Origin of the sequence: Janthinobacterium sp. PC23-8, assembly GCF_002250505.1 — a bacterium.
Lineage (GTDB): Bacteria > Pseudomonadota > Gammaproteobacteria > Burkholderiales > Burkholderiaceae_D > Janthinobacterium.
The window spans coordinates 175672-401828 of sequence record NZ_NJGY01000004.1; the positions used below are offsets into that span (position 1 = coordinate 175672).

220 protein-coding genes, 1 other RNA gene and 3 pseudogenes (1 of these 224 running past the window's edge) are annotated in these 226157 nt (G+C 62.5%); 91 read left to right on the forward strand and 133 right to left on the reverse strand.

The window, feature by feature from the left end; translation table 11 throughout:
• Positions 1-566: 566 nt before the first annotated feature.
• A complete protein-coding gene (locus CD932_RS24355; protein WP_094445485.1) occupies positions 567-977 on the forward strand; it encodes a VOC family protein in 411 nt (136 codons plus the stop codon).
• Between the two features lie 47 nt (positions 978-1024).
• Here the strand turns inward: CD932_RS24355 and CD932_RS24360 are convergent, their stop codons facing one another.
• The gene (locus CD932_RS24360; RefSeq protein WP_094445486.1) at positions 1025-1315 is read right to left on the reverse strand and encodes a hypothetical protein; all 291 of its coding nucleotides are present in this window, start codon (positions 1313-1315) and stop codon (positions 1025-1027) included.
• Positions 1316-1496: 181 nt separating this feature from the next.
• Between CD932_RS24360 and CD932_RS24365 the strand changes: the two genes are divergently transcribed.
• Positions 1497-4493 carry a sensor histidine kinase gene (locus tag CD932_RS24365; protein WP_094445487.1) on the forward strand — a complete coding sequence of 999 codons (2997 nt, stop codon included), beginning with the start codon at positions 1497-1499 and terminating at the stop codon, positions 4491-4493.
• A gap of 110 nt (positions 4494-4603) precedes the next feature.
• Entirely contained in the window at positions 4604-4966 is a 363-nt protein-coding gene (locus CD932_RS24370) for a lysozyme inhibitor LprI family protein (RefSeq protein WP_254926753.1), read from the forward strand.
• Positions 4967-4979: 13 nt separating this feature from the next.
• On the opposite strand, the gene CD932_RS24375 is transcribed toward CD932_RS24370, so the two are convergent.
• The 5 genes and pseudogenes from CD932_RS24375 to CD932_RS24395 form a co-directional block, all read right to left on the reverse strand.
• Complete coding sequence (locus CD932_RS24375; protein ID WP_094445489.1) at positions 4980-6518, reverse strand: CYTH and CHAD domain-containing protein; 1539 nt, start codon at positions 6516-6518, stop codon at positions 4980-4982.
• Between the two features lie 285 nt (positions 6519-6803).
• Positions 6804-7088 (reverse strand): annotated as a pseudogene (locus CD932_RS24380) (transposase); the annotation flags it as partial.
• Positions 7089-7124: 36 nt separating this feature from the next.
• Positions 7125-8150: an integrase core domain-containing protein gene (locus tag CD932_RS24385; protein WP_094442113.1), complete on the reverse strand. Its 1026-nt coding sequence runs from the start codon at positions 8148-8150 to the stop codon at positions 7125-7127.
• Complete coding sequence (locus CD932_RS24390) at positions 8147-8617, reverse strand: transposase (RefSeq protein WP_254926503.1); 471 nt, start codon at positions 8615-8617, stop codon at positions 8147-8149. Before CD932_RS24390 ends, CD932_RS24385 begins: the two co-directional genes overlap by 4 nt.
• 70 nt (positions 8618-8687) lie before the next feature.
• A pseudogene (locus tag CD932_RS24395) lies at positions 8688-9434 on the reverse strand (IS110 family transposase); the annotation flags it as partial.
• A 442-nt stretch (positions 9435-9876) separates the two neighbouring features.
• Here CD932_RS24395 and mgrA point away from each other — a divergent pair.
• The gene (gene mgrA / locus CD932_RS24400; protein ID WP_094445491.1) at positions 9877-10917 is read left to right on the forward strand and encodes an L-glyceraldehyde 3-phosphate reductase; all 1041 of its coding nucleotides are present in this window, start codon (positions 9877-9879) and stop codon (positions 10915-10917) included.
• A 41-nt stretch (positions 10918-10958) separates the two neighbouring features.
• Here mgrA and CD932_RS24405 read toward each other — a convergent pair whose 3' ends face one another.
• Entirely contained in the window at positions 10959-11282 is a 324-nt protein-coding gene (locus tag CD932_RS24405) for a hypothetical protein (RefSeq protein ID WP_094445492.1), read from the reverse strand.
• 54 nt (positions 11283-11336) lie between these two features.
• Positions 11337-11654: a hypothetical protein gene (locus CD932_RS24410; protein WP_094445493.1), complete on the reverse strand. Its 318-nt coding sequence runs from the start codon at positions 11652-11654 to the stop codon at positions 11337-11339.
• A gap of 255 nt (positions 11655-11909) precedes the next feature.
• Here CD932_RS24410 and CD932_RS24415 point away from each other — a divergent pair, with 255 nt between their 5' ends.
• The 6 genes from CD932_RS24415 (at position 11910) to CD932_RS24440 (ending at position 17625) form a co-directional block, all read left to right on the forward strand.
• Complete coding sequence (locus CD932_RS24415) at positions 11910-12224, forward strand: DUF4148 domain-containing protein (protein WP_176461128.1); 315 nt, start codon at positions 11910-11912, stop codon at positions 12222-12224.
• Positions 12225-12346: 122 nt separating this feature from the next.
• Positions 12347-13762 (forward strand): efflux transporter outer membrane subunit, encoded by a 1416-nt coding sequence (locus tag CD932_RS24420; protein WP_094445495.1) that lies wholly within the window; start codon positions 12347-12349, stop codon positions 13760-13762.
• A gap of 81 nt (positions 13763-13843) precedes the next feature.
• Positions 13844-14353 (forward strand): MarR family transcriptional regulator, encoded by a 510-nt coding sequence (locus CD932_RS24425; protein ID WP_094445496.1) that lies wholly within the window; start codon positions 13844-13846, stop codon positions 14351-14353.
• 21 nt (positions 14354-14374) lie between these two features.
• Positions 14375-16522 (forward strand): FUSC family protein, encoded by a 2148-nt coding sequence (locus CD932_RS24430; RefSeq protein WP_254926754.1) that lies wholly within the window; start codon positions 14375-14377, stop codon positions 16520-16522.
• Complete coding sequence (locus CD932_RS24435) at positions 16512-16712, forward strand: DUF1656 domain-containing protein (protein ID WP_094445497.1); 201 nt, start codon at positions 16512-16514, stop codon at positions 16710-16712. The genes CD932_RS24430 and CD932_RS24435 overlap by 11 nt, the downstream gene beginning before the upstream one ends.
• A gap of 37 nt (positions 16713-16749) precedes the next feature.
• Positions 16750-17625: an efflux RND transporter periplasmic adaptor subunit gene (locus CD932_RS24440; RefSeq protein WP_094445498.1), complete on the forward strand. Its 876-nt coding sequence runs from the start codon at positions 16750-16752 to the stop codon at positions 17623-17625.
• On the opposite strand, the gene CD932_RS24445 is transcribed toward CD932_RS24440, so the two are convergent.
• From CD932_RS24445 to CD932_RS24465, 5 genes are all read right to left on the reverse strand, one after another.
• Positions 17622-18368 carry an SDR family oxidoreductase gene (locus CD932_RS24445; RefSeq protein WP_094445499.1) on the reverse strand — a complete coding sequence of 249 codons (747 nt, stop codon included), beginning with the start codon at positions 18366-18368 and terminating at the stop codon, positions 17622-17624. The two genes, CD932_RS24440 and CD932_RS24445, sit on opposite strands and share 4 nt — an antisense overlap.
• A gap of 49 nt (positions 18369-18417) precedes the next feature.
• The gene (locus CD932_RS24450) at positions 18418-18624 is read right to left on the reverse strand and encodes a hypothetical protein (protein ID WP_094445500.1); all 207 of its coding nucleotides are present in this window, start codon (positions 18622-18624) and stop codon (positions 18418-18420) included.
• Between the two features lie 5 nt (positions 18625-18629).
• On the reverse strand, positions 18630-19319 hold the full coding sequence (locus CD932_RS24455; RefSeq protein ID WP_094445849.1) for a thiol:disulfide interchange protein DsbA/DsbL: 690 nt from the start codon (positions 19317-19319) through the stop codon (positions 18630-18632).
• Positions 19320-19487: 168 nt separating this feature from the next.
• Complete coding sequence (locus CD932_RS24460) at positions 19488-21053, reverse strand: TonB-dependent receptor (protein WP_094445501.1); 1566 nt, start codon at positions 21051-21053, stop codon at positions 19488-19490.
• On the reverse strand, positions 21046-21936 hold the full coding sequence (locus CD932_RS24465; protein WP_094445502.1) for a LysR family transcriptional regulator: 891 nt from the start codon (positions 21934-21936) through the stop codon (positions 21046-21048). Before CD932_RS24465 ends, CD932_RS24460 begins: the two co-directional genes overlap by 8 nt.
• 113 nt (positions 21937-22049) lie before the next feature.
• On the opposite strand from CD932_RS24465, the gene CD932_RS24470 reads away from it, so the two are divergent.
• On the forward strand, positions 22050-22871 hold the full coding sequence (locus CD932_RS24470; RefSeq protein WP_094445503.1) for a class III extradiol ring-cleavage dioxygenase: 822 nt from the start codon (positions 22050-22052) through the stop codon (positions 22869-22871).
• 2 nt (positions 22872-22873) lie between these two features.
• On the opposite strand, the gene ylqF is transcribed toward CD932_RS24470, so the two are convergent.
• On the reverse strand, positions 22874-23821 hold the full coding sequence (gene ylqF / locus CD932_RS24475; RefSeq protein WP_094445504.1) for a ribosome biogenesis GTPase YlqF: 948 nt from the start codon (positions 23819-23821) through the stop codon (positions 22874-22876).
• A gap of 194 nt (positions 23822-24015) precedes the next feature.
• On the opposite strand from ylqF, the gene CD932_RS24480 reads away from it, so the two are divergent.
• Positions 24016-24837 carry a hypothetical protein gene (locus CD932_RS24480; RefSeq protein WP_094445505.1) on the forward strand — a complete coding sequence of 274 codons (822 nt, stop codon included), beginning with the start codon at positions 24016-24018 and terminating at the stop codon, positions 24835-24837.
• Here the strand turns inward: CD932_RS24480 and CD932_RS24485 are convergent.
• Positions 24784-25710 carry a histone deacetylase family protein gene (locus CD932_RS24485; RefSeq protein WP_094445506.1) on the reverse strand — a complete coding sequence of 309 codons (927 nt, stop codon included), beginning with the start codon at positions 25708-25710 and terminating at the stop codon, positions 24784-24786. The two genes, CD932_RS24480 and CD932_RS24485, sit on opposite strands and share 54 nt — an antisense overlap.
• 369 nt (positions 25711-26079) lie before the next feature.
• Here CD932_RS24485 and mltB point away from each other — a divergent pair, with 369 nt between their 5' ends.
• Positions 26080-27258 carry a lytic murein transglycosylase B gene (gene mltB / locus CD932_RS24490; RefSeq protein ID WP_254926755.1) on the forward strand — a complete coding sequence of 393 codons (1179 nt, stop codon included), beginning with the start codon at positions 26080-26082 and terminating at the stop codon, positions 27256-27258.
• A gap of 413 nt (positions 27259-27671) precedes the next feature.
• Entirely contained in the window at positions 27672-28004 is a 333-nt protein-coding gene (locus CD932_RS24495) for a hypothetical protein (protein WP_034751784.1), read from the forward strand.
• An 89-nt stretch (positions 28005-28093) separates the two neighbouring features.
• On the opposite strand, the gene cysM is transcribed toward CD932_RS24495, so the two are convergent.
• The gene (gene cysM / locus CD932_RS24500; RefSeq protein WP_094445508.1) at positions 28094-28996 is read right to left on the reverse strand and encodes a cysteine synthase CysM; all 903 of its coding nucleotides are present in this window, start codon (positions 28994-28996) and stop codon (positions 28094-28096) included.
• Positions 28997-29259: 263 nt separating this feature from the next.
• Between cysM and CD932_RS24505 the strand changes: the two genes are divergently transcribed.
• Positions 29260-31023, forward strand: coding sequence for a cyclic nucleotide-binding domain-containing thioredoxin-disulfide reductase (locus CD932_RS24505; protein ID WP_094445509.1), 1764 nt, complete (start codon positions 29260-29262; stop codon positions 31021-31023).
• Here CD932_RS24505 and CD932_RS24510 read toward each other — a convergent pair whose 3' ends face one another.
• The 15 genes from CD932_RS24510 to gyrA all read right to left on the reverse strand — a co-directional run bounded on the left by CD932_RS24510 (position 31024) and on the right by gyrA (position 48391).
• Complete coding sequence (locus tag CD932_RS24510) at positions 31024-32403, reverse strand: M20/M25/M40 family metallo-hydrolase (protein ID WP_176461129.1); 1380 nt, start codon at positions 32401-32403, stop codon at positions 31024-31026.
• 112 nt (positions 32404-32515) lie between these two features.
• Positions 32516-32827 (reverse strand): helix-hairpin-helix domain-containing protein, encoded by a 312-nt coding sequence (locus tag CD932_RS24515; RefSeq protein WP_094445511.1) that lies wholly within the window; start codon positions 32825-32827, stop codon positions 32516-32518.
• Between the two features lie 158 nt (positions 32828-32985).
• Complete coding sequence (gene rfaE1, locus CD932_RS24520; RefSeq protein ID WP_094445512.1) at positions 32986-33939, reverse strand: D-glycero-beta-D-manno-heptose-7-phosphate kinase; 954 nt, start codon at positions 33937-33939, stop codon at positions 32986-32988.
• On the reverse strand, positions 33936-35303 hold the full coding sequence (locus tag CD932_RS24525) for a UDP-glucose/GDP-mannose dehydrogenase family protein (RefSeq protein WP_094445513.1): 1368 nt from the start codon (positions 35301-35303) through the stop codon (positions 33936-33938). Before CD932_RS24525 ends, rfaE1 begins: the two co-directional genes overlap by 4 nt.
• A 79-nt stretch (positions 35304-35382) precedes the next feature.
• On the reverse strand, positions 35383-36558 hold the full coding sequence (lapB, locus tag CD932_RS24530) for a lipopolysaccharide assembly protein LapB (RefSeq protein ID WP_094445514.1): 1176 nt from the start codon (positions 36556-36558) through the stop codon (positions 35383-35385).
• 55 nt (positions 36559-36613) lie between these two features.
• Complete coding sequence (locus CD932_RS24535; RefSeq protein ID WP_094445515.1) at positions 36614-36919, reverse strand: lipopolysaccharide assembly LapA domain-containing protein; 306 nt, start codon at positions 36917-36919, stop codon at positions 36614-36616.
• Between the two features lie 131 nt (positions 36920-37050).
• Entirely contained in the window at positions 37051-37356 is a 306-nt protein-coding gene (locus CD932_RS24540) for an integration host factor subunit beta (RefSeq protein ID WP_008446215.1), read from the reverse strand.
• 18 nt (positions 37357-37374) lie between these two features.
• Positions 37375-39087 carry a 30S ribosomal protein S1 gene (gene rpsA / locus CD932_RS24545; protein WP_071650172.1) on the reverse strand — a complete coding sequence of 571 codons (1713 nt, stop codon included), beginning with the start codon at positions 39085-39087 and terminating at the stop codon, positions 37375-37377.
• Positions 39088-39206: 119 nt separating this feature from the next.
• Positions 39207-39875 (reverse strand): (d)CMP kinase, encoded by a 669-nt coding sequence (cmk, locus tag CD932_RS24550; RefSeq protein WP_094445516.1) that lies wholly within the window; start codon positions 39873-39875, stop codon positions 39207-39209.
• A gap of 15 nt (positions 39876-39890) precedes the next feature.
• Positions 39891-41252: a 3-phosphoshikimate 1-carboxyvinyltransferase gene (aroA, locus tag CD932_RS24555; protein ID WP_094445517.1), complete on the reverse strand. Its 1362-nt coding sequence runs from the start codon at positions 41250-41252 to the stop codon at positions 39891-39893.
• 18 nt (positions 41253-41270) lie between these two features.
• Positions 41271-42164, reverse strand: coding sequence for a prephenate dehydrogenase/arogenate dehydrogenase family protein (locus tag CD932_RS24560; RefSeq protein WP_176461130.1), 894 nt, complete (start codon positions 42162-42164; stop codon positions 41271-41273).
• Entirely contained in the window at positions 42161-43276 is a 1116-nt protein-coding gene (hisC, locus tag CD932_RS24565; protein ID WP_094445519.1) for a histidinol-phosphate transaminase, read from the reverse strand. The genes CD932_RS24560 and hisC overlap by 4 nt, the downstream gene beginning before the upstream one ends.
• A gap of 43 nt (positions 43277-43319) precedes the next feature.
• Entirely contained in the window at positions 43320-44390 is a 1071-nt protein-coding gene (gene pheA / locus CD932_RS24570; protein WP_094445520.1) for a prephenate dehydratase, read from the reverse strand.
• 79 nt (positions 44391-44469) lie between these two features.
• Complete coding sequence (serC, locus tag CD932_RS24575; protein WP_254926756.1) at positions 44470-45576, reverse strand: 3-phosphoserine/phosphohydroxythreonine transaminase; 1107 nt, start codon at positions 45574-45576, stop codon at positions 44470-44472.
• A 127-nt stretch (positions 45577-45703) separates the two neighbouring features.
• Entirely contained in the window at positions 45704-48391 is a 2688-nt protein-coding gene (gene gyrA / locus CD932_RS24580) for a DNA gyrase subunit A (protein ID WP_094445521.1), read from the reverse strand.
• A gap of 587 nt (positions 48392-48978) precedes the next feature.
• Between gyrA and ompA the strand changes: the two genes are divergently transcribed.
• The 4 genes from ompA to ssrA all read left to right on the forward strand — a co-directional run bounded on the left by ompA (position 48979) and on the right by ssrA (position 51738).
• A complete protein-coding gene (gene ompA, locus CD932_RS24585) occupies positions 48979-49689 on the forward strand; it encodes an outer membrane protein OmpA (RefSeq protein ID WP_094445522.1) in 711 nt (236 codons plus the stop codon).
• 124 nt (positions 49690-49813) lie between these two features.
• A complete protein-coding gene (gene ubiG / locus CD932_RS24590; protein WP_094445523.1) occupies positions 49814-50509 on the forward strand; it encodes a bifunctional 2-polyprenyl-6-hydroxyphenol methylase/3-demethylubiquinol 3-O-methyltransferase UbiG in 696 nt (231 codons plus the stop codon).
• An 87-nt stretch (positions 50510-50596) separates the two neighbouring features.
• A complete protein-coding gene (locus CD932_RS24595) occupies positions 50597-51295 on the forward strand; it encodes an HAD family hydrolase (protein ID WP_094445524.1) in 699 nt (232 codons plus the stop codon).
• An 82-nt stretch (positions 51296-51377) separates the two neighbouring features.
• Positions 51378-51738: a transfer-messenger RNA gene (gene ssrA, locus CD932_RS24600) on the forward strand.
• 491 nt (positions 51739-52229) lie between these two features.
• Here ssrA and CD932_RS24605 read toward each other — a convergent pair.
• From CD932_RS24605 to CD932_RS24620, 4 genes are all read right to left on the reverse strand, one after another.
• Entirely contained in the window at positions 52230-53336 is a 1107-nt protein-coding gene (locus CD932_RS24605) for a Tat pathway signal protein (protein WP_094445525.1), read from the reverse strand.
• A gap of 274 nt (positions 53337-53610) precedes the next feature.
• Positions 53611-54645, reverse strand: coding sequence for a nucleotidyl transferase AbiEii/AbiGii toxin family protein (locus tag CD932_RS24610; protein ID WP_094445526.1), 1035 nt, complete (start codon positions 54643-54645; stop codon positions 53611-53613).
• 3 nt (positions 54646-54648) lie between these two features.
• On the reverse strand, positions 54649-55344 hold the full coding sequence (locus tag CD932_RS24615) for a DUF6088 family protein (protein ID WP_217907364.1): 696 nt from the start codon (positions 55342-55344) through the stop codon (positions 54649-54651).
• A 594-nt stretch (positions 55345-55938) separates the two neighbouring features.
• Positions 55939-56430, reverse strand: coding sequence for a hypothetical protein (locus CD932_RS24620; RefSeq protein ID WP_094445528.1), 492 nt, complete (start codon positions 56428-56430; stop codon positions 55939-55941).
• Positions 56431-56697: 267 nt separating this feature from the next.
• On the opposite strand from CD932_RS24620, the gene CD932_RS24625 reads away from it, so the two are divergent.
• Positions 56698-57075, forward strand: coding sequence for a hypothetical protein (locus CD932_RS24625; RefSeq protein ID WP_094445529.1), 378 nt, complete (start codon positions 56698-56700; stop codon positions 57073-57075).
• A 162-nt stretch (positions 57076-57237) separates the two neighbouring features.
• On the opposite strand, the gene CD932_RS24630 is transcribed toward CD932_RS24625, so the two are convergent.
• The 3 genes from CD932_RS24630 to CD932_RS24640 all read right to left on the reverse strand — a co-directional run bounded on the left by CD932_RS24630 (position 57238) and on the right by CD932_RS24640 (position 61030).
• Positions 57238-59553, reverse strand: coding sequence for a TonB-dependent receptor (locus CD932_RS24630; protein ID WP_094445530.1), 2316 nt, complete (start codon positions 59551-59553; stop codon positions 57238-57240).
• Between the two features lie 211 nt (positions 59554-59764).
• Positions 59765-60175, reverse strand: coding sequence for a DUF2946 domain-containing protein (locus tag CD932_RS24635; protein ID WP_254926757.1), 411 nt, complete (start codon positions 60173-60175; stop codon positions 59765-59767).
• Between the two features lie 300 nt (positions 60176-60475).
• Positions 60476-61030, reverse strand: coding sequence for a hypothetical protein (locus tag CD932_RS24640; protein ID WP_141213365.1), 555 nt, complete (start codon positions 61028-61030; stop codon positions 60476-60478).
• Between the two features lie 301 nt (positions 61031-61331).
• On the opposite strand from CD932_RS24640, the gene CD932_RS24645 reads away from it, so the two are divergent.
• The 5 genes from CD932_RS24645 to CD932_RS24665 are packed head-to-tail and all read left to right on the forward strand — an operon-like array spanning position 61332 to position 67089.
• Positions 61332-63755, forward strand: a complete 2424-nt coding sequence (locus CD932_RS24645; RefSeq protein ID WP_217907365.1) for a TonB-dependent siderophore receptor — start codon at positions 61332-61334, stop codon at positions 63753-63755.
• 31 nt (positions 63756-63786) lie between these two features.
• Positions 63787-64704, forward strand: a complete 918-nt coding sequence (locus CD932_RS24650; RefSeq protein WP_094445532.1) for a homocysteine S-methyltransferase family protein — start codon at positions 63787-63789, stop codon at positions 64702-64704.
• Entirely contained in the window at positions 64701-65531 is an 831-nt protein-coding gene (locus CD932_RS24655; protein WP_094445533.1) for a transporter substrate-binding domain-containing protein, read from the forward strand. Before CD932_RS24650 ends, CD932_RS24655 begins: the two co-directional genes overlap by 4 nt.
• A 15-nt stretch (positions 65532-65546) precedes the next feature.
• Entirely contained in the window at positions 65547-66338 is a 792-nt protein-coding gene (locus CD932_RS24660; RefSeq protein ID WP_094445534.1) for an amino acid ABC transporter permease, read from the forward strand.
• Between the two features lie 7 nt (positions 66339-66345).
• Positions 66346-67089, forward strand: coding sequence for an amino acid ABC transporter ATP-binding protein (locus CD932_RS24665; protein WP_094445535.1), 744 nt, complete (start codon positions 66346-66348; stop codon positions 67087-67089).
• A 349-nt stretch (positions 67090-67438) separates the two neighbouring features.
• Here CD932_RS24665 and CD932_RS24670 read toward each other — a convergent pair whose 3' ends face one another.
• The 7 genes from CD932_RS24670 to CD932_RS24700 all read right to left on the reverse strand — a co-directional run bounded on the left by CD932_RS24670 (position 67439) and on the right by CD932_RS24700 (position 72188).
• On the reverse strand, positions 67439-67879 hold the full coding sequence (locus CD932_RS24670) for an HD domain-containing protein (RefSeq protein WP_094445536.1): 441 nt from the start codon (positions 67877-67879) through the stop codon (positions 67439-67441).
• Positions 67880-67881: 2 nt separating this feature from the next.
• The gene (locus CD932_RS29065; protein ID WP_176461131.1) at positions 67882-68049 is read right to left on the reverse strand and encodes a hypothetical protein; all 168 of its coding nucleotides are present in this window, start codon (positions 68047-68049) and stop codon (positions 67882-67884) included.
• 99 nt (positions 68050-68148) lie between these two features.
• A complete protein-coding gene (locus CD932_RS24680; protein ID WP_094445538.1) occupies positions 68149-68403 on the reverse strand; it encodes a hypothetical protein in 255 nt (84 codons plus the stop codon).
• 83 nt (positions 68404-68486) lie between these two features.
• Entirely contained in the window at positions 68487-69932 is a 1446-nt protein-coding gene (locus tag CD932_RS24685) for an ATPase domain-containing protein (protein WP_094445539.1), read from the reverse strand.
• Entirely contained in the window at positions 69929-70348 is a 420-nt protein-coding gene (locus CD932_RS24690) for a hypothetical protein (protein WP_141213366.1), read from the reverse strand. Before CD932_RS24690 ends, CD932_RS24685 begins: the two co-directional genes overlap by 4 nt.
• A 61-nt stretch (positions 70349-70409) precedes the next feature.
• On the reverse strand, positions 70410-71786 hold the full coding sequence (locus CD932_RS24695; RefSeq protein ID WP_094445541.1) for a hybrid sensor histidine kinase/response regulator: 1377 nt from the start codon (positions 71784-71786) through the stop codon (positions 70410-70412).
• Between the two features lie 165 nt (positions 71787-71951).
• Positions 71952-72188, reverse strand: a complete 237-nt coding sequence (locus CD932_RS24700) for a hypothetical protein (RefSeq protein ID WP_094445542.1) — start codon at positions 72186-72188, stop codon at positions 71952-71954.
• A 180-nt stretch (positions 72189-72368) separates the two neighbouring features.
• Here CD932_RS24700 and CD932_RS24705 point away from each other — a divergent pair, with 180 nt between their 5' ends.
• Positions 72369-73346 carry an SMP-30/gluconolactonase/LRE family protein gene (locus CD932_RS24705; protein WP_094445543.1) on the forward strand — a complete coding sequence of 326 codons (978 nt, stop codon included), beginning with the start codon at positions 72369-72371 and terminating at the stop codon, positions 73344-73346.
• Here CD932_RS24705 and CD932_RS24710 read toward each other — a convergent pair.
• The gene (locus CD932_RS24710; protein ID WP_094445853.1) at positions 73333-74409 is read right to left on the reverse strand and encodes an SDR family oxidoreductase; all 1077 of its coding nucleotides are present in this window, start codon (positions 74407-74409) and stop codon (positions 73333-73335) included. The genes CD932_RS24705 and CD932_RS24710 overlap by 14 nt on opposite strands.
• Positions 74410-74501: 92 nt before the next feature.
• On the opposite strand from CD932_RS24710, the gene CD932_RS24715 reads away from it, so the two are divergent.
• On the forward strand, positions 74502-75404 hold the full coding sequence (locus CD932_RS24715; RefSeq protein WP_094445544.1) for a LysR family transcriptional regulator: 903 nt from the start codon (positions 74502-74504) through the stop codon (positions 75402-75404).
• 11 nt (positions 75405-75415) lie between these two features.
• Here the strand turns inward: CD932_RS24715 and CD932_RS24720 are convergent, their stop codons facing one another.
• From CD932_RS24720 to CD932_RS24780, 13 genes are all read right to left on the reverse strand, one after another.
• The gene (locus tag CD932_RS24720; protein ID WP_094445545.1) at positions 75416-76369 is read right to left on the reverse strand and encodes an ABC transporter substrate-binding protein; all 954 of its coding nucleotides are present in this window, start codon (positions 76367-76369) and stop codon (positions 75416-75418) included.
• 67 nt (positions 76370-76436) lie between these two features.
• Complete coding sequence (locus CD932_RS24725; RefSeq protein ID WP_094445546.1) at positions 76437-77411, reverse strand: ABC transporter permease; 975 nt, start codon at positions 77409-77411, stop codon at positions 76437-76439.
• A gap of 20 nt (positions 77412-77431) precedes the next feature.
• Positions 77432-78943, reverse strand: a complete 1512-nt coding sequence (locus CD932_RS24730) for a sugar ABC transporter ATP-binding protein (RefSeq protein ID WP_094445547.1) — start codon at positions 78941-78943, stop codon at positions 77432-77434.
• Between the two features lie 80 nt (positions 78944-79023).
• Entirely contained in the window at positions 79024-79890 is an 867-nt protein-coding gene (locus tag CD932_RS24735) for a fumarylacetoacetate hydrolase family protein (RefSeq protein WP_094445548.1), read from the reverse strand.
• A 21-nt stretch (positions 79891-79911) separates the two neighbouring features.
• The gene (locus tag CD932_RS24740; RefSeq protein ID WP_094445549.1) at positions 79912-80667 is read right to left on the reverse strand and encodes an SDR family oxidoreductase; all 756 of its coding nucleotides are present in this window, start codon (positions 80665-80667) and stop codon (positions 79912-79914) included.
• Between the two features lie 25 nt (positions 80668-80692).
• Positions 80693-81022 (reverse strand): L-rhamnose mutarotase, encoded by a 330-nt coding sequence (locus tag CD932_RS24745; protein ID WP_094445550.1) that lies wholly within the window; start codon positions 81020-81022, stop codon positions 80693-80695.
• 8 nt (positions 81023-81030) lie between these two features.
• Complete coding sequence (locus CD932_RS24750) at positions 81031-81861, reverse strand: amidohydrolase (protein ID WP_217907367.1); 831 nt, start codon at positions 81859-81861, stop codon at positions 81031-81033.
• Positions 81858-82874 carry an aldo/keto reductase gene (locus CD932_RS24755; protein ID WP_094445551.1) on the reverse strand — a complete coding sequence of 339 codons (1017 nt, stop codon included), beginning with the start codon at positions 82872-82874 and terminating at the stop codon, positions 81858-81860. The genes CD932_RS24750 and CD932_RS24755 overlap by 4 nt, the downstream gene beginning before the upstream one ends.
• A 27-nt stretch (positions 82875-82901) precedes the next feature.
• Positions 82902-84167: a UxaA family hydrolase gene (locus CD932_RS24760; RefSeq protein WP_094445552.1), complete on the reverse strand. Its 1266-nt coding sequence runs from the start codon at positions 84165-84167 to the stop codon at positions 82902-82904.
• Complete coding sequence (locus CD932_RS24765) at positions 84164-84511, reverse strand: UxaA family hydrolase (protein WP_094445553.1); 348 nt, start codon at positions 84509-84511, stop codon at positions 84164-84166. Before CD932_RS24765 ends, CD932_RS24760 begins: the two co-directional genes overlap by 4 nt.
• Positions 84512-84539: 28 nt before the next feature.
• Entirely contained in the window at positions 84540-85451 is a 912-nt protein-coding gene (locus CD932_RS24770; protein ID WP_094445554.1) for a GntR family transcriptional regulator, read from the reverse strand.
• A 93-nt stretch (positions 85452-85544) separates the two neighbouring features.
• Positions 85545-86711, reverse strand: coding sequence for a D-mannonate oxidoreductase (locus CD932_RS24775; protein ID WP_094445555.1), 1167 nt, complete (start codon positions 86709-86711; stop codon positions 85545-85547).
• Position 86712: 1 nt separating this feature from the next.
• Positions 86713-87723 (reverse strand): zinc-binding alcohol dehydrogenase family protein, encoded by a 1011-nt coding sequence (locus CD932_RS24780; protein WP_094445855.1) that lies wholly within the window; start codon positions 87721-87723, stop codon positions 86713-86715.
• 342 nt (positions 87724-88065) lie between these two features.
• On the opposite strand from CD932_RS24780, the gene CD932_RS24785 reads away from it, so the two are divergent.
• Positions 88066-89103, forward strand: a complete 1038-nt coding sequence (locus CD932_RS24785; RefSeq protein WP_094445856.1) for a MerR family transcriptional regulator — start codon at positions 88066-88068, stop codon at positions 89101-89103.
• A 198-nt stretch (positions 89104-89301) separates the two neighbouring features.
• On the opposite strand, the gene CD932_RS24790 is transcribed toward CD932_RS24785, so the two are convergent.
• Together CD932_RS24790 and CD932_RS24795 are read right to left on the reverse strand one after the other, a co-directional pair.
• The gene (locus tag CD932_RS24790; protein WP_094445556.1) at positions 89302-90519 is read right to left on the reverse strand and encodes a D-amino acid dehydrogenase; all 1218 of its coding nucleotides are present in this window, start codon (positions 90517-90519) and stop codon (positions 89302-89304) included.
• Positions 90516-90965, reverse strand: a complete 450-nt coding sequence (locus CD932_RS24795) for a helix-turn-helix domain-containing protein (protein WP_094445557.1) — start codon at positions 90963-90965, stop codon at positions 90516-90518. The genes CD932_RS24790 and CD932_RS24795 overlap by 4 nt, the downstream gene beginning before the upstream one ends.
• 91 nt (positions 90966-91056) lie before the next feature.
• On the opposite strand from CD932_RS24795, the gene CD932_RS24800 reads away from it, so the two are divergent.
• Positions 91057-92244, forward strand: a complete 1188-nt coding sequence (locus tag CD932_RS24800; RefSeq protein ID WP_094445558.1) for an MFS transporter — start codon at positions 91057-91059, stop codon at positions 92242-92244.
• 9 nt (positions 92245-92253) lie between these two features.
• On the opposite strand, the gene CD932_RS24805 is transcribed toward CD932_RS24800, so the two are convergent.
• From CD932_RS24805 to CD932_RS24820, 4 genes are all read right to left on the reverse strand, one after another.
• On the reverse strand, positions 92254-92949 hold the full coding sequence (locus CD932_RS24805; RefSeq protein WP_094445559.1) for a Crp/Fnr family transcriptional regulator: 696 nt from the start codon (positions 92947-92949) through the stop codon (positions 92254-92256).
• 134 nt (positions 92950-93083) lie between these two features.
• On the reverse strand, positions 93084-93743 hold the full coding sequence (locus tag CD932_RS24810) for a response regulator (RefSeq protein ID WP_254926758.1): 660 nt from the start codon (positions 93741-93743) through the stop codon (positions 93084-93086).
• Between the two features lie 24 nt (positions 93744-93767).
• Positions 93768-95000: an ATP-binding protein gene (locus CD932_RS24815; protein WP_094445560.1), complete on the reverse strand. Its 1233-nt coding sequence runs from the start codon at positions 94998-95000 to the stop codon at positions 93768-93770.
• A gap of 57 nt (positions 95001-95057) precedes the next feature.
• Positions 95058-95639 (reverse strand): DJ-1/PfpI family protein, encoded by a 582-nt coding sequence (locus CD932_RS24820; RefSeq protein ID WP_094445858.1) that lies wholly within the window; start codon positions 95637-95639, stop codon positions 95058-95060.
• A gap of 220 nt (positions 95640-95859) precedes the next feature.
• Here CD932_RS24820 and CD932_RS24825 point away from each other — a divergent pair, with 220 nt between their 5' ends.
• Entirely contained in the window at positions 95860-96159 is a 300-nt protein-coding gene (locus tag CD932_RS24825) for an antibiotic biosynthesis monooxygenase (protein ID WP_094445561.1), read from the forward strand.
• A gap of 54 nt (positions 96160-96213) precedes the next feature.
• Here the strand turns inward: CD932_RS24825 and CD932_RS24830 are convergent, their stop codons facing one another.
• From CD932_RS24830 to CD932_RS24855, 6 genes are read right to left on the reverse strand one after another with little or no spacing between them, the layout of a single operon-like run.
• Positions 96214-97101, reverse strand: coding sequence for an alpha/beta fold hydrolase (locus tag CD932_RS24830; RefSeq protein WP_094445562.1), 888 nt, complete (start codon positions 97099-97101; stop codon positions 96214-96216).
• 40 nt (positions 97102-97141) lie between these two features.
• On the reverse strand, positions 97142-97933 hold the full coding sequence (locus CD932_RS24835) for a substrate-binding domain-containing protein (RefSeq protein WP_094445563.1): 792 nt from the start codon (positions 97931-97933) through the stop codon (positions 97142-97144).
• Between the two features lie 58 nt (positions 97934-97991).
• The gene (locus CD932_RS24840) at positions 97992-98816 is read right to left on the reverse strand and encodes an amidohydrolase (RefSeq protein WP_094445564.1); all 825 of its coding nucleotides are present in this window, start codon (positions 98814-98816) and stop codon (positions 97992-97994) included.
• A gap of 1 nt (position 98817) precedes the next feature.
• Complete coding sequence (locus CD932_RS24845) at positions 98818-99639, reverse strand: SDR family NAD(P)-dependent oxidoreductase (RefSeq protein ID WP_094445565.1); 822 nt, start codon at positions 99637-99639, stop codon at positions 98818-98820.
• 24 nt (positions 99640-99663) lie between these two features.
• A complete protein-coding gene (locus CD932_RS24850) occupies positions 99664-100224 on the reverse strand; it encodes a carboxymuconolactone decarboxylase family protein (RefSeq protein ID WP_094445566.1) in 561 nt (186 codons plus the stop codon).
• A gap of 29 nt (positions 100225-100253) precedes the next feature.
• Positions 100254-101576 carry a cation:dicarboxylate symporter family transporter gene (locus CD932_RS24855; RefSeq protein WP_094445567.1) on the reverse strand — a complete coding sequence of 441 codons (1323 nt, stop codon included), beginning with the start codon at positions 101574-101576 and terminating at the stop codon, positions 100254-100256.
• A 231-nt stretch (positions 101577-101807) separates the two neighbouring features.
• On the opposite strand from CD932_RS24855, the gene CD932_RS24860 reads away from it, so the two are divergent.
• Positions 101808-102743 carry a LysR family transcriptional regulator gene (locus tag CD932_RS24860; RefSeq protein ID WP_094445568.1) on the forward strand — a complete coding sequence of 312 codons (936 nt, stop codon included), beginning with the start codon at positions 101808-101810 and terminating at the stop codon, positions 102741-102743.
• Positions 102744-102745: 2 nt separating this feature from the next.
• Here the strand turns inward: CD932_RS24860 and pncB are convergent, their stop codons facing one another.
• Complete coding sequence (gene pncB, locus CD932_RS24865; protein ID WP_094445569.1) at positions 102746-103951, reverse strand: nicotinate phosphoribosyltransferase; 1206 nt, start codon at positions 103949-103951, stop codon at positions 102746-102748.
• A gap of 79 nt (positions 103952-104030) precedes the next feature.
• Positions 104031-104894 (reverse strand): cysteine hydrolase, encoded by an 864-nt coding sequence (locus tag CD932_RS24870; RefSeq protein ID WP_094445570.1) that lies wholly within the window; start codon positions 104892-104894, stop codon positions 104031-104033.
• Positions 104895-104968: 74 nt separating this feature from the next.
• Between CD932_RS24870 and CD932_RS24875 the strand changes: the two genes are divergently transcribed.
• Positions 104969-105205 carry a TIGR02450 family Trp-rich protein gene (locus CD932_RS24875; RefSeq protein ID WP_094445571.1) on the forward strand — a complete coding sequence of 79 codons (237 nt, stop codon included), beginning with the start codon at positions 104969-104971 and terminating at the stop codon, positions 105203-105205.
• Here CD932_RS24875 and CD932_RS24880 read toward each other — a convergent pair whose 3' ends face one another.
• A complete protein-coding gene (locus CD932_RS24880) occupies positions 105206-105460 on the reverse strand; it encodes a hypothetical protein (protein WP_094445572.1) in 255 nt (84 codons plus the stop codon).
• Positions 105461-105699: 239 nt separating this feature from the next.
• Positions 105700-106305, reverse strand: a complete 606-nt coding sequence (locus CD932_RS24885; protein ID WP_094445573.1) for an FMN-dependent NADH-azoreductase — start codon at positions 106303-106305, stop codon at positions 105700-105702.
• 126 nt (positions 106306-106431) lie between these two features.
• On the opposite strand from CD932_RS24885, the gene CD932_RS24890 reads away from it, so the two are divergent.
• Together CD932_RS24890 and CD932_RS24895 are read left to right on the forward strand one after the other, a co-directional pair.
• Positions 106432-107349, forward strand: coding sequence for a LysR family transcriptional regulator (locus CD932_RS24890; protein ID WP_094445574.1), 918 nt, complete (start codon positions 106432-106434; stop codon positions 107347-107349).
• Positions 107350-107407: 58 nt separating this feature from the next.
• Complete coding sequence (locus tag CD932_RS24895) at positions 107408-107635, forward strand: hypothetical protein (RefSeq protein ID WP_094445575.1); 228 nt, start codon at positions 107408-107410, stop codon at positions 107633-107635.
• Here the strand turns inward: CD932_RS24895 and CD932_RS24900 are convergent, their stop codons facing one another.
• The 3 genes from CD932_RS24900 to CD932_RS24910 form a co-directional block, all read right to left on the reverse strand.
• The gene (locus tag CD932_RS24900) at positions 107636-107959 is read right to left on the reverse strand and encodes a MerR family transcriptional regulator (RefSeq protein WP_094445859.1); all 324 of its coding nucleotides are present in this window, start codon (positions 107957-107959) and stop codon (positions 107636-107638) included. It lies immediately after the preceding gene.
• Positions 107960-107973: 14 nt separating this feature from the next.
• Positions 107974-108903: a DnaJ C-terminal domain-containing protein gene (locus CD932_RS24905; RefSeq protein WP_094445576.1), complete on the reverse strand. Its 930-nt coding sequence runs from the start codon at positions 108901-108903 to the stop codon at positions 107974-107976.
• A 128-nt stretch (positions 108904-109031) separates the two neighbouring features.
• Complete coding sequence (locus tag CD932_RS24910; RefSeq protein ID WP_094445577.1) at positions 109032-109991, reverse strand: beta/gamma crystallin-related protein; 960 nt, start codon at positions 109989-109991, stop codon at positions 109032-109034.
• 194 nt (positions 109992-110185) lie between these two features.
• On the opposite strand from CD932_RS24910, the gene CD932_RS24915 reads away from it, so the two are divergent.
• The gene (locus CD932_RS24915) at positions 110186-111580 is read left to right on the forward strand and encodes an MATE family efflux transporter (protein ID WP_094445578.1); all 1395 of its coding nucleotides are present in this window, start codon (positions 110186-110188) and stop codon (positions 111578-111580) included.
• Positions 111581-111726: 146 nt separating this feature from the next.
• A complete protein-coding gene (locus CD932_RS24920; RefSeq protein ID WP_094445860.1) occupies positions 111727-113943 on the forward strand; it encodes an alpha/beta fold hydrolase in 2217 nt (738 codons plus the stop codon).
• Between the two features lie 69 nt (positions 113944-114012).
• Here the strand turns inward: CD932_RS24920 and CD932_RS24925 are convergent, their stop codons facing one another.
• Both CD932_RS24925 and CD932_RS24930 read right to left on the reverse strand, forming a co-directional pair.
• A complete protein-coding gene (locus tag CD932_RS24925; protein ID WP_065308056.1) occupies positions 114013-114198 on the reverse strand; it encodes a CsbD family protein in 186 nt (61 codons plus the stop codon).
• A 164-nt stretch (positions 114199-114362) separates the two neighbouring features.
• On the reverse strand, positions 114363-114995 hold the full coding sequence (locus CD932_RS24930; RefSeq protein WP_094445579.1) for a bifunctional 2-polyprenyl-6-hydroxyphenol methylase/3-demethylubiquinol 3-O-methyltransferase UbiG: 633 nt from the start codon (positions 114993-114995) through the stop codon (positions 114363-114365).
• 78 nt (positions 114996-115073) lie between these two features.
• On the opposite strand from CD932_RS24930, the gene CD932_RS24935 reads away from it, so the two are divergent.
• Entirely contained in the window at positions 115074-115475 is a 402-nt protein-coding gene (locus CD932_RS24935; RefSeq protein WP_254926759.1) for a flagellar protein FliT, read from the forward strand.
• 65 nt (positions 115476-115540) lie between these two features.
• On the opposite strand, the gene CD932_RS24940 is transcribed toward CD932_RS24935, so the two are convergent.
• Positions 115541-116644 carry a FimV family protein gene (locus CD932_RS24940; protein WP_094445580.1) on the reverse strand — a complete coding sequence of 368 codons (1104 nt, stop codon included), beginning with the start codon at positions 116642-116644 and terminating at the stop codon, positions 115541-115543.
• A 147-nt stretch (positions 116645-116791) separates the two neighbouring features.
• Between CD932_RS24940 and fumC the strand changes: the two genes are divergently transcribed.
• The 3 genes from fumC to CD932_RS24955 all read left to right on the forward strand — a co-directional run bounded on the left by fumC (position 116792) and on the right by CD932_RS24955 (position 118896).
• Complete coding sequence (gene fumC / locus CD932_RS24945; RefSeq protein ID WP_094445581.1) at positions 116792-118186, forward strand: class II fumarate hydratase; 1395 nt, start codon at positions 116792-116794, stop codon at positions 118184-118186.
• A 101-nt stretch (positions 118187-118287) separates the two neighbouring features.
• Positions 118288-118509 (forward strand): RNA-binding S4 domain-containing protein, encoded by a 222-nt coding sequence (locus CD932_RS24950; protein ID WP_094445582.1) that lies wholly within the window; start codon positions 118288-118290, stop codon positions 118507-118509.
• Between the two features lie 102 nt (positions 118510-118611).
• Complete coding sequence (locus tag CD932_RS24955; RefSeq protein WP_094445583.1) at positions 118612-118896, forward strand: hypothetical protein; 285 nt, start codon at positions 118612-118614, stop codon at positions 118894-118896.
• Here the strand turns inward: CD932_RS24955 and CD932_RS24960 are convergent.
• The 9 genes from CD932_RS24960 to CD932_RS25000 all read right to left on the reverse strand — a co-directional run bounded on the left by CD932_RS24960 (position 118890) and on the right by CD932_RS25000 (position 126746).
• Entirely contained in the window at positions 118890-120542 is a 1653-nt protein-coding gene (locus tag CD932_RS24960; protein ID WP_094445584.1) for a DUF692 family multinuclear iron-containing protein, read from the reverse strand. The genes CD932_RS24955 and CD932_RS24960 overlap by 7 nt on opposite strands.
• A gap of 11 nt (positions 120543-120553) precedes the next feature.
• Positions 120554-120859, reverse strand: coding sequence for a DUF2282 domain-containing protein (locus tag CD932_RS24965; RefSeq protein ID WP_094445585.1), 306 nt, complete (start codon positions 120857-120859; stop codon positions 120554-120556).
• A 132-nt stretch (positions 120860-120991) separates the two neighbouring features.
• The gene (locus tag CD932_RS24970; protein WP_094445586.1) at positions 120992-121192 is read right to left on the reverse strand and encodes a YjfB family protein; all 201 of its coding nucleotides are present in this window, start codon (positions 121190-121192) and stop codon (positions 120992-120994) included.
• Positions 121193-121250: 58 nt separating this feature from the next.
• Entirely contained in the window at positions 121251-121799 is a 549-nt protein-coding gene (mobB, locus tag CD932_RS24975; RefSeq protein ID WP_094445587.1) for a molybdopterin-guanine dinucleotide biosynthesis protein B, read from the reverse strand.
• 112 nt (positions 121800-121911) lie between these two features.
• The gene (locus tag CD932_RS24980) at positions 121912-123282 is read right to left on the reverse strand and encodes an alkaline phosphatase family protein (RefSeq protein ID WP_094445588.1); all 1371 of its coding nucleotides are present in this window, start codon (positions 123280-123282) and stop codon (positions 121912-121914) included.
• Between the two features lie 109 nt (positions 123283-123391).
• Positions 123392-124057 (reverse strand): general secretion pathway protein GspB, encoded by a 666-nt coding sequence (locus CD932_RS24985; RefSeq protein ID WP_094445589.1) that lies wholly within the window; start codon positions 124055-124057, stop codon positions 123392-123394.
• On the reverse strand, positions 124058-125698 hold the full coding sequence (locus tag CD932_RS24990; protein WP_094445590.1) for an ExeA family protein: 1641 nt from the start codon (positions 125696-125698) through the stop codon (positions 124058-124060). It abuts the gene before it with no gap.
• A 56-nt stretch (positions 125699-125754) separates the two neighbouring features.
• Entirely contained in the window at positions 125755-126258 is a 504-nt protein-coding gene (locus CD932_RS24995; protein ID WP_094445591.1) for a hypothetical protein, read from the reverse strand.
• Positions 126259-126467: 209 nt separating this feature from the next.
• Complete coding sequence (locus tag CD932_RS25000; RefSeq protein WP_094445592.1) at positions 126468-126746, reverse strand: hypothetical protein; 279 nt, start codon at positions 126744-126746, stop codon at positions 126468-126470.
• 230 nt (positions 126747-126976) lie between these two features.
• Here CD932_RS25000 and CD932_RS25005 point away from each other — a divergent pair, with 230 nt between their 5' ends.
• The 4 genes and pseudogenes from CD932_RS25005 (at position 126977) to CD932_RS25025 (ending at position 131052) form a co-directional block, all read left to right on the forward strand.
• Positions 126977-127870: a BadF/BadG/BcrA/BcrD ATPase family protein gene (locus CD932_RS25005; RefSeq protein WP_094445593.1), complete on the forward strand. Its 894-nt coding sequence runs from the start codon at positions 126977-126979 to the stop codon at positions 127868-127870.
• The gene (gene nagA / locus CD932_RS25010; RefSeq protein WP_094445594.1) at positions 127867-128982 is read left to right on the forward strand and encodes an N-acetylglucosamine-6-phosphate deacetylase; all 1116 of its coding nucleotides are present in this window, start codon (positions 127867-127869) and stop codon (positions 128980-128982) included. The genes CD932_RS25005 and nagA overlap by 4 nt, the downstream gene beginning before the upstream one ends.
• Positions 128972-129406, forward strand: a pseudogene (locus tag CD932_RS25015) (SIS domain-containing protein); the annotation flags it as partial. The gene nagA and the pseudogene CD932_RS25015, both read left to right, overlap by 11 nt.
• A 329-nt stretch (positions 129407-129735) precedes the next feature.
• Positions 129736-131052: a hypothetical protein gene (locus CD932_RS25025; protein ID WP_094445596.1), complete on the forward strand. Its 1317-nt coding sequence runs from the start codon at positions 129736-129738 to the stop codon at positions 131050-131052.
• 400 nt (positions 131053-131452) lie between these two features.
• Here the strand turns inward: CD932_RS25025 and CD932_RS25030 are convergent, their stop codons facing one another.
• On the reverse strand, positions 131453-132451 hold the full coding sequence (locus CD932_RS25030) for a hypothetical protein (protein ID WP_141213367.1): 999 nt from the start codon (positions 132449-132451) through the stop codon (positions 131453-131455).
• Positions 132452-132805: 354 nt separating this feature from the next.
• On the opposite strand from CD932_RS25030, the gene CD932_RS28480 reads away from it, so the two are divergent.
• Positions 132806-133027, forward strand: coding sequence for a hypothetical protein (locus CD932_RS28480; protein ID WP_141213368.1), 222 nt, complete (start codon positions 132806-132808; stop codon positions 133025-133027).
• Positions 133028-133128: 101 nt separating this feature from the next.
• On the opposite strand, the gene CD932_RS25035 is transcribed toward CD932_RS28480, so the two are convergent.
• The 7 genes from CD932_RS25035 to rpsP form a co-directional block, all read right to left on the reverse strand.
• Positions 133129-133464 (reverse strand): DUF3579 domain-containing protein, encoded by a 336-nt coding sequence (locus CD932_RS25035; protein WP_094445598.1) that lies wholly within the window; start codon positions 133462-133464, stop codon positions 133129-133131.
• Between the two features lie 215 nt (positions 133465-133679).
• On the reverse strand, positions 133680-134639 hold the full coding sequence (locus CD932_RS25040; protein WP_094445599.1) for a CobD/CbiB family protein: 960 nt from the start codon (positions 134637-134639) through the stop codon (positions 133680-133682).
• A gap of 118 nt (positions 134640-134757) precedes the next feature.
• Complete coding sequence (locus CD932_RS25045; protein WP_094445600.1) at positions 134758-135417, reverse strand: CoA pyrophosphatase; 660 nt, start codon at positions 135415-135417, stop codon at positions 134758-134760.
• A 75-nt stretch (positions 135418-135492) separates the two neighbouring features.
• Positions 135493-135876 carry a 50S ribosomal protein L19 gene (rplS, locus tag CD932_RS25050; protein WP_035825414.1) on the reverse strand — a complete coding sequence of 128 codons (384 nt, stop codon included), beginning with the start codon at positions 135874-135876 and terminating at the stop codon, positions 135493-135495.
• A 133-nt stretch (positions 135877-136009) separates the two neighbouring features.
• On the reverse strand, positions 136010-136756 hold the full coding sequence (trmD, locus tag CD932_RS25055) for a tRNA (guanosine(37)-N1)-methyltransferase TrmD (RefSeq protein WP_094445601.1): 747 nt from the start codon (positions 136754-136756) through the stop codon (positions 136010-136012).
• 47 nt (positions 136757-136803) lie between these two features.
• The gene (gene rimM, locus CD932_RS25060; RefSeq protein ID WP_176461132.1) at positions 136804-137337 is read right to left on the reverse strand and encodes a ribosome maturation factor RimM; all 534 of its coding nucleotides are present in this window, start codon (positions 137335-137337) and stop codon (positions 136804-136806) included.
• 38 nt (positions 137338-137375) lie between these two features.
• Complete coding sequence (rpsP, locus tag CD932_RS25065) at positions 137376-137627, reverse strand: 30S ribosomal protein S16 (RefSeq protein WP_010395524.1); 252 nt, start codon at positions 137625-137627, stop codon at positions 137376-137378.
• Positions 137628-137880: 253 nt separating this feature from the next.
• On the opposite strand from rpsP, the gene CD932_RS25070 reads away from it, so the two are divergent.
• Both CD932_RS25070 and CD932_RS25075 read left to right on the forward strand, forming a co-directional pair.
• Entirely contained in the window at positions 137881-138315 is a 435-nt protein-coding gene (locus CD932_RS25070; RefSeq protein ID WP_094445603.1) for an NINE protein, read from the forward strand.
• A gap of 99 nt (positions 138316-138414) precedes the next feature.
• Positions 138415-139044, forward strand: a complete 630-nt coding sequence (locus CD932_RS25075; protein ID WP_094445604.1) for a glycine zipper 2TM domain-containing protein — start codon at positions 138415-138417, stop codon at positions 139042-139044.
• Positions 139045-139121: 77 nt separating this feature from the next.
• Here CD932_RS25075 and CD932_RS25080 read toward each other — a convergent pair whose 3' ends face one another.
• The 6 genes from CD932_RS25080 to CD932_RS25105 all read right to left on the reverse strand — a co-directional run bounded on the left by CD932_RS25080 (position 139122) and on the right by CD932_RS25105 (position 146614).
• The gene (locus CD932_RS25080; protein WP_094445605.1) at positions 139122-140912 is read right to left on the reverse strand and encodes an acyl-CoA dehydrogenase; all 1791 of its coding nucleotides are present in this window, start codon (positions 140910-140912) and stop codon (positions 139122-139124) included.
• A 101-nt stretch (positions 140913-141013) separates the two neighbouring features.
• Positions 141014-141946, reverse strand: coding sequence for an electron transfer flavoprotein subunit alpha/FixB family protein (locus CD932_RS25085; protein WP_094445606.1), 933 nt, complete (start codon positions 141944-141946; stop codon positions 141014-141016).
• A gap of 40 nt (positions 141947-141986) precedes the next feature.
• Complete coding sequence (locus CD932_RS25090) at positions 141987-142736, reverse strand: electron transfer flavoprotein subunit beta/FixA family protein (protein WP_094445607.1); 750 nt, start codon at positions 142734-142736, stop codon at positions 141987-141989.
• Positions 142737-142977: 241 nt separating this feature from the next.
• Positions 142978-143235 carry a sulfurtransferase TusA family protein gene (locus tag CD932_RS25095; protein ID WP_225317265.1) on the reverse strand — a complete coding sequence of 86 codons (258 nt, stop codon included), beginning with the start codon at positions 143233-143235 and terminating at the stop codon, positions 142978-142980.
• A 204-nt stretch (positions 143236-143439) separates the two neighbouring features.
• The gene (alaS, locus tag CD932_RS25100; protein WP_094445608.1) at positions 143440-146052 is read right to left on the reverse strand and encodes an alanine--tRNA ligase; all 2613 of its coding nucleotides are present in this window, start codon (positions 146050-146052) and stop codon (positions 143440-143442) included.
• A gap of 124 nt (positions 146053-146176) precedes the next feature.
• Positions 146177-146614, reverse strand: a complete 438-nt coding sequence (locus tag CD932_RS25105) for a Fur family transcriptional regulator (protein ID WP_094445609.1) — start codon at positions 146612-146614, stop codon at positions 146177-146179.
• A 194-nt stretch (positions 146615-146808) separates the two neighbouring features.
• Between CD932_RS25105 and CD932_RS25110 the strand changes: the two genes are divergently transcribed.
• Positions 146809-148818 (forward strand): TonB-dependent receptor, encoded by a 2010-nt coding sequence (locus tag CD932_RS25110; protein ID WP_094445862.1) that lies wholly within the window; start codon positions 146809-146811, stop codon positions 148816-148818.
• Here the strand turns inward: CD932_RS25110 and ugpQ are convergent.
• Positions 148815-149555 (reverse strand): glycerophosphodiester phosphodiesterase, encoded by a 741-nt coding sequence (ugpQ, locus tag CD932_RS25115; RefSeq protein WP_094445610.1) that lies wholly within the window; start codon positions 149553-149555, stop codon positions 148815-148817. The genes CD932_RS25110 and ugpQ overlap by 4 nt on opposite strands.
• A 176-nt stretch (positions 149556-149731) precedes the next feature.
• On the opposite strand from ugpQ, the gene CD932_RS25120 reads away from it, so the two are divergent.
• Both CD932_RS25120 and CD932_RS25125 read left to right on the forward strand, forming a co-directional pair.
• On the forward strand, positions 149732-150835 hold the full coding sequence (locus CD932_RS25120) for a sensor histidine kinase (protein ID WP_176461133.1): 1104 nt from the start codon (positions 149732-149734) through the stop codon (positions 150833-150835).
• Positions 150832-151668, forward strand: coding sequence for a LytTR family DNA-binding domain-containing protein (locus CD932_RS25125; RefSeq protein WP_094445612.1), 837 nt, complete (start codon positions 150832-150834; stop codon positions 151666-151668). The genes CD932_RS25120 and CD932_RS25125 overlap by 4 nt, the downstream gene beginning before the upstream one ends.
• Here CD932_RS25125 and CD932_RS25130 read toward each other — a convergent pair whose 3' ends face one another.
• Positions 151669-151995 (reverse strand): hypothetical protein, encoded by a 327-nt coding sequence (locus CD932_RS25130; RefSeq protein ID WP_094445613.1) that lies wholly within the window; start codon positions 151993-151995, stop codon positions 151669-151671. It lies immediately after the preceding gene.
• 127 nt (positions 151996-152122) lie between these two features.
• Here CD932_RS25130 and CD932_RS25135 point away from each other — a divergent pair, with 127 nt between their 5' ends.
• A complete protein-coding gene (locus CD932_RS25135) occupies positions 152123-152818 on the forward strand; it encodes a hypothetical protein (RefSeq protein WP_141213370.1) in 696 nt (231 codons plus the stop codon).
• 5 nt (positions 152819-152823) lie between these two features.
• On the opposite strand, the gene CD932_RS25140 is transcribed toward CD932_RS25135, so the two are convergent.
• Complete coding sequence (locus tag CD932_RS25140; RefSeq protein WP_094445615.1) at positions 152824-154101, reverse strand: MFS transporter; 1278 nt, start codon at positions 154099-154101, stop codon at positions 152824-152826.
• Between the two features lie 107 nt (positions 154102-154208).
• Between CD932_RS25140 and CD932_RS25145 the strand changes: the two genes are divergently transcribed.
• Positions 154209-155111, forward strand: a complete 903-nt coding sequence (locus CD932_RS25145; RefSeq protein ID WP_094445616.1) for a LysR substrate-binding domain-containing protein — start codon at positions 154209-154211, stop codon at positions 155109-155111.
• On the opposite strand, the gene CD932_RS25150 is transcribed toward CD932_RS25145, so the two are convergent.
• On the reverse strand, positions 155108-156004 hold the full coding sequence (locus tag CD932_RS25150; protein WP_094445617.1) for a LysR family transcriptional regulator: 897 nt from the start codon (positions 156002-156004) through the stop codon (positions 155108-155110). The genes CD932_RS25145 and CD932_RS25150 overlap by 4 nt on opposite strands.
• Positions 156005-156127: 123 nt before the next feature.
• On the opposite strand from CD932_RS25150, the gene CD932_RS25155 reads away from it, so the two are divergent.
• From CD932_RS25155 to CD932_RS25165, 3 genes are read left to right on the forward strand one after another with little or no spacing between them, the layout of a single operon-like run.
• Positions 156128-157426: a CitMHS family transporter gene (locus CD932_RS25155; RefSeq protein ID WP_094445618.1), complete on the forward strand. Its 1299-nt coding sequence runs from the start codon at positions 156128-156130 to the stop codon at positions 157424-157426.
• Between the two features lie 32 nt (positions 157427-157458).
• On the forward strand, positions 157459-158796 hold the full coding sequence (locus tag CD932_RS25160; RefSeq protein ID WP_094445619.1) for an acyclic terpene utilization AtuA family protein: 1338 nt from the start codon (positions 157459-157461) through the stop codon (positions 158794-158796).
• 9 nt (positions 158797-158805) lie between these two features.
• Positions 158806-159120 carry a hypothetical protein gene (locus CD932_RS25165; protein WP_094445864.1) on the forward strand — a complete coding sequence of 105 codons (315 nt, stop codon included), beginning with the start codon at positions 158806-158808 and terminating at the stop codon, positions 159118-159120.
• Here CD932_RS25165 and CD932_RS25170 read toward each other — a convergent pair.
• The 8 genes from CD932_RS25170 to CD932_RS25205 form a co-directional block, all read right to left on the reverse strand.
• Positions 159101-160519: an ABC transporter ATP-binding protein gene (locus CD932_RS25170; protein WP_094445863.1), complete on the reverse strand. Its 1419-nt coding sequence runs from the start codon at positions 160517-160519 to the stop codon at positions 159101-159103. The two genes, CD932_RS25165 and CD932_RS25170, sit on opposite strands and share 20 nt — an antisense overlap.
• Positions 160512-161279, reverse strand: a complete 768-nt coding sequence (locus CD932_RS25175; RefSeq protein WP_094445620.1) for an ABC transporter permease — start codon at positions 161277-161279, stop codon at positions 160512-160514. Before CD932_RS25175 ends, CD932_RS25170 begins: the two co-directional genes overlap by 8 nt.
• On the reverse strand, positions 161276-162208 hold the full coding sequence (locus tag CD932_RS25180) for an ABC transporter permease (protein ID WP_094445621.1): 933 nt from the start codon (positions 162206-162208) through the stop codon (positions 161276-161278). The genes CD932_RS25175 and CD932_RS25180 overlap by 4 nt, the downstream gene beginning before the upstream one ends.
• Positions 162205-163803 carry an ABC transporter substrate-binding protein gene (locus CD932_RS25185; protein WP_094445622.1) on the reverse strand — a complete coding sequence of 533 codons (1599 nt, stop codon included), beginning with the start codon at positions 163801-163803 and terminating at the stop codon, positions 162205-162207. Before CD932_RS25185 ends, CD932_RS25180 begins: the two co-directional genes overlap by 4 nt.
• Positions 163804-163816: 13 nt before the next feature.
• Entirely contained in the window at positions 163817-164689 is an 873-nt protein-coding gene (locus CD932_RS25190) for a hypothetical protein (protein ID WP_094445623.1), read from the reverse strand.
• A gap of 38 nt (positions 164690-164727) precedes the next feature.
• Positions 164728-165525 (reverse strand): hypothetical protein, encoded by a 798-nt coding sequence (locus CD932_RS25195; protein ID WP_094445624.1) that lies wholly within the window; start codon positions 165523-165525, stop codon positions 164728-164730.
• Complete coding sequence (locus CD932_RS25200; RefSeq protein ID WP_094445625.1) at positions 165515-166027, reverse strand: hypothetical protein; 513 nt, start codon at positions 166025-166027, stop codon at positions 165515-165517. The genes CD932_RS25195 and CD932_RS25200 overlap by 11 nt, the downstream gene beginning before the upstream one ends.
• A gap of 88 nt (positions 166028-166115) precedes the next feature.
• Positions 166116-166409, reverse strand: coding sequence for a DnaJ domain-containing protein (locus CD932_RS25205; RefSeq protein WP_094445626.1), 294 nt, complete (start codon positions 166407-166409; stop codon positions 166116-166118).
• A gap of 161 nt (positions 166410-166570) precedes the next feature.
• Between CD932_RS25205 and CD932_RS25210 the strand changes: the two genes are divergently transcribed.
• The 3 genes from CD932_RS25210 to CD932_RS25220 all read left to right on the forward strand — a co-directional run bounded on the left by CD932_RS25210 (position 166571) and on the right by CD932_RS25220 (position 171263).
• Positions 166571-168349, forward strand: a complete 1779-nt coding sequence (locus CD932_RS25210; RefSeq protein WP_094445627.1) for a glutamine--tRNA ligase/YqeY domain fusion protein — start codon at positions 166571-166573, stop codon at positions 168347-168349.
• A 214-nt stretch (positions 168350-168563) separates the two neighbouring features.
• The gene (locus tag CD932_RS25215; RefSeq protein WP_094445865.1) at positions 168564-170402 is read left to right on the forward strand and encodes a CHASE domain-containing protein; all 1839 of its coding nucleotides are present in this window, start codon (positions 168564-168566) and stop codon (positions 170400-170402) included.
• Positions 170403-170576: 174 nt separating this feature from the next.
• The gene (locus tag CD932_RS25220; RefSeq protein ID WP_094445628.1) at positions 170577-171263 is read left to right on the forward strand and encodes a hypothetical protein; all 687 of its coding nucleotides are present in this window, start codon (positions 170577-170579) and stop codon (positions 171261-171263) included.
• 95 nt (positions 171264-171358) lie between these two features.
• On the opposite strand, the gene CD932_RS25225 is transcribed toward CD932_RS25220, so the two are convergent.
• The 4 genes from CD932_RS25225 to CD932_RS25240 form a co-directional block, all read right to left on the reverse strand.
• The gene (locus tag CD932_RS25225; RefSeq protein ID WP_029496207.1) at positions 171359-171598 is read right to left on the reverse strand and encodes a hypothetical protein; all 240 of its coding nucleotides are present in this window, start codon (positions 171596-171598) and stop codon (positions 171359-171361) included.
• Positions 171599-171837: 239 nt separating this feature from the next.
• Entirely contained in the window at positions 171838-172095 is a 258-nt protein-coding gene (locus tag CD932_RS25230; RefSeq protein WP_141213371.1) for a hypothetical protein, read from the reverse strand.
• Positions 172096-172241: 146 nt separating this feature from the next.
• Positions 172242-172502: a hypothetical protein gene (locus CD932_RS25235; protein WP_176461134.1), complete on the reverse strand. Its 261-nt coding sequence runs from the start codon at positions 172500-172502 to the stop codon at positions 172242-172244.
• Between the two features lie 83 nt (positions 172503-172585).
• Positions 172586-173497, reverse strand: coding sequence for a sugar nucleotide-binding protein (locus CD932_RS25240; RefSeq protein WP_094445630.1), 912 nt, complete (start codon positions 173495-173497; stop codon positions 172586-172588).
• A 21-nt stretch (positions 173498-173518) separates the two neighbouring features.
• On the opposite strand from CD932_RS25240, the gene CD932_RS25245 reads away from it, so the two are divergent.
• The 5 genes from CD932_RS25245 to CD932_RS25265 all read left to right on the forward strand — a co-directional run bounded on the left by CD932_RS25245 (position 173519) and on the right by CD932_RS25265 (position 178302).
• A complete protein-coding gene (locus CD932_RS25245; protein WP_094445631.1) occupies positions 173519-174544 on the forward strand; it encodes a CDP-6-deoxy-delta-3,4-glucoseen reductase in 1026 nt (341 codons plus the stop codon).
• 67 nt (positions 174545-174611) lie between these two features.
• Positions 174612-175883 carry an MFS transporter gene (locus CD932_RS25250; protein ID WP_094445632.1) on the forward strand — a complete coding sequence of 424 codons (1272 nt, stop codon included), beginning with the start codon at positions 174612-174614 and terminating at the stop codon, positions 175881-175883.
• A 40-nt stretch (positions 175884-175923) separates the two neighbouring features.
• Complete coding sequence (locus CD932_RS25255) at positions 175924-176589, forward strand: DUF1345 domain-containing protein (protein ID WP_094445633.1); 666 nt, start codon at positions 175924-175926, stop codon at positions 176587-176589.
• Between the two features lie 178 nt (positions 176590-176767).
• Positions 176768-177145, forward strand: coding sequence for an HPF/RaiA family ribosome-associated protein (locus tag CD932_RS25260; protein WP_094445634.1), 378 nt, complete (start codon positions 176768-176770; stop codon positions 177143-177145).
• 191 nt (positions 177146-177336) lie between these two features.
• Complete coding sequence (locus tag CD932_RS25265) at positions 177337-178302, forward strand: GGDEF domain-containing protein (RefSeq protein WP_094445867.1); 966 nt, start codon at positions 177337-177339, stop codon at positions 178300-178302.
• 9 nt (positions 178303-178311) lie between these two features.
• Here CD932_RS25265 and CD932_RS25270 read toward each other — a convergent pair whose 3' ends face one another.
• Entirely contained in the window at positions 178312-178926 is a 615-nt protein-coding gene (locus tag CD932_RS25270; RefSeq protein ID WP_254926760.1) for a DUF5610 domain-containing protein, read from the reverse strand.
• Positions 178927-179084: 158 nt separating this feature from the next.
• Between CD932_RS25270 and sbcB the strand changes: the two genes are divergently transcribed.
• On the forward strand, positions 179085-180533 hold the full coding sequence (gene sbcB, locus CD932_RS25275) for an exodeoxyribonuclease I (protein WP_094445635.1): 1449 nt from the start codon (positions 179085-179087) through the stop codon (positions 180531-180533).
• A gap of 42 nt (positions 180534-180575) precedes the next feature.
• Here sbcB and pyrF read toward each other — a convergent pair whose 3' ends face one another.
• The 3 genes from pyrF to CD932_RS25290 all read right to left on the reverse strand — a co-directional run bounded on the left by pyrF (position 180576) and on the right by CD932_RS25290 (position 184977).
• Positions 180576-181400 (reverse strand): orotidine-5'-phosphate decarboxylase, encoded by an 825-nt coding sequence (gene pyrF, locus CD932_RS25280; RefSeq protein ID WP_094445636.1) that lies wholly within the window; start codon positions 181398-181400, stop codon positions 180576-180578.
• A 100-nt stretch (positions 181401-181500) separates the two neighbouring features.
• On the reverse strand, positions 181501-183114 hold the full coding sequence (locus CD932_RS25285) for a pectinesterase family protein (protein WP_254926761.1): 1614 nt from the start codon (positions 183112-183114) through the stop codon (positions 181501-181503).
• A gap of 72 nt (positions 183115-183186) precedes the next feature.
• The gene (locus CD932_RS25290; RefSeq protein ID WP_094445637.1) at positions 183187-184977 is read right to left on the reverse strand and encodes a glycoside hydrolase family 28 protein; all 1791 of its coding nucleotides are present in this window, start codon (positions 184975-184977) and stop codon (positions 183187-183189) included.
• 246 nt (positions 184978-185223) lie between these two features.
• On the opposite strand from CD932_RS25290, the gene CD932_RS25295 reads away from it, so the two are divergent.
• The 6 genes from CD932_RS25295 (at position 185224) to CD932_RS25320 (ending at position 189456) form a co-directional block, all read left to right on the forward strand.
• Entirely contained in the window at positions 185224-185781 is a 558-nt protein-coding gene (locus CD932_RS25295) for a LemA family protein (protein WP_094445870.1), read from the forward strand.
• 2 nt (positions 185782-185783) lie between these two features.
• Positions 185784-186605 (forward strand): YgcG family protein, encoded by an 822-nt coding sequence (locus CD932_RS25300; protein WP_094445638.1) that lies wholly within the window; start codon positions 185784-185786, stop codon positions 186603-186605.
• On the forward strand, positions 186605-187126 hold the full coding sequence (locus CD932_RS25305; protein WP_094445639.1) for a TPM domain-containing protein: 522 nt from the start codon (positions 186605-186607) through the stop codon (positions 187124-187126). Before CD932_RS25300 ends, CD932_RS25305 begins: the two co-directional genes overlap by 1 nt.
• A 10-nt stretch (positions 187127-187136) precedes the next feature.
• Positions 187137-187901 carry an SDR family NAD(P)-dependent oxidoreductase gene (locus CD932_RS25310; protein WP_094445640.1) on the forward strand — a complete coding sequence of 255 codons (765 nt, stop codon included), beginning with the start codon at positions 187137-187139 and terminating at the stop codon, positions 187899-187901.
• A gap of 473 nt (positions 187902-188374) precedes the next feature.
• Positions 188375-188788: a VanZ family protein gene (locus tag CD932_RS25315; protein WP_254926762.1), complete on the forward strand. Its 414-nt coding sequence runs from the start codon at positions 188375-188377 to the stop codon at positions 188786-188788.
• A gap of 206 nt (positions 188789-188994) precedes the next feature.
• Positions 188995-189456 carry a hypothetical protein gene (locus tag CD932_RS25320; protein ID WP_141213372.1) on the forward strand — a complete coding sequence of 154 codons (462 nt, stop codon included), beginning with the start codon at positions 188995-188997 and terminating at the stop codon, positions 189454-189456.
• Positions 189457-189575: 119 nt separating this feature from the next.
• On the opposite strand, the gene CD932_RS25325 is transcribed toward CD932_RS25320, so the two are convergent.
• Complete coding sequence (locus tag CD932_RS25325; protein WP_094445642.1) at positions 189576-190682, reverse strand: M24 family metallopeptidase; 1107 nt, start codon at positions 190680-190682, stop codon at positions 189576-189578.
• Positions 190683-190883: 201 nt separating this feature from the next.
• On the opposite strand from CD932_RS25325, the gene CD932_RS25330 reads away from it, so the two are divergent.
• Together CD932_RS25330 and CD932_RS25335 are read left to right on the forward strand one after the other, a co-directional pair.
• Positions 190884-191882, forward strand: coding sequence for an LLM class flavin-dependent oxidoreductase (locus tag CD932_RS25330; protein WP_094445643.1), 999 nt, complete (start codon positions 190884-190886; stop codon positions 191880-191882).
• Between the two features lie 145 nt (positions 191883-192027).
• On the forward strand, positions 192028-193242 hold the full coding sequence (locus tag CD932_RS25335; RefSeq protein ID WP_094445872.1) for an MFS transporter: 1215 nt from the start codon (positions 192028-192030) through the stop codon (positions 193240-193242).
• A gap of 119 nt (positions 193243-193361) precedes the next feature.
• Here the strand turns inward: CD932_RS25335 and CD932_RS25340 are convergent, their stop codons facing one another.
• The 5 genes from CD932_RS25340 to CD932_RS25360 form a co-directional block, all read right to left on the reverse strand.
• Complete coding sequence (locus CD932_RS25340; RefSeq protein ID WP_094445644.1) at positions 193362-194198, reverse strand: HDOD domain-containing protein; 837 nt, start codon at positions 194196-194198, stop codon at positions 193362-193364.
• 70 nt (positions 194199-194268) lie between these two features.
• Positions 194269-195357 (reverse strand): BMP family ABC transporter substrate-binding protein, encoded by a 1089-nt coding sequence (locus tag CD932_RS25345; RefSeq protein ID WP_176461148.1) that lies wholly within the window; start codon positions 195355-195357, stop codon positions 194269-194271.
• 30 nt (positions 195358-195387) lie between these two features.
• Positions 195388-196317 carry an ABC transporter permease gene (locus CD932_RS25350; RefSeq protein ID WP_094445645.1) on the reverse strand — a complete coding sequence of 310 codons (930 nt, stop codon included), beginning with the start codon at positions 196315-196317 and terminating at the stop codon, positions 195388-195390.
• Positions 196317-197381 carry an ABC transporter permease gene (locus CD932_RS25355; RefSeq protein WP_094445874.1) on the reverse strand — a complete coding sequence of 355 codons (1065 nt, stop codon included), beginning with the start codon at positions 197379-197381 and terminating at the stop codon, positions 196317-196319. The genes CD932_RS25350 and CD932_RS25355 overlap by 1 nt, the downstream gene beginning before the upstream one ends.
• 4 nt (positions 197382-197385) lie before the next feature.
• Entirely contained in the window at positions 197386-198906 is a 1521-nt protein-coding gene (locus CD932_RS25360) for an ABC transporter ATP-binding protein (protein WP_094445646.1), read from the reverse strand.
• A 475-nt stretch (positions 198907-199381) separates the two neighbouring features.
• Between CD932_RS25360 and CD932_RS25365 the strand changes: the two genes are divergently transcribed.
• The 17 genes from CD932_RS25365 (at position 199382) to gluQRS (ending at position 218920) form a co-directional block, all read left to right on the forward strand.
• Positions 199382-200194: an outer envelope protein gene (locus tag CD932_RS25365; protein ID WP_094445875.1), complete on the forward strand. Its 813-nt coding sequence runs from the start codon at positions 199382-199384 to the stop codon at positions 200192-200194.
• Positions 200195-200272: 78 nt separating this feature from the next.
• Complete coding sequence (tssF, locus tag CD932_RS25370; RefSeq protein ID WP_094445647.1) at positions 200273-202096, forward strand: type VI secretion system baseplate subunit TssF; 1824 nt, start codon at positions 200273-200275, stop codon at positions 202094-202096.
• Positions 202060-203109 (forward strand): type VI secretion system baseplate subunit TssG, encoded by a 1050-nt coding sequence (gene tssG, locus CD932_RS25375; RefSeq protein WP_094445648.1) that lies wholly within the window; start codon positions 202060-202062, stop codon positions 203107-203109. The genes tssF and tssG overlap by 37 nt, the downstream gene beginning before the upstream one ends.
• An 84-nt stretch (positions 203110-203193) precedes the next feature.
• The gene (locus CD932_RS25380; RefSeq protein ID WP_094445649.1) at positions 203194-205347 is read left to right on the forward strand and encodes a type VI secretion system Vgr family protein; all 2154 of its coding nucleotides are present in this window, start codon (positions 203194-203196) and stop codon (positions 205345-205347) included.
• Between the two features lie 2 nt (positions 205348-205349).
• On the forward strand, positions 205350-206633 hold the full coding sequence (locus CD932_RS25385) for a DUF2169 domain-containing protein (protein ID WP_094445650.1): 1284 nt from the start codon (positions 205350-205352) through the stop codon (positions 206631-206633).
• Positions 206623-211398 carry an RHS repeat-associated core domain-containing protein gene (locus CD932_RS25390; RefSeq protein WP_176461135.1) on the forward strand — a complete coding sequence of 1592 codons (4776 nt, stop codon included), beginning with the start codon at positions 206623-206625 and terminating at the stop codon, positions 211396-211398. Before CD932_RS25385 ends, CD932_RS25390 begins: the two co-directional genes overlap by 11 nt.
• 1 nt (position 211399) lies before the next feature.
• Positions 211400-211708, forward strand: coding sequence for a hypothetical protein (locus CD932_RS28485; protein ID WP_141213373.1), 309 nt, complete (start codon positions 211400-211402; stop codon positions 211706-211708).
• 347 nt (positions 211709-212055) lie between these two features.
• Positions 212056-212277: a hypothetical protein gene (locus CD932_RS29070; protein ID WP_176461136.1), complete on the forward strand. Its 222-nt coding sequence runs from the start codon at positions 212056-212058 to the stop codon at positions 212275-212277.
• 264 nt (positions 212278-212541) lie between these two features.
• Positions 212542-213000 carry a hypothetical protein gene (locus CD932_RS28495; RefSeq protein WP_141213375.1) on the forward strand — a complete coding sequence of 153 codons (459 nt, stop codon included), beginning with the start codon at positions 212542-212544 and terminating at the stop codon, positions 212998-213000.
• A gap of 231 nt (positions 213001-213231) precedes the next feature.
• The gene (locus tag CD932_RS28500; protein WP_141213376.1) at positions 213232-213672 is read left to right on the forward strand and encodes a hypothetical protein; all 441 of its coding nucleotides are present in this window, start codon (positions 213232-213234) and stop codon (positions 213670-213672) included.
• A gap of 228 nt (positions 213673-213900) precedes the next feature.
• Entirely contained in the window at positions 213901-214776 is an 876-nt protein-coding gene (locus CD932_RS28505) for a hypothetical protein (RefSeq protein ID WP_141213377.1), read from the forward strand.
• Positions 214777-214806: 30 nt separating this feature from the next.
• Positions 214807-214944: a hypothetical protein gene (locus CD932_RS29075; RefSeq protein ID WP_176461137.1), complete on the forward strand. Its 138-nt coding sequence runs from the start codon at positions 214807-214809 to the stop codon at positions 214942-214944.
• A gap of 140 nt (positions 214945-215084) precedes the next feature.
• A complete protein-coding gene (locus CD932_RS28510) occupies positions 215085-215555 on the forward strand; it encodes a VOC family protein (RefSeq protein ID WP_141213378.1) in 471 nt (156 codons plus the stop codon).
• Positions 215552-215746, forward strand: coding sequence for a hypothetical protein (locus CD932_RS28515; protein WP_141213379.1), 195 nt, complete (start codon positions 215552-215554; stop codon positions 215744-215746). The genes CD932_RS28510 and CD932_RS28515 overlap by 4 nt, the downstream gene beginning before the upstream one ends.
• A 196-nt stretch (positions 215747-215942) precedes the next feature.
• On the forward strand, positions 215943-217193 hold the full coding sequence (locus tag CD932_RS25395) for an IS66 family transposase (RefSeq protein WP_254926775.1): 1251 nt from the start codon (positions 215943-215945) through the stop codon (positions 217191-217193).
• Positions 217194-217586: 393 nt separating this feature from the next.
• Entirely contained in the window at positions 217587-217898 is a 312-nt protein-coding gene (locus CD932_RS28520; protein ID WP_141213380.1) for a hypothetical protein, read from the forward strand.
• A 110-nt stretch (positions 217899-218008) separates the two neighbouring features.
• Positions 218009-218920, forward strand: coding sequence for a tRNA glutamyl-Q(34) synthetase GluQRS (gene gluQRS / locus CD932_RS25400; RefSeq protein ID WP_094445652.1), 912 nt, complete (start codon positions 218009-218011; stop codon positions 218918-218920).
• Between the two features lie 73 nt (positions 218921-218993).
• On the opposite strand, the gene CD932_RS25405 is transcribed toward gluQRS, so the two are convergent.
• Positions 218994-221219 carry a TonB-dependent receptor gene (locus CD932_RS25405; protein ID WP_094445653.1) on the reverse strand — a complete coding sequence of 742 codons (2226 nt, stop codon included), beginning with the start codon at positions 221217-221219 and terminating at the stop codon, positions 218994-218996.
• 505 nt (positions 221220-221724) lie between these two features.
• Here CD932_RS25405 and CD932_RS25410 point away from each other — a divergent pair.
• A complete protein-coding gene (locus CD932_RS25410; RefSeq protein ID WP_094445654.1) occupies positions 221725-224736 on the forward strand; it encodes a PAS domain-containing protein in 3012 nt (1003 codons plus the stop codon).
• A complete protein-coding gene (gene bla / locus CD932_RS25415; RefSeq protein ID WP_094445655.1) occupies positions 224729-225631 on the forward strand; it encodes a class A beta-lactamase in 903 nt (300 codons plus the stop codon). The genes CD932_RS25410 and bla overlap by 8 nt, the downstream gene beginning before the upstream one ends.
• Here bla and CD932_RS25420 read toward each other — a convergent pair whose 3' ends face one another.
• Together CD932_RS25420 and CD932_RS25425 are read right to left on the reverse strand one after the other, a co-directional pair.
• A complete protein-coding gene (locus CD932_RS25420; protein ID WP_176461138.1) occupies positions 225632-226069 on the reverse strand; it encodes a DUF695 domain-containing protein in 438 nt (145 codons plus the stop codon).
• A 34-nt stretch (positions 226070-226103) separates the two neighbouring features.
• Positions 226104-226157 carry the end of a hypothetical protein gene (locus tag CD932_RS25425; protein ID WP_094445657.1) on the reverse strand. 618 nt of this gene lie beyond the right edge of the window, so the window shows 54 of its 672 coding nt (coding positions 619-672); its start codon lies beyond the right edge, outside the window; it ends in the stop codon at positions 226104-226106.

Consider the following 226157-nt stretch of genomic DNA (forward strand, 5'->3'; position numbering starts at 1 on the left):
GCCGGTCAGCGTCCAGGCATATGTCAGCGTGTCGCCGTTGGCATCGGAACTGGCGCTGCCGTCCAGCGTCACAATTGTGCTGGTGACGGTGTTCTGAGCCGCTCCGGCGTTCGAAATCGGTGCTGCGTTTGTCTGTGCAGCACCTTGACCACTATTGTCTCCTCCCCCGCCACCTCCGCCACATGCGGTAATTCCGACAACTATAGATGTTATTACTGCCCAATCCCTTAAATTCATTTGTTACCCCTAGTTTTTTAATAATATTATCTTTATTGCACGTAATTCTACTGCGCAACAGTTTCATTTCCTATCTATTCTCGGCCATATCATTCGCGCTTATTTTGATGCACTGGTTTAACAATTCGACTGATCACTATCAGCGGGCTAAAGGCCCGCTTTTTCCGCCCCTGTAGTCCCTTGTCGGGTCGTTGGGACGTGCATTCTGAACTGCTGAGGTTATAGAGCCGGGAGCAATGTCCGCTTTTGGGCAGAAAGGAGACAAGTATCCATTGAAACTGCCAGTTTGATAAGATAGCATTTTTATATAGTTCACAGCAAGGTTTCCAATGCTCACTGCTTTCAACCACCTGACCCTCTCTGTCAGCAACCTGTCGCGCAGTTTCGATTTTTACTCGAATTTAGTTGGGTTGAAACCAGAGGCCATCTGGAATACTGGAGCTTACCTGTCTCTAGCCGAGCTTTGGGTATGCCTGTCACTGTCCGGGGGAGCGATCTCGGAGCGGACCACGACATATACCCACTATGCGTTTTCGATCCGCCCTGAAGACCTCGACCAATTCAAAAAAAGGCTTCTAGAGCACGGGGTGCATGCGTGGCAGCAAAATAGCAGCGAAGGAGATTCCTTCTATTTCCTCGACCCTGACGGCCACCAGTTGGAGGCACACGTCGGCACGCTCACGTCACGGCTGGTTGCATGTAAACGAAAACCCTACGACGGAATGAAATTTTTCAGCTGACCGCCTCTTGCGACAACATCCCCTCCGCACCCAATCCCGCCGCCCCCCTACGAAGCCTTGCGCGTCATCCGTTCAATCACCTTCACCATCCCCATAAATAACGCCGCATACACGGCCGCGCCGACGCCCCAGACCATCAGCGCCGTCAGGAAATCCCTGACCACCCAAGTAATAATGAACAGCACCGGGCTGCTGAAGACGGTCAGGTAGGCGCTGGTGAACAGGATAAAGCCGTTCGCGCCCAGGAAGCCGCTGCGCGCGCCGTTGATTTCGATCAGGCTTGCCAGCAACAGAAGGCCGACGACAACGCCAGCCCAGATGGTCCAGAACAGCTGCATGGTTGATTCCTTGTAGGGTAGACCGGGAACGCAGAGCGAGTGCCTTGTCATCCATGCATGATATTGCGTTATGGTAATGCAAACAAGCCCCTTCAGATTTGCCCGCTGCGCCAGGCTGCCCTCTTGTTACTCGACTATAATCATAGTCCAGCTCAACCGCTTCCACTCCTGCATCCACTCCATGCTTTTTCGCTTGCTGCGCCGCCTGCTCGCCGTATCCCTGGCGGCGCTCCATCTGTCCTGCGCGGCAGGCGCTCCCTCGCCCGCACCGGCGCCGGCGCCGCTATTGTCCGACTACAGCCATAGCGCCTGGGGCGCGGTGCAGGGGGCGCCGGTCGATGTGTTGAAGTTCGCGCAGGGCAACGATGGCTGGCTGTGGATTGCCACCGCCACCGGTTTGTACCGCTATGACGGCGTGCATTTCGAGCGTACCGACAGCGTGTATGGCCACCGCCTGCCCTCGTCGAATGTGCTGGGGCTGGCGATCGCACCGGACGGCGCCATCTGGATCGGCTACCGGCTGGGCGGGGTGACGGTGTTTCGCCCCGATGGCGCGCGCAACTATGGCGCGGCCGAAGGACTGCCAACGGGCGCCGTGCTGCATATCGAACGCGCGCCCGATGGCGCCATCTGGGTCGGCACGCGCGACGGCGCGGCGCGGCTGGCGCCGGGCGCGGAGCGCTTCGAGATGCAAGGCGACAACGTCGGGCTGCCGACGCGGCGCGTGTACCAGGTGCTGTTCGGCCGCGACGGCACGCAGTGGATGGGCACCATGTACGGCGTGTTCTTCCGGCGGCCCGGCCAGGCGCGTTTTTCACACGCCTGGCCGCGCACCATGCTCGTCAGCATGGCCGAAGCGCCCGACGGCGCCATCTGGGCGGTCGACAACGACAACCATTACTATCGCGTGCGCACCAGCGAGCCGCCGGGCAAGAGGCCGTTGCAGCCCGACGCCATCGGCAACGGCATGCGCTTTGACCGCGACGGCACCATGTGGCTGTTCAGCGCGGACGGCATCGAGCGCAAGTTCGTGCCCGGCGGGCCCAGCCTGCCGGCGCAGCGGCTGACGCGGCAGAACGGCATCAGCGGCCCGCTGCCGCAATCGAGCTTCCAGGACCGCGAAGGCAATCTGTGGTTCGGCACCTCTGCCGGGCTGGACCGCTTGCGCCCGAACCGCTTGAAGACCTTGCCGGTGGCCGAACCGTTCGACCATCCGGGCATGCTGCCGGGACCGGACGGCGACGTGTGGATCGGCGACTATGCGGGCGACGTCCGCAGCTTTACGGCCGACGGCGTGAAAAAGGTCGAATTGAAGGGGCATCTGGCGGCCAGCCACTGGGCGCCAGATGGCACTTTATGGCTAGGCAATGAACTGGGCCTGCATCAGCGCGCCGTCAATGGCGTGTTTACGCCGGTGGCGCTGCCCCCTGGCGTGGCCGGCCTCGATCCGCAGGCGCTGCAGCAGGACCGCGCGGGCAACTTGTGGGCCGCGTTTTCGGGCGGCGGGCTGTTCCGCCGCACCAGGGGGACCTGGGTCAGGGACGGCGGCTTGTCGGGCCTGCCCACGGTGCTGACCACGGCCATGGCGATCGATGGGCGAGGCACGGTCTGGCTGGGCCACGCCGACAACAGCATCAGCATGGTCGGCCAGGACCAGCACGACGGCGCCGTCAGGCGCCTGGGCGCGCGCGACGGCCTGCAGGTGGGCGCCGTGCTGCAGCTGTATCGCGATGGCGACACCATGTGGGCCGGCGGCGAGCGCGGTGTCGCGCTGTACCGCGCCGGCCGTTTTCATACGCTGCGCGGGAACCAGGATGAAACCTTTCGCGGCGTGTCGGGCATGCTGCGCCTGCCGGACGGCGAGCTGTGGCTGCATGGCGCCGACGCCATCTATCACATCACCGCCAGCAGCCTGGCAGCCTGGCTGGCCGACACCGCCAGGCCGGTGGAGTTCGAGCGTTTCGACGCACTCGACGGCCTGCAGGGCCATGCCACGCAACTGCGCCCGATCCCTTCGCTGATACGTGCGCCCGACGGCAAGCTGTGGTTTGCCACCGCCGCCACCATCGCCATGCTCGACCCGGCCCATATCGCCCGCAATACCATGCCGCCGCCCGTGCAGATCCACACCTTGCTGGCCGATGGCAAGCCCTGGCCGACGCGGCCCGGCCAGCCTTTGCGCCTGCCGCAGGGCAGCAAGAACCTGCAGATCGGTTTTACGGCGCTGAGCCTGTCCATGCCCGAGCGCGTGCGCTTGCGCTATCGGCTCGGCAGCGTGGACGCCGGCTGGCAGGAAGCGGTGGGGCGGCGCGAAGCGTACTACACCAATCTGGCGCCAGGCAGCTATCGCTTCGAGGTGCTGGCCGCCAATGAGGACGGCGTCTGGAACACGCAAGGCGCGCAGCTCGAGATCGTGATCGCGCCCACCTTCATGCAGACGCCGTGGTTCAAGCTGCTGCTGGCGCTGGGCGGCGCGCTGCTGCTGTATGGCGGCTACGTGCTGCGCATCGGCCACCTCAAGCGCAGCATGCACGCGCGGCTGCAGGAGCGCTTGCAGGAACGCCTGGCCGAGCGCTCGCGCATCGCCCGCTCGCTGCACGACACCCTGCTGCAAAGCGTGCAGGGGCTGATCCTGTCATTTCACGCGCACGCGCACATGCTGCCGCAGGGCACGCGTGAACGCGCGCGTCTCGATGGCACCCTGAACCTGGCCGACCAGTTGCTGATCGAAGGGCGCGACCAGATCATGGACTTGCGCGCCGTCGCCCCGCCCGACGAACTGCGCCTGGCGCTACAGCAATTCGGCAAGGGACTGGCCGAACACCGCGCCCACGCCTTTGAGGTGCGCGTGAGCGGCGTATGCCGCCGCCTGCAGCCGTGCGTGCACGACGAAGTCTATGCGATCGCGCGCGAAGCGCTGTTCAACGCCTCGCGCTATGCCGAAGCGGCGCATATCGTGCTCGAACTCGACTACGCCGAAAAAGCCTTTGTCCTGCGCGTGCGCGACGACGGCTGCGGCCTCGACGATGCGGTGGCGCAAACAGGACGGCCCGGCCACTGGGGCCTGGTCGGCATGCGCGAGCGCGCCGCCAGCATCGGGGCGACCTTGACCATCACCAGCCGCGCTGACGCGGGCACGCAGATCGAGGTGAGCGTGCCGGGCCATCTGGCATATTGAAAGGCCCCAGGCGTACACGGCAAGAACGGAGATTATTGTAGGATACGCAAGTGGCAGCTTCCCTCATCGCCATCGTCCCACTTTTTTGAAAGACCACCATGAAAAAATGCATGCTTGCCCTGCTGCTGTGCGCTTCCGGCTCCGCCTTCGCCAATTCCGCCTGCGATACGCCGCGCAACGATTTCGACGGCCTGTATTGCCTGAACAAGGTGTACCAGGAAGCGGACAAGGAACTGAACGACAACTACAAGAAACTGGCCGCCAAGCTCGACGCCAACGGCAAACAGAGCCTCAAATCCGGCCAGTTGTCGTGGATCAACGAGCGCAACCAGAGCTGCTCGAAAAAAGACAGCTCGGGCTTCTATGTGAACCTCGATTGCGCCACCAACACCACCATCAAGCGCGCGCAATTCCTGCAGGACCGCTACCGCGAGTGTTCCAGCTCGGGCTGCCAGAACAGCAAGCTGCAATAAGCTCGCCAACCACTCAGCCTGGCAGGCGCGCCGCCTTGAAGCGCCGCCAGGCACGCTGCATGCCGTGCGCGTCGCCCAGCCGCTCGTGCGCGCGCGCCGCCAGGTAGCCGCGCACAAACGACGATGGTTCCTGCAGCGCCGGCTGCCCGTGGGCCAGCTTGTGCAGCAAGCCGTCGGCCACCTGCAAGTCATTCAAACCGCCCAGCACGTCCTGCAAGCCCAACAGCGGTTTCACATACGCGCGCACCTTGCCGGCACTGAACAGCGAGGCAAAGAACTCGGCCGCATAGCGCGCTTTCTTGGCAGCGATGCGTATCGCATGGCGCTCGTCCGGCGTTCCCTTTGACAACAGCTTGCCGCGCTGGCGCAGGCGGCGCTGGCGCCGGCGCAACGCCTGTTTTGCAAAGCGCGGCAAGGGCTGCTCCAGTGCGCGGCGCTGGCGTGGCGTGATGCCCTCGCGCCAGCCACACGCGAGCAGCCAGCGCTGCAAGGTCAGCATCAGCTGCGTGTAGCGGGTGTCGGCCAGCGCTTCGGCCGCCTGCGCGTGCGCCGTGCGCGCTTCCTCTTGCGCCGCCTCGGCGAGTGGCGCCAGCAGGTCGGCAGCGACCTCGCCCTCGCATGGCGCCAGCGTGTCATGGCTCAGCACATCCCAGTCGCGCGCGGCGCCCAGCGTGCCCGCCAGCCAGTCGAGATCGGCCCGCAGCTCATCGGGCAAGGCCAGCAGCGGCTTGAACAGCGACAAGGCCGAGCGCAGCCGGCGCAAACCGACGCGCATCTGGTGCAGGCTTTCCATGTCCTCGCCGCCAGCCACGCCATCCTGGTTGGCGCTGATCTGCTCCAGGCAATTGGCGGCGATAGCCTGGAAGCCCTGCTGGACCGACAGCTTGCCGTTCAATGACAAAGGCCGCGCCTTGACGGCTTCGATGGCCAGGCCGGCGGCCAGGCGATAGCCGCGTTCGGCCTTGCTCGCCTGACCGATGTGCAGCGGCACGTCGCGCAGCAGCGCCAGCGCGATCTCGAACAAGGCGGCCGGCTGGCCGGCCTTGAGTTCGAGTTCGATCTCGCTGACAGGAACACTTTGTCCGCCGCTCTCGATCACGCCCTGGTCCAGCACGCATTCGACCAGGTCGCCCTGCGGCGTGGCCAGTTGCCAGGCCGTGCGTTCGATGCGCGTGCTGAACACCGTATGCAGCTGGTTGCGGATCGCCTTGCGGCGCAGCAGCGCGCGCACCGGCTGCCTGGCGCCGATCATGGCGTCGAGCCCATCGAGCTCGGGCTGCGGACCGGCCACCGCGCTTTCCCACTCATGGCGGCTGTGCAGGCCGCCGCGCACGCTGCCGCCCGCCTTCAGGGTCTGCACCCAGGCGCCGTCGACATGGCGCACGCGCAGGCCGGCCTGGTGGCGGCACAGCTGCAGGTCCACCGTATCGACATACAGGTCGTGCATGGTCAGTTGCAGCGGCGCTCCGCTCGCCTGCCGCGCCAGCAAGGGGTGCTCGCGCAAGCGCGCGGCGTGCCGCGCATCGAGCAGGAGTTTGAGTTCGACTTCCATGGCGTACTATATGGACGTCTCCCGTTTGCCAAGGTGTTTTTTGTGTGTTCCAGACAGGATAGGCTGCAGTTCTATATCCGGCCTTGCGGCAACGGTCTCTCCCCTGCCGGCCCCGATGAAATCCGCTGACCTACACCTCATTCTCCTGGCGGGCTTTGTGCCCGACTCGCCATTCAGGTTTAGTAAGTCCCGGTCTGACCTGTTTGTCATCACACGTTAATACCTTGCGCAACCTTTTGACATTCCATCCTTATGTTGATTGATATTTACGTTCGTTCCGGGCTGTTACGCTGGTCGGAGACTGACGTGTTCTTTGTCGTACTTCTGATCGTGCGCCAGCAGCGCCCAGATCGTCCTTGCTATTTTGTTCGCCAACGCCACCACGACCACGTTCGGCGGGCGGCGCTTGCCGATGTCCTGCAACCATTTGCCTGGCTCCTTGGTATGCATCAGCACTGACCTGGCACCATGAGTAAGCAGCGTGCGCAGGTAAGTGTCGCCGCGCTTGCTGATCCCGAGCAGCCGGACCTTGCCGCCTGTTCCGGTCTGCGCCGGCACCAGACCACGGAAGGTGTCAAACTATTTGAGACAGTTTTTGTAAATAGTTTAGAGGGCAATTTTAGCTGTGGTCTCGTCTCCTGACGTGTTCTTTGGCATATTGATTCCGGCCTCGGTGGGTAGCGCCGGCGGCTGCGGACGGCGCTGTTTGAAGCGGTTGGGATGACGCGCGAAGGCACCTTCTAAGACCATGTCGCGCTGTGCATGAATGGCCAAAGCTGTTCCTGTATGCATGGCCGCCGGTGTCATGTAGCCGATGCCGGAATGCCGATGTTCGTCGTTGTACCAAGCAAAGAACACCTGGCAGAAGGCGCGCGCATCGGCCAGCGAACCGAAGCGTTCGGGAAACTCGGGGCGGTATTTCATCGTCTTGAACTGCGCCTCCGAGAACGGGTTGTCGTCCGACGTGTAGGGACGGCTGTGGCTCTTGAGCACACCCATATCGACGAGCAGGTCGGCCACCAGTTTGGAACGCATCGCCGCACCGCGATCAGCGTGCAGGGTCAGCGTTCCCGGCACGATGCCTTCGCGGTCGCAGGTGGTGCCGATAAGGCTTTCGGCCAGCGCGTCCAACTCGCAGTCGGCGATCATCCAGCCGACCACGTAGCGACTGAAGATGTCGAGAATGACGTACAAATGGAAGTGCGCTGACTTGGCCGGGCCTTTCAGTTTGGTGATGTCCCACGACCACACCTGACGCGGTGCGGTGGCCAGCAATTCGGGCCGGGCATAGGCGGGATGGCGCAGCTCGTCGCGGCGTGCGCGCGTGCCACTGCTGGCGCGCAACAAGCGGTAAAAGGTCGACGGCGAGGCCAAGTAGAGACCGGCGTCGAGCAGCATGGCATAGGCCGTGCGCGGGGCGACGTCGACGTACTCAGGTGAATGCAACAATGCCAGGATGGCCGCGCGCTCAGCCTCGTCCAAGGCCAGCGGCGAGCGGCGCGGCCGTCGCACCGTGTGCTGCGGCACACGTGCCTGGCGGGCGCGGTAGAGGCTGGCGCGTGGCACACCCAAACCGGCGCAAGCGGCGCGCGCGCCCAGCGGCACCACGAGTGCGATGGCTGCCTGCATCACGGCACTTCCACTGCCGTGGGCAAGCCCAGCAAATCGCAAAGTTTTTTTTGGACATCGATGATTTGTTCGGCTCTGCCCAGTTGCTTGCGCAGCTTGTCATTCTCCTGCTGCAGGCGCGCCAGCTGGCGGTCGGCGGCCTTGGCGGGGTCAGGTTTCGGACCGCGCTTCGGGCTCTGCAACGCTGCGTCGCTGGCGGCCACGGCGGCGCGCCAAGTGCTCAAATGCGAGCTGTACAGGCCTTCGCGTCGTAAAAGCTCGCCGATGGCGCCAGGCACCGTGCAAGCGTCGGCTTCGCGCACGATACGCTGCATGTAGGCCTGGGTGAATTTGCGACGGCGCGCCACCGCGACGACCTCCGCGTCGGCTTTTTTGGAGGGCGCCTCTACGCTCGCCCTGCGGGCTCCCTGCGAGGCGCCCTCCAAAGATACGGCGTTATCGATATCCTGCTGCTGATGACTGATTTTCATTCTATGACCTGGGTGTGCAACTTCTTTAATTAGACTGCTGAAGTTGTCTCACGACAGTTTGACACAGGGGGCCAAGCCAAGCGGCGAACTCGCGCCCGGACTTGAACGCGTTCGCGTTGCCCATGGCTGCCACCGCCGCCGTCGCCGTCAGCAAGCCGACACCTGGAATCTCGGCGATCGCCTTACTGGCCCGGTCTTGCCGCATCCATGCCAGCAGCCGCTGCTCAATCTGCAGGATCTGTTGGTCCAGCCGGGCCAACATGTCCCACTGTTCGCGCAGGGTATCGATTAACAGGGCAGGCAAACGCTCAGCCAGTCGCGCCAGCGCGTCCTTCATGCCACGGTTCAGCGCGGTCCTGCCAATCGGCATCACTTCGCCGTACTCGCCAAGCAAACCGCGCAAGCCGTTGCTCTGCATCGTGCGAAACTTCACCAACTGCTGCCGCATCCGGTGCAGGGACAGCACCGCCTGCTGCATCTCGCTCTTCACCGCCACAGCCCGCACGCCCGGCTGTTGTAGCGCAAGCCAGATCGCGCGCGCATCGGCGGCATCGTTCTTGTTGCCATTGACAAAAGCCTTGACCGCCTTGCCCGCCATCATCCTCACTTCGTGTCCCAATGCCTGCAAGGCGCGCGCCCAGTGATGCGACCCTCCGCACGCTTCCATCCCGATCAGGCACGCAGGCTTGTTGACGAAATACTCCAGGAACTTAGCCCGTTTGATCTGCTTGTTCAGAACCTCTCCGGTTTCTCGGTTGACCGAATACACCTGGAACACGTTCTTGGCAGTGTCGACGCCATAAGCGGTAAAATTCATGGTGGGTTCTCCTTCCCTCAAGTGGTTTATTTGCACTTCCACTCTGGCACATTTGATGCCGTTGGCAAGCGAGAACCCACTCCTTGCCACGCGTCATCTGCCATCTATCTCGCCGCCAGTCACAGGCCGCCAATTCTCCCCACGTAAAACAAGCCAACCACCTCGTGATCCGTCGGCAGGGGCGATTTGAGCCGAGCGAAGGCGAGGTAGCCCGAAGGGCGTACCCCTGCGCATGCCCGGCGCTCCTCCAGAGCGTCCGGACGTTGCCCGCCGATTCGCGTAATTCGCTTTCAGTTCGATTCATCGCTGCGGCTCGTGTAGGAGGGAGACGTCCATTTCATTCTCCGTGATCAGGAAAAGAATCATTGTACGGCTGGGGAGCGGCTACGCACGCTTGCCGGATTTGCGCGAGAATAAGCGCTTCACCACCAGAGGAGACACCATGACCTATCACGCCGCCGAGAATCGTTATGAACAGATGCAATATCGCACTTGCGGGCGCAGCGGACTGAAACTGCCGCTGCTGTCGCTGGGCCTGTGGCACAACTTCGGCGACAGCACCAGCCTCGACGTCCAGCGCGACATGCTGCGCACCGCCTTCGACCTGGGCATTACCCATTTCGACCTGGCCAACAATTACGGGCCGCCGTATGGCAGCGCGGAAAGCAATTTCGGCAAACTGCTGCGCGACGACTTTTTACCGTACCGCGATGAACTGATCATTTCCACCAAGGCCGGCTGGGACATGTGGCCCGGCCCTTACGGCCAGGGCGGCGGTTCGCGCAAGTACGTGCTCGCCAGCCTCGACCAGAGCCTGCGCCGCATGGGCCTGGACTATGTCGACATCTTTTATTCGCACCGTTTCGACGCCGACACGCCTTTGGAAGAAACCATGGGCGCGCTGGCCACCGCCGTGCAGCAAGGCAAGGCGCTGTACGTGGGCCTGTCGTCGTATTCGCCGCAAAAGACGGCCGAAGCGGCGGCCTTGCTGCGCGGCTGGAAAGTGCCGTGTCTGATCCACCAGCCGTCGTACAACATGCTCAACCGCTGGATCGAGGACGACGGCCTGCTCGACACCCTGCACGACGAAGGCATGGGCTGCATCACCTTCACGGCGCTGGCGCAAGGCCTGCTGAGTGACAAATACCTGGACGGCGTGCCGCAGGATGCGCGCATCAACCGCCCCGGCGGCGGTTCGATGACCAGGGAGCACCTGAGCGAGGAGAACCTGGCCAGGGTGCGCGGCCTGAACCAGATCGCGGCAGTGCGCGGCCAGAGCCTGGCGCAGATGGCGCTGGCCTGGGTGCTGCGCGATGCGCGCGTCACCTCGACCCTGATCGGCGCGAGCAGCAGCGCGCAGATCCGCGAAAACGTGGCGGCGCTGGGGCAACTGGGCTTTACGCAAGCAGAGCTGGGCGCCATCGACCAGCTGGCGCGCGAAGGCCATATCAATCTGTGGGAAGGGCCATCGAAAGCCAAATAAGGCCAAACAAGCAAAACGGGCGTCTGATCGGCGCCCATTTTTTACGATCCCATATGCACCAGCGCATGCCCTACATGCTGCCACCAGTGCGCGCGCGACCTGACCTGTTGCAGGCAGGCGGTATCGAGCTCAGTGGGAAACACGCGGTCCTGGCATACCCGGGTCTGCAGGGCATGGCGCTGATTTTCCGCCGCCGCCAGCGCCAGCACCAGCCAGAAGGCCAGCGCCGCCAACACGATGAGCAGGCTCCAGGCCAGGTGGTTGGTGGTGCTTTTTTCGCCGACAAACTCGCGCGGCCGCGTCTCGCGGTACATCGACATCAAGGTTTTCTGTTTCTCTTGCCTGTCTGGTTTGTCTTGCGTCATCGCTGCTGCTTCCTGGTGAACTGGTGCCGGCTTGCCCCAGCCACCATTTTACGCTCAGTCAGGGCGATCGAGGTCTTCCTCTCCTTCGACATCGTCCACGGTGCGATCTGGCACCATGCGTTCGACATGATCGACATCGATATCGGCGCCATCAAGCTGCGCGTTTTGAGGTTCCACGCCGGCGCGCTCGCCCGTGCCGGCGGCATCGCTGTCGCTGTCCAGGCTTTCCTGGTCCTGGCCGGGGATGCCCTGCACATCGCTGCCGCTGTCGGAATTGTCGCTGGGGCCCAGGGCGCCCTTGCCATGGCCCGTGCCAAGCACGCGGTCCGGCAAGCCGGGCAGGTTGTCTGGATCGAGGCTGCTTGCGCTCATGCTGTTCTCCCGTTAACAAAATATTACTGTACTCCACCCTCGCCAGAAATGTCGCACGGCTGCGGCACCTGTTCTTTGAAAAAATTACTTCACAAATGTACTATTCATTGCTATAGTTCATTCAAGTAAGCACGCTTCTGATCCAGAAACATGTTTCATCGGCAGCAAGGCGCCACCCGCGCCCTGCTGCCGAGTCGACCGGTACGTGGCGATCCGGCCCATCCACCCAGCCATGCCCCAACAGGAGAGTTCATCATGCAAGTCAAATCCATCACAGCAGCCTTGCTCGTTGCCGCCGCCTCGTCGGCTTTTGCCCAGAGCACAGCGCCAGCGGCCAACACGGCGCAACTGACGCGCGCCGATGTCACGGCCGAATATATCCGTGCCCGCAACGCCGGCGAAATTGCCGCCAGCGCCGAAACCTATCCGACCACCCCTGCCACCAGCGCCAGCACCGTGACGCGCGAACAGGTCCTGAACGAGTTCTACGCCGCCCGCAAGGCTGGCCAGATCCCGCAGACGGAAGCCGACTTCGATTTCTCGCAAACGACCCACCATGTCGTCAAATAAAAACCCGTCAGCCGGTTTTTAGCACTACCGCGTTGCGGCGCAGCCTGCCCAGGCCACTCCTGGCGAGCTCACCGCAGCGAGCCTTGCCTCATTTACCGACTATTTTCCCTGGAGTGCCGCGCATGTCCCTGCCCCGCCGTCTGCTGGCCGCCTGCCTGGCCCTTGCCCTCGCCGCTTGCGCCGACATGGGCCATATCGCCCCGCAAGCCACATTGGCGGATGCGCACGCGCTCGACGGCGGCAACATCGATGACGCGGCCAGCGCCGCCATCGATTGGCCGCGCGCCCGCTGGTGGCAGGCGCTGCAGGACCCGCAGCTGAACCGCCTGATGGAGCAGGCGCTGGCCGACAGCTCCACCCTGCGCGGCGCCCAGGCGCGCGTGCGCCAGGCCGACGCACTGGCCGGCGCGGCCGAAGACAAGAGCCGCCCGCAGTTCGACGCCAGCGTGTCGGTCAACCGCGAACTGTATTCGCAGCATGGCGCTACGCCAGCGCCGCTGGCCGGCAACTATGCGTGGCGCAACCAGGCCACCGTCACCGCCTCGTATGACCTCGACCTGTGGGGCCGCAACCGCGCCGCGCTGGCCGCCGCCTTGGGTGATGTGCAGCTGGCCTCGGCCGAATCGCAGATGGCGCGCCTGGCTTTGGCAACGGCGCTGGTGCGCACCTACATCGCGCTGTCGTACCAATACACGGTGCAGGACGTGATCCGGAACAGCCTGGCGCAGCGCGCGCGCATCCTCGACATTACCCGGCGCCGCCGCCAGGCCGGCATCGGCACCGACATCGACGTGGCGCAGGTGGAAACCACCTTGCCCGCCGGCCGGCGCCAGCTGGAACAAACCAACGAAGCGCTGGCCCTGCTGCGCAACCAGCTGGCGGCCCTGTCGGGCAAGGGGCCGTCGGCAGGCGCCGCCATCAGCCGCCCGGTGCTGCGCCTGGACCGCCCGCTGGCCATGCCGCAAGCGCTGCCGGCCGACCTGATCGGCCGCCGCCCCGATATCGCCGCCCAGCGCTGGCGCGTGCAAGCGGCGGCCAGCCGCATCGACGCGGCCAGGGCCGAGTTTTATCCGAACGTCAACCTGGTGGCGTTTGCCGGTTTCCAGGCGTTCGGCTTCAGCCATTTTCTCGATGCCAATTCGCAAGTGCGCGGCGCCTCGCCGGCCTTGAGCCTGCCGATCTTTGCCGGCGCCCGCCTGCGCGCCCAGCTGGGCAGCCAGACGGCCGTGTACGACGGCGCCGTCGAGCAGTACAACGCCACCGTCATCAACGCCATGATGGATGTTGCCAATGCCGTGACAAAAGCGCAGTCGCTGCAGAAACAGCATGCGCTGACGCAGCAGGCGCTGGCCACGGCGCAGCGGGCGCGCGACCTGGCCGAGCAGGCCTACCAGGCCGGCATGAGCGACGCCATCAACATGCTCAACATGCAAGTGGCGCTGCTGGCGGAACAGCGGGAACAGGCACAGAATGGGGCCAGCGAACTCGATCTGTATGTCTCCCTGATGAACGCACTGGGAGGCGCAATCGAGGACTGACGGATGCAGGCCAAAATATTAGCGTTGGCACAACATGACAAGCTACAATCAGCGCTTTATTCATACGCAAAGGAACACGACATGACAGCATTTGACGCCACCTCGAAGCGGCTGCAGCATATCCGCACGCGCATGCCGGCGTTCCCGCTGGAACTGATGCGCTTGCTGCGCATGACGTACCACATCCAGAAAGGCATGAAAGACCTGACCAATGCGGCGTTGAAAAAATACGACCTGGTCGACGCCAGCTATATGGTGCTGGCCGTGCTGTATGGCACCGAAGACGAAACCTCGAGCGCTGCCGTGCTGGGCATGGCCTGCCATGAAAAGCCGGCCAACCTGACGCGCGTGTGCAACGACCTCGAAACGCGCGGCCTGATCCACCGCGGCACGCGCCCCGGCGACCGCCGCTCGGTGATGATTTCGCTGACCGACCAGGGCCGCGCCCTGATCGAAGCGGCGCTGCCCGACGTGTGCGCCGACACCTCGTCGCTGTATGAAGGCCTTACCGCCGAAGAGCTGCAGGTGCTCGACAAACTGTATGCACGCCAGTTGCGCAACCTGAATAACCTCAACCACCCGGACTGCTGATTTCCAGCCCCCCCTTTATCGATGACGCCAGCCACAGCAACCTCACACACAGGCCCCCTGCCACGGGCCGCACGCTGGCTGGCGCAAGCGCTGCGCGACTGGCGCGCGACCGAAGGCGAACGCTGGATCTACGTCGCCAAGACCCTCACGGCCGCCTTCTGCGCGCTGTGGCTGGCCTACCGCCTGGGCCTCGATTCGCCCAGCACGGCCATGACCACCACCATTATCCTGGCCTTGCCCAGCAGCGGCATGGTGCTGGAAAAAAGCTTTTACCGCCTGTGCGGCACCCTGCTCGGCTGCGCCGCCGCGCTGTGTCTGATCGGCTTTTTCCCGCAGCAGCCGGTGCTGCTGTTTGCCGGCCTGGCGCTGTGGGTGGGCCTGTGCACCAGCGGCGCCGCCCTGTACCGCAACGCCCAATCGTATGTGTATGTGCTGTCCGGCTATACGGCCTGCATGATCGTGCTGCCGGCCATCGAGCAGCCGACGCAGGTGTTCGCGCTGGCCGTCACCCGCGTGGCCGAAGTGAGCCTGGGCATTATCTGTTCGGCGGTGGTGTCAAGCGTGCTGCTGCCGCGCCACCAGGGCACGCAAGTGATGCGCGCGGTCGAAGCGCGCTACGCCAAATTGCTCGGCTTTTGCCAGGATGTGCTGCGGCAAAAGCTGTCCGCCGCCGAGGTGGAAGTGACGCACCTGCGCTTTGCCGCCGATGTCGCCGCGCTGGAGCTGGGCCGCTCGGCCGCGCTGTTCGAAGTGAGCGACGCGGTCAGCCATGTGCGCGCGCAAAACCGCAAGCTGCATGCCTTCAACACCACCTTCATGACGGCGCTGACCACCTTCTATACCTTTCACCGCCTGTTCGAACGCCTGCAGCGCGAGGGCCACACGCAGGTGGTCGAGGCCTGCGCACCGCTGTTCGACATCATCGCCGAGGCGCTGCGCTCGCGCCCGTCGCAAGACTCGCTCGATACCATGCAGCTGCACCTGCAGGCGGCGCTGGCGCAGGCGCGCGCGCGGATCGACGCGACCGACGTCCAACATGCGCAGCGCATCGATTTCGATACCGTCTGCGAACTGCTGGAACGCTTCGCGCGCGACATCAGCCGCTTTCACGAGGTCTATTTCAGCCTGGCGCACGACACGCCTTTGGTGGTGAGCACGCCGCAAGCGTATGCGCCGAAAACCCCGCCGGCGCTGGTGCTGGCCAGCGGCGCGCGCGCCGCCATCAGCCTGGCCCTGCTGGCGCTGGGCGCCTGGTTTCTGGCCTGGCCGTATGCCGGCACCGCCATGCTGATGGCCGGTATATTCTGCGCGCTGGCCTCGTCGGTGCCGCGGCCGATCGCGATGATACGCCAGGTGCTGACGGGCTCCCTGATGGCCATGCCGCTGGCCCTGGTGTGCGTGTATGGCGTGCTGGTGCACGGCGACGGCTTCCCCATGCTGGTGCTGAGCTTTGCGCCCTTCCTGGCCGTGGGCCTGTACCTGATGAGCAATCCGGCCAGGATGGGCATCGGCCTGGGCGTGGCGACCTTCATGACGCAGATGGCGCCGGCCAATCTGATGCACGTCGACGGCGCCGCCTTTCTCAATACGGGCCTGGCGCTGATCGTCGGCCTGGCGCTGGCCGGCGTGGTGTTTGCCGTGATCCTGCCCGAGCACACCATGGGCCACCGCGACCACGTGGGCCCGGCCCTGTGGCGCGAAGCGCTGCGCGCCTGCACGTCGCGGTTGTCAACAGGCAGCCATAACAAGCACCGCTTCGACAACCGCATGCGCGACCTGCTCAGCCAACTCAATGCGGCGGCCGGCCCGGCGCCGGGGGAGCAAGCGCGCGCCGTCGTGCGCCAGGCCTTGACCTTGCTCGAAATCGGCCACTCGGTGATCGAAGTGCGCGAACTGGTCGCCACCTCGACCGCGCCGGGCGCCGCCACCTGCGCGCTGGCCAACTGTGTCGACAGCATCGCCGCCTGGCTGCGCACCCGTGGCCCAGCCGAGCTGCAGGCGGCCATCGATGCGGCCCTGCAGGCCGGCGCCTGCGTGCGTGCGGCGCAGATCGATGCCGGTGCGGAGCGCTACGTGCGCTTGCAAACGGCGCTGGCCGATCTGCACTCCCTGTACACCTCCTTGCTGGACCATATGGCGCCTGCCGCCGGAGACCATCATGCCGCGTGAATTCGCCCTGTTCGGGGTATTGCTGCCCACCCTGCTGCCCCTGTTCATCCTCAGCATCGCGCTGCAAACCGTGTTTGACCGCGTGTTCGGCTGGCTCGGCGTATACCGGCTGGTATGGCATCCGTCGCTGGCGCGGCTGTGCATCTTCATCGCCATCTTCGGCGCGCTGTCATTGAGTCTCTACAAATAAAAAAACCGTTCAACCTGACCAAGGAAGGGCTACCGCGATGGTAACCAGACTGACCCGCTACGCAATCACCTTGCTGCTGCTCGCCGCCGCGCTCTGGATCGGCAAGACCGTCTGGGACCGCTACATGACATCGCCCTGGACGCGCGACGGGCGCATCAAGGCCGACGTGATCAATATCAGCGCCGACGTGGCCGGCACCGTCACCGAGGTGCTGGTGCGCGACAACCAATTGGTGCACAAGGGCGACGTGCTGTTCCTCGTCGACAAGGAGCGCTACGCCAGCGCGCTGGCCCAGGCCGACGCGGTGCTGGCCGCGCAAAGGACGGAGCAGGGCCGCCGCGGCAAGGAAGCGCAACGCCGCGCCAGCCTGGACGCGAGCATCATCTCGACCGAGAGCCGCGAGAGCGCCGCCTACGCCGCCAGTGCCGCCAACTCGCAGGTGCAGGGCGCGCTGGCCGCGCGCACGCTGGCGCAGCTCAATGTGCAGCGCACCACCGTGCGCGCACCCGTCGACGGCTACGTCACCAACCTGAACGTGCACGCCGGCGACTTTGCCGCCGTCGGCGCCGCCAAGCTGGCCGTGATCGACAGCGCTTCATATTACGTGGTGGGGTATTTTGAAGAGACCAAGCTGGCCATGCTGGCGCAGGACGACCAGGCGGAAATGACTCTGATGAGCGGCGGCACCCTGCACGGCCATATCGAAAGCATCGCGCGCGGCATCACCGACCGCGACGCCGCCACCGGCCGCGAACTGCTGGCCGACGTGAACCCGACCTTCAACTGGGTGCGCCTGGCCCAGCGCGTGCCGGTGCGCATCCATATCGACCAGCAGCCCAAGGGCCTGGTGCTGGTGGCCGGCACCACCTGCACCGTGGTGATCACGCCGCACCCAAAGGCGAGCAAGGTTTAACGCCCGCCCGACACGTCCAGCAGCACCCCGGTCACATAGCTGGCGGCAGGGCTGAGCAGGTAAAGAATGGCGTCGGCCACTTCATCGGGCTGGCCGCCGCGCTGCATCGGCACGCCGCTTGCCAGTCGGTCGACCCGGCCCGCTTCGCCGCCCGAGGCGTGGATCTCGGTGTAGATCAGGCCGGGCCGCACGCCGTTGACGCGGATGCCCTCCTGCGCCACCTCTTTGGCCAGGCCGATGGTCAACGTGTCGATCGCGCCTTTCGAGGCCGCATAGTCGATATATTCGGCGCTGCCGCCCAGGCGCGCGGCCGCCGACGATACATTGACGATGCGCCCGCCCTGCCCGCCGGTAGCGGTCGACATGCGCCGCACGGCCTGCTGGCTGCACAGGAAATAACTGATCACATTGGTGCGCATCACGCGCTCCATGCGCTGCACCGACATGTCGACCAGCCGGCATTTCTGCTCGAGCACGCCGACGTTGTTGACCAGCGCCGTGATGGCGCCCAGGCGCGCATCGACTTCAAGAAACAGTTTTTCCACCTCGGCTTGCTCGCCGACATCGGCCTGCACGGCGATCGCTTCAAAGCCTTCGTCCTGGATGCGCGCGCACAGCAGTTCGGCCGCTTCCTTGTCGCGCACGTAATTGATGCAGACGGCGTAACCCTGGCGCGCCGCCAACAAGGCGGTTGCCGCACCGATGCCGCGGCTGCTGCCGGTAATCAGGATGACTTCTTTCATTATTACTCCCATGCATTAAAAAGCCCGCTCGAAGCGGGCTGTTGAGTGATTATGAACGCACATGCGTCATCGCATGCGCCAGATGCTGCCACCAGTGCGCGCGCGTGCTGGCCGCCGCCAGGCACTGCGTGTCGGTTTCGGCGCAGGCCTTGCTGGCCAGCGCGTTGCGCTGGTTTTCCACGTTGACGACGGCCAGCGCCAGCCAGGCGACGAGCGCCAGGGCGGCTGCGCACAAGATCCAGGGCAGCTGTTTCATGGCGATTACTTCTTCGCCGGCGCAGGCACGGCAGCGCGCTCTTTCAGCACACGTGCTACCAGCTCATCCATCACGCGCAGCGTCGCTTGCTGGGTCTGCGGCTCGGACTGGCCCGGGCGCGACAACTGCGCCGGCGAGGTGACGAAACGGCCGTCGATGACGATGGTCGGCGCGCTGTCGATCTTGCTGGCGCTGATCACCTGCTCATTGCGTTTGAGCTTGGTCTGGACGCCGAAGGAGTTGAACATTTCCAGGTATTTCGCCTTGTCGATGCCGTTCTTGACCAGCAGGTCGAGGATGGCGCCATCGGTCATCAGGCGGTTGCGCTCGACGTGGATGGCGCGGAAAATCTTGTCATGGTATTGCTCCAGCACACCCATGGTTTCCAGCGTGACGTAGGCGTGCGCCTGCGGATCTTTCGGGCCGGAGAAGGCCAGGTGAACGCGGCGGAAGGCGATCTTGTCGCCCTGTTTCCGGACCCAGTCGTGCATCAGCGGATCGAGCGCGTAGCAATGCGGGCACGAGTACATGAAGTATTCGACCACTTCCACTTTCTTGCCGGTATCGGCGCGCTGCGGCGTGGCCAACGTGGTAAAGCCCGTATCGGCGGCCATCGCGCCGCCGGTTGCGGCAAGCAGGAAGGTGGCGGCAAGCACCGGGCGCAGCAGGGAACGCAGGAAGCGCGGGAAACGCATAATCATATCCTTCATCATAATGGTCGAAAACAGTGGCAGGTTACCATTTTTTGCGCGCCTGCACGGGGCATCGGCTTCAAAAAGGCCGCCATGGTCAAACCAGCGATGCCGCTTAAGTCCCGATTAAGTCACGATTCAGTTCCGCTTGAGCACTGGCGCGTGCCAGCCTCAGAACTGGTAACGGGCCGACAGGCGCAGCTGGCGCGTATCGTTCTGGTAAATGCCCGAACGGCAGGCGCGCGCAGCGCCGTAATGGCGGCGGTTGGTCAGGTTGCCCGCCGCCAGTTCCAGCTGCCAGGCGCCCGCCTTGTAGCCATAATGGCCATCAACGGTAGCAAAGGCCGGCACTTGCGCCAGGCAGCTATTGTCGAAGTCATTGCCATAGCGCAGGGCGCGCAGCCACCGCACGCCCAGGTCGGCCGAGATGCGGCCCGGCGGCGTCCAGTACAGGCGCGCCGACGCCAGCGTCCTGGGCACCAGCGCGATATCGGCGCCGTCATACGGATAGTCATCATAGCGGGCATGCACCTGCTGCAGCTGGCCCTCAAGCCGCCAGGCCGGCGAGAAGGTCATGCTGGCGTCGATGGCCACGCCGTCGCGCCGGGCCGGCTCGAAATTGCCGGCGTAGCCTTGCTGGTTCAGTTCCACCAGGCTCTGGTCGAACACGATCCTGGTGACCAGGCGTTCGCTGAACAGGCGCAGCGACACGCTGCGCTGCTTGCTGCTCCAGTTCAGCGCCACTTCGCGCTGGTAGCGCAACTGGCCCGCCAGCGGCCGGTAGCCGGCGCTGGTATAGCCATCGTCATCGATGCGGTAATGGCGCGCGGTCTTGGCGTACACGCTGATATCGGGACGCAGCAAAAAGCTGCCCTGCAGGTCCCAGGCGCGCTGCTGCTCCCAGTCGCCGCCGCCGGCGGGCAGGTCAGACGGATCGAGATGAAACTGTTCCTGGCGCAGGCTCACCAGCAGGCGCGGTGCATGCACGCCGCCAAAATCGAGTTCTTCGCGCAGCAGCAGCGCGCGCGCATGCTGGCGCCGCGTCAGGTCGCTGGTGCCAACTTCGGTCGAGCGCGATACATGGCGCTGCCATTGCATCAGGTCGACACCGATTTCGGTATCGGTGCCCACCGTGCCCAGCTTGCCCTGGTGACGCAGGCGCGGCGCCAGTTGCAACTGTCGGCTGCGGTACGACGACACATCGCTGCCGAGGTCGCCGGCATACGTGGCGGCAGCCCGCTTTTCGCGCAAGGTCGCCTCCACGCCCACCTCGACGTTGCCGAGCTGGCGCTGCACGAAGGCGCTGGCGCGGTCCACATCGTAGCGATAGCGGTCGTCGGGCCAGGTTGCCAGCACCAGGGCAAACGTGTTGAACGGCGCGCGGTAGCGGGTTTGCTGCTGGAGCGTGTCCAAGGTCCAGCCGTAGCGGCCCTGGCGCGAAGTCCATTCGGCGCCAAGGCTGGCGGCGCGCTCGACAAACACACTGCCGTCGCGGTAATTGCCGCTGCGCACAATATCGAGCGCGGCGTCGAGCGCCAGGCCGTCCTGCTTGCGCGCCACGCTGGCATGCGCGTTGCGCTGGCCAGACTGGCCCACCTCGGCGGACCATACGCCCGAGGTAGCGGCGGCGTGCGGCACTTCCGACTCGAGCTGCTGCGCCAGCGCCGGCATGGCCAGCGCCCACAGCAATGAAGACAGCCCCATCAGGCGCGGTGCGGACACGGTGGCGCTAATCACCGAGCCCGCCTTCTTCGGCCAGGAAATCGATAAAGGTGCGCACTTTCGACGACAGGTAGCGGCGGCTGGTGTAGACGGCATGGACCTGGCCGCCGATCAGGGTGGTGTCGCCGAACAGGCGCACCAGGCGGCCGCAAGCCAGGTCGGCGTCGGCCTGCCACGACGGCAACAACGCAATGCCCATGGCGTCGAGCGCGGCCGCATGCAGCAGGCTTTCATTATTCGATTGCAGCACCGGCTGGAATTTGACAGTGATGCCGCCCTGCAGCCCGTCGAAGGACAGTTCATTGCCTGAGGTCATCAGCGAATAGCTGATCATGGCGTGCGCGGCCAGTTCCTGCGGCAGGCGCGGCGTGCCAAAGCGGGCCAGGTAGGCCGGCGCGGCCACCAGGTAAAACCGCACCTTGCCGACCGGGCGCGCGATCAGCGTCGGCGAAGGCGCCTGGCTCACGCGCAGGGCCAGGTCGAAACCCTCTTCCACCAGATTGACCACCCGGCCACTCAGGTCGATATCGAAAGTGACTTCCGGAAAGCGCTCGCGGTAGGCGGCCAGGGTGCGCGTAAAAATCGGGTTGGCGAACCAGACCGGCGCGCTCAGGCGCAACATGCCGCGCGGCACCACCGTGGTGCGGCCGACGGTCGCCTCGACTTCATCGAGATTGTCGAGCATGTCGCGGCATTGCTCGAAATACACCTTGCCGATTTCCGTCAGGCTCAGGTGGCGGCTGCTGCGGTTGAGCAAGCGCGCGTCGAGGTGGCGCTCGAGGTGCATCACATGCTTGCTGACCATGGCCGGCGACAGGCCCAGGCGCTCGCTGGCGCGCACGAAGCTGTCCAGTTCCACCACGGCGCGAAACACGCGCATGCTGCGCAAGGTATCCATGCCGCCCCATCATCAACAAAACGGCAATGATATATCAATATTTGCCGTCTTGATCAACTTCGGGCGCATGACTATAGTAGGTGCATTCTCAGCCATCCATCAACGGAGCCGCCATGTCCAGCCACACTTTCCCCACCTATTTCCTGTCGCACGGCGGCGGCCCGTGGCCGTTCATGAAAGACCAGTTCGGCGGGCGCTACGACGTGCTCGAAGCGTCGTTGCAGGATATTCCGCGCCAGATCGGCGCGCGTCCGAACGCCGTGCTGGTGGTCACGGCGCACTGGGAAGGGCCGCAATTTCTCGTCTCGGCCAGCCCCAGGCCCGGCATGATCTACGATTATTCGGGCTTTCCGGCGCATACCTATCAGATCAAGTATCCGGCGCCAGGCGCGCCCGAGCTGGCCGCGCAGGTCAAAACCCTGCTCGACGCGGCCGGCCACCCTGCGCGCCTCGACCATGAGCGCGGCTTTGACCACGGCACCTTCAGCGCCCTGTTCCCGATCTACCCGCAGGCCGACATGCCATTGGTGCAGCTGTCGCTGAAACACGGCTACGATGCGCTCACGCATGTCGAGGTGGGCCGCGCACTGGCCAGCCTGCGCCAGCAGGGCGTGCTGATACTGGGCAGTGGCTTGTCTTACCATAACCTGCGCCAGTTCGGCCAGCCGGGCGCTGTTGCCTCACACCAGTTCGACGCCTGGCTGCGACAGGCCATGGCCTTGCCGCCGGCCGATCGCCTGGCGCAGCTGCTGGCCTGGGAGCGCGCTCCCGCCGCGCGCCAGGCCCATCCGCGCGAAGACCATCTGCTGCCCTTGATGGTAGCGCTGGGCGCGGCCGAGCACGAGGCGGCGCAGGTGGTGTATCACGAGGAGGATTTTTTCGGCGCGCTGGCGGTGAGCAGTTTCAGGTTTGGCACCGTCGCCGAAAAAAACTGAAATCAGGTCCCGCGCTTGCCCCGCGACGCGTTCTTCGCCTTCTCGGCCGCAATCTCGGCGGCCCTGGCGGCTTTTTCCGCCATCTCGGCCGCATGCTGGGCCAGCAGCGCCGCGCGCGTGTCAGGCGTTTCCAGCGAGATACGGCCCAGGATGCCGCTGCGGTAGTCGAGCAGCAGGGTGTGCGAGGCTTTTTCGAAATCGTAGTCGCCGCCCTTGATGCGGAAACCGCGCCTGGCGGCGATGCCTTCGACCACGCCGATGGCGTCAACTTCATCGACCTTGGTGCCGTAGCGGGCGGCCAACAGGCCAGGATAGCGCTTCAGCAGTTCCTCGGCCAGGAACACCGCCACTTCTTCCTCGATCAGCGCGTTCGAGCCGATCGCGTGGCTGGCGGCCAGCATCAGGCCGTCGCTGGGGATGGCGATTTTCGGCCACAGCATGCCGGGCGTGTCGACCAGGATGGTGTTCTTGTCGAGGTACAGCTTTTGCTGCATTTTCGTCACGGCCGGTTCGTCGCCCACCTTGGCCACGCGCTTTTTCAGCAGCGCATTCATCAAGGTCGACTTGCCCACGTTGGGGATGCCCATGATCATGATGCGCAGCGGTTTGGTCGGCACGCCACGGTGCGGCGCCAGCGATTTGGCCAGATCAGGAATGCGCGCCACGTCGCCCGGTTTCTTGGTCGTCATCGCATACGCGGTCACGCCTTCCTGGGCATTGAAGTACGCCACCCAGGCGCTGGTGGCGTCCGGGTCGGCCAGGTCGGTCTTGTTGAGGATCTTCAGGCAGGGGCGCTGGCGAAACAGGCGCAGCTCGTCCACCATGGGATTGCAGCTCGCTGCCGGCAGGCGCGCGTCGACCACTTCAATCACCAGATCGGTGTTTTCCATGGTCTCGGCCGCTTTCTTGCGGGCCGCGTTCATGTGTCCTGGGTACCATTGTATCGCCATGCTCTTGCCTTCAAAATCGTTCAGTCAATCCGCTATTTTACGTGGTTGGCGGCAACACGTCCCGCTTTCCGGCGCCCTCACCGGCCATTCGGCGCCAAACGAGACAATTGGTGATAATCCCATGCTGAGCACGATGCTACCATCCGCGTTGCCGTATCTGCGCCCGACGTCCACGACCCTGACCGCCCCGATCCATGCCATTTTCCCGCCTGCCCTTGCTTGCCCTGCTCGCCGCCTGCCTGATACCTGCCCACGCACAGGACGCCAGTGAACCCCAGGACCACCGCGCCGGACAGGTGGTCAACGTGCATGGCACGCGCGACCCCGACCTGCTGCCGTACCGCACCATGCTCAAGGGCCTCGATGCGTATGCCGACCATCGAGGCCTGGCGCCCGCCGCGCCGCTGCGCTTCAAGCTGATGGCGGCCACGCCGGCCGTCTCGATGGCGGGCGTGGCCTTGCGCCTGGAAGCGGACAATCTGTCGGTCGTCATTCCCCTGGCCGACGACGACACGTTTGCGCTGGCGCGTGACAAGACGGCCTTCGACGCGAACGCCGACCTGGTCAGCAACAGGAAACGCAGCACCGTGCGCTGGCGCCCGCATATCGTCACGCCGGGCTTGCCGGCCAATGTGCGCCGGCTGGGCGACCTGCGGCTCGAATGCGAAGTGCGCTGGGCGGTGGAACAGGACGCCCTGCCGTTCATGCGCCGCAATCTGTTCAAGCTCGCCGGCGGGCCCTGCCATTCGGCCATGATCAGCGTGCTCTACCCGACCGCCCGTCCCCTGGCCGGCATACTGCTGCAATCGGGCGAACGCAGCGAGCGCCTGCCCCTGAGCGAAGACCGCAGGCGCTATACGCCGCCCTTGCACGATAGCAGCTGGAATGACGACACCCTGCTGACGTTCAGCTATGCCCGGGAAGAACAGGCCGCCGCGCCGGCGCGCAACATCCTGTCGCCATCAAAGCTCGGCGAGCGCCTTGATATGGGCGGCAACACTGCGCCCCAGGGATGACAGGTTATAGCCGCCTTCGAGGCAGCTGACGATGCGCCCCTGGCCATATTGCCGGGCCACTTCCATCATCTGCTGCGTCAGCCAGCTGTAGTCCGCTTCGACCAGGCCCATGCCGCCCACGTCGTCTTCGCGGTGGGCGTCGAAACCGGCGGAAATGAACAGCATCTGCGGACGCTGGCGGTGCAGGGCCGGCAGCCAGTGGTCGAGCACCAACTGGCGCACCACGTCGCCCTTCGAGCGGGCCGGCACCGGCACGTTGACGCGCGTGTCGGTATAGGACTCGACATCGCTGTACGGATAAAACGGATGCTGGAAAAAACTGACCATCAAGATGCGCGGATCGTGCGCCACCGATTCGGCCGTGCCATTGCCGTGGTGGACGTCGAAGTCGATGATGGCGACGCGCTCGAGGCCGCGCACGTCGAGCGCATGCTTGGCGGCGATGGCGACATTGTTGAACAGGCAAAAACCCATCGGCTCGCTGGGCCGCGCATGGTGGCCGGGCGGACGGATCGAACAGAAGGCGTTGGCGATCTCGCCGTCGATCACGGCGTCGGTGGCGGCAATGGCGGCGCCGGCCGCCGCCAGCGCCGCCTGGTAGCTGTAGGCGTTGAGCAAGGTATCGCCGTCGAGCGGATAGTACTCGCCCGGCGCCGGCAGGTTGTCGCGCACCAGGCTGATGGCCGCAGCGCTATGGTTGCGCTCGATATCGGACAGTTGCGCGCGCTCGCCCGTGCGGTGCTCGACCAGGTCGCTGATATGGGCCAGGATCAGCTGGTCGCTGATCGCCTGCAGGCGGGCCGGCGCTTCGGGATGCCAGTCGCCCATTTCATGGCGCTGGCAATCGGGATGGGTATAAATAGCTGTGCTCATCTTGTACTGGTTCGCTTTGTCTCTGTCTACGCAGGTAAAATCACCGGCTGGCCTGCGCCGCCATGGTCTCGCTCTCTAATCTACCACGGACACGCCCGCTGCGGGCGCGGTGGCAGGCGCAGGACTTGATCGGCGCGAGCGATTGCACAGGAAATCGCTGTGCGGACACAGCCGTGCGCCACCTGAGGGGCCGCACGGTTATGCTGCACGGCTGGCGGCCAGGCCGGCGCCGCCGCGCGCGCACGAGGCGATGGCGCACTTTCTGGCTATCTATGCCGCGATGAAGTATGGTAACGCCAGCCCATACGAACACACCCGTGCGCGGCGCGCACTGCGCCGCCTGTTAACACTATGCCGATGAGACGCTTCTTGCCTACCACTACCTCGACCACCTCCGCCCTCCTGTTGTCCCTGCTGCTGGCCGGCACCGCCCATGCCGCCGAAAACAGCCAGATTTCCGCCGCCGACCGCGCCAGGGCGATCCAGGCCATCAAACAGGGCGCCAAACAAGACGCAAATCAACCCTCCGTCAAAAAGGCGGCCGCCAAATTCGACTTTGAAGGCGAATTCGTCAACTATGCCAGCTGGTCCGATGTGCGCGCCTTTCTCGATGACATGGCCGCCAGACACGGCTTCGACCGCGCCGAACTCGACGTGCTGATCGGCAAGGTACGCTATGTGGAAACGACGGTGCAATTGATGAAACCCGCGCCGCCGGGCAAGCCGAAGAACTGGCACGCGTACAGCGCGCGCTTTATCGAACCGGTGCGTATCAACGCAGGCGTGAAATTCTGGCGCGAAAACGCCGATGCGCTGGCGCGCGCGGAACGCCAGTATGGCGTGCCGGCCAATATCATCGTCGGCATTATCGGCGTGGAAACCGTGTATGGCCGCAATACGGGGCGCTTCCGCGTGCTCGATGCGCTCACCACGCTGGCGTTTTCGTATCCGGAAAGTCCGACCCGCGCGGCGCGCATGGCCTATTTCAAGGGTGAGCTGGAAAACGCGCTGCTGTTCGCACGCAAGGACGGCATCGATCCGCTGACCTTGCTGGGTTCTTACGCGGGCGCCATCGGTCTGCCTCAATTCATGCCTGGCAGCATCATGAAATACGCGGTGGACTTCGATGGCGATAGTCACATCGACCTGCGCAACTCGACTGCCGACGCGATTGGCAGCGTGGCCCACTTCCTGGTCGAGCATGGCTGGAAACGCGACGATCCGGCCACCAGCGTGTATCCGGTGACGGTGTCGCCCAACCGCGCCTGGGAAAAATTCCTCGGCCAGGGCCTGTCGGCAAAGTTCACCCTGGAAGAACTGCAGCAGGCTGGCGTGACCAGCGTGGCGGCCCCACCACAGAATATGTTGTACGGCTTGATCGACCTGCAGAATGGCTCTGAAGCAACAGAGTACAGCTTGGCAAGCAATAACTTCTTTGCTATAACTCAGTACAACAGAAGTTACTTCTATGCTATGTCAGTGATCGATCTGGGCAAGGCTGTCAGTGAAGCGCGCGCACGCCAGGCGGAAGTCGGTGTAAAGTTATAATGTTACTTGTAAGAAAGCGTAAGCGCGATTGTCGGTGCTCCTAAACACGTTTATGGTGCACTCGTCAGCATCGCGCTCGCCAAGCTCGCCAGCGATCCGGCAATGCCAGCATTGAACATGTTTTTCACTTAATTTTTTTCAAAATACAATTTTTGGGCTACCATGTAAATGGTAAAGAATACATAGGTGTTGCAGCAAGACAACGTCAATCAGGTGTGTCACACGATAGTCACACTTTCCCACCTGAAACTAAATCCTGCTGTACAATTGTGTATATATTATGAAAAACTGTATCCCGGATCGTAACATGTGTGAATTCGTTCCTTTTAGTAAAGAATGAACATGAACGCAGCAAAAGCGAGCTCCGAGTGTTTTTACTTTGCAGTGCAACTACAGAAGGAACAAACAACATCATGACAAATCAAGTCGGCATTGATATGAACAGCGATTCGGACTCCGACGATCTGTTGCAATATAATCCAAACAGATTGCTCGACACCCTGATCGAAAACCTGCGCCTGAAAAACGACGCAGCCCTGTCGCGCGCGCTCGAAGTGGCGCCGCCCGTCATCAGCAAAATCCGCCACCACCGCCTGCCGGTCGGCGCCTCGCTGCTGATCCGCATGCACGAGGTAAGCGACCTGAGCATCCGTGACCTGCGTTACCTGATGGGTGACCGTCGCAACAAATTCCGCATCAGCGACAAGCAATTCAAGCCAAAAGAAGGCGAAACGCCGCAAGGCTGATCCTGCCAGTTGCGCAGGTTTTCCCTCCCCGCCCGGGGAGGGGGTCTGTTTTGTATTTCCAGGCCGTTCTGGCCGACCTCAATCGCCCCTTACGCCGGGAACACGCCGGTTGACAAATATCTGTCGCCACGGTCGCACACGATAAACACGATGGTCGCATTTTCCACGGTTTGCGAAATGCGCAGCGCGATTTCGCAGGCGCCGGCCGCTGAAATACCGCAGAACAAGCCTTCCTCCGCCGCCAGGCTGCGCGCCATGCGTTCGGCCACGCCCTGGCTCACGTATTCGAGCTGGTCGACGCGCGTCTTGTCATAGATTTTCGGCAAATACGCTTCCGGCCATTTGCGGATGCCCGGAATTTGCGAGCCCTCTTCCGGTTGCGCGCCGATGATACGGATCGCCGGATTCTGTTCTTTCAAATACTTCGACACGCCCATGATGGTGCCAGTGGTGCCCATCGCGCTGACAAAGTGCGTGACCCGTCCTTGCGTGTCGCGCCAGATTTCCGGCCCCGTGCTTTCATAGTGGGCGCGCGCATTATCTTCATTGCCGAACTGGTCGAGAATGATGCCGCGGCCGTCTTTCTGCATCTGCTCGGCCAGGTCGCGCGCATATTCCATGCCGCCCGTCTTGGGGGTGAGCAAGATGTCGGCGCCATACGCGGCCATGCTCTGGCGGCGCTCGACGCTCAGGTTGTCCGGCATCAGCAGCAGCATCTTGTAGCCGCGCAGCGCGGCGGCCATGGCCAGCGCGATGCCGGTGTTGCCGCTGGTCGCTTCGATCAGGGTGTCGCCCGGCTTGATCTGGCCGCGCTCTTCGGCCCGCTTGAGCATGGACATGGCGGCGCGGTCCTTGACGGAGCCGGCCGGGTTGTTGCCTTCCAGCTTGCCCAGGATAATGTTGTTGCGCGCCAGCGCATCGGCTCCCGGCAAACGCGTCAGCTGTACCAGCGGAGTATTGCCTATCGTATCTTCAAGTGTCTTGTAAGCCATCGTGTCGCTTCGCGTAAATTCAACAAAGACCCATTCTAATATGAGATGCCAGCCTCTGTGTCGCTGTTCCTGGCCGCCCGGCCATGCCGTCACCGGACGGCCAGTCGCCCCACAAGCCGCATGGATGCTCGCTTTCGCGGCTTTTCACACGCCAGTGCGGCAAGCTTTTGGCACGCGGCGCGCCCTTGCGCTAGACTGGCGCCATCAGTTATTTTTCTTATTTGCTTATTCACTTGCCCGCCAATTGCCACCACGGACCCGCCATGACCAGCAGCGCACCTGAATTCATCCCTGAATCCACGCCCGATGATGCAGTCCAGGCCCACGCCTTCGACCCGCCTGGCCGCAGCCACCAGATTTCACCGGTCTTCAATGACGCCGAGCTCGAACGCCTGCGGCGCTATGGCCAGCTCAGGCACTTTGCCGACGGCGCCGTCCTGTTTGAGGCGGGCAACAGCAGCTTTGGCATGCTGGTCATCCTGGCAGGGCGGGTCGCCATCACGCGCCATGAGGTGATGGGACAAGATACGCTGCTGCGCGAAGTGGGCAGGGGCCACTTCATCGCCGAGGTGGCGCAATTGTCGGGCCGCCCCACCCTCGTCAACGGCAGCGCCGTCGGCGCTGTCGAGCTGCTCGACATCAGTTCGGAATCCTTGCGTGCGCTGATCGTGGCCGAAGCGGAGATGGGCGAGCGCATCGTGCGCGCACTGATCCTGCGCCGCGTCGGCCTGATCGAATCGAACTCGGGCGGACCGGTGCTGGTGGGGCCGCGCGGCAATGCCAATATGTTCCAGTTGCAAAGTTTCTTGAGCAGCAACGGCCATCCGCACACGGTGCTCGATCCGGACAACGACACGGCAGCCGCCGCCCTGCGCACGCGCTACCAGCCGGCGGCGCACGAATGGCCGCTGGTGGTCTGCCCCGACGGCAAGGTCATGAAAAATCCGGGCAACGCCGACCTTGGCCGCTGCCTGGGCATGCTGCCCGACCTGTCCGGCGACAAGATTTTCGATGTGCTGGTGGTGGGCGCGGGGCCGGCCGGCCTGGCCACGGCCGTGTATGCGGCCTCGGAAGGCCTGTCGGTGCTGGCGCTGGAACAGCGCGCCTACGGCGGCCAGGCCGGCGCCAGCGCGCGCATCGAAAACTACCTGGGTTTTCCGACGGGGATCTCGGGCCGCGCGCTGGCCGGACGCGCCTATGTACAGGCGCAAAAATTCGGCGTCGAAGTGGCCACGCCGGCCAATGCCGCCAAGCTCGAATGCGACAGCTGGCCGCTGCGCCTGACCTTGACCGATGGCGTCACCGTGTGCGCCCGCACCGTGGTGCTGTCGTGCGGCGCGCGCTACCGCCGCCCGTCGCTGGCCAACCTGAAAACCTATGAGGGACGCGGCATTTATTACTGGGCTTCGCCGATCGAAGCCAAGCTGTGCCGCCAGGAGGAAATTATTCTGGTCGGCGGCGGCAATTCGGCCGGCCAGGCGGCCGTGTTCCTGTCAGGCCATGCGGCCAGGGTGCACATGGTGATCCGCGGCGCCGGCCTGGCCGCCAGCATGTCGAGCTACCTGATCGAACGCATCGCCGCCACGCCGAATATCACCTTGCACACGCACACGGAAATCATCGCGCTCGAAGGCGATGACGATGGCTTGAGCGAAGTGCGCTGGCGCAATAATCAAACGGGCGAGGAAGCCGATTGCGCCGTGCGCCGCGTGTTCCTGTTTGTCGGCGCCGATCCGAACACGGACTGGCTGCAGGACTGCGCGGTGGCGGTTGACGCCCAGGGCTTTATCCGCACCGGCTTTGACGTCACGCGCGCCGAGTGCAGCAAGCTCGGCGACAAGCCGATCTCGCCGGCCGAGCTGCCGGAGCGCGCCGCGCTGGAAACGAGCGTGCCCGGCGTATTTGCGATTGGCGACGTGCGCGCCGGCTCGACCAAGCGGGTGGCGGCGGCCGTCGGCGAAGGCGCGGCCGTGGTGTCCCAGATCCACAGCTTTCTGGCCAGGCTGCCGGCAGACGCCGCCAGCTGATCAGCGCAGCGGCGTGGGATAGGTGGCCACGCTGACATTGCCGTCGCGGTCGATCGCCTGCACGCCAAAGAACACATTGTCTTTCGACAGAGGCAGCGTTGCTTGCGTCACATTGCCCACATCCTGCGCGCCCTGCCACTGGTCAGCCGTGGTGGCGCGCCAGACCACGCGGTAGCCGGCCAGGTCCGGTTCCGTGTTCGGCCGCCACTGCAGCGTGGTGGCGTTTTCCAGCTTGTCTGTGCGCACCTGCACCTGCGACGGTGCGGCCGGCGCCAGTGCCAGCGACGCCAGCGCGGCGGCGTTGATGCGCGTCACCTTCGCCACATACTCATAGTCGACAAATTGCGGCAGGTCACCATATTGCACGCCGTTTTCCACCCGCACATCCTGGTGCTGGTGCGCAAAATCTTCGTTCGGCTCGGTAAAGCGCAGCGCCGCATAGCCTTGCGCCAGGAAGGGCATATGGTCGCCGCCGCGCAGGTAGCGGTCGGCGCGCTGGATCACGTTGACGCGAAAGCCAGGTACATAGCGCTCGCCCACCTGTTTCACATGGCGCGCCAGCTGGCGCGAAATGGAATCGTTTTCGCCTCCCGTCGCCACCAGGCCGCGCACGCCGTCGCTCATCTCTTTCACCGCCGGGATGCCCTCGGCAAACAGGCGCACCTGGCCGCCATCGACCGTGCCGTCGTCGGCGCGCGAGCTGCCGATAATATCGTTGTTGAGCATGCCGGCGATATCGAGCTGTTTCGATTTTGCCTGCTGCGCCCAGTGGCCCGAGCCGAGCAGCCCCTGCTCTTCGGCCGCCACCGCCATGAACACCAGCGTCGCGTCGAACTGCCGGCGCGCCATCACGCAGGCCATTTCGATCACCGCCGCCGTGCCGGACGCATCGTCGTTGGCGCCGGGCGCGTTGCCGCTGGCGTCCATCACGTCGGTGGCGCGCGAGTCATAGTGGCCGCTGACCACATAGATGCGCTGCGCCGACTGCGGCTCGCTGCCGGGCAGGGTCGCCACCACGTTGACGATTTCGGTCGGGCGCGAGATACGTTTCGACACTGGCGTCACATGGCTGTCGAAAGCCACCTGCAAGCGTCCGCCCGCCTGCGCGCCGCAGCGCTCCAGTTCGGCCTTGATCCAGCGCCGCGCCGCGCCGATGCCCTGCGTGTCGGACACGGTATCGGACATGGTATGGCGCGTCTGGAAACTCACCAGCTTGCGCACGTGCGCTTCGATGCGCTGCGGCGAAATGTCGGCCACCAGCTCGGTGATGGCCGGCTGCATCCGGTCCGGTGCCGGCGCTGCCGCTGGCGCCGCCAATACGGCTGCGGCCGCCCCGCCAGACAGCAGCGCTGCCGTCACGCCCGTCAACATCCTGCTCATTGCCTGTCTCCCTAAAATGATTATGGCAGGCATTTTCGCACTATTCGCGACGGGCGTGGCTGACGGCGTCAGGCAACTCGGCGCCCCCCCCTCGGCGTCCCAACTCGTCGGGCTACTTTTTCTCCGCGACCTTGGTGGCCGGCTTGGCTGCGCCCGACTTGCCCTGGCCGTTGACCTGCAGTCCCGCCTCGGACAGCTTCACGGCGCTTTTCGGACCGATGCCCTTGACCCGGCTTTCAAAGTCGGCCCAGTCCTTGTAGGGTCCCTTGGCGCGCTCGTCGATGATAGCTTTCGAGGTGGCCGGGCCGATGCCTTTGACGCTGTCGAGCGCCGCCTGGTCGGCCTTGTTGACGTCCACCTGGGCCATGGCCAGGCCCATCGTCGCGGCAAGGGTTGCCACGGCCAATACAATTTTTTTCAACATGGGAAAGTCTCCGTGATGTGGTTGGATAACACGCAAACGGCAGACAAACAGCGCCTGGCCGTCATCACAGTGTAGCGAACGCGGCATGGCCCGGCGGAGGGCCCGGAGGGGAAGACCTGCGCCAGATCAAGCGAACTGGCGCAGGCGATACGGAAGATTTATTGCGGGAACAGTTCGGCGCGCGTGACGGTGGCCGTGCCCAACTTGCCCACCACGATGCCGCCGGCGCGGTTGGCCGTGCGCACGGCGTCGCCCAGGCTCATGCCGGCGCCCAGCATGGCGGCCATGGTGGCGATCACCGTGTCGCCCGCACCGGACACATCGAACACTTCGCGCGCGTCGGTCGGCATATGCAGCACCTCATCGGCCGTGTACAAGCTCATGCCTTCTTCCGAGCGCGTCAGCAGCAGGGCGTCCAGGCCCAGCTGGGCGCGCATCTGCTGGGCGCGCTGCGTCAACTGTTCTTCGGTGCTCCAGTTGCCGATAATGCGGCGCAGTTCCGACTTGTTGGGAGTGAGCACTGACGCGCCCGTGTAGCGCGAAAAATCGTCGCCTTTCGGGTCAACCATCACGATCTTGCCGGCCGCGCGGGCCGCCTTGATCATCTCGGCCACGTTGACCAGGCTGCCCTTGGCGTAGTCGGACAAAATCACCACGTCGCAGTCGGGCAGCAGGGTATTGAACTGCTTGAGCTTGTCGCGCAGCACCGTGTCGCTGGGCGCATCCTCGAAGTCGATGCGCAGCATCTGCTGCTGGCGGCCGATCACGCGCAGCTTGATGATGGTGGAAATGGCCGCATCGCGCTGCAAATGGCTGCGGATGCCGTCCTCGCCCAGCAGGCGTTCGACGTGGTTGCCGGCCTCGTCGTCGCCGACCACGCCCAGCAGACTCGTCTTGGCACCGAGCGCGGCCGCATTGCGCGCCACGTTGGCCGCGCCGCCCAGGCGCTCCTCGCGCTTTTCAATGCGCACGATGGGCACCGGCGCTTCCGGCGAAATACGGCTGACGTCGCCAAACCAGTAACGGTCCAGCATCACGTCGCCCACCACCAGCAGGCGCACCCTGGCCAGGCTGTCGGGCGCGCTCAAGCTTGCCAACGCAGGCGCGCTCATGGCGCCGCCTGCAGCGAGCGGCCGATGCCGTAGTATTCGATGCCGGAGGCCAGCATGATGTCCGGCTCATACAGATTGCGGCCGTCAAAAATCACCGGCTGCTTCAGGCGTTTCTTGATCAGTTCAAAGTCGGGGCTGCGGAAAGCCTTCCACTCCGTGACGATCACCAGGGCATCGGCGTCGACCAGCGCATCGGTCGGGCTGTCGGCGTAGCGGATATTGGCCAGTTGCCCTGGTGTCAAGTCCAGTTGCAGCACGCGCTGCGCTTCCGCCATCGCCACCGGGTCGTACACGGCCACGGTAGCGCCGCGCGACAGCAAGTCGGCCAGCAGCACGCGCGCCGATGCTTCGCGCATGTCGTCCGTGTTCGGCTTGAAAGCCAGGCCCCAGATGGCGAAGTGGCGGCCAGCGAGCTCGTTGCCGAAGCGTGTCACGACCTTGTTGCCCAGGATATGTTTCTGGCGGTCGTTGACCGCTTCGACGGCGCGCAAGATCAGCAATTCCTGGTCGTAGTGGCGGGCCGTGCGCTCGAGCGCCTGCACGTCTTTCGGGAAGCACGAGCCGCCATAGCCGCAGCCGGCATACAAAAAGCTGTAGCCGATGCGCGGGTCGGAGCCGACGCCACGGCGCACCGCTTCGATATCGACGCCGACCTTGTCGGCCAGGTTGGCCAGTTCGTTCATGAACGAGATGCGCGTGGCCAGCATGGCGTTGGCCGCGTACTTGGTGAACTCGGCCGAGCGCACGTCCATCCAGTAGGTGCGTTCGCGGTTGCGGTTGAATGGTGCATAGAGGCTGCGCAGCAAATCGCGCGCGCGCTCGCCTTCTTGTGTGGCGTCGACGCCGATAACGATGCGGTCGGGCCGCATGAAGTCTTCGACGGCCGCGCCTTCTTTCAGGAACTCCGGGTTCGAGGCCACCGAGAAGGTGGCGCTGGTGGCGCGCAGGTCCAGTTCGGCCTGGATGGCGGCGCGCACTTTTTCAGCCGTGCCGACCGGCACCGTCGACTTGTCGACGATGACCTTGTATTCCTGCATGTGGCGGCCGATGCCGCGCGCGGCGGCCAGCACGTATTGCAGGTCGGCCGAGCCGTCTTCGTCGGGCGGCGTGCCGACGGCGATGAACTGCAACACGCCATGGTGGGCGGCCGCTTCCACGTCGGTGGAAAAGGTCAGGCGGCCGGCGGCGCGGTTGCGCGCAACGACTTCTTCGAGGCCAGGCTCATGGATGGGAATGCCGCCGCTGTTGAGCAGGTCGACTTTTTTGGTATCGAGATCCAGGCAAAAGACGTCATTGCCCAGCTCGGCCAGGCAGGCGCCCGTGACCAGGCCAACATAGCCGGTGCCGATAATGGTGATTTTCATGGTTGTACCGTATGGATAAAAAGCAGGTCTTACATAGAAGTACACGCCACATTGCTCAGGGCAAGGCGACGTGTACGTATCAGTTCATGACGTTCAATTCTTCGGTGCGGCGCGGTGGATAAGTCTCCCACTTGTTGCAGCCCGGGCAATGCCAGTAAAACTGGCGCGCCTTGAAACCGCAATGGCTGCACTGGTAGCGCGCCAGTTTCTGCGTGTAGCCGTGCACGAGGTTTTTCACCATCGACAGTTCCGACCAGATTGCCGCCGGCGCGTCCATCATGCGCGCCTCGAGCAGCTTGTCGAGGCCCAGCAAGGTCGGCGTGCGGCGCAGTTCGGCGCTCACCAACTGCTTGGCGGCGTCAACGCCATCGAGCTCCAGCACGGCCTTGAACACCACTTCGATCAGGTCGATCGACGAGGCTTCTTCCAGGTAGGAACGCAGCAGGTTGATGCCCTCCTGCGCGCGTCCCACCCTGGTGTAGCCATCCATCAGGCGCTGTGCCACCAGGGCCACGTGCGGCACGCTTTGCTGCTCGACGCGGCGCCACGTAATGATCGCTTCTTCCACGTCGCCGCGCGCCAGCTGCACGTCGCCCGTCAGGATGGTGGCGCGCACGCTCTTGCGGTCGGTCTGCAGCGCTTTTTCCAGCAGCGGCATGGCTTCGTCGGGTTTCAGATGCACGAGCGCATCATGCGCCAGCTCGCAATAAAATTGCGCGATTTCCTTCTGGCGCGCGCCGGCACCCGACTCCTGCAAGCCCAGCGCCGCTTCGATGGCGCGTGGCCATTCTTTTTCACGCTGGAAAATTTCCAGCAGCGCGCGGCGGGCCTGCACCGCGTATTGGGTTTCGACCAGGCCATTGAAGGTTTCTTCGGCGCGGTCCAGCAGGCCGGCCTTCAGGTAATCCATGCCCAGTTCGTAGGCCGCATGCACCTGCTGCTCCTGCGGCAGGTCCGGGCGCGCCAGCAGGTTCTGGTGCACGCGAATGGCGCGTTCGGTTTCGCCGCGGCGGCGGAACAGATTGCCGAGCGCGAAGTGCATGTCGGCCGATTCGGGGTCGAGCTTGACGATTTCGATAAAGGCGTCAATCGCCTTGTCGTGCTGTTCGGTGAGCAGGAAATTCAAGCCCTTGAAATAATTGCGCGGCAGGCTGCGCGACTCCGACACCAGCTGATTGATGTCGACGCGCGCTGCGATCCAGCCCAGTGCGAAAAACAGGGGGATGCCCAGGAGCCACCAGAATTCAAATTCCATGCGATCGTTTTTATTCGTATAAGAGGAGAGAGGAAGGCCGCGGCATCAAATGCTCTTACGGCTGGGTGCTGACGCCATCCGGTTGCGGCTGTACGGTCGCCGACACGCCCACGGCATGCAGGGCGGCGATGGTGGTCTTTTGGCGGTTCGCTTCACGGCGGTGGCGAAACACGGTCGGCGTCAGGGCCAGTACACCCAGGCTGGCGCCGGCCACAAAAAAGCCCAGCAGCATCAAAACCAGGGGACCACGGATTTCATAATTGAGGAAAACATGCAGGTCGACCACCTGCGCATTCTTCAGCGCAAAGCCGAAGAACAGGATGAAAAGAACACAGCCAACGATGGTGGAGACGATTTTCATCGATAGGTCCAGAGCAAGAAAACAGGAATACAAAGGTTATTCATGCCACATGGCACGAACTTGGAACAGTTTAACAAAAAAAAGCGGCATCCAAGGACGCCGCTCTTTATTTTCCGCCTTCCAGCAGACGATTAATCCTCGATGATCGGCTGGCCGACCATCGCGTCCACGCGCTCGCGCAACTGTTTGCCCGGTTTGAAGTGCGGCACCCGTTTTTCGGGCACCATCACCTTGTCGCCGGATTTCGGGTTGCGGCCGATGCGCGGTGGGCGGCTGTTCAGGGCAAAACTGCCAAAACCGCGGATCTCGATGCGCTGACCGGTCGCCAGGGCGTTGGTCATCGCATCGAGAATGGTCTTGACGGCATACTCCGCATCTTTCGCCACCAGCTGAGAATAACGCTCAGCGAGGCGGTTGATCAGCTCGGACTTTGTCATCTGCCAGTATCCGCAGTCTTAGTTCTTGTTATCGAACTTGGCTTTCAACAAGGCGCCCAGGCTGGTGGTGCCCGAAGCTGCGTTGTTGTCGGTCGCGGCCATTTTCTGCATTGCTTCCTGGGTTTCAACGTTGTCTTTCGCTTTGATCGACAGTTGGATACCACGGGCTTTGCGGTCGATGTTCAGCACCATGGCTTCAACGGTGTCGCCGACTTTCAGGTGCGTACCAGCATCTTCAACGCGGTCGCGCGAGATTTCGGAAGCGCGCAGGTAGCCTTCGACTTCTTCGGACAGTTGGATCACGGCGCCTTTAGGCTCAACCGATTTGACGGTACCGGTAACCAGCGAGCCTTTGTCGTTCATGGCTGCGAAGTTGTTGAATGGGTCACCTTCCAGTTGCTTGACGCCCAGGGAAACGCGCTCGCGCTCAACGTCGATGGCCAGAACGATGGCTTCCAGTTCGTCACCTTTCTTGAAGCGACGCACGGCTTCTTCGCCGGTTTCGGTCCAGGACAGGTCGGACAGGTGCACCAGGCCGTCGATGTTGCCGGCCAGGCCGATGAACACGCCGAAGTCGGTGATCGATTTGATCGCGCCGCGGACTTTGTCACCTTTCTTATGGGTAACACCGAAGTCGTCCCATGGATTGGCTTTGCACTGTTTCATGCCCAGCGAAATACGACGACGTTCTTCGTCGATTTCCAGAACCATCACTTCTACTTCGTCGCCCAGTTGGACAACTTTGTTAGGAGCAACGTTTTTGTTCGTCCAGTCCATTTCGGAAACGTGTACCAGACCTTCGATACCCTGTTCCACTTCCACGAAGGCGCCGTAGTCGGTCAGGTTCGTTACTTTACCGAACAGACGGGTGCTTTGTGGGTAACGACGGGACAGACCGGTCCAAGGATCGTCGCCCAGTTGTTTCACGCCCAGCGAAACACGGTTTTTCTCTTGATCGTATTTCAGGACTTTGGCGGTGATTTCCTGGCCAACCGTCAGTACTTCCGACGGGTGACGTACACGGCGCCATGCCAGGTCGGTGATGTGCAGCAGGCCATCGATACCGCCCAGATCCACGAACGCGCCGTAGTCGGTGATATTTTTGACGACGCCGGTCACGACCGTGCCTTCTTTCAGCGTTTCCATCAGTTTCTGACGCTCTTCGCCCATCGAAGCTTCGATGACGGCGCGGCGGGACAGAACCACGTTGTTACGCTTGCGGTCCAGTTTGATGACCTTGAATTCGAGGGTCTTGCCTTCGAATGGGGTGGTATCTTTCACTGGACGGGTGTCAACCAGCGAACCGGGCAGGAATGCGCGGATGCCGTTGGTCAGGACGGTCAGGCCGCCTTTGACTTTGCCATTGACGGTACCGACGACGATCTCGCCCGATTCCATCGCTTTTTCCAGAGCCAGCCACGAAGCCAGACGCTTGGCTTTATCGCGCGACAGGATGGTATCGCCGAAACCATTTTCCAGCGATTCGATCGCCACGGAAACGAAGTCACCAACTTTGACTTCCAGTTCGCCGTGGTCGTTCTTGAATTCTTCGACAGGGATGAATGCTTCGGATTTGAGGCCGGCGTTAACGATCACGAAATTGTGGTCGAGGCGCACGACTTCAGCGGAAATAACTTCGCCGGAGCGCATATCTTGACGCGACAACGATTCCTCGAAGAGCGCAGCAAAACTTTCCATACCGGTAGATTCGTTAGTTGTAACAGTAGACATAGGGTTCACACAGGTTATCCAGCAGAGATCGCACCATGCGACTTAAACTGGGTTAGGTTTTTGACACACCCGGACAGGCCAGGAGCCGTCAACGGGCACCACATAGCTTGAAAATCACGCTATTTTGATACGGACGCATACCATTTCAGGACGGTTTCAACAGCTTCGTCAGCCGTCATCGCCGAAGTATCGAGGACATGCGCCCCTTCCGCAGGAGCCAAAGGCGCAATCGCACGGTGAGTATCACGTTCGTCCCGCGCCTGCAAATCCATCAGAAGGTCTTCCATACTAGCAGAAAAACCCTTGTCTATCAATTGCTTGTAGCGCCGTTGCGCGCGCGCAGGGGCGCTGGCCGTCAAAAACACTTTTAATTGGGCATGCGGAAAGATCACCGTGCCCATGTCGCGCCCGTCGGCCACCAGGCCCGGCGTCTTGCGAAAGCCCAGCTGCAAACTGACCAGCGCATGGCGCACGGTGGGCAGCACGGCGATCTTCGAGGCCGTATTGCCGACCTCTTCCGCGCGGATCTGCTCGGTGACGTTTTCGTTGGCCAGCAGGATCTCGCCATTGGCAAAATGGCAAGGCAGATGCTCGGCCAGCTTGGCCAGCGCATGCTCGTCGCGCAGGTCGGTGCCACGGCGCAGCGCCGTCAGCGCCGTCAACCGGTACAGCGCGCCCGAATCGAGATAATGAAAGCCGAGCTTGTCGGCCACGCGGTGCGCCACCGTGCCCTTGCCGGAAGCGGTGGGGCCGTCGATGGCGATGACTGGGATGTGGGGTGTGGACATGGCAGGCTTTATCAATTAAATCAGGGTGTCCCTGGCAATCCCCGCAAACGCGGCGAAATACTCGGGGAAGGTCTTGGCCACGCATTTCGGGTCATTGATGCGTATTTCGTTGCCACGGCGGGCGGCGCCGTCCAGCGAGGCGAGCGAAAAGCACATCGCCATGCGGTGGTCGTCATAGGTGTCGATGGTGGCGGCGGCGATTTCGGCCGGCGGCGTCACGCGCAGGTAGTCCGCGCCCTCCTCCACCTGCGCGCCGAGTTTACGCAATTGCGTCGCCATCGCCGACAGGCGGTCGGTCTCTTTTACGCGCCAGCTGGCGATATTGCGCAAGGTCGAGGTGCCGTCCGCATACAGGGCGGCCACCGCGATCGTCATGGCCGCGTCGGGAATATGGTTGAAGTCCATGTCGACTGCTTTCAAGGGGCCGTTCGAACGCGCCTCGATCCAGTTCTCGCCCATGGTAATGGTCGCACCCATCTGCTGCAAGGCTTCGACGAAACGCACGTCGCCCTGGATGCTGTCGCGGCCCACGCCTTCGACCCGCACCGGGCCGCCGCCTATCGCGCCGGCCGCCAGGAAGTACGACGCCGACGACGCATCGCCTTCGACGTGGATGGTGCCCGGACTCTGGTACTGCTGGCCGGGCTGCACGGTAAACGACTGCCAGCCGTCATGCTCGACCGTCACGCCGAAGCGCTGCATCAGGTTCAGGGTGATCTCGATATATGGCTTGGAGATCAGCTCGCCCGTGACATCGATGGTCACCGCATGGTCGCGCGCCATCAGCGGCGCCACCATCAAGAGGGCCGTCAGGAACTGGCTCGACACATTGCCGCGCACGGCGATGCGCTGGGCGTGAATATGGCCGCGGCGAATGCGCAGCGGCGGAAAGCCGTGCTCGCCCGTATATTCGATCTGCGTGCCGACGGCATTCAAGGCGTCGACCAGGTCGCCGATCGGCCGCTCGTGCATGCGCGACACGCCATGCAGGGTGTAGTCGCCGCCGATCACGGCCAGCGCCGCCGTCAGCGGACGGATGGCCGTACCGGCGTTGCCCATGAACAGGTCCGCTTCGTGATTCGGCAGCACGCCGCCGCAGCCTTCCACATGATGCACCTGGTGCAGCGTTGCTGCATCCGCGTTCAGGTCGATTTCATCCTGGGTCCATTTGACGCCCAGGGAAGTGAGGGCCGTGAGCATGACGAAGGTGTCGTCCGAGGCCAGCAGGTCGACAATTTTCGTCGTGCCCCTGGCCAGTGCAGCGAGCAGCAGCACGCGGTTGGAGATGCTTTTCGAGCCGGGCAAGCGCACCGTGCCTTCGGCATGCAGCACGGGTTTCAGATCGATATGGTGGGGGTAGTGTTTGCTCTGGGTCATGCTCAATCCTTCGGTATTTTATGATTTGGGCGCAGGCGGTTCTGCGGTCTCGATCGCCTCGATCCATTGCTGGCGCGCCTGCTGGGCGTTGGCGTAGACGGCTTCGATCGCGCGGCCGTCATGGGCCGCCAGGTGCGCGCGCAAAGTGCTCAGCTGCGCCAGGTAGGCGTCCAGCTCGGCCAGCAGCGCCGGCTGGTTGGCCAGGCTGATATCGCGCCACATTTCGGGCGACGAGCCGGCGATGCGCGTAAAGTCGCGAAAACCGCTGGCCGCGTACTGGAACAGCAAGCCCGCATGCGGCTTGTTGGCGATATCGTCGACCAGCGCAAAGGCCAGCAGATGCGGCAGATGGCTGACGGCGGCAAATACCCTGTCGTGCTCTTCGGGACTCAAGGCATGCAATACGGCGCCGCAGGCGCGCCAGGCGCCGGCCACCGTCTCCACGTCGGCTGCCGTGTTTTCCGCCAGGGGCGTGAGCACCACCTTCTTGCCCTGGTACAGGTCGACAATGGCGGCGTCGGGTCCATTGGTTTCGCGGCCCGCGATCGGGTGGCCGGGCACGAACTGCGCCACCTTGTCCTTCAGCGCCACGCGCGCCGCCGCCACCACATCGCTCTTGGTGCTGCCGGCGTCGGTGACGACGGTAGCAGCTTGCAAATGCGGCGCAAGCAACGCCAGGATGGCGCCGGTCTGCGCCACGGGCGCGGCCAGCAGCACCAGGTCGGCGCCGTTCAGGGCTTGCGCCATGTCGCCGCCGATCTGGTCGATGATGCCCAATTCGAGCGCGCGCACCAGCGATGCCTGCGAGCGGCCCATGCCGACCACGGTATTCACCGCACCCGCATGCTTCAGGGCCCGCGCGAACGAGCCGCCGATCAGGCCGACGCCGAAGATAACAACCTTGTTCATCATTCGACTGAAGCCAGCGCTTTTGTCAGCGCGGCGATAAAGATGGCATTTTCCTGCGGCAGGCCGATGGAAATGCGCAGCCATTGCGGCAAACCATAGCTGCCGACCGGGCGCACGATCACGCCCTGTTTCAGCAGCGCCAGGTTGACGCGCGCGCCCGCTTCATCGTCGTCACCGACCTTGACCAGCACGAAGTTGCCATGCGACGGCACGTATTCCAGGCCCAGCTTTGCAAACGCTTCGGTAAACTGCTGGTAGCCGGCGGCGTTGTTGCGCGCGCTTTTTTCCAGAAATTGCTTGTCGCTCAGGGCGGCAATCGCGGCCGCCTGCGCCATCGAATTGACATTGAACGGCTGGCGGATGCGGTTCATCAGGTCCGTCAATGCCGGCTGGGCGATGGCAAAGCCGATGCGCAGGCCGGCCAGGCCGTAGGCCTTGGACAAGGTGCGCGAGACCACCAGGTTCGGGTACTGGCGCACCCAGGCGGTCGACTCGTACTGCTCTTCGGCGGACAAAAATTCGTTGTAGGCTTCGTCCAGCACCACCACCACGTGCTGCGGCACTTTGCGCAAAAACGCTTCGATCTGCGCGGCGGTGAGGAAGGTGCCGGTCGGGTTGTTCGGGTTGGCGATAAACAGCAATCGCGTGTCGTCGCCAATGGCGGCGGCCATCGCGTCGAGATCATGGCCGTAGTCCTGCGCCGGCACCACGATATGGCGCGCGCCCAGGCCTTGCGTGGCCAGTGCGTAGACGGCAAACGAATACTGCGAATAGACCACGGCCTGGCCGTGCTGCACGAAGGCGTGGGCGGCGATTTCGAGGATATCGTTGCTGCCGTTGCCCAGCGTGATCCAGTCGGCCGGCACGTCGTAGCGCTGCGACAGCACGGCTTTCAAATCGAAACCGTTGGCGTCCGGGTAGCGGCCCAGGTCATCGATGGCGGCGATCATCGCCTGCTTGGCCGAGTCCGGCATGCCGAAAGGGTTTTCATTCGACGCCAGCTTGACGATGGAGGCCTCGTCCAGGCCGAATTCGCGCGCGACTTCCGCGATCGGTTTGCCGCTCTGGTAAGGAGCGATGGCGCGGACGTATTCAGGACCGATATTTTTAGACATGGTGTGCTTTACAGAGATAGGTAATAAAGGAAAGGCGGCGGCTTTACAGGCTGACGGGATACGACCCCAGCACCTTGAAGAACGCCGCATTGCCCTGCAGTTCGGCGAGCGCCTGCGCCACGGCGGGGTTGTGCGCGTGGCCTTCCACATCGACATAGAAATAATACTCCCAGCTGCCCATGCGGGCCGGGCGCGACTCGAAGCGCGTCATCGACACGCCATGTTTGGCCAATGGCGCGAGCAGCTGGTAGACGGCGCCGGCCTTGTTCGGCACGGCCAGCACCAGCGAGGTTTGATCCTTGCCCGACGGCGCCGTCTGCAAGGTGCCCACCACGGCAAAGCGGGTGCGGTTGTGCGGATCGTCCTGGATATGGCCCTTGACCACGCCCAGCTTGTACTGGGCGCCGGCCAGTTCGCTGGCAATCGCGGCTACCGTGCCGTCTTCGCCGGCCAGGCGCGCCGCTTCCGCGTTCGAGGCCACGGCATGGCGCGCAATGTGCGGATAGTGCTGGTTCAGCCATACCTGGCACTGCGCCAGCGCCTGCGAGTGGGCGCAGATCGACGTCACGCCGTCCATATTGCCGCTTTTCGTCATCAGGCTGTGGTGCACGGCGATCGCCACTTCGCCGGAAATGATCAGGCTTGTTTGCAGCATCATGTCCAGCGTGCGGTTGACGGCGCCTTCCGAGGAATTCTCGATCGGCACCACGCCAAAGTCCGCCGTGCCCGCTTCGGCCGAGCGGAACACTTCATCGATGGACGCGCACGGCAGGCCTTCGACGGCGCTGCCGAACTGCTGGTACACGGCCTGTTCGCTGAAGGTACCGGCCGGGCCCAGGTAGGCCACGGTGACGCGTTTTTCCAGCGAGCGGCAGGACGACATGATTTCGCGGAAGATGGTCTGCACTTCGCGGTTGCCCATCGGGCCTGGGTTGCGCTCGGCCACGCCGCGCAGCACCTGCGCTTCGCGCTCGGGGCGGAACACGGGCGCCTGGGTTTCGGCTTTCACGTGGCCCACTTCCTGGGCGATCAGCGCGCGGCGGTTCAGCAGGTCGAGGATTTGCGCGTCGATTGCATCGATCTGTTCGCGCAAGGGTTTCAATTTATCGGTCATGGTCTTGTTTCGTCAGCGGTACTTCAATCATGGCCGCGCGGCCTGCGCCGGCGGCGCGCCGGCGCTCGTCGAGGCAACGTCAGCGTCCGGCAAACTCGTTCAAGTAATTCACTAGCGCTTGCACGCCTTCGATCGGCATCGCGTTATAGATCGATGCGCGCATGCCGCCGACGGACTTGTGGCCCTTCAGTTGCAGCAGGCCGCGCTGTTTGGCGCCGGCCAGGAAGGCTTCGTTCAGGCTTTCGTCGCGCAGATAGAACGGGATCGTCATGCGCGAACGGTATGGTGGGGCGACACGGTTCTGGTAGAAGTCGTCCGCGTCCAGCGCCGCGTATAGCAGCGCCGCTTTCTCAATATTACGCTGTTCCATGGCCGCCACGCCACCCTGGCGTTTGAGCCACTGGAAAACCAGGCCGGCGATATAGATGCCATAGGTGGGCGGCGTGTTGTACATGGACTCGTGCTCGGCCACGTTGGCCCAGTCGAAGGCCGACGGGCAAATCGGCAGCGCATGGCCCAGGAGGTCTTCGCGCACGATCACCACCGTCAGGCCGGCCGGGCCGATATTTTTTTGCGCGCCGCCGAAGATCACGCCGTATTGCGACACGTCGACCACGCGCGACAAAATGTGCGAGGACATGTCGGCCACGATGGTGGTGCCCTTCGGTACCTGCGGCGCCTGCTGGAACTCCACGCCGTCGATGGTCTCGTTGGTGCAGACATGCAGATAGGCCGCGCCTGGCGTCAGCTGCCACTCGCTGACCGGCGGCACGCCGGCAAAACCGCTGGCCTGCGACGAGGCGGCCACATTCACGCTGGCGTATTTCGCCGCCTCCTTGATCGACTTGCCCGACCACGAGCCGGTATGCACGAAGTCGATGGTGGCCGGCTGCGCGGCCGCCAGGCCCACCAGGTTCATCGGGATAATCGCGTTCTCGCCCAGGCCGCCGCCCTGCAGGAACAGGATCTTGTAATTGCTTGGCACGGCCAGCAGTTCGCGCAGGTCGGCCACGGCCTCTTTGTAGATGGAAATGAATTCGGGGCCGCGGTGGCTCATTTCCATTACCGACATGCCGCTGCCATGCCAGTCCAGCATGTCAAAGGCGGCTTGCGCCAGCACTTCCTTGGGCAGCACGGCCGGGCCGGCGGAAAAATTATAAATCGGGTTGACGACTGGATCGGTCACGATGCATTCCTAATCAGTGATTGCGGCGGCGTGGCCGCCGCAGGACTTGTTCATGGCATTCGGTATTGTGCAGCGGTAAAAAGCGCGCGCCATAGCAATTGGGGCTCCCGAAAGAGCCCCAATCATCTTACTCCGGCTGCGCCGGGTCCGTCTCGTCGCTCGCCGGGTCGGCCGGATCGACGCTCGCCACTGGCGCAGCAGCGGCCTCGGTCGTCAGCTCGACTTCGTCGATATCGGTTTCGACCACGCGTTGCAGGCCGGACAGCTTGGTGCCGTCTTCCACCGCGATCAGGGTCACGCCTTGCGTGGCGCGGCCCATTTCGCGGATCTCCGACACGCGGGTGCGGATCAGCACGCCGCCGGTGGTGATCAGCATGATTTCGTCCGTCGTGTTGACCAGGGTGGCGGCCACCACTTTACCGTTGCGCTCGCTGGTCTGGATGGCGATCATGCCTTTCGTGCCACGGCCATGGCGCGTGTACTCGAGGATAGGCGTACGCTTGCCGTAACCGTTTTCGGTGGCCGTCAGCACCGACTGCTGCTCGTTCTCGGCCACCAGCAGCGCGATCACGTGCTGGCCTTCTTCCAGGTTCATGCCGCGCACGCCGCGCGCCGTGCGGCCCATCGGACGCACATCGTTTTCGTCAAAGCGCACCGCCTTGCCGGAGTCCGAGAACAGCATCACGTCGTGCTTGCCGTCGGTCAGCGCCGCGCCGATCAGGAAGTCGCCGTCGTCCAGGTCGACCGCGATGATGCCGGCCTTGCGTGGATTGCTGAAGTCCTTCAGCGGCGTTTTCTTGACCGTGCCCAGGCTGGTCGACATGAACACATAGTGGTCTTCCGGGAACGTGCGGTTCTCGCCCGACAGCGGCAGGATCACGGTGATCTTTTCGTTGTCCTGCAGCGGGAACATGTTGACGATAGGTTTGCCGCGCGAATTGCGCGAGCCTTGCGGCACTTCCCACACCTTCAGCCAGTACATGCGGCCACGGTCCGAGAAGCACAAAATGTAGTCGTGCGTGTTGGCGATAAACAGCTGGTCGATCCAGTCTTCCTCTTTGGTCGCCATCGCCTGCTTGCCGCGTCCGCCGCGCTTCTGCGCGCGGTACTCGGAAATCGGCTGCGCCTTCATGTAGCCGGTGTGCGACAAGGTCACCACCATGTCTTGCGGGGTGATCAGGTCTTCGGTTTCCAGGTCGGTCGCATTGAGCTCGATCTGCGAGCGGCGCACGTCCTTCTTGCCGGCGCCGTATTCGTTCATCGCCAGCGTCATTTCGTCGGTGATGATGACGGTCACGCGCTCCGGTTTGGCCAGGATGTCGAGCAGGTCGGCGATATGCTCCATCACTTCCTTGTACTCGTTGACGATCTTGTCCTGCTCCAGACCGGTCAGGCGCTGCAGGCGCATCTGCAAAATCTCTTGCGCCTGGTCGTCCGACAGCTTGTACAAACCATCGGCCTGCATGCCGTAGTGCTTCGGCAGGTTTTCCGGACGATACGCGTCCACGCCACCCGGGGTATTGCCGTCGCCGGTACGCGCCAGCATCTCGCGCACCACCGACGAATCCCATGGGCGCGCCATCAGCTCGACCTTGGCGATCGGCGGCGTTGGCGCGGCCTTGATGATGGCGATGAAGTCATCGATATTGGCCAGCGCGACGGCCAGGCCTTCCAATACGTGGCCGCGTTCGCGCGCCTTGCGCAGTTCGAACACGGTGCGGCGCGTGACCACTTCGCGGCGGTGCGACAGGAAGCACTGCAGCATCTGCTTCAGGTTCAGCAGCTTGGGCTGTCCATCGACCAGGGCCACCATGTTCATGCCGAAGGTGTCCTGCAACTGGGTCTGCTTGTACAGATTGTTGAGCACCACTTCGGGCACTTCGCCGCGTTTCAATTCGATCACCACGCGCATGCCCGATTTGTCGGACTCGTCGCGGATATCGGAAATGCCGTCGAGCTTTTTGTCGCGCACGTTTTCGGCGATGCGTTCCAACAAGGATTTTTTATTGACCTGGAATGGCAGTTCGTCGACGATGATGGCGATACGCCCGCCATCCTTGCCGTATTCCTCGAAGTGGGTCTTGGCGCGCATCACTACGCGGCCACGGCCGGTGCGGTAGCCGTCGCGCACGCCCGAGACGCCATAGATGATGCCGGCCGTCGGGAAGTCCGGCGCCGGGATCAGTTCGATCAGCTCGTCGATGGTGCAGTCGGGATTGCGCAGCACATGCAGCGCGCCGTTGATCACTTCGGTGATGTTGTGCGGCGGGATATTCGTCGCCATGCCGACCGCGATACCGGACGAGCCGTTGATCAGCAGGTTGGGGATACGCGTCGGCAGCACCGACGGCTCCTTTTCCTTGCCATCGTAGTTGGGTACGAAGTCGACGGTGTCCTTGTCGATATCGGCCAGCAGTTCGCCGGCAATCTTGTCGAGGCGGCACTCGGTGTAACGCATCGCTGCGGCGGCGTCGCCGTCGACGGAGCCGAAGTTGCCCTGGCCATCGACGAGCATGTAGCGCAGCGAAAAATCTTGCGCCATGCGCACCAAGGTGTCGTAGATCGACGCATCGCCGTGGGGATGGTACTTACCCATGGTTTCGCCGACCACGCGGGCGCACTTGACGTAAGGGCGATTCCACACGTTGTTCATTTCATGCATCGCGAACAGGACGCGGCGGTGCACTGGCTTCAAGCCGTCACGCGCGTCAGGCAAGGCGCGACCGACGATCACGCTCATGGCGTAATCGAGGTAGCTCTTGCGCATCTCTTCTTCGAGGGAAATAGGAATTGTTTCTTTTGCGAATTGATCCATTGGCGGTTCGACTGATCTCAGGCTGTGGTTAACTTATCTGCTACGCAATGTAATGACGCAATACTGCATATCCTAGGCGGCTGTCGTCGTGGAGTGGCTGGCAAAAGGGGCAGGACGGTTGCAGGAGTGCAGCGCCGCCATGGGCTTTTTGTCAGGCACGCCCAACAGTCAAGCGCACGATTTTAGCATGCGCGCCCTGCCGCAAGTGCAAAATGCCCGGCGTGCCGAAACACAAGACGCGCCGGTGGCGCACCGACGCTGTGCATAACTGCTTGGCAATAGTGCATAATGGCAATATCAGTTCAAGCCCCCTGCCCGAAAAGCAGGCACCAAATGTAACCAGATGTCACGGGCGCGTCATAATTGGGCATTTTCGTTGCGTAGTTACAACGTGCAGTCTAAAATCGCGGAAGCTTTGATTTGCCCACGGTCGTGCGCTACGGATGCGTGTGGCAAAATGAAGCAGAAGTTAATTGCTAGTTTCGCAATCTGATCGAGCGTTATGGTCTACATGATAAAATCCGGGCACGTAAGACCAGTAGCGCCGTGTTGTTCTGCGGATATCACCCCCCCGAAAGGAAAAAAGAATGAATAAATTTGTAACGCTGTTTTTCGCTGCATCCGCAGTGATTGCTGGCTCGGCTTCGGCTCAAACCCCAACCTCGCCACCATTCGCTCCAGTGACCACCGACATCAAGGCACCAACGCCGAAGAGCGCGTATGTGCAAGATGCCCGCGGCGTAATCGTGCGTGACCCATTCGGCCTGTGCTGGCGTACTGGCTACTGGACACCTGCTGACGCGGTGCCAGGTTGCGACGTGCCACTGTGCGTAGAACCAGAAACCCTGCAAAACGGCAAATGCGTGGCGCCTCCTGCACCAGTTGCACCAGCACCTGCTCCAGCACCAGCACCAGTCGTTGTGCCAGTACCAGTAGCACCTACCTCGGAAAAAGTCAGCTTCGCCGCTGATGCCTTCTTCGACTTCGACAAAGCCACCCTGAAACCAGAAGGCAAGTCGAAACTGGATCAGTTGACCACCCAACTGGGCGGCATCAACCTGGAAGTCATCATCGCTGTGGGTCATACCGACTCCGTCGGCACCGATGCCTACAACCAGAAACTGTCGGTACGTCGTGCTGATGCTGTCAAAGCCTACCTGGTCTCCAAAGGCGTTGAAAGCAACCGCGTGTACACCGAAGGCAAAGGCGAGAAACAGCCAGTTGCTGACAACAAAACCGCCGAAGGCCGTGCGAAAAACCGTCGCGTGGAAATCGAAGTTGTTGGTACCCGCAAGTAATTGCGCCAACGGCTGCGCCTGATCTGTCCCTCGGATCAAGCGCAAGCGATAAAAACCCCGCTACGGCGGGGTTTTTTTTCGTCCGTGGCTGCCGGTTTTTGAAAATGCCGCTATCATTCCATCCATGAACGCCGACCCTCTAGAAATCCAAAAATTCAGTGAGCTGGCCCACCGCTGGTGGGACCCCACTTCCGAGTTTCGTCCGCTGCACGAAATTAACCCCCTGCGCCTGGAATGGATCAACGCGAAAGTGCCGCTGGCTGGCAAGCGCGTGATCGACATCGGCTGCGGCGGCGGCATTCTGGCCGAATCGATGGCCCGCAAAGGCGCCGACGTGACGGGCATCGACCTGTCCGAAAAAGCCCTGAAGGTAGCCGACCTGCACAGCCTGGAGTCCGGCGTGAACGTGCGCTACAAGCTGATCGCCGCCGAAGCCATGGCCGCCGAAGAAGCGGGCCAGTACGACGTGGTGACCTGCATGGAAATGCTCGAGCACGTGCCCGACCCGGCCGCCATCGTGCAGGCCTGCGCCGCGCTGGTCAAACCGGGCGGTCACGTCTTCATGTCGACCCTGAACCGCAACCCGAAAGCCTATCTGTTCGCCGTCCTGGGCGCCGAATACGTGCTGCGTTTGCTGCCAAAAGGCACGCACGACTACGACAAATTCATCACCCCGGCCGAACTGTCGCAATTTGCGCGCAGCGCCGGCCTCGATCTCCACGGCATGCGCGGCATGGGCTACAACCCCCTGACCAAGATTTATTCGCTGAACAACGACACCAGCGTGAACTATCTGGTGGCCTGCACCCGGCCCCTGTAACTCAAAAGCAACACCCCAGGCGGCCGCGGCCGCCATTTTTCATCTTTTACTCATTTTTTACTCACCTTTACCGCCCCTGCGCCCGCCATGACCACCGACCACCTGCCAGCCCCGCGCGCCATCCTGTTCGACCTCGACGGCACCCTGGCCGACACCGCCCCCGACCTGGCGGCCGCCATCAACCTGATGCGCATCCGCGCCGGCCTCGCGCCCACGCCCTACGAGGTACTGCGCCCGACCGCCTCGTCCGGCGCACGCGGCATGATAGGCGCGTCCTACGGTATAGGCCCCGGCGAAAGCGGCTACGAGCCCCTGAAAAACGGCTTCCTCGACAACTACGAAGCCGCCCTCGCCGTGGAAAGCCGTCTGTTCGACGGCATCCCTGCCATGCTGGACGGCTTGACGACCCTCGGCCTGCCATGGGGCGTGGTCACCAACAAGGCCGCCCGCTTCACCGAACCGCTGGTGGGCCAGATTGGCCTGGCCGCCGCCGGCTGCGTGATCTCGGGCGACACCATGCCGCACCCGAAACCCCACCCCGCCCCCCTGCTGGAAGCGGCCCGCCGGCTGAACCTGGCCCCCGAGCAATGCTGGTACGTCGGCGACGACCTGCGCGACATCCAGGCCGGCCGCGCCGCCGGCATGCGCACCATCGCCTGCGCCTGGGGCTACTGCGGCCCGGTCGAGCCGCTGTCATGGAATGCCGATCATTTGCTGGAGACGCCGGCGGCGTTGCTGGAGCTGGTGAGTGCGGTGGTGGTGGCAGAGCGAGCCCCGGCGGCTTGAGCCGGCATCTTCTTGCGTTGCGTTCAATACAGTGAATGCACGATGCATGATCCCGAAGTTTGCGCTACAATGAAGGTTCTGTGGGGACGACCTGGTTTCGACGTGGGTTGCAAAGCAGCGCAGGGCATACCGAGGGCGGGCTACCTCGTAAATACAACCTGAAAAAACTTAACTGCAAACGATAACTCGTACGCACTGGCAGCTTAATCGCTGTTAGCTCTAGAACACCTCGTCCCTGGGGTGGGCCGTCAAAAGCTCTAGAGTCATTTACAGGGACTCGTCTGATGCTGGGTTACTTAGCATTCGACTAAATAATAGGTAACTCGCTTGTACACAGCGTGCACGTCCGCGTTGTACCGGTTAAATTAAATGGCAGTGCTAAGTATGTAGAACTGTCTGTAGAGTGCTTGCGGACGCGGGTTCGATTCCCGCCGTCTCCACCACTGGATAAAAAACAAAGGCCCCCGAGCGCAAGCGACGGGGCTTTTGTTTTTTATCCAAAGACGAAACAGCCGGAACCGAATCCGCGTCCGGCACGGACGCGGGGCGTAGCGGGGAATTCGCCCCGCATGCGGGGCGCCCGCGCAGCGACGTTGCGCTGCAGCGCAACGGCTCCCCGATTCTTCTGACCAGGGAAGCGCCATCGGCGCTTCTGCCCTTGTCTCCACCACTGGATACAAAACAAAGGCCCCCGAGCGCAAGCGACGGGGCTTTTGTTTTTTATCCAAAGACGAAACAGCCGGAACCGAATCCGCGTCCGGCACGGACGCGGGGCGTAGCGGGGAATTCGCCCCGCATGCGGGGCGCCCGCGCAGCGACGTTGCGCTGCAGCGCAACGGCTCCCCGATTCTTCTGACCAGGTTTTAGGTGTGCAGGCTAAGCCCCCAAACCAATACCGCTCAGGCCGTGTTTGAATGGCGGACCTGACCCCGGCTCACGCGAGTACCGCCTGTACCGGTCGTCGCAGTGACGACGGTAGTTTGGGGCCTCGGCCGAACCTGACGACAAGATCGGGCCTGCGCTTTCCGATACCCAGAAAATCGGCAAACTGCGGCCGCAGCGTCGATACCTCCACGGGTTGATTAAGCATCGCATTGCGAATACCCAACGCAGCCGACTGTAGCGCGAAACGTTCGTAGCAACGTCCCACTTCAACCCACTGGGCCGGAACTGGGGTGTCCGAGACGAATATCGCGATGCCGGCCGAACTTCGCACGTATTTCGCGTACTTGTCGTTTTCGTTCTTCGGACTAAAGAACAAGCTGAAAAGCAGGCTGCCCAGCCATGTTGGCGCAGACGGGTTACCGGACGATGCGGCATATAGCCCATCTCCGGCTCGAACCGCCTCGTCGCCACTGAAGCGTATCCATTTCTTCAATTCATCGACGAAGGCGGGATCGTTCATCTGGACTGTGTTGCCTTGAACGACATACTCAAGGACCGTCTCCATGGCTTTGCGTTCGGTCAGGACAATCACCTGAACGCCATTGCCGGTACCGGCCTGCTCCAGCAGCTCAAGTTCATGCCGGTCGAGGGCTTGCCCGTCATACTCGCCGCGTGTGCTCTGGCGCTCGGGGATCGCCTGAAACAGCGATGATGCGATGGGTTTTGTCGGCTCAAAAGCCACACGCAGTGCATTGCCCGCTGCGGCGTCGAAGCCAGAGTGTCCCATCAGCCCATTGGCCAAAGCTGCCTGATACAGGTTCTCGGCGGCGCACCCGAGGGAGACGAAAAGGTGGTGATCATCCGGGTCGACCGCGGGGCACCGGCGCGACAGGTCCGGCAGTATCGAAATGGCGCCATCTTCAAGGTGGAATTTCCAGCATTGAGTGTTATGGCTTGACGGTGCCAAAGTCGCGTAGCGCACAAGTTCATGTTGAAGAGCGGTCTTGTCGCCGACGGCAACCTTGCCGTGACGCCATGTGCGATCCGTCACAGTTTCGTAACTGTCTGCACTGGATCCCGACGAGCAGGATGGCAAGCCTGCCATTGCGCCGGCGGCGGCCAGCGCGGTACCAACGAATTTTCTTCGAGAAGTCATGGCCCAACTTCCTTGTCAGAAAGCCCAGTTGTGCTTAAAAGGCCTTGGGGTCCGTGTAACAGATGATATTGATGACGCGAGGAAAGCTGTTCTTTGTCCATGGCTGTCAGTCACTTGGAATTATTGCTGTCATTATAACGCTCCAATATGCCGATCACCCTTAAATTGTTTCCTGGGCCGGGCGACGGTTACCCGAGAAATGGGGCCACGAACGGCCGCTTTCCGGCGATGGCCCGAAGGTCCGCTGGTGGCCGAACACGGCCGTTAGACACCATTACTCTTTGTTCTGCGATCTACGTATCGCATCTTCGAATTGACCGATAAATTCGAGCACCGCATCAAAATCCGGCGGCGCGTCCGTAAACATTTCCGCCTGCATCGCCACGTAATCCTGCCGCCAGCTTTGTTCTTGATTTGGCAATGGTAACAGACGTAAAGTTTCCGGCGCCATTGCCTGGTAGTCGATACAGCTCTGTGCAAAAAAGACACTTCGATGCGCCAATACATTTTTGAACAGATCGCTGTCCTCGACGGCCTTGGCCGCAATACCGCTCTGTATCAAGCGGTACAGGTCGTAGTAATGCCTCGCCATCCTCGCGCGTCTTTGCTTGTCCGCTGGCCTGTACGTTTCCTCATGCAACAGCATGGCCTTTTCCCAGAAAGTCCTCTCTGGGGCCAAAGCATGGACGATCGTTTCTGGCCGGGTGAACAGCTGGGGGAAAACCTCGGCGATGACAGGATGCACTAAGCGCTCATGCGCGGGCCAGGGATCAGATCGCGCGCCGAACTCAATCTTGACGATCGGACGTACATAACGCGCCTGCTCTGCGCCGAAGTGAGTCGGGTACAGGAAGAGCAGCGTCTGGCCGTCAGGATCATCGCCGTCCAAGGTAAGTTGCCAACCATCTGCGCCGAGTTGAGCAATAAAGCAATCGCTCAACCCAGGCAGCAATGTGTTCCTCACGAACGTCCCGCATGCGTCACGTAGCGCCTTGAGCCGTTTCGCTTGCTGCTTTGCGCTTGGTGCCCGCTCAGGGCTATTGTCGCCGCCAAAACCGAGGGCATCGCGCCCAATGGTTAAATCGACATCCTCGGAGAATCTGTCGATCAGCCCCCATGCCTTTGACAGCGATGTTCCGCCCTTGAAGGTCAAATGGCCCTTGAGCTCGGGCAGCGCAAATAACTGTTCCAAAGTCCAGCATACCCAGAAGTCCTTTTCCGCGCTGGAGGCCACCCAGCCGTTGCGGGCTGCAGTCTGCTCGATGGCCAGCTTCTGGTCTTCCCTGGATAATTTCAAAAACTCTTGCATGGCTCAACCCTTGTCTTGCGCTATCCGCCGCATGACATCTGCAATCCATACCGGGGCCAGTGACGCATCGGCCAGCAGCACGGCCTTGTCTTCGGCGGTCAACTTGGCTCTGAGCGTGGCGACAACCTGGTCATCGATATGCGCCTGCTTGAAATGTCGCAATGCCTGGATCACCAGACCGCTGATGCGTCCGGCGGTCGCCATATTGCGAGGCGTAGTGTGCTTCAACAGAATGCTCTGATTGCCGATATGGACTGTACGCGATACGCCATCGGTCAGGAAGGCCAGCTTCATCGGCACTTGCTCCGTGAGCCCGAGTAGATTGGCGGCGTAAGCCCCTGATGGTTGCAGGCGCAAGCTCCCTTTGCCTGCAATCGCCTTGGCGATATCGTCGGCGGACGGTAATAGCGGTCCCAGAATCGCGTGCGTGCGCGGGACATCGTACAGTCCTCGGGCGACTCTTCGAAGTGCCCCAGTGGACGTTAAACGCGATAGCACCTTATCGACGGCCGCACGGCTACCCAAGTGGAGAAAATCCACGGGGCTAAAAACTTTCCTCGGCTCGCTCGCAGCCAGTTTGGCGCGGATAGCCGCGTCCACGCTGCCGTGGGACGGTGGCGTTTGCTGAGTAGGTTGGCTTTTGCCGGAGGAGGGGGAAGTGGTGCGCATGTCAGAAAATATAGCACGTTTTTCTGACAATACAATCGTGAAATGTGGATTTATAAGGCTTTAGCAAACGCAGCGAGGATGGCCCCGCCGGGCAAGCCGGTTTGAGCGAAGCGAAAACATGGTTTGCTCCTCACCGGCGAGCTGACTGTCGCCCCCACCGTAGCCTGTATGCGTCGGCCTGCGCCGCTGGGCAACCCTGCACCGCCACGCCAATCAGCGGCTATTGCGTGAGCTGGACTATGCATAGCCAGCGCTCTACGGCATACGCGCTGCACTGGGGGCGTTTTCAGGGTAACTGGGCTGGCCAATGACGCCGCTTTTCACGCTTTCCGCTATGGCGCCACTTGGCGATTCAATTGACGCCGTCCACTGGATAAAAAAGTAAAGGCCCCCGAGCGCAAGCGACGGGGCCCTTACTTTTTTATCCAACGCGAAACAGCCGAGAACCGAATCCGCGTCCGGCACGGACGCAGGGCGTAGCGGGGAATTCGCCCCGCATGCGGGGCGCCCGCGCAGCGACGTTGCGCTGCAGCGCAACGGCTTCCCGATTCTGAGTAAGCGCAACGTCAGTCCAATCATTGACTTTTTCGCCTGCCATTAGCCTGTCGGCACACAAGCGCCAGATTATAAATCGATGATTTTCCGCAGCAGTGCCGGCGACACGCGCCATTGCTCGCCATCGCACAACAGGGAGCAGGTTTTGGTGTTGATGCGTACGATGTTGCCGACGCGTTCGCGCAGGTGCTTGTCGGTGAAGGCGACGGTATCGCCGAGTTTGAATATGGGCAAGTCCGGTGCTCGCGGCCGCAGCGGTGGCGCCGCCGGCTCGCCACGCTGCGCTGGGTCGGCCACGATGGCCACATAGGGCAGCTTCCATTGAGTACGCGTGATATCGTCCTGTACTATTGCCTGCGTCGGCAGCAACTGCAGCACGCGGCCCGGCGCGAGCGTACCGCGGCGGTGATCGAAGTACATCACGTGTGCGCCCAGATGCACATGGCGGCGCACGTCAAGAATGCGTTTCGGGTCGGTCATCATCTGGTTGATGGCCAGGCTGAGTTCGTACAAGTCAAGGCTGGGCGCGTTGCGTAGCGCGTCGAGAAGGCGCTTATCCATGGCGTCAGTGTAGCGCAAATGCCACCGTCTTATCCAACTGGCAGGCTCAGCTTGGAGCCGTCTCCGGGCTTTTCAGACCTGCCCCGCCTTTTTTTGACCACCGCCTTTTTGACACACCGCAACTGCCTGACAGGATGCCCAACAGATACTGATCATGTTTATCAGGAAGATAAACCAGCAACGCCTCGATCACACAGCTGTTCGACAGTCCACGCCATGCCCCTTGAACTCCAACCAAAAGATCATTATTGAAATCCGGGAGCATTAATGAACCTCCGTTTGCTTATCTTTGCAGCCTTCTTGCTCCACATCGTCTCCGTCATGGCGGCCGATACATCCCCACCAGGCACGTCCAAGCCCTTGCGCGGCGATTATCAAATCTATGGCGGAACCTTGTCGGAAATGCTGCCGCCCACGCCCAGCGACAAGAAGGTAGCGTTCATGGTGACGGGGCCAGCGGCGAAAGACCTGTTCCTGCAGATCGGGCCGGATGTAGCCAAGGAAAATGCCTGCAGCGAGGCAAACGACTACCGGGAGCGTCGCCGCGGGGATTTATCGTGCGTGCACATGAAAGGCGAAGGCTACAGCTGCTATTTCGGCCTCGACCTCAAGACGGGAAAAGGCATGCATGGCGCCATCTGTTAGCAACAAGCCACTCTGCCTTCTCAAACAGCGCCTCACCCGCATCGCGGAAAAAGGTGCCAAAAGCCTCAAGAACCTGCATCAGAAATCCACCTTCGCCGACAACCGCAACCGACGTCCATCCACGCGAGTAGGGGTCCGCCATTCTTCAATTCTCCGCTCCAGTTACAGGTCGAACTTCAGCTCGGCGATGAACGTACGCTGTGGGTAGGGATGGAAGTTCCAGTACTTGTAATTGTTCAGGTTGTCGATGCCCAGCGCAGCGCTCCACTGCTTGTTGAAGCGATAGGTGGCGCGCACATCCGTCGTAAAATACTTGCTGGCGCCCTGGTAGGCGAAGCCGTTCGGATCGGAATTGTCCAGCGTCGAGAACTGCGGGCCGCTGTAGCGCGCCGCCAGCGTCACGGCCAGCTGGTCGTTGACGTGGTACGACGCAACGCCGGTTGCACGCCATTCAGGGATGCGCGGCTGCCATTTTCCCACGCTGGCCGGGAACTTCTCGTTGCCGGTGATCTTCGAGTCGGTCCAGGTGGCACTGGAACCGAGATCCAGGCCGCGCAGCAGTACGTCGCTGGCCTCATAGGCGGCCTCCAGGCCCTTGGTATGGATTTCGTCGATGTTCTGGATGTTGGTCACGTTCGGTGTCACCAGCACATTGGTCTGTGAATACAGGCCATCCCTGGTGCGCTCGCCGAACGCTGTCAGACGCAGCAAGCCCTTGTTCAGCTTGCGTTCGGCCGTCAGCTCGCCCGTCCAGGATTTTTCCGGTTTCAGGTTCGGGTCGTTGTTGGTGGTCACGCCTTGGGCGTTGACACCGCCCTGGTACAGTTCGGACACGGTCGGCATGCGCACCGCGCGGCCCAGCGATGCCTTCAGCACCCAATCGTCAGATGCCTGGAAGGCCAGCGCAGCCTTGGGCGAGAAATAGTTTTCATGGCGCGAGCCCAGTGGGGCCGCGATCAAGACACTCCTGGTCGGATCGAAGTTCTTCGAGATGACCCCGTCGCGCGCGCCCCAGTGTTCGAATCGCATCCCCAGTACCGTCTTCCATCGAGGCGCGAATTTCCAGCTGTCCTGCGCATACAGGCTGTTGATCTCCGTCTTGCCGCTGAAAGCCGAATTGGGATTGCCGGCCGTGCCGTCGATCCAGTTGCCGGTGGCACTCTCGATGCTCGACAGCCTGTAGGCCTCGCGCTGGTAGCCGAATTCCGCGATATGAGCGCCGTTCATGCCGTCCGGGCGCCAGACGCCCTTGGCGGCGAAGGTATTCCAGCCCGTGCCGCCCTGGTTGACGACGCGGCCGGCACCGGCGGTCGCGGCGCCAGGCAGCGGCACGGTCGGTGCTCGCAGTTCGTCTTTATGATAATCGTACAGGCTCGCTGCCACTTCCCAGTCGAATACTCCTTTGGTGTTGCTCTTCACCGACAAACCATGCATGTAGTGTTCCAGCGCCTCGTTGGACAGATTGAAGTCAGTCGCCGCCAGGGTGTAGCTGCGTCCGCCAAGGTTGATCGCGCCGCTGTAGAGGGGCTGGCCGGCCGCGCTGGTCAAGTAGGTGGCCGGGCGGTTGACCGAGTCGTTCTTCCACCAGCCCAGCGTATAGCTGGCGCGGATCGTCGGCGTGAAGTCGTAAGCGATCTTCGCCTTAAGGTGGTCCTGGATGGTGTCGTATTGCGTGCCGGCACCCAGGATCAGCCAGTTTTTGTTGGTACGGTCAAGACCCGGCACCGATCCTGTCACCGGCACGCCGGCGCTGCTGGCGGCGGTGGCCAGCGGTTTGGTCACGAAAGTCAAAGGCTGGCCGTCGCTGTCGTTGCGGCTGACGTCCACGAACCAGGACCATTGCCCCACGTGGTCGCCAATCGAGAAACTCCCTTGCTTGCCGGCATAGTGGTCATTGGTGTTATACAGCTCGAAATGCTGGCGCGACAGCGTCAACTTGGCATGCGCTTCAAACTGAGAGGGCATGCGCGTGACATAGTCGACCACGGCGCCAACCGAGTTGCCGCCGTAAGCAGCCGAGAACGGACCGTAGAGGACATCGACGCGTTCGATCTCCTCCGGGCTCACCATGCCCCAGCGCGGCGCGAAGGTAGCGCCGTTGCCCAGGTAATTGGACAGCAAGATGCCGTCAGCGTACACCGCCGAACGGGCGCTATTGCCGGTGCCGGAGGCGCGAGTCGACAGCACGGCGTGGTTGTAGTCGCCAATGTAACGCTTGCGCACCAGCAGGCTTGGCAGGTATTTCAGCGCATCTTCGGCGTCGGTGGCGTTGATGGTGCGCTCGATGTCTTCGCGGGTGATGCCTTCGATGGTGGTCGGAATTTGAGTCGGCAGCGAAGTCGGACGGTTGCCTTGCACGATCACCGTGCCCAACGATTTGACAGCACTGTCGGCCGAGCCACTATCGTGCGCAATGGCGTTGTGGGCGAACGCGGCCGCCAAAGCGGTGATGAGCGGGGTGTAACGAAGGTTCTTCATGTAAATCCTTAAACTTGATACGGATGGTCGCAGGCCTGCGAGGGGCGCAACGGCGCGACGCAATAAAGTGGCAATCTCGGGGATGGGCGACAGCGCCCTGGGTCAAGCCCGTGGCGGCGCGCGCCATCTGGCGGCCAGCACAGGCCTCCGCCGTAGCGGAAGCGACCCGGCAATCGCACCCGCATTGCCTGCGAGCGCATTGCCTGGACGATCAGGAAATAGTGGGAGGGCCGCGCGGCTGCGCGGCGGACCAAACGAATAGCGGCGCCGGCGCCTGGTAATAGAGAGAGGGGAACAGATCGTGTCCGCCCACCGCCGCAAAGGTGATGGGTACAGGCGGCAACAAGGCGAAGCTGCCGCCGTGCGTTGCGCAATATGGGCAGTGTTCCATATTGTGCTTCACATCCTTTAGCGGCTTGTGCGAAGTATCGGCGGCGAAAGCAGGCAACTGCTTGACTCCACCTGCGCTGCATATTGCCGGCAAGGCCGAGTCGCTGCGGCTCATCGATAAAGCATGCGATATCGACGGTGCGAGCGTACTGAACAGGATGGCCAACGCGGCAATCCATGTGGTCAGTGTTCGTCGATCCAGGGCATTTGGCATGCCGCCATTATAATTCATGAACGTTTCAGGTAGAAAAGTTCAAGTGCGCACACATAGATACGCCCAGGTCGCAACGCAGCGCCCTGACACTTTCATTGGCGCAATATCAGGCCCGCTTTTGCGACAGGGACGAAGCGATGGCGCGGGCCTGTCTTTCGACCGCCTTTGGCATGTCTGACATCGCCGCCGCTTGCCACGTACCGAGCAGGACAGTCAGTCGAGCCATATCCACATTTGATAAGTCTCAGCTTGCCGCATACATGGCCAACCAGGGCCGAGGTCGTGTACAAATGGCGGACCTGACCCCGGCCACCCCATTTATGGCAATTTGCTGTTAACACATTGATCGTTGATTTGAGGAAGTTCTTCGTCCAGTGCCCATTGCACTACGTCCCTTAACAGACCCGGCGCGGCGGAAATCGGTTTTCCGTCGAGCAGTCCATAAATGCTGTCTGCTCCGGTATATACGCGGTCCAGCAGCATGGTTTCATGGGTGCCACCCTTCCTCGTAAGGTACAGTGCATACCTTGGTTCCACCATGGCGTCGTTAGTTGCCTCGCCATGCAGAGAAAATTTATCAAGAATATCGCGCAACTTTTTGTTCTTTTCCTTGTTTTCAGTGACGTGTGTGCAACCCGCTTGAAGCAAGGTCGTCTCAGTCAGCCGCACTCTGAACAACATTGAATCGGAAACATAGACAAGCTTGCTGCGGACGATTTCATCGTTAGCACTACCGGTATCCTTCAAGGCAGGCGCTGCGCCAGAAACCCCGGCAGCAGCCATTCCCACCGCAAAGACGGTGGCGCCAAAAATTCCATGAAATACCATGCGTGGCGCAGTTGGGCTAGCGGAATTACCTATTTTTGTCGACATATCACCTCCATAAACAAGTTTGAACCAATCAAAAAAATTTCATTCAACGGTACCCGCCACTCTGACCAGGTTTTGGTCGCAATCTGAGCACTAAAACCACTAATGCTCAGGCCATACCTGAACCCTCGTCGAGCGGCGGCAGGAAGGGAGCGCACATCGTTTGCCATAGATCGGTGCAGGGGAAACGTTCGCGCCGCCGTGGTCGAAGCGAACATCGCCACGTTGGGCTGATCCTGACAGGCACGATGGGTTGCGACAGCGCAATCGACACAATCGCTTGCACAATATATGAATATGCCAAATGAATCGTTGGTTTTGGCCGCTGTTGTCAATAGTATCCGTGCCTTACGCCAACTCCATCGTGCCCAAAAAAATGAAAAAAACACAACTCACACTTTCGTACCTGGTCGGGGGAATGTTGATATCGTTGGCTGCCGCAGCAGCTGAAGAGCCATCGGAGTCGCTTGACAAAGTGATCGTGACCGGCACGCGCAGCGCGGGCAAGACAGCACGCCAAAGCCTGACACCGGTTGACGTCATCTTCGATAGCGACCTCAGGGCGACCGGACAAACCAATCTGCTTGATGCCCTCAAGAGTATCTTGCCTTCCATCAATACACCTGCCGTCGGCTACGATGTGGGCGCACTGGCCCGCACATTTCAACTGCGTGGTCTGAGTCCGTCCTACACATTAATTCTGATCAACGGCAAACGGCGCCATCGCTCGGCCAGTCTGTATGCCGACTCCGATCCGGCACAGGGTTCGAACGCGGTGGATCTCGATTTCATTCCGTTAGCGGCGATAGACCACGTTGAAGTGTTACGCGATGGTGCGGCGGCGCAGTACGGTACCGATGCAATCGCCGGTGTCATCAATGTCATTCTTAAAAAGAATGCGCAAGGCGGGACGGCCTCGCTTTCCGGCGGACGCTACATCAACGGTGGCGGTGCCACGAAACAGGTCGATCTGGAGTCTGGCTACAAACTGGGGGATGACGGTTTTCTGGATCTGAGCGCGAGCTATCGTACGCACGACTTTTCCAATCGCAGCGGTGACAGCGGCGGTACGGAAACGGCCAAGGTGCAGGGCGACCCCAAGCTCGCCATGGCCACGCTGGGCTTGAATGGCGAGAAAAAAATCAGTGCCGGTGTTACCTCGTATTTCTCGGGGTTTTATGGCCATCGCAATGCCAGGGCTTACGAAAATCCCAGACAGCCGGGCGCGCTCAGCGCCGCGGTAGACACTCTTTATCCGAACGGGTTTTCGCCGATAGAACGCATTAGCGAAGACGATTTCAGTGCGACTGCCGGGTTCAAGGGAACCACCGTGGCAGGCCTGGAATGGAGTCTGTCGAGCACCTACGGCCACAACAAAGCGAAGCTGTTTAACGAAAAAACCATCAATGCAGACCTGCTCAACGATACCGCGAACAAGCAGCGTGATTTTTACGTCGGCTCATTTACGTCGTCGGAGTCAACTACCAACCTCGATTTCAAACGCACTATTTCCCTGTTCGGCCTCGCCTCGCCTTCGACGCTGGCGTATGGATTGGAACACCGGCATGAAGCTTTCCGCATTGGTGCCGGGGAAGCAAACTCTTACTATCAAGGCGGTTCTGCGGCCTTTCCGGGCTTTCGTCCATCCGATCAGGCGTCAGCCCAACGCAACGTCGAGGCGGCTTATCTCGACTTCGGTGGAAAGCTCAACGGGCAATGGGAAATCGGCGCGGCGGTGCGTGGCGAGCGCTATAACGATGTCGGTAATACACTGTCGGGGAAATTGTCGAGCCGCTACGATGTCAGCGACAAGTTCGCCATTCGCGGCGCCATCAGCAATGGCTTCCACGCGCCTACGCTGGCGCAACAATCTTACTCAGCGACAACAGTAACGACTGGCTTTGCTCAGATTCAGCTCCCCGTCAATTCGGCCGGTGCGCGCTTGCTGGGCGCTCCCGAGCTCAAACCGGAAACTTCACGTAACCTCAGCGCCGGCTTTGTCTTCGAACCGGTGCGCAACACGCATCTGACGGTGGATGCCTACCGCATCGATATCAACGGCCGCGTCATCGAGTCAGCCTCGCTGGCCGGCGCCATTGCAGCGTCGGCGATCACCGCCAACGGGGCCGTGATTCCGGCGGGGGTTCCTGCAGGCAACGTCAGCGCTGCGTTTTTCACCAACGGCGTCGATACCCGCACGCAAGGGATCGATGTCGTACTCGACTTCCGCACACGCGTCGACGAGTCAAGTTCGATCAAATGGGTCTTGAGCGAAGGATATAATCAGACCACAATTCGTAAAATTCATGCCGCGCCTGCAGCACTCGCCGCTGTCGGCTTGACTCTGGTCGATGCGGTCATCGCCTCCAACCTGACCACGGCGGCGCCACGAAACAAGGTATCGCTGGCGGGAACCTACGCGCGCGGCAACTGGGATGTGACGCTGCGCGAAACCTACTACAGCAACACCAGCCAGGTGCAAGGTTATGCGCCGGGGCCGTACTATACGATCGAATCCGCCCCCGCCTTTATTACCGATCTCAGCGTGGGCTATACGTTTGCCAGGCAAATCAAACTCAATATCGGCGCGAATAATTTATTCAACAAGTATCCAAGCAAGATCGCGCCATCGGTCTATCAGAACCTGAACTATGATCAGTATTCGCACGTTTCGCCTTTCGGCATCAATGGTGGATATTTCTATGCCAATGCGAGTATTACGTTCTGATATAGTGGCGTGAAATTTTCAGGAAAACAATATGAATTCATTAATTATTCTTGACGGCGGCACCGGGCGCGAGCTGGCCAGAATTGGCGCGCCCTTTCGTCAACCGGAATGGTCAGCCTTGTCGCTGATCGAAGCGCCGCATTTCGTCTCTCAGGTCCACCAATCGTATGTGGACGCCGGGGCCGATGCGATTACGACGAATAGCTATGCGCTGGTGCCGTTTCATCTGGGCGAGGCGCGGTTTGACGCGCAAGGCGAGTCGCTGGCAGCACTCGCCGGCCAGTTGGCCTACGATGTCAGTCGTCAGTCGGCGCGTGCCGTCGCCGTCGCCGGCTCGCTGCCACCGACTTGTGGCTCGTACCGGCCCGACCAGTTCAGCAAGGCCGAGGGCCGCCGTATTCTCGGTCCGCTGGTCAAGGCACTGCGTCCGTTTGTCGATCACTGGCAGGCGGAAACCCTGAGCGCGCTGGAAGAAGCCGAGTTGGTGCGTGAAATGGTGGGCGACGACGGCAAGCCATTATGGCTCTCGTTCACCTTGCAGGACGACGAGCTTGCGGCAGATGGCGCCCGCCTGCGCTCCGGCGAGTCGGTCGAAGATGCCGCTCGCCTGGCCATCGAACTGGGCGCGGCGGCGCTGCTGTTCAACTGCAGCCAGCCGGAGGTCATGGCGGCGGCGATTGAAGCGGCGGCGCAGGTAGTGCGCTCGAAAGGCGCAGCGCTGCGAATCGGCGTCTATGCCAATGCATTTCCGCCGCAGCCCAAGGACGCAGAAGCCAATTCCGGCCTCGATGACATTCGCGCCGATCTGACGCCACCACATTACCTGGACTGGGTGAAAACCTGGCATGCAAAAGGGGCGTCGATCATCGGTGGTTGCTGCGGTATCGGACCGGAACATATTGCCGCGATAGCACAGGCGCGACATACACTGGAAGGCAAGGCCGCATGAGCCGGCGCTGCCTGCTGGCCTCGATTTTCACATTGCTTGTTTCCGCCCTGGCAACCGATGCCGCCGCCGGCGAAACGCTGCAACGGGTGTTGACGCGGAAAACGCTGGTTGCCGTCGTCGACCCGAGTTATCCGCCTTTTTCTTTCCTCAATGACAAAAACCTGATCGATGGCTTCGATATCGACATCGCGCGCGCAGTGGCAAAAAAACTCGGCGTCAGCTTGCGCACAGAGACGCCCTCCTGGGAGATCATCGCCGCAGGTCATTGGCGCGGGCGCTGGGACGTGTGCATCTGTTCGATGACCCCGGATCAGCAAAAAGTGCGGGTACTCGATTTTGTCGCACCCTACTATGCCTCGCCTGCGGTGATTGTGACGACGGCGGTCAATAATCAAATCAACTCGCCGGGCGATCTGACCGGCAAAAAAATCGGCGTGCAACAAGGCTCCTCGTACGAACGCTATCTCCAGCACGATCTCGATCTGGGCGTGGCCGGGGGCAACAAACTGGCCTACCTGTTCAAACAAGTGCGCATTGCGCCTTACGCCAGCGAAGATATGGCTTTTCAGGATCTGGCGCTGGGCGCCGGAAAAAGAATCGATGCCATCGTTTCCAACCAGATTACGGCGAAATATCGTATGGCCAGGCTTCCCGGAAAATTTCGGATCGTTGGCCAGCCGCTGTATCAGGAACCGAACTGGGTCGCCATCGATAAAGGCGATGCGGAATGGCGACTCAAGATTGCCTCCATACTCGCCGGTTTGAAAGAGGATGGGACATTGGCGGGAATTTCGCAAAAATGGTTTGGCGTGGACGTGACTCGTTGATCAATCAGGAAACGTATGCGATTGTTTAGTAATGTAAAAAGAAAAAAGCAGTTTTTGTTTAACCTGAACGTGCTGTTTGTATGGGCTGGCCTGTTGGGCCTGTTCTGTTTTTTCATCAGCCATTTCGATCTTGATTTTTCGATTGTGCGCGCCAGGCTAAGTACCCTGTTGGGCGCGGAGTTCACCCCCGATGGCGATCTGCAGGGCGTGCCTCTGACGCTGCTGGTCAGTGTCGGCGCCATGGCGGTCGCTGTGCTGCTGGGATTGCTGGCAGCGTTAGGCAAATTGTCGTCGAATCCGATTGCGTATGGATTGGCAACGTTCTATAACTCTTTTTTTCGAGGTATTCCCTTGCTGGCCCAGGTGTTGTTGATCTACCTTGGTCTACCGCAACTCGGGCCGGTTCCCGCAGCCATCCCGGCAGGGATCGCCGCCCTCGCTCTGTGCTATGGCGCGTATCTGAGTGAAATATTCCGTTCGGCGCTGCTGGCCATCGACAGCGGCCAGAAGGAGGCCGCACAGGCCTTGGGCATGGGGCGCTTCGTGATATTCTGGAACGTCACTCTGCCGCAAGCCGCACGCATTGCACTGGCCCCCACCTGGGCCATGTTTATATCCCTTTTGAAAGACTCTTCGCTGATTTCGATCATGGGACTCTGGGAAGTGATGTTCCTTGCGCAAAGCTATGGCCGTTCTTCCTACCGATATATCGAGTTTCTGCTGACGGCCGCCGTGATTTATTGGGTGCTGTCGATTCTTCTTGAATTCATACAGTCCCTGCTCGAACGCAAATACAGTCGAGGATAAGCCACTTATGCCATTAATTGAAGTCAAGCAATTACAAAAGCACTATGACGATCTGATCGTTCTGAACAACCTCAGCCTGGCCATTGAGGAGCGTCGCGTCATTGCCCTGATTGGACAAAGCGGTTCAGGGAAAAGCACGCTGCTGCGCACCTTGAACGGACTGCAATCGTTTGACAGCGGCACCATCACAGTCGATGGCATAGACCTGCATGCTGGGGAACATCGGCGCGAGACGCTGTTAAAGCTGCGCTTGCGCGTAGGCATGGTGTTTCAGCGCTTTAACCTTTTTCCCCATCTGACTGCAACGCAGAATGTCTCGCTGGCCTTGCGCAAGGTGAAGGGATTTTCGCAACATCTGGCCGATACTCATGCCAAGGCGGCCCTGGCGCGCGTGCAGATGGATGGCAAGGGCGCGTCCTATCCCTCACAGTTGTCCGGTGGGCAGCAGCAGCGGGTCGCGATTGCACGGGCGATTGCGATGGAGCCCAAGGTATTGCTGTGCGATGAAATCACTTCCGCGCTCGATCCTGAACTGACCAGCGAGGTACTCGACGTGCTGCGCAGCCTGGCCGCAGATGGCATGACGCTGATTATGGCGACCCATGAGATGGGCTTTGCCCGCGAGATCAGCGATCTGGTTGTCTATTTGCGAAGTGGAATAGTTCATGAGTCAGGCCCACCTGAGCAAATTTTTTCCAATCCGGGAACGCCCGAACTGGCCCGCTTCATCCGCGCGATGCCCCTGAACTGAACCAGGTCGCACTTTTAGTTTGAATCTGCGCGGATAGTTCAGCCGCCCACCGCGACTGCCCCGTTTTAGCACTGCGTCCATTTTGGCTCCCATCAAAAATCGTGAGAACCACTTTGAACTACAGACAGCCTCGCTTGCCTTGGCTCAGCCGTATGCCGTGATGGCGACCGTGTCGTATAGCCCTTCAGCGCAGGCAACTGACAACAGCGCAGGTCAGCGACAAGCCGCTCAAAGCCAGCTACGCCATCTATTCCGGCCTATTGCACGAGAAACAGGTAGCAACCCGCCGGGACCGCAAACTCGCCATCGAAGTCACCGGCCCCGCCGCCAGTTGCCAATCAACGGCAGCTCAATTCGCGTTCAAATAGACCATCGCCCTGCGATACTTCGCCACCCGCTCCAGATCCTTCTGCGACGGCTCCGCGATCCTCGACAAATCGCTATTTTCCATCAAGTCCGCCAGCTTGACCTTTTTAGCCACGGGATCTTGCGCCGCGCGCGCCACGAAATCGTCGTACGATTCCCCCGCGATCCGGGTCACCGCGCGCAAGCCGGCAATCACCTCGGCAGAAAACCCTTCCCGCTCCAGATCCTCAAACGTCACCTCGCTGTCCTCCACCACGTCATGCAGCACGGCAACAATCTGCTGCGCGCCCGGCGCCACGCGCAGCATCACGCGCAAGGGGTGCAATATATAGGGCGCGCCGCCCTTGTCGACCTGGCCCGCATGCGTCCTGGCGGCAATCTCGATCGCGCGCTCCAAGTTTCCCTGCCCAGAAAGTTCTTTCATCTTCACTCCTTTACAAGCACATCCTGCGAGATGGCGGCCGGCCCGCTGGCCAAGGTACCTACGCCATCGAGCACACCCACGCACAACAGGCGGGCCACGGACACCAGCGTCAGCACGCCGCTGAGTTCAAGCAGACGGATACGGTGATCCGCGTGTTGATGATTATGCATGGGCAACAGATACCGGGCACGGCCCCTGCGCATCCAGATATGCCAAGGCTGACGGTCACGCTAACGTGCCCGCCAGCCCGGACGCAGTGCGAAGAGGAATCAGGAAAGATTCTGCCGCCGCGCCAGCGACACATATTCGCCGGGCAGGCCGGCCGTTTCGAGCGCATCGGCAAACGCCAGCAGGAACTTGGCCGGGCCATGCTCCGATACCAGCAAGGAGGCGCCCTTGTGCCGCAACAATTTGAGCACTTCCTGCTGATGTGCCTGGTATTCGGGCGAGTGACCGTAAAAGGTCTGGTACATTTCCAGCGTTTCCATGGCCTTGGCGGCCAGGATGAATTCGGGTTTGTCCATGATCTCTCCTTGTGGTGATATCGAAAGTACTGCGTAGCCATCATACGCCTGAACTCGGCCACCCAGCAACACGGCGCAGGCCGTCAAGGGCGGTAAGGCTGGCCCGACAGGATGCCTTCGTACGTGCTCAGGGCCGCGCCCACATGCAGTCCTTCCTCATCGATCTCGTAGAAACGGATATCCTTGCTGTGGCCGCTGCCACGCACCTTGACCACCGACACCACGCGCCTGAACTGGCCGCCCAGCTCGACGTAGCGCTGCATGACGATGGCGTCGGCCAGGAAGGCGTTGCCGTAGGAACTGAAGCGCAGTTGCGTGTACTGGTCTTCCAGTTCGGCCGTCATCAGCACCGACACGCCCATGTCCGTCAGCGCCGCCACCAGCCGGTACAGCGACTCGCGGAAATCCTCACGGAACATGGACGCCAGCGCCATCTCGAAGCCGGACAGCGAATCGATCACCACGCGCTTGGCTTTCATGCGCGTGATCATGGCCACCAGGTCGTGCAGGATTTCGTCGAGCGACAGGTCGAGCGTGCGCGTATTGATCACGCCGACCTGGCCAGACTTGATCAGCCCGTTCAACTGGTGGCTGAGCAGTTGGTTCGGGCTTTTTTCAAACGCGGCGATCACGCCCGGCTCGCCGCGATTGACGCCTTCCGTCAGGAACTGCGTGGCCAGCACGGTCTTGCCGGAGCCGGACGGCCCCACCAGCAGCAGCGAATAGCCGGCCGGCAGGCCGCCGCCCATCATGGTGTCGAGCTCGGGCACGCCCAGCGACAATCGTTCGTTGCCGGAAATGGTGACCTCTTCCAGGGCGCTCGCTTTCAACACCGCGCGCGAAAAAATTTCCACGCCGCTGTCATTGATGCGGAAGGTATGCACGCCCAGGCTTTGCGACTGGCCGCGCATCTTGACCACCTGGATCTTGCGCACCATGGCGTCGCGGTGCACCAGTTGCGACAGCCACAGGATGCCGTCGGCCACCGTGAACACGGCGCTGGACTCGGCCTCGGGCGCCAGGTATTCGCCGATCAGGAAAGTGGTGGCCAGCCAGCTGGTCATCTGCGTACCGAGTTGCTGCACGAAATGCTGCAGTCCGGCCGCGCCCACATCCATGGTTTTTGCCGATTGCACCACCGAACGGAAGGAGTCGACAAACACCAGGCTCGGCGAAAAGGCTTCCACTTCTTCGGCGATGCGCGCCAGCACGCGGTCGAAATCGCCTTCGAGCAGATCAGCCGACAGGTTGACGAACTTGATCGACTGGTTGATTTTCTCGACATCGAAAAATGGAAACTGCTGCTGGTAGCGCAGCATCTTCAGCGGCGGCTCGCCCAGCACGGTAAAGAACAGCGCCTTGCGTTCGGGGCTGGCCAGCGAAAACATGATCTGGTGCGCCAGCGTGGTCTTGCCGCTGCCCGGCGTGCCAGCCACCAGGTTGAAGGAAAATTCCGGGATGCCTCCGCCCAGCAGTTCGTCCAGGCCGGGCACACCAGAGGCCAGGCGTTGGATGGTCACTTTGTTCATGCGTTCGGCTCCGTTCCAGCTTGATTTACTAACTCATCGCCCCAGGCTTGCCGGAGGATGCTATTCGTTAAAAGTTCGCCGATCAGCAAGATCAGCGTAGTGATAAAGTGCGTCAGCATCGCTGTGCTGGCCGCGCAGGCCTGCGGCGCCGGCTGGCCCAGCAGGTCGCTGCGCAGCATGGTCATGGCCGCTTCCAGGGTTTGCGGCGCATGCCGGGTCAGCCATGAAAAATGCTTCTGGCTCTGGAGCAGGCTGCGCGCATACATCGACTCCACGCCGCGCTCGCCGATAATCTGATTCAGGGCCGTGGCCAGTTGCTGCCACAAGCCAATACTGACCTCTGCCACCGCACCCGGGTCGCGCAACAGGGCATGCTCAATCATGCGCCGGCGCCGTTCATGGACTGTGGCCATCATCGATTCTTTCTATACAGTATTGGTGCTGGGACCAGGTTGAACAAAAACACTTCCGCACACCTCAGCGCGGCTTCTGTGCCGCGATGATTTTCGATAAGGCATCGATATTGATGGGCTTGACCAGATAGTGATCGAAGCCCGCCTGGCCCGCCAGGTTGACCTCGTCCGACTGGCTGTAGCCGGAAGCGGCGACAAAACACGGCAACGCTCCCTGCAAGGCGGCGCGTGCCGAACTGATGACCTGATAGCCATCCATGCCGGGCAAGCCGATATCGCAGATCACCACGTCATACGGCGTGTCGAGCACGGCGCGCAAGCCGCTGGGGCCATCGAGGCGCATATCGACCAGATGGCCAAGATGTTCCAGCAGCATCGTCAGCAACTCGGCCGCATCGGCGTTGTCTTCGATCAGCAGGATGCGGCGCGGCAAAGATGGATCCGGCTGTGCCTGCGCGGCGCCGGCGCCTGGCATGGGCAAGGGCGAGATCGGCAGCTTCAGGATAAACTCGCTGCCCAGCCCCACGCCCGCACTGAGCGCATCGATCGTGCCGCCGTGCAGCTGCGTCAGCGTGCGCACCAGCGACAAGCCGATACCCAGGCCGCCCTGGGCACGGTCCAGCGAGCGATAGCCCTGGGTGAACAGATCGAAAATGAATGGCAGAATATCGGGCGCAATGCCGGTGCCATCGTCGCTGACGGAGATTTCCACCACGGCACCATTGCGCCTGGCAACGATAGCGATATGGCCGAATTCCTGCGTGAATTTGCTGGCGTTGTTGAGCAGGTTGGCAAACACCTGCGTCAGGCGCACCAGGTCGGCCTCGATCACCAGCGGCTCTTTCGGCAGGTTCAGGCTGAGCACCTGCTGGCGCTTGTCGATGCTCGCCTGGCCCACTTCGACGGCGCTGGAAAGGATGTCGCTGAGCAGCACGGGCAGCAGCTGCAGCGTGATCTTGCCGCTGCTGACGCGCGACGCGTCGAGCAGGTCGTCGATCAGGCGCGCCATATGGCCGACCTGCCTGCCGATCACGCCATGCACATGGGCCAGCGCCGGATCGAGCGCAACTTTCTTGCCCAGCAGGTCATTGGCCATCGCCAGCGGTTGCAAAGGGTTGCGCAGCTCGTGCGCCAGCATGGCCAGGAACTCGGTCTGGCGTAAAGCAGCGGCCTCGGCGCTGGCCTGCATGTCCTGCGCGCCGAACGTGGCCAGCACCAGGTTCTGGTTGGCTTCGCGCAACTGCGCAATCAACAGCGCGAAGGCTTCGCTCTTGTCTTTTTCCTGCACCTGCATTTTCGCCATCACCAGCAGCTGGTTGATGGTTTCGCGCAGCAACTGGACTTCGCGCTCGTGCGCGCCGTGCAGACTCGCTTCAACGAAAGACGTTTCGGTGGGCGCATGCCCCGGATCTGGATCGGGAGGGGGAGCGGTGCGGTGCATGATGACGGATACGCGGCTTGGGTGAACAAGCCTCAAAGACTACTCTTCGCCCACCGGCGCTCACTCAGGCATCGCCGTGCACGTCAGCTCAATTGCTGCAAACAGTGATTTATAACTAACGAGCACAAGATACTCCATTTTACCGCCCGCACGGGAGCAATTCCATCATTTATGCCCCGAAGTGGGCACGGCGATCACATAATTGGCTAGCTGCCAGCCCATGGCCAGGGCCGATTGCTCCGCTTCCTGCCGGGTGCTGCAATTTTCCAGATTGGCTTCGCAGACGTCGTCATGGCCAGATTTGCTCAATACCAGCTGGCCCTGCCAGCAGCCCTCGGGCAACTCGCGGGCATAGGCGGAAATGACAAAACCGTTATGGATGGTGGGGTTTTCGTAGCGCATGATAGCTCCTGGTTGGAATGCGCACGCCCGATACGAAAACCGCGCGACGACAAGCCATCGCCCATGGTACGCCGATTATGGCAGCAACTGCATTCAATTGAACGGCATCGTCTGCCTATGCGCCACGGCAAGGCAATATTGTCGGGTAAGATGTGGCACTTTCGCTCCACAGGATCACCGATGCCCCGTCCATTCAGCACCCTGCCCTGCTTGGGCAACGTAGCCTGCGCCATCGCCCTGCTACTGCCACTGGCCAGCCTCTGCGCCAGCCCGCCAGCGCCGGAAACCCTGTTCGTGGCCAGCGCGCTGACGGCGCCGCACTCGTTTACCAAAGGCATCGAAGGCCCGGCGGTCGACGCGGATGGCAATATCTACGCCGTCAATTTCGCGCGCCAGCAAACCATCGGCAAGGTCACGCCAGGTGGCCAGGGCGAGGTGTTCGTCACCCTGCCCGGCACCAGCATCGCCAACGGCATCCGCTTCGGCAGCCGCGGGCAAATGTATCTGGCCGACTATATCGAGCACACGATTTACGTGGTGGACCCGCTCACGCGCGCCATCAGCATCCACGCGCGCGACGCGCGCATGACGCAGCCCAACGATATCGCCATCACGCAGGACGACGTGCTGTATGCGAGCGATCCGAGCTGGAAGGAAAACACGGGCCGCGTGTGGCGCATCGCGCGCGATGGCACGGTGACGCTGGCGCTGGACACCATGGGCACGGCCAATGGCATCGAGGTCAGCCCCGATGGCAAGACCCTGTATGTGAATGAAAGCGTGCAGCGCAATATCTGGGCCTACGATATCGGCGCCGACGGCGCCTTGACGGGCAAGCGCCTGTTCCAGCGCTTTGACGACTTTGGCATGGACGGCATGCGCGTCGACGTGGATGGGAATTTGTACGTGACGCGCTACAGCAAGGGCACGGTGGTCAAGCTGTCACCGCAGGGCAAGCTGCTGCGCGAGATTGCCGTGCCGGGCGCCAAGCCCAGCAACATCAGCTTCGGCGGCCCGGACGGGCGCACGGCGTATGTGACGGAAGTGGTGCAAGGCAGGTTGCTGCAGTTTCGCGTCGACCGCCCGGGGCTGGAGTGGCAAAGGGGGCAGGAGCGCAAGGCGCATCCGCTGGCCGTCAAACCGCTCAGCGCGGAATGATGCGCTCCTGCTTCAGGCGCTCAAACAGCCTGAAGAACGCCTCCGGCGTATCCTGGTAATCGAGAAAACCCGCCTTGCGGCTCTTGCCCATGTCGGTCATCACCTCCATCGGCCGGCCAAGATCGGCGTCCGTATGCCACCATGAAGCGAGGCGGCCGACATCGGCCTCCACCAGATTGTGCTGCGCGGCGATGGCGCGCCACAGGTCGGCAGCGCCGTCCATGCGCCCGGCCAGTGGCGACATCGTTGCCGGCAGGTCCGCCGCCTCGATCCCAAAATAGGCGGCCAGACGCGGCCACAGCCACTTCCAGCGGAACACGTCGCCGTTGACGATATTGAAGTCTTCATTCGCTGCGGCCGGGCTGTCGGCGGCCCACGCCAGCTGGCGCGCGATCTGGCCGGCGTCGGTCATGTCGGAAATGCCGTGCCACTGCGCGGAAGAACCGGGGAACACGAACGGCTCGCCGCTGGCCTTGCACAGGCCCGCATACACGGCCAGGGTCAGGCCCATGTTCATGGCGTTGCCCAGCGCATAGCCGATAATCGTGTGCGGCCGGTGCACGCTCCACGTAAAACCATATCGCGCGGCCGCCTCGAACAAACGGTCTTCCTGCTCGTAATAAAAATTCTCGACATCCTGGCGGCCCTGCTCTTCGCGAAACGGCGTCACCGGCACACTGCCCTTGCCGTAGGCGTCGAACGGTCCCAGGTAGTGCTTCAGGCCCGTCACCAGCGCCGCGTGGCGCAGGTGGCGCTGGTGGCCATTCTGTCCCAGCGCGGCCAGCACATTGGCGACCATGGCGCCGTTGACGCGGATATTTTCCTTTTCAGTGTCCTGGCGCGCCCATGCCGCGAAGAACACATGGCTGGCGTCGATGTTGGCCAGGCCGCTGGCGACGGCCTGTGCATCGGTGGCGTCCAGCCGCAGGGAAACGCAGCCGTCTGGTACCGGCGTGCGCCCGCGCGAGACGCCCGTCACCTGCCAGCCTTGTGCCAGCAAGTGGCTGGCCAGGTTGCTGCCAATAACGCCGCTGGCGCCGATAATCAATGCGTGCTTGTTCATGCGTGCTCCGGAATAAAAATCCATCATATAACGGACATAAATTCTTATCCGCGATAGTATTTCATCTTATTCATGAAAAAATCTCCGCAATCATGTCCGATCACCTGAAAGGCATCGTCCCCTTCCTGGCCACCGCCGACGCCGGCAGTTTCACCAAAGCGGCCGAGCGCCTGCACCTCACCAGTTCGGCCGTAAGCAAGAGCGTGGCGCGCCTGGAAGCGCGGCTCGGTGCGACGCTGTTCGAGCGCAGCACGCGCAAGCTGAAACTGAGCAGCGCCGGCCAGGCCTACTACGCCACCTGCAAGCGCGTGCTGCAGGAACTGTCTGACGCGGAAAACGTGCTGGCCGAGCAGGAAGGCGAACTGGCGGGCACGGTGCGCATCGGCGTGCCGGCGTCGTACGGGCGCATGCGCGTGATGCCGGCGCTGATCGCGCTGTGCGAAAAATATCCGCGGCTGCAGCCGTCGATCGGCTTCAGCGACCGCTTTGTCGACCTGTTCGAAGAGCGCATCGATATCGCCGTGCGCATCGGCGCGCCAGGCCACTGGCCGGCCGCGCTGGGACAGATGCAGCTGGGGACGGAACGCCTGATCTTTTGCGCCTCGCCCGCCTACCTGGCGCGGCATGGCACGCCGAACGATATCGAGACACTGGAGCGGCACGACTGCATCGCCTATGGCCGTGGCGACGGCACGGCCTCGCCGTGGCTGTTTGCACATGGTGAAGGCGTGGAACGGCGCGCGGTCAGAGCACGCCTGACGGTGGGCGACGCCGAAGCGCAGACGGCCGCCGTGCTGGCCGGCCTGGGCATCGCGCAGCAGGCGACGTGGCTGGTGCAAGAGCACCTGGCGGCCGGCGCCATCGTCGAAGTGCTGCCCGGCTTTGCCACGCCAGGCTTGCCGCTCTACCTGGCGTGGCCGCTGGCGCGCCAGCTGACCATCAAGACCGGCACGCTGCTGCATGAACTGAAGCAGCGCCTCAGCATCGACAATTAATTCATCGCCGATCAATACAGGACGTTTTTCGCTTCCGGCAGGTCCACATTGGCCTTGGTGACGATCACCACGCCGGTGTTGACGAAGGGCTCGACCTTCTTGCCTTCGATCAGGCTGACGATGGTTTTCACGCCCAGCGCGCCCATCGAGTAGGAGCCTTGCACGGCGGTCGCGTACAGGGTGCCGTCCTTGACGAAGTTTTTCAGGTCTTCGTTGCCGTCAAAGCCGACGGCGATCACCTTGCCGGCCTTGCCCGCCTGGGCGATGGCGCGGCCCATGCCGACAGCCGTCGGCTCGTTGGCGCCAAAAATGCCTTTCAGGTCAGGATTGGACGCCAGCACGTCGGTGGTCTGGTTCAGGGCGGTGGCCATCTGCGACTGCGAATAATAGGTGCCGACGATCTGCAGTTGCGAGTTCTTTTCGATATAGCGCTTGAAGCCGCCCACGCGGCCCGTTTCGGAACCGGCGCCGGCCACATACGACATCACGGCGATCTTGCCGGTCTTGCCGACCTGCGAAATGAGCGCCTTGGCGCTGGCCTCGCCGGCCGCTTCATTGTCGGTCGACAGGAACGATTGATAGTAACGCTTGCCGCTGTCGGACACCATGGAGTCGATCAGCACCACGGGGATCTTCGCTTCCCACGCTTTTTTCAAAGCCGGCACCAGCGCGTCCGGGTCCGAGGCGGCCAGCACGATGCCGGCCACTTTGCGCGTGACGGCGTTTTCCACCATGCTGACCTGGTCGGCAATCGCCGACTCCGAGGCCGGGCCCTGGAAGGTCAGGTTGTAACCCTTGGCGTCGGCCGCGCTGGCGGTGGCGCCCTTTTTCACGTTCTGCCAGTAGTTCGAGTTCGTCGTCTTGACGATCACGGCGATCTCTTTTGGCGCGGCGAATGCGGCGCTGGCGCTCAGTGCGAATGCTGCGGTCGTCAAGCCGAGCAAGATGGTATTGAAGGTTTTCATTGTCGTCCTCGTTTAATTATAGATTTATGGGTTTTGACTACCGGTTCAACGTTGTTACGGTACTGCTTCAGGCGCGGTTGCGCTTCTGATCGATCCAGACGGTCAGCAGAATGACCAGTCCGATAATGATTTGCTGGATAAAACTCGATACGCCATTCATGTTCAAACCGTTGCGCAGGATGCCGATCACGAACGAACCGATGACGGTGCCGGAAATGGTGCCGATGCCGCCGATCAGCGAAGCGCCGCCGATCACGGCGCTGGCGATCGCGTCCAGTTCATACATCACGCCTTCGTTCGGCTGCGCCGTCACCAGGCGCGACATCAGCACGCAGCCCGTCAGGCCCGACAGGGCGCCGGACAGGGTGTACACCATCAGGGTCACGCGGCCAACCTTGACGCCCGACAGGCGCGCCGCTTCGGCGTTCGAACCGACCGCGTAGATATGGCGGCCAAAGGTGGTGCGGCTGAGCATGATGGACACCGCCACGGCGATCACCACCATCAGCACCACCGGATACGGAATACCGGGGAACACCACTTCCGGGAAGGTGCCGCCCGTGTCGCGCTCGATGCGCCACAGCACGCCGTTACCGAGTTCGCCGAACGACTCGCCCAGGCCCGAGATCGCCCGCGCGCCGGTCACCTGCAGCGCCAGGCCGCGGGCGATCAGCATCATGCCCAGGGTGGCGATGAAGGGCGGCAGTTTCAGTTGCGTGATGCAGAAACCGTTGACGGCGCCGCACATGGCGCCCACTACGATGCCGCCCAACATGGCGACCGGCACCGGTATGCCGCTCTTGACCAGCAGGGCGGCGGCCACGCCGGCCAGCGCCAGCACGGAGCCGGAACTCAGGTCGATGCCGCCGGTGATGATGACGCAGGTGGCGGCAATGCCGAGATACGCAATCGAGGTCACCTGCAGCGCCACGCTCATGCCATTGCTGACCGAGAAAAAGGCATCGCTGGTCAGCGAAAACACCAGCAGCAGCAAGGACAGGCTACCCAGCGCGGCAAACTTTTGGATCAGTTCTTTATTCATTTTTTTATGGCTTTCTGATGTTAATGCATTGCTGCCTGGCGGCCCGATGCGAGATGCATGATTTCTTCCTGCGACGACTCGCGCGTGTTGACGATGCCGCTGATGCGCCCTTCGTGGAACACGGCCACCCGGTCCGTCATGCCCATGATCTCGGGCAGCTCGGAGGTGATCAGCACCACGCCGATACCTTCCGAGGCCAGCTTGTCGAGCAGCTGGTAGATGGCGAACTTGGCGCCCACGTCGATGCCGCGCGTGGGCTCGTCAAAGAAGATGATTTTCGATTCGCGGTACAGCCACTTGCTGATGACGATCTTCTGCTGGTTGCCGCCCGACAGATTGCGCGCGATCTGCTTCGAGGTCGGCGTCTTGATGCCGAGCGCGGCGATGTATTGCTGCGCCACCGCCTCTTCTTTCGCAAAGTCGATGAAGCCGAAGCGGTTCGCCAGCGCCGACACATTGGTCAGCGTCAGGTTGGCCGCCACCGACATGCGGATCGCCAGGCCGTGGCTCTTGCGGTCTTCCGACAGATAGGCGATGCCATGGTCGATGGCGTCGATGGGCGAGTCGATGACGACCTCGGTGTCACCCAGGTGGATGGCGCCGCCGGTGAGCGGATCGGCGCCGAAAATGGCGCGCGCCACTTCCGTGCGGCCGGCCCCCATCAGCCCGGAAAAACCGAGGATTTCGCCGCGTTTCAAATCAAAGCTGAGCGGTCCGAATACGTCCTTGCGGTGCAAATCGGTCACGCGCAGCAGCACGTCGGCGGTCGGTTTCGAGACGCGCTCGGGGAATTTTTCATCAAGCGTGCGGCCGACCATTTTCGCCACGATGGCGTCGAGCGAGATCGAATGAAAATCGTCGGTGCTGACGAATTTGCCGTCGCGCAGCACCGTCACCCGGTCGATAATATGCTGCATCTCTTCCAGGCGGTGCGAGATATACACCACGCTCACGCCATTGCGCTTGAGTTCATTGATGATCTCGAACAGCTGGCCCGTTTCGCTTTCCGTCAGCGACGACGTGGGCTCGTCCATGATCAGCACTTCCGTGTTGAGCGACAGGGCCTTGGCGATTTCCACCATCTGCTGCTGGGCGCAGGACAGGTTTTTCACCAGCTGGCGCGGATCGATGCGCAGCTTGAGCCGGTCCAGCAGCGCCTGCGCATCAAGGCGCATCTTCTTGCGGTCGATGAAAAAGCCGCGTACCGGTTCACGCGCGAGAAAAATATTTTCCGCCACGCTCAGGTGGGGAATCAGATTGAGTTCCTGGTGGATGATGGCGATGCCGGCCGCCTCCGCGTCGACGCTGCTGCCAAAGCTGCACACCTTGCCCTTGTAGACCAGTTCCCCCTCGTCGGCCTGGTACACGCCGCTCATCACTTTCATGAGGGTGGACTTGCCGGCCCCGTTCTCGCCGCACAGCGCATGGGCTTCGCCGCGGCGCAGGCTGAAACTGACGTCGTCCAACGCCAGCACGCCGGGAAAGCGTTTGCTGACGCGATTGAGCGCCAGTATCTCTTCGGATTGATTCATGGTGTGTCTCCTCCACTGTACTGCCATAAGCCGGCGCGCCGATGTCTGTGCATCGATCAACACCGGTCAGGTACTGCTTTTTAACCGTCGATCAGTTCCGGATTCCACGCATGCACGGTCTGGTGTTGTTCACCGAGGCCTTCGATCCCCAGGCGCATGGTGTCGCCCGGTTTCAGATACACGGCCGACGGTTTCTGGCCCATGCCCACGCCAGGCGGCGTGCCGGTACTGATGATGTCGCCCGGGTACAAGGTCATGAAACGGCTGATGTAGCTGACCAGATTGGCCACGCCGAACACCATGGTCCTGGTATTGCCGTCCTGGACGCGCTTGCCGTTCACTTCCAGCCACAGGCCCAGGTTTTGCGGGTCCGCCACCTCGTCGGCGGAGACCAGCCACGGGCCGATCGGCCCAAAGGTATCGCAGCCCTTGCCCTTGTCCCACTGGCCGCCGCGCTCGAGTTGATATTCGCGTTCGGACAGATCGTTGACCACGCAGTAGCCGGCCACGTGCGACAGCGCGTCCGCTTCCGACACATAGCGCGCGGTGGTGCCAATTACCACGCCCAGCTCCACTTCCCAGTCGCTCTTTTTTGAATCCTGCGGCATCACCACCGCGTCATCGGCGCCGATAATGGCGCTGGTCGCCTTCATGAACAGCACCGGCTCCGGCGGCACCGCCATGCCCGATTCGGCTGCATGGTCGGCGTAGTTCAGGCCCACGCACAGAAATTTGCCCACGCCCTGCCAGGGCGGCGCGATGCGGCCGGGGTTGGCCACGACAGGCAAGCTGTCGATATCGACGGCGGCCAGGGTCGCCAGGCCATCGCGGCTCAAGGTGGCGCAAGTAATGTCGGGCAGCGCGCCGGACAGGTCGCGCACGGCGCCATTCGCATCGATCAAGGCAGGTTTTTCGGCGCCCTTGGGGCCATAACGCATCAGTTTCATTGCTGTCTCTCGTTGTTGTAGTTAATTGGACCAGCCGCCGTCGATGACGTGCGTCATGCCGGTGGTAAAAGCGGCTTCGTCGGAAGCCAGGTAGACGGCCAGCGCGGCGATTTCATCGGCCTTGCCGACCCGGCCCATCGGCTGGCGCGCGACAAAGGCCGCTTGCACTTCATCGATGCTCACGCCCGTCGCTACGGCCTGGGCGGCGATGCGTTCATTGAGCGACGGCGACTCGATGGTGCCGGGGCAGATCGCATTGCAGCGGATGCCGCGCGTGACAAAGTCGGCCGCCACCGATTTCGTCATGCCCACCACGGCCGCCTTCGAGGTGCCGTAGATAAAGCGGTTCGGCGCGCCCTTCACGCTCGACGCCACGGAAGACATATTGACGATGGAGCCGGCGCCCTTGACCAGCATGCCGGGCAACACGGCGCGCATCAGCCGGTACATGGAGCGCGCATTGATGTCGAAGGAACGGTCCCAGGCCGCGTCGTCGCAGTCGAGGATGGTGCCGCCGTCGACGAAGCCGGCGCAGTTGAACAGGATATCGACAGCGCCGATCTCTTTCACCAGCGCAGTGATGGCCGCGCCATCGGTGACGTCGAGCAGGCGCACGGTGCAGCCGGTCGCCTCTTTCAAGGCATCGAGCTGGGCCTGGTTGATATCGGTGGCGATCACTCTCGCGCCTTCGCGCACGAAAGCTTCGGCGGTGGCGCGGCCGATGCCCTGGCCGGCGGCGGTCAGCAGTGCGGTTTTGCCTTGTAGTCTGGCGGTCATTTTTTTGTCTCCTGTTTTTTTGGGCTTATGCCATATGAAATACGTGTTCCATCATCGCCCAGTGCTCGCCTTCGGCGCGCGAGGCCAGCGGCTGCTGGCACGGTGCGCAGAAGGTCCACCAGCGCTGCGTTTCGGGGTCTTCGGCAATCGCCGCCATATCGGCTGCAAAATCGGCGCCGTGGTATTCCCAGTAACCGAACAGCAGGTTTTCCGGCTCGCGCAGGAAGATCGAATAGTTCCTGACGTGCGCTTGCGCCAGCCGCTCCAGCACCTGCGGCCAGACGGCCGCGTGCAGGGTTTTATATTCGGCGATGCGGTCCGGCGCGATGCCGATGACCATGCCCATTGTTTGCATGACGGTTCCTAAGCGAGGCGGTAAAAACGGTGGGCGTTAAGGCCGAAGATATCGTTCCTGTCCTGCTGACCCAAGTGCGCCAGCAGCGCCTCGCTGGCGGCCAGCCAGGCGCCGTAGCCGCCGGCGAGATCCACCACCGGCCAATCGCTGCCCCAGATCACGCGCTGAGCGCCAAACACGTCCAGCACATGCGCCACATACGGCTGCAAATCTTCCACCGCCCAGCGAGGTTTGGCTTCCGTTACCAGGCCGGACAGCTTGCAATGCACATTCGGCAGCGCGGCCAGCTGCGCCATGTCCTCGCGCCAGTGGCCAAATTGAGCATCGGCAATCGGCGGCTTGGCCGCATGGTCGATGACGATGGGGAGCCCTGGAAAAGCACGCGCGCATTGCAGCAGCGCCGGCAGATGGCGCGGCAGCACCAGCGCGTCAAGGCGCAGGCCATGTTCCACCATGGCCGTCAAGGCCGGCGCCAGCGCAGGGTTGGCGATCCACTGCTCGTCGCTTATATCCTGCAGCATGGGCCGCAGGCCTTTCAGCTTCTTGTTCGCTGCCAGGCGGGCAATCGCCGCCGGTGCGTCCACCGCCAGCAAATCGGTCCAGCCCACCACGGCGCGGATAAAGCTGTTCTGTTCGGCCAGCGCCAGCAGCAACTGCGTATCGTCTTCGGACGGCAGCGACTGCACCAGCACCGTGCCTTGTACGCCATGCGCCCCCAGCAGCGGCGCCAGGTCGGCAGGGGCAAAATCGTGGTAAATGGCACCCAGGGAAGGCGGCGGCCAGCCACCGCCGCGCAGGGCCAGTTGCCAGAAGTGCTGATGGGCGTCGATGCGCATCATGCGGCTCCCTGGGGCACCGGCGCGCGCGCATCGATCAGGCCTGCAGCTTGCAATGCCGTCCACAAGGCGTCCGGTATCAATGTAGCGAACCAGTCGAGGTTTTGCCGCAGCTGCGCCAGGTCCTGGCCGCCGGGAATGCACGAGGCGACAGCCGGATGGGCCAGCGGAAACTGCAAGGCAGCGGCCGGCAGCGGCACATGGAATTGGCGGCAGATGGCGTCGAGCTGCGCCACTTTTTGCAAGATGGCGTCAGGCGCATCGGCATAATTGAACTTGCCGTTGCCGGCCAATACGCCCGAATTGAACGGGCCGCCGATCACGATGGCGTTGCCGCGCTCGGCGCACAGGTCCAGCAGCGGCGACAGCGCAGCCTGTTCCAGCAAGGTGTAGCGGCCCGCCAGCAAGGTGCAGTCGAGGTCGAATTCGGCCATGGCACGCAGCACGATCTCGCATTCGTTGACGCCCAGGCCCACGGCGCTGACCTGGCCCGATGCGCGCAGTTCGTCGAGGGCGCGAAAGCCGCCGCCGTCTATCAGCTGGCGCCAGTATTGTTCGTCATTTTCGCCATGCGTGACGCTGCCGATATCGTGCACGAACAGGATATCGATGCGCGCCAATCCAAGGCGCTGCAGGCTGTCGTCGTGCGAGCGCAGCACGCCGTCGTAGGTGTAGTCATACTGCGGGCGAAACGGCAGCGGCGCGGCAAAGCCGTCGTCGCCGGGGCGCACGGAAGCGTCGGGCCGCATCAGCCGGCCGACCTTGGTGCTGATCACGAACTCATTGCGTGGCCGCTCGCGCAGGGCCGCGCCCAGGCGGTGTTCGGAGCGGGTGTAGCCATAATAGGGGGCCGTGTCGAAAAAGCGCACGCCGGCCTCCCAGGCGCCATCGAGGGTGGCGCGCGCCTGCGCGTCGCTGACACTCTGGTACAGGCCGCCGAGCGGGGCGCAGCCCATGCCGATGCAGGGCAGCGACAGGCCGCCGCGCGGCAGGATTTTTCTCTGTTCAACTTTCATACAGAAATCTCCATGGCTTTTTCTTGTTCAGGCAGCGCGCAATGGGAAACAGCCTGGCCCCACCGCGTCGAATTGTTTATAGGTCAGCACGAACTCCTGGTGGCCCAGGTCTTCCGAGCGGCTCAAGGCGCCGTTGGCCACGTTCAGCACGGCGCTAACGATTTCGGCGCCCACCTCTTCCAGGCTCGCTTCGCCGGTCAGGATCTTGCCGGCATTGATATCCATGTCGTCGGACAGGCGTTCAAAGGTTTGCGGATTGGCGCAGACCTTGATCACCGGCGAAATCGCCGAGCCGACCACCGAACCGCGGCCGGTGGTAAACAAGGTGATATGGGCGCCGCAGGAAATCAGTTCGACGATTTCCGCGTTGTCCGACACGTTCGGAAAGCCGAAGCGCGGCTCGCCGTCGGGCACCACGTCGAGCAGATACAGGCCGCCGCCGGCCGGCTGGTCGCCCGGCTTCAGGATGCCGACAATTGGCGACGATCCGCTCTTGGCGTAGGCGCCCAGCGACTTTTCTTCCTGCGTGGTGAGGCCGCCATCGGCGTTGCCCGGCGAGAAGCTGCCGTGGCCCATGATGGTGTAGTAGCGCGCGGCCTTGGCCACCGTTTCGACGATGGCGTTGCCCAGGTCCGGGCTGACGGCACGGCGCTGCATATGGTATTCGCAGCCCACCAGTTCGCCAGTCTCTTCAAAGATGCACGGGCTGCCGGCGGCGATCAGGGTGTCGAAGGCCACGCCCACGGCCGGGTTGGCGCTGATGCCGCTGGTGCTGTCGGAGCCGCCGCAGATGGTGGCTACCACCAGTTCATCGATGCCCATCGGCACGCGGGTCTGCTGCGCCAGGTGCTCAAGCGCCCAGCTGATCCACTCGACGCCGCTGCTCACGCTGGGGCGAGTGCCGCTGTTTTCCTGGATGGTAATCGTGTGCACGGGGCGGTCGCTGTCGGCTACCGCGCTCGACAGGCCATATTTGTTGAAGCCTTCGCAGCCGAGCGACACCAGCAGCACGGCGCCCACGTTCGGGTGCGTCAGCAGGCGGCGCATCACCTGGTCCGCGTATTCGTTGGGGAAGCAGCCCGTAAAGCCGATCAGGTGCACCGGCTGGCCGGGAAAGGCGTTGACCATCAGGCGCGCCACGTGGTGCGCGCATTCGACCATATAGGCCACCACCACGATATTGCGGATGCCCTTGCGGCCGTCGGCGCGCAGGTAGCCAGAGAGGGCCGGAACCGGGACCGGGACCGGGGCCGGGGCCGGGGCCGGGGCCGGCGTTGTCGTTGGAGCGTTCATTGTTTGGCGTCCTTGTCCAGGAAATGGTGGCCGTCCTGGCCCAGGGTAAACGTGGGGATGTAGTCGCTGGCCAGGTTGTGCGTATGGATATGCTCGCCGATGGCGACGGGGGCCGTGATGCTGCCGATCAGGGCGCCATAGCGCAGCACCTTGTCGCCGACGGCCAGCGCGCGGCGCGCCACCTTGTGGCCGATCAGGATAGCTTGCGTCAGGGTGACGGGCACGCCGTCGATGGTGACGATGTCGCCGATGGCCAGCGCGGTCCTGGCGATCATGCAGTTGTCTTCAGGCGACATCAGCAGCAGGCTGGAAACGGGATTGGAGAGGGGAGTGGCGTGGCTCATTGCGCACCCTCCCCGCCAACGCTGCGACTTACGACTGCATCAGTTTTTCGCGCAGGCCGATCGACGCCAGCATGGTGCTGCGCGAGGAATTCAAGTGCGACTTCATGCAGTCCAGGGCTTTCGGTATGTCGTGCTCGGCCAGCGCCCGCAAAATCGCCAGGTGCTCCTGCACTGCGTACTTGTTGCGGCCCTTTTCCTCGCCCTTGTCCCACTGGTAGTGATAGTGAAACACGAACGAGACGATATCGTAAAAGCCCTGCGCGAAGCGGTTGTTGAGCAAGCCGATCAAGAAGGTGTGGAACTCGCGGTCCAGCGCCGGAAACGCATTGTGGCGCGTGTCGATCTTGGCCGCCAGCTTCTCGTGCTGTTTGATCAGCCGCGCCAGTTCCGCATACGCCGGATCGCCGTGCGCCAGATGCGCGAAGTGCTCCACGGCCGCCATCTCGAACATGCGCCGCATGTCCGCCAGCTCGGTGGCGAACGAACGGTCGAACGCGCACAGGCGCCAGCCGCCGCGCGGTTTCTTTTCGATCAGGCCGAAGCGTGAAAAGCCGATCAGAAATTCGCGCACGCTGACGGTACTGGCGCCCGCCTCGCGCGCCAGTTCGGCTTCCGAAAACTCGGCGCCGGGCGGCATGTCGCGCTGGTAGACGCGCTCCATCAGCACCTGCTGGATGCGCTCCGCGCCCGACTGCAGCTCGGCGATATCGAAGTAGTCGCCCGGTATCGGTTTCCTCAGCAAGCGCCGCTCGGCCGGGCTGCTGATCAGCCGCCGCGTCGACAAGTAGGCAATCGCGCTGCGGATCGCCGTGCGGCTGCCCTGGCAGATGGTGGTCAGGAACTGCTCCGTCGGCAGCATTTCGCCCACTGCGACATTCTCGGCGAGAAATTGCAACAGCAGATTGGTGCTGCGCTTGAAGACGGTGGCCGGTTTTGACATGGATGGGGGTGTTCGCTATGTCGGCGACAAGGAAAGTGGGAAAGTGGGCCATTTTAGTCGATATCGTGTCAAGCCGGCATGCGGACCGGGTGCTCATTTTTGTACTCCTGGTTGAACTGCTTGCGCGATCATGGCGCGCAGGCGCGGCTGGGCCAGGCCTGGGCAAAGCTGCTGGGCCAGCGCCACTACGGGCGCCATGCGGCGGCCGATTTTTTCGCCATGGTTCTGCGCGATGTCGCCCAGGCGGTGCGCCAGAAACGGATTGTTGAAGCGCTCCTTTACCTGCGCCAGGTACGATGTGGCGGCCGCGCCTTCGCGCGCGCCCATGGCGGCAAACACGGGCAGCACTTCGTCCTGCCACAGCGATTCGAGCGCGTCTGGCATGGCGCCATCGCGCATCGCTTCCTTCACCGTCATGGCGGCGGGGCTGCCTTTTTCCAGCCACAGCTGCGCCAGATACGTGTGTCCCAGGTTCAGCAAAAACAGCTTGCGCTGCTCGTATTCGCGCAGGCTGGCGGTGACCACCAGTTGCGCATGGCTGCACGGCAGCACCATGCCCGCTTGCGCTTCGATGGCCCATAGCGCATACGGTTCGGCCACTGCGCCGATCGGTTCGATGGGCTCCGAGACGATGCGGTCGACCAGTGAATTGATCCACACACAGCCCGTTTCCAGGTAAGCGATAAACCCGGCATCGAGCCGCCATTGCCGCGCCAGATTGACGATCAGCTCGCGCAGCACCGTGCCGTTGTCGACCACCAGTTCGCACGGGTAAATCGTGACCGCCTCCGCGCCCGCCAGAAAGCGGTCACGCAGCAGCACCATCAACTTGGCGGGAAAACTCTGTGGCGCCACGTCGCCATCGACGAGGCCGGGATGATCGGCTTCAAACAGCTGATAGCCGCTGTCGCCGGTATTCGAGATGATCACGCGCGCGGCCACGGCCGCCGCGCGTACCTGCTGCCAGTCGCTGCCCGTTTGCCACGCTTGCGTGACGGCGTGCACGCGGCGCTCGTCGTCGACCTGCGCGCCATCGTGCCAGCCGCGGATGCGCACCGGATAGCCGCCGGCCTGGCGAAACGCCGCCACCCGCGCCGCGCCCTGGGCGCTGTTCGTCGTTTGCACGATGGTGATCTTGCCCAGCGCCTGGCCGGTTTGCGCCGCTTCGCTGACAAACAGGTCGGCATGCGCCTGCAGGAAGCGGCTGGTGCCGAACTGCAATATAGGATTATGCAGCGGATTGTGATTGGTATCGTTCATCTCAGACCTCGACGATGGCCTTGATGACGCCAGTCGATGGCTGCATCCAGTGCTCCAGCACGTTGGTAAATTCGTCCAGCGTGGTGCGGTGCGTGTTGAGCAGCGCAGTCGGCACTTTGCCCGCCTTCATGGCCGCCACCACTTCCTCGAAATCGTCGACGGTGGCGTTGCGGCTGCCCAGCAAGGTCGTTTCGCGCTTGTGGAACTCGGGGTCCGAAAACGACAGGCGGTCGCGCACGATGGACACCAGTACGTAGCTGCCGCCGTGGGCGACGAAATCGAGGCCGCGCTCCATGGCGGCGATATTGCCGGTGGCGTCGAACACCACGTCGAAGAACTCGCCATCGGTGGCGTCGGCCAACTGTTCCTTGTCGCCCTCGCCCAGCTGCACCGTGCGGCTAATTCCCAGCGCGTCGCGGCAGAACTGCAGGCGGTCGGCGCGGCCATCGAGCACCGTCACCTCGGCGCCTTTCAGGGACGAAAACAGCATCACCGCCATGCCGATCGGGCCGGCGCCCACCACCAGCACGCGCCTGGCTGCATCGACCGCGCCGCGCTTGACGGCGTGCGCGCCGATGGCGAGAAATTCGATCATGGCCGCGTCGTCGAGCGAGATGCCTTCGGTCTTGAAGACAAAGCGTTCGGGTAGCGCCAGGTATTCGGTCATGCCGCCGTCGCGGTGCACGCCCAGCACCTCGATGCGGGTGCAGCAGTTGGTCTTGCCCTGGCGGCAGGCCACGCAAGTGCCGCAGGACAGGTAGGGCATCACGTAGACCTGGTCGCCGACAGCCAGGCGCGAGCCGGCTGGCGCGCTTTCGATATGGCCGGACAATTCGTGGCCCATCACGCGCGGGTAACTGAGGAAAGGCTGGGTGCCGCGGAAGATATGCATGTCGGTGCCGCAGATGCCGATGCGGCGTATGCGGACCAGCACTTCGTCGCCGGCGGGGACAGGCACGGGCCGCTGCTCCATGCGCAAGCTGCCCGGCGTATCGCAAACGATACTTTTCATCATGGTCGTCTCTCTCGCCACCCGGTCGTTGCCGGTTGGCATATTATATTTAACGTACAAACCAACTGTGAAAAAAATCCGTCTGCGCGGATTGTCTTTCCAGTCCTGCCGATGGCGCTTCTTGCTGCGCCGCACAACGATTGTTCCGTGTTTCCATGTGGCCCGAACGCGCTTCTTTTACCGCAGCCGTCGTTCGGTTTTATAAATATACCGTACAAAAAAATGCGGGTCAACGGATTCTTTTGCCGAGTTTTTTTCGTCCTCTGCTACATTCCTGCTTGACCCTGACGCAGCGTCAGGCGCCATCGTGGTTGGTATGCACCGAAGACAAGGAGAACGATGATGCTGTTGAAAATAGGCGAGCTGGCCAGGCTGACGGGCTTGACCGTGCGTACCCTGCACCACTACGACAACATCGGCCTGCTCTCGCCTTCGGCGCGCACGCAGGCCGGCTACCGCCTGTACCAGCGCGGCGACATGGACCGGCTGCACCGGATCATGGCGCTGCGCAGGTTCGGGCTGTCGCTGGCCGAGATCGCAACTTCACTGGCCAGCTCCGACTTGCCCTTGTGCGCCATCGTGGCAAAACAGATCGCCATGCTGGACCAGCAACTGGCACAGGCGACCAGCCTGCGCGCACGCCTGCTGGACTTGCAAACGCAACTGGAACAGGGGCAGGAACCGGAACTGGCCGACTGGCTGACCACAATGGAGCAGATGACCATGATCGACAACTATTTTACGCAGGACGAAGTGCGGCAGTTACCGATGCTGTCCGATACGGCGGTGGAACAGGAATGGCAAACACTGGTGGCGCGCGTGCGCGCGCTGATGGACGCGGGTGTCGCCGCCACCGCGCCGCAAGCGCAGGCGCTGGGCACCGAATGGATGGTCAAGCTGGTGCGCGACACCGACGCCCACCCTGGGCTGTTTGTGCGCTTGAACAGCATGCACGAAAAGGAGCCGGGCATGCAGGCAAAAACCGGCATCGACGAAGACCTGATGCGCTTCGTGACGGGCGCCTTTGGCGCCTCGCGCATCGCGCTGTACCGCCCCTTCCTGGACGACGCCGAATACGCGCATTTGCAGGCCAACTACGGCAAGCGCGCGAAAGAATGGCCGGCCCTGATCGCAGCCGTGCGCGCGGCGCTTGACAGCCACACGCCGCCAGACGATCCGGCGGTGCTGGCACTGGCGCGGCAGTGGCGCGAGCTGTTCCAGTCGTATACGGGCACGGACCCGGCCACGCAGCTGAAATTTCGCCAGGCGCACCAGCAGGAACCGCGCCTGCTGCAGGGCAGCTTTGTGACACCGGCGATGATCGCGTATCTGGCGCCGGCGATGGCCATCGTGGCGCAGGAAAGCCGGGGCGCCCTGTAGCATCGGCGCTTGCTCAACGCCTGAGGAAAATCGATGCACCGCCTTGCTTTCTGTTTGCTGCCCCTGTCCGCCATGCCGCCTGCCAGGACTGGTCGGCGCGCAGGGTGATTCAAGTTCTATCGCAGGGCGGTCGGCTATGGCAGCAACGATGACGGCGCGCTCGACGACAAGAGCGAGCTGCACGGGAGCGCGCCGCACTCAGCGACGTTTTGCCGAAAACCTGGTCACGGCGTCACTGACCATTTCGGCAGTGGCGGCGGCCAGGGTCCAGCCCAGATGGCCATGGCCGGTGTTATAAAACACGCCGGCGGCCTGGCCCGGCCCCACTTTCGGCAGCATGGCCGGCAGCATCGGGCGCAGGCCGGCCCAGGGCACCACGCGCCGCGTATTGACCTGCGGGAAATGCTGTTCGACCCAGCGCAGCAAAGGCGCCACGCGGTCGGCGCGGATATCGCGGTTCTCGCCATTGAATTCGGCCGTGCCGGCCACGCGCAGGCGATCTTCACCCAGGCGGCTGCTGACCAGTTTGGTGGCGTCGTCCAACAGGCTGACGGTGGGCGCCGCCGCGCGGCTGGCGGCGTCGTCCAGGTGCACGGTGATCGAATAGCCTTTGACGGGATACACATTCACATGGTCGCCCAGCATGGCCGCCATGGCGCGGCTGGCCGTGCCGGCGCAGATCACCGCAACGTCGAATACGCTGCTGGCGGCCTGCGTCGTGACGCGCACGCCGCCGCTTTCACGCTGTAACGAGGTGATCGACTGGCCATACCGGCAGGCCACGCCACGGCGCAGGCAAGCCTCGGCCAGGCCGGTGGCAAACTTGTGGATGTCGCCGGTGGAATCGCTGTCGGTGTAGTAGCCGCCGTAAAATTCGCCGGCCAGGGTTGGCTCGATGGCGCGCATTTCTTCAAACGTGACGGCGCGGCGCGCGAGACCCGCTCTGGCCAGCAGCTGCGACACGCCGGCAGCCCGTTCAAAGCCGGCGCGTTCGCGGTAGACATGCAGGATGCCGGCGCGGCGGTGGTCAAAATCGATGGCTTCGTCGGCCGCCCATGCAAACAGGTGCTCGCGCGCGGCAATCGCCATGCGCGCGGTGGCGATCGTGTTGCGCTCGTAGTGCGGCATGGCGGCCAGAAACTCGGCAAACCACGACAGCTTGTGCCAGCTTGGGCGCGGGTGCAGCAGCAGCGGCGCATCGCACCTGGCCATCCATTTCAGGGCGTTCATGATCGTGTAGCGGTGGTTCCACACTTCCGCGTGCGAGGCCGACAATTGCCCGCCATTGGCAAACGAGGTTTCCATGGCCGCATAGCGCTGCCGCTCGATCAGGGTCACGTCCGCGCCGCGTCTGGCCAGCGCATAGGCGGTGGTCACGCCCGTGATGCCGCCGCCGATCACCGCCACCCGCGTCATGGCGCTACCTTGCGTACTTGCGTGTCGCCCGCCTGCAGCACGCGGCCATCATCGGCCTGCACCCGCAGCGCGCGCAGCGGCGCGTCCGAGCCGCGTTCAAGCAAGGTGGAATGGGCTTCGCCCGGATCGAACAGCTGCGCCTCGCCCCACTGGCGCAAACCAACTACCACCGGAAACAGTGCCAGCCCCTTGGGCGCAAGCACATATTCCTGGTAGGCCGTGCCGTCGGACGCTGGCGCAACCGTGAAGATGCCCTCTTCCACCAGGCCCTGCAGGCGGTCGGCCAGGATATTGCGCGCCACCCCCAGGCTCTTTTGAAATTCGCCGAAGCGGCGCATGCCGCCGAAGGCGTCGCGCACGATCAGCAGCGCCCAGCGCTCGCCAACCACGTCGAGCGCGCGCGCCACGGGGCAGGAATCGGACCGCAAACTCTTGCGCTTGGCCATCAGGGATCTCCGGAAATGAGTGGTTGCATTTTAAAACTTGTCGGCCTAAACTCCAACTGGTTTTAATTTAAAACCACTTTACAGGATACCTATGCGCGATACCGGCTCTCCCATTTCCACTGTTTCCAGGCCGCTGGTCTGGCTGTTCGCCTGCGCCGCCGGCTTGTCGGTAGCCAATGTGTATTACGCCCAGCCCCTGCTCGACACGCTGGCGCAGCAATTCGGCATGTCCCGGTCGGACAGCGGCATGGTGATCACGGCCACCCAGGCCGGCTGCGCGCTGGCGCTGCTGCTGGTGGTGCCGCTGGGCGACATGCTGAACCGGCGCACTCTGACTTTGCTGCAACTGCTGCTGCTGGCCGTGAGCCTGGCGGCGCTGGCCTGCGCCGCCTCGACTGCCGCCCTGCTGGCCGGCATGCTGCTGGTGGGGCTGCTGGGCACGGCCATGACGCAGGGGCTGATCGCCTATGCGGCCAGCGTGGCGCCGGCCCATGAGCGGGGCCGCGTGGTCGGTACCGCCCAGGGCGGCGTGGTGATCGGCCTGCTGCTGGCGCGCACCTTGTCGGGCCTGGTGACCGACCTGGCCGGCTGGCGCGCCGTCTATCTGTTGTCGGCCGTCTTGTCGCTGGCCTTGCTGTTGCTGCTGTGGCGCATGCTGCCGCCACCCGTGCCGCTGCAGCGAAAACTGTCTTACGGCGCCCTGCTCGCGTCGATGCTTGAGCTGCTCAAAAGCAACCGCGTGCTGCAGGTGCGCGGCGTGCTGGCGCTGCTACTGTTTGCCGCCTTCAGCATTTTCTGGAGCGCGCTGGTATTCCCTTTGAGCGCGCAAGGCTACAGCCACGCGGCCGTCGGCGCTTTCGGGCTGGTGGGCGTGGCGGGGGCGCTGGGCGCGGCGCGCGCAGGGGCAATGGCAGACCGTGGCCGCGCGCAATGGAGCACCGGCGCGGCACTGTTGCTGTTGCTGGCGTCGTGGCTGCCTCTGGCGTTTGCCGGCAGCGCGTTATGGCCTTTGATCGTCGGCATTGTCGCGCTGGACCTGGCCGGCCAGGCGATTCACGTGACCAACCAAAGCCTGATCTTCAGGCACGACAGCGACGCGCACAGCCGTCTGGTGGCGTGCTACATGCTGTTTTATGCGGTCGGCAGTGGCCTGGGGGCAATCGCCGCCACCAGCGTGTATGCGCTGGCAGGGTGGCATGGGGTATGCGCACTGGGCGCGGCGGTCAGCTTGCTCGCCTGGTTGTTCTGGCGCCTGACCTTGCCGGCTGAAAAAGCTTAAAAAAAAGACCTAATTCAGCAGCGCCGTGGTGGCGCCGTGACGATAGGTTTTCAGGGCGTCGGACTCGATCTGGATCAGCGAGCCACTGACCTTGATCAGGCGCAGGTCGGTCAGCTGGTGCAGCACGCGCGACAGGGTAGCGGGCGCCAGGTTAAGGAACGACGCCAGCAGGCTTTTCTTCAGGTCCAGCTTGACTTCGTTCGAGCGCTGCTGGTCCGACGCCTGCAGCAGGTATTCGACCACGCGCTGGGTGGCGTTCTGCACCGAGCAGCGTTCCACGTTGCGGATAAAGCCCATCAGGTGGTGCGACAGGCTGTTCATCATCTGGCGCGCGATGCGCGGCGACTGGTCCAGCAGGCGCAGCAGCGCGTGTGGCGGGATGCGCAGCAACAGGCAGTGTTCAAGCGCTTCGGCGCAGAAAGGATAGGGTTCGTCGAGGAAGATCATGGCTTCGCCAAAGCTTTGGCCAGGGCGGATCAGTTCCAGTACCTTGTCGGTGCCTTCCATCGAAAACACGCTCAGCTTGACGAGGCCAAACACCACCACGTAAGCGCCTTCGGGCACTTCGCCCTTGCGGAACAGGACCTTGCCTTTTTCCAGTTCGACGCGCACCACATCCTGGCGCAATTGCTCGAGCTGCGAAGGGGAAATATGACGAAACAGAGCTTGGCTCGACAACAAGCCGTCGACGTTGACCTTATGCATGACACTCTCTTCATTGGATTAGCGATTAACTAAGTGTAATGGGAGGCCAAGGTCAAGACCATACGTCAAAGGGAGTAGGGGTAACTAGCCAAAAGCGGCATGCAGATCAATTTTTACGCCTTTGGTTCACGCAGCTACTTGCCCAGGTTGCGCTCGACCGCATATACGGCGATCTGCACCCGGCTGCTGAGCTTGAGCTTTTTCAGGATGTTCTGCACATGGATCTTGACCGTGCTTTCGGCCACGTCGAGCTGGCGCGCGATTTCCTTGTTGCTCATCCCTTGCGCCAGGCAGGCCATCGCCTCGCGTTCGCGCGGCGTGAGCTTGTCGTAATCGGCTTCGGGCGAGCTTGGCCCGCTGCGAAACTGCGACACCAGCTTGGCCGTCATGGCGTCGGCGATCACGGACTCGCCGGCGGCGGCGCGCAGAATCGCCTGGCCCAGCTGCTCGGCCTCGATATTTTTCAGCAGGTAGCCGCGCGCACCGGCACGCAGGGCCGCGCCCAGGTCGGCCGCGTTCTCGGACACCGTCAGCATCAGCACCACCATCGCGGGCCATTCCAGCAAAATCTGCCGCAGCGCGTCGACGCCCGACAGGCCCGGCATGTTCAGGTCCATCAGCACCACGTCGGGCTGCAACTGGCCCGCCAGCGCAATGCCGTCAAGGCCATTGGCCGCCTCGCCCACCACCTGGAATTGTGGATTGCGCTGCAACAGCAGCTTGACGCCGCTGCGCAGCAAGGTGTGGTCGTCGACCAGCAGGATGGTGATGGGTGCGTTGATTGTATCGTTCACTGTGATGAGTTACCTGATTATCTGTTAGGCCGTCTGGCGCCGTGCTTCCGGCAAGGCCAGCGAGATCGTCGTGCCGCCGCCTGGCGTGCTGTCGATGGCAAAGCGCGCACCGAGCCGCTCGGCCCTTTCCTGCATGATGCGCAGGCCGATCTGCACTTCCGTTTTCCTGTCGCGCAAATTGGCCGCAAAGCCTTCTCCATCGTCGCGCACGCGCAGCGAAAAATCGCGGCCATTGTCGACACTGACCTGCACGCTGGCGGCCTGCGCATGCTTGCGGATATTCGACAGCGCTTCCTGCACGATGAACAGCACTTGCAGCTGCTGCTCGGGCGCCAGCGGCGCGCCGTTGCCCGTCATCTGCAAGGCGCTGGCGATGCCCGTCTGCAGTTCGAATTTGCCCAGCACCTCGGCCAGCTTGCTTTCCAGGTCGCTGCCATGCCAGCGCGTGCGGAAATTGACCAGCAATTCGCGCACATCCTGGTAGCTTTGCTCGACGCCCATGCGCATCAGCGGCAGCACTTCGGCCGCTTCACCGAGCTCGCCGCGTCGCACGGAGTCGTCGAGCATCTGCACCTGCAGGCTGATGAAATTGAGGCTTTGCGCGATGCTGTCGTGCAGGCCTTCGGCCAGCAGGCTGCGTTCGCGCGCGACGGCAAATTCCTTTTCACGCGCGATCAGGCGCTGGTTGTCGATGGCGATGCCGAGGCTGTGGCCCAGGGTCGCCAGCCAGTCGTGCTGCTGTTGTCCCAGCACCGTGGTTTTCACAAAATGCAGGGAAAAACTGCCGATCGGCTGCGCCCGCACCACGATGGGAAACACGGCAATCGCGCTGAAGCCTTCTTCCTGGCAGCGGAAGCGCTCGATGGCCTCGACCTTGCGAAAGTCGCGGATCTGGATCACGCCCTGCGCCACGGCCGCGCCGCACAGGCAGTCGTGATTGCGCATGCAGTGCTCTTCTTCGAGCATGGCGTCCGAAATGCCTTCATGGACCACGATATGCACGGTGTCGTTATGCGGATCGAGGATGCGCACGGTGCCGCCCACCGCTTCCGAGAAATCCATCACATGGCGCAGAAAGCTGCGGCACAGCGCATCGATGGCGTGCTGCCCGGCCAGCAAGGTGGAAATGGCTTGCAGGGTCGCCAGTTGCCGCTCCTGCGCGGCGCTCAGGGCGGCCGGCGCCTGGGCCAGGCGGCGCTGGCGCCAGCGCGAGGCGGGCAGTTGTCGGCGGGGGGAAGGGCTACGCGGCACATGCATGACAGAATCGATTCATCCAAAAAGTCCCGGCGCGGCGGCACGCCGGGAGCAACAACATTACAGGCGGATCTCGGTACCGAGCAGCGTGACGAATTGCGCCAGCCAGGCCGGATGCGCGGGCCAGGCCGGCGCCGTGACGAACTGGCCGTCGGTGACCGCATCGGTCACCGCAATGTCGGCATACTCGCCGCCGGCCAGCTTGACCTCCGGCGCACAGGCAGGGTAGGCGGAAATGCGCTTGCCGCGTATCACATCGGCGGCGGCCAGCAATTGCGCGCCGTGGCAAACGGCGGCCACCGGCTTGCCGCTTTGCGCAAAATGGCGCACGCAAGCGATCACCTTGTCGTTCAGGCGCAGGTATTCGGGCGCGCGGCCACCGGCGATCATCAAGGCATCGTAGTCGTCTGGCGACACCTCGTCGAAGCTGGCGTTGAGCACAAACAGATGGCCCGGCTTTTCGGTGTAAGTCTGGTCGCCCTCGAAATCGTGGATGGCCGTCTTGATCGTGTCGCCGCTTTTCTTGCCAGGGCAGACGGCGTGCACGGTGTGGCCCAGCATCAGCAAGGCCTGGAAAGGCACCATCGTTTCATAATCTTCCGCAAAATCGCCGGTCAAAAACAGAATTTTTTTCGCTGCCATTTGGTTCTCCCATGAAGTAATCGTCAAAAAACCATGCACCACCAAGGTGCGCCTGCCCACGTTACCCGTATCTTACTGCGATCGGGGCCGCTTGCCTGTCTTTTCCAACATTATCAAACAATGACGTTGCACTGCACAACAGCCAGCCGCCGCCAGGCCTGCGCAGAGAGCGGCAAGTTATGGCAACATTGTGCTCCCTCAATCTTTCAGTGGAAATACCATGATTTTTGAAATTGCCCATATTCAGGTCAAGAGCGATACGCACGCCGCCTTCGAAGCGGCCGTCACCCGCGCCGTGCCGCTGTTCAAAGGCGCGCAAGGCTGCATCTCGATGCGCCTGGAGCGCTCGATCGAGAATACGGATGGCTATCGGCTGGTGGTGGGCTGGAATACGCTGGAAGACCACACCGTGCATTTTCGCGGCAGCGAAGCATTCCAGTCCTGGCGCGCGCTGGTGGGAGAGTTTTTTGCCGCGCCACCACAGGTCGAACACATGACGACCGTGGTGACGGGTTTCTAGAAAAGGTGGGGACTGCGGGGGAGGATGCGGCCACTTGTGCCGCCCTCCCCTTTTTTAACGCATGCCGTACAGGCGGCGCGCAAACGTGGCGATGGCGTCGCCCATGGCCACCGGCTGTTCCGGCGCCATGGCGTGGCCGGCATTCGGGATCACCACCACCGTGACCCGGTCGCCCAGCATGTTTTTCAGGACCTGGGAGAAGCGGCGCGGCGCCACCGCGTCATGTTCGCCTTGCAGGTCGAGGATGGGCGCGGTGCCGGCGGCAAAGTAATCGTCCACCAGCGTGGTGTTGCGGGCGTGGCCTTCCGCATGGTGGGTTTCCTCATGCCAGCCATTGAGCCAGACCCTGGGATCGTTGCCCGGCGCAAAAAACGCGATGCGCAGGTATTCCAGGCGCTGCGCTTCGGACAGCGAGGGATCGCCGGCGCCATCGATCGCCTTGCGCATCTCCGGCCCGATCGGCTTCTCGGTCGAACCCGGCGGCACCTTGCCGGCCGAGGCAGCGGCCAGCACCACGCCTTTTACCAGCTCGGGCCGGTCGGCGGCCAGCTGGCGGGCCGGGAAATTGCCCCAGGCGTGGCCGACCACGACCGCCGGTCCCTGGTGCGCCTGCTCCACCACCGCCGCCACGTCGGCCGCGAAATCATGCACGCTCAGGTTTTCCATCGGTCCGCGGCTCTTGCCGACGCCGCGTGGTTCGGGGCGCAACACGCGAAAGCCGTCTTCGGCCAGGCGCGCGGCAACGCCGTCATAATCACGGCCGGAGCGGCCCAGCGAAGGCAGGATGACGATCAGCGGGCCTTTGCCCTGGGAGGTCACTTCGATCTGGACATTGCCGCGTTGTACCATCGTGTGTTCGAGCGGCGCGCTCTCGGCGGCAAAGGCGGGAGCCATGGTAACGGCGGCAAGGGCAAGGATCATTTGACGGACAGTGGTTTTCATAATCAGGTCTCGGATATTATAGGTTTAGAAAAATACAAGGTCAGGACTTCGGGGGCGCGACCGGATCAAGGCCGCTTTCAAGCAACATGGTTTGCGCTGCGGGCGAGACCAGGAACGCCATCAGTTCCCTGGCCGGCGCGGAATCAAACGCCTCGCGCGCCAGGGCGGCCGAGATCAGGCTGATTTTTTGCAATGACGCCGGCAGCGGGCCGACATAGTCGACGCCGGGCACCACGCGCAGTTCGCTGATCTGCTGCAGGCCGATCGCCACTTCGCCGCGCGCGATGACTTCACCGACCAGTTCCTTGCCGTGCACCAGATGCGTTTTGCCCGCCACCTGCTCGGCAATCCCCATCTGTTTGAGCAAGGTGCCGGAAATATAGGCGCCGCTGGCGCCTTCCGAATAGCCGATCGACGGCGCGGCCAGCAGCGCCGCCTTGAGCGCGGCCTCGCTGCTGATGTCGGGCCGCGGCGCGCCTTTGCGCACGCCGACGCCGACGCCCGACTGGGCCAGATTGGCCCGGCTGCCGGCGATAAAGCGGCCATCGAGCAGATGCTTGTCCAGTGCCGCGCCGACCATGATCAGCACATCGACCGGCTCCTTGCTTTTCAGGCGCGACGGGATGGCGTCGGGCGAACTGCCGTACGACGGCCCCCAGGCGATCAGCAGCTTGTGGCCGCTGGCCTGTTCAAAGGCGGGCGTGAGCCGCTCAAACGCGCCTTTGAGCGCGCCGGTGGCGATGACATGAATGTCGGCGGCTTGGGCGGTGCTGCCCAACAACAGGCCGACGCCGATCGTTATCGCTTTCAATGCTGCAATTTTGCTACGCATGATGCTCCTTCACTTGTCAATGGCGGGCCTGCCGCCGCATGGCAGCAGGCCGCCGGGGTCAGGCGTACAGGCGTTTTGGGTTATCACTCAGCACTGCCTGCGCCGTTGCCTGATCGCCACAGGCGTCCAGGATAAAATCGAGCAGGGCGGCGTCCTCTGGTGCGGCGCCCGCGATATTCGGATGAGGCCAGTCGCTGCCCCAGATGCAGCGCTGCGGCGCCCAGCCGATCAACTGGCGCAGCAGCGGCAAGGCGCCGCCCCAGGCATCAGAGGCGCCGCCCATCATGCGGTCGACGCCCGACAGTTTGATCCAGCCATTGGGCTGCGCCAGATGCCGTTCCAGCAGCGCGAGGCTGGCGCTGTCGGCGGCCATGGCCGGGCTCAGGCGCGCCATGTGATCGATCACCAGCGGCAGCGCCAGGCCGTCGAAGGCGTCGAGCACCGGCGCCAGTTCGCGCGGCTGGCCGTGCAGCAGGATGTGCCAGCCCATGGGCGCGATGCGCTCGGCCAGCTCGCGCAAACGCCGCGGATCGCGCTCGCCGGGCAGATGGCCGAGAAAGTTGAACCGCACGCCGCGCACGCCGCCGGCGTGCAGCCGCGCCAGTTCAGCCTCTGAAATCCCGACGTCGGCCAGCGCCACGCCGCGATAGTGCCCGCCGCTGCCCGCCAGCGCCGCCAGCAAGGCGCCGTGATCGGCGCCGTAGCAGGCCGCCTGTACCAGCACGCCATGCGTCACGCCGAGCGCTGCGTGGCTGCCGCGCAAGGCCGCGAACGGCGCGGCGGCGGGGTGATACGCGGCATCGGGCGCCAGCGGAAATTGATCCCAGGGGCCGTAAATATGCGTGTGGCAGTCCCACGTCTCAAGGGGCAAGGTGGGACGCATGTCAGTCGCACCGCGCGGTCATGCCGCCATCGACGATGATTTCGGTGCCGGTAATGAACTGCGCTTCGTCCGAGGCGAGGAACAGGGCCGCATTGGCGGTATCGCGGCCGTCGCCCATGAAGCCGAGCGGGATGCGCGCGAGGCGGCTGTCGAGCAATTTGTTGACGTCGCCGCCGACGCGCTGGCCCGCCAGGCGCGCTTCCACCATCGGCGTGTGCAATTGGCCGGGCACGACGGTATTGACGCGGATGCCCCTGGACGCATATTCCACCGCCACCACGCGCGACAACTGGATCACGCCGGCCTTGCTCGCCGCATACGCCACCTGCGCCGAACCGGTCCAGCGGATGCCCGAGGTGGACGCCGTGTTGACGATCGCGCCGCCGCCTTGCGCCTCCATCAGCGGCAGTACGTGTTTGCACGTCAGGTACACGCTTTTCAGGTTGATCGCGATCTGCGTATCCCATTTGTCCTCGTCGAGCGCCACCGGGCCGCCCGGCGACGAGCCGCCGACGTTGTTGACCAGGATATCGACGCGGCCATAGGTCTGCCGGCACTGCTCCACCATGCGCGCGACGGCGGCGCTGTCGGTCACGTCGCAGGCATGCGGGGTAACGTCGCCGCCGGCTTCTTCGATGCGGCGCAGCGTCTCGTCCATCGCGCCGAGATCCTTGTCGACGGCAAAAATGCGGGCGCCCGCCTGGGCGAACAGGACGGCGATCGCCCGGCCGTTGCCCCAGCCGGGTCCGACGCAGCCGGCGCCGATGACGATGGCGACTTTGTCCTGCAGGCGCCCGCCGGGCGTAGTGTTCGTGGTGCTCATGAAGTTTCCTTTATCGATTGTGCGTTATGCGGTGTGGGACGGCAGCTCGGGCGCTACGCCGGCCGGTGGCGGCACCTCGAAGACCTTGATGGTCATCGAGATCAGGGTGTAATAGCCGGCGATGCCGACCAGGTCGACCACGCCGTCCTGGCCCAGCAGGGCGACGGCTTCGGCATACAGCGCGTCGTCGATGCGGTGCTGCTGGTGCAACTGGCCGATGAAGGCGTACACCAGGGCCTCGTCGGCGGCGGCGAAGGGCGGCGCGGCGCCGTCGCGGATGGCGTCGATGATCGCCGGCGCCAGGCCGGCCTCGAGCGCAAACGGCTTGTGCGCCGCCCACTCGTACTCGGCCAGCCAGTATTTGCCCAACATCAGGATCGCCAGTTCGGACAGCCGTGGCGGCAGGCTGCTGTCGTAACGGCAGTAGCGGCCCAGCGCCTGGGCGCGGTCGGCCAGCTTCGGGCGCCGCAGCCAGACGGCCAGCGGGCCGCGCACACCCTTGCGGGGGCCGCTGGCGATGGCGTCGTAGACGACGCGCTGTTCGGCGTCCAGCAATTGTGGGTCGATGGGAGGGAGGCGGGACATGGATGGGTATCCTTTCGTGATGGATCAATTTATTTGGCAGGGATGGCCGGTTGCGCTACCTGGCCGTCGGCGGCCGGCGAGCGCGGGCCGTTGAGCAGGCTGCGCCCCGGCGCATGGCCGGTCAGTTGCTTGAACTGCGCGGCGTCGAAGGCCCCTTCCCAGCGCGCGATGGCGAACACCGCCATGGTGTTGCCCACCACGTTGGTCAGGGCGGTGGCGATCGCCATTACCCGGTCGATGCCAAACAGCAGGCCCAGGCCGCCCAAGGGCAGGCTGCGCACGGTTTGCAGGGTGGCCGCCAGCTTGATGAACGCGCCGCCGGCGACGGTCGTGCCGCCCTTCGAGGTCAGGCTCAGCAGCGCCAGCAAGGCGGCCTGCTGGCCCAGCGAATACGGGGTATCGGTGGCCTGGGCGATAAAGCCGACGGCGATCGCCATGTAGATCGAAGTGCCGTCCAGATTGAAGCTGTAGCCAGCCGGCATGACAAACCCGACCACGACTTCATCGCAACCGGCCGTCTTGAGCTTTTCGATCAGGCGGGGAAACACCACCTCGCTCGACGCCGTGCCGAACACCAGCAGGATTTCATCGCGGATCAGGCGCAGAATCACAAGGAACGGCAGGCCGATGCACATGCTGATGCTGCCCAGGATGGCGAACACGAAGAACAGCGAGGCGCCGTAATAGACGGCGATCAGCTTGAGCAGATACAGCAGGGTGACGCCGCCGTAGCTGCCGATCGCGGCGGCCATGGCGCCGAACGCGCCCAGCGGCGCCAGGCGCATGATGAAGGCGAGCATTTTGAACAGCACGGCCTGGGCCTCGTCGATGCCGCGCAGGATCACCGAGTCGGGTCCGACGGCGCGGTTCAGCGCCAGGCCGGACAGCACCGAAATGATCAGCACCTGGATAATGTCGCCCTTGGCAAAGGCGTCGACCAGCGTGTGCGGAATCAGGCTGAGCAGATAGCTGATGGCAGAAATGCCACCCGCCGCCGAGGTCGCCTTGAGCGCTTCGGGCGACTCGGCCAGGTTACTCGCATGCAAACCTGCGCCGGGCTGGAACAGGTTCACGGCCAGCAGCCCCACCACCATCGCCACGGTGCTGACGACTTCGAAGTACAACAGCGATTTGAAGCCCATGCGGCCCAGCTTGCCCATGTCCTGCACCTGGGCCAGGCCGTGCACCAGCGTGCAGAACACGATAGGCGCAAGCATCATTTTGAGCAGGGCGATAAAGCCCTGTCCCAGCGGTTTCATGGCCATGGCCTGGGTCGGGAACAACAGGCCCATGATGACCGCCAGGGCCAGCGCGAGCATGACTTGTATATGGAGTTTGCGCAAATGTTTCATATGGTCTCGTATGCCGGATAGAGATCCGGTCGTTATGTGATGGGTCGGGATACGGGCGCTATGCCGTCGTTGGCGCGCCGCCATCGGCGCCGGTGCCGCAGCCGGTCGGTGGCCGGGCCCGCTGTTGTCTCCCATAATTGATCTTATGGCGTTAATATAGCGGCCTTGAATTGGCCTGACTAATACCTTTGTATACGTGAAAGCTATACCTTTAAAGCATGGGACGATTGCATGGACATCCGGGAACTGCGCACTTTCATCCACGTGGCGCGTTCTGGCAGCGTCAGCCGCGCGGCGGCGGAACTGTTTGTGGCGCAACCGGCGCTGAGCCGGCAGATCGCCAAGCTGGAAGCGGAAATTGGCGTGCCCTTGCTGGTGCGCCACGGCCGCGGCGTGCGCCTGACCGCCGCCGGCGCGCGCCTGCTGGAACGGGCCGAGCTGATCACGCATATGGTCAGCGCGACCGGCGCGCAGGTGCGCGCCAGCGCCGACGAGCAGGGCGGCCATATTGCCATCGGTCTGCCGCCCGCCGTCGGGCTGCTGATCGGCGAACAGCTGGTGCGCGCCTTCCGGGACAGATGGCCGCGGGTCTCGCTGCATGTGCGCGAGGGACTGAGCACGTATCTGCAGGAATGGGTGCTCGACCGCCGCGTCGACCTGGCAGTGGTCTACAACCAGCCGCTGCTCGACAGCGTCGATGTCCAGCCGCTGTTCAGCGAACCGATGGTGCTGGTGGGACCGGCAAGGCCGGAGGGAGGACGCGACCGCGTCTGGCGCATCGCCGAACTCGGCGACGTGGCGCTGATCCTGCCGGCGCTGCCGCACAGCAATCGCCTGCTGCTGGAGAAAATCGCGCTGCAACACGGCGTGCGGCTGAGGGTGGACATGGAAGTGGACAGCGTGGCCTTGACCAAAAAACTGGTGGCGGCCGGCTTGGGGTATACCATTTCTACTGCCACCGCGATCCAGGCCGAGACCCGGGCAGGCACGCTGATCGCCCATCCGATCGAGCGGCCCGCCATCCGCTCGTCGGTGGCCATCACCACCCTGCGCGAACAGCGCGCCAACCGCCTGGTGAGCAGCATGGCACAGCTATTGACCGAAACGATGCACGAGTTGATCACGCACTCGGCATGGCGCACTGACGTGCTATGGCTGGGAAAGTAACATCATGCGCCAGCCGCTTGCGCGGCCGGATGGTGAAATACCTGCCGCAAGTAGGCGAGGAAGGTCTCGTCCTTGCACAACGTCTTGCCCGGTGAATCGGACAATTTCGCCACCGACTGGCCATTGCAGCGCACCAGTTTCATGACGATGTTGAGCGGCGTCAGGCCAAGATCGTTGGTGAGGTTGGTGCCGATGCCAAAGCCGGTCATGATGCGGTCGGCAAAGTGCTGGTACAGCTCGATGGCTGTTTCCAGGTCCAGGCCGTCGGAAAACACCAGCCGCTTGGTATTGGCGTCGATGCGCAGGGCCGCATAGTGGGCCAGCGCCTTTTCGCCCCATTCGACCGGGTCGCCCGAATCGTGGCGCAGGCCGTCGAACAGTTTGGCGAAATACAGGTCGAAATCGGCCAGGAAAGCGTCCATGCCGACCACGTCGGTCAGGGCGATGCCGAGGTCGCCACGATATTCCTGCACCCAGTCCTCCAGCGCGGCTTTCTGAAAATCGCGCAGGCGCACGCCGAAGGACTGGAACGACTGCATGTATTCATGCGCCATGGTGCCGATCGGCACGATGCCGAGCTGCCTGGCCAGGTAGACGTTCGAAGTGCCCTTGAAGTATTCCGGCACCTCGCGCGCCAGGCGCTGCACCACTTCGTCGTGCCAGGCGCCGGAAAAACGGCGGCGCACGCCAAAGTCGGAAAACTCGAACGGATGCTTGCGGCGCGGCACGTTGCCGAAAGCCTTCAGCGCGGCCACCTTGGCCGTCAGGCGCGCGCGGCCTTCGGCCAGCGCTGCGTCGAGATTGAAGCGGCGAAAATACAGCTCGTTGACGATATACAGCACGAAGATTTCAAAGCCCATCACATGCACTTGCGGCCCGGCCGCATGCACGATCAGGTCGTCGCCATCGGTGCTGACGTCGATGAATTTGCGCTGGAAGCGAAACACCGTGAGAAAGTCGACGAAGTCGCTTTTCATGAAGCGCAAGGTGCGCAGATAGGCCAGCTCGTCTTCGGCAAACGACATCGTGCACAGGTGGTCGAGCTGCTCTTCGACTTCCTGCTTCAGTTCGGCCAGCGGAAAGGCCGGCGTATTCCTGCAGACGAATTCGTATTCGGTATGGGTGTTGGGATGACCGTGCAGCAAGGCTTGCCACATCGTGAATTTGTACAGATCGGTTTCCAGCAAACTGCGTACTATCGGGGTCATGTATTGTTTCTCCACGTTACTGTAGCCAGAATAGTACGCCTTTGCCGTTATTTCGGTTGCGTTCGACAGATCTGTCCCCTCAGGCCGCCTGATTGGCCTGCCATTCGGGCAGGATGTCGTTCGAGGTGGCCAGCCGCGCGCCGCGCGCCAGCATGGCGGCCAGGAAGTCGCGCTGCTGGGTTTCGAAGCCGTGAACCGGGCTCATGCAGTCGGTCAGCAGCACCAGCCTGGCCAGCGCCGCCCTGCCCTGCCGCGCTTCCAGGTAGTCGGCGATATGCTCGGTGCTGGCCTTCACGCAGTGGCTGCCGGCTTCGCCGCAGATATAAATCTGCTCTGCCGAAACAAGCGTGTCGAGGAAGCTGGTATTGAGTCCGGTGGCCGGGTCTTGCGGGTCGGGCACTTCGGCCATCACGGCCGAGTAATGCTCGGTCCACGGATTGGCCCCCTTGGACAGCTTGGCCACCACCTGCCGTTGCTCCACTTCCCAGCCGTTGTAGGCGGCGCGCACGGCGCCGTGGATATTCTGGCCCCAGGAGCCGATCTCGCAATGCACGGGCCACACCATCAGCTGGTAGCGCCCGGCGCTTTCCAGCGCATCGAGGTAGGCTTGCGCGCGCGGCAAGGCACCGTCGGCAGCCGGTACATAGGCGCCGCTTCGTAGCTGCTGCGCGCTGATCTGCGTAAACGGCGGGACAGGGCCTTTGTTGCCCGTACGCCAGAAGGTCGGGTGGGCGATATCGTAGCGGTGGTGGGCGTCGAGCGTGACGCTGATGTGCGTGAGGCCGCCGCCGCCGTCGCGGATCAGGCCGGCTACGCGCAGCATATCCTGGTGCGCGCCGGTGACCGGCAGGCTGGGGGCAACGCCGTCCGGTATCAAGTCTGCAGGCAGGTCGCAAAAATCGTTTTGCGGGTCGATCACAAGCAGGTGCAGCTGGCGTTTCATGGCGATCCTCGTGCGTGGCGGGAATGTCCATGATAATAGGAACTTCGCCACCACGCCAACGCACGGACACCCCCATGAACCTTCCCGCACGCAACCGCTTGAGCGCCAACAAACTGCTCAACAGCAAATGGACGGCCGCCGCCCCCGTCAACAAGGAAAAACATTTTATGGTCACCAGGGTGATCGAACCGGCTACGCCAGGCGCACCGGTAACGCAGGTGGAACTGCAGGCCGTGCACTCGCAGCGCATCGAGACCTTGCCATGGCGGGCGTTGCAGGACGCCACCGTGTGGCGCCAGGGCTGGGTCTGATCAGACGCCGGTCGAGAACTTGCGCTGGCGCGATGCGACCAGCAATTGGGCCGCATCGGCCGCCTGCTCCTGCGCCTCGGCTTCGGAGACAAACAGCTGGTCGGCCCTGACCCGCTGCTTGCTCGTCACATTGTGGCGGTGCATGGGATTGGACGACTGCGTAAAGATGGCGACATACGCGCCCCAGCCGCCGCAGCCGCGCAGGCGTTCGGCGGTGTAATCAATTTCATAGCAACCAACATATTTGATCGGCACGAGGTTTGCTCCATAAAAGAAGATGGATTAATTCCGGTCGCGCGCGCGCAGGAAGTTTACGGAAAATCAAGGGTATATAAAATACATCAATTTTGCATTGCAGCAAAACTTTACCACGCCAGCAATGTGCATTTTCTTGATCTGGGAGCGTGAAATGGAAAACAGGTACAACTATAGGCGCTATGGAGGGAAATGGGCGCCGTGATCACGGCGCCGCAGGGTATGGCAAAAAACGGCGATCAGGCAGCCAGCGCCTCGATGGTGCTGCGGCCTTTGGCCAGGGTGGCGGCCAGGGCTTCTTCGCCCATCGCCACGCCTTCGGCTTGCACGAAGGTGACGTCGGTGATGCCGATAAAGCCCAGCACCGCGCGCAGATAGGTGCTCAGGTGGTCATAGGAGCCAGCGTCGCCTTCGCTGTACACGCCGCCGCTGGCCGTGAAGATATAGGCTTTCTTGCCGGTGGCCAGGCCAACCGGGCCGGTGGCCGTGTACTGGAAGGTGCGGCCGGCGCGGGCGATATGGTCGATCCATGCTTTCAAGGTCGACGGCACGGAAAAGTTGTACATCGGCGCAGCCAGCACCAGCACGTCGGCGGCCAGCAGTTCATCGACCAGGGTGTCGGAAATTTGGATGTCGCTGCTCGCTTGCGCGCTGCGCTGGTCGGCAGGCGTAAAGAACGCGCCCATCATCGCTTCGGTCAGGTGCGGCACCGGCTGGGCCGCCAGGTCGCGCGTGACGATGGTGTTGCCTTGCGCGGCCAGTTTGGCGACAAATTCGCCCGACAGCTGGCGCGACAGGGAACCGTTGTTGCGCACGCTGCTATTGATGTGAAGTACGTTTGCCATGATGAATTCCTTTAAACGATGTGGGGATGCGCTGCTGCGCTTGCACTTATCTTAATCCGCATCTACTATCGATGAAACCGTGTAAATTTTGATTGTTATTATCGATTTTATAGATATGGATTAGTCATGAGAGAGCCAGGCCAACCATCGCTCGACCAGTTGCGCGTGTTTGTCGCCGTGATCGACGCGGGCGGCTTCGCCCATGCGGCGCGCCAGCTGCACCGCACGCAGTCGGTGATCAGCTACACCATCGCCAACCTGGAAGAGCAGCTCAACGTGGTGCTGCTCGACCGCAGCAAGCGCAAACCGACCCTGACCGACGCCGGCAAGGCGCTGCTGGCCGACGCGCGCACGGTGGCGCTGAAGGTCGACGCCATGCGCGCGCGCGCCAAGGCGCTGGCCGGCGGGCTGGAAGCGGAAGTGTCGGTGGTGGTCGACGTGATGTTCCCCACCTGCGTGCTGGTGCGCATGCTCGAAGCGTTCCAGGCGCAATTTCCCACCGTCGCGCTGCGCCTGCGCATCGAAGGCATGGGCATGGTGACGCAACTGGTGCAGGACGGCAGCTGCCATCTGGGCGTGGGCGGCTGGATGTCGTCCGGCGCCGACGCCTTCGAGCGCCTCGCGGTCGGCTATGTGCGCCTGATCCCGGTGGCCGCGCCGGCGCATGCGCTGGCGCAGATGGCCGGCCCGATCCCGCCGGCGGTGGCGCGCGAACATGTGCAACTGGTGCTGAGCGACCATAGCAGCCTGACCGAGGGCCAGGATTTCGGCGTGCTGGGCCTGCGCAACTGGCGCCTGGGCGACCTCGGCTCCAAGCACGCCCTGCTGCGCGCCGGCCTGGGCTGGGGCAATATGCCCGAATCGATGGTGCGCGACGACCTGGCAAGCGGTCGCCTGGTGCATCTGCCCTTGTCGGTCGACCGCGGCGAGGATTATCCGATCTACCTGATCCAGCGCGCCGACACAGCGCCGGGGCAGGCCGGCAAATGGCTGACGGAGCGCTTTGCGGAGCAATTGCCGCTGTTGCTCGAACGCGGCTTTTAAGACGGGGCGCCCGGCGGTATCATGCTGGCTTACTTCAACAAGGCAACAAGGAATCAACATGGCCGGCATCGACGACTTCGTCAACAGACAACCACCGGGCGCGCGCTTTGTCATCACGGCGCCGATGCTGCGCATGACGCCGCAGCAGTTCGACAGCGTGGCGCAGGAATGGATGGAAGACGGCGGACCCGGCTTCGATATCGCCGGCATCCCGCACCGCGTGGTGATCGACGGGCAGTTCTATATCGCCCGCCTTACCGTGCAACGGCACCGCGAAGCGCAATAACTACGTCGCGCCCAGCACCTGCAGGCGCCGCCGCAGGCGCGCCACTTCCTCCGACAGGTCGACCACCAGCGCCGCCAGGTCGGCGTTGGCGTCGAACACGGCTTCGACTTCGCGCAGGCGGCGCGCGCGGGCCAGGTCGACGCTGGTAAAGCGCCAGCCGGTGAGCTGCACGGACGGCGGGCCGCCATGCAGCAGCACGCCCGTTTGCACGCGCTGCACCACCCAGTCGGGCTCCACGGCGCAGGCGCGCGCCAGTTCTTCCAGGCTCAGGGCCGCGTCTTCCAGCAGTACGCCGATCACCTTGTTTGTCGCGAGGTTTGCCATGCGGTTTGTCATGATTAAGCTCCCAGCTTCTGGCGCGGATTGAAGGCCATCTCGCGCGCCATGGTTTCATACAGTGCGCGCGCTTTTTCATCACGCGCGGGCGGCAGCACCACTTCCAGCAGCAGGTACAGGTCGCCAGGCGTGGCGGCGGGAATGCCGCGACCTTTCAGGCGCAGCTTGCGCCCCGTTTGCGAGTCCGGCGGCACCGTCACCGACACCGTGCCCGAGGGCGTTGGCACGTCGATGGACCCGCCGAGTGCCGCTTCCCATGGCGTGACGGGCACGGTTTCGAACACGTCGCGCCCTTCCACCCGGTAGCGGGCGTCGTGCTCGAAACGGATTTCCAGGTACAGGTCGCCGGCCGGCGCGCCGCCGCTGCCGGGGTTGCCCTGGCCTTTCATGCGCAGCTGCTGGCCGTCAAGCACGCCTTTCGGAATCGTCACTTCCAGGGTGCGCTCGCGCGTGACGACGCGCCCTTGCGCATCGGCTTCCGGCACGCGCAGGACGATGGTGCGCGTGGCGCCGTGATAGCTGTCGCGCAGCGCGATGGTCATGGCGGCGTGGCTGTCGTCGCCCTGCATCTGAACGTTGCTGTTGGCGCGGCGCCGCCCGCCCACGTGGGCGAACAGGTCGGCAAAGAAATCGTTGTCGTCGGCGCCGGACGATTCGAAGCCCGCGCCCCAGTCGGGTGGCGGACGAAAGGCCCCGCCGGCGGCGCCCTGGGCGCTATGCTGGCGGCCAAGATCGTCATAGGCGGCGCGCTTTTCCGCGTCGCCGAGCACGCCATAGGCTTCGTTCAGGGCCTTGGTGCGCTGGTCGGCATCGGCTTCCTTGCTGACGTCGGGATGGTATTTGCGCACCAGCTTGCGGTACGCCTTCTTGATGTCGGCCTCGCTGGCCGACTTGTCGACGCCGAGTTCCTTGTAGTAGTCCTTGTATTCCACCGTGCCTGCTCCCCATGGTTGAACCGCTTGCTGGAAAGAGTACACGAATTGCCCCGGCCATGCAGTACGTCTGCATGGCCGGAACAGCGGCAAGTCAAGGAAAGCTGACGCAGGCGGCCAATCTCGGCTCAGCGCACGCGGCGCAGCGACGAGATCTTGTTGTCGAGCGCATTCAGGCGCGCGTATTGGCCCGGCCCGATCACTTCGCAGCGGCCGCGGAAGTTCGAATCGCTGCACACTTCCCACTGCCCTTCGTTGACGACGATGGAGCCGGCGCGGTCATTGAAATTCTGGCGCACCAGGTCTTCCGTGTCGCGCTCGAGCGCCAACGGTTCACCGCCCATATCCGCATCGGGGAACAGCAGGATGGCGCCGCGCTGCTGGTATTGCTGCCGCGGATACTGCTGGTACTGGTTCTGTTCATACTGCTGCTGGCGCCGCGCTTCGCGCTCGTCGACCATGCGCGCCGACGATACGCGTCCGTCGAGGCCGCGCCCCAGGTCGTCGTGGCGGCCCGGCCCGAAGATGCGGCAGGTGCCCTGGTAGTTGGAATCGCTGCACAACTGCCAGTAGCCGCCGTCGATCACGATGCTGGTGGTGCGGTCGTTGAAGCCGATGCTGGCGAAGTCGCCGTTGTCGCGGTCCAGGCGCGCCGCGCCGCCATTCTGGCCGGCGCCGGAAAAGACTTCCAGCGAGCCGCGGCGGCCGTAGTTGCCGCGATCGGGACGGCCGTCGTTGCGGCCATCATTGCGCCAGTCGCCACGCCCATCGCCACGGCCAACCTCGCGCACCGACGAAATGGCGTCATTCATGCCCGGCATCGAACGGTATTCGCCCGGCGTGAGCGTCTTGCAGTTACCGCGAAAGCCGGAGTCGGTGCAGACATCCCACGTGCCCGAGCGCACCAGGATACTCGAGGCCTTGTCGTTGAAGCCCACGCGCGACAGATCGTCCGTGGTCTCGCGCACGGTCACGGCGCGGCCGCGGAAATTGTCATCCTCGAACAGGGTCAGTTCGCCGGCCTGGGTAGCGGCATGGGTGAGGAAGGCGGCTGCGCACAGCAGGGCGTGGGTAAGCGGGCGGTTCATGGGGGTGTCTCCGTTGATTGTCAATACTGCCAGACGTGAGTGTAGCCGTCCGGTGAAAAAACGGTGTAACAAAGTAGAGTAAAAACACCATCAATTGTTACCAAAGGAAATAGAAGCCAGCACAAGGCGGCCGGACAAGTCGTTGGAATGCCAGTACAATCGCGGGTTCGATCCAGCAATTGTCCTTCTCATACATGCCCCACACCACTGCGTTTACCGTGCCCGCCATCCGCCAGGAAGTCTCGTCTTTGTGGAAGCTGGCCTGGCCCATCCTGATCGGCCAGCTGGCCACGGTCGGCATGGGCGCGGCCGACGTGGCGATGACGGGCCACACCACGCCCGACGAGCTGGCGGCCGTGTCGCTGGGCGCGGCCATCTGGTCGATCGTGCTGGTAACCGTCAGCGGCATCATGATGGCGATTAATACCCTGGTGGCGCATGAAATCGGCGCGGCCCGCCACGACCAGGTGCCGCATATCGTGCGCCAGTCGCTGTGGAAGGCGCTGGCCGTCGGGCTGGTGGCCTGCGTGCTGACCAATATGGCGGCACTGGTGTTCGACCACCTGATGCTCGAAGCCCATGTGGCGGCCAGGGCCAAGCTGTTCGTGCACATCATCAGCTGCGCCCTGCCCGCGTTTGCCGCCTACCGCGCGCTGTACGGCTACAGCACCAGCATCAACCAGACCAAGCCGGTGATGGTGATCGCGCTGGCCGCGCTGGCGCTCAATATTTTCGTCAATTACCTGCTGATCTACGGCCACTGGGGCATGCCCAGGCTGGGCGGCATCGGCTGCGCCGTGGCCACCACCTGCTGCGTATGGATGATGCTGCTGGCGATGCTGGCCTGGATCAAGCTCGCGCCGGCCTACCACGCCACCTATCCGTTCACGCACTGGGAATGGCCGCAAGCGTCGGCCATCGGCCCCATGCTGCGCCTGGGCCTGCCGATCGGCGTGACGTATTTTGCCGAAGTGAGCGCCTTTGGCGTGATCAGCCTGCTGGTGGCGCGCTTTGGCGTGGTGCAGGTGTCTGCGCACCAGATCGCTCTCAATTTTTCGTCTGTCGTGTTCATGGTGCCGCTGACCTTCGGCATTGCGCTCGTCACGCGCGTCGGCCATGCAGTGGGCGAAGCCAATCTGCGCCGCGCGCGCTTCATTTCCTGGGTCGGCGTGGCCATGTCGCTGACGGCCGCCGTCGTCTCGGCCGCCTGCATCGCGGTGTTTCGCCACCAGATCGCGCAAGCATATACGTCTGACCCGCAAGTGCAGGCGCTGTGCGCGCAGCTGCTGCTGTTCGCGGCGCTGTTTCAATTGTCCGACGCGACCCAGGTCGCCACCTCGTGCGCGATTCGCGGCTACAAGGTGACGCGCCCGCCGATGCTGATACAGCTGCTGGCCTTCTGGGGCTTTTCGCTGCCGATCGGCTATGTGCTGGGGCTGGCGCCGCAAGGCTTCATCTGGTCACCCAACGCGCCGATGGCCGCCACCGGTTTCTGGATCGGCCTGGTGACGGGGCTGACGGTGGCCGCCGTACTGCTGACCTGGTATCTGAACCGGCTGTCGCTGGAACGGCTGCGCGCGACCATATAAAACACGGGGTACTCCCCAAATCTGCCGAAGGAAACCCGGTAATTGGCGACTTATTCCGTGGTCGCCCCTATCGCATTGCGCCTCACGCTCTGATATTGTTTGCCGTCAAGAATACACTTGACCTCTTTCATATCACCGAGACCTCCATGCGTTTTATTCTCTGTTTTCTGGCCGCCATGGCCAGCGTTCCCGCTGCGGCTGAAAAGCTCACGCTGGAGCGCATCCACGCCGATCCGGCGCTGGCCGGCCCCGGCGTGCGCAACCTGAAGGTATCGCCCGACGGCGAGCGCGTCACGTTCCTGCGCGGTCGCGCCGACAATCAGTTCCAGCTCGACCTGTGGGAATTCAAGCTGAAAGACAAGAGCACGCACCGCCTGGTCGACTCCAAGGCGCTGGTGCCCACTGAAACGATCTCGCCGGCCGAGCAGGCGCGGCGCGAACGCGAACGCACGGCCAGCCTGAACGGCATCCTGAACTACAGCTGGTCGCCGGACGGCAAGCAACTGCTGGTGCCGCTGGCCGGCAATCTGTACCTCGTCGACGCGGCCCACCCCGACCAGGCGCGCCTGGTCGCCAAGGGCGATGTGCTCGATCCGAAAATCTCGCCGAAAGGCCGTTATCTGTCCTTTGTGCGCGGGCAGAACCTGTATGTGATCGACCTGAAAAGCGGCCAGGAACGCCAGCTGACCAGCGACGGCAAGGACACCATCCACAACGGCGAAGCCGAATTCGTGGCGCAGGAAGAAATGAGTCAGCGCACCGGCTACTACTGGGCGCCCGACGACAGCGCCATCGCCTACAAACGCTACGATGAAGCGCCGGTGCCGGTGGTGCGCCGCTTTGAAATTTTCGCCGACCGCACCGACGTCGTCGAACAGCGCTATCCCGCCGCCGGCGACCCGAACGTGCTGGTGCAACTCAAAATCGTCTCGCCGGCAACCGGCGTGCAGCGCCAGGTCGACCTGGGCGGCAATCCCGATATTTACCTGGTGCGCGCCGACTGGAGCGCGGACAGCAAAGCCTTGCTGTACCAGCGCCAGTCGCGCGACCAGAAAACCCTGGACCTCGTTTCAGTCGATGCGGCCACGCTGGCGCAACGCACGGTGCTGACCGAAACGTCAAAAACCTGGGTCAGCCTCCATGACGACCTGCGCTTCCTGGCCGACGGCAAATCGTTTTTATGGTCGTCCGAGCGCACCGGCCGCAACCACCTGTATCTGTACGACATGAGCGGCAAGCTGCTGCACCCGGTCACGTCCGGCGCATGGGGTATCGACAGCGTGCTGGCCGTCAATGAAAAAACCGGCAAGGTGTATGTGGCCTCGAACCGCGACGCGGTGATCGACAAGCAGACCTACGCGCTGGCACTCGACGGCAGCACGGCCGACAAGCCGCAACGCGTAACCAAAGCCGACGGCTGGCACGACACCACGTTCGCGCGCAACGGCGCCGTGTTTGTCGACACGTATTCCGATCCGGCCACGCCGCCGCAGGTGAGCATCCGCCGTCCCGACGGCGCGATGGTGGGCTGGCTGGAACACAATGAACTGAACGCCAGCCACCCGTATGGCAAGTATCAGGCGGACCACCTGCCGACCGAATACGGCACCATCCAGTCAGGCGATGGCCAGACCTTGTATTACTCGCTGGTGAAACCGTCGAACTTCGATGCGTTGAAACGCTATCCGGTATTTTTGTCGACCTATGGCGGGCCGCACTCGCAGCACGTGGCGCGCCGCTGGGGCAACACCTTCGACCAGTATATGGCGCAGCAGGGGTTTGTCGTGTTTCGCCTGGATAACCGTGGCTCGTCGCGCCGCGAGCGCGCGTTCACCGACGCCATCTACCATAACCTGGGCAAGGCCGAAGTGGCCGACCAACTGGCCGGCATCGCCTGGCTGGGCCAGCAAAGCTTTGTCGATGCCAAGCGCATCGGTGTGTTCGGCTGGAGCTATGGCGGCTTCATGAGCTTGCGTTTGCTGTCGGCCGCCTCCGATAAAATCGCCGCCGGCGTGTCGGTGGCGCCGGTAACCGACTGGTCGCTGTACGACACCCACTACACGGAACAATTCCTCGGCATGCCGAAGGAAAACGTGGAAGGCTACCAGGACAGCACCGTGTTCGCCCACCTGGGCGGCTTGAGCTCGCCGCTGCTGCTGGTGCATGGCATGGCCGACGACAATGTGCTGTTTTCGAACAGCACCCGTTTGATCGACGCACTGGTCAACCGTGGCGTGCAATTCGACCTGATGACCTATCCGGGCGCCAAGCACGGCATCTCGTCGCGCGCCGGCCAGCGCCATGTGTACGCAAAAATCGCCGCCTTCTTCAAGAAGAACCTGCAAGTGGACGACGCCAGATAAAAGCGCACGCGCAATGAAAAACCGCCGCCTGTCTTGCGACAGGCGGCGGTTTTTTACTGGCGCAAGCGATTAAGGTTTGCGGGTAATGGTTTCTACCGCATCCTTGACGTCGCCGACCTTCTTCTGCACCTGGCCTTCGACCTGGTTTGCCAGGCCCTTGGCTTGCTGTTCTTCGCTGCCGACGACTTTGCCAGCTGTTTCCTGGATTTTACCGCCGACTTCTTTCAGTTTGCCTTCAACTTGATCTTTGTTCATGATTAGCTCCTCAATGTAGTTGGTCCATCTGTTCTCCAGCCCAAGGGCCGGTACTGCGGCTCACACGCTGCGTTTTGCTTGCCGCGTGTCGATGAATGGATACTACGCCTGAGGCGATAAAAACTATGTACGGTTCCTAACACATGGGAAAATATTGCTATCTTTCATTTATCCTTGCGCCAGACGGTAGCCAGCCACGGTTGCTGCTCGCGCGGCAAGCCTGGCGGCCGGTAGTAATGGTCGAGCAAGGTGAAACCGGCCGACTGCAGGTGCGCGCTCCAGGTATCGAGATCGTAATAGCTCCCATAGCGTGCGCCATTCCAGCCCTCCTGGTTGTGCCCGCGCGGATTCGAGCTGAACAGTACGCCACCGTCTTTCAGGCAGCCATGCAGGGCGCGCAGCACGCCGGGCAAGGCGCTGCTGGGCACGTGGAACAGCACGGCATTGGCAAACACGCCGTCAAAGCGCGCGGCAGGCAGGTCGAGGTCCAGGAAATCCTGCTGCCATACGGTGCAGCCGCTCCAGGCGCGCGCCATGTCGACAAAACGCGCCGAACCGTCGACGCCGGTGGCATGGTGGCCCAGTTCGGTAAACGCCTTCAGGTCGCGCCCGGGACCGCAGCCCAGGTCGAGAATTTCCAGCGGCGCCGCACCGCCGATGGCGTTCAGCAGCGCCGCCATGTTCTGGCGCACATCGTGCTCGCGCGTGCCCTCGAAGAACTGTTCGGCGCTGGCGTCGTAATGATCGAGGGTGCGGCGGGTGATTGCATGCAGCGGGTCGTGCGCGGTATCGGACATCGTGGGCTCCCGTAAAAGATGCCGCCATTTTAGACGTTCGCCAGCATCCATGCGGGTTTGCGGGCAAGTCCGGGAAACTTGAAAACTATTTTGAATTATTTTCAAAAAAACCCTCAAGTTCTGGCCGGACATGCCGTTAATCTGGACAAGCGTAAAACCATTGATAAAAATACAGGTGTGCTCATGAACTCCAACGACGTGCTTTCGATGTATGAAAATATTGCCGGTTTGACCAATCAAATGGTCGTGGCCGCACGTTCGGGGGACTGGGATCGCTTGAGTGCGCTGGAAAACCAGTGCGCCAGCGCCGCGAGCGCCACCCTGGTCGGGACCGTGCCGGCCCTGGCAGGCAACTCGCGCCTGCACAAGCTCGACCTGTTGAAGCAGATCCTGGCCAATGACCGCGCCATCGGCAATATCACCGAACCATGGATGGCGCAGCTGGCCAGGACCATGCCGGCGCCACGCGCCCACCGATAAATCCCGGCATCAGAAGACGACAGCGCCTGCGGGCGCTTTTTTACGTCCGCACCGCCTTATCCGGCTCAGCGCGAGAACGGTTCGGGCTCCGGCTCCAGGGCCGGCTCATCGCGTGCAGGCGGAACTTCGCCGACAGGTGGCGCCGCCTTGCGGCGAAACGGCTTGCGCAGCAAGACCCAGTATTTCGATGGCGGCTTCGGTTCCGCCGCCGCGCTGCCCTTGCGCTTGCGCACGAGATACACGATCGTCCCCGTCACCAGCAGCAACAGCAAGGCGCCCAGGCCCAGCCACAGCGCGCCATTGCCAGCGGTTTTCTTTTCCACCGCCTTGGCGCTGGTCTTCGCACGCGGCAAGCCCGAGGCCGCCGCTGCGGCGGCCGCTGCGGGAACGGGCGCGGCCAGCGCCTGCTGCAGCGCCGAGATCCTGCCTTCGAGCACGCCGATCTTGTCATTGAGGACCATGTTTTGCCGGTCCAGCGCCACGCACGCTTCAGCCGGCATGCCGGCCGCTTGCGGCGCGCAGGCGGCCACCGGCGCGGCGGCACGCCGCAGCGGCGGCGGCGGCGACACCGGCACGAAGGCCGGCTTTGCAGGCACAGCAGACGCAACGGCCGGCGGCCGCAGCATACCTTCGGCGCGAGCGCGCGCCGCCAGGGCGGCAGCATTGGGCACGTCAACGAGCGCGGCAACGGGCTTGGGCACCATCAGCGGCGCAGCAGACGGTGGCACGACTTTCGGCACCGGCGCCGCGACCGTTACCGGCGCGGGCGGTGCCGGCGTCAGCCACACAGTGGCCAGCCGCACCACGCCGCGATTGACATTGCCCAGCAACAAATACACATGCACATGAGCGGCATCGATGGCCTGGCGGGTAGCCAGGTGAACGAAGCGCCGGCCGTCGCGCTCCACCTGGCTGATCGTCAGGGTGTGCAGCGCGCCATCCATGCTGATGCCGCCGCCCTGGTAGACATTGTTCGAGGCCAGGCGCACCGGCAGGCCCTGCAGTTCGTCAGGCGCCAGCGCCGTCAATTCGATATCGGCTGACAAGGGTTGGCCGATATGCGACTGTACGCTGATCTCGCCCAGCTCGGCCGCAAAGGCGGCCGGCATCGCCAGGCAGGCGGTGGCGCACAGGCTGGCGCTCCAGCGGGAAAAGACGGGACTGGTCATGAAATAATCGCTTTGACAACTGGAACGGAAGAACACGTTCTTTATTAACGGCAAGAAATTGAAAAAGCTGAGGGAACTGCGGGTGCGCGGTGCGTTTTTTGGCCGCTGGAGTACACTCGATCCACCAAAAGCGATGAAAGGAATGCCATGAGCAGCAGAATCGAACGCGACAGTTTCGGCCCGATCGACGTACCCGCAGGTCAATTATGGGGAGCGCAGACACAGCGCTCGCTCGAGCACTTCCATATTTCCACGGAGAAAATGCCGCCCGAACTGATCGCCGCCCTGGCCACCGTCAAGCGCGCGGCCGCCCACGTCAACCTGGAGCTCGGCTTGCTCGGCGGCGACAAGGCCGTCGCCATCACCCGGGCGGCCGACGAAGTGCTGGCCGGCCAGCATGCGAGCGAGTTTCCGCTGGCCGTCTGGCAAACGGGCTCTGGCACGCAAAGCAATATGAACATGAACGAAGTGCTGGCCAACCGGGGCTCCGAACTGATGGGCGGCCTGCGCGGCGCAGAGCGCTTGCTGCACCCGAACGATGACGTCAACCTGGGCCAGTCTTCGAACGATATCTTCCCCACCGCCATCCATGTGGCCGCCGCCCTGGCCGTCGCCAACACGGTCCTGCCGCCGCTGCGCCAGCTGCGCGCCACGCTGGACGCCAAAGCCGCCGCCTTTGCCGACATCGTCAAGATCGGCCGTACCCATTTGCAGGACGCCACGCCCTTGACCCTGGGCCAGGAATTTTCGGGCTATGCCGCCCAGCTGGAATTTGCCGAACACATTATCGCAGCGTCGCTGCCGCCGCTGCTGCAGCTGGCCGCCGGCGGCACGGCCGTGGGCACGGGCCTGAACGCGCACGCCGAATTTGCCGACCGTATTGCGGCGGAACTGGCGCACCTGACAGGCCAGCCCTTTGCCAGCGCCGGCAACAAGTTCGCTGCCCTGGCCGCCCACGATGCGCTGGTGGCGGCCCATGGCGCACTGAAAACCCTGGCCACGGCGCTGATGAAAATCGCCAACGACGTGCGCTGGATGGCCTCCGGCCCCCGCTCGGGCCTCGGTGAAATCACGATCCCCGAAAACGAGCCTGGCAGCTCCATCATGCCGGGCAAGGTCAATCCGACCCAGTGCGAAGCACTGACCATGCTGTGCTGCCAGGTATTCGGCAACGATGTGGCCATCACGGTGGGTGGCGCTTCGGGCAACTTCGAACTGAATGTGTTCAAGCCGCTGATCGCGCACAACTTTTTGCAAAGCGCGCGCCTGCTCGGTGACGGCATGCGCAGCTTCGACGAGCATTGCGCCCATGGAATCGAACCGAACCGCGAGCGCATCGCCGAACTGATGGAGCGCTCCTTGATGCTGGTCACGGCGCTGGCGCCGCATATCGGCTACGACCGCGCCGCGCAGATCGCCAAGCAGGCGCAGCACGAAGGCACGACCCTGAAGGACGCGGCGCTGGGCCTCGGCTTCGTGACGGAAGAACAATTTGCCGAGTGGATCGTGCCACTGGACATGACGCGTCCGAACAAAAGTTAACGCGCCTTGCCGCATCGCCGCTGCAGTCATGTAAACTGTGCTTTTGGCCCCTTCCCGGGGCCATTTAGTGTTAAAAACACATTATTGCAATTGAGGATAGAATGCAAAAAGTAAGCTTTGATTTGACATCCGAGTTCGTCGAGCTGAACCAGCTGCTCAAGCTGGTCGGCTTGTGCGACAGCGGCGGCGCGGGCAAGGTCATGGTCGACAGCGGCGTCGTCAAGGTCGATGGCAAGCAGGAATTGCGCAAGACGGCCAAGATCCGCGCAGGCCAGGTAGTCAGCGTGGCCGATATCCGCATCACCGTGGTGGCGAGCGCCTGATATCGTTGTAGCCTGGCCCTGTGTCAGATCAAAACCTGCCCGGCTGGTTTGCCTATGTTTATATTATTGCCATATATTCATCAATTAGCGGAAAGGGATACCATGGACAACTCCGAGCACGGCACACGCAGCCAGGAACGCCTGATCGCCGATTTGCGCCAGGTCATAGAAAACGCGGAAGACCTGCTGCGCAGCACCGATAAATACACCAGCACCTTGTATCAGGGCGCGCGCGCCAAGCTCGAAGTCGCCCTGGCAGCGGCCACGGCCGAACTGGCACACTTCGAAGACGAGCAACTGGCGCGCATGATGGAAGCGACCCTGGCGGCCAACGCGGCCTGCGGCGACCGGACGGGCGAAGCGCGCATCCTGCGCGCCTTTCAATAGCCTTGTTCAGTAGCGCTCACGGCCGTCAATACGGCCCGCTCGATCCACCGCCGCAATTGTCCGGCGAGATCAAAATCGGCGTCCAGCTCGAAAGCGGCGTCCAGCGCCGCGCCAAAATGTCCCCCCTCCATCAAGCGCCGCAGCGCCGCGTGCGCGGCCGCGTCCAGCGGCAGCACTTGCGCCTGCCAATGCGGCCGGCATATCAGGGCGTGGCTGGCCTGGGCCAGTTGCTGCGGAAACGCTGCTGCGCCGGGCTGATGCGCCTGCCAGAGCGCCACCACCTGCCACTCTGAATCGATCAGGGCGCAGGCCGGATGCAGGGCAAAACGACAGTCTTCCAGTTGCTCCGGCGTCAGGCTGGCCAGCGTTGCGGCCGGCAAACCCGCCGCGTCCGGCGCGTAGTGTGCCTGGTGCAATGACCACTCCAGCCGCGCCATGTCAGGCAAATAAGGTAGTTGCGCCGCCGGCGCAAAGGCGGCCAGAAAAGCGGCAAAGCCGTCGCCGAAGCGGTTCAGGTCGGCGTCTTGCGAGGGCTGCTGACGGCCGTATTCGCGCGCCAGGCCGGCAAAGAATTCCTCGCCCACCAGCGCCAGCACCACCGGGTACGCCTGCCCCAGCACGCGGCGCCAGGTAGCGAGCAGATTGCCCCGGTACAAACCCAGGCGTTCTTCAATCAACAGCCCCCGGCACAGCTTGAGCGCGGCGCCGGCCTGGCTTGTATCGACCAGCGCGGCAGCAAATACCTGCTGGGTACGCACCAGTTGTTGATCCGGCGGCAATGCCAGCAGCGTATTGACTGAACCTTGCCATGGCGGCACAGCATGATGGCACCGCAGCATGGCGCGCGCGCGGTCGGCCTCGCCCAGCAACACCGCCAGTTCGGGCACGTCCGTGTCCCACTCAACCAGGGTCGGTACCTGGCCAAAACGTTGCAAAGCCGCCCCGTACAAGGCCCAGACCGGTTCAGCCACGGTGGCGCCATGGTGGTCGATCACGGCGCGCGGCGTGACCAGGTGTCCGCCCAGATGCATCTCGCCCACGATGCCGACGGGAATATCGAGCAAGGCGGCCAGCGCGTCTTCGCCGTGATTGCACTGGTTCACATACAGATTATTGATGTCGAGCAGCAGGCCACAGCCGCTGCGGCGCGCCAGTTCGGCCAGGAACTGCGCTTCGCTCATGGCGTCGGCGTGAAAGCGCAGGCTGGTCGAGACGTTTTCCAGCAGGATCGGCCGGCGCAGGACATCCTGCACCCGCCCTACCCTGGCGCACAGCAGGTCCAGCGCGGCGTTGTCGAGCGTCAGCGGCAGCAGATCGTTCAATTGCCGGCCCGCCACCGCCCCCCAGCACAGGTGTTCGGACACCTGCGCCGGTTCGATACGTTCGACCAACTGGCGCACCCGTTCCAGATGCTCGTCGGAAAAGCCGCGCGCCGAGCCCAGGCCCAGGCCCACGCCGTGCAGGCTCAGGGCATAGTCCTGGCGCACGGTTCGCAGCACATGCCAGTCGCGGCCGGCGCAGGACAGATAATTTTCGGTGTGCACTTCCAGCCAGTCCACGCGGGGGCGGCCGTCGAGAAAGTCGCGGTAATGCGCGGCGCGCAGGCCGATGCCCACGCCGGCCAGCGCATGGGCGCGATGGACCATGGGCTGGCGGTTTATGACAGCTGTTTGGCCGGCGCGGCTTTCTTGCCGGCCTTGACAGGCTTCAAGGCGCCGCCCGCCTGTTCGCAGGTGCCCTTGGCAACATACGCCCATTCGGTCGGCAGCTTGTCGCTGGCGGCCTGGCCGGCGCAGGAATGCGCGCCGTCGGACGAGGCGCAGTCATTCTGGCCTGCCTTGGCCACGCCATAGCATTTTTCCTTGTCGCCGGCAGCACCGGCAGCGTGGTCTGCGGCGCTGGCGGCCGAGCTGGCGCACAGACCGGCCAGGGCGGCGGCAACCAGAGCGTGTCGTTTGTTCATGGAAGTCTTTCGTAAAATAAGCGGTAACCGATTTTACGCTGTCGCCAGAAAAGAAGGGGAAACCGTTCAGGCAAGTGCTCGCCGCAGCCAGGGCGGCAGCGGCGGATCTGTAGCAGTAGCAGCCTGAGCGGATCAGGCGGTGGTATTGATGCGGTTGCCCAGGTGCGAAGGCAGGCTCGGTGCGGCCGTTGGCGCTGGCAAGGCGTCGATCAGGGCGGTCGCGGTCGAGCTCTGGATTTCCTGGGCCTTCTTCAGGACAGCCACGCCGACCTCTTGCCGTATACCGGTTTCGGCCATCGTGGTTGACAGTTGTGAAATGCTTCCGACGTCCATAAGTCTCTCCTATCAGGGTCTACCAGAATTAACGGCAAGCCGGCAAAATACTTGAGAATTATTTTACCAGCGGTTTTTCCAGCCGCTGCAACAACCAATTTAGCACGCTGGCGCGATCGTTCAAGTCCAGCCAGGCAACGCCGGCGCGCAAGTCGTGCGGCGACGGTGCGTCCGACGCCACGGCGACCACGGTCACGTCATGCAGGTACAACGGCGCCTGCCCCACCTCCGGGCGAAACACTTCCAGCTTGGCGATCGGGTCAGTCTTGAAGCCTTCCACCAGGGTCAGGTCAGCCGGACCCATGCGCGCCAACTGCTGCGACAAGGTCGGCTCGGGCGCGCCGCGCAGTTCATGCACGATGGCAAAGCGGTATGGCGAGGCGACCAGCACTTCGGCCGCGCCGGCCATGCGCAGGCGGGCGCTGTCCTTTTGCGGTGGCTCCAGGGCCAGGTCATGGTGGCTGTGCTTGATCAGGTTGACGCGCAAGCCGCGCGCCGCCATTTCGTGCACCACATATTCCAGCAAGGTGGTCTTGCCGCTGCCGGAACGGCCGACCACGCCCAGTACCGGGTGGGCAGGCGCGCAGGCCGATGTCGCTAGATCCATCGTATGGTTCCTTCCGTGAGATAGCCGCATTATACCGGCCACATCACTGGCAATCAGGCAGCCACTGCGCTACAGGCGACTCGCTGGCAACTTGCTTGCTGCAGATGCCATATCAGCAGCTGTCGCGTCGCGCGCCGTCCAACCCGGCATCATCGACACGATGGTCCTTGCGGCGGCGGCGCGCAATCGACTGCGGCACTTTTTTACCATGGGTCGCCAGCGCGTTGCGGGCGCTACGGGCCAGGTGCCGGTGCGCGGCCACCACCCCGGCTTCCGCGTCGGCCATGACGGCGCCTGGCCTGGCCGCATCCGGGCTGTCGGGGGCGCGCTGCTCGTCCTCACAGCGCGCGCGCTGCGCATGCACGCTGGCTGGCAGCGCGGGCGCCGGCCGTGGCTGCTCCAGGTCCAGCGCCACGCCCAGCCCTTTGGCGGCGGCCACGCGCGCGCCCATGGCTGGCAAGCTGCCATCGCTGCCACGGCAAAAACGCTGCAAGATGGTTTTCAGGAGGGAGGCGTGGTCGAACAGTTCATGGCAGACACTGCCGGGGCTGACCAGCGGCGACACCAGCAGCATGGGCACGCGCACGCCATACTGGCGAAAAGCGGCGTCATCGTCGACGGCGGCGGGGGGCGGCACATGGTCGAAAAAGCCGCCATGCTCATCATAGGTGATCACCAGCAAAGTGCGCTCCCAGGCCGGTCCGCGCGACAGCGCCTGATAGACCCGGGCCGCCAGCGCCTGGCCGGCGCGCACGTCGGCCGGTGGATGGTCGCCGTTGGCAAAGAAGTGCGGATCGATCCAGCTGACCGATGGCAAGGCGCCGGCCAGCGCGTCACCGACAAAGCCGTAGCGCCGGCCTTGGTCGCCGAACGGCTCGTAGAACTCGGACGAGCGGTAATGCTCGTCCGTCAGGGCCAGGGTCCATGGTTTCCAGAAAGAATAGAATTTCCAGCTGACCATATTGCGCTCAAGCTGGCGCACAAACGATTTATTCGCATACAGGGGCACGCGCTTGCTGTCCTTGCTGCCGGCCGCGCGCCCGCTGACGGCGTACAGGCGGTTCGGCCAGGTGCCGCCCGGCACCGAACTGTGGCAGCGGTCGCAGACACAGAATTGCCGCGCCAAAAAATCGTACATGGGCAGGTCGGCGCCGTTGTAATACCCCATCACCAGGCCCGGATCGGGGTCGTCAGGATGCATCAGCGCGTAGTCGCTGACAAAACCGCCGTTATGATCCTGCAACTGCCGCGCCACGGATGCAGCCGTATGCCCGGGATCTTGCCCGGGTTGCAAGGCCGTACGCTGCAGATGATGGATGGAATACACCTTGCCGGCATGGGTATTGAGATGCTCGCTGCGCAAGCCATCGATATCGCCGCGCCCGCCTTCCAGGCTCAGATAGCCCAGCATATGGTCGAACGAGCGGTTTTCCATCATCAACACGACGATATGGTCGATACGGTCCAGCTGCTTGATTGTCATGCCTGCTCCGGTATACGCCCCCTCGGGCCTCCCGGATTCGACCGCGGCAGTGCCAGCGGGTTCAGACGCTCATGGCATTGCTTGACATACAACAATTAACGCCCAGCCGTCAATAGGGCACGCGGTAGCGATAGCCCTTGAAACTGAAGATGGCGGCCTTGGGCTGCAGTTTTTCCAGCACCAGTCCCGGCGCCACCTCTTCCCCTTCATGGCGCAGCACCTTGTCGATCAGCAGCAGGCGGTCGGCCGGATCTTTCGAATAGATATAGCCGCCGAGGGCGATCGGCGGTATCTGCCGCTGTATCGGTTCGGGCAGGTCGCGCAGGCCGGGAGGGGCATCCTCGGACGGCGCCGGAGCTGCAACTGGCACCGGGACCGGGACCGGGACCGGGACCGGTGTAACGGCCCTGACCACGGGCGCAGGTGCGGGCGGCGCAGTCTTGACGACCGCCGGCGCCGGCATGGGCGCAGGTGCTGGCACGACAGCCGGCGCCGGAAGCGGGACCGGGACCGGGACCGGGACCGGGACCGGGACCTGAGCGGGCGCCGGGGCCGGCACGGCAGCGACTGGCGTCACGCTCGTCTTTGCTTGCCAGAACCACCAGGCGGCGGCCACGGCGCAGGCGGCGCCCACGCCGAGCCACAGCGGCCAGCGCCGCGCGCCGCGCGTGTCCGGCGCCGGCTGCAATGGCAGTTGCGGCGCATGGATGGACGGCAACTCACCGAGCTGACGCTCGGCTTGCGATTTTTTCAGTGCTTCCAGGATATACGACATTTATTTCCCCGCCACGGTGGCCGTCACGCCGGACTGGGCCACGGCTGGAGCGGCGCGCGACAGGCGCGGCTCCGTGTTGTCGCCCAGTTGCATCAGGCGCATGAATGTTTTCGGTCCCGCCAGGCCGTCGGCTTTCAGGTTCTGGCTGAGCTGGAACTCGCGCAGCCGCCGCTGCAGGTCGGCATCGAGCGGCAAGTTGGCAGCCGGCACCGGCAAGCCGTGCAGTTGCGCCAGGCGCGCCGCCAGCCAGTCCACGTCCGCGCCGCGCGCTCCCAGCGGCACTTCATCGCGCCAGTTGCGCGGCGCGCGCCAGAAGGTGACAAAATCGCCGTCGCTGCGCCGCGCCAGTTCAGCCACGCTGATGCTGACGCTGTGGCCCTCAAGCTGCACGCTGGCCGTTTCGCCCTGCACGCCAAACAGCAGCGCCAGCTGCTCGCCGCCCCCCTCCTTGCCACGCAGTACCAGCATGGCGGGACGGTCGAGCACGCGCAACTCGGCCACACCGCCCCGGCTGTGCATGCAGCGCAGGCCGGCGCGGGCGGCGGCCTGGCAGGCGTCACCCGCCGGCAGGTGTTCGCCCCACAGCGCCGCCAACTGGCGCAGCACGGCGTCGCGGTCCGCTACAACAGCGGCCGGCGCTGCGACCGGCGCCGATGCGGCGGCCCTGGCAAGCGGCACGCTCGCCACCGGCGCGACAACTTGGTTGACAAGCATAAAATGCCAGGCCAGCGTCCCGGTCACCACCGCGCCAGCCAGCACGCCGCCGGCCAGCTGCAGCCAGCGCCAGCGCCCAGCCGTGTCCGGCGCAGCGCCGCCCGCTTCGGCAAACACTTCGGCGGCCGCGCGACGCAGGATGTGACGCGTCACTTGCGGCTGGTTTTCCACATAGGCACCCAGCAGCGCGCGGTCGCACAGCAGGTTGATGCGGCGCGGCACGCCATGGCTGAGCTTGTGGATCTGCGCCATCAGGCGCGGCCCGAACGGTGAGCGCGAGGTGCTGCCGGCCACGGCCAGGCGGTGGTGGATATAGCTGGCCGTCTCCGCTTCCGACAGCGAACCCAGGTGATAGCGGGCGATGACGCGCTGCGCCAGCTGCTCCAGCTCGGGCCGCGCCAGCATGGCGCGCAGTTCGGGCTGGCCGATCAGGATAATCTGCAGCAGCTTGCGTTCGCTCGTTTCCAGGTTGGTCAGCAGGCGCAATTGCTCCAGCACGGCGGCCGACAGGTTTTGCGCCTCGTCGATGATCAGCACGTTGTTCTTGCCCTGGGCATGACTGGCCAGCAAGTGCACATTGATGGCGTCGACATAGGTCTTGACGCTGGCCGTCGCCAATCCCACACCGGCCGGCGGCGCGATGCGCAATTCTTCACAGATCGACAGCAGCAATTCCTCGACCGACAGCTTGGGATTGAAAATATAGGCCAGCTGGCAATTGTCGGGGATCTGCTCCATGAAACAGCGGCAGACGGTGGTCTTGCCGGCGCCGATCTCGCCCGTCAGCAACACGAAACCGCCACCGCTGCCGACGCCATACAACAGGTGGGCCAGCGCTTCGCGGTGGCGCTCGCTCATGAACAGGTAACGGGGATCGGGGGCGATCGAAAACGGCGATTGCTTGAGCTGGAAATAAGGCGTGTACATGGAGACCCTGCGGTGGGACGATCAAAATGCGCTGAAACAATGGCAAACGGCCATCTCTAACGGGTTCGTGCCGGCGGCAATGGCTTGTACTTGGCGCAATAGACTTTTGCCTTGCTGCGAAAGTAGACAATTTTACTGCCAGGCACGGAGCCACGCACCGGAAAGGCGGAACGATCGAGTTTATCGAAGCGCAGGCCGGATGCGGCGCGGATCGCCGGCTCCAGCTTTTCCGGGGTCGAGTCGGCCACCACGCCCATGAACACCAGCGCGCTGGTGTCGTCGCTGACGATGACGTCCGTCACCGGCGCGCCCCACAGCACGGCGTCGGTGCGGAACCAGTAGGCGCCGCCCTCATGCTTGTAGGCCGGGCCGAAGGCCGTCAGCAGATAGGAATAGAAGGACTTGTTGTCGATCTGGTCCAGGCACAGCACGGCATTGCCCACCACCTGCCCGAAGGTCGATGGCGGCGGCATGGGCTGCGCCTGGGCGGCGCATGCCGGCAGCAGCGCCGCCAGCACGGCCAGCGCCCGCCAGGCGCAAGGCAGGCGGTACGCGCGCATGCCTAACGCTTGCGCTCTTCTTTCTTGACCTTCTTGGCTTCCTTTTTTTCCTTCATGGATTTGGCCGGTTCCTTCTTGGCTTCCTTCTTGCTGTCTTGTGCCTTGCTCATGGTCTGCTCCGTACGTGGGCGGGGATGCCTCGGGCATTATGACACCGCGCCGTGGAAATGCACATCTTAAAAAGACGGCCACACAAGGCGGCCGGTTGATCAGTGCAGGCAGAGGCGCCGCTTGGTCTTTTCGATCAGCGCCGTATCGTAGGGATACAGGTTTTCGATAAAGAACAATTCCGTCTCCGCCTCGTCCTCCAGGCACATCGCGATCATCACTTCGCCATCGCTTTCGCGGCCCAGGAAATCCTTGGGCCAGCGGTTCTTGCGATGCGTGCGCATCAGTTCCATGCCCAGCGCCGCCAGTGGCTTTGAGACGCCGGCGGCCAGCGCCGCTTGCTGCCAGTCATCCCAATATGCTGCTGCCTTGTCGTTCATGTGCTCTTCCAGCTTCGGTGTAAAAGGCGGACTGTACTCCTGACGGACCGCTCTGCCAAGCAGGGATTTGCGCGGCGTGCGCGGCAATGGGCATGAACAAGGCCACTTCAATACCATATTTAATACCAATTAAATACCTGTTGACAGACTATCACCCCAACCCTATAGTGTTTTCAGCATTTTCGCCGCCTGCGAAACCAGCGGGCAGGCACCTCCACCATGGACAACACATGATCGAATACCTTATCGGCGTCGACGGCGGCGGCAGCGGCACCCGGGTGCGCCTGGCGCGTCCCGACGGGCAGGAACTGGCGCAGGGCCAGAGCGGCCCGTCGGGTCTCGCGCACGGCATTGCCAAGGCCTGGGCGGCGGTGGCGCACGCCGTCGCGCTGGCCTTTCATCAGGCAGGCCTGGCGCCACCGCCGCTGCAACAGATGGCCATCGGCCTGGGCATGGCTGGCGTGCACAACAAAGAATGGGCGGCCAGCTTTATCGAACACAATCCCGGCTATGCCCAGCTGGCGCTCGAATCGGACGCTCTGACCACTTTGCTCGGCGCCCATGGCGGCCAGGCCGGCGCCATCGTGGCGATCGGTACCGGCAGCGTGGGCGAAGTGCTGCATGCCGACGGCAGCCGCCGGGAAGTGGGCGGCTGGGGCTTTCCGTCCGGCGACGAAGCGGGCGGCGCCTGGATCGGCATGCGCGCGGTCAACCATGCGCAGCAGGCCGTCGACGGCCGGGTGCCCGCCAGCGCCTTTTCCAGCGCCATCGTCAACGCTTGCGGCGGCCACCGCGACGCCATGCAAGCCTGGCTGGCGGCGGCCAACCAGACCACCTACGCGCAACTGGCGCGCCTGGTGCTCGAATACGCAAGCGCCGATACCGTGGCGCACGGATTGCTGACGCAAGCGGGCCGCCAGGTCGCGCTGATCGCCAGCGCACTCGATCCGCAAGCGACCTTGCCGCTGGCGCTGTGCGGCGGCCTGGCAGCGCCCCTGCGTGCCTACCTGCCCGCAGCCCTGCTGCACAGGGTGGTGCCGGCGCAGGGCGATTCGGCGGCCGGCGCCCTGCTGCTGGTGCGCCAGCGGCTGTCATGCTGCATACTTAACGGAGCCAACAGATGAACCATACTACTATCGGGGGCAATATCCTCACTCCCGCCGGCTGGGTCCACGGCGCCATCGCCTTCGGCGAGCGCGTGACCGGCATCGACGGCGCCGCCGGCCATCCTTCGCAGAACAGCGACGACTATATCCTGCCCGGCTTTATCGACCTGCACGTGCATGGCGGGGCTGGCCGCGACGTCATGCAGGGCGGCGACGCGGTGTACGCGATTGCCGCCATCCATGCGCGCCACGGCACCACCAGCCTCCTGGCCACCACCATGACGGCGCCGCCGGAAGACATCGAGATGGCGCTGGCCGCCATCGGCGCGGCGGCAAAACAGCGCCGCCCCAATACGGCGCGCGTGCTGGGCGCCCACCTGGAAGGCCCCTACATCAACGCCGGCAAGCTCGGTGCGCAGCCGGACTACGCGCGCGCCGCCACGCTGGCCGAAATCGAACGGCTGCAAACGCTGGCGCAGCTGCGCGTGATCACGGTGGCACCGGAAATCGACGGCCACCTGGACCTGGTGCGCCAGCTGGCCGAACGCGGCGTGCGCGTGCAGATCGGCCATACCAGCGGTTCGTATGAAGATGGCGTGGCAGCGCTCGAACACGGCGCCTCGGGTTTTACCCACCTGTTCAACGCCATGAGCGGCCTGCACCACCGCGCGCCGGGCATGGTGGGCGCCGCGCTGGCCCATGCGCAATACGCGGAACTGATCCCCGATCTGCTGCATGTGCATCCGGGCGCCATCAAAACGGCGCTGCGCGCGATTCCCCACCTGTACTGCGTGACCGATTCGACCGCCGCCACCGGCATGCCGGACGGCCAGTACATGCTGGGCCGCCAGGCCGTGCACAAGTGCCTGGGCGGCGTGCGCCTGCCCGACGGCACCCTGGCCGGCAGCACCCTGACGCTCGACCAGGCGCTGCGCAACCTGGTCGGACTGGGCCTGGATCTGGCCGACGCCTCGCGCCGCGTGTCGACCAACGCCGCCGATTACCTGGGCTTGCAGGAACGCGGCCGGCTGGTCCCCGGCGCCTGGGCTGACCTGGTGGTGCTCGACCGCGACCTGAACCTCAAAGCCGTGTATATAGAAGGAGAACGCTGTGACCTCGATGATGCTTGAAGAAGCCGTTTCCGCCGCCGACTGCGTCGCCCTGCAACTGGCCAGCGACACGCAACGCTATGCGGAACTGGGCCGCACCTTGAGGCGCACGCCGTTCTCCACCGCGCTGACGATTGCGCGCGGCAGCTCGGACCACGCCTGCAATTACCTCGCCTACCTGATCATGGCGCGCCTGGGCCGCGTGGTGGCGTCGCTGCCGATGTCGCTGGTCACGCTCAACAAGTCGCCCTTGCAAACACGCGACACCCTGGCCATCGCGATCTCGCAGTCGGGCCAGAGTCCGGACGTGGTCGAGCCGATCCGGTATTTCCGCGACGGCGGCGCCACCACCGTGGCGCTGGTCAACGATAGCGATTCGCCGCTGGCGCACGCCGCCGAATGGGCCATGCCGCTACGCGCCGGCCAGGAAAACAGCGTGGCCGCCCCATCCTTGCCATCGAGTGCTTCTATGTGATGGCGGCCCGGCTGGCGCAAGCGCGCGGCATGGACCCGGACGCGCCGCGGCATTTGAGCAAAGTCGCCAGGACCAGTTGAGCGCCTGCGCCGGGCATGCCGGCGCACACGCCAGGCGCCCGGCCCGGCCCGTTTATGTGACAATAGACCATGTTGATCATGCTGCCACCCTTGGCCTCGCGCGTACGGAGTGGCAGAATGCCTGTTTTTCCCATTATCCCTGCCCCCAGGCATAGCCGCCGCGCGATCCGCAGCAGCGCGTGCCGGAGCGCCTTTTTGTTATTGATTGAAGGATTGACCATGTCCAATTTCCGTCTCGCCCGTATCAGCTTGCTCCTGGCCGCCATCGGTCTCAATGCCCTGCCTGCGCTGTCGCACGCCCAGGACGCCAAGCCAGCCGCTGGCGCGCCTGCCGCCGCGCCAGCCGATACCGTGCGCCCTGAAATCTTCAAGCTGCTCGATCCGACCGCCGTCAAGGCGTCGATGGATGCGAAGAATTACGCCGATGTGCAAAGCCGCATCGACCAGGCAGCGGCCACCCCTGCCTTGACGCCCTATGAAACCTTTGTCATCAACCGCCTGCGCGTGGCGCTCGCGTCGACCACCAACAATGCGGCAATGGCCATGCCGGCGCTTGAAGCGGTGATCGAATCGGGCAAGCTGGACAAGAAATCGCAAGGCGACTTCATCCAGGCCCTGGCCAACTATCACTACAACGCCAAGGATTATGCAAACGCCATCAAATGGTTCACCCGCTACCAGACGGAAACCGGCGACGTGGCCAGCGTGCGCCCTTACATTATCCGCGCCTATTACTTCAACAACGATTTCGCGCGCGCCAAGCAGGAACTGATGACCGACCTGGCCGCCAAGCAGCAGGCGGGCCAGGCGCCGACCCTGGAAGAGCTGCAATTGCTGGCCAACACGGGCTCGAAAAGCAAGGACCCGGCGACCTACCTGATCGCCATGGAAAACCTGGTTCGGTACTACCCGTCGGATGACTACTGGACCGACCTGCTGGGCCGCGTGCAAGGCAAGGCCGGCTATTCCGACCGCTTCGCGCTCGACGTGCTGCGCCTGCAATTCAAAGCCGTGAGCAGCATGCCCGAGCGGGACTACAGCGACATGGCGGAAATCGCGCTGGCCAATGCCTTCCCCACGGAAGCGAAAAAAGCCCTCGACGCCGGCTTTGCCAAAGGCCTGCTGGGCACGGGCGCGAACGCCGCCAAGCACAAGAAACTGCGCGACCAGGCCAACAAGGCCGCCGCCGACGATGCGAAAAGCATCGCCAGCGGTGAAGCGGCGGCCAACAAGAGCAAGGACGGCACGGGCCTGATCAACCTCGGCTACGCCTATGTCACGATGGACCAGTTCGACAAGGGTATCGAGCTGATCCAGAAAGGCATCGCCAAGGGCGGCCTGAAGCGTCCTGAAGACGCCAAGCTGCGCCTCGGCTATTCGCTGGCGATGGCTGGCAAGAAAGATGAAGCCATCAAGGTGCTGGAAACGGTACAGGGCGGTGAAGGCGTGAGCGACCTGGCCCGCTACTGGATCTTCTGGCTGAACCGTCCGGCCACGGCGGCAGCAGCACCGGTGGCAGCGGCAGCGGCCAAGTAAGTTTCAGGCATTAGCTGCAAAGCGGCCCGGTCACCACCGGCGCCGCTTTTTTCACGCCTTCGTTGAAGAAACGGCGAGTTCATTCCAGATACTCTGTCCGGCGCAGGCGATCAACCATCACGACTTGCTCACAGACCTGCACGATTTGCCATACGGAGGGCGAGCAGTGGAACGAAAACGCGAGACATTGGCATCGATTCAAGGACAATCCTTTTCCGGTATTCGCAGACCATGGCTATTACCTGGACGATGCCGTTTGGCCTGCCGGGTATTTGACGGACATACGGTCGCCATCTGCTTGAGGTCGGGCGGTCAACTGTCGGCCAATGGCAGCCCCTCACCAATGACCACTTCTAACCAGTTCGATGCCTAATGTCGGCTGGTCTATTGATGTTCGTGTTCACACCCAGTCCGGTTTCTTTAGCAGGAATCCGGCGTTGTTCAACACGACCTCACGCGATAATTTCTCGGTTATCTCAGCCATCAATTGCAAGGCCACGTCGTAAATCGCTACCACGTCTGCAAGCGCCATCTCGTCCTGCGAATACCGACTACGGCTGGCTTTTTTCCAATGGGGCAATTTCTTTAAAGCAGAGGGGTCGACATTCAGTCCTCGCGCCTCAGCGGCAGTATTCAGTTGTGCCATGTCATGACCTAAGGCTTTTAGGTTGGGATTGCCGTGCTGAAGCAGAAAAACTTTGAACGCTTTTTCGACAGCAAGATGAAGCTCCCATGCACCAATAGAAGCTACCGCAGAATTTAGGCCCGCGATATTGTTCACCGCTTGTTCAACGTGCACCCATACGCCATCACGGAGTCTCTGTCCCTCAGGAGTTAGAATGTCAGCCGATTGTAGCGCCAGGTTAATTCTTCTAGTTCGAGAAACGATTGTCGCAACGTTCGCCACCAGTTTGGCTTGGTCAGCAGTTGATAGCGAATCGAGTTTGGGCTTCGATGCGAAAAACGTGAGCGTGCTTTCGGACTCGTGAATAGCGTCCGGATAAATCATCCATGCGGTCTCACCCTCAATCTGGACTTTGTCGACTATCCGACGGATATCCAGCCTGACAGGTGTTCCCCTCAGCAGTATGACGCCACCTAAATAGTCCTTCTCAGACGCAAATGCCGCCGCACCGTAACGGTCCTTGTACCACGTCGTTATACTTATGACGATTTCAGTGAACCAAGGCTGCGACCAATATTTCTCCTTTGAGCTACCGGAAATTTCCAGAATTCCATCCTTTACAAGCCACATCGCAGCTTTTAGCGGCCGCTGCTGGAACGGCACGCCTTCCTGCCCAAATGCTTTGTCGAACAGCTCCAACCAATGCGATGATGCCTCGACGACATGCTGCAACCCGACAGAAATCACATCGTCGCCTTCTTCGTTTGCGTTCATCGTTCCCCCATAGAAAAAATCCATTTTAGGGCAGTTACGGAAATATTTTTTGAACGCGATAAAAAATCCAGGTAGCAGTTGCTGGACGTGATGTACCGCTTAGGGATTTCACGTAGAAGCAGTGCGCAGTAGCAGAGTCCAGAAGAGTTTTTGCACGGTTTTTATAATTTCTGATGAGCGCACGTCTGTCTCAATTTCCAATGCACACTGAGAGCGGTACATCGCGACATTCTACGGCACCCAACAGCTGTTCCGCTGGCACTTGAACGCTGCTGCTCATGAGACGGAAGTACAACCTGGTCGCTCACGGCGCAAGGTCCGCAATGGGGTGCAAGCTGACTTTCAGCAATAACCATGGAGTTTTCCTGCTTCATCAGCAAACCAGCAAAATATGCAACGCCCCTGATCGCCAGCAAGGGCTTTCCGGGCCAAGCGGGCCTGAAAAATGTCGAGGGCAAGGCGCGGCGACGCAGACAGTACGCATGTACGGCAAGGAGCCGCAACGCCGCCATCGGCATTTTCTCAGGTCCGCGTCTCCGGCCCGCCGTTTCAAGCTTGAATTGCATACTCACCTGACAAGCAAAACCCTCAGGCCCGCGTCTGCGGCCAGCTGTTTCAAGCTTGAATTTTTTCATGTATGCGCGCGTGGCGCGGCGCTGACGGCAGGCGAAAGCTGCTTACTTGCCTTCTTTGGGCGGCAGGAAGCAGGCTTCGACGATCTGCAGGTCGTTATCCTTGGCAAACTCGCGCACGAAGTGGAACGCCATCGGTTCGATCTCGCGCAGCCTGGTGTTGACCACCACCGACTTGACGCCGTTGACGATGGTCGGGCGCACGTAGGGAGAATATTGCAGGTGCGCATTGCGCCCGCCACCCTCGGGATTGAAACAGGACATCACTCCGCACAGGCGTTCAGCCCAATCACTGGGGCGAAATTGCTTGCCATTGCTGGTAAGACCAAGGATGAAGAACTCGTCTGAGAGTTCTCCGTTGTTTTGAGGTAACTCGGCCATGTGGCTTGTCGGGACTGGATTGCGTGAATGGCCCCGGCGGGTAAACCGGGCTGGTGGTTCGGTGCGTCTTGCGGACAGTGAGTATTATATCTTATAGAAGACTTGGGTTCTACCTCGATCTGCGCCCCTCGCGCCGGCCGCATGCAAAAGGGGCCGGCACACCTGTCGCGCCGGCCCCTTATTCTAATCGAATTGCGCTTGCCGCATGACGCGCATCAGCCGAGGAAGATCGCGCCCGATAGCAACAACAGCAACAGCATCCACAGCAGCAAGGCACGCCAGACCAGGCCCACCGTGCTTTGCAGGGCGCGCGCGCCGGGCTCTTCGCCAGGCAGGATATCGCTTTCGCTGTCGCTGTCGTCAACCGCCATGTCGGGCGTGATGAGCATGCGCGCCGCCGTCTCGACCGGCGTGCCCAGGCGCACGCCCATGGCGCCGCCGCCGGCCGTCAGGATGATGCCGATCGCTTCGTCATGCCAGCGGTGCGCGAAATTGCGCCAGGCATAGATGGCATCCTCGAAGTTGCCGACCACGGCAAACGCCACGGCCGTCAGGCGCACGGGGATCCAGTCGATCCAGTAAAAGGCGCGCGCGGCGAACTGGCCGAACGCTTCATTGCGCATATGCTCGGGTTCGTTCCAGGCGCGCGCCAGGTATTCAGCCACGCGGTACATCACGGCGCAGGCCGGGCCGAGCGGCATCATGAACCAGAAGAAGACGCCGAATACATTGCGATGCGTGGTGATCAGGGCGCGTTCGACGGCGATGCGCGAGATTTCACTGGCGTCCATGCCGACCGTGTCGAGCTTGGTCCAGTCGGCCAGCAGGGTGCGCGCGGCCGGCTCGTCCCCGGCGCTCAGGGCCAGCTGGATCGACGTGAAGTAATGGCTGTAGTGGCGAAAACCGAGAGTCAGGTAGACGATCAGCACGTTCCAGGCAAATGCAACCAGGGTCAGCTCGTAATATTTCAATGCCCAGTAAATGCCGGCCGTGGGGATCATCAGCAAGCCCATCATCAGGAACCAGCCGATGCGGCCGTGGCTGGCGTGGCCAGCATTGAACCAGGTCTCCATGCGCATCGCCATACTCTTGATTTCGGCGTAGATGATATTGTCCGCGCGCAAGGGCTTGAGCTGCTCGATCAGTAGTGCGCAAAGTATGGAGAAAAATGTCATCAATGGTCCTTTTTGTCTTTTACAGCAATACCGCAATGCCCGCTACGATAACGCAGTGCCGTGCTGGAATCAAACTTATTACAATTGAAGCGGATATTTGGACAGTTGTCCACTTGCGTCAGGCGCGCAGCAAGTGAAACAAGTTGCGCAGCATGCCGGCGGTGGCGCCCCAAATGTAAAATCGCTCGTACGGCATGGCGTAGAACGAGCGGCGCCCGCCGGGCAACTCCACCGACAGGCGCTGGTGATGGAGGCCATCCATCAGGAAGGCGAGCGGCACTTCGAAGATCTCCGCCACTTCGGAGGGGTCAGCGCGCAGTTCGAACGGCGGCGTGACCAGGCCCACCACGGGCGTGACCTGGTAGCCGGTGCCGGTCAGGTAATCGGGCAGCTGGCCCAGTACCTCCACATGCTTGCGCGCCAGGCCCACTTCTTCTTCCGTTTCGCGCAGCGCCGTGGCCACTGCCGAGGCGTCATACAGTTCGCTGCGGCCACCGGGAAAGCTGACCTGCCCGGCATGGCTGCTCAGGTGCTCGGTGCGCATGGTCAGCAGGATGGTCAGGCCTTCGGCGCGTTGCACCAAAGGAATCAACACGGCGGCCAGCACCGGTTCGGCGCGGGCCGACAGAAAATCCTGGGTAATCTCGGGCCGCCAGTCGGGCGGCGAGGACAGGCGCTGGCGCAAGGCCTCGGGCGTCATGCGCGCCGCATCGAGCGCGGCTTCGCCGGCGATCGCATCGATGGCCAGTTTTTTTGGATCAAACGCAATTGTTGCCATGCTAGCAGCCTCCAGCTCCAGAAATAAAAAGGGGGCACCCATAGGCACCCCCTCTTCCAAACGCAGGCGCTGGTATTAAGCGCTTGCTTTCGCCACAACGCGGCGGTTTGGCAATTTTTCTTTGATACGCGCCGATTTACCCGAACGCTCACGCAGATAGTACAGCTTGGCGCGGCGAACATCACCACGGCGTTTCACTTCGATCGAAGCGATCAGCGGCGAGTACAGCTGGAACGTACGCTCGACGCCTTCGCCGGACGAGATCTTGCGAACGATGAAGTTCGAGTTCAGGCCACGGTTACGACGGGAGATCACGACGCCTTCGTATGCCTGGGCGCGCTTGCGCGTGCCTTCGACCACGTTGACGCTGACGATAACGGTATCGCCTGGTGCGAAGTCAGGAATCGATTTACCCAGACGGGCAATCTCTTCTTGCTCTAATTGTTGAATCAAGTCCATTTTAACACTCCGAAAACCATCATGCCGGCGCACTGTGGATAGTTGACTATCCGCCCGGTAGAGGATGGGTATGACACAAAAGGGCAACATGCCCGGCACTGCAAAGCCACCCTGCTTGCCTTCCGGAGAAGACTTACAGGCTGGCCAGGAATTGTTCGTCGGTCTTGCTGAGCAAGCCGGCGGCGCGCGCGCTGACCAACAGATCAGGACGCTTCTTCGCGGTCGCTTCCAGCATGCGCTGGCGGCGCCACTTGCCGATCTCGGCGTGGTTGCCCCCCATTAGCACGGGCGGTACGGCCACACCTTCATACGTTTCCGGCCGCGTATAGTGCGGCGAATCGAGCAAGCCATTGACAAAGCTGTCCTCGACCGCCGACGCCTCGGTGTTCAACACACCGGGCAACAGCCGGATCACCGCGTCCATCAGCGCCATGGCGGGCAACTCGCCGCCCGACAACACGAAGTCGCCGACGCTGATTTCCTCGTCGACGCAACGGTCCAGCAAACGCTGGTCCACGGCTTCATAGCGGCCACACAGAATCACCAAACCCGGTTCGGCTTTCAGTTGCGTGACGCGCTCATGTGTCAGGGCGCGGCCTTGCGGCGACATGAACACCACGCGCGGCGCGGCCAGACCGAGATCCTGCTGGCGCTGCGTTGCGGCGTTGATGGTCGCTTCGAGCGGCCGGGCCATCATCACCATGCCGGGGCCGCCGCCATACGGGCGGTCATCCACGGTACGGTGATTGTCGGTCGTGAAATCACGGGGATTCCACAAGGACAAGCCACATTTTTGTTGCTCGAAGGCGCGCCGGGTCACTCCCGACTGCGTCAGCGCGGCAAACATTTCCGGGAACAGGGTCACGACATCAAATTGCATCGCAGTCCCATGCAGAAAGTTTGCCTGTCGCGATCAGCGCAGCCGGCTTAATAATCGAGGCCCCAGTCAACCGTGATCTTGCTGGCGGCTTTGTCAACATTCATGACAAACTGGCCGACAAACGGGATCAGGCGCTCGGGCGCCTTTTCAGCTGACGCATCGGCAGTGGCGACAGGAGTGACGCGCAGAATCGACTGCGGACCATTGCTCATCATGTCATGCACCGTGCCCAGGCACTCGCCTTGCAAATTCTCTACTGTCAGCCCGATCAGATCGGACCAGTAAAACTCATCGGCATCCAGCGTCGGGAAATGGCTACGCGGAATTTGCACGGATACGCCTTTCAGCGCCTCCGCGGCATCCCGCCCGACCACACCCACCAGCTGGGCCACGACGTCGCCGCCGTGTAACTTCGCCTGCCTGACTTGAACGTCATGCAAGGTCGGTTTATCAAGCCACCAGGTTTTAACGCTTAACAATGCATCCGCGTCGTCGGAGAAAGGAGTGATCCTGACCCCGCCAGCGATGCCATAGGCACCGGAGACATAGCCTACCTGTACCAGGTCATCGGGGAGTTTCACCCCGGATGCAGTCTTGACCGTCAAACCAGTGATCTGAATTAAGCTGCTGCTTTGTTGTTGCTGGCAACCAGGCGAGCAACGGTTGGCGACAATTGTGCGCCAACGCCTTGCCAGTAGGCCAGACGGTCTGCGGTGATACGCAGTGGAACTTCGCCACCTTGCGCCATCGGGTTGTAAAAACCGATACGCTCAATGAAGCGACCATCGCGGCGATTGCGCGAGTCAGTAGCGACGATGTTGAAGAAAGGGCGCTTCTTGGCGCCTCCACGAGCTAAACGAATAACGACCATAATATTTCCAAAAAGTGTGCTGAGGCGGAAAAAGCCGCAAATTATAGCGCGCTTTACCGCCAGGCAGCAAGCGTTATGATGACGGGCGTGTAATTTGGGCTAATCAAACATTATGACGAGTCAGGGCCGAAGACGCAATAGGCGCGTGCATCCGTGGCCCATCGCGCCACACCTTGCCGGCGATTTTAATTGCCACAAGCGCGGCGCTTTGGCCGATACTTGGCCTTCCTTATCGCAGCCCATCCGGAACGCCATGACCACCACGACGATCTTGCAACATTCACACAAGAACAAGGCTTTTACCTCGCTGCTGGCCTTCCTGCTGGGCTTGCTGGGCGCGCACCGCTTCTACCTGCATGGCGCCACGGACCGCTGGGGCTGGCTGCACCTGGCCGCTCTGCCCGCCAGCCTGGCGCTGCGTCAGCTGCTGCCCGGGGCCGACTGGTTCTACCAGCTGCTGCCGTTGACCATTTCCGCCCTGATCGGTTTCCTCGAAGCACTGGTGCTGGGCCTGATGCCCGATGAAAAATGGGATGCACGCTATAACGCCGGCTCCGGCCGGGCCTCGGACACGGGCTGGCCGCTGGCCGTGGTGCTGGTCGCCACGCTGATGCTGGGCGCGGGCACCCTGATCGCCACCATGGCGCGTTTGTTTGACCTGCTGTACACGGGCGGCGCCTACGGCTGAGCCCGCATAAGGGCGCGCACGCCCGTGTTGGCAAGCAATTATGCTTTTCCTCTATACTGTGGGATTACCAGCCTCGCTGGTTGCTTATTGGAGAAGATCATGATTCGTCGCCCTGCTATTATCGTTGCCATGACATTGGCCGGCCTGCTCGCCACGCCCGCCTTTGCCCAGAACAATATGTCGCCCAAGGCGCAGTACGCCTACGACAGCAAACAAGCCAGCACCCGCTATGCGGATGACAAAAAACTGTGCGCCGAAGAAACCTCGTCGAAAGCGCGCATGCAGTGCCTGCGCGACGCCAAGACCGAATACGACCAGGCCATCATCAACGCCAAGGCCGCACAAAAAGCCGGCAACTCCTACGCCAGCCAGCCGTCCAAACAGCAGCAGCAAGTGTGCGCCGATTGCGGCAAGGTGGTTGCTGTCAATGTCACCGAGAAAGCCGGTGAAGGCGGCGCGCTGGGCATGATCGGCGGCGGCGTGGCCGGCGCCCTGCTGGGCCGCCAGGTCGGTGGCGGTCTGGGCAAGGACCTGGCCACCCTGGCCGGCGCCGCCGGTGGCGCCTACGCCGGCAAGCAGGTCGAAGGCCACGTGAAAAATTCCAAGGTGTGGACCGTGACGGTGCAATACGAAACAGGCGCGCGCGCCGATTTCGCGTTTGACCAGGACCCGGGCCTGCAGTCGGGCGACCTGGTGCGTAATTCCGGTAACGGCATTACGCGTCGATAAAAACACCCCTTAAAGCGAAGACTGGGGTCGGACCCTGAGGGTCCGACCCCGGCATTTGCGGTTGGGGTTGGTTTAACTTAAAACTGCTCTTCCGACAGCGCCATCACGCCCGCACTGCCATCGACAATGGTCGCCCGCAGTCCCGGCGCCTGCGACAGGATGTGGTCGGCAAAGAAGCGCGCCGTGCTGATCTTGGCCTTGTAGAAGGCCGCGTCGCCACTGCCCTCGCCCAGCTTCTGCTGCGCCGCCACGGCCGCGCGCGCCATCTGCCAGCCGCCCAGCACGATGCCGGCCAGTTTCAGGTAGGGCACGCTGCCCGCAAACACGGCCTTGATGTCCGTCTTGATATTGGCCACCATATATTCCACCACCGCCTCCAGAGCCGCACTGCCCTCGGCCAGGTGCCGCTGCATGGCCTGGAAGTCCGCGCCCGTCAATTCGCCCAACTGGGCTTCGGTGGCGCGCACCTGGGCAATAATGGCTTTCGCCACTGCGCCGCCGTCGCGCACTGTCTTGCGTCCCACCAGGTCGTTGGCCTGGATCGCCGTCGTGCCCTCGTAGATCGTCAGAATCTTGGCGTCGCGGTAATGCTGGGCGGCGCCCGTCTCTTCGATGAAACCCATGCCGCCATGCACCTGCACGCCGTCGCGCGCCACGTCCTGCGACATTTCCGTCGACCAGCCCTTGATGATGGGCACCAGGTATTCATAGGTGGCCAGGCTCTCCGCACGCACCTGCGCGTCCGGATGGTGATGGGCAACGTCGCTGATGGCCGCGCCCACATAGGCCAGCGCGCGCGCCGCCTCGGTTTGCGAGCGCATCGACATCAGCATGCGGCGCACGTCCGGATGGTGGATGATGGAGACCGGAGCGGCAGATCCCGCCAGGTCGCGCGACTGCACGCGGTCTTTCGCAAACGCCACCGCCTGCTGGTAGGCGCGCTCGGCCAGGCCGATGCCCTGCAGGCCGACGCCGAAGCGGGCCGCGTTCATCATGATGAACATATATTCCAGGCCGCGATTTTCCTCGCCCACCAGGGTGCCGATGGCGCCGCCATGGTCGCCAAATTGCAGCACCGCCGTCGGGCTGGCCTTGATGCCCAGCTTGTGCTCGATCGACACGCAGTGCGCGTCATTGCGCTCGCCCAGGCTGCCGTCCGCATTGACGAGGAATTTCGGCACGATGAACAGCGAAATGCCTTTCACGCCAGCGGGTGCGTCGGGGGTGCGCGCCAGCACCAGGTGGACGATATTCTCGGCCAGGTCGTGCTCGCCATAGGTAATGAAGATCTTGGTACCGAACACCTTATAAGTACCGTCGCCCTGCGGCACGGCGCGCGTGCGCACGGCGGCCAGGTCCGAGCCGGCCTGTGGCTCGGTCAGGTTCATGGTGCCGGTCCACTGGCCCGACACCAGCTTTTCCAGATAAACCGCTTTCTGCTCGTCGCTGCCGGCCGTCAGCAGCGCTTCGATGGCGCCGTCCGACAACAAGGCCACCAGCGCGAACGAGATGCTGGCCGCATTGAGCATTTCGATGCATGGTGTCGCCAGCAACTTGGGCAGGCCCTGGCCGCCAAATTCGGTCGGGTGCTGCACGCCCTGCCAGCCCGCCTCGCCATAGGCCTTGAAGGCTTCCTTGAAGCCTTTCGAGGTGGTGACCTGGCCGTCGTGCCAGAAGCTCGGCTCCTTGTCGCTGGGCCAGTTCAGCGGGGCCACTACGGCGCCGCAGAACTTGGCGTTCTCTTCCAGCACTGCCTCGGCCGTATCGGGCGTGGCGTCTTCGCAGCCAGGCAAGGTGTGGATGTCGGCCAGGCCGGCCAGCTCGTTCATGACGAACAACATGTCTTTCAGCGGGGCTTGATAGCTCATCTTATCTCCAAGAAAAAAGCCACGCGCGGCTCGCCGTGTGGGGCGGGCCGGCGTGGCTTTGAATAAACAAAACCTGAGGCGGGTACGACTTGACCCCGTTTTTAGCCCAACTCTTTGACCAGTTGTGGCACCAGTTCGAACAGGTCGCCCACGATGCCGTAGTCGGCCACGGCAAAGATCGGCGCTTCCGGATCCTTGTTGATGGCGACGATGGTTTTCGAATCCTTCATGCCGGCCAGATGCTGGATCGCGCCCGAAATACCGACGGCGATATACAGCGCTGGCGCGACGATCTTGCCGGTCTGGCCCACTTGCCAGTCGTTCGGCACGAAGCCGGCGTCGACGGCGGCGCGCGAGGCGCCCATGGCGGCGCCCAGCTTGTCGGCCAAGGGCTCGAGGATCTGGAAGTTTTCGGCCGAGCCGAGGCCACGTCCGCCGGAGACGATGATTTTCGCGGCGGTCAGCTCGGGACGGTCCGACTTGGCCAGTTCGCGGCCCACAAAAACCGACTTTCCGCTATCGGCCACGGCCGTGATGGCGTCGGTGGCAGCCGAACCGCCGGTGGCGGCAGCCGAATCGAAACCGGTGGTGCGCACGGTGATGACCTTGATCTTGTCGCTCGACTGCACGGTGGCGATCGCGTTGCCGGCGTAGATCGGGCGCTCGAAGGTGTCCGGGGAGTCGACCTTGGTGATTTCCGAGATCTGCGCCACGTCCAGCCTGGCGGCCACGCGCGGCAAAATGTTCTTGCCGTAGGCGGTGGCTGGCGCCAGGATATGGCTGTAGTCGCCGGCAATCGCCAGCACCTGTTCGGCCACGTTTTCGGCCAGGCCGTCGGCAAAATAGGGCGCCTCGGCCACGATGACCTTGGCCACGCCGGCGATTTGCGCGGCGGCGGCGGCGGCAGCCGAGGCGTTCGAGCCGGCGACCAGCACGTGCACGTCGCCGCCGCACTGGACGGCCGCCGTGACGGTGTGGTGGGTGCTACCTTTCAAGGTAGCGTTGTCGTGTTCAGCAATAACTAATGCGACCATGATATGTCCTGTAATTGTTCTGGAGAGGCGGCAAAGCCGCTTAGATGACTTTGGCTTCGGTGCGCAGCTTGGCGACCAGCGTGGCCACGTCCGGCACCTTGATGCCGGCCGAGCGCTTGGCTGGCTCGGCCACTTTCAAGGTTTTCAGGCGCGGGCTGACGTCGACGCCCAGGTCTTCCGGCTTGACGGTTTCCAGCGGCTTTTTCTTCGCCTTCATGATGTTCGGCAAGGTCACGTAGCGCGGCTCGTTCAGGCGCAGGTCGGTGGTGACGATGGCCGGCAGGGTCAGGGCCAGGGTTTCCAGGCCGCCGTCGACTTCGCGCGTAACGGTCACTTTTCCGTCTTCCAGCACGACTTTCGAGGCGAAGGTGGCTTGTGGCCAACCGAGCAGGGCCGCCAGCATCTGGCCGGTCTGGTTGCTGTCGTCGTCGATCGCCTGTTTGCCCAGGATAATCAGTTGTGGCTGTTCCTTGTCGGCCAGCGCCTTGACCAGCTTGGCCACGGCCAGCGGTTCGAGTTCGGTGGTGGTTTCGACCAGGATGCCGCGGTCGGCGCCAATGGCCATGGCCGTGCGCAGGGTTTCCTGGCACTGGGTCACACCGCAGGAGATGGCGACCACTTCGGTGACCTTGCCGGCTTCTTTCAGGCGCATGGCTTCTTCGAGAGCGATCTCATCGAAAGGATTCATCGACATTTTGACGTTGGCGGTATCGACGCCAGTGCCGTCACTCTTGACGCGTACTTTGACGTTGTAGTCGACCACGCGTTTGACGGGTACCAAGACTTTCATAGCTATGCCTTTGGGAAATTATAAAAATGACGGATCAGATGCTGAGTGTGAAGACGATTATAAGAGAAATTTGAAACTTGAACCGAATTTAAGCACGATCGTGCGATTTTTAATTAGAGCAAATCGTCTAATTTGCTTGCGATGACGGTGAACAGGGGAATGTGGCGCTACGCTGCAGGGCAGCAAAACTGCCGCGCCCAGCGCCGTGCGGACCGTCAGTCGTGACGATCCCGGTAAACAATTACTTGCGCTGCATCAGGAAGACAAACTCGGTGCCCGTCTGCACATGCGACAGCAGGGCGTTGCCGGTCTGCTTGGCAAAGGCCTGGAAGTCGCGCACGGAACCGGGATCGGTTGCCATGATGCGCAGCACTTCACCGCTTTGCAGCTCCGACAAGGCTTTCTTTGCTTTCAGAATCGGCAAGGGGCAGTTCAAGCCCCGCGCGTCGAGTTCTTTATGAAATTCCATAATCTCGGTATCAAGTAGTGTGTCGCTCATCAATATCCCACCATTGTTTTGTTGTACTGATTTTCGACATACTACGCTAATTCGCGGCCAATGACGCGCTGCACCAAAATAGTTCACAAGCTGTTGTGGGGTCACAACGAGATGCGTCAAAGCAAAACGGCCCGCCAACCAGGTTGGCGGGCCGTTTTCAGGCAATGACGGGGCACGCACCCCGCATGCCTTCTCGCCTGGCGCTTATTTCACCTTGTCGCCGACCCAGGCCGGCACACCGGCCAGGGCGGCCGGCAAACCGCTGGCGTCGGTACCGCCGGCCTGCGCCATATCGGGGCGTCCGCCGCCCTTGCCGCCCACTTGCTGTGCAACGAAGTTCACCAATTCGCCCGCTTTCACGCGCGCGGTGGCGTCGGCCGTCACGCCGGCGATCAGGCTGACCTTGCCATCGGTGACGCTGGCCAGCACGATGGCGGCCGTCTTCAGCTTGTCCTTCAGCTTGTCCATCGTTTCGCGCAGGCGCGCCACGTCGGCGCCTTCGAGCACCGCTGCCAGCACCTTGATGCCGTTCACGTCGACCGCTTGCGTGACCAGTTCATCGCCCTGGCCCGACGCCAGTTTCGATTTCAGGGCCGCCAGTTCTTTTTCCAGCGCCTTGACATGATCCTGCACCTGGACTATGCGCGCCGTCAGCTCTTCGGGATTCGATTTGAGCGCGGCGGCGGCGTCGAGCAGGCGGCGGTTCATCGCTTGCACCAGCGCCAGCGCACCCTCGCCCGTGACCGCTTCGACGCGGCGGATGCCGGCCGCCACGCCACCTTCGGCGATGATCTTGAACAGGCCGATGTCGCCCGTGCGCTGCACGTGCACGCCACCGCACAGCTCTTTCGAGGTGCCGATATCGAGCACGCGCACTTCGTCGCCGTATTTCTCGCCGAACAGCGCCATCGCGCCGTGCTTGACGGCGTCGTCGAACGACATGTGGTGCGATTGCACCGCGTGGTTTTCCAGGATCTCTTGGTTGACGATGGTTTCCACGGCCGCGATCTGCTCCGCCGTCATTGGCGCATTGTGGCTGAAGTCGAAACGGGTTTTGTCGGGGTCGACCAGCGAACCTTTTTGCGCCACGTGGCTACCCAGCACTTCGCGCAAGGCCTTGTGCATCAAATGGGTGGCCGAGTGGTTGCGGATGGTGCGGCCGCGCTTGCCCGTGTCGACGTCGGCCGATACGGCATCGCCCACCTTCAGGGTGCCGGTAACGAGTACGCCATGGTGACCGAACACATCGGCCTGGATCTTCAGGGTGTCGTCGACCTTGAAGGCGGCGGCGCCCACCGTGATCACGCCCTGGTCGCCGACCTGGCCGCCCGATTCGGCGTAGAACGGCGTGGTGTCGAGCACCACGATGCCGGCCTCGCCTGCATTGAGCTGCTGCACTTGCGTGCCGGCTGCGTACAGGGCGACAACCTTGCTGCCGAAGGTAAGCTGCTCGTAGCCGACGAAGGTGTTTTTCTCGCCGGCATACTCAACCTTGCTATCCTTGTGCGACTTGCCGCCCTTGCGCGACAGCTCCTGGCTTTCTTTCAGGGCCACGTCATAGCCTTCCTGGTCGAACGCGATATGGCGCTCGCGGCAGATATCGGCCGTCAGGTCCGGCGGGAAGCCATAAGTTTCGTACAGGGTAAAGGCGGTGGCGCCGTCGATGCCGGTGGCATCCCTGGCCAGCTGGGCTTCCAGCACTTTCATGCCGGTTTCCAGGGTTTCGCCGAAACGCTCTTCCTCGGCTTTCAACATGTTGGCGACGTTGACCTTGGCTTCTTCCAGCTCCGGATAAGCGGCGCCCATCTCGATGGACAGGTCCTCGACCAGTTTGTAGAAGAACGGTTTCGTCTGGCCCAGCTTGTGGCCGTGGCGCAGTGCGCGGCGGATAATGCGGCGCAGCACATAGGCGCGCCCTTCGCTGCCGGGAATCACGCCGTCGACAATCATGAAGGCGGCAGCGCGGATATGGTCGGCGATCACGCGCAGCGACTTGTTTTCCAGGTCCGTGGCGCCGGTTTCACGCGCGGCGGCGCGGATCAACTGCTGGAACAGGTCGATCTCGTAGTTCGAATGCACGTGCTGCAGCACGGCGGCCAGGCGCTCCATGCCCATGCCGGTATCGACGCACGGTTTTGGCAGCTTGTGCATCACGCCCGCTTCGTCGCGGTTGAACTGCATGAACACCAGGTTCCAGATTTCAATGAAGCGGTCGCCGTCTTCGTCAGGCGAGCCAGGTGGACCGCCCGCAATGTCGGCGCCATGGTCGTAGAAGATCTCGGTGCACGGGCCGCATGGACCGGTGTCGGCCATCTGCCAGAAGTTGTCGGACGCATAGCGCGCGCCCTTGTTGTCGCCGATGCGGATGATGCGCTCGACCGGGACACCGATTTCTTTTGCCCAGATGTCATAGGCTTCGTCATCTTCGATATAGACGGTGACGGTCAGCTTGTCGACCGGCAGGCCATAGACACGGGTCAGCAGTTCCCAGGCATAGTGAATCGCGTCGCGCTTGAAATAGTCGCCGAAGCTGAAGTTGCCCAGCATTTCAAAGAAAGTATGGTGGCGCGCCGTATAGCCGACGTTTTCCAGGTCATTGTGCTTGCCGCCGGCGCGCACGCAGCGCTGCACCGAGGTGGCACGGGTGTAGGGACGGCTGTCCGTGCCCGTAAACACGTCCTTGAATTGCACCATGCCGCTGTTGGTCAGCAGCAAAGTCGGATCATTGCCTGGCACCAGCGAGCTGGAACGGACGATGGCATGGCCCTTGGACTCGAAAAACTTGAGGAACTTGTCGCGGATTTCAGATGATTTCATGTTTTTTTGGCAAAAGGTGGCGGCAGCTTGAAAAGGAAGATTATACGTGATATGGCTGCCTGCAATTAAGGCAGGCAAGGGCCTGTTGCGTACAGGCCCCTGTCAAATCCTGCTGACCAAGGACTCAGGCGTGATCAGCGCAGCTGTGCGCGGCCGGACTGGCAGGAGTCGACGCCGCCGCGTCGGCTCCATTGCAGTCGGCGCAGCGGCCGTACAGGGTCAGTTCGTGGCGCTCGACCACGAAGCCCTGCGGCGCCATGCGCTTCAGGTCGCCAGGGCAATCATGCACGTCGAACACGCGCTGGCAAGTGGTGCACTGGAAATGGTGGTGATGGTGATTGGCCACCGCATTCGATTCATAGCGCGGGTTTTCACCGGGCAAGGTGACCACCTGCACTTTTTCTTCCAGCAGCAGCGACTTGAGGTTGCGGTAGACCGTGGCAATGCCCAGTTGCGTGACCTGCAAGCTGGCTTCTTCCAGGATTTCCTGTGCCGACAGCGGACGCCGGGCCGACTCGATGGCGGCCTGTATGGCGGTTTTTTGACGTGTTGTGCGTTCCATGGCAACAGAATACACCACCCACTCGCTATGTAGTGGCTGGCGGTTAACATATTAATGATAATGGTTTATCATTATCATATAATTGCTTGCCCAATCCCTGCAAACACCGTCACACGACAAGGATCTGACCCATGACCGCACCGCAACACGCACCATGCCCTCTTCACCGCCCGCCCCCTTTGATGCTGGCGCTGATGCTGGCCTTTGCCGCCCCCGCCACCGCGCTGGCCCAGCAAGCGCCCACCTTGCCGGCCGTGACCGTGTCGGCCAGCGCCCTGGCGCTGGGCAGCGACGACATGAGCACGCCTGTCACGGTGCTCGACGGCGATGAACTGGTGCGCGTGCGCGAAGCAACGCTCGGCGAAACTCTGGCCGGCCAGCCCGGCATCCACTCCAGCCATTTCGGCGCCGGCGCCAGCCGCCCCATCATTCGCGGCATGGATGGCCCGCGCGTGAAAGTGCTGTCCGATGGCGCCGAAGTGCAGGATGCGTCCACCATCAGCCCGGACCACGCGGTGGCGGTCGAACCCATGCTGGCCGAGCAGGTCGAAGTGCTGCGCGGCCCGTCGGCGCTGGCCTATGGCGGCGGCGCCGTCGGCGGCGTGGTCAATGTGATCGACAACAAGATTCCGACCCGCGTGCCGGCCAAAGGATGGGAAGGCAGCGCGGAGGTGCGCGCCAATTCAGGTGCCCGTGAAAAGGCCGGCGCCTTCGAGATGACAGGCGGCGCCGGCAATGTCGCCTTCCATGCGGAAGGCGTCAGGCGCGATGCGAAACAATACAAGGTCGGCAGCGGCTGGCAAGGCGGCTCGACAGTGGCCGGCAGCTACAACGACACCGATACCGGCAGCGTCGGCGCGGCGTGGGTCGGCGCGCGCGGCTTCCTGGGCCTGGCCTTTACCAGCCAGCGCGCCGAATACGGCCTGCCCGGCCACAACCATGAATTCGAAAGCTGCCACCCGCATGGCACGCAGCTGCACTGCGGCGAGCATAAGGCAGGCGAGGAACATGAGCATGAACAGGAAGCGGGCGCCGTGCCCTACGTGAAACTGAAAAGCGAGCGCTGGGACGTGCGCGGCGAGCTGCGCGACCCCCTGCCCGGCTTTACCCGCTTGCGCCTGCGCGCCGCCGTGACCGATTACAGGCACGATGAAATCGAAGGCACGCAAATCGCCACCACTTTCAGAAACAAGGGCCATGATGCGCGCCTGGAAATGGAACATGTGCCGCTGGCAGGCTGGCGCGGCGTGGTCGGACTGCAGACGACCAGGCGCGATTTTTCGGCGCTGGGCGAGGAAGCCTATGTGGCGCCGACCCTGACCAGGAAGCACGCCGCCTTCCTGGTCGAGGAATACACGCTGGCGCAATGGCGCTTCGAAGCGGCGCTGCGCCACGAGTGGCAGGACATCGATGTCGACAGCGCCACCTTGAAGAATCACAGCGCCAAAGGCATTTCGGTCTCGCTGGGCGCCGTATGGAAATTCGCGCCGCAGTTTTCGCTCGGTTCGACCGTCTCGCGCACGCACCGTTTGCCAAGCGCCGAAGAGCTGTACGCCAACGGCGTGCACATGGCCACTGCCACCTATGAACTGGGCAATCAAAACCTGGGCAAGGAAACCTCGAACAATATCGATGTGACGGTGCGCAAATACGCGGGCGCCACCACCTTCTCGCTGGGCGCCTACCGCAACCAGATCGACAACTACATCTTCGGCTCCACCCTGGACAGCCATGAAGGCTTCCAGCTGATCGAATACGCCCAGCGCGACGCCACCTTTACGGGCGTGGAAGGCCAGATCCGCCAGCAGCTCAATCCGATCTTCGGCGCCAGCGTATTCGGCGACTACGTGCGGGCCAGGCTGGCCGACGGTGGCGCGGGTAACAACAATAATCTGCCGCGCATCCCGGCCCGGCGCCTGGGCATGAAACTGGACGCCAACTGGCAGAACTGGAATGGCGTGGCCGAGTTCTACCGCGTCGGCAAGCAGGACAAGGTGGCAGCCTTTGAAACGTCCACGCCTGGCTACAATATGCTGAACCTGTCGGCCAGCTACAACACGCGCCTAGCCGGCACGCCGACCCAGTTCTACCTGAAGGCCAATAACCTCACCAATGAGCTGGCGTACAGCCACACCTCGTTTATCAAGAACGCGGCGCCGTTGACGGGGCGGAATTTGACGGCGGGGGTACGGCTGACGTTTTAAGCCATCGCCGGCACGGGCGCGATGAGATCGATCCTGTCGGTACAAAACCCATCCACCCCCCACCCCAGCAGCTCGCTGGCCCGCTCCACCGTATTGACGGTATAGCAGAACACCCCGAAGCCTTCCGCCTTGATCGCCGCTACCCGTTCGCGGGTCAGCGGCGTGTGGTCGCAATGGATCGCCACCACCCCCAGCTGTCTCGCCTGCGCCAGCCAGTCCTGCGGCAGTTCTTCGACCAGCCAGCCGCGCGCCAGCTCGGGCGCCGCGTCGCGCGCCGCCACCAGCGCATCGATGCTGAACGAGGACAGCAAGGGCGACAGTCCGCCGTCAGCAAAATGCTGGCGCGTGCGCTGCGCCACCACCGTCCCGGTCGCCGCCTCGGCACCGGGCGCCGGCTTGATCTCGATATTCATCCAGATGCCGTGCGCCTGACAATAAGCGACGACCGCGTCGAACGCCGGCACGCCCTCGCCCGCGAATGGCGCGCCGAACCAGCTGCCCGCATCCATCGCCGCCAGTTGGGCGCTGGTGTAGTCGGGTATGGCGCCGCTGCCGGCCACGGTGCGGCCCAGTTCCACATCGTGCACCACCACCGGCACGCCGTCCCTGGCCAGCATGACGTCGAATTCGACGGCGCGGTAACCGTGCGCCAGGCCGCAGCGCAGGGCGGCAATCGTGTTTTCAGGCGCCAGCGTGCCGCCGCCGCGGTGCGCCAGGGTGCGTGGATAGGGCCACATGCTCGTCCTTGATTGATGATGATGCTTGCATCATCGCGCGCACGCGCGGCCATGTAAAGCACGCACTGGCGCGATTGGCGCCGCGCCAGCCTGGTTTCGTCGCAGCGGCGTTGCGCTGGCGGCGCGCAGCGCACACAATGGTTTATCTGATTAACTGCGAACATCACACAACGACCATGTCCAGCCCGACCATTTCCCCCGCCAGCCGGCCGCGTTCACGCTATCACCGCATGCTGCACGATATCCGCTATGCGCTGGCGATCAATGTACTGTGCGCGCTGGTCATTACCTACCTGCTCAATCCGGGCAGCCACCTGGGGCAGAACCTGATCGCTTCCATGTGCATCGGCGGCATAGCCTTCGTGCTCATCGATGGCGCGCGCCTGACCTTGTGGGACCCCGGCCAGCGTCCGAAGGCACTGCCGCTTATCGCGATCATCGTGGTGTCAGTGCCGGTGGCGCAGTGGCTGGGCCTGCAGTTATTTACCTGGCTGACCAACGTCAAGGTGAAGGCCATGACCACCCTGGAGCCGGCCGAAGTGGCCGCCAATCTGCTCTTTACCCTGGCCGTGACGGGCGCGGCCGTGCTGTTTTTTTCCAACCGCGAACGCATCTCGCGCCTGCAGACGGCGGCGGCGCAAGAAAAAGCCCGCGCCGAATCGGTGGCGCGCCAGGCCATGCAAGCGCAATTGCAACTGCTGCAGGCGCAGATCGAACCGCACATGCTGTTCAATACCCTGGCCAACCTGCAGGGCCTGATCAGCTTTGACCCGGACCGCGCCCAGCTGCTGCTGGACCAGTTGATCCAGTACCTGCGCGCCACCCTCGGTTCGTCGCGCGCCGAAGCGACCACCCTGGAGCAGGAATTTTCGCTGATGCAAGCCTACCTGGGCCTGATGGCGATTCGCATGGGCGCGCGCCTGGCTTACACGCTGGACTTGCCCGGCGACTTGCGCCGCGCCCGGCTGCCGCCCATGCTGCTGCAGCCGCTGGTGGAAAACGCTATCCAGCACGGCCTGGAACCGAAGATCGAAGGCGGCCATATCAGGGTGCAGGCCAGCATCGACTGCGGCCAGCTGACCCTGACGGTGATGGATGACGGCCTGGGCCTCGATCATCCTGGCCAGACCAAGGGCACACAACTCGGTGTGACGAATATTCGCGAACGGCTGCAGGTCATGCATGGCGACAGCGCCAGCCTGTCGCTGGCCGCCAACGATGCCGGTGGCGTAAGCGCCCGCTTGACCCTGCCACTTCAACTTTCCACGACCACGCCATGACATACTCAGCCAACGCCGCCGCACCCGTACGCGCCCTGATCGCCGAAGACGAACCGATACTGGCGGCCGCCCTCGCCCACGCCCTGCGCCGCCTGTGGCCGGCGCTCGATATCGTCGCCACCTGCGCCAATGGCGTGGAGGCGCTGCAGCAGGGCCTGGCCCTGCGCCCCGACATCCTGTTCCTGGACATCAAGATGCCGGGCAAGACGGGCCTGGAAGCGGCCGAAGAGCTGGCCGAGCAATGGCACGAAGGGCAGGACGGCACGCCGTTTCCGCAGATCGTGTTTGTCACCGCCTACGACGACTACGCGCTGGCCGCCTTCGAACACGCGGCCGCCGATTACGTATTAAAACCCGTCAACGATGCGCGCCTGGGCAAGACGGTGGAACGGCTGCAGCAGAGACTGCAAACCGTCACACCGGCACCCACGCCAGAACAGGCTGCGCCCGCCGACGACAACCTGGCCCGTTTGCTGACACAGTTGCAGGCAATGACGCCAGCGGCGCCGCGCCTGCAGATGATACGGGCAGCCGTCGGCAACAGCGTGCGCATGATCCCCATGGCCGACGTAGTCTACTTCGAAGCGCTCGACAAATACATCAACGTGGTATGCCGCGACGGCGAAGCGCTGATACGCACCAGCCTGAAGGAATTACTGCCGCAGCTGGACCCGCAGCAATTCTGGCAAATCCACCGCGGCACCATCGTCAACGCCAGCGCGATCGCCAGCGCCGTGCGCGACGAGGCAGGCAAGCTGTCACTGACCTTGCGCCAGCATCCGGCGCAACTGCGCGTCAGCCCGCTCTACGCCCACCTGTTCCGCCAAATGTAATCAGTGTAGTTGATGCTTGAGGTCCGACAATTCATCGTGGACCCTGAGCACCGCTTTTTTCATTTCCGGCGTCAGCTTGGCCGCCGTGCCGCAGGCGCGCTTGGCGCGGTCGCCCAGCGACTCCAGATTGTCCACCGCCTGGCGGATGCGCGCATCGTCGTGCGAATCGATCGCCTGGCGTACCGACAATTTCTGCTGGTCCAGTTGGTTGATGCAATCCTTCAAGTCCATCGGCATTTCCTGCGCGCTGCCGCACAGCTGCGCCGCCTGGCCGATAGATTGCTCAATGGCGCCGAAGCACCGTGCCACTTCGTTAGCTTGCAACATGATATGTCCTCCCAAGATGTAGGAAGTTGGATCGTGGCGACGTCCAACAGTTCCATCGGCGGCGCAATTGATTTGACATCACCGCAGGGGATTTGTAAGGACCTGTGACATTCCGGATAATTATCAAATGACTCAGATACAGTGGCTCACCTCGTTCACCATGCCGACCATGACGCCATCGACACTGTCCCGCCACGCGCCCAGCCTGTTGCTGGTTGCGCTGCTGCATCTGTTTGTAATTTATCTGTTGCTGCAATCGAAGACCCGGCTCGCGACAGACGCCCCGGGTCTACAGGGGCCGCGCATACAATGGCTGCGGGTGTCAGCGCCAAAGCCGGCTCCCGCACCCGCATCGGCCGCCACGCCTGCCGCGCGCCTGGCCGTGCGGCAACCGCGCGCGCCGCGCCAGGCCGTTGCGGCGCCCATCAGCCAGCCGGCGCCGGCTCCGCTGAGCGCGCCCGACAGCACGGCAGAACCAGCGCCAGCAGTACCATCGAAACCAAATGCGCCCAGCGCGGCCGAGATCCTGGCGCAGGCCAAGCGCGACGTGGGCCAGATAGACAAGGATTTGCGCAAGCAATTTCCGCAGCGCGGTGAACAAAAAATCGACGATACGGCGTTCAAGCGCATGCAGCAAGGCTTTGCCGATGCCTATGCGGCGGTGCCGCCGAAATGGTATGAGGCGTCAAGAATCGAGGAGCTCGGCGCCAATACGCCCAGGGGCGGCCACACTTACAAGATCACCAGCCCGCTGGGCACCCTGTGCGTGACCACAGGCGCGGGCAAGAATGGCGAAACGATGATCGGCAATTGCCCCAAATAGCCGCGTCAGCCGGCCGCTTCGCGCGCGCCCAGCGGCTGCAAGTGGCGCAACTTCAAGGCGATCAGCAGGCCGCTCCCCATGCACAGGACCAGCATGGCGATGACGCCAGTCCAGCCGTCGAAGCCCCACATCATGCCCGAGATGGAGCCGATCAGGCTCGCCCCCAGGTAATAGAACAGCAGATAAAAGGCCGACGCCAGCGCCTGCGGCGCGCGGGCACGGCGGCCGACCCAGCTGCTGGCGATCGAGTGCGAGGCAAAGAAGCCGAAGGTGGCCAGCGCCATGCCGGCCACGATCAGCGGCAGGGAGTCGAACAGCGTCAGGACGATACCGGCCAGCATGACCACCAACATGATCCACAGCACGCCGCGCCGGCCCAGACGGTCCGCCAGGCGGCCGGCCCAGACGGAACTGAAGATACCCATCAGGTACAGAAACGCCAGCAAGCCCACCGTGCTCTGGCGCAAGCTGAAGGGCGCGGCCAGCAGGCGGTAGCCGATATAGTTGTACAGGCTGACAAAACATCCCATCAGCAAGAACGCCAGGCAGAACAGCCATGGCAGGCCACGGTCGGAAAAATGCTGCTTGACGGCATGCGGCAGCGCCTGCCAGCCACGGGTGGTCGGCACGAAATGCTTCGACGCCGGCAGGCTGCGCCAGAACTCAACCGCCGCCAGCAGGCCGACCACGCCGAGCATGCCGAGCGACCAGCGCCACGACAGAAAATCGCTCAGCATCGACGAGATCAGGCGCCCCGACATGCCGCCAAAGGCACTGCCGCCGATATACAAGCCCATCGACAAGCCCAGCGACGGGCCTTCGATTTCTTCGCCCAGATAGGCCATGGCGACGGCCGGCATGCCGCCCAGGGCAATGCCCAGCATGGCGCGCAGCGCCAGCAGCTGGCCATAATCCTGGGCAAACGCCGACAAGATGCCCAGTATGGCGGCGCAAAACATCGACGCCACCATCAGCGGCTTGCGGCCCACGCGGTCCGATACGGCGCTCAGCAGCACCAGCGAAATGGCCAGCAAGCCGCTCGACACCGACAGCGACCAGCTGCTTTGCGCCGGCGTCAGATGAAATTCGTGCGACAGCGCCGGAAACAGCGGCTGTATGCAGTACAGCAAACTGAAGGTGGAAAAGCCGCCAAAGAACAGCGCGCGGTTGCTGCGCCTGAATTCGGCCGTGCCTTGGGCGATCGCCGCACGGTGAGCGGGAGCGGCCGGCGGGGCGGGCGGGACTGCGGCGGCGGGGGAAGCGGCGAGCGATGAATCGGACATGGCGGTGTTTTGAGAGAGGCGAGAAGCCATGATAGGATTGCCAACTCATATCGTCCAATATATATTTAAGGATCAACTCATACTTTAAAACGATTACTGGAGTGACCATGGAACTGCGCCACCTGCGTTACTTTGTCGCCGTCGCCGAAGAGCTGCACTTCACGCGCGCGGCCGAACGGCTGCATATCGGCCAGCCGCCGCTGAGCCAGCAGATCCAGGCGCTGGAAGCGGACGTGGGCGCGCAGCTGCTCGAGCGCAACAAGCGCTCGGTGCGGCTGACGCAGGCGGGCCGCCTGTTTCTGGAGGACGCGCGCCGCATCCTGGCCCTGTCGGAACAGGCCGGCGCCACCGCCCGCCGGGCCCAGCGCGGCGAAGCGGGCGAACTGCGCATCGGCTTTACCTTTTCCACGCCGTTTACGCCCTACTTCGCCACCGTCATCAACCACTACCGACAGCTGTTTCCGCACGTGACTTTGACGCTGCGCGAAGTAGCCACCCAGCATCAACTGGAAGAGATTTCCGCCCACACGCTGGACTTGGGCTTCGTGCGTCCACCCGAACTGGCCTACCCGGACGACATCAAGCTTACGCAACTGCGCCAGGACCCGCTGCTGCTGGTGCTGCCGGTGGCGCACCGACTGGCGGCCAAGCCGGCCATTGCAATTGCCGACCTGGCCGGCGAAGGCTTCGTGATGTACCCGAAAGATGCGGGCACCGGCATCCATCCGCAGATTTTCCGCCTCTGCAAAGCGGCCGGTTTCGTACCAAACGTGGCGCAGGAGGCGGGCGAAGCGTCGACCATTATCGGCCTGGTGGCGGCCGGCTGCGGCATCTCGGTGCTGCCGTCCTCGTTTGACCGCATCCGCATGGACGGCGTGTGCTACCGGCCGATCGCCGACCCGCAGGCGAGCACCAGTTTGCTGCTGGCGCAGCGCGAGGAAGAGACCTCGCCGCTGGTGGCGGCGTTTGTCAAACTGGCGCAAGAGGCGACGCTGGAAAGCGGCGCCTAGCCGCCCCCGCTGCCCAGGCGCAGCTCGATCAGTTCCAGCATGCCGCGCGCCGCCACCGACAGGGTGCGCGGCATGGCCAGCAGGATGGGGCGTTCGGGCTGGCCGGCCGCCAGCGGCACGGCCACCAGGTCGAGTTTTTTGAACTGGAACAGGGTCAGGGCCGGCACCAGCGCCACGCCCAGGCCATGCTCGATCAGGCCGGCGACGGTCGCCAGGTGCTCCACTTCCAGGCCGCTGTCGCGCACGACCACGCCTTGCATCAAACGGTCCACATGCTGGCGCACGCTGGTCGATTTCGCCAGGTGGATCAGCTCGCAACCGGCCAGGTCCGCCAGTTGCACGCGGCGCTTGCGCGCCAGCGCATGATCGCGCCGGCACACCAGGTAAAACGGGTCGCTGCACAGCACGCGCGTATCGAATTCGGCCAGCCGGGCGCTGGGCGCCGTGATCGCCAGGTCCACTTTCCCCTGGCGCAGCAGGTGCAAACACTGGTCGGACAAGGCGTCATGCAACTGCACTTTGACGCCTGGATAGCTGGCGCGGTATTCGGCGATCACGGCCGGCAAGCCATTGGCCGCCAGCGACGGCAGCGCCGCGATCGCCACGCGGCCCTTGCGCCGCGCCACATGGTCGCTCAGGTTGCCGAACGCCGCTTCCATGTCCGCCAGCAGGCCGCGCGCGACTTCCACGAACATCTCGCCTTCCACCGTCAGCATCACATTGCGCGTATCGCGCTCGACCAATTTGGCGTTCAGCGCCGCTTCCAGCTTCTGGATCACGGCGCTGAAGGCCGATTGCGACAGATGGCAGCGCTCGGCCGCACGCGTGAAATGGCGGCAGTCGGCCAGCGCGACAAACGCTTGCAGCAGTTTGCTGGAGATATTCGGCAACATTCTGATTGACCTGAAAAGCAGGATAATCATCCTGAAAAATCGATTTTACAATATAAATCACTGGCGGCAGAATGTCTGCAAACCCCGCATAGACGGGCACCATAAAACTCTGGAGACAAACCCATGCTGGCCCTGCTCGGACTGTGCACCATCGCCATATTACTGGCCGCCATCCTGACCAAGAAAATGTCGCCGCTGGTGGCATTGATTACCATCCCCATCATCGCCGCCCTGATCGGCGGCTTCGGGCTGGAAACCTCGAAATTCATTATTGCCGGCATTACCAATATCGCGCCGGTGGCCGGCATGTTCGTGTTCGCCATCCTGTTCTTCGGCATCGTCACCGACGCCGGCATGCTCGACCCCGTCATCAGCGCCATCCTGCGCGTGGTCGGCAGCCGGCCCAGCCGCATCGTGCCAGGCACGGCGCTGCTGGCGCTGCTGATCCACCTCGATGGTTCGGGCGCCGTTACCTTCCTCGTCACCATCCCCGCCATGCTGCCGCTGTACACGCGGCTCGGCATCGACCGGCGCATCCTGGCCTGCGTGGCGTCGATGGCGGCCGGCGTCAACTTCCTGCCGTGGACGGGGCCGATGATACGCGCCTCGGCGGCGCTGCATATCCCGGTCAGCGACATTTTCATGCCCTTGATCCCGGTGCAGCTGATCGGCCTGGCCTTTGTATTTGGCGTGGCGTATTACCTGGGCCGCAAGGAAGAAATCCGCCTGGGCCTTACCGCTGGCGCAGCGGCCGGCTTCGTGCAGATGCATGAGCTGACCGATGCCGAACGCGCGATTCGCCGGCCGAAGAACTTCTGGATCAATATCGTGCTGACGGTGATCGTGCTGGGCGTGATGATCAGCGGGAAGGTCGATCCGGTGGTAATGTTCATGATCGGCGTGGTGCTGGCCCTGATGATCAACTACCCGAACGCCGACATGCAGCGCGCCCGCATCGACGCGCACGCCAGGGCGGCGCTGCTGATGGCCAGCATATTGTTCGCCGCCGGGGTCTTCACCGGCATCATGAACAAGTCCGGCATGCTGTCGGCCATGGCCAAGACGGCCGTCGGCTTCGTGCCGCCGGAAATGGCCTCGCATATCCCGGCCGTGCTGGGCGTGCTGTCGATGCCGCTGTCGATGCTGTTCGATCCCGACTCGTTCTACTTCGGCGTGCTGCCGGTGGTGGCCGAAGTGAGCAAGATGCTGGGCGTGGAGCCGATACAGGTGGCACAGGCGGCCCTGCTGGGCCAGATGACGACCGGCTTTCCCGTCAGCCCGCTCACGCCAGCGACGTTCCTGGTCGCCGGCCTGGCTGGCGTCGACCTGGCCGACCACCAGAAATTCACCTTCAAATACCTGTTTGCCGCGTCGATCGTGATGACCATCAGCTGCATCGTGCTGGGCATCTTTCCGCTCTAAGCAGCGAACAGCGCCACTTCAAAGGAGCAAGCATGAAAACCATCCGTATCGGCGCCGGCGCCGGCTATTCCGGCGACCGCATCGAGCCGGCCGTGGAACTGGCCGAACGCGGCGAGCTCGATTACCTGATCTTCGAATGCCTGGCCGAACGCACCATCGCGCTGGCCCAGCAAGCGAAGCTGAAAGACCCGCAACAAGGCTACGATCCGCTGCTGATGGATCGCATGCGCGCCGTGCTGCGCCCGTGCAGCGAAAACGGCGTGCGCATCCTGACCAATATGGGCGCGGCCAATCCGCTGGCCGCCGCCGCAACCATACGCGCCATCGCCCGCGAACTGGACCTGCCGCACCTGAAAGTGGCGGCGATCACCGGCGACGACGTGCTGGAGCTGGTCACCAGCGGCGACTACCTGGACGACACCGGGGCGCCGGTCACGCAGCTGCAAGAGCGGCTGCTGTCGGCCAATGCCTATCTCGGCGCGCAGCCGCTGGCCGACGCGCTGGCGCAAGGTGCGCACGTGATCGTCACGGGCCGGGTGACCGATCCGGCACTGGTGCTCGCGCCCCTGATCCACGAATTCGGCTGGGCCATGGACGACTGGCACAAGCTCGGGCAAGGCACCCTGGTGGGCCACCTGCTCGAATGCGCGGGCCAGGTCAGCGGCGGCTATTTTGCCGACCCTGGCTACAAGGATGTGAGCAATCTGGCGCGCCTCGGTTTTCCCATCGGCGAGGTTGGCCAGGACGGCAGCGTGGTCATTACCAAGGTGGAAGGCTCCGGCGGCTGCGTGACGGTGGCCACCTGCACCGAGCAGTTGCTGTATGAAATCCACGATCCGGCCGCCTACCTGACGCCGGACGTGGTGGCCGATTTTTCGAACGTCTCGATGACGCAACTGGCGCCGGACCGCGTGGCGATCAGCGGCGCCACCGGCCGCCCGAAAAGCGGCATGCTGAAAGTGACGCTGGGCTACCTGGACAGCCATATCGGCGAAGGCCAGATCTCGTACGCCGGCCCCGGTGCGCTGGCGCGGGCGCAACTGGCGCAAGCCATCGTCGCCGAGCGCCTGCAACTGTGCGGCGTGCAGACGCAGGAACTGCGTTTTGACCTGATCGGCGCAAACGCCATCCATGGCGCGCAGCTGTCACGCGAGCATGCGGAGCCATACGAAGTGCGCCTGCGCGTCACTGGACGCACGGCCAGCCTGCAGGAAGCGGTGCGCATCGGCAATGAAGTCGAAACCTTGTACACCTGCGGGCCGTCGGGCGGCGGCGGCGCGACCAAGTCGGCGCGCGCCGTGGTGGCCGTGCGCGCCACCCTGATCGACGCCAGCCAGGTACACGCCACCATCCATTTCGGGGACGACTGAATGAACACCATCAAACTGCACGAACTGGCGCATGCGCGCGCCGGCGACAAGGGCGATATTTCCAACCTGTCGCTGATCGCTTACCAGCGCAAGGATTATGCATTGCTGTTACGGGAAGTGACGCCCGAGCGCGTGCGCGCGCATTTTGCCGGCGTGGTCCACGGTACTGTGACCCGCTACGAACTGCCGCAACTGGGCGCGCTGAATTTCGTGATGCAGCAGGCGCTGGGCGGCGGCGTGACGCGTTCGCTGGCGCTCGACGCGCATGGCAAGTGCCTGGGCGCGGCGTTGCTGGCGATGGAAATCACGCTGCCCGCAAGCTGACACGGCGCTGCGCCACGGCCCGCGCAATGTGTTCGTCGTGGGTCACCAGCAGCACCGCGCAGCCGCTGTCGCCGGCCGCCTCCAGCAGCAGGTTCAAGGTCTCTTGCTGCGTGACGGGGTCGAGCCGCGAAGTCGGTTCATCGGCAAAGATCAAGGCCGGTTGCAACAGCAGCACGCGCGCCAGCGCAAAGCGCTGCAGCTCGCCGCCCGAGACCTGCGACGGCAGGCGGTCCAGCAGTTGTTCACCCAGCCGCAAGCGCGCCAGCAAGGGCGGCACCGCCTGCCACTGCAAACCATGCAGCGCCAGCACATCGGCCAGCGCCGTGCGCAGCTTGACGCCCGGGGCGAAGGCAGCGGCCGGGTCCTGGTACAGCTTTTGAAACGCCGTGCGCGCCAGGCCCGCCGCACGCGTCACCGTGCCCGCATCGGGCTGCAGCAACCCCAGCAGCAGGTTGCCGAACGTCGTTTTTCCGGCGCCGCTGTCGCCCGTGATGGCCACCACTTCGCCACGATGGATATCAAAGCTGATACCGTCGAACAAACGCTGCTTGCCGAAGGACTTGGCCACTTTGCCTGCCTGCGCGACGAGCTCGCCCGGCGCATGCAAGCCGTGCCGCACCGACCGCACCGGCCAGCTTGCCGGATCGGCCGCCAGCAGCGCACGCGTATAAGTGTGTTCTGGCCGCGACAACAACTGCTGCGCGGCGCCCTGCTCGATGACGGCGCCGTCCAGCATTACGGCAATGTCCCCGCCCAGCGCGCGCGCCAGCCACACATCATGGGTAATGCACAGCACCGCCATGCCATCGGCCTGCGCGGCGCGCAGCATGGCCAGCAGCTCGCCACGCTTGCCGCTGTCCAGGCCCTTGCTCGGTTCGTCGACAATCAACAGCTTCGCACCGGCCGCATGGGTGGCCAGGAAGGCCACGCGCTGCGCCATGCCGCCCGAGATCTGGTGCGGATAACGCAGCGCCGCGTCCTGCAGGCCCAGTTGCGCCAGGTCGCGCAGGGCCGCCTCGCGCGCTGCCTTTGGCGCCTTGCCGGCCACCAGTTCATGGGTTTCGGCCACCTGCTGGCACACGCGCATGGTAGGGTCCAGCGCCAGCCACGGTTCCTGCGGCAGCAGCGCCAGCGCCCTGCCCCACAAGCGCCGGCGCGAATGCTGGTCGGCTGCATCAAAACGTTCGCCACCGATGACAATGGCGCCTTCGGCGCGCAATCCTGGCGCCAGCGTGCCCATGATGGCCTGCGCCAGCAGGGATTTGCCGGAACCGCTTTCGCCCAGCAGGGTCAGTGCGCCGCCGGCCGCTACGCGCAGGCTGACGCCATCGACAATCGCCTTGCCGCTGACGGCGTCGATCACGCGCAGGCCAGCCACGTCCAGGAAGGCTTCACGCATGACGGCCACCAGAGAGCATCAGCCCCAGCATGGTGAAACACAGCAGCGCCACCGGCGCGCCCACCAGCCATGGCGCTTCGCTGTAATACGGCAGCAGTTCGATCATCAGCACCCCCAGTTCGGGCGTGGGCGGCTGCAGGCCGACGCCGATAAACCCCAGCGCCGCCATCGCCAGCACGGCGCCACCCAGGCCAAAGCGCATCAGGGTGGCCAGGCGCGGCAGCAGCACGGGCGCCAGGTGACGGCGCACGATATACAGCGGGCCAAAACCGAGCAAACGCGACGCTTCGACCTGCGGGCCGGCCAGCAGCAGCGCGCTAGCGCTGCGCGTGACGCGAAAATATTCGACCCACAGCGCCAGCGAAATGCCCACATATAAAGGCCAGAACTGGCCCGGCGCAAACGCGGCCAGCAGCAGCACCAGCAACAGGCCCGGCAAGGCCAGCACGGCGTCGGCCAGCGCGCTCGCCCCACGCTCGAACCAGCCGCCGCGCCACGCCGCCAGCACGCCCAGCACCGTACCGGGCACGGCCGCGCTCAACACGCTCAACACCGCCATCGCCAAGGAGAGCTGCGCGCCGTGGGCCAGGCGCGAGAGCATGCTGCGGCCCAGGTGATCGAGGCCCAGCGGATGGGCCAGGCTGGGCGCTTCCAGAAAACGCCACAGACTCTGGCTGGCCGGGTCGATGCCGACGAGCGCCGGGCCAAACAAGGCAAAGCACGCGATCGCCAGCAGCAGCACGATGCCGAAGCGTCTCATGCGCGCCTCGCGCGCGGGTCGAGCGCCGCGCAGGCCAGGTCGACCACGCAGTTGAACAGCACGAACAGCATGCCCAGCACCAGCGCCGTGCCCTGGATCATGGTCACGTCGCGCGCAAAGATGGCGTGCACCAGCGCGTGGCCGATGCCGGGCCAGGCGAAGATGGTCTCCACCAGCACCACACCTTCGACCAGGTACACCAGCTGCACCGCCGTGTAGGCCACCACCGGCGTGGCGACATTGCGCGCGCCATGGCGCAGCAGGGCGTCGCCGGCGCGCAGTCCTTTGCTGAGCGCAAACGCATAGTAGCTTGACGCGCGCACGTCCCGCATGGCGTCGCGCGCCACCCGTGACGACACGGCCGCCAGTCCCAGCGCCAGGGTCAAGGCCGGCAGCAGCAAGCTGCCATGGTCGGCGTGGCCGGCGGCCGGCAGCGCCCGCAGTTGCACGGCAAACGCCAGCACCAGCAGCAGCGCCAGCACGAACGGCGGCAAGGCGCGCAGCAGTACCGACAACACCAGGTTGACCCGGTCGAACCAGCCGCCGGGGCGCAAGCCGGCCAGCACGCCAGGCAAAGGCCCCAGCGGCAGCGACAGCAGCACCGCCATCAGGGACAGGCGCAGGGTCTGGCCCAGCTGCATGCCGATTTCATCGATGACCGGTTGCGCGGTGACCAGCGACACGCCCAGGTCGAAGCGCAACAGCCTGCCCCACCAGTGGGCCAGCGCGGCCAGCGGCGCGCGGTCCAGCCCCAGTTCGATGCGCACGGCCTGCGCGGCGGCCGCGTCGACCATCTCGTAGCCATAGCGGCCGGCGGCAATCCGGTACGCCGTATCGCCGGGCAGCATGCGCGTCATGAAAAAGCACAACGTCCCTACCAGCAGCGCCACCAGCAGCGCCTGTATCAGCGCTTTGAATATCGTCTTCATGCGACCTGCCAGGTCAATGCGGAAATACGGTAGCTGCGCTCGAACGGGTCGATGCTGGCGCCGGCCACGCGGCGCGAGACGGCCATGGTCTGGCGGTACCAGACCACGGGAATCACGGGCAGGCCCTGCTGCAGTTCGCGCGCAACCTCGGCGCGCAGGCTCGCCGCTTGCGCGCTGGCGGCCGGTACGCCGCCGTTCGACAGCCGCGCCAGCGCCTCGGTCAGGGGTGCGCTGTGCCAGCCCATGGCGCCCCAGTCGCCACCTTCGACGCCGTAATCGTCGGCCAGGGTGGCGACCGGATCGGGCAGGCCGCCGAAATTGCGCGCCACCAGGCCGATTTGCAGCGTGCCGCTGCGGTGGCCGGCCGGGATATCGCTGGAGTTGCCGACCACGACTTTGACCGCGATGCCGACCTGGCGCAGTTCTTCCTGCACCGCCGTGGCGATCAAAGGCAGCTCGGGACGGTCGACAAAAGTGGTCAGGTTAACTTCGAAGCGCCGGCCGTTGCGCAACAAGATGCCGTCGGCACCGGGGACAAAGCCGGCCTGGCGCAGCAGCGCGCGCGCCGCCGCCGGATCGCTGCGCAAGGGCGGGAGCGCCGGCTGGTGCCACAAGGCCATCGCCGGTGGAAACAATTGAGTCGCGCCCAGGTCGTCGTCGCGCAGCAGCGCGCGCGCAATGCCGGGGCGGTCCAGCGCCAGGCTGATGGCACGGCGCACGCGCACGTCGTGCAGCAAGGGATGCGCGGCGTTCAGTTTCAGGAAGGTGGTGCGCGGCAGGGGCGCGGCCACCAGTTGCACCTCGCGCCGGCCCTGCAGGCGGCGGATGCTGGGCGGGTCCAGTGTAAAGGCCAGGTCGGCCTGGCCGCTTTGGAGCATCAGGGTGCGCGTTTCGGCGCGCGAGACGCTGATATAGCGCGCGCGGCGAACGGCAGGCGGCGCGCCGCGCCACTGCTCGAAAAACGCCACGTCGAATTGCTGCGGCAGCGAGATGGCCGTGATGGCATAGGGGCCGCTGCCGACGATGCGCAGCACGCGCCCGTCCGGGCCATACGACGAGGGCGCGAGGAGCTGCGTGCCCGAATGCGTGAACAGATAGGGCAATGGCGCATACGGCCGCGCCAGGGTGACAACAATAGCGCCACGCGACACCGCCATGCTGCGGATGCGGGCCAGGCGCAATACACCGGGCACGGCCAGCGCGCGCCTGAGCGAGGCCAGCACGGTGCCGGCCGTCAGCGGCGAGCCGTCGTGGAACAATCTGCCCTGGGCGATGAAGAAGCGCCATTCCAGGCCGTCGTTCGACACTTCCCAGTCGCTGGCCACCGCCGGCAGCAGCCGGCCCTGGTCATCGGCGTCAAGCAGGGTCTGCACCACTTCCATGCGGGTAAACATATAGCCGCCGCGCGACGGTTCGAGGCCCGTCAGCTCCCACGGACCGACCACGGTGAGCGTATCGCCGCTGGCCGGGGCCAGCGCCGCATGCTCGCTCAGCGGGCCGTCATGCGCGCATGCAAGCGGCAAGGCGACAGACAGCAGCGCGCCGGACAAGCGCTGCAACTGCCGGCGCCGGCCGGGCGAACGGGCATCACTCATGGCGCCGCGAAGATCAGGAGTAATCGGCGTCGAGCTCGGAACCGGCATAATTTTCCAGATCCTCGAACAGGCTTTTCATGCTGGCGCGCGTAAGGATCTTGTGCACCACGGTGCAGCTGCGGCGATAGGATTCGATCCGTTCGAGCAGCACCGGATGGTGCTGCACCGGCACCTTGGCCACCAGCGCCGCCCAGCCTTGTTCGAAGTCGGGCTTGTTCTTGCGTACCGAGCGCACGAAGCGTTCGAATTCCTTCTGGCCGGTGCGCGCGACGATGCGCCCGCCGCCTTCGATGGCGAAGATGATGGCCAGCGCGATCACGCCCTCGGCGTTCAGGTCGCTGTCGCTGACGGGACCATGGTCATGGTGGCGGCGCAGCCAGCCGGCCAGGCGCACCACGGCCTGCACTTCCTTGCGCTGGCGCAGCTGCAGCGCGTATTTTTCAGCGCCGGACCAGTTCTGGTTCGGATCGGCCTGGCAGATGTCGACAAACAGCTCGCGCAGGCGGCGCGCCAGGTAAACCGGGTCCTGGTCGTACTCGCCCACCAGCGCGTCTTCGGGCAGCTGCGACAATTCCTTGATCAGGCGAAAACCCACCTGGAACGCATGTTCGGCGCCATGCTCGACGAGAAAATCGAGCGCGGCCTGGTCGTTTTCCAGGTGCAGCGCATTTTCCAGGCCCAGCGAAACGCAACCCACCGTCAGGTACAGGGCCTTCTGGATGCCGTCGGCGGTGCGCTCGTTGGTGAACTTCTCGGCCACCATCGCCGTGATGCCCGTCAGTTCGTCGGCCAGGTTCAAGCCCGCATCCTCGCGCGGGTCGCCCGGCAGCAGCTTGATGGCGCGCACCAGGCGCGGCAGGTTCTCTACAACTATTGCTGGCAGCATCGATGATTCCTTGCTTTACTTACGTTCACTTGCGTTCATCACGAGAAAATGCCGGTGCCCAGGCTGCGGCGCGCACCGGCGCGTGGCGCGCTGCGGGTGCTCGGCACTTGCTTGCGCAGGCGGTACAGCAGCTCCTTGGTACTGCGCTGCAAAATCGTCGGCTCTTCGTCCGGGTCGTCCGAGTATTCCGCGTCGGCCAGGTCGGCACTGTGGCGGAAGTCGGGGAACAGTTCGAACAGCGCGCGGTCCCAGCCGTCTTCATTGGCCTGCGCCAGCTCGATCGCCAGCGGCACCACGTCGTTGTCGGACGAGGTCACGCCCGTCACATACGGCCCCTTGATGACGATCTCGCCCGCCACTTCAAGGATTTCCTTCGGCGCCATCGAAAACAGGATGGCAAAGGCAGTCGCGCCCCAGTCGGTGGCCGAGGCTTCCTGCAGCAGTTCGCGGCGGCGCTCAAGGTCGTCGGTGGAAAACACCACGCCGTGGATATGCGCGAACAGCGACTCGGCGATGCGTTCCGGATCGTCCTCGATCTGGTCGTCGCTCCAGGTGGCGGCAATAAAGGCCAGGCTGTCGGCCCAGGCCTTGGGCGGCACCAGCAAGGTCGCCAGCGACATCTTGCCGCCGTCGAAACCGGCCAGGTGCAGGGCCGTCACTTGCGGCGGAATCGCGTTCAGCACCTCCACCACGGCCAGGTCGCCGTACTGGTCGGCCGCGTCGGCAAAGGCCTGCTCGGCGTGGCCCAGGGAACCGGACAGCACCAGCTCCATCACCTGTTTTGTAAGCGCGGGCAGGTTGCTCTTCTGTTCTGCCTTGTCCTTGTTATCGGCCATGGTCGTCTCCATCCTGGTCAAACATCTGGGCGAAATCGTCGGTCGCCTGGTCGTCGTCATGATCGTCGTCGCCGTCGTCATTGGCGGCCAGCTGGTCGAGCGACTGGTCGTCGTCGTCCCACAGGCGCGGGTTCTTGTGCAGGAAAGCGGTGATGATGGCCTGGCGGGCCAGGTCCGGGAAGCTCTCTTCGATGGCGGCGTACATTTTCGCCGCTTCGGGCGCGGCGCACGAGGCCATCGCAAACACGCGGGCGTTGTCGCCCATTTCATAGTCTTCGCTTTCGGCCAGCAGGCCCTTCGGATCGCTGAAGGTGATATGGTCGACCAGCGCAAAGGCCAGCATGTTCACGTCTTCGATGCCGCCGCCGCTGGCGTATTCGCCGACCAGCGCATCGACCATGCTCTTGTAGTTCTTGCGGTTCGGCGGATCGCCCAGGATGCCTTCGATCTGGCCTTCGAGCTCACGCGACTGATAGGCGAATTCGGGGTGTACTCTTCTCATTATGTGCTTTCCAATATGCTGCGCGGCGCTGGTGGGTGGAAGCGCCGTTGTTGTTGTTTTCAGGGTGTGCGGCCGCAGCCGCGCGCGCTCAGTCCGCGGGAAGTACCGTGCCGTGCAGGCGAAACACGCCGCTCCACAGGGCATAGGCTTCCGCTTCGGGATCGATGATGATGCGGTGGTTGACGCTCTGGTCGTACTCCGCGCGCTTGGCCGGGTCGGCCAGGATCTCATACGCCTTGGTCACGCTCTTGAAGCGCGCCTCGGCGCCGGGAGCCTGGTTGCGGTCGGGGTGAAAGCGCATCGCCAGCGAACGGTAGACCTTCTTGATCTCGTCGTCGCTGGCATTGGGGGCGACACCGAGGACGTTGTATAAATTTTCCATGGCAGGCTCCGAAGGCACGTTTTTTGCAAATTAAAGTGGGATTATCCTATAGAACGGCGCGCACGTCGCTGGCACGCCGCTTTCCGGCCGAAAATTGCGCCCGATAAAGCGGCGTCGGTACGGTAAAATGCTCTTTACTGTCACTCTTCCAGCATTGATCAATGAGCAACGATAAATCGAATACCGCCGCGCCGGCGCTGGCGCCCAATTTTTTGCGTAACATCATCGAAGCCGACCTGTCCTCGGGCGCCCACGCGCGTCCCGGCCTGCCGCAGGTGATCACGCGTTTCCCGCCGGAGCCGAACGGCTATCTGCACGTGGGCCACGCCAAGTCGATCTGCGTCAACTTTGGCCTGGCGCGCGATTACGCCGGCCAGTGCAACCTGCGCTTCGACGACACCAACCCGGCCAAGGAAGAGCAGGAATACGTCGACACCATCATGGACAGCGTGAAATGGCTGGGCTTTGACTGGGAACCGAAAAATGGCGACGGCCACAGCCATCTGCATTACGCCAGCGACTATTTCGACCAGCTGTACGCGATGGCCGAATACCTGATCACGGCCGGCTTTGCCTATGTCGACAGCCAGAGCGCCGAAGACATGGCTGCCAACCGCGGCAACTTTGGCCAGGCCGGCAAGAATTCGCCGTTCCGCGACCGTCCGCGCGAGGAATCGCTGGCGCTGTTCCGCGCCATGAAGGCGGGCCAGTTCAAGGATGGCGAACACATTCTGCGCGCAAAAGTCAGCGCAGACGCGATGAGTTCGCCCAACATGAACTTGCGCGATCCGGCCATCTACCGCATCCGCCATGCCCACCACCACCGTACAGGCGACGCCTGGTGCATCTATCCGATGTACGACTACACGCATCCGATCTCGGACGCGCTGGAAAACATCACCCATTCGATCTGCACCCTGGAATTCCAGGATCACCGCCCGTTCTACGACTGGCTGCTGGCGACCCTGTCCGACGGCGGCTTCTTCGCCTCGCCGGTGCCGCGCCAGTATGAGTTCTCGCGCCTGAACCTGACGTATATTGTCACCAGCAAGCGCAAGCTGCGCCAGCTGGTGGAAGAAAAAATCGTCGACGGCTGGGACGACCCGCGCATGCCGACCCTGGTGGGCATGCGCCGCCGCGGCTATACCCCGGAAGCGATCCAGCTGATGTGCGAACGCACGGGCGTGACCAAGTCCGACGGCTGGATCGACTACAGCGTGCTCGAAGGCTGTTTGCGCGAAGACCTCGATCCGAAGGCGCCGCGCACGGTGGCCGTGCTGCGTCCTTTGAAACTGATCATCGACAATTTCCCCGAAGGCCAAAGCGTGGAATGCACGGCGCCCGTGCACCCGCACTTCCCCGAACGCGGCCTGCGCACTTTCCCGATCTCGCGCGAGCTATGGATCGAGGAGGACGACTTCATGGAAGTGCCGAACAAGGGCTACTTCCGCCTGTATCCGCCGCTCGACGGCAAGCCCGGCAGCCGCGTGCGCCTGCGCTACGGCTATGTAATCGAGTGCACGGGCTACGACAAGGACGACAACGGCAAAGTGATCGCCGTCCATTGCAATTATTTTGAGGACAGCAAATCGGGCACCGAAGGCAGCTCCACCTACAAGGTCAAGGGCAATATGCACTGGGTCAGCGCGCCGACGGCGATCGCCGCCGAAGTACGCCTGTACGACCGCCTGTTTACCGATCCGCAACCGGACGCGGGCGGCAAGGACTTCAAGCTGGCCTTGAATCCGCTGGCCAAGGAAGTGGTGCAGGCGTGGCTGGAACCGGGCGCGGAACTGGCGCAGCCGGAAGAACGCTTCCAGTTCGAACGCCATGGCTACTTTGCGGCCGACCGGGTCGACAGCCAGCCGGGCAAGCCGGTGTTCAACCGCATCGTGACGCTGAAGGACGCCTGGCAAGCGACGAAGCAAGCTGTTAAATAAGCTGTTGCTTGTACAACGAAAAAAAACCGCTGCGGCGGTTTTTTTTCGTTTCAGGCACGATTTTCTTGATCAAAATACTACTAGTTGCCTACACCATCAGTTTTTTATATATCATTGCACGGTTGAGCAATTTACAATGTTCGTGGCGCTGGCGCAGGCGCTCCGCAGGCCGCGCCGCCACCCGATACCACCTTCGACTTCGATGCGGATTGCGATGCCTGCTGCTGCCAATGGCGAGACCCTGCGTACCACTGACAAAAAACCGCTCTGGCTGCTCAGTTGCGTGCTGTCGCTGTGCGTCGGCCTGCTGTTCCATATGGCGGCGTCGATATCGATCGACAACGATGCGCGCGCGCTGTTCGACAGCCTGGCGCAGGCCACCAGGCAAAATATCAATGTGCGCGTCAAGTCGTACACCGATTTGCTGCGCAGCGCGGCCAGCCTGTTCCTTGCCAGCGACCAGATCAGCCGCGAGCAATTCCGCGCGTATGTGAGTCACCTGGACTTGCGCAACAACTTTCCCGGCGTGATGAATCTCAATTATTGCAAGGCGCTCGACGAGGCCCAGCACCGCGCGTTCGAGGCGGCCATGCAGCGCGACTATCCGGCCGGGCACGATGGTTACCCGGCGTTTGCCATCGACCCGCCGGGGCCGCGCGAGCACTATTGCGTGCTGCTGTATATCGAACCGATCGCCAGCGCGCCGGAAAAATATGGCCATGACATCGCCGTGCGCCCCGCCGTCGCCGCAGCGCTGGCGCAGTCGCGCGACTCGGGCGAGATCAGCAATTCCGGCCTGCGGGTGCCGATGCCGGGCCGCCCGCAGCTGACCGGCATGGCCATGCGCCTGCCCGTCTACCGCAATGGCATGCCGGTCGGCACGGTGGCCGAACGCCGCGCCGCCTACCAGGGCTCGGTGGGGCTCGGCTACGACCTGGGACTGATGGTGCACGGTCTGCTGGCAGAGATGCCTGTACGCAACGTTCGCCTGACCCTGTTCGATATCGGACCGCAGGCCACCTCGGCACAGGCCCTGGCGCACGATACCCATCCCGTGTTCGACAGCGTGCCGGCCGCCCCATCCGTACCCTGGTGGCAGCCGGGCGGCTCGCACGACTACCTGAGCAGCACCATGCTGATCGACTACAACGGGCGGGTGTGGCAAGCACTGTTCAGTGTGCGCAAGAGCGAGCTGTACACACAGTTCGAAACCTCTCTGCCGTGGCTGGCCCTGCTGGTGGGCTTTACCGGCAGCATGCTGCTCTACACCGTGTTGCACACGCTGGCCTCGTCGCGCCTGCGCGCCATCCGCATGGCTACCGGGATGACCGAGGAATTACGCGCCAGCCAGTTGCGCCTGCAGCAATCGCACCAGAAACTGCGCCGCCTGGCGGCCCACGCCGACCATATCAAGGAGGAAGAGCGCAAGCGCATCGCGCGTGAAATTCATGATGACCTTGGGCAAAACCTGCTGGTGCTGCGCATCGACGCCGACATGCTGGCCTCGCGCACGCAGCAACGCCATCCGCGCCTGCATGCGCGCGCCCGCGCCACCTTGCGCCAGATCGACGCCACCATCAAGAGCGTGCGCCAGATCATCAACGACTTGCGCCCCACCGTGCTGGACCTGGGCGTGAACGCCGCCGTGGAATGGCAGGCGGCGCAGTTCCGCTTGCGCACGGGGATTGTCTGCGAGATCAGCGAAAGCCATGGCGACATCAGCCTGAGCGACCAGTGCGCCACCGCCCTGTTCCGCATCCTGCAAGAATCATTGAGCAATATTTCACAGCACGCCAAGGCCAGCCGGGTACAGATCAAGCTGGAAAAATACCGCGACAGCATCTCGATGACCGTCAGCGACAATGGCGTGGGCGCCGGCGCCGACAGGCGTAACAAGCAGGGCTCGTTTGGCCTGGTCGGTATCGAGGAGCGCATCAAGCTGCTGGGCGGCACCTTCCTGATCGACAGCAGTCCCGGCGCGGGCATGACCGTGCAAGTAACCGTGCCGCTGGCGGCCGGCACGCAAGACCTTCCGCCAGGCGCCGCCAGGTAACTATCAAGATGCCAGTGACCAGCCCGACCCGGGCGGCGCCACTGGCTTGCGCCAAGCTCGATTCGATGCAATATTAATGCTTTCTCAACTGACTTTTCCAGGAGCCGCCGCGACCAGCCAGCCCCACGCCACCCCCTTGCGCAGTATTTCCAATGACACTATTAAAGGATATTCATGGATATGAACGATGATTTCAAGGTAATTGCCGATCTGAATCTGGACGCAATCAAAGTCAAACTGATGCACCTGGAATCCGGCGAAGGCTGGAGCCTGGAAAAGGCCAATGCGGTGGAGTTCGAATACCGCCGCTTCCTGATCCTGATGAAGCAGTTTCCCGACGAGGAAACGGCGCCATTGATGGATGTGGACACCTTCTGGCACTACCATATCCTCGACACCCTGAAATACGCAGCCGATTGCGAACAGGTGTTCGGCTACTTTCTGCATCACTTCCCGTATATCGGCTTGCGCGGCGAAGACGACGAAGCGGCCCACGCGCGCGTGGGCGAGCGCATGAAGCAGTTGTATGAGCAGACCTTCGGCGAAGACTATGTGCGCGCCGAAACCGCCTTTTCGGGACGGGCGGTGCAAGCGGCGTTTTCCGGGCGTGCGGTGCAGGCGGCGTTTTCGGGACGGGCGGTGCAAGCAGCGTTTTCCGGACGGGCGGTGCAAGCGGCCTTTTCCGGGCGCGCGGTGCAGGCAGCGTTTTCGGGACGGGCAACTGGTGCCGTCACGGCGTTTTCCGGCGCGGCAACCCCGCTCAGCGCGGCGCTGATCGCCACGTCGGACGCAGCGTTTGCCGCTGGCGACGTCAAGCGTTTCTATGTCGATAGGCCGGTGTTGCGCCAGGACATAGCCTAAAGGCGGATGGCGGATTCACCATCGCGGCTGCCGCACGCGGCAAGCCTGTCTGAAACCCAGACGGCAGCTCTCAGTTTGCCGTCTGTCCGGCGTTATCAGGCCGCCATCAGTTCGCGCAGTTCGCGAATGCTGAAGTCGCTGATTTCGTGCATGCGGATCAGGATGGTGGCGCCGATCGGCAGGGTGTTGTGACGAATCTTGCTGATCACGGGCGGCGCCACTTCCAGCGCACGCGACAGGGCCGCGTCGTTTTTCAGCTGCAGCTTGTCGATGATGGCATCGAGCACGCGGTTAGGGTTGTAGGTAGGCAGGGAGGTAATTTGTTTGAGAGACATGGTGAGAAATCCGTACTTGTTGTATTAATGCAAAAAAAGACTGGTCGTCGCTTTTGCGCTAATTCAGGGTCAACACACTAAAAAGCGCCATTGCTTGTGCGGCTTTTAGCCGACAGGCAATATAATACACTTATTTGTTGATTTTTGCTTAACTCAAAGCAAAAATGTGACAATTGAAGAGAATTTGCGCGTTTGGAATGTGTTAGAGGATAACTCAAAACCGTTTGCTTTGCTGGAAGTCATCCATTTTTGGCAAATTGAAGGCTGTCATCGAGATAGCAGGCCAGCAGCAGCAAGGCGCCCAGCCAGGCCAGGTCGACGGACAAGCGCCAGCCCTGCAGCGCGATGCTGGCCGGACTGGAAGGCGTGAGGTGGCCGTGGCGTCCTGCCAGCTGGCGCCGGATTTCTTCGGGCGCCGGCGGCGGCTGGCGTGCATGCAGGCGCCGCCGCATGTAGGCGCGCACCTGCTCCTTGCTTGGCTGGTTCACTCCGGGCATGGCATGCTGCCGCCAGCCTGGCGGCACTCGGGGAGAAAGGAAAGTGATCGTCGCATGACGGCCACCATAGCGCCGGCAAGGCGCAGCGCGTTTGCGCCAGCTCAATCGAGCATCGGCATGGACCGGGCGCCGGGGGCCGGCTTGGCTTACTTGTTCTTCTGGCGCACGCGCTGCTGTTGTTTTTCCTGCGTTTGCTGGCGGTTCTGCTTGCGCTCGTACAAGGTGACGGCGTCTTTCCTGGCCTGCTCCACCGTGCGCATGGCTTCGTGGTCGTCGTGCGGCACGAAAAATTCGGCGTCCTGGGCCGCCATGACCAGTTTGATGGCGGCCTCATCGTCGAGGTCATACAGTTCCGTCAGGACAGTGGTGACTTCGTCCAGGAATGCTTCGTAGGTCAGGGTGCTCATGGTGATCCTTAGGTAGTCAGGCGCGCGGCAGACAGGCCAGGCAAGCTGGCGGCCTGTGAAAAATGCGAAAACAACCGGGCATTTTAACTGATGCCGGCCTTGCCGTCAGTGAGCATTTGCAAGGCGTCCGCCACGCGCACGTAGCGCAGGCGCACGCCGAGCTCGCGCTTCATGCGGCCATTGTCCAGGCGCCGCGATTCGGACATGAACGACAGCAGCATCGGCGTGACCCGCTGCCTGAGCTCTTCACGCGGCAGGCGCGGCGGGCGCGCCAGGCCGAAGGCGTCGGCCACCGCATCGAAATACGCCGCCATCTTCATGTCACTGTCATCGCTGGCGTGGTAGACGCGCCCGCCCGCCCGCATGCGCCACAGCGCGCGTTCGACGATGCGCGCCAGGTCGTCGGCATGGATGTGATTGGTATACACATCATCGCCTTCGTTCAGCGCCGGCGTACCTTCGTGCAAGCGTTTGAGCGGCAGGCGGTCGGCCGCATAGATGCCGGGCACGCGCAAAATCGCCAGCCGCGCGGCGCGGCGCGCGCCCCAGGCGCGCAGCACCGTTTCGGCGTCCAGGCGGCGCCGGGCGCGCGCATTCGACGGCGCCGGCGTGCGCGTTTCGTCGATCAGGGCGCCGCCGCAATCGCCGTAGACGCCGCTGGTGCTCACATATACCAGACGCGCACGCTCAGGTAAAATGGCGGCCAGATTGCGCGTGCGCCGGTCCAGCAGGCCGCTAGCCTGCGGCGGCGCCAGGTGCACGACCCAGGGCGCCATGCCGGCCAGCCGGCGCAGGCTGGCGCGGTCGTCGAGGTCAGCCACGATGGGCACGGCGCCGGCGGCGCGCAGAGCGGCGCAACGGCCGGGCTGGCTGGTGACGGCAAACACGCGAAAACGCGCCGCTAGCTGCGGCAACAAACGCATGCCGACATCGCCACAGCCCAGTATCAGCAGGCGCGGCAAGCCCAGCGGTTTGCGCAAAGAAAGCTTCAACATATTTTTCACCTCAAGGATTGTATGACTTTTCAAGTTACTGTTCAGCCCAGCGGCCACCAATTCAACTGCGAAGCGGACGAAACGGTGCTGGCGGCGGCGATCCGCGCCGGCGTGGGCTTGCCTTACGGCTGCAAAAATGGCGCCTGCGGTTCCTGCAAGGGCAAGGTCGTGTCCGGCAGCGTACAGCACAAGGCGCACCAGCAGCGCGCCCTGACGCCCGAAGAAGAAGCTACCGGCATGTCGCTGTTCTGTTGCGCCACAACGCAAGGCGACCTGGTCATCGAGGCGCGCGAAGTAGCCGGCAGCAGCGATTACCCGATCAGGAAAATGCCGTCGCGCGTGACCACCCTGGAAAAAGTCGCGCCCGACGTGATGGTTCTGACCCTGCAGTTGCCGGCCGCCGAACACCTGCAGTACCGCGCCGGACAGTATATCGAATTCATGCTGCGCGACGGCAAGCGGCGTTCCTACAGCATGGCCAACGCGCCACAGGACGGCGGACCAGTCACCCTGCATATACGCCACCTGCCCGGCGGCCTGTTCACCGACCAGGTATTTACTACCATGAAGGAGCGCGACATCCTGCGCTTCGAAGGCCCCTTGGGCACCTTCTTCCTGCGCGACGACTCCGACAAGCCGGTGGTGCTGCTGGCCTCCGGCACCGGCTTTGCGCCGCTGAAAGCCATCGTCGAGCACATGATCCACGCGCGGTCGACACGCCCCATCACCCTGTACTGGGGCGCGCGCCGCCCGCACGATCTGTACATGGATGGTCTGTGCCGCCAGTGGGCGGCCGACTTGCCACAGTTCACCTATGTACCTGTGGTATCGGATGCGCTGCCGGAAGACGCCTGGCAGGGCCGCAGCGGTTTCGTGCACCAGGCGGTGATCGCCGACCTGCCCGACCTGTCCGGCTACCAGGTCTATGCCTGCGGCGCGCCGGTGATGGTCGACTCGGCCAAGCGGGATTTCGTGCAGCAATGCAGTTTGCCCGACGAAGAGTTCTACGCCGACGCCTTTAACACCGAGGCTGACCTGGCCAAATAACGCCATCCGGAGTACAGGGCGGCACGGCCGCCCCGGCCCGCCCCTGCCCTACCACTGGAAAGTCTGCATGTCCACAGCAATCTCCGGCAACGGCTTCAGTGTCCTGCGCCACCGCAATTTCGCCTTCTATCTGTCCGCCCGCGTGCTGGGCACCCTGGCCGTCCAGATGCAAAGCGTGGCCATCGGCTGGCAGGTCTACCAGATGACGGGCAGCCTGTTCGACCTGGGCCTGATCGGCCTGGCGCAATTCGCGCCCTTCCTGGTGCTGATTTTGCCGGCCGGCCATATCGCCGACCGCTACAACCGCCGCAACATCATCGCCTGGTGCCTGACGGCGCAACTGGCCTGCGCGCTGGCCCTGCTGGCGTTTACCATTGCGGGGCTGGCCATGGTCTGGCCCGTGTTCGCGGTGCTGGTGCTGTTCGGCAGCGGGCGCGCCTTCATGATGCCGGCCACGCAGGCGGTGCTGGTCAACATGGTGCCAAAGGAAAGCTTCAGCCGGGCCCTCGCGCTCAGTTCGTCCAGTTCGCATATCGCCATCATCCTCGGCCCCACACTCGGCGGCCTGCTGTATATCTTCGGCCCCAAGGTGGTGTATCTGATCGCCTCGGCGCTGCTGGTGCTGTCGGTGCTGCTGATGCGCGCCACCACGCCGGCGCCGCAAGTCGTCAGGCGCGAGCCGGTCAGCTGGTCGACCCTGCTCGAGGGCCTGCGTTTCGTCTGGTCGCGCCCCATCATGCTGGGCGCCATCTCGCTCGACCTGTTCGCCGTGCTGTTCGGCGGCGCGACCGCCCTCTTGCCGGCGCTGGCGCACGATGTGCTGCAGATCGGCCCGACCGGCCTGGGGCTGCTGCGCACGGCGCCCGGCATGGGCGCGGCCGTCTGCTCGGTCGCACTGGCGTTTTATCCGATCACGCGCCGGGTTGGCGCCTGGATGTTCGGCGGCGTGGCCGTGTTCGGCCTGGGCACCATCGTGCTCGGCTCGACCACCACATTCCTGGTGGCGCTGGTGGCGCTGTTCCTGATGGGCGCCGGCGACATGGTCAGCGTGTATATCCGCCACCTGCTGGTGCAATATGAAACCCCGGACGAAATCCGCGGCAGGGTCAGCGCCGTCAATTCCGTATTTATCGGCGCCTCGAACGAGCTGGGCGAATTTGAATCGGGGGTCACGGCCGGCTGGTTCGGCCTGGTGCGCGCAGTGCTGTTCGGCGGCGCCGCCACCCTGGCCGTGACCGGCATCTGGGCAGTGTTGTTCCCGGTGCTGTCGCGCATGGACCGCTTCCCCCACCACGAAAAGGAAGAGGCCGCCAAAACAGCCGCCGGCAAGGCCGCATAAGGACTACCATGTGCGCTCTTCCACTACGCCGGCTTGCATCATGAAACTATCCCTGCCCTTCCACGGCTTTGTGCGCAGCCGTCCCCACCTGAGCCTGGCCATCGTGATCGGCGTGGCGGCCGGCGTGCTGCTGCCGTCAAGCTGGGCGCCGATGACCCGAGTGCTGACGGCATGGAATGTTGCCGTCTGGCTGTATCTGGTGACGATGGGCGCGATGATGGTGCAGGCCAACCATCACAAGGTCAGACAGATGGCCAGGCGCCAGGACGAGCGGGCGTCGATGGTGCTGTGCGCGCTGTCGGTGGCGTCCGTGATGAGTTTGCTGGCCATTTTCTCGCAGCTGTCCTCGATCAAGAGCATGGGCGAGGAACAGCGCGCGCTGCACTATGGCCTGACCATCCTGACCCTGGTCGGCTCGTGGTTCCTGGTCGGCACCCTGTTCTGCTTTCACTACGCCCACCTGTATTACCGCGCCGAGGCCGATCGACGGCCTTTGAGATTTCCCGACGACGAGCAGGAACCCGACTACTGGGACTTCCTGTATTTCGCCTTTACGCTGGCGGTGGCGGTGCAGACCTCGGACGTGACGGTGCAGACGCGCATGATGCGCCAGATCGTGCTGGGCCAGTCGATACTGAGCTTTTTCTTCAACCTGGTGGTGCTGGGCCTGTCGATCAATATCGCGGCCGGCCTGATCAACAACTGAATCACTTGACCTGGCTGAACCGTTAAGCCCCACTTAATTGTACGGCGCCCTTGAAATCGCGCAAACAGGAGTAAGATAAGTCTCATGCAACGGTCAATGACAGGCAAGCGCCGCGCCAGTGACCGGGCACAGCATGACGCCCGTGTTGGGTTTTTTTCGAATTGACAGGAGATAGCATATGCAAATCAATATTCAAACCGACAGCACCATCGCCAACAACGCTGGACTGAACGAACATGTGCAATCCGTACTGGAAGCAGCGCTGAGCCGTTTCCGCGATAACATCACCCGCATCGAAGTCCACCTGAGCGACTCCAATGGCCCCAAAAGCGGCGCGGACGATATCCGCTGCGTGATGGAAGCGCGCGTGGCCGGCTACCAGCCGATCGCCGTGACCGAGCAGAACGCCTCGGTACACCAGTCGGTCAGCGGCGCCACCGACAAACTGAAACGCGCCATCGACAGCGCACTGGGCCGCCTGCAGGACAGCAAACGCCACGCCACCGGCAAGCATGCCGTGAATGAAACGGCGGATGTCGAAGAAGCCGCCGAATAATCATCCACTTTTTTCTGAAGAGACCTGGGCAGCCGATCAAGGCTGCCTTTGTTTTTTTGCAACACATTTCTAAGGAAACTGCTCGGCATTGGCTTCCAATCCAGCCATAGTCGTTACTCCCAGGAACGCTTTAAGCTATCATGAGGCGCATCGCCCGCCGCTCGCGTGGCGTCGTCCCTGGAAAGAATATCGTGGAAAACATCGGCAATTTTGGCGCTTCAGGCTGCAACATCGGCGATTTGCAGCTGTTCTCCCATGCCGCAGACGACACCACGGCGGCCATGCTGGCGCCTTGCCCGGTGCTGCGGCTTGACGCGGGCGAAGCGCTGAGCGACACCAGCGGCGCCTGCCTGTATATCGTGCTGCGCGGCTCGCTGGCCGTGGCGGCCGACACGCATACGGGCATGGACGACGGCACCGTCAGCAAGGTCTTGCCCGGCGAAAGCGTGGGCGAGCAATCGGTGCTCGATGAAGCGAGCAATCTGGCCGCCATTTCCGCGCTGGAAGAAAGCGATGTGCTGGTGATCGACGCGGTGCTGGTGTGGGAACTGATCGAACAGTCGAACGGCCTGGCGCGCAACCTGTTGCGGCTGATGTCGTTTCGCATCCGCGCCGCCAACGCCTTGCTGCGCCGACGCCAGAAACTCGGCGAGTTCTACCGCCAACTGTCGATGGTCGACAGCCTGACAGGCCTGTATAACCGCGCCTGGCTCAACGATTTGCTGCCGAACATGATTGCCACCGCACACGAGAGCGATGCGCCGCTGTCGCTGGTGATGATAGACCTCGACCATTTCAAGCGTTTCAACGACCAGCACGGCCACCAGGCCGGCGACCAGGCGCTGCGCATCGCCGCCCAGGTATTGGGCGCGGCCCTGCGGCCGACCGATTTTGCCGTGCGCTATGGCGGCGAAGAAATGATGGTGATTTTGCCCGACACGCATCAGCAACTGGCTTTGCTGGTGGCCGAACGCCTGTGCGAACGCCTGCGGCAAGCCGTGATTTTCGAGGACCTGCGCTGTCCCCTGCCCCATATCACCGGCTCGTTCGGCGTGGCCTGCCTGGCGCAGCGCCAGGATGACCAGGGCCTGATCGCCACAGCCGATGCGGCGCTGTACCGCGCCAAGGATGCCGGCCGCAACCGGGTGGCCGTTTAAGCTGCAGGTTCAGGCTGCCGTGTCCGCCTTCTTGCTGCTGTGGGCGGCGACGAAATCGGCGTAGCCTTTCTGCACCAGTTCATGGGTCTTGTCGATATTGCCGGCGATATCGCCCTGCAGCACATTCAAGCCTTTGAGGATGTCGCGCGCTTCCGAAAACCCTTTTTCCATGCCACCGGTAATGGTGCCCATGAACTTTTCCAGGGCGGCATCGTTGTCCATGCCGGGATTTTGTTTCTTGAACGCATCAAAAAAGCCGGTCGACAACGACACGATGCGCTGCGCCGTCGCTTCCGCGCTATTGTCCTGCGCTGCCGCGTTCTGCACGGCGTCGTCGCCGAAATCGGCTTTCAGCGCCTCGTTGATGCTGGTGATGGCCGATTTGTAGACCAGCGCCAGCGGATCGTTCTGCGAGCTGATCGAGACATTCATCGAGGCCTGCAAAATGGCGGCATTGAGTTGCAGTTTCGAACGGTCGTTGACGCTCATCTGGGCGTTGCCACCCTCGGCCTGCCTGACTTTGTCCTCTTTTCCGGCAACGGTGCCGGTGGTGGAACTGGCCGCATTACTGACGGAACTCAGGGAACTGCCGGAATTGCCGCTTGCAGCGATGGGAATTGACACGATAGGTCTCCTTGAATGGGGAATCTATGACACCATGCGAAAATGCGCCGCACAGCTAAATGCGCCGCACAGCTGGTGCTCTCTTTGATAGTATCGGCAACTATTCTGAAAACTGAAGCGGCGACTTTTTTTCGCCGCCAACAACGCAAGCACCATCCATGACAAACCAGACTTTTCTTTGGCACGATTACGAAACCTTTGGCGTGCAGCCGCGCCGCGACCGGCCGGCCCAGTTCGCCGCCATTCGCACCGACGCCGACCTGAACGAAATTGGCGAACCCATCATGCTGTATTGCCAGCCTGCCAATGATTTCCTGCCAGATCCGCAGTCATGCCTGATTACCGGCATTACGCCACAGCAATGCCTGGCCTTGGGCGTGCCGGAACACCAGTTCGCCGCCACCATCGAAGCGGCCTTTTCGGAACCGGGCACCATCGGCGTGGGCTACAACACCATCCGTTTCGACGACGAAGTGACGCGCTTTTTGTTCTGGCGCAATCTGATCGACCCGTATGCGCGCGAATGGAAAAACCATTGCGGCCGCTGGGACCTGCTCGACGTGGTGCGCATGACGCACGCGCTGCGCCCCGAAGGCATCAACTGGCCCAAGCGCGACGACGGCCAGACCAGTTTCAAGCTCGAGCACTTAAGCAAGGCGAACGGCTTGCTGCATGAGGCGGCGCACGATGCGCTGTCCGACGTGCGCGCCACCATCGCCCTGGCCCGCCTGATCAGGCAACAACAGCCCAAGCTGTTCGATTTCTGCCTGGCCCTGCACAAGAAGGACAAGGTCGCCAGCGAAATGGGCATGCACCTGGCCGCCGCCCAGCGCCAGCCCTTCCTGCATGTGTCGGGCATGTTCCCGGCCGAGCGCGGCTGCATCGGCGTGGTGTGGCCGCTGGCCCCGCACCCAAGCAATAAAAACGAAATCCTGGTGTGGGATTGCCAGTACGATCCAAGCGAATTGTTCACGCTGGATGCCGACACCATCCGCACGCGCCTGTTCACGCGCAACGACGCCCTGCCCGAAGGCATGACGCGCCTGCCCGTGAAAAGCGTGCACCTGAACAAGTCGCCTATGCTGGTGGGTAATTTGAAAACCCTGTCGCCGGCCATGGCCGCGCAATGGGGCATCGATATCGCCGCCGCGCTGGAAAACGGCCGCCTGGCCGCCGGCGCGCCCAATATGGACGCGATCTGGGCCGAAGTGTTCCAGCGCCCCGCCGCCGAAGGCCGCGCCGACGTCGACGAAGACCTGTACAACGGCTTTGTCAGCAACGACGACCGCCGCCTGCTCGACGCGCTGCGCCGCGATACGCCCGCCAGATTGGCCGCCGCCCGCCCCTCGTTTACCGACCAGCGCTTGCAGGAACTGCTGTTCCGCTACCGCGCGCGCAACTTCCCGCAGACCCTGAGCGAAGCGGAAAACCAGCGCTGGGAAGAACACCGCGCCGCCCGCCTGTTCGACGGCGAAGCGGGAGCGCGCACCATCGAGATGCTGTTTACGGAAATCGACGCCCTGTCGGAATCGGTCGATGAGCGCGGCGAGGAGATTCTCGGCGAGCTCTACGATTATGCGGAAATCGTCGCGCCGCAGAGAGACTGAATGAAAAATGCCGGGCTTGCCCGGCATTGTTGATGGTGCTGATTACGCCGCGCGATGTTGATTGATGGCGTCGCGCGTTTCAATTGCTACCCTGCGCGCCGCATCGGTCCAGTCTTCTCCGTCTTGCGGCTTGGCATAGATGATGGCGCGCGAAGAGCTGATCATCATGCCCATGCCATTGGCCGTCTGGCCGGCACCGACGGTGGCGGCAATATCGCCGCCCTGGGCGCCGATGCCGGGCACCAGCAGCGGCATGTCGCCGACGATGGCGCGCACCTGCGCCAGTTCTTCCGGGAAAGTGGCGCCGACGACCAGCGCGCACTGGCCGTTCTTGTTCCATTTATCGGCCGTCAGGCGCGCCACGCGCTGATACAAAGGTATGCCGTCGGTGTCGAGGAATTGCAGGTCCGAGCCGCCCGGGTTCGAGGTGCGGCACAGGATGATCACGCCGCGGTCCGGCCACGCCAGGTAGGGATCGAGCGAATCTTCGCCCATGTAGGGGTTGACGGTGACGGCGTCGGCGCCGTAGCGCTCGAACGCTTCGCGCGCATACTGGGTGGCGGTGGCGCCGATGTCGCCGCGCTTGGCGTCGAGGATCAGCGGGATGTGCGGATAGTGCTCGCGCAGGTAGCGGCAGATATCTTCCAGCTGCTTTTCCGCGCCCAGCGCGGCGAAATAGGCGATCTGCGGCTTGAAGGCGCACGCCAGGTCGGCCGTGGCGTCGATGATGCGCGTGCAAAAGGTGGTGATGCCATCGGGCGCGTCGCGCAGTTCGGCCGGCAGCCTGGCCAAGTCCGGGTCCAGCCCCACGCACAGCAGGGAATGATTGGCCGTCCATGCGGCGGATAATTTATCGATGAAATTCACGGCACACCTTTTCTGTATTCAGTTGCAAACCCCATATTGTAACGCGCCGCGCCACCATCAAGGCCGGCGCGGCGCGGCTCAAGGCGCCACTGAAGCAGGTCTAATTGCCGTTTCCAGGCCCCGTGTTGCCGTACTCAAACAGCCGGTTGGCAGGCAAGGCACCCGAGGGCACCGAACTGTAAGGACGGGTGGCGGTCGAGTCCGCCCACGGGTCGAGCTTGCGGATATGCGCGCCCAGCACCGAGTTGCGGATCAGCACCTGCCCGTTCGGCGACGTGGCGCCATATGCGGCCAGGTTGCCCACGCCCTCATCCCAGGCGCGGCCCAGGTAAATCTGGCCGGCCGGCGTACCCGTTTCCGCCGTCAGGCGACTGTTGCTGATCAAAAAACCATAGCTGTTGCGGTAATCGCTGCTGGCCGCCGTGACAAAACCTGTGCCATTGCCCGTGTTCAGGGTATGGATGGTGCAATTGTCCAGCACCGCCGTGGCGCGGCCGAAGATGAAATCCACGTCACCTTCGATATAGCTGTTTTTCACATACACGCGCGCGACCTGGTCCACATTGGCGCTCTTCATGTAGAACGTGTCCTGGTGGCCCAGCAGGCGCACGTTCTCCAGCACGATCTTGTCGCCCTGGGTCATCAGCGCCACGGCCGACTGGTTGCTGCCGGCAAAGCTGCCTTTGACGTAATCGTTGGCGATGGTCAGGTTCTTGGCCTGGAAGTCGGTGGCGGTCACGGCAAAGGTGGCGCTGCCGCTGGTGCCGACCGGACTGGCCGGCGAGCCGCCGCACTTGTTGCCGAGCGTTTTAGATGGATCGATGGTCGGATTGGCGTTGTTAAACACGATCACCGTGTGCGAGGCATCGCTGTCCAGGCTGTACAAACGGATGGCCGGCGCGCCGGTGGCGGGCAGGCACACGGTTTCGCGGTAGGTGCCCGGCTTGATGCGGATATACACGGGTGCCGCCTTGCTGCCGAGGGCGACGGCGGCGTCCATGGCCGCCTGCACCGTGACAAAGTTGCTGGCGTCGCTCTTGCCGGCCGCATCGATCGTCAATTGCGGCGTGAACGTGGCGACGTCGCCGACGCCGGCCGTCGGGTCCCAGTTATCGACCGTCAAGCTGGCGGACGGCAAGCTCTTGCCGCCCTGCGCCAGGTAGCGCAACGGGGTCAAGTTGGCCGCCGTGGCCGCATCGAGTTGCGGCCGCCTGGCTGTCGAGGCAACGATGGGCACCGCCACCACCGTGCTGGTGCTGCAGGCGGTGCAGACCGGCGCATCGACGCCGCTGGCCGAGACGCTGCCAACCAGCGTGGCGGCACTGGCGGTGCTGGCCGACAGCAGCACCGTGGCGCTGGCGCCGGCGGCCAGGCCGGCGGGAATGGTGCAGGTCAGCGTGCTGACGACCGGACCGCAGTCGGCGCCCTTGGCCGTCACCTGCAGGCCGCCGAGATTGGCCGGCACGCTGGCCAGCAGGGTGACGGCGCCGCTGGTGGCGCCCGGTCCCTGGTTGCTGGCCGTCATGGTCCAGGTGATGCGGTCGCCGACCGAGGCCGTGGCACGGTCCACCGCCTGGCTGACGCTGACGGCGGCCAGCGCTGCCGCCGGCGCGGCCGCAGGATGATCGCCGCCGCCGCAGGCGCCCAGCGCCAGCAGGGCAGGCAAGGCCGACAGGGTGGCGGCACGCCGCATTTTCTTCACTTCGACAAACATGGGGGTCTCCTCTTGACTTTTTTATGGTGGTGCTGCGCGATGCGGCGTCTGCGCGCCGTTGGTGAAACAGGCTTATTTGTCAGGCTGGGACATCGGTGCATTTGCGGCTGGAAAGTCGACAAAGGCGGCGCCGCAGTCGTAGGCCGCCGGCGATGTGGCGCGCTGGTCCGTCACGCTGAACTGATTGCTGCCGGCGGCGGCCGTCAACACGCTGGCAAACGACACCGGGCCCGGCCCCATGCTCACGGTGGCGCTGGACGGCACGGCCTGGCTGATTTTTGTGACTGCCCAGCCCGGCAAGCTGTCAAACACCACGTTGTCGAAACGCAGCTTGTAGAGCGGCTTGCTGATGCCGGCCGACTGGTAGCCGCGCAGCAGCAGCAAGGCCTGCTTGCCGTTGTAGCGGGAACCGGCCGTGTCGAGATAGCGGAAATTGCGCACCGTAATGTCGTGCAGGTCGGGCAGCAAGCCATTTTTCGCCTCGGCCGCATCGCCGTAATAGCTGTCGATGGCGATCGGCTGCTGCACCCGGCGCACGCATACGCCATCGGCCACCACGTTCTTCACTTCACCGCCACGGCTGTCATCGCTCTTGATGCGCAGGCCGCTGGTGGCGCCCATGTCGTAGCCGTCGATGGCCAGGTCGCGGATGCTGACGCCGTCGACGCCGCTGTCCGTTTCGCTGCCGATCGACATGCCGTGCGTAAAGTACATGCGGTTGTGCCAGATACGCAGGTTGCCGACCGGGCCGGTCTTGCCGCCGTGCGACTTGACGGCGATGCCGTCGTCGCCCACGCTGATATGGCTGTAGGCGATCAGCACGTTTTTCGACTGGCCCGGATCGATGCCATCGGTGTTCTTCACCGTTTCGGGCGTGAAGCAGGTGCTGGGCCGCTCGAGGTTGGGGGCGCCCGACACCACCGGCGTACTGCCGGCCGGGCAACGGTAGCCGGCCACCGCATACTCGAGCGATGGCGACAGCAGTTTCGCGCCCCACACCGTGACGCCATCGACGCCGCTCGACACCAGGTGAAACTTCGGCGCGTTCTGCAAGCTCAGGCGGTAAAAAGTAAAAGCGCTTCCATTGTTGACCTGCACCAGGCGCGGATTGTTCTGGCTGCTCATGGCCTTGCCGCCGGTCTTGGTCAGCGCCCCCACGTCCCACCAGCTGAGCCGGCCGGCATAGGCGCCCGACGTCAGCACGGCGCCGCCGCGGCCATCGATCACGCCGTCACCATACAGCCCGTTGCCATCGGGCGTGGTGGTGATCAGGGCCAGGCAACCGTTGTCGCTGGCCGACGCTTCACCACAGGCATTCTTGCCAGCAATCTGATAATCGGCCGGCCGGCGCGAGGCAAACACAGTCACGCCGCCGTCTATCCACAGGCTGACCTTGCCCGGCAAGGTCAAGGGGCCGGACAGGAAGGCACTCTGCCCCTGGCTGCCGGCCACCAGCTTGACCGCCTGCCCGGCAGGACAGGTGTCCAAAGCGGCCTGGATGCGCGCCGCGTCCGGCTGCGAGGCAGCCGCTGCGTCATCGAGCCTGGCGTCGAGCAGGCCAGCGGCGTTGCGCGCCAGGTTCGCGGGCAGGCTGGCGCACACGGTGGCCGGCATGGCCGGCTCGAGACCGGTCAGCGCCGCGTCATCGAGCGCGGCGGCCGGCCACAGGGCGGCGGCCGGCGTGGCCGGCGGCGTCACGGCGACTGGCACAGCGACGGCAACCGACGGCGGCGTCCCGGCAGCCGCCGGCACCTCGGTGGCGGCGGAACTGCCGCCACCGCAGGCGATCAGCAGCACACTGGTCACTGCCAGCGCGGGTAAGTGCAGCAGAGCGCCAACTGTGCGCGGCAGCGATGTTGTCATGCCCGATCTCCATGTTTACGTATTGATATCGACTTGCCATTTTTTGTAATATATCACACAGGAATATCTGATATATCAATTATTTACAAGGCAGCCAGCATGAAGGACGGTGGCCTTATTAAACCAACACCGTGCAAGGATTCAGGTATATTTGCCCCATTCTCTTTCCTCTCACGCACGGAACCCATCATGCAAATTACCCAACAATTCACCAAATGGCTGCGCCTGGTCCTCTCTGTCACCGTAATGGCCGGCGTGCTGACCGGCTGCGGCTACAACGAGTTCCAGAGCAAGGATGAAGCGACCAAGGCCGCCTGGGGCGAAGTCGTCAACCAGTACCAGCGCCGCGCCGACCTGATCCCCAACCTGGTCAATACCGTCAAGGGCTATGCCAGCCACGAACGCGAAACGCTGGAAGCGGTGACCAAGGCGCGCGCGGCCGCCACCAGCTTCCAGATCACGCCCGAAGTGCTGAACGATCCGGCCGCCTTCGCGAAATTCCAGCAGGTGCAAGGGCAGCTGTCGTCGGCCCTGTCGCGCCTGATGGTGGTGTCCGAGAAATATCCTGACCTGAAAGCCAATACCAACTTCCGCGACCTGCAGTCGCAGCTGGAAGGCACGGAAAACCGCATCGCCGTGGCGCGCCAGCGCTATATCGTGGCGGTGCAGGACTACAACGTGCACGCGCGCAGCTTCCCCAACAACCTGACAGCCATGATGTTCGGCTACAAGGTCAAGCCATCGTTCACGGTGGAAAATGAAAAAGCCATCTCGACGGCACCAACCGTCGACTTCGGCAAATAAACATGGGCATCCGGGCCTATTTTGCGCCGCTGCTGTGGGCGCTGGCGCTGCTGTGTGCGACGGCGCTGCCGGCCAGCGCCCAGCTGGCTGCCGTGCCGCCGCTGGCGGCGCGCGTGACCGACCAGGCCGCCATGCTGGACGACAAACAGAAGGCCTCGCTGGAAGCCGTGCTGGCCGACTATGAAGCACGCACCGGCAGCCAGATCGCCGTACTGCTGGTCAAGTCAACCGAGCCCGAAGCGATCGAGCAGTACAGCATCCGCGTGACGGACGCCTGGAAGCTGGGCCGCAAGGGCGTCGATGACGGCGTGCTGCTGCTCGTTGCCAAAGACAATCCCTCGTCCCTGCGCCGCTTGCGCATCGAAGCGGGCCGTGGCGTGCAAGGCGTGCTGACCGATGCGCAATCGAAACGCATCTTGCAAGACGTGATTGCGCCCCATTTCAAGCAGCAGGATTATTATGGTGGCCTGGTGGCCGGCGTGGGCGCGATCGCCACCCTGCTGAACCAGGAGCAATTCCCTGCCCCCGCCAGGCAAGCCGCACCTGCAACGGCAGACGCAGGCGGCCTGGGCTTCTGGCTGCCGCTGCTGTTCTTCGGTTTCCTGGTGGTACTGACCATGTTCCGTTCGCGTGGCGGGCCGAATCGTTTGCAGCGCGGCAGCAACTGGACCAGCGGCGCCACCGGCGTGGTGCTCGGCAGCATCCTCAGCCAGGCCATGCATCAGCGTGGCGGTGGCGGCGGCTTTGGCGGTGGTGGTGGTGGTGGCGGCTTTGGCGGCGGCGGTGGCGGCTTTGACGGCGGCGGCGCCTCGGGAGACTGGTAATGACTGAACAGCTGACATTCGGGCAGCGCTGCGGGCGTGCCCTGAAACACTGGCGCACCAGAGCGGCCACGGCCAGGGCGGCGTTTCCGGAAACCACCCTGAAAGCGATCGAAACGGCGATTGCCGAAGGCGAGCAAATCCATCGCGCCGAAGTGCGCCTGATCGTCGAGGCGGCGCTGACGCCAGGCATGGCATACAAGGGCGTGAGCAACCGCGACCGCGCGCGCGAATTGTTTGCCCACTACGGCGTGTGGGATACGGAAGACAATTGCGGCGTGCTGATCTATATCAATCTGGCTGCGCACCAGGTCGATATCGTGGCCGACCGCCATGTGGGGCGCCGCATCGCGCCCGAACAGTGGCAAGCCATCTGCCGTACCATGACGACCGGTTTTGCCAGTGGCAACTACCACGACAGCAGCTTGCAGGCACTGGGAGAACTGAACAGCTTGCTGCAGCACCACTTCCCGGCTTCGGGCGAGCGCAGCAATCAATTACCGAACGAAGCCATCCTTCTCTGACAGCGTACTTATGAAACTAAGCAATAAAACCGCCATCGTCACGGGCGCCACGCAAGGCATCGGCCTGGCCTGCGCCAGCCGCCTGATCGCCGAAGGGGCGCAAGTGATGCTGGTCGATATCAAGGAAGCGGGCGCCGCAGCGGCCGCCGCGCTGGGACCGCAGGCGCACTTTTTCTGCGCCGACGTCAGCCAGAAAGCAGATGTCGACGCCATGATGACGGCCACCCTGACGCGCTTCGGCCAGGTCGACATCCTGATCAATAACGCCGGCGTAACCCATGCCGCCGATTTCCTCGACGTGACCGAAGACGATTTCGACCGCGTGCTGCGCATCAACCTGAAATCGATGTTCCTGTGCGGCCAGGCCGTGGCGCGCGAGATGGTCAAGCGCCGCAGCGGCGTCATCATCAATATGTCGAGCGTGAATGCGGAACTGGCAATCCCGAACCAGGTGCCATACGTGGTGTCGAAAGGCGCGATCAACCAGCTGACCCGTGTGATGGCACTGAACCTGGCGCCACACGGCGTGCGCGTGAACGGCATCGGCCCCGGCACCATCCTGACGGAACTGGCGAAACAGGCGGTATTGTCGAGCCCGCAAGCGCGCCATACCATCCTGTCGCGCACGCCGCTGGGCCGCTGCGGCGAACCGGAAGAAGTGGCCGGCATCGCCGCCTTCCTGGCCAGCGACGACGCCAGCTACATGACGGGCCAGACGATTTATGCCGATGGCGGGCGCATGGCGCTCAACTACACGGTGGCCGTACAGGAATAGAGGGCTGGCGCAGTTATATCAAAAAACGATAATAGATATCTGAAAATACCATTAGACATATATCGTGCAGCGCAGCATAATGCACCTGTCTCCACTATTCTCCTCCAAGAAAATAGTTTTAAGCCCGCTTTCACCAGCGGGCTTTTTTTTGTCCTGCGTGCACCCCACTTTTCTTTCAAAATATCCGCAACTGTCATCAAGCGGTCATCTTCGCTGGCTATACTTGCTTCATCTGCAGTACACGCAACCGATATGCGCGACGGCGGACAGGTGTGCCTTCACTGGTGCACCACTCCCATTTTTACCATGGCGCGCCGCATCGCACGACATGGCAAGCAACCGTCACTCTTGACCCTTTTGGGTTTTCAGCCCGCTCACCAGCGGGCTTTTTTTTGGACGATGCTAGCGTGCCAGCATGGCTCCTGTGCCTGCCTGCATGCTATTGTTGCTACCTTTTCCCTCCCTCACTGATCATGCAAGCTACCCTGTCCCAGCTTTGTTTTGCCGAGCGCCATGCGCGCCTGCGTTTTCGCACCGCCCTGTTCCTGTACGCGCTGGTGATCATCATCGGCGACATTCCCGGCGCGCGCGCCGATGTCGGCCAGTACGCCTCGGGCGTGGTGCTGCATTCCTTCGGCTATGGGGTGCTGGCCTTGCTGCTGTTCAGCGGCATTCAAGGCGGCATCGGCCGCCGCGCCGTGCTGTCGGTGCTGCTGGTGGCGGCGATGGGCGCGCTGGACGAATTCATCCAGAGTTTTTTGCCCTACCGCCGCGGCGCCGTCTCCGACTGGCTGGTCGACATCACGGCCGCCGCCGTCGTGGCCGCACCGCTGTATTTTCTCTGGCCGCGCATGGTTGCCGCCGCCCTCAGGAAATCGCCTGCCTGAGCGGCATCGCAAGGTGCAAAATACAAAGCTCGACAGTTTGAAGACTTGATACATCTCAACACAAAATAAACCACACCGAACGTCTTGCCATCACAGTGCTCTTACATGCAGTAGTGACGGCCAGTTCCGGCATGCGCCACGCATGCGGAGCTGCACGATACTCCACCATACCTCCACCATATTGTGATGCTTGAAGGAGAATACAGATGAGAACAAAAACCTCTTCAGCGCTGACAGGCCTGTTGTGCCTGCTGTTAAGCGCTTGCAGTTCGACCGGTAGCGACACCACCTCGATGAATCGCAACGGCGAGAACTACAGCAGTACCGCCGGGTCGGGTACGAGCGGCACCAGCGGCAGCGACGACCGCAGCGCCACCGCCAACAATGCCGCCAGCATGGATGGCAAGCAGTCGGACATCACTATAGCCTCGGCCACCGTGCAGTCGATCGAACCGATGGCGCGCGGAATGGACCAGAGCGACGGCGAGGCGCAAGCGGGCAGCTCGGGTACTGCCGGCGCCACGGCGGGCAGTACTGGCAACATGATGTACCGGGTCACGCTGCGACTGGACGACGGCAGCACGCGCGCCGTCATGCAAAATTCCCAGCCCGCTTACCAGGTCGGCGACAAGGTCAAGATGGTCAATGGCCTGGTGCAAAGTTACTGACAAGCAGGACGACAGGCGGCTCAAGAACCCGACCTTAATTCATTGACAACAAGGCCGGCGCGATCTGGCTTGAGCCGCCTCAAGCCATGCCAATTCTCCAAGAACTGGCTGAGCCCCGTTTACGCTAACTCCAGACTGAGCGGACGGCGCCGTCCCTGTACCGAGATCGACGGCCAGGCGGGGTCGAAGGTCAGGTTGCGCAGGCGCTCCGCGCTCAGCATGAAGGTGTCTTCGACCATGCCGCCCGGCAGGCCGGGATGAAAGGCCAACGCCATGCCGTCCTTGAGCAGCAGTTCCGTGCAACTGCCCGCCGCCAGCTCGGGCGCCTGGTAGCCGGTGATGCCGCCCTGGCGCTGCCGCAGCACGGCGTCGGGCTGGCCGGCGTAGGCATAGGCGCTGTCAAGCGCGTGGTAGACCATGCTCAGCGCATTGCCCACCTCGCAGGCATCGAGCGCCACCGCTTCAAGCGCGAGCAAGGCGGCGTCGGCCTCGTCCACGCCGGCCTGGGCCGGGCGGAAGCGGCGCTGGCGGCACAACGAGGCGCACAGGCCGAAACGCCGCGCGCACAGCGCCAGCACCACGCTGTCGCCGAGCGGCGTGCTTGACGGCGGCGCGCGCAGGTAGTGGTGACGGCGCTCGGCGCCCACCGCCATCACATGCATGGTCAGCAGGCCACGCGCCCACAAGGCCCGCGCACAGGCGCCGGCCAGTTCCTGTTCGGTCCATTCGGGGCGGGCCGCGCGCAGCGCCTCGCTGGCGGCGCTGGCGGCCAGGCGGCCCACGGCCCGGTAGCGCAACTGTTCCGGCGGCAGCAGCGCCAGCCGCTCTTCGCGCAAGGGCATGGGCAGGCTGCGCTCGAACATGCCGGGGCGATCGCACAGCACCGGCCGGCCACCGGCCGCGTGCTGCACGAAATGCTCGCGCAGCTCGGCCAGCTGCGGCTGCGTCCACGGCGTCACCTGCCAGGTCCAGGGGCCATGCACCTCATCGTGACGCAAGCGCCGTACTTCAGCCTCGTCGGTCAGGATATAAGCGGCGTCATGGGTGACCAGCACTTCGGCATGACCGCACTCGGCGGACAGGCAGTGGCCGCCCGAGGCGCCGGCTGTGGCCCAGGCAAACCAGTCCACGCCGCGCAAGCGCAAGGCGCCGGCCCCTTCCTGCTCCAGCCAGCGGCGCATCTGCGCCAGTTTATGGGCAATTTCCTGCTCGACGGTCCAGTTCATGCGCGCTCCCATCCCCACGTTGACATGGTGCTACAGAAACTCTTATGACTGACAACCTTGGAAAAGGTTCAGCGACAACGACAAGTTTTATTTGAACAGCTCAAGTTTGCGTGTTTTTTCAGCATGGCTGCAACCCTGCCGCCATCAGGGGATAGACAAATTGTCCATTGTGTTTTCCCAAGCCGGCCCGATATCACTTGCATGATCCCATTTTCCATACTCGACCTGGCGCCGATTGCCGAAGGCAGCAGCGCCGCCCATTCCTTCCAGAACACCCTGGATCTCGCTCAGCATGGCGAGCGCTGGGGCTACAACCGTTACTGGCTGGCGGAACACCACGGCATGCCCGGCATCGCCAGCGCCGCTACGGCGGTGGTGATCGCCCATGTGGCGGCGGGCACGAGAACCATACGCGTCGGCGCCGGCGGCGTGATGCTGCCGAACCATTCTCCGCTGGTGATCGCGGAGCAGTTCGGCACCCTGGAAGCGCTGCACCCGGGGCGCATCGACCTGGGCCTGGGCCGCGCACCCGGCTCCGACCAGACCACGGCACGCGCGCTGCGGCGCGACCTGCAGTCCGACGCCGACCAGTTCCCGCAAGATGTGCTGGAACTGATCGACTATATGTCGGACGAGCCGCGCCAGCGCGTGCTGGCCGTGCCCGGCAAGGGCGCCAAGGTGCCAGTCTGGATCCTCGGTTCGAGCCTGTTCGGCGCGCAACTGGCGGCCCAGCTGGGCTTGCCCTACGCCTTCGCCTCGCATTTCGCGCCGCAGATGATGATGCAGGCCGTTGCCTATTACCGCGAACATTTCAAGCCATCGAAGCAAATGGCCAAGCCGTATGTGATGCTCGGCTATAACGTGTTTGCCGCCGATACCGACGCCGAAGCGCAGCTGCGCGCCACCTCGATGCAGCAGGCCTTTGTCAACCTGCGCACCGGCCGCCCGTCGCGCCTGCAGCCGCCCGTGCCAGGCTACCTGGAACAGCTGGGGCCGCAGGAACGCGCCATGCTCGACTCGGTATTGTCCTGCAGCGCCATCGGCTCGCCGGCCACGGTCAAGGCCCGCATGGCCGCCTTTATCAAGGAAACCGGCGCCGACGAACTGATGATCACTTCGCAGATTTTCGACCACCAGCACCGCCTGCGCTCGTATGAAATCACGGCCCAGGTACATGCCGAGCTGGCCGGCCAGCCCTGACTCTTCTCCCCCGGTATATCCTCAACATATACCCTTTTCCCGGCCGTCCGCATGGACCGCCGGGATTTTTTTGGCCTGCGTCAGCAGGAAAAACCCATCCCCCGTATCATGCATGGCCTTGAGCATCATTCGAAAGCCGCAGCGCATGTCATCATCGTCTTCTCCCATCAACGCCAGCGCCCTGCTCACATCCACCCGCATTGTGCTGTTTGCCCTGTCGGCCGGCGTGCTGGTGGCCAGCTTGTACTACGTTCAGCCTTTGACCTCGATGCTGGCCGCCTCGTTCGGCGTGGGCGTCACGCAGGCCGGTTATCTGGTGACCGCCACGCAGATCGGCTATGTGCTGGGCATCGTGTTCCTGGTGCCTTTAAGCGACGTACTGAACCGGCGCAAGCTCTTGAGTTGGATGCTTGTCGCCAAGATCGCGGCGCTGCTGCTGGCCGCCGCCAGCCAGAATATCGTCGTGTTTGCGATTGCCAGCGTATTGATGGGCATTACGGCCAGCGCGCTGATGGTGGTCACGGCCATGGTGGCCTCGTATGCGCCCGACCATAGCCGGGGCCGCATGGTGGGCACCGTGATGACGGGCTTGCTGCTGGGTATCTTGCTGGCGCGCACCGTGTCCGGCACGGTGGCGCAGATCAGCGGCGGCTGGCGCACCGTGTATGTGCTGGCCGCCATCGTGGTGGCGCTGCTGCTGGTGATGCTGCGCCGCATCCTGCCCGACGAAGCGCCGCGTGGCACCTTGCAATACGGCAAGCTAATGGCCTCGCTGTTTGAAATCATCCGCCAGGAGCCGCTGCTGCGCCAGCGCGCCTTGTTTTCAGGCCTGGGGCTGGGCACCTTCAGCGTGTTCTGGACCGGCCTGACCTTTTTGCTCAGCGGCGCGCCCTACCACTATTCGGAAATGCAGATCGGCCTGTTCGGCCTGGCCGGCGCCACCGGCGCGCTGGCCGCCAATACGGCCGGCCGCATGGCCGACCGCGGCTATGCAAGGCAAGCGACCTGGCTGCTGGTGCTGGCCTCGCTAGCGGGCTGGGCCCTGATCGGCTTCGGCGCGCAATCGTTGACCTTGCTATTGATCGGCATCGTGCTGCTGGACATGGGCGTGATGGGCCTGCAAGTGACGCACCAGTCCATCATCTACAAACTGGCGCCGCAGGCGCGCGCCAGGGTGACTACCGTGTTCATCGCCGCCGGCTTTATCGGCGCCTCGGCAGGGTCGGCTTTGGCCAGCGCCAGCTTTGCAGCCGGCGGCTGGCTGGCGCTGTGCGCGGTGGGCGGCGCCATGCCGCTGCTGATGTTGCTGGTGTGGAGCAAGTACCGTTACCAGCAACGGCGTTTGGCGCGGGCCGCCTGATTTATTGGGCGGCCGCCTCGCGCACCTTGCCAAACGCATCGCCGGCCTTCCACGCCGGCATCGTCGCCGCGCTGGCCGGTGCCACGGCCTTCGAGCATCGCAGGTACTACAAAAAAGAACTACACCAGCAAAGCGGCGGCCAGCGATTCGATCTCTTCCGCCGATTCGTCGAGGATGGTGTGCAGGGTGGAGCCGCCGATGCCGAAGTCGATCAGGGCCGCCGCGCGGCGCCGCGCGGCCTCTTCCGGCGCATGCAGCGGCGAGGCGACGGGCGCCAGGTCGTTGGCCAATACCAGCGTCGCGCCCAGGGTGCGCGGCGGGAACGGGTCGCCGCCATGCCACAAGCCTTCCACCGCCTGCAGCACCTGGTCCGGTATTTCGAGCTGGCGCAGCACGCCGCGGCCGATCAGCTTTTCGCCGTATTCGAGCCAGTCTTCGGTATTGTCATCGAGCAGGCCCGGATATTCCTCGGCGCGCGACAGCAGATAAAAACCGCCCACTTCATGCACGATGGCGGCGAACATGGCCGTTTCCGGGTCCACGCGCGTCACTTTTTTGGCGATCACCTGGCTCAGCGCGGCCACATGGGCCGTGTGCTCCCACAGTTTCGCCGTCTTGGCGCGCAATTGCGGATCGGTAATCTGGCTGCCCAGCTGGCGCACGATGACCGAAGCGACCATCGATTTCAGGGTGGCAAAGCCGAGCCGCGACACGGCCGCGCGCACATTGGCGATTTCATTGCCGGAACGGTTGTAGGCGGCCGAATTGGCCAGCGCCACCACGCGCGCCGACAGCAGCGGCTCGGCCATCACCATATGGGCGGCCGTTTCAATATGGCAATCAGGATTGTCCAGCGCTTCCTGCAGTTTCAGCGTCGCATTGACGTTGGCGGGAAAGGTCAGCTCGCCCTTGCCGGCCTGGTGCGCGATGATCTTGAATACTTCGAGTCTGTCCATGTCTGTCTCCGGTACGGCCCTGGGGGCTCTGCTGAGTGGATCGTACCGGTAATACTACATCAAGTTTGTGTTACTTGCCGGAAACCTTTCCAGCCACACCCTCGACAAAATAATCCATCTTCGACAAGGCCGCATCGTCCAGCACGCCCTTTTCCAGGCGTACTTTGCCGCTGTTGTCCTTGATCGGCGCGGTGAACGCATTGAGCTTGCCGTCCACCATGTCTTTTTCACGCGCGGCGACGAACTGCTTCACGTCGGCCGGCACGCTGTTGTTGATGCCTTCGAGCTTGACCATGCCGTCCTTGATGCCGCCCCAGGTGCTGCTGGTCTTCCAGGTACCGTCCAGCACAGCTTGCGCCTGTTTGGTGTAATACGCGCCCCAGTGGTGGGTCACGGCCGCCAGCTGCGCTTTCGGACCGTATTTTTTCATGTCCGAATGGTAGGCGATCGCATACTTGCCCTTCTCTTCGGCGGCCTGCACCACGGCGGTCGAATCCGTGTGATGCGTGATCACGTCGGCGCCCTGGCCGATCAGGGTGATGGCCGCGTCGCGCTCCTTGCCCGGATCGAACCAGCTGTTGACCCACACCACCTTGACTTCGGCTTTCGGATCGACGCTGCGCATGCCGAGCGTAAAGGCATTGACGCCCTGCAATACTTCCGGAATCGGGAAGGCCGCCACATAGCCCGCCACATGGGTCTTGCTCATCTTGGCCGCCAGCACGCCGGCCAGGTAGCGGCCTTCATAGAAGCGCGCATTGGTGTTGGCCACGTTGACGGCCGTCTTGTAGCCGGTCAGGTGGATGAATTTTACGTTCGGAAACTGCTTGGCCACTTTCAGGGTCGGATTCATGTAGCCGAACGAGGTGGTGATCACCAGCTTGCTGCCGGTTTGCGCCAGGTCGCGGATCACCCGTTCCGCATCGGCGCTTTCGGGCACGTTTTCCACATACCGGGTGGTGATCTTGCTGCCCAGCGCCTTTTCCATTTCCTTGCGGGCGATATCGTGCTGGGTGGTCCAGCCGGCGTCGCCGATGGGGCTGATATACACGAAGCCGACATTGAGCGGCGCCGTTGCGGCGGGAGCGGCGGCGGCCATGGCCACGACCGGCATCAGGACAGCGCCGTACACAGCGGCACGCAGCATTTTCTTGGACATGATGGACATGAGTTTCCTTGTGGTGAGTGATTAATGACCTGGATTGAAGTTTTTGCCCAGCGAGGCCGGCATATTGAGCTTGATATAGTTGGCGTTGCTGGAAATGAGCACCAGCACCACGATCGCCGCCAGGTAAGGCAGCATCGACAGCAGTTGCGACGCCACCGGCACGCCGATGGCCTGCGCATGGAAGGTCAAAATCGTGATGCCGCCAAACAGATAGGCGCCGCCGACCACGCGCGCCGGGCGCCAGGTGGCAAAGGTGGTCAGCGCCAGCGCGATCCAGCCGCGCCCGGCTACCATGCCCTCGACCCACAAAGGCGTGTAGACCAGCGACAGGAAGGCGCCGGCCAGGCCGCAGCAGGCGCCGCCGAACAGCACGGCGGCCAGGCGAATGCGGCGTACCCGATAGCCGAGCGCATGCGCCGACGCTGGCGACTCGCCCACCGCGCGCAGCACCAGGCCGGCGCGCGTACGGTACAAAAACCAGGCAATCGCCGCGCACAGCAGCAGCGACAGGTACACCATCGGATGCTGGCGAAACAGGGCCGGCCCGACGAAGGCAATATCTTCCAGCCAGGGTATGCCGAAGCGGCCGTTCTGCAGGCTGTGGGAGACATAATTCAAGCCGATATAGGTCGAGGCGCCGGCGCCGAACAGCGACAGCGCCAGCCCGGTCGCATACTGGTTGGTGCCGAGCCAGACGGTCAGCCAGGCAAAAAAGCCCGACAACACCATGCTGGCCGCCGCACCGGCCAGGAAACCCAACGTGACGCTGCCGGTATTGACGGCCACGGCAAAGCCGGTAATGGCCGACACCAGCATCATGCCTTCGGCGCCCAGGTTGACCACGCCCGCTTTTTCATTGACCAGCAAACCGAGCGCGGCCAGCATCAGCGGCGTGCCGGCATTGATGCTGGCGGCGATCAGGGGCGCCAGCGTGAGAGCCAGGTTGTCCATTATTTTCTCCAGCGCAGTTGGTATTGAATCAGCACGTCACAGGCCAGCAAGGCGAACAGCAAGATGCCCTGGAATACGCCGGTAATCGCACTGGGCAGGCCCAGGCGCGACTGCGCCAGTTCGCCGCCGATATAGAACAGCGCCATGACGAAGCTGGAAAAGAGTACGCCCACCGGATGCAGGCGGCCGACAAAAGCGACGATAATGGCGGCAAAGCCATAGCCTGGCGAGACCGTGGGCGTGAGCTGCCCCATCGGCCCCAGCACTTCACACACGCCGGCAAGGCCGGACAGCGCGCCGCAGATCAGCATCGACGACCACAGCGCCTTGCGCGAGGAAAAGCCCGCATAGCGCGCCGCAGCCGGCGCCATGCCGCCCACCCGCAGGCGGAAACCGGAAATACTTTTCGACAAAAACAGCCAGCCGCCCAGCGAGGCCAGCAAGGCGAACACGATGCCGATATGCAGGCGCGTGTCCGCCAGCACCATCGGCAGCAGCAAGGTGTCCGACAGCAGTTTCGATTGCGGAAAATTGAAGCCATCGGGGTCGCGCAGCACGCCATACACCAGATAGCTGAGCAGCAATTGCGCGATATACACCAGCATCAGGGACACCAGGATTTCGCTGGCGTTAAAACGGTCGCGCAGCCAGGCCGTCAGCGCCGCCCACGCCATGCCGCCGGCCATGCCCGCCAGCAGCGACACGGCAATCATCCATGCGCCGTGGGCGACATCGCCGGTGTCCAGATACAGCGCAGCGGCGCCGCCGCAGATGGCGCCCAGGGTCAGCTGGCCTTCGGCGCCGATATTGTAGACATTGGCGCGAAAGCACATGGCCAGGCCGACGGCGATCAGCAGCAGCGGCGCGACCTTGATGCCCAGCTCCGACCAGCCATGCAGGTCGCGCAGCGGTTCGACAAAGAACACGGCCAGGCCCGCCAGCGGGTCTTGCCCGAGGGCCAGGAACAGCAGCGCGCCGCACAGCACCGTCAGCAGCACCGCCAGCACCGGCGAGAGCCACGACATCAGCCGCGACGGCGCCGGGCGCGCTTCCAGCCAGGGTATGAACTTAGGCATGTGCCGCCTCCTGCGCCTGCGGCCACAAGCCGCTCATCCATTCCCCTACCAGGGTCACGCTGGCATCCTTGACGGCCAGCGAAGGCGACAGTCTGCCTTTTGCCATCACCAATAAACGGTCACTGATTTCAAACAATTCTTCGAGCTCCTCGGACACCACCAATAAAGCGCAGCCGGCGTCGCGCAGCGCCAGCAACTCGGCGCGGATCTGCGCCGCCGCGCCCACGTCCACGCCCCAGGTCGGCTGCGCCACCACCAGCACCGTCGGCTGGCGCATGACTTCGCGTCCGACGATATATTTCTGCAAGTTGCCGCCCGACAGGCTGCGCGCCAGCGCCTGCGGCCCGCCCGCCTTCACCTGGAAGCGGGCAATGATGTCGGCTGCGCGTTGCACCATGGCGTGGCGGCGCAGGAAACCGTGGCGGATGGTGGCCGGGGTCTGCAGGCTCAACAAAATATTGTCGGCCAGCGACATATCGGGCACGGCCCCGCGCCCCAGCCGCTCTTCCGGCACAAAGCCGAAACCGAGCGCACGGCGCCGGCCCGGCGGCAAGCGCCCGGCCGCCACATCACAGAGTGCGATGGCGGCGGGCAGCGCGCGCAGGTCCTCGCCCGATAGCGCCGCCAATAACTCCTGCTGGCCATTGCCGGACACGCCGGCGATGCCGACGATCTCGCCGGCGCGCACGTCGAAACAGATATCGCGCAGTTCGGTGGCGAACGGATGGCTTTTCGGCAAATTCAAATGTTTCACGCTCAGCTTGGCCGCGCCCGGCGTGCGCGCCTGGCGCGTGACGGCCGGCGGCTCGGCGCCTATCATCATGCGCGACAGGCTGGCCGAGGTCTCCTGCGACGGATCGCACACGCCGACGTTCTTGCCGGCGCGCACCACCGTGCAGGTATGGCACAGCGCGCGGATTTCATCGAGTTTATGGCTGATATACAGGATGCTGCAGCCCTGCGCGGCCAGCAGGCGCAAGGTGTCGAACAGTTTTTCGACGGCGGCGGGCGTGAGCACCGAGGTCGGCTCGTCGAGGATCAAGAGCTGCGGCCTGGCCAGCAGCGCGCGCACGATTTCCACGCGCTGGCATTCGCCGACCGACAAGGTGTGCACGTGGCGCTGTGGTTCCAGTTCCAGGCCATAGGCGCGCGCCGTTTCCTCGATGCGCTGCGCCAGCTCCAGCAAGTTAGTGTCCGCGGGCAAGCCGAGCGCGATATTTTCCGTGACCGTGAGCGTATCGAACAGCGAAAAATGCTGGAACACCATGGCGATGCCCAGGGCGCGCGCGGCCGACGGGTTGGCGATCTCGACCTCGCGGCCATTCCACACCACCTGGCCGCCGTCGGGCTTGACGGCGCCGTAAATGATTTTCATCAGGGTCGATTTGCCGGCGCCGTTTTCGCCCAGCACGGCGTGGATCTGGCCAGGCTCGACGGTGAGGTGGATGCCGTCGTTGGCCACCACGGACGGGTAGCGTTTGCTGATATTGATGAGTTCCAAACGTGCCGTCATCGGTATTTTCTGCCTGCAACAGGCACTTGCATGGGTTGATCGGGAATAGCAGCCTGGCTGGTCGCTTGCTGCGCTATTGCATCTATCGTATCGGCATCCGCGCGACAGGGGGGGAGAGGTTTGCGGGGTGCACTTGACGTTTCCACAAAAAAACAACACCGCTGCGCGGTTTTGAAAAAATATTGCCCCCTGCGCCATAGCCTGTGGCCCCGGAGCGTGCCGATAATGCGATCATTATATTCAAGAAATGATAGTGAGTATGCAAATAATGCATATCGCCAGCGCTGTTGCATCTCGCATCATGGTCTGAACAGAGCACATATGGCAGGCATTGCGCCGCATCGTGCTCCGTACCGGCACCGCCATCAAGACCCGAAAAATAACAACCTTTTTTTAACATCGCTACCAGGAGTTCAAATTGCCTAAATTCACCTCGTCTCTGTTGCCATGCCTGTGCCTCGCCACCGCCTTCGGCCTGGCCACCACCGCGCAAGCGGCCGACTGGAGCGACACCGCGCTGAGCTGGCGTGCCGGCAATGACTATCGCGAGCCCTTCAATCCCGATGACATCAAGAAGAACATCTTCGCCATCACCCACGCCAGCGGCTACAAGTACGGCAGCAACTTCGTCAACCTCGACTTCCTGATGTCCGACAGCAAGGACCCTGGCGCCTTGGGCAAGACCTCGGGCGCGCAGGAAGCCTACTTGGTCTACCGCAACACCATCGATATCGGCAAGGTGCGCGGCAGCGACATCAAGTTCGGCCCGGTGCGCGGCGTCGGCGTCACCTTGGGTTTCGATGTCAACACCAAGAACGACGTCGGCTACAACTCGCGCAAGCGCATGCTGGTGGCCGGCCCGACCCTGATGTGGGACGTGCCCGGCTTCTTCAACACCAGCCTGCTGCTGCTGCGCGAAAGCAATGCCCCCAGCGGCGCGTTCCCGCCGATCTCGCAAGTCACCGGCCGCTACACCTATAAAACCCACGCCATGCTGACCGGCGCCTGGGGTATTCCGCTGTCGCCGCTGTTTGCGTTCGAAGGTTTTTTCAACCTGATCGATGCCAAGGGCAAGGATGAAGTGGGCCGCGACACGGCGGTGGAAACGAATGTCGACATGCAGCTGATGTTCGACGTGGGCGCGGCCATGGGCAGCGCCAAAAACACCTTCCGCGTCGGCCTGGAATACCAGTACTGGAAAAACAAGTTCGGCAACTCGGCCGCCACCACCGGCAACAAAGGCCAGACGGCAAAAACGCCGATGGTGCGCGCCGAATACCATTTCTGAGGTCGATTGCCGTAAATCAATATCCACGATCGCAGCTGATGCCAGTATGGAACTTTCCAGCTGGCAAAGAAGGCGATCGTGGAACAGCTCCTGCCGTATTACGAACGCGAACTGGGCTTGTTCCGCCAGTACACGCGTGAATTTTCCAGCCGTTTTCCGCGTGCCGCCGGCCGCCTGCTGATCGCCGGCGACGCGTGCGAAGACCCGCATGTCGAGCGCCTGGTGCAGTCATTTGCGCTGCTGACGGCGCGCATCGCCAAGCGCCTCGACGACGACTATCCGCAGTTCACCGAATCGCTGTTCGAGGCGCTGTACCCGCATTACTTGCGTCCGTTTCCCTCGTGCTCGATCGCGCGCATCGCCGGCAAAGTCGCCGGTGACCAGCTCGCCACCATCGCGCGCGGCACCGTGCTGCGCTCGCCGCCGGTGCAGGGCGTGGCCTGCAAATTTAGCACCAGCTTTGACGTGACCATCGCGCCGCTGGCCATCACCGAGCTGCGCTTTGCGCCGATTATCGACGCCCCGCCCGGCTTGCCGCTGCAAGACGGCGCCAGCGCCCTGCTCAGCATCAAGTTTGCCAGCACCAGCGAGCAGTTTGATTTGCGGCACCCGGGCCTGCAGCAACTGCGCCTGTTTGCCGATGGCGAGGCGTCCTTGCGCGCGGCCCTGCTCGACGCGCTGTTCCTGCGCGGCGCCGGCGCCTATGTGGCGCTGGACGCGCACGGCCCCTGGCTGGCCGTCGATGGCGCGCTCTTGCAGCCGGCCGGTTACACCGACGACGAAGCCTTGATCCCGTGTTCGCCCCGTTCGCATCCGGCGCAGCGCCTGCTGACCGAGTATTTTGCGTTTCCCGACAAATTCCATTTTGTCGATATCGCCTGGCCGCGCCTGGCGGCGTTAATGCCCAAAGATACGCGCCAGTTCACCTTGCACCTGCCGCTCAAACACCTGCGCAGCGACAGCCATGCGGCGCGCCTGCTGGCAGGTGTGAGCACCAGCAATTTGCTGCTGGGCTGCACCCCGGTGGTCAATCTGTTCGCCAGGCCGGGCGTGCCGATCCGCCTTACGCATACCGAAGCCGATTGCGCGCTGCTGGCCGACGCCACCCATGCCGGCGCCTACGATATCTACAGCATCGACCGTGTCACCATGCTGCGCAAGGACCAGGCAGGCGAGCGGCTGACCTCCTTCCTGCCGCTGTATGACGCGCGCGCAAACGACCTGGGCCACTACTGGCTGGCGCGCCGCGACGAAGCGGTGGCGGCCGTCAGTCCCGGCCATGAAGTGCGCCTGACCCTGATCGATCCGCAGTTTTCGGCCGAGTCGACCGCGGTTGCCACCGTTTCGACCGAGCTGCTGTGCAGCAACCGCGACCTGCCCAGCCGCCTGTCCTGCGGCTTGCCCGGCGGCGACCTGCAGGCTGAAAATGTACCCGACGGCATGCCGATCCACCTGCTGCGCAAACCCACCGCCAGCCACCGTTTCGACACCGGCAACAATGCGCACTGGCGCCTGATCGCGCATCTGTCGCTCAATTATTCGGCGCTGACGCAGGCGGGCCTGGCGCAGTTCCAGAAAATGCTCAGCCTGTATGACCTGCCGCGCAGCCCGGGCACGCAGCGCCTGATCGAGGGCATCACCAGCCTGGAACACGGCAGCACGCGCGACTGGATAGACACGGTGCCCTTCCCCACGTTGATGCCAGGGGTGGCGATACGCGTGGGGATCGATGAGCAGGCCTTTGTCGGCAACAGCCTGCACGTGTTCGCCCAGGTCATCCAGCGCTATTTCGCCATGAACAGCCAGCTCAACTGCTTCAGCCGCCTGTCGCTGGTGTCGCAGCGCAGCGGCGAGGAACTCGTACAATGCCCAGCCCGCTACGCCGACAGCACGCCAGCGTGATCGCCCAATTGCTGGACGCGCCGCAGCGCTTCGCATGCTGCCAGGCGCTGCGCCTGCTGCTGGGCTGGCTGCAGGCGCACGGCGTGCCACCAGGCGATGCGCTGGCCAGGCTGATCCGCTTCGACAACAGCGTGTCGATGGCGTTTCCGGCGGGCCAGATCGAATCGTTGTCGGCTGAATCGTTGTCGGCCGCCGGCCTGCATGACGCGCAGGAACTGCTGCAAGCGTTGTTGTCGAGTAATCCACCGCAACTTCACCTGACGCCCACCTTCATGGGCTTCCTCGGCGTCCACGGCAGCCTGCCCAGCCACTATTCGGAACGTATCGCCGGCGAAGCCGACGCTGGTGCGCGCGCCTTTCTCGACCTCTTCTCCAGCCGCGCCGTGACCCTGTTTTACCAGGCCTGGGAGAAATACCGTATCGAACACGCCCCCGTGGGCACCACCTTGCTGCCCTGCCTGCTGGCGCTGGCCGGCACGTCGCACGAAGCGATCGGCGTGCCGGCCGACCTGATCGGCCTGTATAGCGGCCTGCTGCAGCAAAGCAATGTCTCGTCGCTGGTGATGGCGCGCATCCTGACCGAGCACTTCGGCGTGCCCATCCATATCACTGAAAACACGGGCGGCATGGAAGCGCTGGCGCCGCGCGAACAGACCGCGCTGGGCGGCAAGCATGCGGTGCTGAACCAGCACGCCATGCTGGGCGAACGCAGCTATCGGCCCGACCTGGCCGTGCGCGTGCGCATCGGTCCCCTGAGCGCCGCGCGGCACGCCAGCTTCCTGCCGGGCGGCGCCGCCAGCGCGCAGCTGCAAGCCATGCTGAGGCTGTTCGGCCAGCCACTCTTGCGCTACGACATCACGCTGGTGCTGCGCGCCAGCGACGTGCATGGCGTGACCCTCGGTGATGCGCAGGCGGGCCTGGGCTGCGACAGCTTTCTCGGCCATTGCGAGCCGGGCGAGGATCGCGACGACATGCGCTACAGCATGCACCTGATGGACAGCTTCGATGCATGACGCTTGCGTCCGCTCAAAACGGCTGTGTTCGCCATTGCTAAAGTCGGCGCTCCGGCCATCCCAACCGCATATCAGGAGGCAAGCATGAACCTGTTCCAGGACGCGGCTGAACGCCTGGCAGCGCTGCTCGGCGACAGGCAGGGCGACCGCCTGCTGCGCCTGCACTTTCCGCAGGGCGACGCGCCCGCTGGCGCGCTGCTGCTGGCCAACGCCCTCGACGCCAGCGAAAGCCTGTCGCGCGACTTTTCCTATGTAGTGGAAGTGCTGTCCGATAACGCTTCCATTCCACTGACGGAACTGATGGGCAAGATGGTCAGCATCGAACTGGTGCGCGAAGACGGCAGCCTGCGCTACTTCAACGGCCATGTATTCGAGTTCCGCTTCCTGCGCACCGACGGCGGCTTCGCCTTCTATGAAATGGTGCTCGGTCCCTGGCTGCGCCACTTGCGCCTGCGCCACAACAACGTCGCCTTCCACGGCAAGACGGTGGCGGACCTGACGGAACTGGTCTTCAACGACTATCTGATGCGCGACTACAGGCTGGCCGCCGGCGGCCCGGACCCGCTCATCACGTATATTTGCCAGTACAACGAAAGCGACCACAACCTGCTGCACCGCCACTGGGAGCAGCTGGGCTGGCACTATCGTTATGAACATCGGCGCGATGGTCATACGCTCTGGCTATCCGACGATACGATCAGTAGCTGGCCCATCGATGGCGAAATCAGCAGCATGCCCTTCCAGCACCAGGCCGGCAGCCTGGAAGACGATGGCGTGCACGACTGGAGCCCGGTGCGGCGCATGGCGCCGGGCAAGATGACGCTGGCCAGCTTCAACTTCAAGAATCCGCGCAGCGCCCGCGCCAGCGGCGACTCGCTGAACCGGCAAGGCGCCGTGCCGCAGCTGGAAGTGTATGAAAACACGGGCAGCTACGGCTTTAAAAATATCGACGATGGCGAACTGCTGGCCCGGCGGCGCATGGAAGAGATCGACGCGCAAGGCCAGTTGTATGAGGCGCACGGCAACGACCGCACGGCCCAGCCCGGCCGCTGGTTCACCTTGAGCGGCCATTTCAATGGCGGCGCCGGCAAGGCCGCTGCCGAATACCTGATCGTCTCCGTACGCCACCACGCCAGCAATAACTACCAGCAAGGCCGCAACGCCACCTCGCACTACAGCAACAGTTTTACCTGCCTGCCGCGCGACACGCCCTGGCGCCCGGGCCGCCATTTCCACAGCCACGAAGTGCGCATAGCCGGCGTGCAAACGGCAACCGTGGTCGGCCCGCCCGGCGAGGACATCCATACCGACGGCTACGGCAGGGTCAAAGTGCAGTTCCACTGGGACCGCCTGGGCGCCTTCGACGACAAGAGTTCGCCCTGGATACGGGTCGTCTCCAGCTGGGCCGGCGCCAACTTCGGCCACATCAGCCTGCCAAGGGTCGGCATGGAAGTGGTGGTGCAGTTTTTGGACGGCAATGTCTCCATGCCCATCATTATCGGCTGCGTCTACAACGCCCGCAATATGCCGCCCTGGGACCTGCCCGCCAACAAGACCCAGAGCGGCATGCTGAGCCGTTCGTCAAAGAGCGGCACGTCATCGCACGCCAACGCGCTGCGCTTCGAGGATCGCAAGGGCGCGGAGGAGCTGTGGCTGCACGCCGAAAAAGACCAGCGCATCGAAGTCGAACACGATGAATCGCACTGGGTCGGCAACGACCGCAGGAAAACCATTGACCGCGATGAGGTAGTGCAGGTCAAGCGCGACCGCACGGAAACGGTGGGGCACGATGAGACCATTACCATCCACAACAACCGCAAGGAAACGGTCGACCGCGATGAGCATATCGACATCGGCGGCAACCGCCGCGAACACGTGCACGGCAACGAGCAGGTGCAGATCGACGGTTATCGCTCGGAGCGGGTCAAGCTGGCCAAGGAGGAGAGCATCGGCCTGGCCAAGACATTGACCGTTGGCGCGGCTTACCAGACCACCGTGATCGGCGCCATGAATACCACCGTGGTACTGGCGCAAACGGAACAGGTGGGCATGGCGAAAGACGTGAGCGTCGGCGCCGCCAGCACTTTGACGGCCGGCGACTCCCACACCGTCACCGTGGGCACGTCCACCATCACGATCACGCCCGGGCGCATCGAACTGGCCGCCGACGAAATCATCATCCGTGGCCGCAGCAAGGTGCAGCTGCACGGCGACGATATCGACAACAACCCGGGCTGACCATGAGCGCACCGGGCACGCCGCATTTCAATATTGCCAACCTGGTTTTCGACAATCGTACGGCGCATGCGGCCAGCCAGTTCGACATGGTCGACCAGTTCGGCGCAGCGTTTCATGTTGTCGTGGCGCGCGTGGCTTACACGCTTGGCGATTGCGGCGCCGATGGCATGGCCAGCCTGAATGCGCTATCCCTGCCCGCGCCCTTGCTGACCGAAGACCGCCACCTCGATGGCGACACACAGGGCGGCACCGTGCAGGAAAGCGATTTTGCGCCGTACAAGCCGCGCTGCGACGTGATCGTCAATGGCGCGGCCCATGCGCCGCAGGGCCTGGCGATGGGGCAGTTCCTCGTCAATCTCAGAGTAAGTGCAGGCGCAAAACTCTTGATCGACAAGACGCTGCAGGTATGCGGCGAGCGTTTCTTTCGCAGGAAAAGCATCGTCAAACGCCTGCTGCAGGGCTGTGCCAGGGTCGCCACCCTGGGACTGCTGCGGCCGAACCCGTGGCGCTTGAGCCCCCATGAAAAATTTGTGCAGTTGCCGCTGCACTATGCGTTTGCCTGTGGCGGCCAATGCCGGCTCGATACCAGGGACGGCAAGCGGCACGAATCCTGCGACAGCAACCCGCTGGGACGCGGCTTTGCGCGGCACTGGTACCTGGACGCGCAACAACTCACCACGGTCCCCGCGCCGCGTATTTTCTATCCGAAACAACCGTGTACCGCCGAACAATTCTGGCAAGGCATGGCCGGCAAGGACTTGCCACCGCCGGCCGGGCTGGCGCCGATTGGCCGCGGCTGGCTGCCGCGCCGCACTTTGGCCGGCAGCATCAGGGAAAAGGAACAATGGGACCGGGACGAAGTCCCCATGCTGCCGGAAGACTTCGATTTTGCGTACTGGAATTGTGCGCCGGCCGACCAGCAATGTGCGCATCTGGCCGGGCTGGAGCAATTTACCCTCACCAATCTGTGCCGCCACGATCATCCGGCCGCGCGCGCCGACCGCATCGGCAACACCGTGCTGCGCTTTGCCTTGCCGCAGCAGGCGCTGTTCCTGCTGCTGGCCGATGCGCACGACAAGCTGCTGGTGCTGCGCCTGAAAATCGACACGGTGCTGATCGATACCGATGCGGGCACCGTTGAACTGGTCTGGCGCGCGATCGTGCCGGCCGACGCCGGCCAGGTCGCGGCGCGCCTGATGCATGTTACCGAGCCGGAGCAGATCGCCCGGGTCGAGTTGCTCGAACAAGCCCAGCAAGCGCTGGCCGGGGACGCCCATGACGAATGAAACCGTCACAAAATCGGCGCGCTTCTACTGCGTCAGCCTGACGCCCGACATCTGCAAGACGCCGGTCGGCTCCAGCACGCCACCGCTGCCCTATACCATTATCGGCGAATTTTCCGGCGCACAAAATGCCTCGCCCAACGTCAAGTCGCATAGCGAGCCGGTGATCCTGCACCAGCGCAGCACCATTCCCAGCGTCACCGGCGACGCACCGGGCAAGGCCGGCGGCATCAAGAGCGGCACGGTGGGCAAGCAGGTCGACACCAAGGTGGCCAGCCCCATCCACCACGCCAATGGCGCCGACCTGGTGCAGGTGGGGCGCGAAGTGTGGATGAATGCGCGCAATACGGTGGGCAAGATTTATGAGCGCGGTGGCGAGGTGGCAAGGCCGGCACTGGCAGCCTTGGGCCAGAAGGTGCAAGAGCTGGCGCAAGACTACAAGAATCATGGCTCGAAAAAAATGCATGGCGCGGCAGAAGACATGGTGGAGGCGGGCGGCACCGTCCTGACCGGCAGCGCAGTGGTGGGTGTGGCCGGCGCGGCGGTTGCGGCAACCGGTGTTGGCCTGCCGGCCGCCGCCGCGATGGAAACAGCGGCGGCAAGCGGCGCGGTCGTCGGTGGCGCAACGGTCGCTGGCGGCACCGCCGTGGAGGCCTCGGCCACGGTGCTGGACCAGGCGGCTGACTATATTTTGACCGGCAAGACACCGGATGTGCTCGATACCGCAGCAACGCTCGGCATCAATGCGGCAGATGCGCTGCTGCAAAACCTTGTGTTGAGCAAAATTCCAGGCAGCAAGCTGCTCAGTCAATTCCTGGGCAAAAAACTCGCACCGTCGATCAAGAAAATCAAGGACAGGCTGGCAGGTAAAAAACCGGCCAAGCCGCCGCCCCAGTTTGACAAGCCGCCACCCGGCGGCGATGACGGCAAAAGCCGTGGCAAGAAAGAACCCAAATCCGAGGCGCCGTCCGATTGCTGCCCGAAAAATAGCGGCCCCGGCAACAAGCCGGCCAAGAGCCGCAAACCCGTGCATTTCGGTACCGGCCAGGAAATCCTGTACCAGACCGACTTCGCGCTGGAAGGCGCCATTCCCATCGTCTGGACCCGCTGCTACCGCTCCGGCGCCGACTGCGAAGACCAGGGCTTGCTGGGCGCGCGCTGGGCCACGCCCTACACCACCGCCTTGTCCGTGTGCGCCGCCGGCATCGTCTACCACGACGACAGCGGCCGCGCCCTGCGCCTGCCGTCGCTGTCTATCGGCCAGCAGCACGACAACCGCAAGGAAGGTTTTGTGCTGTCGCGCGACAGCGCCGATCTATTTACCGTGCTGTGGCGCGACGGCAGCCGCGACCGCTACGCACGTGGTGCAGAAGGGTGGCTGCCGCATGGCTACGATGGCGTCAACGCCATGCTGGCGCCAACGGCGCCGGTCGAGACAGAACGCTTTGAGCTGGTCCGCAGCGAAGGACGTGACGGCCGCGGCGTCAGCATAACGCGCTTTCCCGATGCCAAAGCGGGCGCCGTGCTGCTGCGCCTGTGCACCGATGACGAAGCCATGGTCGAGGCCATGCGCGCGGACGAACACTTGCCAATGCGCATCGGCAGCGTCGAGGAAGTGCTGCGTGACGGCAGCCGCGTCTGCCATGTGCGCTACCGCTATGGCGCCGATATCGGCACTGGCGAAGAGGCAAGGCGCTTCGATCTGGTCAGCCAGGAAAATGTACTGGGCGACGCGCGCCACTACAGCTATCGCCACCATCTGCTGACCGCCTGCACCAGCTACACGGGTTTTGCGTACGAACTCGAATGGATCAGCCTGGACGCCCTGCGGGCGCGCTGGGGCGGCAACCGCTTGAGCGACCGTGAGTTGCTGGAAGCGTATCCGATTACCGTGAACAACAGCTACCAGGCCCGCGCCACCGCCACGCGGGCCGGCGATGGCGGCGAACGCACGCAGATAGCCTACCTTGATGCCGATACCAGCCGCGTCACGGAAAACGGCAGCACGCGCGACTATGTGTTTGACGCCAACTGGCTGATCACCGAAGTGCGCCGTATCGAGCATGGCCAGGCGGTGCCGCTGGGCCGGCGCGAGTGGGACCGCGACGGCATGCTGCTGGCCGACATCGACGCCAACGGCGCCGCCACGCGCTATGCCTACGACGCCTTTGGTAACCTGGTCAGCAGTACCGACGCCCTCGGCCACCGCAGCACGATCGCCTACGACGAGCACCATCAGCCGGTGCGCTTTACCGATGCGCTGGGCAACAGCACGCACAGGGTCTACGACAGCGTGGGCCGCCCGGTCAGCATGACCGATGCGCTGGGCCACGTCACGCAGTGCCGCTACAACCAGCGCGGCCAGCTCAGCGAACTGATAGACGCCAAAGGCGGCAGCAAGCGATTGCGCTACAACCGGCAAGGCTTGCTCACCGCTTACACGGATTGCTCGGGCCACACCAGCGAATATGCGTACGACAAGCAAGGGCGCTTGATCTCCATGCAGGACGCGATGGGCCACGCCACGACCCATGACTATGACGCCCTGGGCCGGCTGATACGGCTCGTGTCGCCCGGCGGTGCAAGCGAGCAATACCGCTACGACGCCGACGGCAACCTGGTGCTGCACACGGACGCCGCCGGTCACCAGACGCACTACCGCTACAACGGCCAGGGCCTGCCCGTCGAACGCACGGACGCCATCGGCCAGAGCTTGCGCTACCGTTATGACGACGCGCTGCAACTGACCGAGTTGATCAACGCCAAGGGAGAAAGCTATCGCCTGTGCTACCACGCCGAAGGCTGGCTGGCAGCGGAAATCGGTTTCGATGGCAAGCGTACCGACTACAGTTATGACCGCGCCGGCAATCTGACCGCCTTTCAAAGCGGCGCGCAGCGCACGCAACTGCTGCGCGATGCGCTGGGCCTGCTGCAGGCCAAGACCACGGCGGACGGCGTGGTGCGCTACGCCTACGATGCGCTCGGCCGCTTGACGGCGGTGTCGTCGCCGCAAGCGGAGCAGCGCTTCTTCCACGATGCACTGGGCCAGCTGATCGAAGAGCGCAGCAGCTACTTCCTGCAATCCCTGCCCGCCACCGGCAGGCTGCCCAACGCCCCGCGCACGCCGGACGCCAGCGTTGTCATGACGCACGCTTATGACGAGCTGGGCAACCGCATCCAGACCATCCTGCCGAACGGCCGGCGCATCGATACCCTGCGCTACGGTTCCGGCCACTGGCATGGCGTACTGTGGCAGGGCCAGACCGTGGTCGACGTCGAACGCGACAGCCTGCACCGCGAAAAACAGCGCACCCTGGGCAACAGCGGCCTGGTCGCCACGCGCCAGTACGACGCCCAATCGCGGCTCACGCAAATGACCCTGGCGCGCGGCCTCGATGCGCCCTCTCCCCTGCGCGAGCGCCGCTTTCACTACGACGACTCCGGCAACCTGACCACCATCGCCCAGACCGGACAGACGGCAAACGGACCACTGGGCAAGCTCCACTACACCTACGACCCGGTAGGCCAATTGCTGTCGGCCGTGCAACCGGGCCTGGTGGAACGCTTCGCCTTCGACCCCGCCGGCAATATGATCGACGCCGCCCCTGCTCCGGGTGCCCAGCTCGCCGCCATCACCGGCAACCTGCTGCGCACCTTCGGCGACTTCAGCTACGACTACGACGAACAGGGCAACACCACGCGCAAGCGCTTCCACCCGCCCGGCAGGCAATCGGCCTGGAGCGACCTGCAACTGGAATACGACGCCGAAAACCGCATCAGCCACGCCACGCGCACGCAGCGCCAGACCCGCCACCGCGCCGAATACTTCTACGACGCTTTCAGCCGCCGCATCGCCAAGCGGGTTGCTGTGGAGCAGTGGGGCAACAGACAAAACATCGAAACAGATTCCGCTGCGATCAACGCCACCACTACGACATTTTTTGTGTGGGACGGAGATAAATTAGTGCAGGAACTACACCAGCTGGCAACGGTCACATTTCTTTATGAGCCAGACACTTTTGTGCCATTGGCAAATGTAGTATCTACTGAAGTCTACAATACTAGATTGACAGCATCACAACCGGTCGAGACCTGCTATTTCCCCTTCAATACGGAAAAAATCAATCTTCAATCAAGGATCGACTCACAAACATCAAGCGAAAAGTTATTTAATCAATATGATCAACAAGCTCAGTTGGGCGCTAATGAAAGTATCAGTCACTACAACTGCGATCATTTGGGCACGCCGCGTGAACTATTTGACGAACAAGGAATATTGGTTTGGGGTGCGCGATACAAGGCTTGGGGGAATCTTTTCCAAGAGTATAGTAAGATCATCGGCCAACCGTTACGATTTCAAGGTCAGTATAAAGATGAAGAAACTGGACTATATTTCAATCGCTCAAGATTTTATGATCCCGATACTGCAAAATATTTAACTCCAGACCTCATAGGTCTCCTCGGAGGAATCAATATTTACCGTTATGCTGAAGGAAACCCTGTTAACAATATTGACCCCAAAGGGTTAGCAGCAGGTCGGTTACCACCACAACCTAAGCCTAAACCAGGGATTCCACAAAAGCCTATTCCGGAGCAAGTACCTCCTCCTACCCCAAGTAAACCGTCATGCGATGTGGTTTTTAAACTCTGCTTGGCAGCATGCGTAAAAAAATGTCCGGGTCCAGTTGTAGTTAAAGCAGGAGTCTGCGGTATCAGCTGCATTATCGTTTTTCTAACTTGCAAAAATTCAAATGATTCAAATGACTAATATGAAAATTTTCACCTATCCATATAAAAAATTTTTTTCGCATGTTAAATTTGAAATAAAAAAAGGAAATGATATTTACATTGAAATATCCAATTCATGGAAGACAAAATTAATTACAGCAGAAGTAATTAAATTAATTATCAATGAGGAGTCAGAAGAGAAAAGCTGGAAATTTGTTTTTTGCATGATCCTCAATCCCGGGTTTTTTTCTACTTATTTTTATGCGTATTCTGAAAACTATAGAATTGATCTCATTGACGAAAAAAAAAGATTGATAAAATTTTACAAAATAAAAAATATTGAAAATTAAAACAATATATAAAACATTAAACAAATATAAAATGAAATATTTTTACGCTGAAAACTTTGAGTGAATTTGCAATGACTTGGCGTTTTCAAAGAGCAAGCGCAACACTGGGTTAATTAACAGTGGTGGTTGGTGCTTGTAGCAACGTGATGTGCTGAGTATAAATGACGAGTGGCGATTCGTAATTGAGGCGGGCACACGGTCTGAATTGAGGCGGGCACACGGTCTGGTTTCTTGCAAAACCAAAAACATCAAAACTTGGAATTTGACTACCACTCCCAGTATCTGATCTTTTAAAAAATGGTTCATTAATAGAAGTGTTTCCATGCGGTCCAACACCGTGAGAAAAAATGAAAATTTCTGAAATTAAAAAAGAATTAAAATCAAAAAAAATCCCAGAATCAGCATATTCTATTAATAAAGTAAAAGAAGAAAGTTTATGCATTTTAAAAAGGAAAGAATTTTTTGAAATTTTTTACTACGAAAGAGGTCTAGAGAACAATAAAATCTCCTTTAAAGAAGAAGATGATGCCTGCAATTATTTCATTAACGAATTAAAATCTTGGTTTTAATTAAAAGTTCAATATTTCATAAAAACAAATGGGGAATCACAAGGCAAAGCATATTGAAATAAAAAATGGAGTGCTAAAAAGATGAAAAAATAAGAAATTGAAATTTTAAATAAAATAAAAATTGGAAAGACAAAAGATATTGAAATTATACTATCCGAATCGGAAGAAAAACCACTGACACACCAACAACTTTTAGAAATACTAAATCAAATTAAAAAAATACGAACAAGAAAAAATATAAAAAGCTTGTTATGAAAAATAGCCTTGAAAAATAAACCAGTAGAGGAAATATTAGAATTCTCAATTGAAAAAATAAAAACATTATCTAACGAAGAGGAGTACCCTTCAATATCGGAGGAATTGCGATTTTCCATATATTACTTAATCAACAAATCAAATAAAAATATTTTTCAAAAAACGGTATCGAAACTATTGCAATCAAGATCGGGAGAAATACGATTGATCGTTTCCGAATACTATTTTGCGAAAAATCAACCAGAAAAATCCTTGCCAATAATAATTGAAATTTTAGATTCACTGAATATTGATCACAATGTTTCTGATGCGATTGACATGGACGTTGCACATTATGCAGACGCCCATATGCTTGAAACTTTAAAAATTAATCATAGAAATAATGAGGTAAATATTTCGCAAGGATTAAAACACATAATTTCCGTTATGAAGACAGCTATTCTACACTCGACCAATCATGGATGCTAACTTTCAAGACCCGCCCGGTTATAAACACGTTTAACGAATAATTCCAGCTTTTTCACCTGCCATTTTTTCATCGCCTGAATCGGCGTTTGGCTATTGAGAGAACACTGCGGAAGAAAACCTCTTGGATTTAAAATAAGGACAAATATAAAGATATAAGAAATAAGAAATAAGAAATATGGAAATTACCAATTAACCAATAATTACCTGGAATTTTATTCAAAGAACCATAAAATGAGCATAGACAAGAAAACAGGCGACATAAAAATATCGAATGAAATTAAAATAAATAAAAACACATCAAAAATTGAAGTTGAAAATATAGAAAATATAGAAAAATATGGAAATATAAATGGATACGAAACTTATAGCATAAAAGATACAACTTTTCTCAACTTAAAAATGAGAATAAATTTCAGATTCAAAGATAATTACTTATTCAAAATTGAACTAATATGGACAGATGGGAAAGTTAACATTTCAGGATATAACGTAACCAATTTAGACTTATCAAATGAAAAAGAATATTTAAGCAATAAAATATCACAAGCAGTAGAAGAATTAGCTGAAATTACCACTACCTACGAAGATTGCTTCTCGTTTCCATGGGGGTACATATTAATCAAAGCTGACCAGAAATCGCTATCATGCTTGATAGATATAATTTATAAATAATTCCATATATTAACAATAGATAAAATTGAAATATCGTGTTTTTTGAGAGTGGAATTATAAAATATGAATTAAAAATTTTGTGATTTAAAATTCAAAAAACCTATCTCCATCAAGCTAAGCTAATTTTTCTCAATTTATTAACAAGATTTATGGTTTTTAATCCACATTTCATACGAAAAAATATGGCTTCATGTCGATTAAGTCCATAAAATTAAAAATATTTTTAATATGAAAGAAATTTATTTCAATACAGAGTCTGGGCAGCTCATGCTCAACAATATCCCTGTAGCGCCACTTGATGGACAAAAATTTATTGCAACTATGAAAGAAAATGCTATTGATATCGAAAAGCATACAACAGGCACGCACATAAGAAATTTTTCGACATCAGGAAGTCTGAAGGGACTGGAATTTGGTATAAATTTTATTTTTGACTGTGCACATATGCAGACAGTATGGATGTCATGGGATGGAGGAAATACGAAGAAGTATGGATATGACACCACCGAAAGCCAGTTGCTTTCCGACAAAGATACTCTTGTCAAATTACTTTCAAAGTCTTTCAACAGAAACCCTGATGAAATAAATAAAGCAAGCTCCACATTCCAATTCCCATGGGGCCATATTTCAGCGTCAGCATCCATTCAGTCCAGCACGGCTGCAATAGGAATATCCTGGAATTTTTTGGAAATCATGATACTGAAAATTGAAGATGGTTATTTCTTTGCAACTGAATCAATTTCTCTCTTTAGAGGAATGAAAAGAGAAAAACTATCCTCGATAGATCAGGATTGGAAAGTGTGGATCAGGCACGGGAATGAAGAAATCGCCTACAAGACCAGTTTCGAAATCAAAAAAAACAAAATGATAATTATTTGCTTTTTTGAGGAAAATGATGGACCTATAAAATTTTGGGATTTTGGCCCTGCAAAAGGCATGAATGGTTTCCAGTCCAAGCCTGAAGGAAAATATACAAGGAAAGTGAGACGGTGGTTTCTAGATGAGTTTGGCATCATGCTGCCGCAATCAGGAACTTGGGGAGAAATAGACGCTTTTCACGACCCACATAATCACACCACATCTGTTTTTTGCATCTACAAATAAACCCAAACTTTAATTCGAATAAACAGATACATGAATATTTCAGATATTTCACAAGAGATGTCTATTTTAAATATACCAGCAGATGCCTTCTCAATTGAAGATCCAGTTCAGGATGAGAGTCTATCCATCAGAGAAAAGAATGAGGATTGGGAGGTTTTTTTACCATGAACGAGGAATAAAAACTGATCTTCGAATTTTCAGGGAGGAACATGATGCTTGTGAAAATTTTTTATTCAGAATAAAAACCTGGTTTACGTGATTTTAGAACAATAACAATTTAACATTTATCCTTGTTGAATAGGGCTGACATGAAATCTACGGAGAAATTGCCTATTTTAGATTCCATCAATATGGGAATACTCTGCCTGAATTTTGACGAAGCAAAAAAATTCTATAATGATAATCTTGGATTTTTTGTTACGATGGATAGCATTATTCAGTTTGATTCTGGTACCAGCCGGCGCCTGACGATGGCGCACAGTTGTAACAAAAATTTCTCAATAGAATTCATGCATGCTTCAAGTATTGAGCAGGCAAGTCGCGTAGGCGCCAAAGGTGGCACCATCAATCTCTTTACCTTGCCAACGAAAAACATTGATATTATCAAGGAACGATTGGAAAAAACTGCTTTTTTCATCGATTATGTAGAGGCGCCATACGCAAGTTTTCTGAACCTGGAAGATCCGATGGGAAACAATATTTGCCTTTACGAATCGTGCCAAACCAATGCAACAACTACATCAAGATGCATCAATAAAAAGCAGACAGAACAAAAATGAAAAAATTTAAAATTCCAAGTTATGCTTTTGATTTTATCAATGGATCACTGCGCATCAATGAGGATATTGCATTATCTAGCAAAACTCCAGCAAACGATGTCATAAACAGCATCGTCAACATATTTCTTGCAAAACCGAAAACATCAGAACCTGGAATTTTTACTTTTGATATTAATGGATGGATAGGTTAGCATGTCGTCGAGTTAATTACTTTCAAAGAAAGCTCCTAAAAAATAGATTATATAATAATGCACTACTTTGAAAATAACTCTGTAAGCAACGGCATCAGTGAATCATCGCTAGTCAAAAAAATTCGTAACTGTTCAGCATGAACGCTTTTTCATAAAACAGTTGTAAACCTTTTCAAGCTGGCTCATCATGCTGGTTATGGCAAAAAAACGCACCTCTCCCGACTTCTCCGCCCTCACACGCGGCGAGCTTGAGGGCGTCGTGTTGACCCTATGGGAACGGCTGGAGACGCTGGAATCGAAGGTCTCCAAGAACAGCAGTAACTCGAGCCAGCCGCCGTCTTCCGATGGCTTGCGCAAGACCAATTCGCTGCGCGAACCATCCGGCAAGCCGCCCGGCGCTCAGCCTGGCCACAAAGGCAACACGCTCAAGCGGATGGCCGAACCGAGCCAAATCGAAACTCACCAACTGCCCGAGCAATGCGAGCGCTGCGGCTGCGCGCTGGACCAGGAAGCGGCGGAGATCGTCGAGCGACGTCAAGTGATCGACACGCCCGTCGTGGCCTGCGACATCGTCGAGCACCGCGTCCTGGCGCTGCGCTGCACGTGCGGCCAACGCCACCGCAGCGTGTTCCCGACCACCGTCACGCAGGCGGTGCAATACGGCCCCAATGTGCGGGCGTTGGGGGTGCACCTGACGCAAGGACAATTACTGCCGTTCGCCCGCGCCGCGCAACTGATCAATGACCTGTACGGTATCGCCATCTCGCCGGCCACGCTGCTGGCCTGGGTCGACGAGGCGCGCGTGGCCCTGCAGGCGACAGCGGACACGATCGCCGACAGCCTGCGCGCCGCGCCGCTGGTGCACGCCGACGAATCGGGTCTGCGCGTACAGGGCAAATTGCACTGGCTGCACGTGGCGGCCAACGATAGCCACACCTGGTATGGCGTGCATGCCAAACGCGGCATGGAGGCGATCGCCACGCAAGCGATCCTGCCGCAGCGCCTTGGCGTACTGGTCCATGATTGCTGGGCGCCGTACTGGCAACTGGCCGGCAGGCACGCCTTGTGCAACGCCCATTTGCTGCGCGAACTGCTCTACGTCCAGGAACTCACCGGCGAGCGCTGGCCCGCCAGGATGAGCGAACTGCTGCTGCGTGCCAACGAATTGTGCGAAGCTGCGCGGCACAAAAACATCGCCCTTGGCGCCGCCGACGTGGCGGCCTTGCGCACCTTCTACGATGCCATTCTGTCCGAGGGCGAACGGCGTCATCCCGCCCGACTCAAGCCCAGTGGCAAGGCCGGCCGCGTCAAGCAGTGCGTCGCTTTCAACCTGTTGCTGCGCCTGCGCCGGTACGCCGACGCCGTGCTGCTGTTCGTGTCCGATCCTGCCGTGCCGTTCACCAACAACCTCGGCGAACGCGCCATCCGCATGCCCAAGGTGAAGTAAAAAATCTCCGGTTCGTTCCGCACTTTGCTGGGTGCACAAAACTTCTGCGTCATCCGCTCCTGCCTCGACACGCTACGCAAACAAGGCTATGGCATGCTTGCCGTCCTGCAACGCGCTTTCGCTGGAAACCCGATTCAGCCTGCCCCAGGCTGAACAGTTACAAAAATTCAAAGGAAATCTGGCATTCCCGGCCAGGCCAAAGGCAGATCAAAAATAGCATTCAAATTTTCATGGGGAAGCATTATCGTACAGCACGACATAAAAATATCCGCCTCATGCCTGATTTTGCAGTACAAAAAATAACTTGAAATCAACCTTATTATGTCGAAAAAAAATTCCACTTCAGAATCACTTATCACTATAGATAAATCCATAGAAGTACAGCAACGAATAATGGAATTTATGAAAAATAGTGATATTTTTTTCCAAAAAGAGAACGAGATAGGATGGTTGGAATTATTGAAGAAGCTGCCAGAAAAATTAAAAATATGTATTTTTAATGAAATTTCTTTGGGGAATTCATTGATTGCACTACATTATTTAAACTGGCCGGAACAGGGCAGCGTTGTAGCACTGCTAAGTAAAAATTTCATAACGAAGGAATTCGACAAGGATTTACATTTCAGAGAACTCAATGATCCGCATTATTGCAAAGAAGAACTTTCATATGTTGAAGGTAGCGTTACGCATCTGATTATCAACTAGTTCAACGCAAGAACAGTCCAATATTTGACTTGCCCACCGCCCTGCCCGATACTTGCCGCTGTCGCCAAGCTCCTACCCTCAGCAACACAGCACCAGCATCTGTCACCACCATGCCCTCCTCCACCGCCCCCTATATCGGCCGTTTTGCCCCCTCCCCCTCCGGTCCCTTGCATATGGGCTCGCTCGTTGCGGCCATGGCCAGCTATCTCGATGCCAAGGTGCATCACGGCGCCTGGCTGCTGCGCATCGAGGACCTGGATTATGACCGCAATGTCGACGGTGCCGATGCGGCCATCCTGGCCAGCTTGCGGCGCTGCGGCATGACGTGGGACGGCGAGGCGACGTGGCAGAGCCGGCGGCTACCGCTGTATGAGGCGGCGCTGCAGCGGCTGCGCGAGGACGGTCTGGTGTATGCCTGCGGCTGCTCGCGCAAGGAGATACACGATTCGGTGCTGCGGGCGGGGGCGGCCGGGAATGGCGCGATGGTGTATCCGGGCACCTGCCGCCATGGCCTGGCGCCGGGCAAGGTGGCGCGCGGATTGCGGTTGCGGGTGCCGGATGGCGAGGCGGCCGTGTATGGCTTTGTGGATCGCTGGCATGGCGCGCTGCGCCAGCACCTGGCCGATGAGGCGGGCGACTTTATCGTGCTGCGCGGCGATGGCTACTGGGCGTATCAGCTGGCGGTGGTGGTCGATGATGGCGAACAGGGTGTCACGCAGGTGGTGCGCGGGGCGGATCTGCTCGATTCAACGCCGCGCCAGCTGTATCTGCAGGACGCGCTGGGTTTGCCGCATCCCGGCTATTTGCATGTGCCGGTGGTCAATAATGCGCTCGGTGAAAAGCTGTCGAAGCAGACCGGGGCGCTGGCCTTCGATACGGGCACGCCGGCCTTGGACCTGCTGGCGTCGGCCCTGCTGCCGGCAGCGCGCTTTCTCGGTCTCGATGTGCAAGCGAACAATCTTGATGATTTCTGGCGGCGGGCGATACCGGCCTGGGCGCGGCGGCTTTCCGAGCGGCCGTAAAAAAACCCGCTGCGGCGCAAACCGTAGCGGGTTCAGGCAGATGCCAGCCGAGGCCGGCATCCGAGATCGGCAATTAGAAGTTGCCTTTGAACTGTACGCCAAACTGGCGCGGCTCGTTGATAAAGCCGGTCAGGTTGTTGAAGTCGATGGCGCCCGTCACGCGCTTGGTGTCGGTGATGTTGCGGCCAAATGCGGCCACTTCATACTTGCCTTCTTGCCAGGTGTAGCCTGCGCGCAAACCGCCTTCAAGCATGGCCTTGCCGGTGAACTCGGTGGACTCATACAGGAAGAAGTTGATCTGGCTGCGATACGACCAGTCGGTGTAGACATAGAACTCGCCGTTTTCCATCGGGATCGAATAGCGGCCGGTGGCCGTCACGGTCCATTTCGGCGCTTGCGGCAGCGGGTTGCCGTTGATAATGGCGTTGCCGGCGGCGTTCTTCGGATCGGTCACGGTGCAGCTGCGGCAACCGCCCACCGACAGGGTCGGGTCCTTGATTTCCGTAAAGTTGTAGCTGCCGCCCAGCGACATCTTCAGGGCAGGCGTCACAAAACCTTCCAGTTCCAGCTCGGCACCGCGGCCGTTGGTCTTGGCGGCGTTGATCAGGCGCGTGACGTTCGAGTTACCGCCCACCACCGTCAGTTGCTGGTTCTTGACCTGGTAGTCATACAAGCTGAAGGCAACGCGGGCGCGGCGCTCGAACAGGTCGGCTTTCACGCCGGCTTCGTACGAGGTGATGGTTTCGGCGTCGGCCACGGTGACAGGCACTCTATCACTGGCTGGGGCAATACTTGGCGCACGGAAACCGGTCGCGACACGGCCGTAGAAGCTCACGTCTTTGGTGTATTTATAGGTGCCGCTCAGGTCCCAGTTGACCTTCGCTTTGCTGACATCGGCGCTGGTCGGATTGACCTGCGTAATACGGTCAGCCAGGACGGTATTGAAGTCTTTCTTGTCCTTGGTGTAGCGCAGGCCGGCGCGCAGCATGAAGTCGTCGTTGACGGCGTAATTGACGGAACCGAAGGTAGCCCAGGCGGTGTTTTTCTGGCGGCTGGCCAGGTGCGAATTCAGTACATGCGTAGCCGGATTGAAGCCGTCCGAGAAGCCGTTGGCATCTTCATTGAAGTAGTACACGCCTGCCTGCCAGTTCAGCGGGCCAGCGTTTTTCGACTCGGCACGGAATTCTTGCGAGTACTGTTTCACGCTGGTGATGCCGCCGGCCGTTTCCACGTTGAATGGAATCGCTGGCGTCATGCCTGGCGCGCCGCCGTCGATATCGCCATGCGACAGATAACTGGCAACATGCTCGAAACCGGTGATCGAATACAGTTTCACGCCGTCCAGGTCCCAGCTCAGGCGGGCGCTGGCGCCATTGGTGCGCAGGTTCTGGAAGTTCGGTGCATTGGTGAACGATTTGTTCGCATCGAAGCCGTCGACCAGGTCATTGGTGCCCGGCTTGATGGCGTTGGCGTGGAACAGGCGCGCGCTGCCGGCGGTATTGCGCTGGTGTACGTTGAACAGGGCATTGAAGGTGCTGTTCGGTGCGTACAGCAATTGCACGCGTTCGGCGTGTTCGTTGTAGCCGTCCAGCGCATCTTTCTGGCCCGTAAAGCTGTTATCGACGTAGTCGTCGCGGTGCTGGCGCAGGGTCGAGAAGCGCATCGCCCATTCTTTGCTCAATGGCACGTTGACGGCGCCTTCGGCATTGATGGTGTTGTGGGTGGCGACAGAACCGCTGTAATAGCCTTCGACCTTGTCCAGGTTCGGCTTGGCCGATTCGAACTTGACCACGCCGGCGGGCGTGTTGCGGCCGAACAGGGTGCCTTGCGGGCCGCGCAGCACTTCCACGTTGGCCACGTCAAAGATCGGGTAACCCTTGAGGATCGGGTTTTCTTGCACCACATCGTCGTAGATCAGGGAAACAGGTTGCGATGCAAACGTGTTGAAGTCGGTATTGCCGTAGCCGCGGATATAGAAACGCGGGAAGGTACGGCCGTTCGACGACTCCACGTTCAGGCTTGGCACCTTGCCGGCCAGCATGCGGATATCCTGGCCGCCGGAGACGATGACGTCGAGCTTTTGCGCCGTCAGCATCGATACGGAGACGGGCACGTCGCGGATGTTTTCCTTGCGGCGCTGGGCCGTGACGGTCACGGTCTCGAGCTGGCTGGCGGCAGGCGTTGCATCGGCAGCGGCTTCGTCGGCGTAGGCCGTGCCGATCGGCAGGGCTGCGGAAAGGGCAAGCATGGCGGCGCTTTTGGCGCACAGACGCTTGTGCATCTTGGACATTTTAATCATTGAGTTCCCCATAAGTTAAAAAGTAATGCGAATGATGTCCTGCGGTCTCCGGTCTTCTTGTCGGCGCCATGCATGCACCCGCACCTTTCTGGTGCAGCAGCGCGAGCGGCTGTGTCCCCGCTCCCGGCGTCGCTGGCTCCGTCCCTGCTGCCGCTTGCCGGCAGCGGTCATGGCCGCATCGTCTCGATGTCTCGCAGACGCCAACGTTAAAAACAAGGCGCCAATTTAATTCATGCCTGTCTTGGGCCGCAAGAATATTGTTGCTACGCACAATCCATTCATTCAAAGTAGCACACTGATAGTGGTTATTCAGCCACAAAGACCTCTTTTTCGCGCATTTCATGGTGATTTTCACACTTCTCAAAAGAGCTACAGAAAAGCGCGCTGCGGCTGCAAGCGAAAATGCCCGAGCGGTGTAAATGCCTGTAATATCGCAACAATTGCAAGCGCGGCGCTGCCCCATACCGGTGCAGCTGCGGTCCGCGCACCATAGCCGACAGTCTCCATGCCCGAACCCCGTCCGAACCCGCCTGCCAGTGCCGCCGATGCGGCACCGTTTTTGTTCGATCTCACGCCGGACCTGGTGTTTGCCATCGCCGCCGACGGCACTTTGAGCGACCTGAACCCCAGTGCACGGCAATTGCTGCATGGCCGCAGCTGGGACCGGCTCTGGATCCCCGGCGACAATCTTCAAACGCACACGGCGCTGCAGACGGCGCGCGAGCTTGGCCAGGCGCAATGCGAGGCCACCCTGCTCGGCGGCCCCACCGGCAACGGCTGGCAAGTGATGCTGCACCGCCTGCCGCTTCATGAAACCTCGGGGCAGCCGGTGCTGGCCATGTGCCGCGACATCAGCACGCGCCTGGAAGCGGCGCGCCAGCTGGCCGACAACGCCCTGCGCGCACGCACGCTGCTAGGCGCCCATTGCGACATCACCTGGAGCACCGGCCAGGCCGGCCATTTTGACGCTGACCAGCCCGCCTGGCGCGCCTACACGGGCCAGAGCACGCCGGAGCTGATGGGCAAGGGCTGGTTGAACGCCGTGCATCCCGACGACCGCGCCATCGCCGACGCCTCGTACCCGCAGCCATCGGACATGCGCACTACCGAATACCGCTTGCGCCATGCCGATGGCGACTACCGCAACGTCGTCGCCCGTATCCTGCCCGTGTATGGCGGCGACGGCGCCGTCAGCACCTGGGTCGGCTCGCATACCGACGTGACGGCCACGCGCCAGGCGGAACAGCGCTTGCGGCTGGCCATGCAGGGTGGCAGCATGGGCACCTGGGATATCGACCTGGGCAGCGGCGGCATGGACTGCTCGGCCACCTGCAGCGCCAGCTTCGGCTTTGCCGAGGGCGAGCGCGTGGATTATCAGCGACTGAGCGCGGCCATGCTGGAACCGGACCGCCAGCGCTGGCGCGCGGCGGTGCACGCAGCAATCGCCAGCGTCGGCGACTTCGAAATCGAGGTGCGCGTGCGCTGGCCAGACGGCTCGCTGCACTGGGTCCACCTGCGCGGCACCTGCACTTGCGACGCGGCCGGCACGGCAATCGGCCTGGCCGGCATTTCGCTCGATATCACCGCCAGCAAGCACAACGAGGAAACCTTGCGCCTGACCCTGGCCGCTGGCGATGTCGCCACCTGGAACTGGGACATCGTGGCCGACAAGGTCACCGTCGACAGCAATATGGCACGCCTGTTTCCAGTCGATACCAGCAGCTCCGGTCCGGCGCCGCTGGCCCGTTACGTGGACGTGATCCATCCCGATGACCGCGAACGGGTCGCCAAGCAGATCGAGCAGGCGCTGCAATCGCAGCAGCCGTTCGAGTCGCGCTACCGCGTGCGCGCCAGCGACGGCGAGTACCACTCGGTGCTGGCGCGTGGCCGCGTCGAATACGGCGCCGACGGCACGCCCTTGCAGTTTCCGGGCGTAATCCTCGACATTACACGCCAGAGCCTGGTGGAAGACGCGCTGTCCAACAGCGAAGAACGCTACAGCACCTTGATCGAGCTGATGGACCAGGCATTTTGCGTGATTGAAATGCTGTATGACGATGAAGGCAAGCCGGTCGACTTCCGCTACCTGGAAACGAACCCGGCTTTCGTCAAGCAATCGGGCCTGGAGAACGCCATCGGGCGGACCATCCGCAGCCTGGTGCCCGACCACGACCAGTACTGGTTCGATGTCTACGACGAGGTGCTGAAAAGCGGTCATCCGATGCGCTATGAAAACGAAGCGCACGCCATGGAGCGCTGGTTTGAAATCTTTGCGGCGCGCCTGGGCGGGCCCGGCAGCGTCAAACTGACGGTGTTGTTTGCCGATATCAGCGAGCGCAAGCGGGCCGAGAAAAAACTGCGCCAGCTGGCCGACGATCTGTCGGAAATGGACCGGCGCAAGACAGAATTTCTGGCCACCCTGGCGCACGAATTGCGCAATCCGCTCGCGCCCATCCGCAACGGCTTGCAGATCATGCGCCTGGCGGCCGACAAGCCGGCCACGGTCGAGCGTGTGCGCGACGTGATGGAGCGGCAGGTAAACCAGATGGTGCACCTGGTCAATGACTTGCTGGATGTGGCACGCATCACGCGCGGCCAGATCGAACTCAAGCTCGAACGCACGGACCTGAAAACCATTATCGCCGGCGCGGTGGAAACGAGCATGCCGCTGATCGAAGCGAACCAGCATCAGTTGCTGGTCAATATGGACGAGCAACCTTTGCCGCTCGATGCCGACCCGACGCGCCTGGCGCAGGTGGTGAGCAATCTGCTCAACAACGCCGCCAAGTACACGCCGGCCAAAGGCCGGATCGTGCTGACGGCGCGCCGTGCCGGCGACGAGGCCGTGATCGAAGTGCGCGACAGCGGCGTCGGCATACCGGCCGTGTCCTTGCCCACCGTGTTCGAGATGTTCACGCAAGTGGGGCAGAACATGGGCCGCGCGCAAGGCGGGCTTGGCATCGGCCTGTCGCTGGTGCGCCGCCTGGCCGAGCTGCACGGTGGCAGCGCCAGCGCGGCCAGTGCCGGCGCCGGCCTGGGCAGCACCTTTACGGTACGCCTGCCGCTGGCGGCGCCGGCGCAAGCTGTCAGCGACGATGGCGCACCGCCCTTGTTGGCGACAAAGGCCGTGCCGTTTCGCGTGTTGGTGGTGGACGACAATGTCGACGCCGCCGACACCCTGGCCGACGTGCTGGGCATCATCGGCCACCGCACGCAGGTGGTGCACGATGGCGTAGAGGCGCTGGCCGTCACGCCGCAATTCCTGCCCGAGGTGGTGTTTCTCGATATCGGCCTGCCCGGCATGAACGGCTACGAGGTGGCGCGCGCGCTGCGCCAGACGACGGCCGGCAAGCGCGCCGTGCTGATCGCGCTGACGGGCTGGGGCGCCGCGAACGACCGCAGCCAGTCCAGCGCGGCCGGCTTCGACCATCACCTGACCAAACCGGCCAATCTGCAAGCCATCAGCGACTTGCTGGCCACCATCGCCACCAACCAGGCTAAAACCGACCATGACTGAACAACTCGACCAGACCCGCCGCCACCTGCTGATACTGGCCGGCACCGCCCTGCTGTGCCCGGGCGCGCTATTGCATGCCGCGCCCAACACCACCACGGTGGCGCAGGCGCAAGCGCAACTGGCGGCGCTGGAACAGGCGGCCGGCGGACGCCTGGGCGTGTCGGCCCTGCATACGGGCAGCGGCGCGCGCGTCGAACATCGTGCCGACGAACGCTTTCCCATGTGCAGCACCTTCAAGGCCATGCTGGCGGCGGCCGTGCTGGCGCGCGGCAGCAGCGAGCCGCAACTGCTGGACAAGCTGGTGCGCTATGAAGCAAAAGAGCTGGTCAGCTATTCGCCGATCACGGAAAAACACGTGGCCACCGGCATGCGTGTGGCCGAGCTGTGCGCAGCCACCGTGCAATACAGCGACAACAGCGCGGCGAACTTCCTGATGAAATTATTGGGTGGCCCGCAGGCGGTGACGGCCTACGCACGCAGCATCGGCAATCAGGTATTCCAGCTGGAACGCTGGGAAACCGAACTCAATAGCGCCATCCCCGGCGAAGTGCGCGACACCACCAGCCCGGCGGCCACCGTGCACAGCCTGGACGGCCTGCTGCTGGGCGCCAGCTTGCCCGCGCCGCAGCGCCAGCAGCTCGACATCTGGATGCGCGGCAACACCACCGGCGACCAGCGCATCCGCGCAGGCGTGCCTGCCGGCTGGCAGGTGGCCGACAAGACCGGTTCGGGCGCCTACGGCAGCGTCAACGATATCGGCGTGGCCTACCCGTCGGGCGACGCCAGCGCGCCGCTGGTGATCGCCATCTACTACACGCGCGAACAGAAAAATGCGCCGATCAACCAGCACATCATAACAAAGGCCACGCGCATCGTGGCGGCGGCCCTGGGCTGATCAGCCTTGCGGAAGAGCTGTCATGAAGCCGGCATAGGTCGACCAGGCGGGGTCGGCCGCGCTGCGGATTTCAATCGGGAACTTCGGCCGTGGCGCCAGCGCCGTATTGAGGCGGTTGAAAAATTCCTCGCCCGAGCGCGTGTAATAAATCCACTCGCGCAGGTTTTCGCCGGTCGACACCAGCGCCAGCGTGGCAAAGCCGTCTTCCTCGACCACCGGCGCCAGCGCCGCTTCCAGCTCTTCCATATGCTCGCGCTCGTTCGGTGACGGCATGCCGGTTTCGTCTTCATAACGCCAGGCGATAATGATGCGCTCAGGCTGCGACGACAGATCCCAGTCGTCATGGAAGGTGTCGACGTAGCGGTAGATGATGGCCATCTCGTCGCTATGGGTGACGACGGTGCCCCAGCTGCGGGCGGAAGTGGAATTCGGGTTCATGGCGGGCATTCAGAGAAAAAACAAGAGGCGCAGTTTACAGCACCGGCGGGCAAGTCACCGTCCAGGCGTCATATTGCCGGCCGCTCTG

Coding starts and splice junctions, on each gene's coding strand:
- CD932_RS24355 (WP_094445485.1), top strand. CDS start 567: ATGCTCACTGCTTTCAACCACCTGACCCTCTCTGTCAGCAACCTGTCG.
- CD932_RS24360 (WP_094445486.1), bottom strand. CDS start 1,315: ATGCAGCTGTTCTGGACCATCTGGGCTGGCGTTGTCGTCGGCCTTCTG.
- CD932_RS24365 (WP_094445487.1), top strand. CDS start 1,497: ATGCTTTTTCGCTTGCTGCGCCGCCTGCTCGCCGTATCCCTGGCGGCG.
- CD932_RS24370 (WP_254926753.1), top strand. CDS start 4,604: ATGCTTGCCCTGCTGCTGTGCGCTTCCGGCTCCGCCTTCGCCAATTCC.
- CD932_RS24375 (WP_094445489.1), bottom strand. CDS start 6,518: ATGGAAGTCGAACTCAAACTCCTGCTCGATGCGCGGCACGCCGCGCGC.
- CD932_RS24390 (WP_254926503.1), bottom strand. CDS start 8,617: ATGAAAATCAGTCATCAGCAGCAGGATATCGATAACGCCGTATCTTTG.
- mgrA (WP_094445491.1), top strand. CDS start 9,877: ATGACCTATCACGCCGCCGAGAATCGTTATGAACAGATGCAATATCGC.
- CD932_RS24405 (WP_094445492.1), bottom strand. CDS start 11,282: ATGACGCAAGACAAACCAGACAGGCAAGAGAAACAGAAAACCTTGATG.
- CD932_RS24410 (WP_094445493.1), bottom strand. CDS start 11,654: ATGAGCGCAAGCAGCCTCGATCCAGACAACCTGCCCGGCTTGCCGGAC.
- CD932_RS24415 (WP_176461128.1), top strand. CDS start 11,910: ATGCAAGTCAAATCCATCACAGCAGCCTTGCTCGTTGCCGCCGCCTCG.
- CD932_RS24420 (WP_094445495.1), top strand. CDS start 12,347: ATGTCCCTGCCCCGCCGTCTGCTGGCCGCCTGCCTGGCCCTTGCCCTC.
- CD932_RS24425 (WP_094445496.1), top strand. CDS start 13,844: ATGACAGCATTTGACGCCACCTCGAAGCGGCTGCAGCATATCCGCACG.
- CD932_RS24430 (WP_254926754.1), top strand. CDS start 14,375: ATGACGCCAGCCACAGCAACCTCACACACAGGCCCCCTGCCACGGGCC.
- CD932_RS24435 (WP_094445497.1), top strand. CDS start 16,512: ATGCCGCGTGAATTCGCCCTGTTCGGGGTATTGCTGCCCACCCTGCTG.
- CD932_RS24440 (WP_094445498.1), top strand. CDS start 16,750: ATGGTAACCAGACTGACCCGCTACGCAATCACCTTGCTGCTGCTCGCC.
- CD932_RS24445 (WP_094445499.1), bottom strand. CDS start 18,368: ATGAAAGAAGTCATCCTGATTACCGGCAGCAGCCGCGGCATCGGTGCG.
- CD932_RS24450 (WP_094445500.1), bottom strand. CDS start 18,624: ATGAAACAGCTGCCCTGGATCTTGTGCGCAGCCGCCCTGGCGCTCGTC.
- CD932_RS24455 (WP_094445849.1), bottom strand. CDS start 19,319: ATGCGTTTCCCGCGCTTCCTGCGTTCCCTGCTGCGCCCGGTGCTTGCC.
- CD932_RS24465 (WP_094445502.1), bottom strand. CDS start 21,936: ATGGATACCTTGCGCAGCATGCGCGTGTTTCGCGCCGTGGTGGAACTG.
- CD932_RS24470 (WP_094445503.1), top strand. CDS start 22,050: ATGTCCAGCCACACTTTCCCCACCTATTTCCTGTCGCACGGCGGCGGC.
- ylqF (WP_094445504.1), bottom strand. CDS start 23,821: ATGGCGATACAATGGTACCCAGGACACATGAACGCGGCCCGCAAGAAA.
- CD932_RS24480 (WP_094445505.1), top strand. CDS start 24,016: ATGCCATTTTCCCGCCTGCCCTTGCTTGCCCTGCTCGCCGCCTGCCTG.
- CD932_RS24485 (WP_094445506.1), bottom strand. CDS start 25,710: ATGAGCACAGCTATTTATACCCATCCCGATTGCCAGCGCCATGAAATG.
- CD932_RS24495 (WP_034751784.1), top strand. CDS start 27,672: ATGACAAATCAAGTCGGCATTGATATGAACAGCGATTCGGACTCCGAC.
- cysM (WP_094445508.1), bottom strand. CDS start 28,996: ATGGCTTACAAGACACTTGAAGATACGATAGGCAATACTCCGCTGGTA.
- CD932_RS24505 (WP_094445509.1), top strand. CDS start 29,260: ATGACCAGCAGCGCACCTGAATTCATCCCTGAATCCACGCCCGATGAT.
- CD932_RS24510 (WP_176461129.1), bottom strand. CDS start 32,403: ATGAGCAGGATGTTGACGGGCGTGACGGCAGCGCTGCTGTCTGGCGGG.
- CD932_RS24515 (WP_094445511.1), bottom strand. CDS start 32,827: ATGTTGAAAAAAATTGTATTGGCCGTGGCAACCCTTGCCGCGACGATG.
- rfaE1 (WP_094445512.1), bottom strand. CDS start 33,939: ATGAGCGCGCCTGCGTTGGCAAGCTTGAGCGCGCCCGACAGCCTGGCC.
- CD932_RS24525 (WP_094445513.1), bottom strand. CDS start 35,303: ATGAAAATCACCATTATCGGCACCGGCTATGTTGGCCTGGTCACGGGC.
- lapB (WP_094445514.1), bottom strand. CDS start 36,558: ATGGAATTTGAATTCTGGTGGCTCCTGGGCATCCCCCTGTTTTTCGCA.
- CD932_RS24535 (WP_094445515.1), bottom strand. CDS start 36,919: ATGAAAATCGTCTCCACCATCGTTGGCTGTGTTCTTTTCATCCTGTTC.
- CD932_RS24540 (WP_008446215.1), bottom strand. CDS start 37,356: ATGACAAAGTCCGAGCTGATCAACCGCCTCGCTGAGCGTTATTCTCAG.
- rpsA (WP_071650172.1), bottom strand. CDS start 39,087: ATGTCTACTGTTACAACTAACGAATCTACCGGTATGGAAAGTTTTGCT.
- cmk (WP_094445516.1), bottom strand. CDS start 39,875: ATGTCCACACCCCACATCCCAGTCATCGCCATCGACGGCCCCACCGCT.
- aroA (WP_094445517.1), bottom strand. CDS start 41,252: ATGACCCAGAGCAAACACTACCCCCACCATATCGATCTGAAACCCGTG.
- CD932_RS24560 (WP_176461130.1), bottom strand. CDS start 42,164: ATGATGAACAAGGTTGTTATCTTCGGCGTCGGCCTGATCGGCGGCTCG.
- hisC (WP_094445519.1), bottom strand. CDS start 43,276: ATGTCTAAAAATATCGGTCCTGAATACGTCCGCGCCATCGCTCCTTAC.
- pheA (WP_094445520.1), bottom strand. CDS start 44,390: ATGACCGATAAATTGAAACCCTTGCGCGAACAGATCGATGCAATCGAC.
- gyrA (WP_094445521.1), bottom strand. CDS start 48,391: ATGGATCAATTCGCAAAAGAAACAATTCCTATTTCCCTCGAAGAAGAG.
- ompA (WP_094445522.1), top strand. CDS start 48,979: ATGAATAAATTTGTAACGCTGTTTTTCGCTGCATCCGCAGTGATTGCT.
- ubiG (WP_094445523.1), top strand. CDS start 49,814: ATGAACGCCGACCCTCTAGAAATCCAAAAATTCAGTGAGCTGGCCCAC.
- CD932_RS24595 (WP_094445524.1), top strand. CDS start 50,597: ATGACCACCGACCACCTGCCAGCCCCGCGCGCCATCCTGTTCGACCTC.
- CD932_RS24605 (WP_094445525.1), bottom strand. CDS start 53,336: ATGACTTCTCGAAGAAAATTCGTTGGTACCGCGCTGGCCGCCGCCGGC.
- CD932_RS24610 (WP_094445526.1), bottom strand. CDS start 54,645: ATGCAAGAGTTTTTGAAATTATCCAGGGAAGACCAGAAGCTGGCCATC.
- CD932_RS24620 (WP_094445528.1), bottom strand. CDS start 56,430: ATGGATAAGCGCCTTCTCGACGCGCTACGCAACGCGCCCAGCCTTGAC.
- CD932_RS24625 (WP_094445529.1), top strand. CDS start 56,698: ATGAACCTCCGTTTGCTTATCTTTGCAGCCTTCTTGCTCCACATCGTC.
- CD932_RS24630 (WP_094445530.1), bottom strand. CDS start 59,553: ATGAAGAACCTTCGTTACACCCCGCTCATCACCGCTTTGGCGGCCGCG.
- CD932_RS24635 (WP_254926757.1), bottom strand. CDS start 60,175: ATGAATTATAATGGCGGCATGCCAAATGCCCTGGATCGACGAACACTG.
- CD932_RS24640 (WP_141213365.1), bottom strand. CDS start 61,030: ATGTCGACAAAAATAGGTAATTCCGCTAGCCCAACTGCGCCACGCATG.
- CD932_RS24645 (WP_217907365.1), top strand. CDS start 61,332: ATGAATCGTTGGTTTTGGCCGCTGTTGTCAATAGTATCCGTGCCTTAC.
- CD932_RS24650 (WP_094445532.1), top strand. CDS start 63,787: ATGAATTCATTAATTATTCTTGACGGCGGCACCGGGCGCGAGCTGGCC.
- CD932_RS24655 (WP_094445533.1), top strand. CDS start 64,701: ATGAGCCGGCGCTGCCTGCTGGCCTCGATTTTCACATTGCTTGTTTCC.
- CD932_RS24660 (WP_094445534.1), top strand. CDS start 65,547: ATGCGATTGTTTAGTAATGTAAAAAGAAAAAAGCAGTTTTTGTTTAAC.
- CD932_RS24665 (WP_094445535.1), top strand. CDS start 66,346: ATGCCATTAATTGAAGTCAAGCAATTACAAAAGCACTATGACGATCTG.
- CD932_RS24670 (WP_094445536.1), bottom strand. CDS start 67,879: ATGAAAGAACTTTCTGGGCAGGGAAACTTGGAGCGCGCGATCGAGATT.
- CD932_RS29065 (WP_176461131.1), bottom strand. CDS start 68,049: ATGCATAATCATCAACACGCGGATCACCGTATCCGTCTGCTTGAACTC.
- CD932_RS24680 (WP_094445538.1), bottom strand. CDS start 68,403: ATGGACAAACCCGAATTCATCCTGGCCGCCAAGGCCATGGAAACGCTG.
- CD932_RS24685 (WP_094445539.1), bottom strand. CDS start 69,932: ATGAACAAAGTGACCATCCAACGCCTGGCCTCTGGTGTGCCCGGCCTG.
- CD932_RS24690 (WP_141213366.1), bottom strand. CDS start 70,348: ATGATGGCCACAGTCCATGAACGGCGCCGGCGCATGATTGAGCATGCC.
- CD932_RS24695 (WP_094445541.1), bottom strand. CDS start 71,786: ATGCACCGCACCGCTCCCCCTCCCGATCCAGATCCGGGGCATGCGCCC.
- CD932_RS24700 (WP_094445542.1), bottom strand. CDS start 72,188: ATGCGCTACGAAAACCCCACCATCCATAACGGTTTTGTCATTTCCGCC.
- CD932_RS24705 (WP_094445543.1), top strand. CDS start 72,369: ATGCCCCGTCCATTCAGCACCCTGCCCTGCTTGGGCAACGTAGCCTGC.
- CD932_RS24710 (WP_094445853.1), bottom strand. CDS start 74,409: ATGAACAAGCACGCATTGATTATCGGCGCCAGCGGCGTTATTGGCAGC.
- CD932_RS24715 (WP_094445544.1), top strand. CDS start 74,502: ATGTCCGATCACCTGAAAGGCATCGTCCCCTTCCTGGCCACCGCCGAC.
- CD932_RS24720 (WP_094445545.1), bottom strand. CDS start 76,369: ATGAAAACCTTCAATACCATCTTGCTCGGCTTGACGACCGCAGCATTC.
- CD932_RS24725 (WP_094445546.1), bottom strand. CDS start 77,411: ATGAATAAAGAACTGATCCAAAAGTTTGCCGCGCTGGGTAGCCTGTCC.
- CD932_RS24730 (WP_094445547.1), bottom strand. CDS start 78,943: ATGAATCAATCCGAAGAGATACTGGCGCTCAATCGCGTCAGCAAACGC.
- CD932_RS24735 (WP_094445548.1), bottom strand. CDS start 79,890: ATGAAACTGATGCGTTATGGCCCCAAGGGCGCCGAAAAACCTGCCTTG.
- CD932_RS24740 (WP_094445549.1), bottom strand. CDS start 80,667: ATGACCGCCAGACTACAAGGCAAAACCGCACTGCTGACCGCCGCCGGC.
- CD932_RS24745 (WP_094445550.1), bottom strand. CDS start 81,022: ATGCAAACAATGGGCATGGTCATCGGCATCGCGCCGGACCGCATCGCC.
- CD932_RS24750 (WP_217907367.1), bottom strand. CDS start 81,861: ATGATGCGCATCGACGCCCATCAGCACTTCTGGCAACTGGCCCTGCGC.
- CD932_RS24755 (WP_094445551.1), bottom strand. CDS start 82,874: ATGAAAGTTGAACAGAGAAAAATCCTGCCGCGCGGCGGCCTGTCGCTG.
- CD932_RS24760 (WP_094445552.1), bottom strand. CDS start 84,167: ATGAACGCTCCAACGACAACGCCGGCCCCGGCCCCGGCCCCGGCCCCG.
- CD932_RS24765 (WP_094445553.1), bottom strand. CDS start 84,511: ATGAGCCACGCCACTCCCCTCTCCAATCCCGTTTCCAGCCTGCTGCTG.
- CD932_RS24770 (WP_094445554.1), bottom strand. CDS start 85,451: ATGTCAAAACCGGCCACCGTCTTCAAGCGCAGCACCAATCTGCTGTTG.
- CD932_RS24775 (WP_094445555.1), bottom strand. CDS start 86,711: ATGAACGATACCAATCACAATCCGCTGCATAATCCTATATTGCAGTTC.
- CD932_RS24780 (WP_094445855.1), bottom strand. CDS start 87,723: ATGAAAAGTATCGTTTGCGATACGCCGGGCAGCTTGCGCATGGAGCAG.
- CD932_RS24785 (WP_094445856.1), top strand. CDS start 88,066: ATGCTGTTGAAAATAGGCGAGCTGGCCAGGCTGACGGGCTTGACCGTG.
- CD932_RS24790 (WP_094445556.1), bottom strand. CDS start 90,519: ATGACGCGGGTGGCGGTGATCGGCGGCGGCATCACGGGCGTGACCACC.
- CD932_RS24795 (WP_094445557.1), bottom strand. CDS start 90,965: ATGGCCAAGCGCAAGAGTTTGCGGTCCGATTCCTGCCCCGTGGCGCGC.
- CD932_RS24800 (WP_094445558.1), top strand. CDS start 91,057: ATGCGCGATACCGGCTCTCCCATTTCCACTGTTTCCAGGCCGCTGGTC.
- CD932_RS24805 (WP_094445559.1), bottom strand. CDS start 92,949: ATGCATAAGGTCAACGTCGACGGCTTGTTGTCGAGCCAAGCTCTGTTT.
- CD932_RS24815 (WP_094445560.1), bottom strand. CDS start 95,000: ATGCATGTGCCGCGTAGCCCTTCCCCCCGCCGACAACTGCCCGCCTCG.
- CD932_RS24820 (WP_094445858.1), bottom strand. CDS start 95,639: ATGGCAGCGAAAAAAATTCTGTTTTTGACCGGCGATTTTGCGGAAGAT.
- CD932_RS24825 (WP_094445561.1), top strand. CDS start 95,860: ATGATTTTTGAAATTGCCCATATTCAGGTCAAGAGCGATACGCACGCC.
- CD932_RS24830 (WP_094445562.1), bottom strand. CDS start 97,101: ATGAAAACCACTGTCCGTCAAATGATCCTTGCCCTTGCCGCCGTTACC.
- CD932_RS24835 (WP_094445563.1), bottom strand. CDS start 97,933: ATGCGTAGCAAAATTGCAGCATTGAAAGCGATAACGATCGGCGTCGGC.
- CD932_RS24840 (WP_094445564.1), bottom strand. CDS start 98,816: ATGCGTCCCACCTTGCCCCTTGAGACGTGGGACTGCCACACGCATATT.
- CD932_RS24845 (WP_094445565.1), bottom strand. CDS start 99,639: ATGAGCACCACGAACACTACGCCCGGCGGGCGCCTGCAGGACAAAGTC.
- CD932_RS24850 (WP_094445566.1), bottom strand. CDS start 100,224: ATGTCCCGCCTCCCTCCCATCGACCCACAATTGCTGGACGCCGAACAG.
- CD932_RS24855 (WP_094445567.1), bottom strand. CDS start 101,576: ATGAAACATTTGCGCAAACTCCATATACAAGTCATGCTCGCGCTGGCC.
- CD932_RS24860 (WP_094445568.1), top strand. CDS start 101,808: ATGGACATCCGGGAACTGCGCACTTTCATCCACGTGGCGCGTTCTGGC.
- pncB (WP_094445569.1), bottom strand. CDS start 103,951: ATGACCCCGATAGTACGCAGTTTGCTGGAAACCGATCTGTACAAATTC.
- CD932_RS24870 (WP_094445570.1), bottom strand. CDS start 104,894: ATGAAACGCCAGCTGCACCTGCTTGTGATCGACCCGCAAAACGATTTT.
- CD932_RS24875 (WP_094445571.1), top strand. CDS start 104,969: ATGAACCTTCCCGCACGCAACCGCTTGAGCGCCAACAAACTGCTCAAC.
- CD932_RS24885 (WP_094445573.1), bottom strand. CDS start 106,305: ATGGCAAACGTACTTCACATCAATAGCAGCGTGCGCAACAACGGTTCC.
- CD932_RS24890 (WP_094445574.1), top strand. CDS start 106,432: ATGAGAGAGCCAGGCCAACCATCGCTCGACCAGTTGCGCGTGTTTGTC.
- CD932_RS24895 (WP_094445575.1), top strand. CDS start 107,408: ATGGCCGGCATCGACGACTTCGTCAACAGACAACCACCGGGCGCGCGC.
- CD932_RS24900 (WP_094445859.1), bottom strand. CDS start 107,959: ATGGCAAACCTCGCGACAAACAAGGTGATCGGCGTACTGCTGGAAGAC.
- CD932_RS24910 (WP_094445577.1), bottom strand. CDS start 109,991: ATGAACCGCCCGCTTACCCACGCCCTGCTGTGCGCAGCCGCCTTCCTC.
- CD932_RS24915 (WP_094445578.1), top strand. CDS start 110,186: ATGCCCCACACCACTGCGTTTACCGTGCCCGCCATCCGCCAGGAAGTC.
- CD932_RS24920 (WP_094445860.1), top strand. CDS start 111,727: ATGCGTTTTATTCTCTGTTTTCTGGCCGCCATGGCCAGCGTTCCCGCT.
- CD932_RS24925 (WP_065308056.1), bottom strand. CDS start 114,198: ATGAACAAAGATCAAGTTGAAGGCAAACTGAAAGAAGTCGGCGGTAAA.
- CD932_RS24930 (WP_094445579.1), bottom strand. CDS start 114,995: ATGTCCGATACCGCGCACGACCCGCTGCATGCAATCACCCGCCGCACC.
- CD932_RS24940 (WP_094445580.1), bottom strand. CDS start 116,644: ATGACCAGTCCCGTCTTTTCCCGCTGGAGCGCCAGCCTGTGCGCCACC.
- fumC (WP_094445581.1), top strand. CDS start 116,792: ATGAGCAGCAGAATCGAACGCGACAGTTTCGGCCCGATCGACGTACCC.
- CD932_RS24950 (WP_094445582.1), top strand. CDS start 118,288: ATGCAAAAAGTAAGCTTTGATTTGACATCCGAGTTCGTCGAGCTGAAC.
- CD932_RS24955 (WP_094445583.1), top strand. CDS start 118,612: ATGGACAACTCCGAGCACGGCACACGCAGCCAGGAACGCCTGATCGCC.
- CD932_RS24960 (WP_094445584.1), bottom strand. CDS start 120,542: ATGGTCCATCGCGCCCATGCGCTGGCCGGCGTGGGCATCGGCCTGCGC.
- CD932_RS24965 (WP_094445585.1), bottom strand. CDS start 120,859: ATGAACAAACGACACGCTCTGGTTGCCGCCGCCCTGGCCGGTCTGTGC.
- CD932_RS24970 (WP_094445586.1), bottom strand. CDS start 121,192: ATGGACGTCGGAAGCATTTCACAACTGTCAACCACGATGGCCGAAACC.
- mobB (WP_094445587.1), bottom strand. CDS start 121,799: ATGGATCTAGCGACATCGGCCTGCGCGCCTGCCCACCCGGTACTGGGC.
- CD932_RS24980 (WP_094445588.1), bottom strand. CDS start 123,282: ATGACAATCAAGCAGCTGGACCGTATCGACCATATCGTCGTGTTGATG.
- CD932_RS24985 (WP_094445589.1), bottom strand. CDS start 124,057: ATGTCGTATATCCTGGAAGCACTGAAAAAATCGCAAGCCGAGCGTCAG.
- CD932_RS24990 (WP_094445590.1), bottom strand. CDS start 125,698: ATGTACACGCCTTATTTCCAGCTCAAGCAATCGCCGTTTTCGATCGCC.
- CD932_RS24995 (WP_094445591.1), bottom strand. CDS start 126,258: ATGCGCGCGTACCGCCTGCCTTGCGCCTGGCGGGCGCTGGCCGTGCTG.
- CD932_RS25000 (WP_094445592.1), bottom strand. CDS start 126,746: ATGAACGACAAGGCAGCAGCATATTGGGATGACTGGCAGCAAGCGGCG.
- CD932_RS25005 (WP_094445593.1), top strand. CDS start 126,977: ATGATCGAATACCTTATCGGCGTCGACGGCGGCGGCAGCGGCACCCGG.
- nagA (WP_094445594.1), top strand. CDS start 127,867: ATGAACCATACTACTATCGGGGGCAATATCCTCACTCCCGCCGGCTGG.
- CD932_RS25025 (WP_094445596.1), top strand. CDS start 129,736: ATGTCCAATTTCCGTCTCGCCCGTATCAGCTTGCTCCTGGCCGCCATC.
- CD932_RS25030 (WP_141213367.1), bottom strand. CDS start 132,451: ATGAACGCAAACGAAGAAGGCGACGATGTGATTTCTGTCGGGTTGCAG.
- CD932_RS28480 (WP_141213368.1), top strand. CDS start 132,806: ATGGAGTTTTCCTGCTTCATCAGCAAACCAGCAAAATATGCAACGCCC.
- CD932_RS25035 (WP_094445598.1), bottom strand. CDS start 133,464: ATGGCCGAGTTACCTCAAAACAACGGAGAACTCTCAGACGAGTTCTTC.
- CD932_RS25040 (WP_094445599.1), bottom strand. CDS start 134,639: ATGACATTTTTCTCCATACTTTGCGCACTACTGATCGAGCAGCTCAAG.
- CD932_RS25045 (WP_094445600.1), bottom strand. CDS start 135,417: ATGGCAACAATTGCGTTTGATCCAAAAAAACTGGCCATCGATGCGATC.
- rplS (WP_035825414.1), bottom strand. CDS start 135,876: ATGGACTTGATTCAACAATTAGAGCAAGAAGAGATTGCCCGTCTGGGT.
- trmD (WP_094445601.1), bottom strand. CDS start 136,756: ATGCAATTTGATGTCGTGACCCTGTTCCCGGAAATGTTTGCCGCGCTG.
- rpsP (WP_010395524.1), bottom strand. CDS start 137,627: ATGGTCGTTATTCGTTTAGCTCGTGGAGGCGCCAAGAAGCGCCCTTTC.
- CD932_RS25070 (WP_094445603.1), top strand. CDS start 137,881: ATGACCACCACGACGATCTTGCAACATTCACACAAGAACAAGGCTTTT.
- CD932_RS25075 (WP_094445604.1), top strand. CDS start 138,415: ATGATTCGTCGCCCTGCTATTATCGTTGCCATGACATTGGCCGGCCTG.
- CD932_RS25080 (WP_094445605.1), bottom strand. CDS start 140,912: ATGAGCTATCAAGCCCCGCTGAAAGACATGTTGTTCGTCATGAACGAG.
- CD932_RS25085 (WP_094445606.1), bottom strand. CDS start 141,946: ATGGTCGCATTAGTTATTGCTGAACACGACAACGCTACCTTGAAAGGT.
- CD932_RS25090 (WP_094445607.1), bottom strand. CDS start 142,736: ATGAAAGTCTTGGTACCCGTCAAACGCGTGGTCGACTACAACGTCAAA.
- CD932_RS25095 (WP_225317265.1), bottom strand. CDS start 143,235: ATGAGCGACACACTACTTGATACCGAGATTATGGAATTTCATAAAGAA.
- alaS (WP_094445608.1), bottom strand. CDS start 146,052: ATGAAATCATCTGAAATCCGCGACAAGTTCCTCAAGTTTTTCGAGTCC.
- CD932_RS25105 (WP_094445609.1), bottom strand. CDS start 146,614: ATGGAACGCACAACACGTCAAAAAACCGCCATACAGGCCGCCATCGAG.
- CD932_RS25110 (WP_094445862.1), top strand. CDS start 146,809: ATGCTGGCCTTTGCCGCCCCCGCCACCGCGCTGGCCCAGCAAGCGCCC.
- ugpQ (WP_094445610.1), bottom strand. CDS start 149,555: ATGTGGCCCTATCCACGCACCCTGGCGCACCGCGGCGGCGGCACGCTG.
- CD932_RS25120 (WP_176461133.1), top strand. CDS start 149,732: ATGTCCAGCCCGACCATTTCCCCCGCCAGCCGGCCGCGTTCACGCTAT.
- CD932_RS25125 (WP_094445612.1), top strand. CDS start 150,832: ATGACATACTCAGCCAACGCCGCCGCACCCGTACGCGCCCTGATCGCC.
- CD932_RS25130 (WP_094445613.1), bottom strand. CDS start 151,995: ATGTTGCAAGCTAACGAAGTGGCACGGTGCTTCGGCGCCATTGAGCAA.
- CD932_RS25135 (WP_141213370.1), top strand. CDS start 152,123: ATGACTCAGATACAGTGGCTCACCTCGTTCACCATGCCGACCATGACG.
- CD932_RS25140 (WP_094445615.1), bottom strand. CDS start 154,101: ATGTCCGATTCATCGCTCGCCGCTTCCCCCGCCGCCGCAGTCCCGCCC.
- CD932_RS25145 (WP_094445616.1), top strand. CDS start 154,209: ATGGAACTGCGCCACCTGCGTTACTTTGTCGCCGTCGCCGAAGAGCTG.
- CD932_RS25150 (WP_094445617.1), bottom strand. CDS start 156,004: ATGTTGCCGAATATCTCCAGCAAACTGCTGCAAGCGTTTGTCGCGCTG.
- CD932_RS25155 (WP_094445618.1), top strand. CDS start 156,128: ATGCTGGCCCTGCTCGGACTGTGCACCATCGCCATATTACTGGCCGCC.
- CD932_RS25160 (WP_094445619.1), top strand. CDS start 157,459: ATGAAAACCATCCGTATCGGCGCCGGCGCCGGCTATTCCGGCGACCGC.
- CD932_RS25170 (WP_094445863.1), bottom strand. CDS start 160,519: ATGCGTGAAGCCTTCCTGGACGTGGCTGGCCTGCGCGTGATCGACGCC.
- CD932_RS25175 (WP_094445620.1), bottom strand. CDS start 161,279: ATGAGACGCTTCGGCATCGTGCTGCTGCTGGCGATCGCGTGCTTTGCC.
- CD932_RS25180 (WP_094445621.1), bottom strand. CDS start 162,208: ATGAAGACGATATTCAAAGCGCTGATACAGGCGCTGCTGGTGGCGCTG.
- CD932_RS25185 (WP_094445622.1), bottom strand. CDS start 163,803: ATGAGTGATGCCCGTTCGCCCGGCCGGCGCCGGCAGTTGCAGCGCTTG.
- CD932_RS25190 (WP_094445623.1), bottom strand. CDS start 164,689: ATGCTGCCAGCAATAGTTGTAGAGAACCTGCCGCGCCTGGTGCGCGCC.
- CD932_RS25195 (WP_094445624.1), bottom strand. CDS start 165,525: ATGGCCGATAACAAGGACAAGGCAGAACAGAAGAGCAACCTGCCCGCG.
- CD932_RS25200 (WP_094445625.1), bottom strand. CDS start 166,027: ATGAGAAGAGTACACCCCGAATTCGCCTATCAGTCGCGTGAGCTCGAA.
- CD932_RS25205 (WP_094445626.1), bottom strand. CDS start 166,409: ATGGAAAATTTATACAACGTCCTCGGTGTCGCCCCCAATGCCAGCGAC.
- CD932_RS25210 (WP_094445627.1), top strand. CDS start 166,571: ATGAGCAACGATAAATCGAATACCGCCGCGCCGGCGCTGGCGCCCAAT.
- CD932_RS25215 (WP_094445865.1), top strand. CDS start 168,564: ATGCCTGCTGCTGCCAATGGCGAGACCCTGCGTACCACTGACAAAAAA.
- CD932_RS25220 (WP_094445628.1), top strand. CDS start 170,577: ATGGATATGAACGATGATTTCAAGGTAATTGCCGATCTGAATCTGGAC.
- CD932_RS25225 (WP_029496207.1), bottom strand. CDS start 171,598: ATGTCTCTCAAACAAATTACCTCCCTGCCTACCTACAACCCTAACCGC.
- CD932_RS25230 (WP_141213371.1), bottom strand. CDS start 172,095: ATGCCCGGAGTGAACCAGCCAAGCAAGGAGCAGGTGCGCGCCTACATG.
- CD932_RS25235 (WP_176461134.1), bottom strand. CDS start 172,502: ATGAGCACCCTGACCTACGAAGCATTCCTGGACGAAGTCACCACTGTC.
- CD932_RS25240 (WP_094445630.1), bottom strand. CDS start 173,497: ATGTTGAAGCTTTCTTTGCGCAAACCGCTGGGCTTGCCGCGCCTGCTG.
- CD932_RS25245 (WP_094445631.1), top strand. CDS start 173,519: ATGACTTTTCAAGTTACTGTTCAGCCCAGCGGCCACCAATTCAACTGC.
- CD932_RS25250 (WP_094445632.1), top strand. CDS start 174,612: ATGTCCACAGCAATCTCCGGCAACGGCTTCAGTGTCCTGCGCCACCGC.
- CD932_RS25255 (WP_094445633.1), top strand. CDS start 175,924: ATGAAACTATCCCTGCCCTTCCACGGCTTTGTGCGCAGCCGTCCCCAC.
- CD932_RS25260 (WP_094445634.1), top strand. CDS start 176,768: ATGCAAATCAATATTCAAACCGACAGCACCATCGCCAACAACGCTGGA.
- sbcB (WP_094445635.1), top strand. CDS start 179,085: ATGACAAACCAGACTTTTCTTTGGCACGATTACGAAACCTTTGGCGTG.
- CD932_RS25285 (WP_254926761.1), bottom strand. CDS start 183,114: ATGTTTGTCGAAGTGAAGAAAATGCGGCGTGCCGCCACCCTGTCGGCC.
- CD932_RS25290 (WP_094445637.1), bottom strand. CDS start 184,977: ATGACAACATCGCTGCCGCGCACAGTTGGCGCTCTGCTGCACTTACCC.
- CD932_RS25295 (WP_094445870.1), top strand. CDS start 185,224: ATGGCCGGCGTGCTGACCGGCTGCGGCTACAACGAGTTCCAGAGCAAG.
- CD932_RS25300 (WP_094445638.1), top strand. CDS start 185,784: ATGGGCATCCGGGCCTATTTTGCGCCGCTGCTGTGGGCGCTGGCGCTG.
- CD932_RS25305 (WP_094445639.1), top strand. CDS start 186,605: ATGACTGAACAGCTGACATTCGGGCAGCGCTGCGGGCGTGCCCTGAAA.
- CD932_RS25310 (WP_094445640.1), top strand. CDS start 187,137: ATGAAACTAAGCAATAAAACCGCCATCGTCACGGGCGCCACGCAAGGC.
- CD932_RS25315 (WP_254926762.1), top strand. CDS start 188,375: ATGCAAGCTACCCTGTCCCAGCTTTGTTTTGCCGAGCGCCATGCGCGC.
- CD932_RS25320 (WP_141213372.1), top strand. CDS start 188,995: ATGAGAACAAAAACCTCTTCAGCGCTGACAGGCCTGTTGTGCCTGCTG.
- CD932_RS25325 (WP_094445642.1), bottom strand. CDS start 190,682: ATGAACTGGACCGTCGAGCAGGAAATTGCCCATAAACTGGCGCAGATG.
- CD932_RS25330 (WP_094445643.1), top strand. CDS start 190,884: ATGATCCCATTTTCCATACTCGACCTGGCGCCGATTGCCGAAGGCAGC.
- CD932_RS25335 (WP_094445872.1), top strand. CDS start 192,028: ATGTCATCATCGTCTTCTCCCATCAACGCCAGCGCCCTGCTCACATCC.
- CD932_RS25340 (WP_094445644.1), bottom strand. CDS start 194,198: ATGGACAGACTCGAAGTATTCAAGATCATCGCGCACCAGGCCGGCAAG.
- CD932_RS25345 (WP_176461148.1), bottom strand. CDS start 195,357: ATGTCCAAGAAAATGCTGCGTGCCGCTGTGTACGGCGCTGTCCTGATG.
- CD932_RS25350 (WP_094445645.1), bottom strand. CDS start 196,317: ATGGACAACCTGGCTCTCACGCTGGCGCCCCTGATCGCCGCCAGCATC.
- CD932_RS25360 (WP_094445646.1), bottom strand. CDS start 198,906: ATGACGGCACGTTTGGAACTCATCAATATCAGCAAACGCTACCCGTCC.
- tssG (WP_094445648.1), top strand. CDS start 202,060: ATGCCCAGCCCGCTACGCCGACAGCACGCCAGCGTGATCGCCCAATTG.
- CD932_RS25380 (WP_094445649.1), top strand. CDS start 203,194: ATGAACCTGTTCCAGGACGCGGCTGAACGCCTGGCAGCGCTGCTCGGC.
- CD932_RS25385 (WP_094445650.1), top strand. CDS start 205,350: ATGAGCGCACCGGGCACGCCGCATTTCAATATTGCCAACCTGGTTTTC.
- CD932_RS25390 (WP_176461135.1), top strand. CDS start 206,623: ATGACGAATGAAACCGTCACAAAATCGGCGCGCTTCTACTGCGTCAGC.
- CD932_RS28485 (WP_141213373.1), top strand. CDS start 211,400: ATGAAAATTTTCACCTATCCATATAAAAAATTTTTTTCGCATGTTAAA.
- CD932_RS29070 (WP_176461136.1), top strand. CDS start 212,056: ATGAAAATTTCTGAAATTAAAAAAGAATTAAAATCAAAAAAAATCCCA.
- CD932_RS28500 (WP_141213376.1), top strand. CDS start 213,232: ATGAGCATAGACAAGAAAACAGGCGACATAAAAATATCGAATGAAATT.
- CD932_RS28505 (WP_141213377.1), top strand. CDS start 213,901: ATGAAAGAAATTTATTTCAATACAGAGTCTGGGCAGCTCATGCTCAAC.
- CD932_RS29075 (WP_176461137.1), top strand. CDS start 214,807: ATGAATATTTCAGATATTTCACAAGAGATGTCTATTTTAAATATACCA.
- CD932_RS28510 (WP_141213378.1), top strand. CDS start 215,085: ATGAAATCTACGGAGAAATTGCCTATTTTAGATTCCATCAATATGGGA.
- CD932_RS28515 (WP_141213379.1), top strand. CDS start 215,552: ATGAAAAAATTTAAAATTCCAAGTTATGCTTTTGATTTTATCAATGGA.
- CD932_RS25395 (WP_254926775.1), top strand. CDS start 215,943: ATGGCAAAAAAACGCACCTCTCCCGACTTCTCCGCCCTCACACGCGGC.
- CD932_RS28520 (WP_141213380.1), top strand. CDS start 217,587: ATGGAATTTATGAAAAATAGTGATATTTTTTTCCAAAAAGAGAACGAG.
- gluQRS (WP_094445652.1), top strand. CDS start 218,009: ATGCCCTCCTCCACCGCCCCCTATATCGGCCGTTTTGCCCCCTCCCCC.
- CD932_RS25405 (WP_094445653.1), bottom strand. CDS start 221,219: ATGATTAAAATGTCCAAGATGCACAAGCGTCTGTGCGCCAAAAGCGCC.
- CD932_RS25410 (WP_094445654.1), top strand. CDS start 221,725: ATGCCCGAACCCCGTCCGAACCCGCCTGCCAGTGCCGCCGATGCGGCA.
- bla (WP_094445655.1), top strand. CDS start 224,729: ATGACTGAACAACTCGACCAGACCCGCCGCCACCTGCTGATACTGGCC.
- CD932_RS25420 (WP_176461138.1), bottom strand. CDS start 226,069: ATGAACCCGAATTCCACTTCCGCCCGCAGCTGGGGCACCGTCGTCACC.